Raw genomic sequence first — 210,650 nt, forward strand, 5'->3', positions numbered from 1 at the left:
ATCCTGCAAACCTTAGGGCGCATTCAGCAACCGCCAGCGGCGCCCCGCCCTCGTTGTGCCGGTATATAGACCCCACCCAACAAAACTGTCAACACGCCTTTTTCAATTTCTCCAAACTTTTTCCAACCACCAACCAACGCTGTGGATAAGCGCAATTTCATGCCTGCCGACAACGCATTCTTAACCAAACATCCGGCCGCCTCAGCGCATCGAACCAAAGCCCGTCAGGAACGAGGTGAGATTGTCGGAAAGCGCATCGCATAGGTAGCCGCCCTCCTGAACGATGACGGAAGGCCGGCGCAAGGCCGCAATGCGTTCGGCAATTCGTGCGAATCCCGCGGTGGATACCGAAAGCCCACCGAAGGGATCGCCCTCGAAGGCATCAAGGCCAAGCGCGACGACAAGCGCCTGCGGTGCAAAGGCCTCGATGCGACGGCATGCGGAGTCGAGAGCTTCCAGAAATATATCGTCGCCGGATTTGCGTGCGAGCGGCAGGTTGTAATTATAGCCGATCCCTGCCCCCTCGCCGCGCTCGTCCGCATAGCCCCAGAAGAATGGATAGAAGCGCACCGGATCGGCATGGATCGACACGGTCAGGATGTCGGCTCGGCCATAGAAAATCCCTTGCGTTCCGTTGCCGTGGTGCAGATCCACGTCAAGAATAGCCACGCGATCAGCATGCTTGCGCAGCGCTTGCGCGGCGACGGCGGAATTGTTGATGAAGCAGAACCCGCCGGCAACGTCGGCGAAGGCGTGATGACCGGGCGGCCGGCAGAGGGCATAGGCGGCTGGTTCACCCGACATGACCGTTGCGGCTGCCTCGACCGCGCTCCAGGCGCTCCAGCAGGCACTCTCGAAGGTCTCCGCGGAAATCGGGCAGGACGTATCGGCCATGTGGTAGCCGGCCTGGCCAACCGCCGAGGCTGGATAGCTGCCGGAGCGATTGATCGGGTGAATATTCGGAATGACTTCGTGCGAGCCGCCCGGGATCAACTGCCAGCGCCGATGGATGTTTTGCAGGAACTCGAGATATTCCGGCGAATGCACCGCTGCGATCGGGGCGAGGCCATGATCGGACGGGTGATGAATGCTGCAACCTGCGGCCCGCGCGCCGGCAAGCAGGCGATCGATACGTTCGGGTTTTTCCGGATTGGGCTGCGGTGCGCCGCTCGAAAGGAAGCCCTTCGGGTCGTGACGCCGCTGCTCTTCCGCATAGAACGTTTTCATCGCCCCTCCTCGTCGATCTCATGTTCCGCCAATGCGACAAAGGCGTCGCCATAAATGGCGTGGATATGTTCTGCTTGCGACCACTCTATGCCAAGGCGGCCATAGAAATTCTGGGCGCCGAGATTGGCCGTATCCACGGAAAGCCGCAAGTAAGCGGCACCGTTTTCGCGGGCGCGGGCGGCAGCCGCCTTGAGCAGGCGCTCCCCGACCCTGCTGCCGCGAAAGGCAGGCTCGACGTAAATGTCCTGGACAAAGATGCCGGGCCGGCCGCGCCAGGTTGAGAAACTTCGAAAGTACAGGCACATGCCGGCAAAGGCGCCGCCAATCTCGGCGATGAGCGTTTCGAAGGCAGGCTTGTCACCGAAACCGTAGCGCGCGAGATCCTCCGGCGAACTCGTCACCCGCGCTTCAGACCCCATGCCCCGTGCCATCGCAACAATCGCATGATGCAAGAGCTGCACGTCGCTCGCCTCGGCGAGGCGAATGGAAACGGGAGCCATCAGAAGGCCACCCTGTCGCCGCCCTTCAAGGCGAGCATGCTGCGCGCCTCGGCTGGCGTTGCCACATCGAGCGACAGGGCATCGAGAACTGTCCTGATGCGCCGCACCTGATCCGCATTGGACCGAGCAAGTTCGCCGCGCCCGAGCATGAGGCTGTCCTCGAGGCCTACCCGCACATTACCACCCATCGCCGCGGCCATCGAAATCATCGGCATCTGGTGTCTACCCGCTGCCAGCACCGAGAAATCGTAGCTGTCGCCGAAGAGCTTGTCGGCAATACGCTTCATATGAGTAAGATTTTCAGGATCAGCCCCGATGCCGCCAAGAACCCCGAACACGAACTGGATGAAGAGCGGTCCCGCGACAAGCCCGCGATCACGGAAATGGGCAAGTGTATAGAGATGGCCGACATCGTAGCATTCGAACTCGAAGCGCGTGCCACAGCCCTCGCCGAGCCGCTTCAAAATATCCTCCATGTCGGCGAACGTGTTCTTGAAGATGGTGCTGCGCGTCGCTTCGAGGAGTTGCGGCTCCCATTCGTGCTGCCACGCTGTGTAGCGGTCAAGGGCAGGAAAAAGCCCGAAATTCATCGAGCCCATATTGAGCGAACACATCTCCGGTTCGGCCCGAAGCGCCGCAGCGAGGCGGTCGTCGAGCGTCATCACCGAGCTGCCGCCGGTCGAGATATTGATGACCGCATCGCAGGCCTGCTTGATACGCGGCAGGAATTGCATGAACACGGCCGAATCGGCTGAGGGGCGGCCGTTTTGCGGATCGCGCGCATGCAGATGCAGGATCGAAGCGCCCGCCTCCGCCGCATCGATGGCCTGCGTAGCGATCTCGTCCGGCGTGACGGGAAGATACGGGCTCATTGTCGGCGTATGAACCGAACCGGTGACCGCGCATGTGATGATGACTTTTTTCCTCGCCATATCGCCCTCAACCGTTGACGGGAAGATCGAGTTCGCTTGCGAGCTGGCGCAGCGTATCGTCGAGCATATTTGCGATTTCCGCGATCTCTTCGCGGGTAATGATCATCGGCGGACATACCAGGAAATGATCGCCCTCGACTCCGCCGCGCGTACGCCGCGAATATATGATGAGGCCCTTGTCATATGCGATATCGACTACGCGCTGGAAGGCGTTCTTCTCCTTCGGCAATGGCCGCATCGTCGATTTGTCGGAGACGAATTCCGCAGCAAGAAGCAAGCCCTTGCCGCGCACATCGCCGATGAACGGATAGCGGGCGGCCAGCGCAACGAGCTCAGCCTTGAGAAATTCGCCCATGGCGGCGGCATTGCCGACGAGATCATGCCGCTCGATCTCGTCAAGAACCGCGCCTCCGGCAGCGCAGGCCAGCGGATTTCCGGCATAGGTATAGCCATGCTGGAAGCCGCCATTGTCAAGCACCGGCTGGACCATGCGAGAGGGTGCGACCATGGCGCCGAGCGGGCTATATCCAGAGCCGAAACCCTTCGACAGGGCGATGAGGTCCGGCCGGCAATTCCAGTGGTCGCCGCCAAGGAACTTGCCGGTGCGGCCGACGCCGCTCATGACTTCGTCATGGATCAAAAGCACGCCGTAGCGGTCGCAAATCTCGCGAATCCGGCGGTAATAGCTGTCGGGCGCAACGAGCGCGCCGGTTGATGCGCCGCCGATCGGCTCCATGATGAACGCAAGGACTTCCTCCGGCCCTTCTGCGAGGATCGCTTCTTCGAGCTTGTCGGCGTAGCGCAGGCCGCGTTCCTCCATCGAGAAATTATCGCGGTCGAGATAGGCGGTGGGCGCCGGAATGCTGGGCATTTCCTTCATCATCGACCGGAATGGATCGGTGAGCGCCGCATAGCCGGTAACCGCAAGCGCACCGAGCGTGCCGCCGTGATATGAGGGGAAGCGCGATATGACCTTCCAGCGCCGGCTTTGGCCGATCGCCAGCGCGTACTGCCGGGCGAACTTCAGGCAGGATTCGACTGCCTCCGAACCACCCGAGACGAAGAAAACCTTGTCCATGCCAGCCGGCATATAGGTCGAGATACGGCGCGCGAGATCTTCGGCGGGCTCGTTCTCGAAATGCAGCCGATACGCGAACGTGACCTTGTCGAGCTGCTTCTTCATCGTCTCGATGACATGGCGATTGCCGTGGCCGATATTCACCACCATGGCGCCGCTCGAACCGTCGATATAGCGGTTGCCCGCCTGATCCCACAGGTAAATACCCTCGGCCCGGTCGACGAGCGGACGCCGCAGGCGGCTTTGGTAGAAGAGGTGCGAGGCGGCGCGCGGTGCAAGCGTGATCTTCGGCATGGGTTGGCTGGACATCGTTATTCCGTTGTTATCGTTGAAGGTAGCGGTCGAGGACGTTGGCAGTGACACGTTCGACCATTGGATCGCGGCGCAAGAGCCCTGAAACCCACTCGCAGGTTCCGGCGTGGAAGACCTCGCCCTTGCCGCGTGGAAAGTTTACGATCATGCCAGCGCCGCGCTTGTAGCGCTCTACGGCAGCGTCGCCATGATTGCCGGCAAGGACATTGGCAACGAAGAGCGCATCCTCGTCGCCGAGGAACTGGGTGTCCGCAGGGATATCTGCGCTTTCCTCCTTGAGCGAGGAGAGACCAAGGCCAAGAATCTTCAACCCTTCCGGCGGGTTGCCTTCGCCGGTCGGCTCCGGCAGCCCGCGACGGATCACGTAGTCGAGGCCATCAACCTCGTAGCCGAAAATGTGACTATCTGCACCGAGGACGTCGCCATAATAGATGCCCGTCCCCGCGAAAGCCCAATGCTCCGGCCGGTAGATCGGAAAGCCGCGCGCGCCCCGCGGTGCGCAGCCGCCCCAGCCGGCATAAAGTCCATACGTGGCATTGAGGCCGAAGGTCTCGGCGCCCGGGCGGCCGATTTCCTTCGCCTCCCATGAATTGGTGACGCGGCGAATATCGCCCGCGTGATAGAAGGGGTCTTCGGCGCGGGCGCGATATTTATAGCAGACCTGACGCTTGCCGGCGTTCTCGAGGCGGGTCTGCCACATGAAGTTACCGGCAAAGCGGGCGACACGGCCGCCGCGATCGACATAGTCGTCAACCGCATCGCGCATCTCCCAGGTCCAGTACTCGTCATGGCCGACGAAGACGACACAGTCATAGAAACCGATCAGATCGGGGGAAAAATGCAGTTCGTGCTGGGTGACAAGATCGATGCCATAGCCTGCACTCTCCGCCCAGCGAAAAAAGTGGCTGTCATAGCTGGCCCACCCCGCCGAGGCATATTTCTTGGAATAGCCGTTGGCATAGGCCCACTCCATGTGCGGATAGCGGGGCACCGTCGCAGGCGGAAGCGTGATTTCGAGCGGCACCCGCGGGGCTGTCGCGGGCAGGCGCACGAAGCCTCGCCCAAACGGTCTTTCCATGCTCACGATCGGCGCAAACTGATTACGTTCCGGGCCGGTTATGCCCTGATAGTGGTTGGAGCCTCCCCAGCTGTTATAGGCGGCCCATGTTCCACTGGCCGCGACCTGGAGAATGCGGCCGGCCTTTCGCCCTGGCGCCGGCTGCACGATAAACAGATGGTCGCAGGCGATGGGCGCGCCCTTGCGGCCCTCCGCGGTCAATCGCACCCGGTAGGCACCGGACGGCCACTCCGTTCCTATATTGAAATCGAATGCCGCCTCCCAGCCGCACCCTTCGACCGAGCATTGATCCGGCGTTTCCTGCCAATAAGCACTGATATTCTCGGCTTCGAAGACAACCTCGACCGAAGCACCATCGCGGAAGATTTCTATAGCGAAGGTCGGCGCCGTCGAACTGACGAAAAGCGTCACCCGTGCGCCCGGCTCATAGGACCATGCGTCGGTGTAGCACCAGATTTCGCCGCGATCGCCATCCATGCCCGGATATTCGTAATAATGGCCGAGCACGGCTTCACGCCGTTCGGATTCGGTCAGTCCAAAGTCGGGAAAATCAGATCTTACGTGCACGATGGCCACCTCCCTGGCCAGGATCGTTCACATTCATGCATCCCCCGTGACGAATAGTCAAAATGCGGCGGGGCAATGCCGGAGCTATCAACGACCGGCCGCACCCTTGCACGCCCGGTCGACTCTTGTTTTCAGAAAAGCGACTATGCCTTGTTCTTGTTGTAAACGTCGAAGACCACGGCTGCGAGGAGAACCAGTCCCTTGATCACCTGCTGCCAATCGATATTGACGCCCATGATCGACATGCCGTTGTTCATGACGCCCATGATGAAGGCGCCGATCACCGCCCCCATGACCTGGCCAACACCACCCATCGCCGAAGCGCCGCCGATAAACACGGCCGCGATAACGTCGAGTTCGAAGCCGAGGCCGGCCTTCGGCGTTGCGGTGTTCAACCGCGCCGCAAAAATCAGTCCGGCGAGAGCCGCAAGCACACCCATGTTGACGAAGGTGAAGAACGTTAGCCGCTCGGTCTTGATCCCGGAAAGCTTCGCCGCCTTTTCGTTGCCGCCCATGGCATAGATACGCCGCCCGATGGTCGTGCGCTTGGTCACGAACACGAAGAGCGCGATCAAAAGCGACATGACGATGAGGACGTTGGGAAGCCCCTTATAGGACGAGAGCAGATAGGTCAGATAAAGGATGATACCGGCAATGATCAGGTTTTTGGCGACGAAGAGCGCAAAGGGCTCACCCTGATAGCCATGCTTCTCGCGCTTGGCGCGTCCGCGAATGCTGAAATAGATCATGAGCGCCACGAGGACGATGCCGATGAGCATCGAGGTTATGTTGAAGGTCGTTCCGCCAAAAACATCGGGAATGAAACCCGAGCTTAAAAGCTGGAATTGCTGCGGGAATGGTCCCACCGACTGGCCGCCGAGCAGCCAGAGTGCAAGGCCCTTGAAGACTAGCATGCCGGCGAGCGTCACGATGAATGACGGGATCTTGTGATAGGCGACCCAATAGCCCTGCGCCGCGCCGATGGCGCCGCCCATGATCAGGCAAAGGATGGTCGCGGGAATGTAGTGGATGTGCCACTGCACCATCATCACGGCGGCAAGCCCGCCGACAAATCCCGAGACCGAGCCGACCGAAAGGTCGATGTGCCCTGCCACAATGACGAGCAGCATGCCCAGTGCCATGATGATGATATAGCTGTTCTGCAGCACCAGATTCGTCAGGTTGACCGGGCGGAAAAGCGTTCCGTTCGTGGTGAACTGGAAGAAGATCATGATGAGGATCAGGGCGAGCACCAGACCGTATTCGCGGAAATTGCCTTTCACGGCCGATCCGTCGGTCTTGAAATCCTTCTTTCCCTGCGTTGCTGCTGTTTCGATAGTCATGATGCTTTCCCTTCAGCACGGATAATGGCGCGCATGATCTTTTCCTGGCTGGCTTCGCTGGCCGGCATTTCGCCGACGAGCCTGCCCTGGTTCATCACATAGATCCGGTCGCAGACGCCAAGCAGCTCCGGCATTTCCGACGAGATCATCAGGACGCTTTTGCCTTCGCTTACCAATTGGTTGATGATTGAATATATCTCATATTTTGCGCCGACATCGATACCGCGCGTCGGCTCGTCCAGGATCAAAAGTTCGGGATTGGCGAAGAGCCATTTCGACAGAACCACCTTCTGCTGATTGCCGCCGGAAAGGTTGCCCGTCTTCTGATAAATGCTCGACGAGCGGATATTCGTTTTGCGGCGATATTCATTCGCCACTTTCAGTTCGGCCATGTCGTCGATGACACCATTCTTCGATACGCCGTCGAGATGGGCGATCGTCGTGTTGTGCTTGATATGGTCGATCAGGTTGAGCCCGTAGGTCTTGCGATCTTCCGTGACATAGGCAATGCCGTTGTCGACCGCCTTGCCGATCGTCGAGACATCGACCTTCTTGCCCTTGATGAAAACCTCGCCGCTGATCTTCTGGCCGTAGGCCTTGCCGAAGACGCTCATGGCGAACTCCGTGCGCCCTGCGCCCATCAACCCGGCAATGCCGACGACCTCGCCTTTACGCACATTGAGATTGATGCCGTTGACGACGGTTCGGTCGCCATGGATGTGGTGGTGAACGACCCAGTCCTTCACCTCGAACACCACCTCGCCGATGTTGGGGTCCCGCGTCGGAAAGCGATCCGCCAATTGGCGCCCGACCATCAGGGTTACGATGCGGTCCTCGGAAATGTCCTTCTTGTCGAGCGTCTCGATCGTCGCGCCGTCGCGCAGGACGGTGATGCGATCGGCAACCTTACCGACTTCATTGAGTTTGTGCGAAATCAGGATCGAGGAGATGCCGTGCGCCTTGAATTCCAATAGGAGGGAAAGCAGCGCGTCGCTGTCCTTTTCGTTGAGGCTCGCTGTCGGCTCATCAAGAATGAGCAGCTCGACCTCCTTGGAAAGCGCCTTGGCGATTTCGACAAGCTGCTGCTTGCCGACGCCGAGATTGGTGATCAGCGTCAGCGGATCTTCCTTGAGCCCGACCTTAGCAAGGAGTTCGCGGGTACGCGATTCTGCGACATGCCAGTCGATGATGCCGAATTTTGCAGGTTCGTTACCGAGGAAAATGTTCTCCGCAATCGACAGCAAGGGAACCAGAGCCAGTTCCTGGTGGATGATGATGATGCCCTTGCGCTCGCTGTCGGCGATATCGCGAAAGTGCTGTTCTTCACCCTTGTAGTGGATTTCGCCCTCGTAGCTACCATGCGGATAGACGCCGCTCAGCACTTTCATCAGGGTCGATTTGCCGGCCCCGTTCTCGCCGACGAGCGCGTGAATCTCACCCTTGCGCACATTGAGATTGACATTGTTGAGCGCTTTCACACCAGGAAACGTCTTGGTGATGTTGCGCATTTCGAGGATAGTATCCATCAAGGTCCTCATCGATGCCCTTGCGACTGCTGGTCCGGCATCGCTCCCTTTGCATTTTTATTGGGCTTTGCGGTGCATTACCACCGGATTCCGCCAAAGCCACTTGTCAAGAAAACAAACCCCGCGCGGTAAGGCGCAGGGTTCGCTTCAGTTCGGTTGATTACTTCACCTGGTCTTCCTTGTAGTAGCCGGATCCAACGAGAATCTCCTTCCAGTTGGACTTGTCGACTTCGACTGGCTTCAGCAGGTAGGCCGGAACGACCTTGACGCCGTTGTTGTACGTCTTGGTGTCGTTGATTTCCGGCTGGTCGCCCTTCAGAACGGCGTCAATCAGGTTGGACGTTACCTTGGCAAGGTCACGCGTGTCCTTGAAGATCGTCGAATACTGCTCGCCGGCAATGATCGACTTGACCGACGGTACTTCCGCATCCTGACCGGAAACGAACGGGAATGGCTGATCCTTGGTGCCGTAGCCGACGCCGCGCAGCGACGAGAGAATACCAATCGACAGACCGTCATAGGGCGACAGAACGGCATTGACCTTCTTGTCGGTGTAGTAGGCCGAGAGGAGGTTGTCCATGCGTGCCTGGGCGACGGCGCCGTCCCAACGAAGCGTACCGACCTTGTCCATGCCCATCTGGCCAGATTGTACGACGAGCTTGCCGCTGTCGATCAGCGGCTGCAGGACGGACATTGCGCCATTGTAGAAGAAGAAGGCGTTGTTATCGTCAGGCGAACCGCCAAAGAGTTCGATGTTGAACGGGCCGGCTGCGTCCGGCAGTCCAAGTGCCTTCACCAGTGACGAGGCCTGGAGCACGCCAACCTGGAAGTTGTCGAACGTGGTATAGTAGTCGACATTCGGGCTGTCACGGATCAATCGGTCGTAGGCGATGACCTTGATGCCGGCATCATGTGCCTGCTGAAGGACATTCGATAGGGTCGTACCGTCGATCGCTGCGATGACCAGAACCTTGACACCCTTGGTGACCATGTTCTCGATCTGGGCGAGCTGGTTTGGAATATCGTCTTCCGCATACTGCAGATCGGTATTGTAGCCGCGCTCTTTCAGCGTCTTGACCATGTTGTCGCCATCGGCGATCCAGCGGGCCGAGGATTTCGTTGGCATCGCAATGCCGACAGTGCCCTTGTCCTCAGCAAAGCTTTGCGCGCCTAACACGCTCAATGCGAGCAGGCTTGCAGCAAATAGTTTCAGGATTTTCACGTCTGTTCCTCCCAGTTTTCCATCAAATTCGATGCGGCAATCCGAGCCTCAGCCGTTGGATTTTGTGCACCGAACCAGTTCCTCCCAGAGCGGGGTCGCACAACACTTATCGCAAAAGTATTACTTTTGAAATAGGCCTTTACGTGTGTCGAAAAAATGTCGCGACCCCCTGGCGACGCTCGGCGCATTAGCCGGCCAAGCCGTTTACATCAATATAATACTATTATATTATTTTTGGAAGAAGGTTCGGCCGCTTATGTGTGGGACCTATAATTCATATACCCAAATATGCGGGAGGAAAGCCTTGAATCTGGTTCAATTGATCAATGCCAATGGAAAGCGGCAGGTTGCCGCACGTGTTGGCGATGAGTTCCGGCACGTAAAGCGCACAAAGTCTGTGCTCGAACTCGCTCATGCTGCCATCGAGGCCAAGACCAATATCGCAGAAATTGTCGAAAGCCGCGGCCTGGGCAAGAAGGTAGACGTCGAAGCGGCCTATCGGGAGGACCGCCTCCTTGCCCCGATCGATACCCATGATTCGGCGCATATCCACCTCACAGGTACCGGCCTTACGCATCTTGGTTCCGCGGCGACCCGCGACGCAATGCACCGCAAAATCGGCGACGCCAAGGAAGAGACGCTGACCGATTCGATGAAGATGTTCCGCATGGGTCTCGACAACGGCAAGCCCAAGAAGGGCCAGACCGGCGTGCAGCCGGAATGGTTCTACAAGGGCAACGGATCGATGCTGACGGCACCGGGCGAGCCACTCCTGTCGCCCGCCTTCGCTGACGATGCGGGCGAGGAACCGGAGATTGCTGGTATCTACGTCATCGGCCCCGACGGTTCGCCGTTTCGCATTGGATTTGCTCTCGCGAACGAATTCTCCGATCACGTCATGGAGCGCGTCAACTACCTTTATCTGGCTCATTCCAAACTTCGGCCCTGTTCTGTCGGTCCAGAGCTGATCGTGGGCGACCTGCCTGCTGATATCCGCGGAACGTCGCGCATACTGCGCAAGAACAGGACCGTCTGGGAGAAGCCGTTCCTGTCGGGCGAGGACAACATGTCCCACACGATCGACAATCTCGAACACCATCATTTCAAATACAGTGTATTCCGCCAGCCCGGCGACGTTCATGTGCATATGTTCGGGACGGCCACGCTCTCTTTTGCCGATGGTGTGAAGGCAGAAAATGGCGACATCTTCGAAATCGAAGCGCCGGCGTTCGGTTTGCCGCTTCGCAACCCGCTCAAAATCGAAAAGCCGTCCAAGGTGAAAGTCAAAGCTCTCTAGACTCTGGGCAATATGCGGATCGCCGACTCTACCCGGCGGTCCCCTGCCCTGCGGCGACGACGCGCTCGGCGCCTTCGCGTATCACCACACGCATAGCCTCTTTCGCCGCCTCCGCATCGCCGGCCTTGATGGCGTCGGCGATTGCCGCGTGCCTTGCGACGGAACGCACGTGACTTTCGGAGTTCGGGATCGGCGAACTGATGGTAAATGTAGTAACAAGCGCGACTTCAATCAGCGCACTGATGGATCGCATGAAGGGGTTTCCCGAGGCCTCGGCAATGGCGATGTGAAACTGCAGATCGCTGTAGACGAAATCGGCCGCGGATTCGCTCGCGCTGCCCATCCTGCCAACCCAGTGGTAGAGCGTTTCAAGCTGATCCTCGGTGCGGCGCAAGGCAGCAAGGCCCGCCGCTTCCGGCTCCAGAGCCAGCCGCATCTCGACGATGCTCGAAAGGAAATGGGCGCTTGCCCCTGCCTCGAAATGCCAGACGAGGATGTCGGGATCGAACAGGTTCCAGTGCGAACGCTCGCGCACCCGCGTGCCGATCTTGGCTTTCGGCTGAATGAGGCCCTTGGCAGCAAGCGTTTTCAGCGCCTCACGAAGAACAGTACGCGAGACACCGAACCGATCCAGGAGTTCGGCATCGCCGGGCAGAATCGTGTTTTCCGGGTAAGCGCCGCTGATGATCTTCAGGCCGAGATCACGCATGACGTGGCCATGATGGGTACGTGATTGGCCCGCCGTGCGGAAGTCATAGTTGAGGAGATCGTTGTCTGCCAACTTTTTGCCTGCTATGTGCTTCGTGGGCAAAATCAGCCAACATTTGCCGCTGCTTAGCGCGTAAGCGGCAATGCCTCCCAGCTGTCCTCCCAACCTCTTGCCTCTATTTATAATATAATAATATCAATAACAATCTACAAAGCTTTATGCACACCCGAATCAGTCATTTTGATCGGTCGTTCGACGTCCCTATTATCGCAAACCGTGGGACTTGCACGTCGCCACTTGCATTATTTGATCGCTTTTCAGAACACTTGCGCATGGATGCGCGGCACGGTTGATGCCGCGCACTTGGCCGCGGCTGGAAGCTGTGTTCTTATAAATCGAAGGAGACAGCAGACATGACGACACGCGGCTTTACGGGCCGGGGGCAATCCCCTGAAATCAAGGATCGCGTCCCGCCGGGGCAATCGCTGACAGAAGATTTTCCGGTTCTTTCTGCCGGTCCAACGCCGCGGGTTCGCACAGAAGATTGGAAGTTCACCCTCAAAGTTGGACCGAAGCCGGTCATCTCCTGGAACTGGGACGAGTTCAACGCGCTGCCGCAAACGAAGCTTACCCGCGACATTCATTGCGTGACCGCCTGGTCGAAGCTCGATACCCATTGGCAAGGCGTGCTCATCGACGATATCCTTGCCGAAGCCAATCTCGAACCGCCCACCGACTTTCTTCTCGCGCATGGCTACGACGGCTATACGACGAACGTGCCGGTCAAGGATCTTACCGGTGGCAGGGCGATGATCGCAACGTCCTACGACGGCAAGCCGCTGACCGCTGATCATGGCGGACCAGCGCGGCTGCTCGTGCCGCACCTTTATTTCTGGAAGTCGGCAAAATGGATCAACGGCCTGCAGTTTACGGCGCGCGACGAACCTGGCTTCTGGGAATTGCGCGGCTATCACATCTATGGTGATCCGTGGCGCGAACAGCGTTACACCGGCGATTAGGGCCTGAACCGTGCAGGACCAATCGGCGAACGCGCGGGTTGAATGGCAAACGGCGACCATAACCGGGGTCGTGCGCCAGACAGCCCGCGTCAGCAGCTTTTTCTTCGCTCCGTCCGTACCCTTTGTCTACACGGCCGGCCAACACGTCGATGTCCGGCTGAGCGCGCCGGACGGCTATCAAACGCAGCGAAGCTATTCCATCGCCTCTACTCCCGATAGCGGCGCAACGATCGAGCTTGCCATCGAGCGGCTCGATGACGGCGAGGTATCGACCTTTTTTCATGACGTGGCGCAGATCGGCGACGAGATCGAATTGCGCGGGCCGATCGGCGGACACTTCATCTGGACCGTCACTGATGGCGGGCCGGTATTGCTGGTCGGCGGCGGCTCCGGCGTCGTGCCCCTCGTCTCCATGCTGCGCCATCGAAAGGCGCGGACTTCGACTATCCCGGCGCTTCTTCTCTATTCGGCGCGAAGCTGGGATGAACTGATTTTCCGTGATGAACTGCTTGCCCTTGCCGAGTCAGAAAACAATTTCGACTTGGCGCTTGCCCTGACGCGCGAGCCGGTGGCGCGCGCAAACCACTATACCCGTCGCATCGATGCATCCATCGTCACGGAAACCTTGGCCCGCCTTCCGGCTTCGCCCAAGCAAACGTTTGTCTGCGGCTCCAATGCATTCGTCACCACCGCTGCCGACGCACTGGTCGCGGCCGGTACACCCGCCGGCTCCATCCGTGTGGAGCGGTACGGCGTTTAGCGAAACAACGTGCATTCAAGGAAGCAGGGTGACGTTCCCTTTAGAGCCGTATCCCTCCTCGCCGTAAACCAACGCTGGCAACCCGACACCCCCAAGTTGCTGCCACAAATCTTCAACCCAATCCATGCAGGTATCCACTATGGCATCGTTGATAGAGAATGACGGTTCGCCTGGGTCGCATGTCAAAACGTCCGGTTGCACACGACCATCTAGATACCGAACCTCGAACAGCGAACGGTGTGCCTCAATGGCTTTATTGAGGACGTAAAGATCCGGGCCATCCAAATGAACCATAACCCCAAAGAAGCCGTCCTCGTCTTGCCCGGGATGAATTCCGATCTCAAGCCGGCCTACTTTGGCCGGGATCGACCGCTTGATTTCCTCCAGCTTTGCCAAGGCCAACGCCGTGTGCGCCTGCAAAACGTTCTGAAGCGCCGCTTTGTAATGGGCTTCGGTGGTCAGTTTGCTTAATCTCATGATCACCTTCAATTGGGACAGCGAGAACAGGCTTGGGGCGTTATTCCGCTTTCAACCGGGACGACCCTGATGGGCAATGGGCCTGCCGATGCGCATTCCGTTGCTCGCGTCAAAGAGATGGGCATGTGCAGGGTCAATCGAGACCGTAAGCACATCTCCGGGCCGGATCGAGAGTCGTTCGCGGAAGAGGCAGTTGATCTCCTGATCGCCTATGCTGCCCACCACCATGATTTCCGATCCGGTCGGTTCCACGACGTCCACCTTTACTGCGACGCCCTCGGATGCGACCTTTATGTGCTCCGGGCGAATGCCGTAGATGGCCTCATCGGAAGACGCTCTCTCCGTGCCCTTCGGCAGCGGTAGTCGCACACCATCACTCGTTACGAAAGCGTCGCCTTCGACCTTGCCCCTGATAAAGTTCATGGCCGGGGAACCAATAAAGCCGGCAACAAAAAGGTTCGCCGGATAGTCGTAAAGGTCGAGCGGCGTGCCGATCTGTTCGACCAACCCGTCCTTCATGACCACGATCTTGTCGGCCATGGTCATGGCTTCGATCTGGTCGTGCGTCACATAGACAATGGTCGTGCCGAGGCGCTGGTGCAGGCTCTTTATCTCGCTGCGCATCTGTACACGAAGCTTGGCATCGAGATTCGAAAGCGGTTCGTCGAATAGAAAAACTTGCGGATCACGCACGATGGCCCGGCCCATGGCCACACGCTGGCGCTGGCCACCCGAAAGCTGACGCGGAAACCGGTCAAGCAGCTTCTCGAGCCCGAGAATTTCAGCGGCGCGGCCGACGCGGCTCGCCTTTTCCTGCTTCGGCGCATTCTTGAGCATGAGCGCAAAGCCCATATTATCGGCGACCGTCATGTGCGGATAGAGCGCGTAGTTCTGGAATACCATGGCAATGTCGCGTTCCTTCGCAGGCAGGTCGTTGACCACGCGATCGCCGATGGCGATTTCGCCGCCGGTGATCTCCTCCAGGCCGGCAATCATGCGCAGAAGCGTCGACTTCCCGCAGCCGGACGGCCCGACGAGAATGACAAATTCACCGTCATCGATATCGACGGAAACGCCGTGCATGACATTAACATTACCGTACGTCTTGGTGACGTCTTTGATGGAGACCGAGGCCATGCGACCCTCCTTGGATAATCAGCCGCCCTTGACCGCGCCGGCGGTAAGCCCGGCGATGATCTGGCGTTGCGCAAAAACGGTGAGCAGCAGAACCGGCAAGGTCACGATAAAGGCGGCGGCCGCAAGCGGTCCCCAACTTACCTGCTCAAATGAAAGCATATTGTAGACAGCGACGGGCAAAGTCCGCGTCTCGCGGCTGGCAAGCACAATGCCGAAGACGAAGTTGTTCCAGGAGAAGATAACCGCGAGGATGAGCGACACGACGATGCCGGGCTTGGCAATCGGCAGGGCCACCATGCGAAATACCTGCCAGGACGTCGCGCCGTCGATCATTGCCGCCTCTTCGAGCTCCATCGGCGTCGTCTCGAAATAGCCGATCATGATCCAGATCACGATCGGAACCGTCACCACGAGATGAATGATGATCTGCGGCCACAGCGTTCCGAGCAGCCCGAGGGTTTGGAACAGGAGAAACAGTGGAATGAGATAGGAAAGTCCCGGCGTCATGCGCGCGATCATGACGACGATGGCTGCCTTGTTTGCCCGCAGTCGGGCGATGCCATAGCCGGCCGGCACCCCGACAAGCAGCGCAAGCAACGTCGCCGTACCTGTCACCAGCAGACTGTTCCAGAAATAGTGCAGGAAATCATTTGTCGCAAAGATCTCTGTGTAATTTGACCAGGCAAAATTCTCCGGAATGAAGATCGGAGGATAGGCGCCGTTGTCGATTTCATATTTCAGCGAAAGCGACAGCATCCACAGAAAGAAGAAGATCGCGGGCGAAACGATGACGAACACGACAAGGGCGGTTCCGAGGGACTTCAGCAGGCGGCGGCGGGCCATCAACGGTCTCCTCAGCTATTCCACTTTGTCCGCTGGCGCAGATAAAGTAGAGCCAGCGACATTGTGATGATGACGATGAAAAACACGACGGCGAGCGCCGAACCGTAGCCAATGTCGTAATAGGCAAAGGCCACATTGTAGAGATAGATATTGATAGTTTCCGATGCGGTTCCGGGGCCGCCCTGCGTCATGGCAAAGATGATGTCGAAGCTTTTGAGCGCATCGATCGAGCGGATAATCACGGCCACCATCATGAACGGGAGGATCATCGGCAGCGTGATATAGCGAAACTTCTGCCAGCCATTGGCGCCGTCGATTTCAGCGCTCTCGAAGGGGTCGCGCGGCATGGCTGCGAGACCGCCGAGAACGATGAGCATGACGAGCGGCGTCCACTGCCAGGTTTCGACAAGAACCAGCGACGGTATCACCGTGTTCTGGTTGAAGATCCATTCCTGCGGTCCGATGCCGACGAGCGACAGAAGATAATTGAGGACGCCGAGCTGCGGGTGGAACATCATGGTCCACACCAGCGCGATTGCAACGGGCGTTGCCATCATCGGCATGACGAAGATACCGCGCAATAGGCCGCGCATCGGCAGTTTGCTGTCAAAGACCAGGGCGGCAATCGTGCCAAGAACCAGAGGGGCCACAACCGACAAGACGGTGTAGACCACCGTGTGAACCATGGACTCCCAGAAGCGCTGGTCACCGGCGATGCGGGCGAAGTTGGCGAAGCCAACAAAGCGCTGGTCACCGCCGAGATGCCACTCATTGGCGCTCATCCAAAGGGTGAACACCCAGGGGAAAATGATGACCGCCCCGACAATGACCAATGCCGGCACGACAAAGGGCCAATAGCTCGGCTTGAGCCGGCTCTTGCCTTTCTTCGCTTTGGCATCTTGCGCAAGACGGGTCATTGTCGGTGCAGCTGTTGTCATGACGACTTCGCCTAGCTTTCGCTGCGCGCGAGGACGGGACGGAACTCCTCCGTGGCGCGCTTCAATTCAGTTGCGGGATCGGCGCCGCCGAGCAGATTGGTCAGTCCGACACCCATCACATCGCGGAATTCGGTGACGGGGATGATGACGGGCAGACAGAGCTTGCTGACCTTGGCCGATTCCGAAAGCGCCGTGACCCAATCCTGCGGCATGGTTACGTTCTTGCGCACTTCTGGGTCGTTGAGGATGGAGTTGCGGAATGGGACGCCGGAACCCGTCTGCAGCAAGCGTGCACCCATCTCCTTCGAGATTGCCCATTGGCAATAGAGGTAGGCGGCTTCCTTGTTTGACGAGCCTTCCGTCACGCCAATGCCGTCGCCGAATGTCGGCGCAGCCTGGGCATTCGGTCCCTTGGGCATGACGCCGTAGCCGACCTTGCCGACGACGCGCGATTTCTGCGGGTTTTCGAGCGGCGGTGCAAAACCGATACCATCGAGCCACATGGCGACCTTGCCCTGGAGGAAGCTTGACTGGCACTCCGCCCAGTTGAAACCGGTGACGCCGGGGGGTGCCGATTTGGTCATCAGCCGCTGGTACAAGGCGGCCGCTTCGATCGCTTCGGGCGTATCGGTCTGCAGGGTTCCGTTTTCCACGGTGCTCTTGCCATAGCCGAGCATCAGGCTCGCCCAGACGGGGGTGTTGGCGTTCTTCATGCCGCGCGCGACGAAACCATAGGTTCCGCTTGCCGCATCGGTGAGCTTTTCGGCCGCTGCAACGAGTTCGTCAAACGTCTTCGGATACTCGACGCCCTTCGCTGCAAAGAGGTCCTTGTTCCAATAGAGAATCCAGTAATCGACGGAAAAGGGGAGCCCGCCGAAACGGCCATTTTGATCCTTTGCGAAGGCGAGGCCAGCTTCGGCGAAATCGCTCTCGGTAAGGCTCGGTTCGGTAAGGCTTGGATCCTTGAGAAACGGAGTAAGGTCAGCCAGCCATCCACCCTTTTCAAACTGGCGCTTCTGCACGTGATAGCTGATGTGGATGACGTCGAAGCTCGGCTTGCCGGAGGTGAGCTCAATCACCGCCTTCTGGCGCTGCTGCTGTTCCGGCGTCTGTTCGGAATTGACCTTGATGCCGGTCAATTCCTCGAATTCCTTCTGGTATTTCTGCAGGATATCGCCGCGCGGGCTCTTGATCAGGTTCACCTCGAGTGTCGTGCCGGCGAATTTCTTCCAGTCGACATTGGCGAATGCGGGCTTCAGGCCGGTCATGCTTGCAGCGCCGAGCGCTGCCGAACCTGCCAGGAACTGCCGGCGTGTCGGGTTCAGGAATTTCATGCTCATTGTCTCCTCCTCGTGTCGTTTTTCGACGGGGCAACTCCCATTGCCGGTGTCGGGCTTTCAAACCTTCAATGCAAGATTCCTCGCATTGTTGATGTGCACGGCTATCGCTTCCATTGCTGTCGGCGGATCGCGGCTCTCGATCGCAGTCAGCACCGCGAGATGTTCGCGCATGACCGGAATGACCCGGCCGGTGATGCGGAACCGCTCCTGGTTGATGAGCCGCATCTTGATCGCATTGATCCGATAGGCCCGCGAAATGATCCCGTTATCGAGTGAATCGATTATCGTTTCATGCAGGTCCCAGTCTATGGCCTGAGCGCGCAGTTCAAGTTCCGGGGTTTCCCTGTTCTGCAGGGCCTCTTCAAGCGTATCCTCATGCTCCTTGCGCAGCTTCGCCAGAAGTTCCTCGGACGCGGAAACGCAAAAGACGGCAATCGCCTCCTTCTCCATGAACAGGCGAAATTGAAAAGCCTCCCGGATCAGGTTGATATCGATATGCGCGATCTGTATGCCGCGCTGCGGTATGGTCCGGACGAGACCTTCGGCCTCAAGCCGCGGCACCAGTTCCCGAATCGCGCCGAGCGGCATGCCCGTCATCGCCACGAGTTGGCGTTGTGAGACGAACTGCCCTGGACTGATATCGCGGGCAAGGAGATGCTCCGTGAAACTTGCATAGGCTTTTTCTCGCAGTCTCACCGGTTCGTTGCCATCATCCATGCGCGATCTCCGTCCCCCGAGCCCTCAGTTACTCCTTATTACGCAGCGGCAGCAATAAACAAGCGGTCGAAAATGCCGGTGACCCGCTTGGCGTCCGTATCCGAAAGGCCCTGCAGTGGCGCTCGCGTCCGGCGCCAAGCATCGTCCTGATTATGATGCGCCAGAATGGCCTTCACCGCAGGCACGACCGGAAACTTCAAAATCTCTTCGACAGCTTCGATAACAGCCGGATCGTCGCGGCCCTCTTCGATGAGCGGCAGCAGCCGGTCAGGATAGAGATTGGCCATGCCTGAAATCGACCCTTGCGCGCCGAGCCGAACCGCTGCGGCCAGGGTGCGTTCGTCACCGATCAGGATGGCGAGATCCTTGTGCTTGGCAAGAAGTGCCTGGGTATAGGTCCAGTTGCCCGAGGAATCCTTGACACCGGCGATCGCACCGGGAAACGCTTCGCGCAAACGGGAGACCAACGCGACCGAAATTTCGACAGCGGTGACCGACGGGATATTGTAGATGATAATCCCGCGTAGGCCCGCACCTATTTCCTTGAACACGGCCGAGAACCAGTCGAAGAGCCCATCGTCACTGACGTTCTTGAAGTAGGACGGCGGAGCGAGCAATACACCGCGGCACCCGGCATCAAGAGCAAGCCGAGACTGCGCAGCAGCATCGACATACGAATTGGCCATCACGCCGACAATGATCTGCGACGGCTCCAGCCCACCTTCGATAAATGCACGAATGACATTACCGCGCTCATCATAACCGATCGAGGAGCCCTCTCCCGTCGTGCCGAAGAGGGTAACACTGCGGCAGCCACGGCCGAGACAATCCTGCGCATGCGCGAGTGCCTTCGGCACGTCGATTCGCATGTCGGCGTCAAAAGGCATGGTCAATGCTGCGGAAAGTCCAAATCGTTCAGCCCGAGACACCTGCTTCTCCCAATCTCATTGCTCACTAGAGACATACTAACATGTTAGTTGAAAGTCAACGTGTCTGTCCTGACTTTTTAGTCAGCGAAATTGGCGGCTGATTAGGATAGAGCTTAATCGATTGGACAGATTCGTCCCGCGCCGGCCCCCAATGTGCCCGTCTAGGTCAGGAAGGCGTCGAGTTCGGCTTTCGTCGGCGCGCCGATTCTGCCGCCGAAGCGGGAACACTTGATTGCAGCCGCGGCGCTGGCAAAGCGCATGATCTGATAGATTGGATAGTTGCGCGACAGTGCCCAGGCAAAGGTGCCGTGGAACACGTCGCCCGCAGCGAGCGTATCGACGACATCCACCTCGAAGGCGGGCATATGGCGCACCTCCCCTTCAAGTTCATCGTACCAGAACGAGCCTTTGTCACCCGCAGTCACCGACACAAATGCGCCATCGCGGCCATAAAGGGCGGCAAGCGCAACGGTCGCCTTTTCGGGATCGGTTTCGCCCGTCACTCGTTCGGCGGCGGGCTCGGAAGCCACGATATGCGAGGCGAGCGGCAGCAGCATTTCCAGCGTTTCGAGTGACGCGGTGTCGGCGTCGAGAATACCATGGACCTCAGCCTCGCGTGCGGCCTTCAGGACCTTTGCCGCCGCAAGCGGCCAGCGAACATCCGTCATCACAACGTCGAAGGTGCCTTCGATAACCGGCGGGATTTCACTCGGGGCGGAGAGCAATCCTGCATCGTAATAGGGAACGATCACCCGTTCGCCCGCCGCGTCGACGAATATCGAAGAGAACGCCGAACGGGCATCGGCAACGCTGCGCACGTGCGAGCAATCGACGCCCTCGGCGGTGAGTTCGGCGACGGCGCGCCGCCCGATCTCGTCATCGCCCGTCGAGGCGAACAACGAGACGCTGCCGCCTAGCCGCGCGATGCTGGCCGCTGCACTCGATGCCATGCCGGCAGCAATTTCGACCGCCTCCAGGGGAATATACTTTCCGGGCCCGGGCGGCAGCCGGTCCAACCGGAAGATCGTGTCCATGGTGAGCGCGCCCACACAGAGAATTTTCGGAGTGGCTTCATTGGCCATGGAATGGAACCTTACAGATGAAGTTTGGCAGCGATGTTGCGCCGGGAGACGCCCGCGGGCAGGCATCAGTTAGCGTTTCTAAGGTGTGCTTGGCAACAGGGTCGCTCGCGATCTACAACCCTTGGAGGTGATTGACTTTTCGCGTCGAAACCGGAGACACTTGGTCCCACCTTCACGGGGGAATCGCAACAATGAAAGAGGCCGCCTTGAAACCGGTCGTCTACGCGCTTTTCGACAAGCGAACCAGTTCAGTCCAGTATGTGGTCAGCGATCCGTCGACGAAGCATTGCGCCATCATCGACCCGGTGCTGGATTTCGACGAAAAATCGGGTTCAACCGCATCGTTCAATGCCGATCAACTCCTGGAATATATCGACCGGAACAGCCTGAAGGTCGATTGGATCCTCGACACCCATCCCCATGCCGATCATTTTTCCGCCGCTCAATATCTCCGATCGAAAACCGGCGCGCCAACGGCAATCGGCGACCACGTCGTCGAGGTCCAGGAGCTATGGAAGAAGCTTTACAACTGGCCGGACTTTCGCGCCGACGGCTCGCAATGGGACAAGCTGTTTGCGGCGGGCGAAGGCTTCAACATCGGTGCCCTGAACGGACGCGTTATGTTCTCGCCGGGTCACACGCTGGCCTCGATCACCTATGTCATCGGCGATGCAGCCTTTATCCACGACACAATGTTCATGCCGGACAGCGGCACCGCCCGCACGGATTTTCCAGGCGGCAGCGCCGAACAATTGTGGCAATCGATCCAGGCGATTCTCGCATTGCCGGATGAGACGCGTATTTTCGTTGGCCACGACTATCAACCAGGGGGACGCGAACCGCTTTGGGAAAGTACGGTCGCCGCACAGAAGGCGAGCAATACGCATATAGCCAAATGCCGAGACGCCGCTGATTTCGTCGCGATGCGCACGGCGCGGGACAAGACCTTACCTATGCCGCGACTGATCCTTGCGGCGCTGCAGGTCAACATCAATGGCGGCCGACTGCCGGCGCCGGAATCGAACGGAAAGCGTTATCTGAAGATACCGCTAGACGCCTTCGACGGCGCAAAGTGGGATTAGCGAAAAGGCCCGCTACCGCAAAGATAGCGAGCCTCCCTCCTCCCCAAGATCCAGGTCTCAGGCGACCTCGTGATTCGCAATGCGCTCGAGCGCTCGAACGAGACCCGAATGGTCGAGGCCGCTGTCGCCATTGGCCGCGCAACTGTTGAAGAGTTCCTGCGTCGAGGCCGTGTTGGGCAGGGAAACGCCCAGGGTTTTCGCGCTCTGCAGAGCGAGATTGAGGTCCTTCTGATGCAGCGAGATACGGAAACCCGGATCGAAGGTGCGCTTGATCATGCGATCGCCATGCACTTCGAGGATACGCGACGAGGCAAAACCGCCCATCAGCGCCTCGCGCACCCGGGCCGGGTCTGCCCCCGCCTTGGAGGCAAGGACCAGCGCTTCCGAAACCGCCTCGATGGTCAGGGCAACGATGATCTGGTTGGCAACCTTGGTCACCTGCCCATCGCCGCAATCCCCGACCAGCGTAATGTTCTTGCCCATCAGCTCGAAGAGCGGCAGCGCGCGGTCGAAAGCTTCCTGCGAGCCGCCGGCCATGATGCTGAGCGTTGCACCCTTGGCGCCGACCTCGCCGCCCGACACCGGGGCATCGATGTATTCGCTGCCCGTCTCGCGCACCTTTTTGGCAAACTCCTTGGTTTCGATCGGCGAGATCGAACTCATGTCGATGACGAGCTTGCCCGGCTTCAACCCGAGGACGACGCCGTTCTCACCAAAAAGAACGTCCTTCACTTCCGGCGTGTCCGGGAGCATCAGGATGATAATGTCGGTTTTTTTGGCAAGCGCCTTGGGGCTCTCGACGATCTTGAGACCATTGTCGATGAGTTCCTGCTTCGGGGCGATGAAGAATTTCGACGTGTAGAGCACATGCCCCGCGTCCTGCAGGTGGCGCGCCATCGGCGTGCCCATGATACCCAATCCAATGAAACCTATGTCAGCCATTTACTCAGCTCCTCATCCTGATGATATCCGCCTGCTTGTAGGCAGCTGATGTTTCGTTCAGCCAGCCAAGCCCGCGTTGCGTTTCCGTTTTTGGTTTGTATTCGCAGCCGATCCAGCCGTCGTAGCCGGCTGCATCGAGCGCCTTGAAGACGAAGGGATAATTGATCTCTCCGGTGCCCGGCTCGTGACGACCGGGATTGTCGGCCAGCTGAACGTGGGCGATCAGTTGCTTGTAGCGCTCATACGTTGCGACGAGTTCGCCGCGCGTCCGCTGCTGGTGATAGAGGTCATACTGGATAAAAAGGTTGTCGCTTCCGACTTCTTCGATGATTGCGGCCGCCTGTTCGACCGTATTGAGGTAGAACCCCGGAATGTCGTAGGTGTTGATCGGTTCGATCAGCAGTCGAATATCGTATTTCGCGAGTTCCTGAGCGGCCAGGCGAAGATTGTGCACGAAAGTGGTGCGCAGCGCATCTTCGGAAAGGCCATTAGGAGCGATGCCGGCAAGGCAGTTGATGTGCTTGCAGCCTAGCGCCGTCGCATAGTCGATTGCCGTCGCAACGCCCCTCCGGAACTCGTCGATGCGGTCCGGGAGAACGCCAATGCCGCGCTCCCCGGCCGCCCAGTTGCCGGCCGGAAGATTATGCAGAACCTGGACAAGATTGTTGTCGGCGAGGACCTGTTTCAGCTCCTCGACATTATAGTCGTAGGGAAAGAGGTATTCGACGGCTTCAAAGCCGGCTTCGCTTGCAAGCGCGAAACGCTCGAGAAACGGCACTTCGTTGAAAAGCATCGTCAGATTGGCGGCAAATCTAGGCATTCATGCCTCCTGAAGAAATGAAATTGCAGGTTCAGTCGAGATAGGCGGCAACCGCAGTCGGCACGTCCTCATTGCGTTCGGCAAGGTCTTCGAACTCGACGACAGCGTTGATATCGGGACCCATTGCGACATTGGTCACGCGTTCGAGGATGAACTCGATCACCACAGGAACCCGGTGCTCGTCCATCAGCGCCTGCGCCTCCTGGAAAGCCTCGGCGAACTGATTGGGGCTGCGGACCCGGATCGCCTTGCAGCCGAGACCTTCGGCGACCGCGACATGATCGACGCCGTAACCCTTCTCGGCATCGCCTGACGCATTGATATTGTCGAAGGCGAGGCTCACTTCGAAATCCATGTCGAAGCCGCGCTGCGCCTGACGGATCAGGCCGAGATAGGAATTGTTCACGACGACGTGCAGGTATGGCAGCTTGTGCTGTGCGCCGACTGCGAGCTCTTCGATCATGAACTGAAAATCGTAATCGCCGGAGAGCGCAACGATCGGACGATCTGGATCGGCCGCACGCACGCCGAGTGCTGCCGGAAGGGTCCAGCCGAGCGGGCCCGCCTGGCCGCAATTGATCCAATTGCGCGGCTTGTAGACGTGCAGGAACTGGGCGCCGGCGATCTGGCTGAGACCGATGGTCGTCACGTAGCAGGTCTCGCGGCCGAACACCTTGTTCATTTCCTCGTAGACACGCTGCGGCTTCAGCGGCGTCTGGTCGAAATGGGTCTTGCGCAGCATGGTACGCTTGCGGCCGCGGCATTCCTCTGCCCAGGCCGACCAATCACGCAACTTTCCAGCCGCTTTCCATTCAGTCGCAACGTCGAGAAACAGCTTCAGCGCCTTGCCTGCATCGGAAACGATACCGAAATCCGGCGAGAAAACGCGACCGATCTGGGTCGGCTCGATATCGACATGGACGAACTTGCGTCCCTCCGTATAGGTCGAGACGTTGCCGGTATGCCGGTTCGCCCAGCGATTGCCGATGCCGAGCACGAAGTCGGAGGCGAGCATGGTCGCATTGCCGTAACGATGCGAGGTCTGCAGGCCGCACATGCCGGCCATCAGTGGATGATCGTCCGGGATCGTGCCCCAGCCCATCAGCGTCGGGATGACCGGAACACCAGCAATCTCGGCGAACTCCACCAGAAGGTCGGAAGCGTCGGCGTTGATAATCCCTCCGCCGGCAACGATCAGCGGCCGATCGGCCTGGTTGAGCATCGTCAATGCCTTTTCGACCTGCGCCCGCGTTGCTGCCGGCTTATAGGCTTCGAGCGGTTCGTAGGTGTCGGGATCGAACTCGATCTCCGCCAGCTGCACGTCGATCGGCAGATCGATCAGCACCGGACCTGGACGACCCGATCGCATGATATGGAAGGCCTTCTGGAAAACGTAAGGAACGAGGCCTGGCTCCATGACCGTCACCGCCCACTTCGTGACAGGCTTGGCGATCGAGGCAATATCGACGGCCTGGAAGTCCTCTTTGTCGAGGCGGGCCCGCGGCGCCTGCCCGGTAATGCACAGGATCGGGATCGAATCGGCCGAAGCGGAATAGAGGCCGGTGATCATGTCGGTTCCGGCTGGACCTGACGTGCCGATGCACACACCGATATTGCCATGTTCCGCTCGGGTGTATCCCTCGGCCATGTGCGACGCGCCTTCGACGTGGCGCGCAAGGATGTGGCGGACAGTGCCCTGCGCCTTCAGCGCGGAATAGAACGGATTGATTGCAGCTCCCGGTACGCCAAAGGCGCAATCGATCCCCTCCTTTTCCAGAATACGGACTGCTGCATCGACGGCACGCATTTTTGTCATTGTCATTCCTCCAAATTCAATGAGAGCATAATCCATATCTGACACTTCACAACCAAAATATGGAAATCACTTCCATCATATGGAAATAAAGATTTTCAATAAAACTGGTAAAATAGGCTGCGCGCAGCTATGGCACATGAGGGCACACGAAACGGGACACGCAGCGATCATGGCTTTGCAGGGCACGTCATTGAAGGGGAAACGGGGACGCAAGGCGAATGAGAACGCGGCGCCGTCTTCCGTTCAGGTCTTGGATCGAAGCTTGCACTTACTCAAGCTCATCGCGGATGCGGACGGGTCGACCCTGATGGATCTCGCGGACCATACCGGCATGGCGCCATCGACTGTCCACCGGCTGCTGACCTCGCTGGCCAATCACGGCATGCTCACCCATGATCTGGAATCAGGTGACTGGACGATTGGCGTTGGCGCCTTCGAGATCGGCAACGCTTTTCTGCGTTATCGCAAGCTGGGTTCAATCAGCCGCCCCTTTCTCAAGCGGCTGATGGACGAATGCGGCGAAACAGCCAATGTCGGCATCGAGGATGAAGGTGACGTCGTCTTCATTTCGCAGATCGAAAGCCATGCGCCGATGCGGGCTTTCTTCCGTCCCGGACGGCGCGGGCCAATTCATGCGTCGGGAATAGGCAAGGCAATTCTTTCGACCTGGTCAGATACCGATATTGCCCAGGCGCTCACAGGCAAGGCGCTCGCGCACTTCACAGCACATACGCTCGATACGCTGCCGGCACTCTTGAAAGATATCCAGCACATCCGTACGCGCGGCTGGTCGATCGACGACGAGGAACACACGCTCGGGATGCGCTGCATCGCTGCGCCACTTTTCAATGAACATGGCGAAGCCATTGCCGGGATTTCGGTATCGGGTCCCGCCGTCCGCCTGCCCAAGGAGAAGCTCAACCTGCTCGGGCCCGTCATACGCCGTACAGCGGATGAATTGACAAAGGCGATGGGCGGACGCCGACCGGACGAACTATAGGGCCCGTCCGCACCTGCCTACGCGGTCTGCAGCTCCGGCAAGGCCCGAGCCTTAGCCTGCGGCGTGGCCGTGTCGATCCTGCTCTTCATCGGCTTGCCAGCGACATAGACTTCGGCGACCGAGCGGTCATCGCCCATCGTCTGCAAAATGAAGAGCTCTTCGGCAAGCGTCGTTGCCGTGCGCATGCGCAGTTCCATCGCAGGCTTCGCCTTGCTGTCAAGAACGACGATATCGGCATCGCCTCCGGTCCGGAGGGATCCGATGCGGTCTTCGAGACCGAGCGCGCGGGCATTGCCGAGCGTCATCATGTAGTAGGACGCGAATGGCGACAGACGCTGGCCCTGCACGTGCAGCACCTTGTATGCCTCGCTCATCGTCTCCAGCATCGAGAAGCTTGTACCGCCGCCGACATCGGTCGCGACAGAAATGCGTGCGCCGAGCGAGCGGAAGCGGTCTCGGTCAAAGAGGCCGCTGCCGAGGAACAGATTTGAGGTAGGACAAAAAACGGCGACCGACTTCGTTTCGGCGAGCACGGAAATTTCGCGATCCGACAGGAAGATGCAATGGCCGAGAAGCATTTTTTCGCCGAGAAGGCCGTATCCGGCGTAAATATCGGTGTAGTTCTTGGCCGACGGATAGAGCGAGGTCGCCAACGCGATCTCGTCGCGGTTTTCCGAAAGGTGCGTCTGCACATAGCATTCGGGATGTTCGCGCACCAGGGCCTGGCTCATTTCCATCTGCCAGGGCGTCGACGTAATGGCAAAGCGCGGGCTGATGGCATAATGCGCGCGGCCGCGTCCATGCCATTTGGCGATCAACGCCTTGGTATCGTCATAGCCCGACTGCGGCGTGTCGCGGAGCGCGTCGGGCGCATTGCGATCCATCATCACCTTGCCGCCGATCATCAGCATGCCACGCTGTTCGGCTGCCGTAAAATAGGCATCGACGCTTTCGCGGTGCACCGAGCAATAGGCCACAGCCGAGGTCGTGCCGTTGCGCAGCAATTCGTCCATGAACCGTCCCGCGATGAAATCCGCGTGGGCGGTCGACGAGAATTTCTGTTCCTCGACAAAAATATAGGTGTTGAGCCATTCGAGCAGCTGCGCGCCGTACGAGGCAATCGCCTGCGTCTGCGGAAAGTGCAGATGGGTATCGATGAAGCCCGGCATGATAAGATTGGGGCGGTGATCGACGATCTTGGCATCGGCAGCAACCGGGGCGATGGCGGCATATTCGCCGACATCGACGATCTTGCCGTCCTCGACCAGGACCGCGCCATCTTCGAAATAATTATAGGCCGACTGATCGTCGATGCTGGTGGGCTCCTCGACGAATGTCAGCACACGACCGCGCAAAATGAGCTTGTTCACTGAACGGTTCCTCCCTTGACGGCACTCTCATACCAGGAGACGAGGAGCTTGCGTTCCTCGTCGGTAATACCGCTGACATTGGCGGGCGGCATGGCATGCGAGCGGCCGGCTTGCAGATAAATCTCCCGGGCATGGGCGGCGATCTGCCCGTCCGATTCAAGCACCACGCCCTTGGGCGCTGTTATGATGCCCTCCCAGCCGGGTTCCTTTGCGTGGCACATCGCGCAGCGGCCAAGCACCGTGTCACGAACCTTTGGAAAGGCTTCGGCACTGACGAATGGCTGCTGCACGGCGGAGAGCTTTTCTTCCGCGCTCTCGCCCGACAGAACCTTGGGTACGGTGGAGAGCCACATGATGATGATGAAGAGAATTGCCGTTGCCAGCCACGTCCAGGTCGGCTCGCCCTTGCGGGCATGGCGTGTGTTGAACCAATGGCGGATGGTGACGCCCATCAGGAAGACCAGCGAGGCGATGATCCAATTGTATTTCGTGCCGAATGCCAGCGGATAGTGGTTCGACAGCATCAGGAACAGCACCGGCAACGTCAGGTAGTTGTTGTGGGTGGAACGCTGCTTGGCCTGTTTGCCCAGCGCCGGATCCGGAGTCTTGCCGGCGATCAGGTCCGCAACGACCTTCTTCTGGTTGGGAATGATGATCATGAAGACGTTGGCCGACATGATCGTCGCCGTGAAGGCGCCGAGATGCAGGAAGGCCGCGCGTCCTGTGAAGAGGTGCGTATAGCCCCAGGCCATGAAGACGAGAACGAAATAGAGCAGAACCATCAGCCGCGTGTCGTTGCGGCCGAGCGGCGACTTGCAGATGGTGTCATAAACGACCCAGCCGCCGAAAATCGAGGCGAGCGAAATCGCAATAGCGACCGGACGCGATACGTCAAGGACGTGCGGGTCGATCAGATAGAGGTCGGCTCCGGCATAATAAACGATGCAAAGCATCGCGAAGCCCGACAGCCAGGTTGCATAGGATTCCCATTTGAACCAGGTCACATGCTCGGGCATTTGAGCCGGCGCAACCAGATATTTCTGGATATGGTAGAAGCCGCCGCCGTGCACCTGCCACTCTTCGCCATAGGCCCCGGCCGGAAGCCCGGGACGCTGACGCAGGCCAAGATCGAGCGCGACGAAATAGAAAGACGAGCCGATCCACGCGATACCGGTGATGACATGCAACCAGCGGAAGGCGAAATTCAACCATTCCCAGGCGACGGCGTATTCGTACATGTGGCTCTCCCTTTTAGTCGGAAGAGTATGTGCCAAAGCCTATGCCAAGAGGAAACCGGCTAATGCACCCATCTCTTTCAAAAAAAACTTTAAAATGCTAGATCAATGGGCAGTGTAGGGGTTGTGCGAAACAATGTCGTACCTTGATAACCTTCGTGTTTTCGTTCGTGTCGTCGAACTCGGAAACCTGTCTGCCGCCGGACGCGATCAGCGCGCCTCTCCGGCCGTTGCGAGCAATCGCATCAAGGAGCTGGAGCGGCATCTTGGCGTGCGCCTCTTCAATCGTACCACGCGCAAGCTGACACCCACCGAACACGGCCGAGTATTCTACGACGGCGCCGTCAAGATCATCGAGGCGATCAACGAGGCGGAAGCGGCCATCGCCGATCTTGCCAAGAAACCGAAAGGCGCGATCCGAATTACCGCCCCGCTCGGCATAGGCAGGCGGCTCATCGCGTCAGGCATTCCCGAATTCCATGACAAGTACCCCGACATTGAAGTGCGCCTGCGTCTTTCCGACCACAACATCGACATCATGAGCGAGGGCGTCGACGTTGCTTTCAAGCTGGGTATCCTTGAGGATTCCAACCTGCGCATGCGCGGCATCATGAATTGCGAGCGGGTAATCTGCGCCTCGCCGGAATATCTTGCCAGGCGCGGAATCCCGACGACCCCGGATGATCTTATTGCCGACCATCACGACTGCCTGCTTCTGCGCTATCCGGGGTCCAAGGAGTACTATTGGACGCTGCAGACGCCCGAAGGCTTGCGCAAGCTCGAGGTCAGCGGACCTTATGATTCAGACGATGGCGATGTTCTGACACGCTGGGCGCTCGACGGGCGCGGGATCATCAACAAGCCGCTTTTCGAAGTGAAAAGCCATCTCAACGACGGCGAACTGGTACCCATCCTCGAAGACACGCCGCCGGCGAGCATCCAGCTTGCTGCGATCTATCCGCACAAACGCTTCCAGGATCCGAAGGTTCGCCTGATGATCGATTTCATGACCGAGCGCTGCCAGCGTCTCGTTACGGAAATGCTGAAATAAGCCTCGACCGGTCAGGCCGGGACGCGCAATTTGCTTGCGACGCTGGCGTTCCGTTGCCGGTAGTTAAGCGCTGCCGTCATGACTTCCGCCGCCGCGAGCGCAGCAATGACCGGCGGCCGCTTGTCCTTGACGGCTGTACCGCCGACAGGGCAAACCAGCCTCTCGAAGACCTCTGGGCGGCCGACTTCCCGCGTCAGCCAGTTGCGGAATGTCGCACGCTTCGTTTTCGATCCGATCATGCCGACATAGGACGCGTCGCTTCTGGCGAGCGCTTCGGCAGCGATGAGGAAGTCGAGCGCATGATCATGGGTCAGGATGACAAAGGCGCTGCCCTCCGGCGCGTCGCGCACGAGCGCTTCAGGCATGGCGGTCAGACAGGTCTCGACACCCGGAACCTCTGAGGCAGACAATTCTTCCTCGCGCGTGTCGACCAGAATGACCCGGAGCGGCACCAGCGAAAGCGCCATGGCCAGTGCATCACCGACATGGCCCGCGCCAAACACGTAAACATGCGGGCGCTGGGCGATCTCGCGGTCCACCTTTTCAACAAGCGCGGCGGCGGCATCGCGGTCGACAGGCTTGAAGTCCAGGGCAACGCGACCGCCGCAACATTGGCCGATTTCGGGACCGAGCGGCACGGTCAGCGCCTCGATCTCGCTCCCGCGCTTCAAAGCACGGCGGGCATGATCGATGGCTATGTATTCCAGCTGGCCGCCGCCGATCGTGCCGAAAATGCAATCCGGCGCCACCAGCATCCAGGCGCCGGCGTCCCGCGGCGTCGAACCATCGGCCGCCTTTACCTCAACGAGGACGACACGTTTGCGCCGGTTGAGGAAATCCCTGATATCGTCGCGATTGCTTGGCATGGAAAATCACCTCCCAGCTTCCCGCAACCGCTCGACAGCCATCAACACGCGTTCCGGCGTTGCCGGCGCGTCGAGACGCGGCGACAGGCGATAGTCCGCAACGCTCGCCACCGCCATCGACAGCGCTTCCAGCACCGAGATCGCCAGCATGAATGGCGGCTCGCCCACTGCCTTCGAACGGCGGATCGTCTCTTCGCGGTTTACGGACCAGCTGGCGAGGTTGACATTGAATTGGCGTGGTCGATCGGAGGCCAGCGGGATCTTGTAGGTCGATGGCGCGTGGGTGCGCAGCCGTCCCTTGGCATCCCACCAGAGTTCCTCGGTGGTCAGCCAGCCCATGCCCTGCACGAAGGCGCCTTCCACCTGGCCAAGATCGAGCGCCGGATTAAGCGAGCGCCCGACGTCGTGGAGGACATCGGTCCGGTCGACCTGATATTCCCCGGTCAAGGTATCGATACTGACTTCCGATACCGATGCTCCGTAAGCGAAATAGTAGAATGGGCGGCCGCGACCTTCGGACCGGTTCCAATGTATCTTCGGCGTCTTGTAGAATCCGGCGGCGGAAAGTTGCACGCGCGCGCCATAGGCAGCCTTGATGAACTCGTTGAAGGGAACGAGTTTGTCGCCGGCCCGCACCGTGTTCGGCTCGAAGAAAACCTCTTCCTTCGCAACGCCAAATTTCTCGACAGCGAAGTCGACAAGGCGCGCCTTGATCTGCTGGGCCGCATTTGCGGCAGCCATGCCGTTGAGATCAGAGCCCGACGAGGCCGCTGTTGCAGAGGTGTTCGGCACTTTCGCTGTCGTCGTCGCAGTCACCTTGATGCGGTCGAGATCGACCTGGAACTCGTCCGCCACCACCTGCGCAACCTTGGTATAGAGCCCCTGCCCCATTTCCGTGCCGCCATGGTTGAGATGGATTGAGCCATCGGCATAGACGTGAACGAGCGCGCCTGCCTGATTATACTCGGTCTTGGTGAACGAAATGCCGAATTTCACCGGCGTCAGCGCGATGCCCTTGCGAATGATGCGGCTCTCGCGGTTGAAATTAAGGATGGCCGCGCGCCGTGCAGCGTAATCGGACGATGCCTCGAGTTCCGCCACGATCTGCGGGATGATGTTATCCTCTACCGTCTGGTGGTAAGGCGTAACGTTCCTGCCTTCGCCGCCATAGAAATTGGCTTTGCGGATGTCGAGCGGATCCTTGCCGAGCGCATAGGCGATCTCCTCGATCATGCGCTCGCCGCCGACCATGCCCTGGGGACCGCCGAAGCCGCGAAACGCGGTGTTGGAGACTGTGTTGGTCTTCAACGGGCGCGAGCGAAGCCGGACATGCGGATAGAAATAGCAATTGTCGGCATGAAAGAGCGCGCGGTCCGTAACAGGTCCAGACAGATCAGCGGAGAAACCGCAGCGGGCCGAATAGGTCGCGTCTACGGCCTCGATCCGGCCTTCATCGTCAAACCCGATTTCGTAGGCGACGTGGAAGTCGTGGCGCTTGCCGGTCGCAACCATGTCGTCATCGCGGTCAGGGCGTATCTTGACGGCGCGGTTGTATTTCTTGGCAGCAATCGCTGCGGCGGCAGCAAAAAGATTGGCCTGCGTTTCCTTGCCGCCGAAACCGCCGCCCATGCGCCGCACATTGACCGTGACGGCATTCGACGGGACGCCGAGAACGTGAGCGACCATGTGCTGGGTCTCGCTCGGGTGCTGGGTCGAGGAATAGACGATAACCTCGTCGTCCTCGCCGGGAATGGCGAAGGATATATGACCTTCGAGATAGAAATGATCCTGTCCCCCGATGCGCATCTCGCCCACGAGGCGATTCCTTGCCTGGGACATGGCCGCGACAATGTCGCCGCGTTCGAGTTTCAGCGGATCGATAACAAGGGGATAGTTGGCCCTCTCCGCCTCGAGAACATCCGTAACGTGGTCCAGATCGCGATATTCTATCTTCGCCTTTGTGGCGGCCTGGCGCGCCATCTGCCGGGTTTCGGCGATGACGGCGAAAATCGGTTGACCATGGAACTCGACCTTGCCAACCGCAAAAACCGGATCGTCGTGCTTGCCGGCAGGGCTCACATCGTTGTGCCCGGGAATGTCGTCCGCGGTAAGCACGCCGACTACACCTTCGCAGGCAGCGACCGCATCGAGATCGATCGAGACAATCTCGGCATGTGCCCGCTGCGACAAGCCAAGATAGGCGTGGAGCGTGCCAGCCGGTTCGGGCATGTCGTCGATATATTCGGCGGTACCCGCGACATGTTTGTGACCGGACTCATGCGGCAGTTTCTCGTGGACGCCACCACGGATGCTTGTGATCGGTTGTATCGAATTCATCGCATCCTCCTCAACCAGCCACGGCGTAGCGGTTCAACCGCACGCGCTTCTCACCAGCGGATTCAAGATAGAAGCGCCGCAAGAGGTTTTTCGCGGTCAGCATCCGGTAATCGGCGGAAGCGCGCCAATCCGTCAGCGGCGTGAAATCCTGCGGGAATTGCTGGATCGCAGCCTCAATCGATGCCTCGTCCCATATCGCACCCACCAGAGCCTGCTCGACTGCAGCGGCACGCTTCGGCGTACCGGCCATGCCGCCGAAGGCGATCACTGCACTCTCGACGCGTCCCTGCTGGTCGAGCCGGACCCGGAAAGCGCCGCATACGGACGAGATGTCCTCGTCAAGCCGCTTCGATATCTTATAGACGGCAAAGAAATCATCGGACGCGAGGCGTGGAATGCGAATGGCTTCGACGAACTCGCCAGGGGTACGATCCTGTTTGCCGTACTCGATGAAGTATTTCTCTATTGGAACCGAACGCCTGACATTGCCCTTGCGCAGTTCGACGACAGCGCCAAGACCGATAAGTGCGGGCGGCGTATCGCCGATGGGCGAACCATTGGCGACGTTGCCGCCCACCGTCCCCATATTGCGGACCTGCTCGCCGCCGATCCTGTTCCACAACTCCTTCAGCTGCGGGAAATGGCGGGTGATGGCTGGATAGGCCTCGGTATAGGTGACGCCCGCGCCGAGGACGAGATGGTTCGGCTCCTCTGTGATCTGGCGCAAATCGTCGACCCGCGACAGGAATACGACCGGACCGATATCGCGCATGAACTTGGTCACCCAAAGGCCGACATCAGTCGAACCTGCAACGATCGTTGCACCAGGATGGGCTTCGAGCACGTCAGCGAGATCGTCGACATTTGCCGGGACAATGAGCCGTTGCTTGCCTTCGCCGATGGCAACGCGCTTGTTGTCCTTGAGGGCGAGCAATTGCTCCGTAATGCGCGCTCGTTCGGTGACGAGTGGATCCTTGCTGGCATCGCCCGCCGCTGAAATGCTCTCGGCGGCGCGAATGATCGCGGCATAGCCGGTGCAGCGGCAAAGATTGCCCTGCAGAGCTTTTTCGATGGCCTCGACGCCGGGATGCGGATCTTCCATCCAGAGGCCGTAAAGCGACATGACGAAACCGGGCGTGCAGAACCCGCACTGCGATGCATGCGTGTCGACCATGGCGCGCTGGACGGGATGGAGGCTGCCATCCTTTGCCGCGAGCGCCTCGACCGTCACCACATGGCAGCCATCGAGCGAACCAACGAAACGGATACAGGCATTGACCGACTCATATTTGAGCCTGCCTTCGAGCAGCCGGCCTACGAGCACCGTGCAAGCGCCGCAATCGCCTTCCGCGCAACCTTCCTTGGTGCCACGCAGCTTCCGGCCGAGGCGAAGGAAATCGAGCAGGGTTTCGGTAGCGGCGATATTGCTGAGTTCGACGAGGGTGCTGTTGAGAACAAAGCGGACGCAATTGCGGATCTTGCTAGCCATGACGCGTCAGCTCCCGCGATAGGTCGAATAGGCAAAAGGCGCCACAAGCAGCGGCACATGATAGTGGGCCTTTTCGTCGTCTATGCCGAAGCGGATCGGCACGACGTCGAGAAACGGCGTCGCTTCTCTGCCGCCGAAATAGGCGCCGACATGAAAACGAAGCTCGTACGCCCCTGAACGCATGCTCCCACCCGAAAGCAATGGACTGTCGCAGCGGCCATCATCGTTGGTAAGGGTGCTGTGCAAAGGCTGCAGCGCATCGCCTTCGATGCGATAGAGATCGACCTTGAGTCCAGCGGCTGGTTTGCCGCTCGCCGTGTCGAGCACGTGGGTCGTCAAGCGCCCGGTCGCATCGTTGTGAGAATGCATCGTTCCTCCTCCCGTGGAGAACTTCTTAAAATATCCAACACTCAGTTTGTCGTTTGGCGTGCTCGCGGGGTAGCCGGAGCTTGGTAAAGGGACTTTCAAATTTTTCAGGGGGAATGCTTCGCCGGTAATTTGAGTAATCAGAAAACGGAGTGAAGGACTGAGGAGGAGAATTCTGTGAGATATCCCCGCGACATGCATGGTTATGGCGGTAAAGCGCCGCGCGCGAATTGGCCTGGCGATGCGCGCATCGCCGTTCAGTTCGTTGTCAATTACGAGGAAGGCGGCGAGAACTGTGTCCTGCATGGCGATGCCGCGTCCGAGGCCTTCCTGTCGGAGATTGTGGGCGCGCAGCCCTGGCAGGGCCAGCGCCACTGGAACATGGAGTCCATCTACGAATATGGCGCACGCGCCGGTTTCTGGCGCTTGCACGAGCTGTTGACCTCGAAAAATGTACCCGTCACCGTCTATGGCGTCGCCACGGCATTGCAGCGCTCACCGGCGCAGGTTGCGGCGATGCTCGATGCGGATTGGGAAATCGCCTCGCACGGGCTGAAATGGATCGACTACAGGGATTTCACGCCGGAGGCTGAGCGCGAGCACCTGCTCGAGGCGATCCGCATCCATACTGCCGCAACCGGCGAGCGGCCGAAGGGCTGGTACACCGGCCGGACGTCAGTCAACACCGTCGATCTTGTCACCGACGAAGGCGGTTTCGACTATGTTTCGGATTCCTATGCCGATGACCTGCCTTACTGGTACGAGCACAACGGCAAGTCGCAGCTGGTAGTCCCATATACGCTCGACGCCAACGACATGCGCTTCGCGACCCCACAAGGGTTCAACTCTGGCGATCAGTTCTTCGCCTATCTGAAGGACAGTTTTGATACGCTCTATGCAGAAGGCGCAGCCGGCTCGCCCAAGATGATGAGCATCGGTCTGCATTGCCGGCTCATCGGCCGTCCTGGCCGCAGCGCCGCGCTCGCACGTTTCATCGACTACGTCCAGTCCCATGAAAAAGTGTGGCTCGCCCGCCGCGTCGACATCGCGCAACATTGGGCCGCCACCCACCCCTATAAGCCCCACGCCGCGCGCCCATCCGCACTTGAGGAAACGACCTTCGTCGACCGCTTCGGCGGCGTATTCGAACATTCGCCGTGGATTGCCCGCCGGGCTTTTGCCGGGGAGCTTTCGCCCGCCCATGACACGGCATCAGGGCTGCATGCGGCACTCCGCACAGTGTTTCGCATGGGCACGCAAGAGGAAAGGCTCGCTGTCCTCAATGCCCACCCCGATCTTGCCGGCAAACTGGCACAGGCAAAGCGCCTGACCGAAAGTTCAACGCAGGAGCAGGCTTCGGCAGGGCTCGACGCCCTGACCGACGAGGAACGCGCCGAATTCACGAAATTGAACACCGACTACGTCACCAGGTTCGGCTTTCCCTTCATCATCGCTGTGCGGGGACTGAACAAGCAAGCGATCCTCGAAGCGTTCCAAGCCCGCATTGCCAATGATCGCGAGACCGAGTTCAACACAGCCTGCCGCCAGGTCGAAAAGATTGCCCTGCTGCGGTTGCGCGACATGTTGCCGGACTGAGGGCGGGCCGATATGCGTGAAATACTGATCCAGAAATTGACGCGGGAAGCCTTTGCACCTTTCGGGGACGTCATCGAGAGGGAAGGGGCCCACAGCTTTCCCATCAATCACGGCATGTGCACCCGCTACCATGACCTTGCCAAGGTTGAGACCACGGGTGACAACGCCCGCACGCTCATCAGCCTCCTGCGCGGCAAGCCTTACGAACTGCCGCTGGAGCTTGGCATGGTTGAACGCCACCCGTTCGGGAGCCAGGCTTTCGTGCCGCTCTCGGCCAACCCGTTCCTCGTGGTTGCTGCGCATGACGGGCGTGGCGGACCCAGCGATCCTGTCGCCTTCATCACTTCTCCGGGCCAGGGCGTGAACATTCACCGCAACGTCTGGCACGGCATCCTCACACCCCTTGGCGGTGAAAGCGACTTCGTCGTGATCGACCGGGGCGGCGACGGAATCAACCTCGAAGAACACTTCTACGCGGAGCTGTTCGTGGTCCGCTGATCTAGAGAGCATGCCCTGCTTTCAAACAAAAAGGCCGCCCGAACTCATACGGGCGGCCTTCTATTGTTATCGGATGGGTCAGTTGAGCGGGATCGAATTGCCACCCTTGCTCGCCTGGTACTGCGCGGACAGATCATCATACTTTCGCGCAATCGAAGCGGCCCGTTCCTGCAACCTCGTCCGATCCGGTTCCGGTTGCTGCGCAATCAGCTTGTGGATCGAATAACTCTTCCAGAAGGCGTTCTCGGCGTTATAGCCGCCGGGCTCCAGCGTGAAGACCTCTTTCAGGATCTTCAGGTCATGCGGAATGGCGAAAGCATCGCGGGAATCCTCATGGCTGAAGAAATAGTAGAAATTGTCGAAGCCAGCCCAGGTGATCGCCGAAAGGCACATCGAACATGGCTCATGCGTCGACAGGAAAATGAGATCGCGGGAATCCGGGCGCTTGTCGCCATCGACCTCGTAGAACCGCTTCAGCGTGTGGACTTCGCCGTGCCAGAGCGGATTTTCCGTCTCGTTGTTGGTTTCGGCCAAAACGACCGACAGGTCCGATTTGCGCAGGAGCGCCGCGCCGAAAATCTTGTTTCCGGCCGCAACGCCCTTCTCCGTCATCGGAATGATTTTTTGATCCATTGCATCGAGCAATGCGTCGAGCACCTTTGTGGTTGAAGTTTCTGATGGCATTTTTGGTCTTTCTTTTCGGGTTGAAACGACCTGGTCCGGGCCCCTGAATTGCGCCCGGAAAAGGTTGCACTGTTAGACCGGGAACAGGGCGAACCGCACGACAAAGAGGATAGCTACGAGCCATGTCGCGGGATGGATCGAGCTTACGCGTCCGGTCAGCGTCTTCAGCACGACATAGCTGATGAAGCCGAAGGCGAGACCGTTGGCGATCGAGTAGGTGAACGGGATCATCAACGCGGTCAGGGCAGCCGGCGTCGATTCAGTCACGTCGCGCCATTCGATGTCAACGAGCTCATGCATCATGAGGCCGGCGACATAGAGCAGCGCAGGCGCCGTTGCATACCCCGGCACGGATGCAGCGAGCGGCGCAATGAACAGGGCAGCAAGGAACAAAACGGCGATCGTCAGTGCCGTAAGGCCTGTACGTCCGCCCGCTTGAACACCGGACGCGCTCTCGACATAGGCCGTGGTGCTGCTGGTACCAAGAAGCGAACCGGCAACGATCGCGGTGCTGTCGGCAAAGAGAGCGCGGCCAAGATTGTTCGGTTTGCCTTCTTCGATGAGGCCGGCGCGTTTGCTGACGCCGATAAGTGTACCGGTTGCGTCGAAGACTTCGACCAGAACGAAGACGAGGATGACCTGCAGGAAACCCGTATGCAGTGCACCGAGAACATCAAGCTGCAGGAATGTCGGCGCAAGGCTCGGCGGAGCCGAGAAGACGCCCTTGAATTCGCTGACGCCGAGCAGTACCGAGAGGACGGTCACGGCGAGAATGCCGATGAGGATCGATCCACGTACCTTCATGGCGTCAAGCGCGGCAATGATGAAGAAGCCGAGAATTGCAAGCAACGTGCCCGTTGCGCCGAGATGACCCAGCCCAACGAATGTTGCCGGATTGGCAACGACGATGCCGGAGGTCTTAAGGGCAATAAAGGCAAGGAACAGACCGATGCCGGCGGCGATGGCGCTGCGCAGCGATTTGGGAATGCCGGCGACGAGCCAGCTGCGCACCCCGGTTACCGTCAGTAGCAGGAAGATACAGCCGGAGATGAATACGGCGCCGAGCGCCTGCTGCCAAGTGAAGCCCATGGCCCCGACCACCGTAAAGGCGAAGAAGGCATTGAGACCCATGCCCGGCGCCATGCCGATCGGCCAGTTAGCGACCAGGGCCATGACGGCAGAGCCCAAGGCGGCCGCGATACAGGTCGCTACGAATATGGCGTTGCGGTCCATGCCAGTCGAGGACAGGATCTCTGGATTGACGAAGATGATGTACGACATCGTCAGGAATGTCGTGATACCGGCCAGCACTTCCGTGCGCACGGACGTGTTGTGGCCTTTGAGCTTGAAAAGCCTGTCGAGCATTGTTCCTCCCCTTGGCAAAACGCCGAGTCTCCGGCTGCCGCCCGGTGCGTTTATGCACCAGAAAGCATGGCATCCGTTCTGATTTTCAATAGTTCTCCACTTGAAAAAATGATTGTCGTGCACTCCTCTGCACGCGCATCATTCTCCCGGTGTCGCCACCGCAAAGCCGATTGTGCGTTTTTCGCACAATGGATGCTAGGTGCCCATTCCGCATTCATTTGCGAAACACCTTCAATAAATTCTTGATTTCGAAAGCCAAAGAAAATGCCGTCAGCCCTGGAGATTTGAAGCTCGTTCAGCGCGTTGCCACGATGAACAGGCGCGGGAAAGGCAATAAGACCGTGCCATCGCGCATCAGGGGATAATGTGAGGCGATGCGCTCCCTGTACTTCTCAAGAAAACGCAAACGCTCGTCTTCGTCAAGCGCTGCAAGATAAGGACGCAGGCCCGAACCCTTGAACCATTCGATAATCCCATCAAGACCTTGCAAGGGATGATGGTAGGTCGTGCGCCAGACATCGACGCGTTGCGCCAATGGCCGCAACAACTGGTAGTAGAATGAGGCGTCGCCAACCTTGGTGCGCGAAAGATCGGCCTGCGCCATCTTCTTGGCCCAGGCGCCCTCTCTCGCCACCTCGCGCATCGCCACGTGAGTGGGTTGCTCGAGGTTGTCGGGCATCTGCAAGGCGACCGAGCCCCCCTCATTGAGGAAGCCGAGCAGCCGCGGAAAGAGCTGGTCGTGATCTGGCAGCCATTGCATGACGGCATTGCCATAGAGCAGGTCCACCTTCTCCTGCGGTTGCCAGGCGTCGATATCGGCCACGGCGAATGACAGGTCCGGAAGGCGACGTTTTGCCTGATCGATCATTTCCGCAGACGCGTCGATGCCGGCAATGACAGCACCCGGATATCGCTTGACGAGGAGCTCGGTTGAATTGCCCGGACCGCAGCCAAGATCCACTGCCCGCTTTACGTTCTGATCGGGAATAGCGTTCAGCAGGTCATTGGCCGGGCGCGTGCGCTCGTCTTCGAATTTCAGATACTGGTCTGGCGACCATACAGCCTTTGCCACTTTTGGCGCCTCCGTTTCAAAGATTCGACTGCAGGATATCCGAAGGGTCCCGGGATTACAGCCATTATCGATCACAGGCCGGAACCGGCTGGACAAGCTCCGCAAAACAGGATCTCATTGCAAACAGAAGTTGTAGAAACCGGGATGGAAGCGGCGATGACGCATAAACGGATTCTGTCGATTATTTTCATTTGCTTCGGCGTTCTCGCCGGGCCCGCTTATGCTACTGCCTATACCGCCTATACAACGGGCAACGTGAACATTCGAACGGGTCCGGGCACCGGCTACGCAAAAGTCGCGACTCTCGCGCCAGGGTTGCGGGTCGATGTTCTCGCTTGCGAAGGCAGCTGGTGCCGCGTCGGCTATCAGGGGCTGCGCGGCTGGCTGTCGGCCAACTACGTCGATCGCGCCGTTTCGACGCGTCCGCCGGCGGTCGTCATTCAGCCGACGATCGTCGTCAGGCCGCCGTACCGGCCTCCATATTATCGCCCGCCCGCATACCGTCCGCCGCCACCCTATTATCGGCCTCGGCCGAACTGCCGTATCGCGCCGGGCTACCCCTGTCCGTAATGCAAGCGACCGGCTGATCGCACGGGCGGCCCATCAGGGTTTATTCGGCTGAAATCGCATAAAAATTCTCGACCCGCTGTCGGGATTGGCGTTACCTGTTCGTCATCACTCAGAGAGGAACGAACGCGAATGCTCTACGCCATTTTTTGCTACAATCCCGAGGATGTCGTCGGCGCCTGGACGAAGGAAGAGGACGACGCCGTCATGGAGCGGCTTGGCAAAGTCCAGGACAAGCTCAGGGAGCAGGGACGGCTCGGGCCCGTCGCGCGTCTCTTACCGACGACTGCGGCAACGACGCTGCGCAAGGGCCGTGACGAGCCGATTATCATTGATGGCCCATTTGCCGAGACCAAGGAGCAATTGCTCGGTTTCTACATCATTGAGTGCGCATCGCTCGAAGAGGCCATCGACACGGCAAAGGATCTTGCCGTTGCCAATCCGGGCACGGGTTCCTACGAAATACGCCCTGTCTCCATCTTCCGGCCTGGAGTCGATCTGACATGAGCGAAGCATGCTGGATCGACGCAGCATTGACGGCCGCACGCCCCCAGGCGGTGGGTGCGCTGCTGCGTTATTTCCGCAATCTCGATATCGCCGAAGAAGCCTTTCAGGAGGCATGCCTGCGTGCCTTGAAAAACTGGCAGACGAACGGGCCGCCTCGCGATCCCACAGCCTGGCTGATCTTCGTTGGGCGTAATAGCGCCATTGATGGCGTCAGGCGTCAGGCGAAGCAACAGCCGCTGCCGCCCGAGGAATTGCTGTCAGACCTTGGCGACCGCGAGACCGCGATTGCCGAGAAGATCGACAATTCCGACTACCGCGACGATATATTGCGACTTCTTTTCATCTGCTGCCATCCCGATCTTCCGGCAACCCAGCAGATCCCGCTTGCCCTGCGCATTGTTTCCGGGCTGTCCGTCCGGCAAATTGCGCGCGCATTTCTGGTTAGCGAGAGCGCCATGGAACAGCGCATCACCCGGGCGAAATCTCGTATCGGCAGCGGCGATGTTCCGTTCGAAACGCCAGGGCCCGTCGAGCGTTCCGAACGGCTCGCGGTCGTTGCCGCGATGGTCTACCTTATCTTCAACGAAGGCTATTCGGCTGGCGGCCATGAGCAGCAGGCGCGTTTCCCGCTCTGCGATGAGGCCATAAGGCTGGCGCGGCTGCTACTTCGCCTCTTCCCGGCCGAACCTGAAATCATGGGGCTCACCGCCCTCCTCCTTCTGCAAAGTGCGCGTAGTGCCGCCCGCTTCGACGCCGACGGCGCGGTCATCCTTCTCGAAGATCAGGACAGGAGCCTGTGGAACAGCAAGATGATCGCCGAGGGCCTCGCATTGATTGACAAGGCGATGCGCCATCGCCGCCCCGGTCCCTATCAGATCCAAGCGGCCATTGCCGCGCTGCATGCGAGGGCCGCGCGGGCCGAGGACACTGACTGGACGGAAATTGATCTCCTTTACGCCGCGCTCGAACGGCTGACCCCTTCGCCAGTTGTTACTCTCAACCGGGCCGTTGCTGTCGCGAAGGTAAAGGGTCCGGAAGCCGCCCTTGCCTTGATAGAGCCGCTGGAGGAAAGACTTTCAGGCTACTTCCACTTCTTCGGCGTCAAGGGCGGCCTGTTGATGAAGGTCGGACGTACCAAGGAAGCACGCGAAGCTTTCAATCATGCAATATCGCTGGCGAATACGGCGGCCGAAGCGGCCCATATCAGGATGCATCTCGACAGGCTCGCCGAAGGCTAGACAATCTGTTTCAGTTGCTGTCGGTTTGGCGGCTTTTCGTTCGTCCTTGAGATGAGGTTCATCAATCAAGGAGAAGTCCCATGGACGAGAGACATGCAGTCGAGGCGACCATCAAGGCCTGGTCCAGCGCCATAACCGCCAAGGATGCCGCAAACGTCGTTTCGAACCTGACCGACGACGTCGTACAATTCACCCTCGCACCGCCGCTCCAGCACAAAGGCAAGGACGCGGAAGATCTTGCAGGCTGGTTCGCCACCTGGGAAGGACCGATTGGCGGCGAAGCGCGCGATACGCGCATCGAAGTCGGCGGCGACGTAGCCTTCGCAACGAGCCTCGTGCGCATGACCGGCACGAAGACTGACGGCCAGAATGTCGATCTCTGGTTCCGCCAGACCCTTGGCCTCGTCAAGCAGGAGGGTACCTGGCGGATAACCCATATCCACAGCTCAGTACCGTTCTACATGGACGGCAGCATGAAGGGCGCTTTCGACCTTAAGCCGTAAATGCCATCAAGCCATGTCTATCGGGGTCTTATGCGCCTCGATATCATGCGGGACGATGGTTTGGCGCTCGACCATGCGATGCACGCGCGGATTGTCTTCGCCGCGATGAAGCTTACGAATACGATCCCAGATCTCGGCATCGGCGTGCGTCCGGCGCTGGTTATGGCGGACATATTCGACCCAGGTTGGGGTGTGGTAGCTCTCGGTCCACACTTCTGGATTTTCGAGATCGCGCATCAGCGCCCAATGGCCCGCGCCATCGCGAATGCGCACGCGCCGCCGCTCGGCCATGACGCTGAGAAACTCCGGAACGTCTTCCTCGGCAATGATGTAGTCGATCATGATGACGATAGGGCCGCTCCGTGGTTTCAGATCGAGCGCCAGCAGCGGCTCGCTGAAGCGGTTGAGCGGATCGAGATTGAGCGTCTTGAATTCCGGCAAGGCATAGCGGAGGCCGATAGCGGCGCCCGCAAGCATGATGACGCTCGATGCGAGCAGCGCCTTGTCGGCCCCATATTCACCGGCCATAACACCCCAGAGCCAGCTGCCGGCAGCGATTCCGCCGAAGGTGGTGGTCTGGTAAAGCGACAGGGCGCGTCCTACCACCCAGCGCGGCGTCGAAAGCTGGACGGTGACATTGAACAATGAGAGCGCGAGTACCCAGCAGGCGCCCGCAGCAAGAAGGGCTGCATTGGTCGGCCAGGCGCTCGGGCTTACGGCTGCAATGGCTGAACTCACGGCAAATCCGGCGAAAGCGATGCGGACGATTGCTTCGCTCGACAGGAATTCGCGCAGCCGCGCGCTGAGGAGCGCCCCGCCGATGGCGCCGATCCCGAACGATCCCAACATGACGCCATAAACGAGCGGACCGCCGCCCACCAGATCACGCGCGACCAGCGGCAGCAGCGCCAGCACGGCGCTCGCCGAAAAACCGAAGATGAAGCCACGGAAGATTACCTTGCCGATATTCGGCGACATGGCAACGTAGCGCAGGCCGGCAGAAATCGCCCGCCCCATCGTCTCGCGCGGCAAGGTATTGGGCGGGTATTTCGGCTGCCAGCGCATCAAGGCGAATATGATCGGAAAGTAGCTGACCGCGTTGACGGCAAAGGCCGCCGCCGCGCCCGCTGCGGCGACGATAACGCCGCCGACCGCCGGGCCGACGCTGCGCGTAATGTTGAAACCCATGCTGTTGAGCGCGACGGCGCCCGGAAGATCGTCGCGGGGCACCATATCGCCGACGGAAGCCTGCCACGACGGATTGTTGAGCGCGGTTCCGCAACCGAGCAGGAAAGTAAATGCGAGGAGGAGCCAGGGCGTGATCAGTCCGAGATAGGCGAAGACAGTCAGGAGCACGGAAATGACGACCATGAAGGTCTGCGCCACGATCATGACAGCACGGCGATTGAAATTATCCGCGAGCGCACCGGAAATGAGCGAAAACAGCATGATCGGCAGGGCGGTCGATGCCTGCACGAGTGCGACCATATCGACCGAACTCGAGATCGTGGTCATCATCCATGCGGCGCCGACCGCCTGAATGAGTGATCCGAAGTTCGAGGAGAGATTGGCGATCCAGATCGTGCGGAACGTTTCGTGTCTGAACGGCGCGAGTGGCGATATTCGGTCTGGCACCTCGAATGCTTCCTATTTGCGGTGATGGCTCGTAGTGCCCTTATAGGCGAGCCTGCCGCGAATTCCAGTTCTCGTGAACGACCGGTCCGTTCAACTTACGTTTTCGGTCTTAAGGAAGTGTGGGTGAGGCTCGCCCTTCCTCTCCCTTGTCGAGGGGACGGCGCCCAATAAAAAAGGGACGCCGCATCATTGCGAACGTCCCTTGAATTCGATTGAGCACTGCACTCATCATCTACGGTGCAATTGCTGCTTTGCGCGCCCCTTGTTCAATTGGTTTCCCCATGGCGAGCCTCGTCCCCGTCGGATCGGTACCACCTGGCCACCCGGCTCTCCGCCAGGTCCCCACTGGTTTGGCGCAGTACCTGATCCAACAGGCTCACCATGAGGAAAGTCGTCAATGCGAAGAAAATGCCGAGGCTAAACATCACGCCACCTCATCATACATCGCGTTGATCTTGTAGATTGCTTCCGAACGGTTCGTGACGCGCAGCTTCTTGAGAATATTGCGGACATGAACTTTGACGGTGTTCGGTGCAAGGTTCAGCGTATACGCAATTGACTTGTTCGCCTTACCGAGCCGCAGCACCTGAATGACGTCCTCCTCGCGCGGTGTAAACATCGCCCCCCGCTTGGATTGGTAGCGCCTCGTCCCCAGGATGCGCTGGATATCAGTCAGATTTTCGGCCGCAACAAACACACCCCCGGCCAACGCCATCGAAATTGCTTCCATGCAGACCGATATGCCGGCATTGCCTGGAAGATAGCCCCGTGCCCCATGCTCGAGAACGGTCAGTATTTGCTGGAAGCCGCAAATATCGGCCTGGACGATGACCGGTGCGTTCGGGAATCTCAGCACCAGTTCCTCGATTTCGAGCACAATCGAGTTGTCCATAAATCTTGAATCGTCGACACACACGAGAATGGCTGAAAACTCCGAGGCATCGAAGTCTTCGATATCATTCACCGAGCCGAAATTGACGATATGCAGGCCGAGCCCATTCGCAAGGAGACCCCAGGAGAGGTGCTCGCGAGAGAGCACGCGCCCGTCGATGATGGCAAGCGACTTTTGCGGCCGTGGATTTTCCGAAGCGATATGCAGCGTGGCACGACGGGCAGCTGTACGTCGGTCGGCAATTGGCCTGCCATCCGGTATTCGCTCATACGTGATTCCTGACATGATACTCACCCCTAAAACTTACTCACTGATTTTCCATCAGTTGTTTGTAACTCTAAGTTGTACGACATGATTTACTGCGATGGCCGGTAGACCTCTTGAGCACTTTTCAGCCGGCCACGGCTTACTCCACTTTGGTGTCCGTTCCTTCACTTGCCTGAATATTTCAGGGAGCGAATTGTCTAACGGAAGCTCATAGTTGTCGATTTTCCGGCAAAGCGCTTCACCCTGCGGGGTGAAACAAAAAAAACTGCAAATTTTTTGTTTGAAAGGAAGTTTAAAGGCCTTCCAGGCCTGCAACCATCCGGATCAATTCGACCTGGTTGGCGGCATTGGTCTTTGCATATAAGCTCTTGATCTGCGATCTGATCGTCTCTCGGGAGAGCCCCGCCTCGGCGGCGATTTCATCGGCCGTGCGGCCGCCGATCAAGCCGTTCAAGGCCCTGACTTCGGCACCGGTAAGCGCATACATTTCGCGGAACTCCGCAAGGTCGAATACGCGCGGCGTCGTTCGTTGCGGCTCGAGAATCACGACGACAGTCGGCCCCTCGAAGAAGAACGAGAACCTGTCCTTCTGGACATGGATCAACGTCACCTTGACGTCATCGACCTGAAAACTCGCATATTTCGGCTCATGCGACGTGCGGTCGAGCATCTTCTGCAACATGGCTTCAGCGTCGTGGGAAGCGATGTGCAGTTTCCCCAGCGCGGAGGTGCGCACACAATTTCCCTGCTCCATTATCTTCTGCGCGGTCTCCGAGGCGGACTTTATCCGGGAGCTGTCGCCGACAATAATCAGCCCGACATCGATGGCGTCGAAGGCAAGACCCCGAGCCTCCTTGCTGAACCGGTTGAATGAACGGTTCTGATAATATTTGAAGACCCTGTTGAGATGCGGCGCCAGTCGGGTCAGCAGCTCGGCTGCGTCGGCAGTGCGCTCAGTTTCTCGCTCGCTGGTTAGGATGCTTAAGAGAAAAGACCGCCCCTCGGTGCGAACGATCGTTACACCTACTGCAGATTCGGCGCCAGCCGGCACAAGAAAGTCGCTATAGAACTCGGTCTTCACCAGCCGGTCATAGGGCAGCATCTGTTCCGCCGTTACACCGATACCGATCTTGCGGTTCGCGGCCCTCGGCATCCACGGATTGATACGGCAGAAATAAGTGTCGTACTGGTTGACCTGCTTGGAGGTCATCCCGGAGGTCAATGACAAGGCGCCAGTTGCCTTGTACTGATCGTGATAAAAGAGGGTTGATTTGCCGTCCGGAAGGGTCGCCGCAAGCCGATCGAGAAAATGCTGCCAGCTGGTTTCACCCAGGAGGGAAGCATATACGAGGTCAATGAACTCGTCGTCGATAAGCTTCAAATCGTGCTTCATCCCACTTTGCCGCTGAACTGTCTTATCTTGCGCGAGTATAGCGCTGCGAGAGAATTTTTCCACAGCAACCCTAGATAATCGGAGCAATGGCTCCGATGCGCCAACTTGCTCCAAGACCGCGGGAACTCCGTACGGACAAAGCCGATTAGCTAAATATATAGCCCCAACTGATTACCGATTAGCCCATTATTTGGTTCGACTGTCAGTATATTTTCTCATAACATTGATAGATCAAACGCACTACGATGTATTATTTGAGACAAACGAGCGTACATCCCATATTCAACCTGTAGCTGTAAATATTCCACAGATTATTTCACAGCGCAAGGCGGTCCCGTCCCGCCAACGACTTCTAGCAGCATCGCAAGGTAATCTTCATTCATCTCGCGGAGAGCGATTCGGCCGCCTGTGCTTTGCTGCGACTGCCATTCGAGGGGGAACCAACATGGCATTTACGGATAATTGCGACATCTTCGCCTCGTTTCATGAAGATGCGTTCAATGCAGTGATAGGACACGTGCGCCGGCAGCGGCCGTCATTGTTCAATTATGCTTCGCTTGGCGTCATCGCCAATCCTGGGCTGCTGTGCCGGCAAATCGATGCGCACCCTGTCGTTGCCCAACGCAACAATCCGCTGATGACGCGCATCGACCCGCTACAGATACCGGGCACCAACTTCGCCATGGAACTCGCCGTTCAGGTCACCGAGGCCAAGATCGACTTTCACCCAGGCAAAGGGATTGCCTTACCCCCGGAACTCGGAAAGCTCGCGCCGCAACGCTTCGCAATGGCGCTCGGGGTATGCCTTGGTCTTGGCTGCCCGCGTGATTTCCCCGTCGACAGGCTTATTGATCCTCCCAGGGACAAACCCGACCGTGACGACAAGGACCGGGATCCGGTACCGCCGCGACCGCTGCCTGTGCGCAGCCTGATGTGCTTCTGTCTTGAAGTCTTCGCCGTGGGCGGAGTGCGGATCCGCTTCTACAACGGCAAGCCCTACCTGGAGCCGTTTCTCGACCGGATCGAGATTGTCGATATACGCCCCGACGAACTCGAGGCGATACTGGAATGCTATTTGGAGATGATGCTGAAGCTCGGCCTCATTCCAAAACTTCGCATCCTGCTTGAACGGGCGCCGCTGGAAATCATCAAGAACGTCGTGAGCGTCGTCGTCAAGCCAACGCCGATCTCGGCGGCGGTTCCGAACAATCCGGCAATCGAGGACGACCAGCTGAAGGCATTCATCAACCTGGAGGTGATCTGAAATGGCCAACCTCACCATTGCCGCTTCCGAAGCGAGTTTCGTTCGCCTCTTCAATGCCATCCGCGACAACTTCACCTTCGCGGACGCTGACAGCGCCGACTTTGGACCTTTCACAGCAAGTTACGACGTCGCCTTCCACCTTGAGAACGGCAATGTCGATCTTCGCGGCGACAATACGGTCAAGATCGACGAACTCGACATCAAATGGGACAAGCTCGACCTGTCGCTCGGCATCGATATACCGAGCATCTGCATTGGCGGCTGGTGCATCATCCCGACGCCATTCGGCTGTGCCCTTCGCCTGCCGAAAATCTGCATCTTCGACGACGATCCCGATATCGCGATCACGCTGCCGCTCGGCGGGCTCGTTTCGGAAGTGTCGCTGACCGGGCGCCTTGTCATGCGCCATTTTGACAACCCGGCGCGTCCACCCGGGATGAATGCCTGGGATGCCCAGGACGCTGTGCCTTCCCTGGCGAGCGAATGGCGCCTGTTCTTCGATGATCCGATTGTCGATATCGACCCGATCGATGTCGGCGATACCGTTGGCGACTTGCTGGAGGCAGCGGTCAACGCAGCGGTCGACAACCTTCTCTTTTTCCTTCCCGGCTGGGCGAGGGATATCGTGAAGGGGATACTCGGGCCGGTCATCGATCTCATTCGGGCGATCCTCGACATTCCTGACGATATTCAGGAATGGATCTCGGACCTTCTGAATGTCAGCTTTGGCCTGCTCGACATCATCGCCCAGTTCATCATCGATTATTTCGGCGACAAGACTCCGCTGACGGCGATCGAAGATCCCTACCCGTTGCTGCCGGGAACCACCAACCCGAACAATTTCGGTCCTTCCATGCTCATACCCGTCAAGATCCCGATCCGGAAACTCAACGTCTTCAACAACGATGTCGAGATGATTCTGGAAGCAGATATAGGATGAAACGATGTTAGCGAACCTCAACCGGCAATTGTTCGAGGCCACCGTTTTTGACAGCGGGGCGCTTGGGCTCACCACCAGCATTGTCCATCAGTTTACGGTCGCCGGGGTCTACTCGGCAACCGTGCGCAAAGACGGAAAGCACATGGGAAATGTCAGTTTCGAGGTTCGCGACGATGCGACCTCGATGCAACTCGACATTGATCTCGCCAAGACCCAGCAAGGCTCGAAAGATGGCTGTTGCTGCGGCACGGAAGCCGGCCAGCCTGTGTCGTCAAAGGGCTATGTCGTCTTTCACACGACTGCCGGTACGGGATGGTCGGTCCATGTTGGCGAAGGCAAGCAGGCGAGCTTTGACAGCACACGCCTGACGAAAGGCGACATTTTTGCCCTGACGCTGCTCGAGCCAACCAGGTACGGCATCGAGAACAAACTCGGCAGTGCCAAGGGTTCCGTCACGGTGGAGTTCACCAAGGGAGATGCGAAGCGCTTGAGCGATCTTAAGCCTATCATGGTGACGGCCGGAAAAAAGTTTGACCCCGAGAACTTCAAGCTGATCGCCACGCAGGGGCTCGTATTCCGCATCGAAACCGACGCCCGCATCGTCATCAGCCGCAAGGAACCGCGTAAGGCTGAACCTGACAAGGGGCACATCCGCTTTCAACGGCCGCGTATCGTCGAAACCCGGCCGGCGCGGAAGGCTTCATAGTATCGTCCGGAGGCTAACGCGCGCTGCGATAGAGGATCTCGCCCTTTCCCGACACGGAATTGTCGCCCGCATATTTCCCCGGCCTGTTGCCAAGCAGGGGGCGGTCGAGGATGCCTTCCGCGATGAGGTAGCGGTCGAAAAGGCCGGAAAAAGCGATATCCGACCGCCCGCAAGGGACGAAGGTCGGCGACAGTGCCTCGGGGTGGCGGTCGAAGAGCAACGAGCCGCGCTTCATAAGGTAGCCCGGCATCGCCCCGACCTTGCCCGTAACCACGATGGTCCCTGCGATCATGCGATAGCCCGGATGATTGCCGCAGCCCTTGCCGATTGCGACCGTGCCACGACGCAAACGGTCGCCGGCGTAATTGCCGGCCCTGCCCCGAACAATGAGGACACCGCCTTCCATGCCTGCAAGCTCGCCGGCAAGCGGTGCGGCAACGTGATTGCCTGCGTTGCCCGTAAGTTCGATACGTCCGCCAGCCATGCCAGATCCCAGATGATCGGCAGCGTTCCCTTCGATCAGCAGCGATCCCCCGGACATCTTGCGGCCCGCCTGGCTCCCGACATTTCCAACAACGCGCAGACTGCCAGCACCCATACCGGCCCCGACACGGTCGTACCGGGCGCTTCCGCCCTCGACGATGAGGTTTTCAGCGTCTTTTCCGGCCAATTTGAAAAGGTCGCCGACAACGGCTGGTTTGCGGCTTGTACCGACGCGCAACCTTTCAATCTGTGCGAGCGAGAGCCCTGATATGCCTGTCGGCGTAAGGACGGAGAGATCGAGGCGCTCCTCGGGCTCGAAGAGCAGGGTGAAGGTCATGGCTTTCATGGCAACAAGTCCTTCAGATGATAGTGAAACTTGCCAAGCTTGCCGCCATAATTGCCAGCGCTGATCCGCAGCGCACCGCGCTTCGGGCCAAGATCGATCGCCGCCTTCAGTCCGGCGCGCATCGCCGCGGCAACCGCATCGCTGGTTTCGCCGTCAATGACGATCTCCAAGACCGCGTTAATGTCCGCCGTGAGTGAGGAATTCACCACGCCACGCAGTGTCGGCGCAAAAGCATCGTTGGTCGAAGCCATCATGCCCTTGTATTTCCCGCCGACCTTCGAGCCGGACCGAACGATACCACCTGGGAACGGCATAATTGCACCCGGCACTTTTTCGATGGCGGCGACCGCTCGCTCGGCGGCGTGCAGCGCCTTGGCATTATCCGCCGCAAGGAAAAGCAGGTTACCGCCGCCAACTGCATTCTTGGTAAGACCCGTCGTCGCTTCGCAAAGAAATTCGCCATCCATGACCGGCACGCGCCAGTAATGGCGGTCGCCGAACTTCTTCGAGATTTGCCAGCCGTCGCCGAAATAGCGCAGCGAATTGCCAAGGTCGAGCCGCGCTGATCCGTCGAGCGCGGCGAAACACGCGCTTCCCGGCGAGGTCAGCACGCATTGGCCTAATCGGGTCTTGAGCTGTTTCTGCAGATCGTCAGTGCTCATGGCGAAGATCATGACGCGGCAGCCCGGCCGGCCATCCGGTGTTTGGGTCTCCGGCACGTCCATATCGATGGCGGCCTCACATCCGCAGCCGATCACGGACGTCGCAAAGCCGGTCATGGTGATCGCTGCCTGACGAGCCCACTTCAGTGTCGGCGCCGTAATGAGGATTGCGGTGGCCCGCATGCCGAAGGCCTCGGCAAATGTATCGTCGATAACGACCCCATTGCGGCTCAGCTCTTGCATGAGATCTCCGCAAACGGCTCTTCGCGGGCAATCGCGGTATCAGCAAATGTAAACCACTCCAGGGACAGGCCGTAGCGCTCGTCGTGATAGTCCCGCATGCGTTTGACCATGGCCTTGTCCGCCGGCGGATTGAGCCGCAACGCCTTGCCCCAACGGTATTTCGTCACCTTGCCGTTCTTGACGACCAACTCGCCGTTCTTGAAGACGAGCGCGGCTTCGCGGAACATCTTCGCGATGTCCTTGCCGCGCCTGTAAACGGCAATATCGGCGATCGCACCCGCCGCGAGATGGCCCCTATCCTTGAGGCCGAGGACCTTTGCCGGCGCGGCCCGCGTCATGATGGCGATCTCCTCGAATGTGTATTCGCGCCGAACCGAAGCCAGCGTCGTCAGCTCCAATGCCCCGGCATTGAGCTCGGTCGCCTTGGCGTCTCGCGCCTCGGCACTCATCAGCAGTTCAAACAATTCCGGATAGGCGGTAAAGGGCGCACCGTTGGGATGATCGGTCGTAAAGAACACGCGCCATGGATCGGTAATGAGGAGAAAGAGCTCGAGCCCTACCGCCCACTGCAGCGAGCCATAGTAGTCGTGCTTGTAGCGATAGGGGACAATGCCGCCACCGCTATTGCCGTCACCGTCGATAATGACCGATTTCTTCGGATTAGCGTTACCGAGCGCCGAGAACTGGCGCATGATGTCGGACGAAATCGTCACCGTCTGGCCGAACATCACCTGGCCGATATCGATCGTCACGTCGGGATTGCCGTTGACAAGTTCCGCAAGCCGCGCGGCCTCGGACGAGAACTTGCGCTTGCCTTCGGTCCCGTAACCGTAAAACTGCAGGTGCGCCAGATGCAGGGGCGTGCCTTCCGTTGCAGCAATCGTCGCCGCGGCCGTGTCGGCGCTCCCGGCTATGCCGAGATTGTTGCAATGGACATGCAAGGGATGCGGAATGCCGAGCCGCGTGACCGATGCCTGCAGCGCCTTGACGATGCCGCGCGAGGTCAAACCATATTCCGGCACGATGTCGTCGAACGAAAACGATCGCACATTGTCCTTGAACGCAGCGGCCGCGCCGGCATTGATTACCTTGACGCCCAGCGCACGGGAAGAAGCGACGATCCAGGCAACATAATCGTCGAGCATGGCCGTCGATTTTTCATCGCGCAGCAGCGAAAGGGTAAAGTCGTCATTACCGAGAATGGCGAGCGTCGCCTTGTCGATGATGGGTATGTCGGCAAGCTCAAGATGCGTGTGAAGGGCGGTGCTCGAGGCCATGGCCGGCTCCACGACCGTGGTAAAGCCCATCTGCGCGTAGAGGCAACCGGTCTGATAGGTCGACCAGCCCGCATTGGAAAGCGGGGTGTGTGCCGGGCGTGGTTGATGCGCCGCGTGTTGCTCGGGCAGCAGCAGCCGGGCGGTATTCACATTGCCGCCGCCGATATGCGAGTGAATATCGATTGCGCCCGCCATGACGATGCAACCGGATACATCGTGCGTTTCGTCTGCTGCGCCGCCCTCGGGAGCTTCGACGATAACACCGTCCCTGATCCACAGGTCACGGCGGCCACTTGTACCATTGACCGGATCGATCACGTCTCCCCCCGCGAGACGGATCAGCATGGCAGACCCTTTCGCCCGGGAAGAACAAGCGCAAGCTGCTGCAGCACGCTTGCTATGCTCGGCAATTCGGACGGTGCCGAAGCTGTCAGCGAATGGAACGTGCCGATCCTGCTGGAGAAGGCGACCCCATCATGATCAACGCCCGCCCTGCCGACCGATATCGTCACGGCAGCCCCTTCCGTCCGCTTTTCCGTCCGGCCCAAAGAGACCAGCCCGATCCTGCCTTTCGGCGGCATTGTTCCCCGTGAGGACACCCAGACGTGAAGGTCCGCTTCCTTGTCGCGAACCATACGCTGGGTGTCCCATCGCACGGGGTCATAGCTTGGGAGGCTATTGGAAAATCCTGTACGGGGTGGAAAACCGGTCATCCACAGTGATGTGAGCGCGGTACCCCAGGCATCATCGTCCATGGGGAGAAACAGACTGCTGGCGCGACCTTGCTTGTTGAGGTCGGCCACCAGCCCCTGGAGCATGGCAAGGTCCGGCGAATTCATGGTGCCGGAAAAGATGAAGACCGGAAACCGGCTCTTGCCGAGCGCGCTCTTCAGACGATCCACGTTTGCCAGCGAACCAGTCTGATTTCGCCCCAGCAAATCCGCGCGCAGGGCAGCGAGCACGCCCGCAAGCCCGAGGCCCTCCCCGCCGATCGCAACGGATCTGAGCTTGCGATGGAGGCGACCCGCGTCCGAGGTGGGCTCCGATGCGCCCTCGACATGAAACCAGACCCGCTTGTTGCGATCGCCGAGATCAGGATTGGATCCTGCCAGATGGAGCAAGAGTTCATGATGGGCAACGGGAATGTCACCGACGAGAACGATGAGGCTGGAACGGCGCCGCGTCTCACCCGGCGTCGTGATCATGGCGCCTTGATCGGCGAACAGCGCCACTTCCCTTGCCAGCGTGTCGCCATGGATATGATCGAAGGCGCCGCCTACCCTTTCCGCGAGTGCAATCGCACTGCGCGTACCATGCACATCCGCATCTATGGTGAATACTGGACAGCGGCTTGATACCAGAAGCTTTGAAACATTCTGTATCGCATCCATCAAGGATACCGGCTGGCTGCCAATCCATGCAACCGACATATTCCGCATCTTTCTGGTGCCAAGATTAACTTAGCTACTTCTTTTTCGATTGTGAACCCTGACGCCAGGCAAAAAATCACGCGGTCAATCGTCGTATTTTACATAGGCAAAGCGCTGGTCTGTTTGCGGCGTTCCTTCCAGCGATCCCGTCTCCTTGCCGGGTTGCCACTGGACCACACTTTCGATCTTCTTGGCGAGTTCGAAGTCCTTGTCGGTAATGCCTTTGGCCGCGTGATTCTGGAGCAGGACCTCGACCCAGGCATAGGACGCCTTAAGATCCGGATGATGCCATGCGGCCTCCGCGAGATGCCCGATCGTGTTGATGACCATCAATGTCGACTTCCAGCTATGCGTCTTGTATTTGCGGCGAATCCAACCGTTCTCGTAGCGCCAATATGGCAGTTCATTCTTGAGCTTTGCGACGATTTCGCTTTCGGAATAGACGCGTTCCTTGATCTTCGGTTCATCGGTCATTGGCATTCCTCCCTATTTCGTCACGCATCGCGCTTGCGCCGAGTTCGAAAGACGATATCATAGCGGTGGGCCCGATTTTTGAGATTATGTAAAGAATAAGCAAATGTCGGATTCCGTCACTATCAAAGTCCCGGCCCGCCTGCATCTTGGCTTTCTCGACATTCCCCGCTCGCCGGACGATCGCTTCGGCAGCATTGGCCTGCCCGTCGAAGACATTGCGACGACATTGACGATTGCACGTAGCGCCGAGACGCATGTGGCCGGTGACGAACAGGCGCGTATCACCCAGCACCTCGAAACGCTCTGCACACATCTCGGCATCAAGGCGCACCACAGGATCAGCATCCAACATGCGATTCCGCCCCATATCGGTCTTGGCTCCGGTACACAGATTGCCCTCGCCGTTTCAGCCGCATTGCGCACTCTCCACGGACTGCCGCTTGAGCCTGCCCACGACGCCGTGCTCTTGAAGCGCGGATCGCGCTCGGGCATCGGGATTGCGGCGTTCGAGGAAGGCGGCGTCATCATCGACGCGGGGAAAGGCGATACCAACCGGGCACCGACGGTGGTCGCCCGTTTCGCATTTCCCGACGCCTGGCGCATCATTCTCGTCTTCGACAATGCTGCCCATGGCATCCACGGCGAGGCCGAGATCGCTGCTTTCCGCGCGCTTCCTCTGTTTCCTGTCGCGACATCCGCTTCGATCGCACGCACCGTACTCCTCGGGATCATGCCGTCACTGGTCGAGCGCGACCTTGCTGCCTTCGCGCGCGGGATTGCGTCCATCCAGACTGAAATCGGCAGCTATTTCGCGCCGGCCCAAGGGGGCGTTTTCACGAGTCGGAAGGTGGAGGCGACATTGCACCGGCTCGCCGACGCGGGCGCCCTTGGCATCGGGCAAAGTTCCTGGGGTCCGACCGGATTTGCCTTCGCACAGACGCAAGCCGAGGCGGAACGTATCGTCAGCGTCATTGGCGGCCGCGCTCCCGGCACGACGATCCAGATCGTTGCGGGCCGGAACGCGGGCGCGGAGATCACGCACAGCGCCCTCAATCTCGCCAGAGCTTGAAATCATGGGCGCCACAGCCAGAAAGGAGCGGGCACAATGAGCCGCAAGACGATCCTTCACATGTTGACGCCACTCCGGCACATGAGCCCGTTCGATGTGAACATGGCGCTCGATGCCGGTTTCGATGCGGCAATTCCCTATACGGAAGTCGGCCTCGCCGATATCGGCAACCTTGTCCAGGACGCGATTTTTTCCCGCCCGCCAGATGCCGGCGTCGCAACCGGCATCTTCATCGCCGGCAAGGATGCGCCGCTCGCGCTTGACATGCTGGGTGCAGCAAAAAAAGCCATGGTTCCGCCGTTCGAGGTCTCGGTTTTTGCCGATCCGGCAGGATCGTTCACCACTGCCGCTGCCATGGTCGCCAAGGTGGAAAAGGCCCTTATCAAACACCATGATCGCGGCCTTGCCGGAACGGCTGTTGCCGTGTTTGGCGCAACCGGGGTCGTCGGCTATTGCACGGCGGTCATCGCTGCCAGCGAAGGCGCCAACGTTACCATCGTTGGCCATGACGGCATTGATCGCGTGACAGATATCGCAGCTTCGATCAAGGAACGTTTCGGCGTCGTGGTCGAGCCTGCTGACGGCTCGACCGATGCGTACAAAACCGCCATCGTGCGCGCAACAGAAGCGGTGCTCGCCGCCGCCAAGGCCGGCGTGCAGGTCCTGTCAAAGGCGCAGCTCGGATCTGCAGGCGGGCTGCTTGTCGCCGCCGACGTCAACGCGGTACCTCCGGCCGGCATTGAAGGGCTCAAGGTCAATGCCAATGGCGAACCGCTCGATGCGACACAGGCTGTCGGCATTGGTCCACTCTCCATCGGCAACGTCAAATACAAGACGCAGGCTGGTTTGTTCGAACAGATGATCAAGGCCAAGAAGCCGGTCGTCTATGATTTCCGGGACGCTTTCACACTTGCTCGCGAACTTGCCAAATAATGCCGCGATCCTGATCGCCGCGATTTCCGGGCGCTCGCTGGCGGCCGCCGCCCGGCGCGCCGGTCTGCGGCCACTGGTTGCCGATCTTTTCAACGATGCCGATACGCTCAGGCTTGCTGAACGAGCCGTCAAGCTTCACGGTAGCATTGAGGCCGGGATCGATCCGCACGCAATCGTCGAGACCCTTGCCGGACTTGCCGGTGAAGCTCAGCCAGTCGCGCTGGTGTACGGATCGGGGTTCGAGCGCCGACCCGAAATGCTGGAAGCAATCGCCAAGAGGTTTTCGCTTGGCGGCAATGCGGCCGACACCGTCCGGCTGGTGAAAGAACCCGCCAGCCTCGCAAGCCTCTGCCATGAGTTCTCCATCCCACATCCGGAGATCCGCTTCGACAATCCCTTGGAAGCAACGGGCTGGCTGACAAAACTAGGCGGGGGAGCAGGCGGCTCACACGTCAAGCGTTTGAATGGGCATAGTGCCATCCAGCCCCCCCTATCGGTGACGGAGGGGAGCAGTTTCGAACACGATGGCCCGCAAATGGGACACTATTTCCAGCGCTTCGTCGAAGGCAAGAACCTTTCAGCGCTGTTCCTTGCAGATGCAACGACGGCTCATATTGTCGGCTTCAGTCGGCAGTGGCCATCGCCGCATCCCGGTGCGCCGTTCCGCTATGGCGGCGCGGTGCGGCTGCGCCGCTACGACCGTGGCAGGGCTTCACAAATTGAAACCTGGCTCTCGGCCATGACGCAGCGCGCCGGTCTTGTCGGCTTGTGCAGCGCCGATTTCATCGAGGCCGAAAACGGTCTCAGTCTTATCGAAATCAATCCCCGCCCGGGGGCAACGCTCGATATTTTCGATAGCGACGCAACGCCGCTGCTGCGTGAACATTTGCGTGCAGTAGCGGGCGCTTCCATTACGGTTCCTGCCTATCGCGGTTCGGCCGCATCGGCCATCGCTTACACTAATAGGCCAATCAGGGCCTTTCCGCCGGTCGACTGGCCGGCGATGACAGCCGATCACCAGACATCCGGAACTGCACTCGGTGCGGGGGATCCGGTCTGCACCGTGTTTGCCTCGGCGTCTTCGGCAGCAGCAGCCGAGCGCGCAGTAAGGCACCGCGTCAGGACGTTGGCGATCAATTGGGAGGAGGATTTCGCATGAGGGACGGTCATGCCTATCTGAACAGGAATGCGCAGCGCCTTGCTGACGCGATGATCGAGGACGCCGATCGGCTCGGGATCAGCCATGGTCGCGGCAGCCTCGGCGAACACTTGATCGACGCCGGGGCCAAGGCTCGCGGGGGAATAGAAGCCGGCCTGCGCATTGTCGAAATCTGCATGGGCGGACTTGCCACCGTCTCGGCCAGCCTCGATCGCAGTTTTGGTAAATGGCCATACACAGTGGACGTGCGTTCGTCGCAGCCGGTCCTTGCCTGCCTTGCCAGTCAGTACGCCGGTTGGAATCTCTCGCACGAAAAATACTTCGCCATGGGGTCCGGACCGGTGCGGGCCCTCGCTCGAGTGGAGCCGTTGTTCAAGGATATCCCCTATCGCGAGCCCGAGGCGCAGTCTTCCGTGGTGATGCTTGAAACAGCGACGCCACCCCCGGCGGAAATCGTCGAAAAAGTAGCGAAGGCGACGAAGCTCGATCCATCGCAATTGACCTTCATCTATGCGCCGACGCAGAGCCTCACCGGTTCGATGCAGATCGTAGGACGGGTCCTCGAAGTTGCCCTCCACAAGGCACACGATCTCAACTTTCCGCTCGATGCCATTGTCGACGGCGCGGGACGCGCTCCAATACCTGCCCCGCATCCGGACTTCCTGAAAGCCATGGGCCGGACCAACGACGCCATTATCTATGGCGGCATCGTCCAGCTTTATGTGCGTGGCAGTTCGCAAGCGGCCCGCGACCTTGCCGAACAGCTGCCGAGCCACCGCTCACGCGACCATGGACGGCCGTTCGCCGACATATTCAAGGCATTCAAAGGCGACTTCTACGCAATCGATCCGCATCTCTTCAGCCCTGCCGAGGTGATTGTAACCGCAATCGAAACCGGCGATACGTTTCGCAGCGGCAGCCGCGATGATGAAATGCTCGAGCAATCCCTGGGGTGAGACGACCGTAAATGCCAGAAACGATACTGATCCTATCCGACCGGGCCGATCGGCAGGTCAGACAATTACAGGCTTCGCTTGAGCGTCTCGGTTTCAATATCCTCACCTTGCACCTTGCCGATATCGCTTTCGATACCCGTTTCTCCTCGGGACTTGCGATCCCGGGATTGAACGGCGCTGTGCCAGCGGGTGTCATCGTGCGTTCGATATCATCAGGATCGTTCGAGGCGATTACCCGAAGGCTTGGCATCCTGCACGCCTTCGCGCATATGGGCGTTCCGGTGTGGAACTCGGCCAAGGCTATCGAGCGCTGCGTCGACAAATCGACGACCACCTTTCTGTTGGCGCATGCCGGTCTGCCGACGCCGCAGACCTTTGCCGTCGAGAACCTCGCCAACGCGCGCGACGTTGCCGAGCGCGAGCTTGGGCACGGCCCCCTGGTGCTGAAGCCGCTATTTGGATCGCAAGGCAAGGGCCTACGCCTGATCAGGAGCGTCGATGACCTCCCCCAGCCCGAGGAAGTCGACGACATCTATTACCTGCAGCGTTACGTTGCGCATTCGGGACCGCCCTTCTGCGACTACCGGGTTTTTACGTGCGCGGGTGAGGTGCTGGGCATGATGGCGCGCCGCGCCGACGGCTGGATCACCAACATGGCCAAGGGCGCCAAGGCCGAACCCGTTATCGGTACCGTGCGTCCGCTCCTCGAAAGCCTGGCACTCGCCGCGTCTGCAGCCATCGGCACGGACTTTGCCGGCATCGATATCGTGCCCGCCGCCGATGGCCGCCTTCTCGTCCTTGAGGTCAACAGCATGCCGGCCTGGACCGGCTTGCAATCGGTCGTGCCGGTGCGCATTGCCGATCGTATCGCCAGTGCCCTCGCCGCCCGCATCGCTCCTGCACTCGATGAAAGGCCTGCTGCGTGAAACCGACACGGGAGCAGATAAGGCGTGCCTATATCGATGCCTGTTATCACGAGATCGACGCGCTCAAACCGGGAAACGTGCATCGATTTGCTGACGGCCACAAGATGAGCGCCGCACAGTTCTTTGACAGTGCCCAGGCTTCGGCTACCCCGATTGCGGACCCTGAACTTGCCATTGGCGCTCGCATCCTCGCGGCGATCAGGGCGACGCGGCAGAAGGTCGAAACCAACACCAATCTCGGCATCGTTCTCCTTTGTGCGCCGCTGGCACAGGCTGCGGAGCGCGGCGGTGCCGACCTGCGCGCGAACCTTGATGCCGTGCTTGCGCTGCTCGACGTCGAGGACGCGCGCAATGCGTTCGCTGCGATCGTCCTTGCGCAACCCGGCGGGCTCGGCTCCGCCACCAGGCATGACGTGGCAGAAGAACCCGCAGTCACGCTGCTCGAAGCGATGCGCGAAGCCGCCGACCGTGACATGATTGGCCGCCAATATGCCACCGGCTTTGCTGATATCTTCAGCGGCGGATTCGCCGCGCACGCTGCCGCTGTCCAAGCGGGCGAGGAGCAGATGTGGCCCGTCGTTTTCGTCTATCTCCATTACCTGTCGGCCTTTGCCGACAGCCACATCGCTCGCAAGTTCGGCGCGGCGCGCGCTGAAGCAACACGCAAGAAGGCGGCGCATATACTGGAGCGTGTCCATGCGCTTAAGGACGGCACTGAACGGGAAAAGCTGCTCCTCGCCTTCGATGCCGAGCTCAAGCATGATGGCATCAACCCGGGCACGTCCGCCGACCTCACCGTTGCAACCCTTTTTGCGCTACAACTCAACTTGGTCTTGCATATTCCCTAGGTAAATGATTGAATTTCGTTAGTGGATTTCATCCGCTGCTATCTGGCCAACCGACCCCCAACTCAAGGGTGCTGCGAACAAGGATAGCTGTCCATCGAGCGTCGTGTCTCGAGGTGCGGCATCTTTGGACGAACCATTTGGGACCGCTATAGGGAGGAAATAGGCTGTGGCGAAAATCAATAAAGTTATGGTTGGCGAGTCGCTTGTTGGCGACGGAAATGAAGTTGCGCATATCGATCTTCTGATCGGGCCGCGTGGCAGCGCCGTTGAGACGGCATTCTGCAATGCGTTGACGAACAACAAGGATGGGTTCACCTCCCTGCTTGCCGTCATTGCTCCGAACCTCGCATGCAAACCCAATACGATCCTGTTCAACAAGGTAACCATCAAGGGCGCCAAGCAGGCCGTCCAGATGTTCGGACCGGCACAGCATGCAGTTGCCAAGGCGGTTCAAGATAGTGTTGCCGACGGAACGATTCCTGCTGACGAAGCCGACGATATCTTCATCTGCGTTGGCGTTTTCATCCATTGGGAAGCAGAGAGCGACGCGAAGATCCAGGACTACAACTATCGCGCCACGAAGGAAGCAATCCAACGCGCAGTAACGGGCAAGCCGACGGCCGCGGAAGCAACCGCCCAGCGCGATTCCGTGAAGCACCCCTTCAGCGCATAGACAAGAGACAACCCCGCACAGAGCTCGCCCTCTGTTGAACCGGATGGCCTGCTGCGCCGGTTGGCAAAACTCTTGGGATTCTAGGTTTCGAGGAAGGGGACACCCTCTTCCTCGAAGGCTCTGCCCTTTTCACACCTTGTGCATGAAAGATGCGATCGCCTCTGAGGCGAGAGCACCATTGTGGAGCGCCGTGGCTACAAGTGCGCCGTCGATGCCCATCGCGGCGAGCTGGTGAAGGTCGTCGGTATCGCGGATGCCGCCGGCGGCGATCACCGATCGATTGCCGGCACGCCGCTTTATGTCAGCTAGCCAACTGAAGTCCGGACCGACGTTCGCGCCAATACTGCCAAGGGTCATCACGATGATATGCGACGGCCAGGTTTGGGGATCCGCGAGGATCGCTTCCGGACCGAGAAATACCTTGCCGCGAAAATCAAGGGACAGAACAATGCCAGGCGTCTTGAGAAGGGCCGAATCGCGCTGGGACTCGGAACCAATGACGGGAACAATTCCCTTGAACGACAGTGCTTGTTCAACCTCTTCGCGTGCCGAGAATCCGGCATCAAGCCAGATGGCCGAGGGTGCGAGGGCGTCCTGCAGTTTCGAAACCAGGTGAAGTGGCGGATGGCGACCTTCGATTGCATCAAGATCGGCGACGTAGACAAGCGGAAACGGATAGAGCGAGGCGAGGCCCCGGGCGACATCGCCTATCTCGGCCGTCGGGCTCAGCGGGGTCTCGATCGGCCGATAATTGGCACGATCGCCAAGATGCGCCCGCACCACGCGGCCGTCTTTTATGTCGATTACCGGAATGATATGCACAGGGTCGAATCCACGTGATGAGAGTGCCATGAAACCGCGATTTGCCAACGAAAGAAAGCCCCTCGTAACCGGTTGGGATCTTGGCGGCGCGCATCTGAAACAGGCGAAATGCCTGGGCGGTGAGATCGTCTCCGCACAAATCCTAAAGACCCCACTATGGCTCGGCATCGACCAATTGCGCGCAGCGCTGCGTGAAATGGGGCCTTTGCGCGAAGCGGGCAACGTCAATGTCTTCACCATGACGGGCGAACTTTCCGACACCTTTGCGTCGCGCGACGCAGGGATCGCCGGCCTGCTCGATCTTATTGAGACCGAATTCGGTAGCGATGACACGCTGATCTATGCGGGACGGGCGGGATTTTGCGATGTCACGACGGCGCGCGGGCTTGGAAGCGACATTGCGTCTGCAAATTGGCACGCGACGGCAAGTTTAAGCGCCAAGCTCCTGGACAGCGGGCTTTTCGTCGATATGGGTTCGACCACCACCGACATCCTTGCCTTCAAGACCGGCGAGATCGCGATCGACGGCTATACCGATGCTGAGCGGCTTTTGACGGGAGAACTGGTCTACACGGGATTTGCCCGTTCGGCGCTTATCGGCATCGCGGCGCTGGTACCGGTGCAAGGCCGCATGACACCCCTGATGAACGAATACTTCGCCAACACCGCCGATCTCGGCCGCATTCTCGGCACGCTGGATGAAGCCGACGACAAATATCCATCGGCCGATCGCCAGGCAAAGTCTGTCGCCGGCTCTATCGCGCGTCTCGCACGCATGGTCGGGCGCGACAGTGCCGATCTGGAATACGACGAGTGGGTGGATATCGCGCAGTGGTTCAGCGAGCGTCAACTGCGCATGATCCATGACGGCGCCTTCCGCGTTGCGCGGCGCATAGGGTCGAATTATGCGGCACCTATCGTCGGTGCGGGCATTGGCCGGCCGCAGATCAAGCGTCTTGCAGCGCGACTTGAACGCCCCTTTCTCGATTTCGGATCGCTTATCCCGGCAACCGATGCTGCGCGCGATGATGCGAGCAAGGCGGCGCCGGCTGCTGCGGTCGCACTTTTGGGCTCAATGCATCTTAAAGGAACTGAACGCCCCAATCAGCCGTGATGATGCTCATGATGGATGGCATCCTTGCCTTTCGCATCGCGGGCATCGTGATGGTCTTTCACTCTTTGCATTAGCCATGACCAGGCCTGCTGCTCGTCGGGGCCGGCCGTTTTCTCCATGGCTATCGATAGATATTTTATCTCGGCCTCGATCTTGTCCGCTGGCAGCATGTGCAATCGGCTGACGAGAATCGCGAGTTCGAGGATGGCTGCCTTAGCGCGGTTGAGCCCGGTAAACGGAGCGTGCGTCTCTTCCGACACGATCTCGCAAAGATGCTGGGGGCGAAGGCCGTCATCATTGACCGAAACAACCTTAAGAACCGAGTGGCTGAGCGCCGATTGGAGGCGGGGAACTTTCCAACCCTTGACGGCGACAGTGGGCCAGTCCTTGCGCCCGGTCAGGCATCCGGCAAAAACCAGCATATCGTCCGTGTAGTTGGCGATCGCATAGGGCACTGCAACGAGGTTTTCCAGCGTCTTCGACGGTCGGAACGGCGCAATGATCCATTTGTCGTCCTGCTGGATAATGCCGAGCGGAGCGATATGCACCGCGCCTTGATTGTCCACAGTCGTTACGATCGTTTCCCTGATGTAGGTCATGGCGCCACATCCTTTTTTGTCCGCAACGTATGTCCGGCCTCGGCCAGCCTCGTGCGGTCCTCTTGTTTCTCAGGCGCAGCAGCGCCCCAGGCGAGCGGCTCGTCCTGCGCATAACGCTTGCCGAGCTTCCAGGCGATTTCCGCTTTTGTCAGCTCCGCACCGAGATAGAAGGCGTGAGCGCCATCAGCCTCAACGCCGAGGTCAGGGAAAAGTTCGAATACGTCCTGTGCCGTCCGGTGGCCCTTGCCGTTGAAAATATGGACGCCGTCAGGCGCGGTCATGATGCGGAAATTCGCATCGCGAACGCCAGCGGCAAGCGTATCGATATCCTGAATACTGTGCGGATAGGGTTTGCGATCATGCACCTGCAACAATCCGGCATCGTAACCACGCGGCAAGGCGTGATCCTCCTTTGCAGCGAACAGGATGCGGCGGGCGCGGTCATGCTCCTCAACGGTGCGCAGCGTGTGCGGACTGACGTTGACGACGAGCACATTCTGGATCGAGAGCTCGGAACAAAGTCCGGCAAGGACCGCCGTAACCCCTGAAGAGTCGGCGTCGGTGAGTTCGGTGAGATTGCCTGTGCCCATCATCATGGGAATGTCCGGCCAGCGTTTCCGCGCTTCGATGAAACGGCCAATCGAGGCCGCAAAGCCGAAATGAATGGGATCGAGAACCGGATCGGCTATGAAGGAGACACCGGCCGTCTGCGCCGCTGAAATCGCACGGCCGAGTGAATCGAGATCGCCGGCAGAAGCGGGAATGAGGACGGGCGTCGCGCGATATTTTTCGGCAAGCCAAATGGTATCTTCGGTCAGGCTGAGCAAATAGTCGGCGCCAGCCGCGGCCCCCTCCTCCAACTCCTTGATATTGGCGGAATCAACGCTGACCTTGAGCCCCATTGCCTTAAGGCTGCGAACGGCCTCGGCAAGATGCGGAAACGGCGTTTCCGGCAGGCAACCAAGATCGATTACATCGGCGCCAGCGGCGCTGAGCGTCATTGAACGCCGAACCAGCGCCTCAATGCCCAACGCCGATGCGTCGACAATTTCGGCAAAAATTCTCATGTCATGACGCGAAAGGTCGACCGGCTTACCGGCCCTCCCAAGGAAGGCGGGAAGGTCGGCAACCTCATCCGGACCGCGCACGAAAGCCACACCGAACCGGTCGCTAAGCCGCGCAAGATCACCGCGGTAGCGCCCGGGCAGGATCACGCGGTCTGCAGTCAACGGCGGCTTCAAACGGCGCGAAATAATCTCCTCGGTCATCAAGGCCGCGACCTTCACGCCGATATCGACGATCTCATAGGAGAAAGTCGTTTCCCCGAGGTCCGCGAGAACCCGCTCCAGCCGCGACCGCGCCAGGTGCCCGGTCAGGAACAGCAGGCGCTCAGCCATCGCTGGCGATCTCATTTTGCCGCTGCGCGATGAGCCCCTGCAGTTCGGAAAGTGATTCCACAACTTTGGTGCGGGGATAGGCCTTCAGGCGCTCGGTGTTTTCGAGGTCGATGGGCCGGGGATAGACCTTGACCATGCCGCCCGGCGCCATGGTTTCAAGTTCCGGAGCGGTGTCGCAGGCGAAGACAATCGACGGCACGCGGCACTTGCCGGCCTGGGCGTAAACATTGGTGGGCAAGGAGTCCGATATGCCAGCCACACATTTCGCCACCGTATTCGAGGTAGCCGGTGCAATCACAGCCGTATGATAAACGCCGTGGTAGAACCCTCCGATCGGGATGGAACTGGCCGTCTTGTCGTGGAGAACGCGCATCGTATCGGGGAAATCGAGCTTCAGGCCATACATGCGCAGGACCTCATTCGCCGCTTTGGATACGAATATATCGCAGTGCTCAAGCGTACGGATCAACTCGAAGCTTTCGATGAAGAAATGGCCCGAGCCGGTAAGGGCCCAAGCCCAGCGCGGCGTATGAAGTTGTGTCATTGAGCACCCATGTCTTCAGCAATACTCCAACGCATGATCGGGTGTCCGGGGATCGTTGCCAAGGGTAATTTCAATGCGGCGAGCGTCTGCGGACCGGCAATATGAAGATCAATGTCGGAGGCAAGCATCTTGTCCAGCATCGGATCGACAATAGCGGCGTGAGCAAGCGCAGAAAGCGATGCACAATGCAGGTATTCGTCCGTTTGTTTGATGAGAAGCAGCGCTTTGGCACCGAGTTTTTCTGCGAGCCAAGCACTCAGCGAATCGGAAGTCACATTCCAAGAGCGCTGGATATGGGCTGCGTCGATCGTCATGGTCGAAGGCAGCCAGACAGGAAAATGTCCCGCCGCGAGCACGTAATCTATCTCGCCGACAGTTCGGGCAAGGCGAAGCCTGTCATGGCGCTCGGCAAGCATCACGCCGAACTGATCCATGGCGAGGATCGCCATGGCGTGAGCAGCGTCATCCGAAATACCGAACCGCTTTTGCGCAAGCCGCACCTGGTCCGCAAAGGGTCCACCCCCGGGGACGATCACCAGCGGAAAGGTGGAAGTCGCGAGAGCGTCGATCCAGTGCTGCATTTCCGCCTTTCCCGCCGTGCTCCCCCCGAGCTTCACGACAAGCGGTTTCATGAGGAGGCGCCGCCCTTCCTGCCTCCATGCACATGCACCTGCTCGGCCTTGCCCTGTCTCGACTTGGCCGAATTTCGCATGTCGTTCTTGCGCTCGATCTCGACGCCGACACCGCCTGGCCCGAGTTCCAGTTTCTCCGCCCGGACGACAACACGGGTCACGCGTGGATTCTCCAGAACCAGCGCCGCCACCTGTTCGGCCAATGTCTCGGCGAGCTCGACATGGCCCTGCGCCACGATCGCCCGGATGCCGTCCATTATGAGGTCGTAGGAAACGACATGGCGCATGTCCTCGGGATTGCGCGTCACGCGGAGCACATCCGCAGTAACATCGAAGCGGACCTTCTGGCTCTTGCCGTGTTCGAAACTGTAGGCGCCGATCTGCACGGGAACGACGAAATCCCTGACGAAGATCTTGTCGGTTCCGAGGCCGGCTTCTGCGGGATCGGGAAAATAGGCGCGGGCGGCGAGCAGCTTGTAGTCGACACCCGGAGGCGCCCGCAGCCCCTCCGTTTCCGGAATAAGGCCACGTATCTTCGCTGTCGCCTGCGCGTCAACAGGCGAATTACGGCTGAGCCCGGCGCACAGCGCCCCGCGAAATCCGAGAAAATCCGGCTTGAAGGCAAGGAGCCGTGGAACGTCCGGCGCCTCGAGCGATCCCGCTACGCCGCACATCAGTTCGTGCGAATGGCACTCCTTGATGAAATGGCCGATCTGGTCCGGAGTCATGTGGTCGAGCAGGCGCCCCGAAGCCTTTTCCGCGGTATCGATCATAACGCCATGAAACCCCGCCGCGGCCAGCTTCTCGACGAGGTTTTCATCATATTCCGCGACATGATCCGCAAAGAGAACGGCAATCAATTTTCCGTGCGTTGCAAGCGGCTTCAGCACCTCGATGCAAGCATCGAGTTGCGCGTTCGGGAAGAACCCAACCTTGAGATAATCGATCCCGGTCGCCGCAATTTCCTCGACCTTGCTGCGGATCGTGTCCGGATGCATCGGCAGATCGCCGCAGGCAGCGCTGAGCGGTCGGCGTCCGGCAATATAATCCTTTACTTCCAATAGCTTGGATAGTTCCACCGCGCCCAGGGCACCGTTTGCCGGATCCTTCAGATCGATGATATCGGCGCCGTTCAGAAAGACGATTTCCGCTTCCTGGCGATCCCTTACGCTGGCCAGCATCTGCGTCATTGGCGCGCTCCCGACAGAATGAACATCACATCAACCAACGCGCGAGAAAAGCTGACACGGTGGGTTGAGATTTCGGCGGGCTTGTTTAAAAACACTCTGGGCACCTCTGTTCTTAAGCGACCGCCATGACGCGAATGGCGGCAAAACGGAATGGTATGATCATGAAGAGTACGGTGCCAAACACTCTCGTGTTTTTATTCGGCTTTTTTTTGCTCTTCGTCAACGTCCCTTCCCTAAACGCACAAGCTACACAACCCGACAAATCTGCAAAACCTGCGGTTGATGTACGCATCGGTTATCTGCGCGCCTACGAGCCGCAACTTGCGCTCTCCGTACTCGATATTCCGCCGCGCGACGAGGGCGTGGCCGGCGCAAACGTTGCCATTAACGACAACAATACGACCGGCAAGTTTCTCGGCCAATCCTTTATTCTCGATGTAACGGAAGCCAAGCCGCAGGCCGACATTGTGCCCGTTTTCAAGGAAATGCTGGCGCGGGGCGATCGTTTTATCCTCGCCGACATTTCAGCCAAGCAACTGCTTTCGATCGCCGATCTTGCCAAGGAAAATGGCGCGATCCTCTTCAATGTCGGGGCCACCGACGATTCTCTGCGGGAAGAGGAATGCCGTTCGAATGTCTTCCATACGGCGCCCACCCGCTCGATGCTGGCTGACGGCCTCGCGCAATATCTTGTCTGGAAACAATGGCGCAAATGGGTGCTCCTTTATGGCTCCCACGACGGCGACAAGCTTTACGCCGATGCGATGAGGCGCGCCGCCACGCGTTTCGGCGCGACCATCGTCGAAGAGCGGCTTTACGAGGACAAGGGCACCGCACGCCGCACTGACACAGGCGTCATCCAGGTACAAAAGCAGATGCCGGTTTTCACCCAGAACCTGCCCGAGCATGACGTCGTCATCGTTGCCGATGAAAGCGAGGTCTTCGGCAGCTATGTGCCCTATCGGACCTGGACGCCGCGTCCGGTTGCAGGCACGGCGGGGCTTGTGGCTTCGAGCTGGCATCCCGCCAGCGAACAATGGGGCGGATCGCAAATCCAGAACCGTTTCGCCAAGACGACGGGTCGCCGGATGCTATCAAAGGACATGCAGGCATGGACTGCGGTCCGCATTGTCGGCGAGGCGGTCACACGCACGAAAGGCAATGATCCGAAGCAGGTCGAGGACTACATCAAGTCAGACGGTTTCTCGATTGCCGCGTTCAAGGGCCAGAAACTGACCTTCCGCAATTGGAACTGGCAGTTGCGGCAACCTGTTCTGATCGGGGATGGACACGGGGTGGTGTCGACTTCGCCGCAGGAGGGCTTCCTGCATCAATTCTCCGAGCTGGATACGCTCGGCGTCGACAGGCCGGAGACCAAGTGTAAACTGAACTAGAAAATACTGGGAGGACTGAATGCGACGGACCTTACGCCTGCTCGCCGCGACCGCGGCGGTGCCATTCCTTGCGGGCCCAAGCCTTGCGAATATGGTCTACGTGTCGAACGAGAAAGACAACACGGTCACCGTCGTCGATTCGAAATCAATGGAAGTCGTCAAGACGCTCGAAGTCGGACAGAGGCCGCGCGGAATTACCATCTCGCAGGACGGTAAATTCGTCTACGTCTGCGCCAGCGACGACGATACGGTGGAGATCATCGATACCGCCTCCGGCGAGATCGTAGGATCGCTTCCCTCTGGCCCTGATCCCGAACTTTTCGTGCTCTCGCCTGACGGCAAGAAGCTGTACATTGCCAATGAAGACGACAATCTCGTCACCGTTATCGATATCGAGAGCAAGAATGTCATCGCCGAGATACCGGTCGGGGTTGAGCCGGAAGGCATGGGTGTCAGCCCTGACGGCAAGACCATCGTCAACACGTCGGAAACGACCAACATGGCGCATTTCATCAATACCGACACTCACGAAATCACCGATAATGTCCTTGTCGACTCCCGCCCGCGCTTTGCCCAGTTCAAACCTGACGGCTCCGAGGTTTGGGTGTCAGCCGAAGTCGGCGGCACCGTGTCGGTTATCGACAACGCCAAGCGCGAAGTGACCCACAAGATCACGTTCGAGATCCAGGGGCTGCGGTCGGAACAGATCCAGCCCGTCGGCATTCGCATCACCGCCGACGGCAAGAAAGCCTATGTCGCTCTCGGACCGGCCAACCGCGTCGCGGTCGTCAATGCCGAGACCTACGAGGTGGAGAAATACATCCTCGTTGGGCAACGCGTATGGCAGCTCGCCTTCACACCGGATGGCAAGAACATCATCAGCACCAACGGGCTTTCGAATGACATCACCTTCATCGATACGGCCACGGACGAGCCGATAAAGTCCGTTACCGTCGGGCAACTGCCCTGGGGTGTCGTGGTGGCGCCGAACTGACCAATGAATGACGCATATCATGGGAGGAAAAGTATGAGAAATTTCAAGACGGTCGCCCTCGCGACATTCCTGAGCATTGTGGCCGCCCAAACGGCATTTGCACAGGCCGATGATGACGACGACGATCAGGCGGCACCGAAGCCGAAGGCCGAAGCACAAACCAAGGCACCGGCGGTCACGCGTGCGAGCAAGAACCTCCCGGAACTCATTCTTGGCTCCAAGACCGACGACTTCGCCGTAAACCAGAAGGATTTCGAGCTTGTCGCCGGACAAGGCTACCGCTGGAAGATCACCTCGGCCGCCGGTTTCGAATACAAGTTCTTTACCGACCTTTTCCGCAACGTCTGGATGAACCAGATCGTCATCAACGAGCTCGAGGTGCACATGAACGGGGCGCCCGCCTGGCTCGAATTCGATTCACCCGGCACGATCAATGTTCAATTCACCGCGGTTCGCCCGGGCGAATACACATGGTCGGTTCCCGACCTTGCCGACAAGGGAATGAAGGGTAAGATTACCGTCAAATAAGTGATACCGCATACGGTACCAGGGTGGAGCTCAATGGGTACAAATGCCGGACTTAGAAGTATCGAAGGCAGGACTTTGCCGGAAGCAGACGTTCCCGCATTGCAATTGACTTCGGTGAGTTACGCCTATGGCAAGCGGCAAGCGCTGGATGACATATCATTCTCGATTGCGCCCGGACGTTTTGCCGTTCTTTTGGGTTTGAATGGAGCGGGCAAGACGACGCTGTTCTCATTGATCAGCCACCTCTTTGCCACGCGGCACGGGAATATCCATGTCTTCGGTCACGATATAAACCGCAAGTCCGGCGACGCGCTTCGGCGCCTGGGAATTGTTTTCCAGGCGCGAACGCTCGATCTCGACCTCTCCGTACACCAGAACCTCGCCTACCACGCCTCGCTCCACGGCATTGGCTCGCGGCAGGCAAACCAGCGCATCAATGAGCTCTTGATGTCGATAGACATGAGCGACCGCCTGCACGAGAAGGCGCGCAGCCTTTCCGGCGGGCAGATTCGCCGCATCGAAATCATACGCGCGCTTTTGCACCAACCGTCGCTGCTGCTGCTCGACGAAGCGACGGTCGGGCTCGACATCAAGTCGCGCGCAACGATCCTTTCCGATATCCGCAAGCTCGTCCAGAACGAGGGCATCAGCGTGCTTTGGGCGACCCATCTCATCGACGAGGTCAGCCATGCCGACCAAGTGATCGTGCTCGATCGGGGCAAGCTCGTCGCCAATGGCCCCGTGCACGACGTCATCAAACGCGCGGGCGCCGAGACGATCAACGAAGCATTTTCGCGGCTTACGGGCATCGTGGCGTTAACCCCAGGGCAGAAACCATGACGGACATTGCCGGAAACGTACCACTTCCCCGGTCCTCGGCGCGCAAACGCTTCGGCCTGATGCAATATCTTGTCTGCCTCAAGGGCATTCTTATCCGTGAGGGCCTCCGCTATCTCAACCAGCGCGAGCGGTTCATTTCCTCGCTGGTTAGGCCCCTGCTTTGGCTCTTCATCTTCGCGGCTGGCTTTCGCCAGGTCCTCGGTGTCTCGATCATCCCGCCCTATCAGACCTATGTGCTCTATGAGGTCTATATCACCCCCGGCCTGTGCGGCATGATCCTTTTGTTCAGTGGCATGCAATCATCCTTGTCCATGGTCTATGACCGCGAGATGGGAAACATGCGCACGCTCCTCGTCAGCCCGTTTCCGCGCTGGTTCCTGCTGGTAGCGAAGCTCCTGGCCGGTGTCGCCGTTTCGATCACCCAGGTCTATGCCTTCCTGTTCATTGCATGGTTCTGGGGTGTCAAAGCGCCGCCCATTGGCTATCTCCTGACCCTCCCCGCCCTCTTCCTTGCCGGCATGATGCTCGGCGCGCTTGGCATGCTGCTCTCTTCGGTGGTGAAGCAGCTCGAAAACTTCGCCGGGATCATGAACTTCGTGATCTTCCCGATGTATTTCGCCTCGTCGGCGCTCTATCCGCTGTGGCGCGTGCAGGAGGCAAGCCCGCTGCTTTACAAAATCTGCCAGCTCAATCCGTTTACCTATGCCGTGGAATTGATCCGGTTTGCCTTCTATGGTCAGGTCGAATGGACTTCGCTTGCCGTCGTATGCGGCTTTACGCTTGCCTTCATGACCGGCGCCATCATTGCCTACGACCCTTCGAGGGGTCTCACCATTCGCAAGCAGGAGGGAGGAAATACGTGAGACAAGCGCGCGCTATTGCCCTGATTTCGGCAACGCTTCTTCCCTTTTTTGCTACGCTTCCCGCTTATGCGGCGGCGAGCAACGATCCGGACTGGCCCTGCATCCAGCGCAAAGTGCCGGAAATTTCGGTCGGGCAGGTCTGGAACGGACCGCAAATTCCCGAAACAGCCAGCGACTGGGGCAACGATCCCAAGATCGATGATCTGGTCAGCGAGATTGCTGCCCGCCGCAACCCGCTCGACGCCGCACAGAAACAGATAACGGAATTTGCCGCCGGACTTCCCAAAGACCAGGCTAACGACAAGCTCTTTCAGGTTTTTCAGGGGGTCTTCGACACGCTCAGCCGCGAGCGCCAACAGGTGATGACCGGTATTTCACGCTACGCCATGCGCCAGCGCGACATGGCGGAGGACCTGCGTAAGGAAGCCGCCCTTGTCGATGCCATGCGCGCCAAGCCCGATGCGGATCCGGAAGAATTGGACCGGCAGGACGAGCGTCTGAAATGGGAAACGCGCATCTTCGACGAGCGCGTGCAATCCCTGACCTATGTCTGTGAGGTTCCGACGATCATCGAGCAGCGCCTCTACGGTTTGGCGAAGACGATCAGCCAGTCGCTGGTCAAGCCGTAGGCTCCGTGACCCGCCCGATCCGCCGATAGGTGAATGTTTCGGCGCCATTCGCCGAAGTGCTGGCTCCGGCCGCTTCGTTGATGAGCGCGCCCATGCGCGCGTGCAGCGGGGATTTGATGCAGGCTGGATCGGTGGCGGCGGCATCGCCGGCGATCGCCAGCGCCTGGCAGCGGCAGCCGCCCCAATCAATCTCGCGCCGCTCGCAGCTCCGGCACGGCTCCTGCATCCAATCGGTACCACGGAAAGCATTGAAAGCGGAGGATTCATGCCAGATGCGGCTCAGAGTCCAATCGCCGAAGCGTTCGAAATTCAGGGTTTTGATGGTAGCGGCGGCGTGGCAGGGAAGCACAGTGCCGTCAGGCGCCACCATGAAGGCGTCGCGGGCCCATCCGCCCATGCAGGGCTTTGGATAGATGGCAAAATAGTCGGGTGTGACAAAATCGATGGTCATGATGCCCCGCAACCGCTCCTGCGCTGCCTCGACCACTTCGACCTGGCGTTCGACGGCTTCCCGCTCCGGCATCAGCGCATTGCGGTTGAGCAAGGCCCAGCCCGCATATTGCACATTGGCGATTTCGAGCCGCTCGGCACCGAGTGAGAGTGCGAGATCGATGAAGTCGGGCACCTCTTCCATATTGTGCCGATGGATCGGCGCATTGATGGTCAGCGGCAGGCCGGCGGCGCGAATGCGTCGCGCCGTCTCCAGTTTCTTTTCGTGAGCGCCGCGCGCATTGCCGATCTTTTCCGTCGTCGCTGCGAACGCTCCCTGGAAACTCAGCTGGACATGATCAAGTCCCGCTTCAGCAAAGGACTCGATGCGGCCCTCAGCAATGCCGACACCCGCTGTGATAAGGTTCGTATAGACGCCGCGCCGCGCAAGGCACGCGATGAGGTCAACGAGGTCAGCGCGCAAGGTCGGCTCGCCGCCCGAAAGATGCACCTGCAGCACACCGAGATCGGCCGCCTGTTCAAAGAGCGAGACCCAGCCCTGCGTGTCCATCTCGCGATTGGCCTTGAGCAATTCAACGGGGTTGGAACAATAGGCGCATTGCAGCGGGCAGCGATGCGTCAATTCCGCCAGCATGCCGATCGGGGGTAAGACAGGTTCCGTCATAACGTCACCAGAAATTTGTCGGACCATTCTTGCAGAAAGCCGGTCACATCCGGCGCAATTTCCGCTTCGTCCGCTCCATATTGGTCGCCGAGCGAGGCAATCATTTCAGCCACGGTCTGCCGCCCATCGCATAGACGCAAGATATCAAGACTGACCTCATTGGGCCAGAACACGCGCTCTGGCGACAGGAGGGCCCATGCTTCACGCACTCTATCATATTGCAGACGGACATGCCGCTTCAGGATCGGTTTCGATTGCATCGACACGAGCGAACGGGCACGGGCGGTTTCGATCATGTTCTCTCCGGATCGAATGCTCCTGGCGGAACGTGGCCCGCTTCGCCATAGGCATGCGCCAGCGCATCGAGCATCGCCCAAAGGACGTCGCACTTGAATACCAGCGCATCGATAATCGCCTGCTGCTTCTCGGCCGTGTCTGCATGTTTCATGACATAGGCAAGGGCAAAGTCGGAATCGCGCGATGCCTGGGTCGGACGTTTGTCGAAATAGGCCAGAATCTCCGGCGTAACATAATCGTATTTCGCCAGCATCGCGGGAACGCGCTCGCCGATTATGACCGGCGAGAAGAGTTCGGTTAGCGACGATGCCACCGCCTCGAGCAGCGTGCGGTTGGTGCAGAACGAGAGATAGGCGCCGACTGCAAAGCGCGTTGCAGGCAGCGCCAGCTTCTCGCTTTTGACGGCGTCAGCATCGAGGCCTAGCCCCGTTGCGAGTTTCAGCCACCGGGCAATTCCGCCGTTCCAGCCATCACTTCCGTCATGGTCTTCGATGCGCTTGCGCCACTCGGCGCGGAATTCCGGGTCCTCGGCGCGTGCGATGATCATGGCATCCTTGCGCGGAATCACCGACTGATAACAGTAGCGATTGAGCGCCCAGGCCTGCATCTGCGCCTTGGTCAGCGCTCCGCTGGTCATCTGGTGATGGTAGGGATGGCGATTGTGATAGCGGACCGCCCCCACTTCGCGCAGAACGTTCTCAAGTTCCGCCGGCGAAAGGCCGCTTCCCGCCGCATTGCTGAAATCGCTCAAAGCCTTACCTCCATGCCGTCATGGGCGACTTCCCATCCCGCCTCCCCGACCGCGGCGCGCTCCGCCGATGCTTCATCCAGGATCGGGTTGGTATTGTTGATGTGGACATAGATCCGCCGCTTGACCCCGAGATTGCTCAGTGCATCGATCGAACCGGAGGGCCCTGAAATGTGCACATGGCCCATCCGCGCGCCGGTCTTGGAGCCGACGCCTGCAGTGATCATCTCGTCATCAGTGAAAAGCGTTCCGTCAAAGAGCAGGCAATCGGCATTCGACAGGCGGCGCTTCAGATTGGCGTCCACGGCTGCACAGCCCGGAACGTAAAATGCTGCATGTGGCGTCTGCGACGACGAGATACGAAGGCCGATCGTGTCGCCCGTCTCGGTGCCGAAACCCTGCGCGGCCAAACTTGGATCTTCGAGAAATAGCGCCACTTTGCCTGGAACGGCAAATGCCTCGACAAGGAGACCGGTGGGCTTGCCGCTGGCGTCAGCGATTTTCGTAGGCTCATCGAGCAGAAGTTCGCGCCGCTTGACGATCGCTGGATCGAGCACGTTGAAAATGGAATTGCTTGCGAGAACTTCCAGGATTCGCTGGGAGGCGTAGATCGCAAATGGCTCGCGTTCGCGCAGGCTGAGAAGCCCGGTAATATGGTCGACGTCGGCGTTGGTCAGAACGACCGCGCGGATTGGTGTAGACCGCAACGGGCCTGCAGAAGCAGGCTGGAGCTCGGGTGTCGCGGCAATCTGCTCACGGATATCCGGAGACGCATTAAATACCACCCAATCCGTGCCGTTTGCACTCGCAATGAGGCTGGACTGGGTTCGGGGGCGAAGATTGATGTCGCCGCTCCGTGCACCTCGGCTCAATCGATAGTTGCAATTCCATTGCGGAAATCCGCCACCTGCCGCTGAACCAATTATCTTCAAACGCATTGCAGGCACGCATCCTCACAGCCGAACAGCAAGGCATCGCACGTGCTTTCAGCTTACGATTGAACCAGAAGGCCGCCCCACGCTCGATATGTGCGTGGGGCGAGAGGTATGTGGCTTATTTCTTGGCCTTCAGTTCCGCTGGCAGGTAACGCGAAAGTTCCATGCCGGCAGCAACTTGGCACATGACTGGCTTTGTCCAGGTTTTCTTCATGCTTTCCTCCTTCTCAAATCAAAGATCATTTCCGATCTTTCTCCAGCATCATACGCCACAATGGCGCAGGATTGAAATCAGTAGGGTTCATTTCTTTGTGTGGCCTGCTTGGCAGCGGTCCAGCCGTCGGTGCCGAGGGGAAACCAGATCACCGAAGTGTATCCCCATTCAACCGCCCTTTTGGCTGCATTCCACGACATCCAGCAGTTCTCCATACAATAGAAAATCACCTTCTTGTTGACGTCATCACCTAGTCGAGATTTGAGCCCTTTGCGAAAATAGGCCTCAGTCTCCTTGTTGATGACCCCGTATCCGATATTTGGAAGCCAGATGCTTCCTGGAATGTCCTCTCGAATCTTTTCCTTCCAGATCGTGCCAGCCGGCAATTCTGCTGGCTTCGGATCATGGGGAAGAACATCGACGAACACAGCGTCCTTGCTCTTCCATAGTTCGACCGCCTCGTCGGTCGTGATCACCTTTGCGCCCTTCAGCGTCGTCGGCGTCGGCGCCCTGTAGGCTTCAGTCCTGTAACCGTCGGGCTCGGGAACCGTTCCTGCGGCAAGTGCAACGCCTGTCCCTGCCACTATCAGAACGGCTGCCGCCACAAGCCGGTTCCACTGCAATTTCAAGCGTCCTCCGTCATCCTATTGCGTCACCGGCTTATTGTTCTCATCGATCAACGGAACCTGATAGTCGAGCAGGATTTTGTTGATCTCCGCCTGGTTTTCTCTGATCACCTTGTTCAGCGTCCGTTTCCACTCCTGGTCGGACGGGCGCACGCCCATGGTGATGCGGAACGCCATGTGCCCCGACTTCTCATTGAGGAGTGGCACGAAGGCGAGATCGGGATCGATCTGCTTGGCATAGTAGCCGGCCATTGGCCCCCACAGAATGGCGACATCGATGACACCGCTCTTGAGTTCCTTGATCATAACTTCGGCCATGGACGGAGCGAGGCGCGTATCGACCATCAGCGGATACGGATGGACGTTGCGCATATAGCCTGCCTTGGCGAGATTTACTGATGGCGGCGTACCGGCAACCACTCCGATCTTCTTGTTGGCAAGCTTCGGATCCTCGATGCTGTCCACGCCATCAAGCCCGGCGCCCTTCTTATAGACCAGAACGTAGGTCGATCGATAATAGGCGTTGGTGTTCTGGACGAGTTCATCGCCCTGGGCGTAACCCATGATGATATCGCAGCGGTGCGCCCGCAACGTATTGCGAACGAAACCTGTTGCCATCGGATACCAGGTGTAGGCGACCGACTTGCGGCCGGTCTTTGCCGCAACGAGCTCCGCGAGCTTGTTCTCAAAACCTTTGCCGCTCTCGTCGGAAAACGGCATGTCGGAGGGATCGGCGCAAACCCGCAAAACGTCTGGATCGACAAGTTCACCGGCCGCACCGAGCCCCGCCCCCTGCGCCAAGGCCGTAGAGGGCGATGCCAGGAATGCCGCCAATGATAATGCGGCAATCCATTGCGGAAGAGAGCGGAGGCGCAGATTCATATCAACCACCCATGCAGGATGTTTCCTGCTCCTTGGCCGCATCGGGTTTGTTTTCGTGCTTCGCCGGGCGACCGCGCGGCAAGTCGCCGACAGCGCGCGCACGCAGATAGACATAAAGATCGTCCATGTAGCAGTAGACGTTCTTGTTATCGCCAAAGGCCGGCATGACCTTCTCATTGCCACCACTGAGATTTTTGCGCCCGCCGGCAACGATCGCCATGAAATCTGCGTAGTTGATGGACTTCAGCGAAGTTGCGAGGGCCGGGGCAAAGGAGGAACCAGCCCCATCTGCGCCATGGCAGACGTGGCATTCGGAGTTGAACCGGCGGTAGCCGCTATAGGTGTACCAGTCGACTGTGCCATCTTCCTGTATCTTGTATGTGGGATTTCCCTCTTTGTCGGCATATTTGCCGTTGGCGTCGGATGCGACTGCAGCGGTCGCTGCGTCGTCGGCGTAAGTGCTGCCCTGGCTCGCCAGAAGGGCGAGACCGGCAGCGACGGCAAGCAATGTCTTTCGAATGGGCATCCGGAGTCCTCTTTCCAATCCGCGGTCAGCATCTCACGATACAGGCCCACGGTTGTTATTGATCAATGTTTCGGCATTTGAGACACGAAGGGCCCGGCCTGGAAGGACCGGGCCCTATTGTTCAGAGCCTGCCTGCGCACGCTCGCAATGTGTCCGACATCGTTCCTGTCATTCAGGAACGGTGAATACGGTCAGCTGACCACCCAACGTGGTGTAGTCGGCCAAACCGGCGTAACCGCCGACGGCGCCGAGACCTGCAGTTCCGACTGACTTGGTTTCGTCGCCCTGGGCCCTGCCCTGATCGACTGCGCCATGCCATGCAGCTGCATTCTTGGCTTCGAGCAGACCGGCTGCGAGACCGATGCCTGCCCAGCCACCAACACCGGACAGAACGGCAACATATTGTTTGCCCTTATGTTCGTAGGTGGTGACATTGCCGATGATCCCGGAAGGTGTCTTGAACTTGTAGAGTTCCTTACCGTTCTTATCGACCGCCTTCAGGTAGCCTTCGAGTGTGCCGTAGAAGACGACGTCGCCATCCGTGGCAAGGGCGCCTGACCAAACCGAGAACTGCTCGGGAATGGACCAGACGATTTCACCCTTGGCAGCATCCCAGGCAATGAAATTGCCCATGCCGCCGTGGCTGTTGGGAGCCGGATACATGGAAACCGTGGCGCCCACATAAGGCTGACCAGCGGTGTAGCTGACCTTGTAGGGCTCATAGTCCATGCAGACATGGTTCGTCGGAACGTAGAAGAGCTTGGTCTTCGGCGAATAGGCCGCAGGCTGCTGATCTTTGGTACCGAGAGCGGCCGGGCAGATACCGGTCGTATTCGTATCCTCACCCTGAGCCTGGGTCGAATACTTGTCTACGACCTTTGGACGGCCATAGGTCTTGCTGCTCTTGTCCATGTCGACTTCAGTCGCCCAGTTGACAGCCGGATCATATTTCTTTGCGACCAGAAGCTCACCGGTTGCACGATCCATCGTATAGGCGAAGCCGTTGCGATCGAAATGCACGAGCACATCGCGATCCTTGCCGTCGATCTTTATGCCATCGGCCAAGATCATTTCATTGACGCCGTCATAGTCCCACTCATCGTGTGGGGTCATCTGATAGAGCCATTTTGCCATGCCGGTGTCGGCATCGCGGGCCATGATGGTCATGGACCATTTGTTGTCGCCCGGGCGCTGGTTAGGATTCCAGGTCGAGGGGTTGCCCGTGCCGTAATAGATCAGGTTCAGCTTCGGATCGTATGAGTACCAGCCCCATGTCGTCCCGCCGCCGATCTTCCATTGATCGCCTTCCCAGGTATTCGTTCCAGAATCAGGTCCGACTGGCTTGCCGAGCGCGGTCGTCTTTTGCGGATCGATCAAGGTCTCCTTGTCGGATCCCATAGAATAGGCCCGCCAGGCCTGCTTGCCGTCCTTGATATTATAGGCTGTCAGATGACCGCGGACGCCGAATTCACCGCCGGACACACCGACGAGAACCTTGTCCTTGATGACAACCGGCGCAGATGTGCCGGATTCACCCTTGCTGCCGTCAGCTGCTTCACCATTCTTGACGGACCAGGCAACGGCGCCGGTCTTGGCGTCGAGAGCAACAAGGGTCGTGTCAGCCTGGTAGAGGAAAATCTTGCCGTCGCCATAGGCAACGCCGCGATTGACCGTATCGCAGCACATGATCGGAATGACGTTCGGATCCTGCCTTGGCTCGTACCGCCACAGGATTCTGCCGTCATTGTTGAGATCGAGCGCATAGACCGTGTTCGGGTAAGGAGCATGGACATACATGACATCGCCGACTACGAGCGGACCGCCTTCATGGCCGCGCAGTACACCGGTCGAGAACGTCCAGGCGACTTGGAGGTTCTTGACGTTGTCCTTGGTGATCTTCTTCAGTTTCGAGTATCGAGTGTTGGCGTAATCGCCCGTCTGCATAGCCCAGTTCTTGGCATCCGAAGACAGGGTCTGAAGATCATCATTGGCAAATGCTCCTCCCACCAACGAGAGCGTCATGGCTGTGGTAGCGAGTGCAATGCCAATGAAGTGTTTGTGTACACGCATTCTGAGTCCTCCCTAAGTTCACTTTAATGAACCATCGGACGGCGCCATCTCAAACGACGACTCCGCTCCATCAGCTCACGCAAATGGGAAGTATTTCCGGCAGCGTGTCACGACCTAAGCCAGGCGAGCAGAGGGCACCGTTACTGCCCACCCCGCTTGGCCTACGAAGACTGTCACCACTCCCTTGACGGTAACGTCCTTGAAGCCGGAAACAAACCGACGATAGGAGAAACAAATGCATTAAGCAAGCAGGATTATCAATTTATATTTGCTGCATTGCAATATACTTCTATTGCACTGCAGTAACCCGCCTATTTTATTCATATATTCTGCTTTTTACGGCTGTCACACAATTTGATACTTAAAACCGGCATAAATGTTTGCAGATCGTTGTTATCTTTTGCTATCTACTTGGAAAATGTATATTTCAACGCCACGAAAGCGAGAAATGCCATGGCCGCGTTCAGAGTTGCCAAATTCGCCCTGTTAGCAGTTGCAATATCTGGCTTCACTTTGCCGGCAAATGCTGCGTCAGACTACCCCACGGCGACGGTCGCAGAATACGTGTACGCCTGCATGAAATCCAATGGCGAAAACCGGGATATGCTGCAGCGCTGCTCGTGTTCCATTGACGTTATTGCCTCCGTCGTGACCTATCCTCACTACGAGGCAGCTGAGACCTTCAAGCAGATGGGACTGGTTCCTGGCGAGAACGGCGCACTGTTCCGTGAGAGTGCGCCGGCCAAGGCTGCAAACGCAGAGTTGAAGCGGGCGCAGGCAGAGGCTGACGTGCGCTGCTTCTGATCCTCAAAGGGTAGATGACTGGATCGGCCACTCGTTCTGGAACTTCTTGCCCTTCGTATCCGCGGCATCGACCTTGATGTCTTCGTCCGGCTTTGCGTTGAAGTCGAAGCGGAAGTTCGGATCCTCCGAGATCGATATGCCGCCTACCATGGACATGATCAAGCGATCGCCCTGAGTGATCGTCAACCCGTCGATGAAATGCGGCGGAATGTAATAGCGCGTGACCTGATCCATCTGCAGCCCGGAATTGTTAGGATGCCGGATCATCAACTGCATCTCCGTGGCGCGCGTCATCGGCTCGGTGCCCGCAGCCGTCGACGGAAAAACCTTGAGCTTCATCTGGCCAAGCGAAGCCAGGGCTTCGTCCTGGTTCTTCATTGCCGGAGCCGAACAGCCGCCCGAAGCCTTTACGAAGGTCTCGGTCATGTGAAGCTTGCCGTCCTCGGTCTCAGCAATCGCCCGGATATAAGAGTAGGCGTTGACGCGCAAACGTGTGGCGAGATGGGTGACGCCGGCATCCTTGCCGAACTGAAAGACCGCGGCGACGGGCGATGGGTTCTCATCGACGATAAGGGTAACGGCCTTCAGCCTGCCTGACGCGGGGTCGGTCTTGAACCGCAGATCGACCGGAACGATCGCCGCATCTTCCGCGCGTTTCGGTGCCTCGATACTGATGATGCCATCGGCTGGCTCGATCGGCTTCGCGCCGAACACGTCACCCTTGAGGCTGTTCCAGGTCGTCGGTTCCGGCCCGGAAGCGCTTTGCGCCATGGCGTTCGGCGCCAAGCCACCAAGAAATGCCAACGACAACACGATCGCAAAACGGCTGCGCCGATCTGTGAAATCAAAAGTCATGCTTTGCCTCCACCAAGTTTTGGCGGTGCCCGGCCAGCCACCATTATACCACCACGCCGAACTGTCTGGCAAACAACACCATCATTCCCATTCGAGTTCGGCGAAGGCTGCCGTCGCATTGCGTTCATTGTAGTCGTCAAAGAGATGCCAATTATCTCTTTCGCTTCTGGCCGCGGTCGTGACGGCCTTGGCCATTGGCACCCCATCGGCAATTGCCTTGCGGATGTCCGCGGCAAGCACGTCGAAATAGCGACGCTCGGCGTCGAGCGCCTGCGGCCAGTTCGCCGGCACGTCGCCGTGGCCCGGGACTGCACGTTGGGCCTCGATGGATGCCAAGGCGCCGAGTTGGGCCATCCAGCCGCGCAAGGATCCATCCATCGTCGGCAGATGCCCGAGAAAGCAAAGGTCGCCGGTAAAGAACGTTGCGGTTTGCTGATCGAAAACCGTCAGGTCGTTGTCCGTATGGGCAGGCTTCCACGCTTTAAGCGTCAGTCTGCGCCCGCCAAGATCGATCTCAACGACGTCGGTGACAAGTTGTGTCGGCGGCATGATCCTGACGTCTGCCATCAGCGCAGTGCCCATGGCATCGCGATAGCTCTGCAAATAGAATTCGCCGCGGGCGGCAAGGGCTCGCGGCAGATTGTGGTGCCCGACAATTGTCGCGCCGGTCTCGGCAAAAGCGACATTGCCGAAGATGTGATCCGGATGCATGTGGGTATTGATCAGGTAGCGGATCGGCTTGTCAGTCACGGCGCGGATCGCAGCGACGAGTTCCCTTCCCTCGGCCGTGCTTCCTCCGCTATCGATGACCGCGACACTCTCATTGCCAACGATGAAGCCAAGATTGCAGATCTTCCCCTCGTTGGCGGCTAGCATGAGGGCCGGAACACCCCTGAAAGCGAAAACGCCGGGGGCAATCTCGCTGACCGTCAGTGATGACTGCGCCCTTGCGAAGCCGGAATGCATCATACCGCGACAGGCGAAGAGCATCCCTGTCTTGATGATGCTTCGCCGGGTTGGCGCTGGAATCATGGTTCAGTCCTTATGCCGGCGAATTTCTCCCGGAATGATCGCAGCAGATCGGCATTTATCTGTTCGTTGCGATAATTGCGCGGCAGCCGGATGTCGAACGTGCCAAGGACGTGGGTCGGTCTGTCGGAGAGGACGACAATGCGGTCGGAAAGCATGATCGCCTCCTGCAGGTTGTGCGTGACCATCAGGGCCGTCGTCGGGCGGTCCGACCAAACGCCAAGCAGGAGGTGCCGCAATTGCTGGGCAGTCGAGGCATCGAGGGAAACAAACGGTTCATCGAGGAGGAGAATATCGGGCTCGATAGCCAATGCCCGGGCGATTGCTGCGCGGCGTGCAAGGCCGAGCGAAAGTTCTGAAGGGTAGAACCCCCGCATCTTGGCGAGGCCAAGACTTGCGAAAAGCTGGTCCAGGCTGGTGTCGCGGAGGTGCGTCGGGAGGGCAAGCCGAACGTTCTGCTCCACGGTCCGCCAGGGCAAAAGAAGTGGTTCCTGAAATACGGCACCCATGCGCGCCTCCACCTTTCCAGGCAGCTGGACGGAGCCGCGAAACTCCCGGTCAAGCCCAAGCAGGATGCGCAGCATCGTCGTCTTGCCGCATCCGGAGGGTCCCAGCACGCAGGCAAATTCATTCTCCCCCACCTCGAAATTGAGGTCGCGCAACACCTCGATCGTGCCGCCATCCGAGGTGCGGAACGATTTCTCTTCGATGTTGACCTTAAGCCGCGCGGCGGCGCCAGCGAGTTGATGAGCGTTCAAGGGGTTGTACCAGGAGGAGTTCGATGAAAAGCATGACCGCGACGAAGGCAAGCGCATAGGCCAGGATCGCCGCGACGTCGAAAAGTTGGAAGAAGAGGTTGATCTCGAAACCGACACCGTTCGACCGGCCGAGCAGTTCGACGACGAGTACGATCTTCCAGATCAGGGCAATACCCGAACGCGACGCAGCGGCGATGTAGGGCTGCAATTGCGGCAGGAGAATATGGCGAAGCCGATCGAGGGGTCCAAATCGATAGACGGCTGCCATCTCGGCATAGCGCGGATCAAGCGCGCGCGTGCCTTCGCGCATGGTGACGATAACGTTCGGGATCTTGTTGACGGCCACGGCACCGATCGCCGCCACCTCGTTGAGGCCGAACCAGATATAGGCGAGGACGATGACGACGAGCGCCGGAATGTTGAGAAACAGGATGAGCCACGGGTTGAAGAATTGGTCGGCGCGCCGGAAACTGCCGAGGAAAACACCGATGACCGAGCCTATGACCATGGCGAGGACGAACGATGCCGCGACGCGCCAAAGCGTCATGCCAAGATGGTAAGGCAAATCACCGCTCGCCGTTTCGCGCAGGAAAGTCTGAAAGACCGGCACCGGACCCGGTAGGGAGCGGCTTGGCCATGTAACGGCAGCGAAATGCCAGGCGGCCAAAAGGACGGCAAAAGACATTGCGATCATGATCGGCGAGGTCAGTTTGCTGCGATCTGCCGGTGCCCTTCCCCGTTGCATGCGGTCGGATTCAGCGCTTGCCAGCCCCATTCATTCGTCTCCCCAGAACGTGCCTGCCGCCAGCGTTTTGGCCGGGCCTACCAGCCTCGGCCCACCGAGTTCGGCAAGCACAGAATAGAGCTTCGTGGCATCCGCCTGCTGTTCCTCGATCGTATCGTCGGGGATTCCCTCCCGGTAGCGATCACGCAAAACGTCCAGTTCCCGGCCTTCGGCCCTCACGACGGGGGCGAGGCGCCGCCAATCCTCGTCCGAGGTTGCCAGCAATGCCTTGGCGTCGCGGCTGGCCGCAATGAAGCCGGCAACGGCCTGCGGATGCGCTTTCGCCCATTTTTCATGAAAGATGTAACCGATGGCCGAAGTGGTGCCGGACGCGCCAAGCGCTTTCGCGGCATCATTCGCACTCAGCAGGCGGCGGAAACCGTTTGCCTCGAGCCGCGCGCAGAAATTCCAGAAGTTCAGGACCGCATCGAGCTCACCCTGCATCGCCTTTTCGGCCAGCAAGGGCGGCGCGCCGTAGATAATCTCGTTCTCAGCAGCAAGGTCGAACGCGTACTGCTGTTTCGCCAGACCCTGGATCAGCAACCAGCTCTTGTCCAGGGGACCACCGGCCACCCCGAGCTTCTTGCCCTTGAGGTCTCCAAGGCTTTTAATGGGCGATTGTGCTGGCACCATGATGGCGCCCACCGAACTTGAGTAAGGGACGAATGTCAGGTCCTCGCCGGACGATCGCTGGCGCGATACCCATAACCAATCGCTGACGATGATATCCACGTCGCCGGCCATCATCGCAACGTTGGTGGCATCCTCGCCAGCAAAGAACCGGATATCGAGATCGATACCGTGCTTCTCATCGAATTTATGAAACTTGATCGTATCAAGTTCCCAATTCACCGTGCCAAACTTGAGAACCCCGATCCGTACCGTTTCGGCAGCCAAGGCGCGGGTGATGCCCACTTCGTAAACCAGAAGCAGAATTGCCAGACTGAAAAATGCCCGTACGCATACGCGAATCACGACGCTCTCCTCACAGCGAGCGTTCATCTGTCGGATAATCACACTTCCAGCGGACTACCTTCTGCTTGGGATGGAGCTCCGACCATTTCGCGATCTCGGCAGGGGCGAGAAACATGCAGTTCAGCTGGCCACCACGGTCTTCGAAATGCAGCCGCTCCTCCCGACAACTCGAGGGATTCGACGCAAGGCATATTGTCAGGACGAGATCGATCACATTCATTGTCGGCACCTCCCGCCTTCTGCCGAGGTCTTCCTACGCTCAGCCGCACGTCCGGCGCGAGAAAGACTCAGTCACGCTGATCGGATTTCTCAAGGTGCCCGAATGAGAAATATTGCAACAGGTTACGGTTCCCGTATGCGAACGTCAATCACGGCGAGCATGGAAAAATCGGCCCGCAATTTCTCGGTGTAAGCGATTGACTTCTCAGGAACGGCGGGTAACTCTGGAAGAGTTCTAAATGGTGGACGCCAATGCATGGAAATTGGTGCCAGTCTTCGTCCAGGGCACCCTTGGCGAAAATGAGGAAATGCCATGCGATACAAGAATGCCCTACTTATCGGTCTATCAATTGTTTCGTTGTCAGCTGTTGGAGCGCGGGCCCAGGAGGGTGATGCCACGGCAGGTGCAACGGTCTTCAAGAAATGCGCGGTATGTCATGTCGCCGATAGCGACAAGAACAAGGTCGGGCCCTCATTGTTCGGCCTGTTCGGCAGGACTGCCGGAACACATCCTGGCTTCAGTTATTCGACTGCCATGGTCGAGGCTGGCAAGGGTGGTCTCGTCTGGGACCCGGCAAGCCTGAAAGACTACCTGCATGATCCGAAAGCCAAGGTCAAAGGCACCAAGATGGCCTTTGCCGGTTTGAAGGATGATACGGATATCGCCAATCTGGAAGCCTACCTGAAGCAGTATTCGAAATAAGCGCAATGCCGCCGCTGAACGCGGCGGCGTTCCCCCGCATTCATGCCGGTTCGCGCCATTTGATCGAGCAACCGATCGAAGCGACCTGTTCGCGCGGGCCCTGGCCTGAATTTGCGACCTGTTTCATGGCCTCGAAAAGATCGCGGCGAAGATCGGTATCGCCTTCCTCCTTGCGCGATGCATCAAGGCGGCCGCGATACTGTAATTCCCCGGCAGAATTAAACCCAAAAAAGTCGGGCGTACAGACCGCTCCATAGGCGCGTGCCACGGTTTGATCGGCGTCATGAAGATAGTGGAATGGAAAGTCATGCTCGCGGGCGAAGCGTTGCATGTTTTCGAAAGAGTCGGCCGGATAGGCCGCCGCATCGTTGGCATTGACCGCGACGAAACCAATGCCGAAATCCTTGAGATCCCGGGCATCGCGCACGATGCGTTTGATCACCGCTTTGACGTAAGGACAATGGTTGCAAATGAAAGCCACCACCAGTCCCCTTCGACCGGCCTGCGCCAGGATCGAATGTGTCTCTCCATCGATACCGGTGAGCCGGGAGTCGAAAGCCTTCCAGCCGAAATCGCATACGGGTGGGATCGCCGCCATTGTCCTCGCCTCCGTTCAAGCCGCTCGCGCGTGCATTGCCGCGTCGGCAGCATGACGGATTGCTGCGATATTGTCAGCATAGGCGAGCTTGCCATTTCCCTTGAATATCGCAGAACCCGCTACAAGCACATCGGCGCCCGCTGCCGCTACGAGTGGCGCGGTCTGCGGTGTGACACCGCCATCGATTTCGATATGGATCGGACGCCTGCCGATCATGGACTTGACCCTGCGTACCTTGTCGATAACCGAAGGAATGAAAGCCTGTCCGCCAAAACCCGGATTGACGGTCATCAGCAGGACGAGGTCGAGGCGGTCGAGGACATATTCTATGACGTTCTCGGGGGTCGAGGGGTTCAATGAGACACCGGCCTTCTTGCCAAGGTTGCGTATCGCCTGCAGCGAGCGATCAAGATGTGGTCCGGCTTCCGCATGAACCGTGATAATGTCGCAGCCGGCTTCGGCGAATGCGGCAAGATAGGCATCGGCCGGAGCAATCATCAGATGACAATCGAAGATGGCTTTCGTCCGGTTGCGGATCGATTTGATGATCTGCGGACCAAAGGTGATATTGGGGACGAAATGTCCGTCCATGACATCGAGGTGCACCCAGTCCGCGCCAGCCGCGATGACATCCTCTACCTCTTCACCGAGCCTGGCGAAATCCGCCGAGAGCACGGACGGGGCGATGATGGTCTTCTGGCCTATCATGATCATTCCTCCTGCCTGGACATTGCGAAGACGCGGCTGACCCTGATGTCGGGCGCAGTGATCGTTGAAAGCGCACGCGAATCGATCGGACCATCCGAACTTTCAAAGAGCCGGTTGGCCTGTCGCAGGCGCGCCCGGTCGAGTGCGTTGCGGATGGAACGGGCATTGGCGAAATGTGGCTGCTGCCGGCGTAACGTGATGTAATCTGCCATGATGGCGCGGGCTTCATCGTCGAAATGGTAGTTCTGCTTCGACAGCATCGTTTCAGCAATACTCAGCAATTCGTCATCGCCGTAGTCAGGAAAATCGACGTGGTGGGCGATACGCGAGCGGAAGCCCGGATTGCTTTCAAAAAACTTGTCCATGCGGTCCGCATAACCGGCGAGGATTACCACGAGATCGTCGCGCTGGTTTTCCATGACCTGAAGCAGGATCTCGATGGCCTCCTGGCCATAGTCGCGCTGGTTTTCCTGCCGGTGAAGATAGTAAGCCTCGTCGATGAAGAGCACTCCGCCCATCGCCTTCTTGAGGATTTCCTTCGTCTTCGGCGCGGTATGACCGATATACTGCCCGACAAGATCATCACGCGTCACCGAAACAAGGTGTCCCTTGCGGATATAGCCGAGGCGATGCAGGAGATCTGCCATGCGCAGCGCGACCGTGGTCTTGCCGGTACCGGGGTTACCGCTGAAGCTCATGTGCAGAGTCGGCGTCTCATGCGCCAATCCCATACGCCGGCGGGCGCGCTCGACCAGGAGCAGCGCTGCCGTTTCCTTGATGCGCTGTTTTACCGGCTTCAATCCGATCAACTCGCGGTCAAGCTCATCGAGCACGTCCTTAACGCCGGATTCGACATATTCGGCGCGCAGATCGACGGCGGCAGGTGCCGCCGCGATTCTGTCCTCGGCCGGAAGTTCCTGGACGGCCGTATCAGCCATAACGCTGCCCCGCTGGTTTGTCGGCTGCATAGGCGCGCGTCGTATAGCGCACGACACGCCCTCCCGCTTCCTGCCGGGCCAGATGGAAACCGGGCTCTTCCGCCGGCCGGTTGACCAGGAACGAAAGCTTCACCGACTCCCAGCCATGGCTGTTATCAAAGGCGACGAAGCGGATATAGCGGTCGCCATATACCTTGCGACATTCCCTTAGCTCCATCATCAGCGCCGCCGCATCGGGATTGTCGAACATCGGGTGGGCCCACATGTCCCAATAGGTGTTGCGCGGATGCGGATCGTCGGTGAATTCCAGGCTCACTGCCCAGCCATTGTCGATGCAGTACTGCGCCTGTTTTGCGATCTGTTCGTCGGTCAAATCCGGCAGGAACGAGAAGGCTCCCTGTGTGACACGCATATTGTCCTCCTATTCTGCTGCGGTTGCTGTCGGAACGAAATCCGGCGAGTCAGTCGATGTGTAGTTGAAAGTGACGTCCTTCCAGATGTCCAACGCCTGCTGGAGCGGCTGGCAGGTGCGCGCGGCCATGCGGAGGATCTCGGGACCCTCGTTGACGATGTCGCGGCCTTCGTTGCGGGCAAGGATCATGCACTCCAGCGCTACGCGGTTGGCGGTCGCGCCGGCGGCGATTCCGAGCGGATGGCCGATCGTGCCGCCACCGAACTGGAGGACGACATCTTCGCCGAGAAGATCGAGCAGCTGGTGCATCTGTCCGGCATGGATGCCGCCGGACGCAACCGGCATCATCTTGTTCAGCGATGCCCAATGCTGATTGAAGAATACGCCGTTCTCAAGCCGCATCGGGTTGAAGTCCTCGCGGCAGATATCGTAATAGCCGCGGGTCGTCGCCGGATCGCCCTCGAGCTTGCCGACCACCGTTCCAGCATGGATATGGTCGACACCCGCCAGCCGCATCCACTTCGCAATGACGCGGAACGAGACGCCGTGCGACTTCTGCCGGGTATAGGTCGAATGGCCGGCACGATGCAGATGCAGGATCATGTCGTTGCGGCGGGCCCATTTCGACATCGACTGAATGGCGGTGTAGCCGATCACGAGGTCGATCATCACGATGTTGGAGCCGAGTTCCTTGGCAAACTCGGCGCGCTCATACATGTCCTCCATGGTGGCGGCCGTCACGTTGAGGTAGGTACCCTTGATTTCGCCGGTTGCTGCTTGCGCCTTGTTGACGGCCTCCATGCAGTAGAGGAAGCGTTCGCGCCAGTGCATGAAGGGCTGCGAATTGATGTTCTCGTCATCCTTGGTGAAGTCCAGCCCACCCTTCAGTGCTTCGTAGACGACGCGGCCGTAGTTGCGACCCGAAAGGCCAAGCTTCGGCTTTACCGTCGCTCCGAGCAGAGGGCGGCCAAACTTGTCGAGGCGTTCGCGTTCGACAACGATGCCCGTTGCCGGACCCTGGAAAGTCTTCACATAGGCGACGGGCAGGCGCATATCCTCAAGACGCAGCGCCTTCAGCGGCTTGAAGCCGAATACATTGCCGATGATAGATGCCGTCAGGTTGGCGATCGAACCCGGTTCGAAGAGATCGAGGTCATAGGCGATATAAGCAAAATACTGGCCTTCCCCGTTTGGAACGGGATCGACGCGGTAAGCCTTCGCCCGATACTTTTCCGTCGCTGTCAGCCGATCGGTCCAGACCACCGTCCAGGTAGCGGTCGAGGATTCGCCGGCAACCGCCGCCGCGGCTTCGATGGGATCGACCCCGTCCTGGGGCGTGATGCGGAACATGGCGATAATGTCCGTATCCTTGGGCTCGTAGTCCGGCTCCCAGTAGCCCATCTTCTTGTATTCCATCACGCCGGATCTGTAGCGCTCCTTTCCCGTAACCGTCTCTGACTTGTTCAGCATTTGTAGGGTCCTTTCCGTTGATTGGGTCCTGTCAGGCAGCCTTGGCTGCAGCGAGCTGCGGGTCGAGTTTGCCCGCGGCGTAGCGTTTGGCCATGTCGTCGAGGCCGATGACCTTGATTTTCGATGCCTGGCCCGCGGTTCCGAAACGTTCGAACCGATCGCGGCAGAGATCGCGCATTGCATCCATGGCCGGTTTCAGGAATTTTCGCGGATCGAATTCAGCGGGGTGCTCGACAGCGATGCGGCGGAATTGGCCACTCATCGCCATGCGGCAGTCCGTGTCAATATTCACTTTGCGAACGCCGTGACGAATGCCACGCTCGATCTCTTCGACCGGTACGCCATAGGTTTGCGGCATCTCTCCGCCGAACCGGTTTATTACGTCCTGCAGCATTTGAGGAACGGAGGACGAGCCGTGCATGACGAGGTGGGTATTGGGCAGCTTGCGATGGATTTCCTCGATCACACCCATCGCGAGGATATCGCCATCCGGCGCGCGGGTGAACTTGTAGGCGCCGTGCGACGTGCCGCAGGCAATCGCGAGTGCATCCACATTGGTGCGCAAGACGAAATCGACCGCCTGATCCGGATCGGTCAGCAGTTGCTCATGGCTGAGTACACCGCTCGCGCCGTGTCCATCCTCGGCCTCCGCCTCGCCGCTCTCCAGCGATCCAAGCACGCCGAGTTCGCCTTCAACCGAGACCCCGACCCAATGTGCAATCGTCGTCACGCGGCGGGTGATCTCGACATTGTAGGCATAGGAGGCAGGCGTTGCAGCATCGGCTTCGAGCGATCCATCCATCATGACCGAGGTGAAGCCATGCCGGATCGCCGTCAGGCAGGTGGCTTCGTCATTGCCGTGGTCCTGGTGCATGCAGACGGGAATGGAAGGATAGATATCGACCAGCGCATCGATCATGCGCGCCAGCATCAGATCTTTCGCGTAGGAGCGGGCTCCCCGCGAGGCCTGCAAGATGACGGGAGCGTCGCAGGCCGCGGCGGCTTCCATGACGGCAAGCCCCTGTTCCATATTGTTGATGTTGAAGGCGGGAACGCCGTAGCCATACTCGGCCGCATGATCGAGCAATTGCCGCAGGGTAATTCGAGCCATGATCGCTATTCCTTGTTAACGAGTTTGCGCGCGGTCGCGACGATGTTTTCCGGCGTGATGCCAAAATGACGGTAAAGATCGGAGGCGGGCGCACTCGCGCCGAAGCCCTGCATGCCGATGAAGGCCCCTTTCTCGCCGATCCAGCGATCCCACCCGAGCCGGGCCGCCGCCTCGATTCCAACGCGCGGCGCAGCAGCGAGAACCGACCGGCGATAGGCGGGCGTCTGGGCTTCGAACAGCTCCCAGGACGGCATCGAAACCACCGCTGCCGCGATCTTGTGCTGCCCGCGCAGGATATCGGCGGCCGTGCAGGCGATCTCGACTTCCGAGCCTGTTGCAAGAAGGGTGACCGCGCGGGGCTCAGCGGGCTCGCGAAGGACGTAGGCGCCGCGCGCCGAACGATTTTCCTCGACATGCCCCTGGCGCAGCATGGGCAGGTTCTGCCGCGACAAAACGATGATGCTCGGCCGGTCCGTATAGCGCAGGGCAAGTTCCCAGCATTCCGCCGTCTCGATGATGTCGGCAGGGCGGAACACGTTAATGCCGGGCGTTGCGCGCAACATCGCAAGATGTTCGATCGGTTGGTGGGTCGGGCCATCCTCGCCAAGGCCGATCGAGTCATGCGTCATGACGTAGATGACCTGCTGACCCATCAGCGCCGACAGCCGAATGGCGCCGCGCGCATAGTCGGCAAAGGCCAGGAACGTGCCGCCATAAGGAACGAAACCGCCATGCAGCGCGATGCCGTTCATCGCGGCGGCCATCGCATGTTCGCGAATGCCGTAGTGAATGTAGCGGCCGGTAAAATCGTCAGGCGTAATGTCGCGAAGCCCTGGGGTAATTGTCAGGTTCGAATGGGTAAGGTCGGCTGACCCTCCAATCGTGATTTGCGTTGCACCATTGATGACGCCGAGCACCATCTCCGAGGCCTTGCGCGTTGCAACCTTGGTTGCTTTTTCCACGTGCTCCCGGCGAAACGCATTCAGCGCGTCAAACAGCTCCGCAGGAAGCTGCTTCTGAACCTCCTGCTTGAACGCTTCCGTCTGGAGCGACGCGGAAAGCCGCACGCACCACTCACGGCGTTCGTCTGCACCACGGCGGGCGACGTTGCGCCATGTCTCGACGATTGCTTCCGGAACGTCGAAGGGTTGGTGCGGCCAGCCGATGGCGAGCCGGGTGGCTGCGATCTCGGCCTCACCAAGTGGTGCGCCATGGGTCTTCTCGGTTCCCTGCAGCTTTGGTGCACCCTTGCCGATAATCGTCCGGCATGAGATCAGCGACGGCCGGTTGGATGAACGCGCCCGCGCAATGGCGGCGGCAATCGCCTCGAAATCATGCCCATCGATCTCTTCAACCTCGAAGCCGGCCGCCTCGAACCGCGCAAGTTGATCCATCGACGTCGAGAGCGATGTCGGGCCATCGATCGAGATGGAGTTATTGTCCCACAGAACCACAAGACGCGACAATTTCAGGTGTCCGGCAAGATCGATCGCCTCATGGCTGATCCCTTCCTGAAGGCAGCCGTCGCCGGCGATCACATAGGTGAAGTGATCGACAATTTCCTCGCCATAGCGCTCGCGCAGAAGCCGCTCGGCCATGGCCATGCCGACCGCCGTTGCAAGCCCCTGCCCGAGCGGTCCCGTGGTCGTCTCGATACCCTGGGCATGGCCGTACTCGGGATGGCCGGCGGTCTTGGCGCCGAGCTGGCGGAACCGCTGCAGTTCCTCGATCGGCATATCGGGATAGCCGATCAGATAGTGCAGAGCGTATTGCAGCATTGAGCCGTGACCGGCCGACAAGACGAAGCGGTCGCGATCCGGCCACTGTGGATGCAGGGGATCAAGCTTGATGAAGCGGTTGAACAGAACCGTCGCAACGTCGGCCATCCCCATCGGCATGCCCGGATGGCCGGAATTGGCCTTCTGCACGCTGTCCATCGCGAGCGCACGGATCGCATTGGCCATGTCGCTTTCGCTGACAATCTCGGCGGTTGGGGTCTCTTGAAGGAAAGCTTGGGTGTTCATCGTCTTCTCCTCACGAGGCTCGGTTCTTGCGTTCCATCAGCTGCATGATCAGCGGGGTCAAAATCAGCTGCATTGCGAGATCCAGCTTGTTTCCGGGAACGACGATGGAATTCGCCCGGGACATGAAGGAATCGTGGATCATCGACAGCAGGTAGGGGAAATCGATGCCGCGCGGCTTGGCGAAGCGAATGACGAGCATCGATTCGTCGGGAGTCGGTATCCAGCGCGCGATAAACGGGTTGGACGTATCGACGATCGGAACACGCTGGAAATTGATGTCCGTAAGTGTGAACTGGGGTGTGATATAGCGGACATAGTCCGGCATGCGGCGCAGGATCACATCCATAACCGCCTCGGTCGAATAGCCGCGCGTTGCCCGGTCGCGGTGGATCTTCTGGATCCATTCGAGATTGATGACCGGGACGACGCCGATCTTCAGGTCGGCATGGCGGGCAAGGTCGACCTCGTCCGTCACGGCGCAACCATGCAGTCCCTCATAAAAGAGCAGGTCGCTCGGCGGAAAGTTGCGCCATGGCGTGAAGGTTCCGGCCGGCGCTTCATGCACCTTCGCTTCATCCTCATCGTGAATATAGCTACGCGTCTGGCCCGTGCCGCGCCGGCCATATTCCCCGAAAACTTCCTCGAGCTTGTGGAGTTCATTTGCATCGGCATGAAAGTGCGTGAAGTTGGGATTGCCCCTTTGTTCTTCCTCCGCGACCTTTTCCTTCATGGCGTTACGGTCATACTTATGGAAGGCATCGCCCTCGATGAACGCCGCTTCGATCTCCTCGCGCCGGAAAATCAGTTCGAAAATGCGCTTGACCGAGGTGGTCCCGGCGCCTGAAGATCCCGTGATGGAGATGATGGGATGCTTTGCTGACATGGTCGTCTCCCATCAGGCCCTGAACAGGCCACGGTTGCTGAAGAGCGGTGCTCGCTCGCCGATGCTGCTTGGCTGCGTGTGATACCGGCTGATCCGCGCGACTTCCCGGGACGAGCCGAATATCAGCGGAACCCGCTGGTGCATGCCTCGCGGCGTCAGCCCGAGAATGCGGTTTTGCGTGTCGGTTGCGGCGCCGCCGGCTTGCTCGATCAGAAAAGCTACCGGATTTGCTTCGTAGACGAGCCTGATCCGTCCCTCGCCATAGCTCTTGCGCCGGTCGCCGGGGTAGAGAAAAACGCCGCCGCGCACGAGGATGCGATAGGCCTCGGCAACAAGCGAGGCGACCCAGCGCATGTTGAAGTCGCGTCCCCGGGGACCTTCATTGCCCTTGAGGCAGTCGTCTACATAGAGACGTACCGCCTCGTCCCAATGGCGGTAGTTGGCCGTGTTGACCGCAAACTCGTGCGCACGGTCGGCAATGACGATGCTCTCATAGGCCTGGACAAAGGTGCCGAGCCTCGAGGAAAACACGAAGATGTGGGTGCCGCTGCCAAGGGTCAGAACCAGGGCGAGCTGCGGTCCATAGATAAAAAAGCCGGCAGCGAGCTGAGCCTCCCCTTTTTGCAAAAAGGAAGCATCAGGCTCGCTGTCCGGTTCACCAGCCACCGGGAGGATGGAGAAGATCGTCCCTATCGAGACATTGGTGTCGATGTTCGAGGACCCGTCGAGCGGGTCGATGGCCAGCGCCAGTGGAGCTGAAGGGTTGAGAATGGCTGGATGCTCAAGTTCCTCCGAACCGTAGACCGCCACCGGCGCCTGCCGCATCGCTTCGATGAACATGTCATCGGCAAGGATATCGAGTTCCTTTTGTGTGTCGCCACCTGTATTCCTGTTGCCCTGGTTGCTCGCGAAGGCCTTTCCCAGAGCACCCTGATTGATGGTGTTGCGCACCTTGACGGCGGTGAGAGAAAGGTGGCGAACGACGGCGGAAACCGCGATGCGGATCTCGTCGCCCTTTTCGCAATAGGACCCAAGAAAGGCGTCTAGTGTCGCCGTGGTCATCGTATTCCTCCCGTGCCTGACGTCTCTCCCGTGTCAAGCTTCGGGTTCATGGAAACAGCTTCATATCCGTAAGTAAAATTTAATATATTTACCGGATCACTAAATTATTTTAACTTCGTTGGATGCGAAATCTTACCCTCAAGCAATTGCGTGCAATCCAGGCCATCATGAAGCACGGAACCATCGCTGCTGCGGCAAACGCGCTTCGTCTGACCCCGCCTGCGGTCACAATACAGTTGAAGCTCGTCGAGGAGGAGGCGAAGGTGTCGCTGTTTGACCGGACCAATGAAGGGCTTCGCCCTACTGCCGCTGGCCTCGCATTTCTGGATGCCGCCCAGATGATCGAAGAGAGGCTGCGTGTCCTTGATGACGAGATTGACGCAATCAAGGGCGTGCGGGTCGGCAGCCTCAATCTCGGCGTCGTATCAACCGCGAAATACTTTGCGCCGCGGCTGATGGCGACCTTCAGGAACGAACATCCGGATATTGCCATCAAGCTTCTTATCGGCAACCGGGCCGAGACCATTGCCAGTCTCAAGAGCCATGAGGTCGACATCGCCCTGATGGGCCGGCCACCAAAGGATATCCCGCTCCGCTCGGCCGTATTCGGCGATCACCCCCTTGTCGTCATCGCCGCTCCAGACCATCCCTTGGCCAAACGCCGTGACATAACCAAGGAACGCATAGCCCAGGAACACTTCCTCGTACGCGAGCCCGGATCAGGGACACGCATCTCTCTCGAGATCTTTCTGAGCGAGTTGCCCGGGAGGCTCGATGATCTTGGAACCGAAATGTCGTCGAACGAAACGATCAAGCAGGCGGTGATGGCCGGGCTCGGCGTGGCATTCATTTCTGCTCACACGATCGCCCTCGAACTCGAAGTCGGCAAACTGGTCATGCTCGACGTGGTCGGGATGCCCATCCGCCGGCAATGGTTCTCCGTGGTGCGCACCGACCGCACCCTGTCGCCGGCCATGAAGGCGTTCCAGGATTTTCTCAACCGCAAGGGCGCGCAGTGCCTGCCTTTCTTCGACAAGCTTTATCCGGATATGGGCAGCATCCACAGATAGCGCAAACGACCGGAAAATGCTTCGCCCGATGGTTGACTCATTCCTTGCGAGCAATAGGTTGCAGTCTGATTGTCGTAGGGGTCATTCGTGAATTCACCGTTTTATCGCGCTCTGCTCTTTGCAATCTTGCTCGGACCCGCGCCGGCAATGGCCGCCGACAAAACGATCTACCTGACATTCGACGACGGCCCGCTCAACGGAACGTCGAATATCCTTAATGTCCTGGACGCCGAGCAAGTGCCGGCAGCGTTGTTCATGGTCGGTTTGCATGCCGAGGCGAGCAAGGAACGGCAGGCGCTCGTGGCAAAAGCGAAGTCGCTGCCCTTCGTGACGATCGGCAATCACAGTTACAGCCATGCCTATAACCATTACAAATATTTCTATGCTTCGGTCGAAGGGCTCCTTGCCGACCTTGCGAGGGCGAACAAGGTTCTCGGATTGAAGGGTCCACCGATTTATGCACGCCTGCCCGGACGGAACGTCTTCCGCCTGCCCGACATGTCATCCGACGACATGGCGATCGGCAAACCGGAGGATCACCGCGAGGAGCCCGGCTTCGAATTCGTGGCTGCCTCCGGCTACTATCTTTACGGCTGGGATCACGAATGGGTACACGACGACAGCGGCAAGCCGGTGCAGAGTGTCGATCACCTCGTCAGCGAGATCGAGCATCTTTTTGCCTACGGTAAGCTGGCAAGACCGAACAAGCTGATCCTGCTCATGCATGACGAAATGTTTCAGGACAGCTTCAACGGAACAGCCAACCTGCAATCGCTCATCGCGTCGCTCAAGAAACGCAGCTACAAGTTTGGACTGATTTCTGCTTTTGACGACTAGTTCAAATGATGAACTTGCAACCCTGGTATATCTGGTTCACGCAAGAGTTGCAAAATGGCGACTATAGCCAGTGGATTGGCTATATTCACGGAGGGGCGTGGTACCATCGTCCAGGACGATCGTAGTCGCCGGTACAAGCAAGGAGATTTCCATGGGACTGATGACCCGTTATTTCCGCGGTGCGGCGCTGTCGCTGTTCGCCATCTTGTTTTCGGCGAGCATGGCATCGGCGCAGGTCGGCAAGTCAGGCTGCTCGCTGCAGCAGGTCGGTGGCACATCTCGCCAAATGCTCAAGTGCACGGGTGGCTTGACGATCATTGCTGAAAAGGGTGCCCGCTACTCGCTTGTCGACCGCAACCGGGACAACCGTGTGGACGGCGTCCGGCTGCAAAGCAAGGCGCTGCTCCTGGACTTCGCCCCGGGTTCCGGCACCGGGTTTCAGGTGACAACCCCACAGGCGATCGCTGCGGTGCGCGGCACGAAGTGGGCGGTAGATGTCGGCGCTGGCAAGACTTCGGTCTTCGTCGAGCGTGGGCAAGTCGGCGTGCAGCGACCCTCCGCAAATGCCGGGGTCGTTCTCGGGCCCGGCGAAGGTGTCGATGTCGATCAAGGCACGAGCCCCCTCACCGTGAAACGCTGGCCGCGTCCCCGCGTAGCGGCATTGATGGCACGCTTCGGCCAATAATTTCATGAGCGGAAGAGCGCTCCAGACGCTGATCGCCCTCGTTGTCGCAGGAATTTGGGGCGCAGGGCTTGGCCTTGCGCATCTACGCGGCGACATGTGGTTCATCGATCGGGTCGAAGCGACAATGACCGACCTGCGGACAGTCATCCGTGGCCAGAAGCCAGCACCTGACGTCGTCACCATCGTCGCCATAGACGACGAGGCTGTCAGCCAAACTGGCAGTTATCCCCTGGCGCGAGCAAAGCTTGCCGAGTTGATCGACGCAATTGCCGCCTTGAAGCCCAAGGTCATCGGCGTGGATACGTTGCTGATCGATCCGGGGCCGGCCGAGGGCGACCAACGGCTGGTTCAGTCTCTGGCCAAAGCACCGGTCGTGCTTGCGGCGGCGGCCGTTTTTCCGCAGGGTCAGCAACGAACCCAGAATGACGCCGCCGACCCGCTATCGGGCGTACCCGACGCTGAGCGCTTCCTGTTGCCCTTACCTGCCTTTGGCGATGTGGCTGCGACCGGCGTCGTTAACGTGTCGACCGATCGAAACGGAACGCCACGGCTCGTTCCGATGCTGTTCAAGAGTGGCGGCGACATCGAGGCATCCTTTCCGCTTCGGGTGGTTTCAATTGCAAAGGGTGTCGAACCTGCCGTGGAACCCGGCAGATTGCTGCTCGGCGACGAAATTATCCGAACCGATATCGGCCAGGGCCTGCCGCTGAGCTTCTATGGCACGCGCGGGTCGATCAGCACCATCAGCGCCGCGGACGTGCTTGCTGGTAAACTACCACGCGAAAGCATCGAGAACCGGATTGTCGTCATCGGAACCACCGTTACCGGCGGCGGCGACGTTTTTCCGACTCCTTTCGATCCGGTATTGCCGGGAGTGGAGGTTGTTTCGACAGCGATAACCCACTTGATGAGCGGTGGCGCCCTCATCCGCGATCACACCGTCAGGCTGGTCGATGCGGGATTCGCTGCCGCCCTTCCCGTCATCCTGGTCAGCCTTCTCGCCTGGCGGCGCAATGCCATTGGCCTTATCGCAGCGCTATGCGTGGTTCTTGCCTGGTTCGCACTCAACCTCGCCGCCTTCTTCAACGGTGTCTGGCTGAGCGCCGCGGTTCCCCTAGTTGCGGCCATACCCCCGGCACTCGCCTTCGGCGCAACGCAGTTGTGGATCGGAAGGCGACGGGCGCAACATTTTGCTGAACAGAGCAAGCTTCTGCAGCAAGTGCAGGCGCCGGGACTCGGCAATTGGCTGGCACGCAATCCCGATTTCCTGGCAGCGCCAGTGCGCCAGGATGCCGCCGTTGTGTTTGTCGATCTTTCAGGATTCACCGGTCTTAGCGAAACCTTGGGCCCCAACGCGACGCGCGAACTCCTCAACGGATTCTACCAGCTGGTGGATGAAGAAGTCGCCGCCAGCAGCGGGTCGATCACGAGCTTCATGGGCGATGGCGCCATGATCCTTTTCGGATTGCCCGCGTCGCGTCCTGATGACGCGCTCAATGCCGCCCATTGCTGCGTTGGCCTTTGTGACCGGACGCGCGCGTGGCTGGATGCGCTGCCTGAGGCCGTCAGTTCCCGTATCGGCTTCAAGGTCGGCGCCCATTTCGGCACGATCGTGGCTTCGCGGCTGGGGAGCGGCACGCGGCAGCAGATCACCGCGACGGGCGACACGGTGAACGTCGCGAGCCGGTTGATGGAAGTGGCCGCAAGCAACGGGGCGGAACTGGCGTTGAGCGAAGAAATTTTGCGCGCCGCCGGGGAGAATGCCGATCCATTCAAGTCGGGCGTCCTTCGCGGTCCGCTCGAGACCCAGATACGCGGGCGCGCAGGGTCAATAGCCATATGGCTATGGCGAGGCAAGGCTTCCGACAGCGCGCGCGGGCAAATTGAAATGTCGAAGTAAAGATCAGTTCGACGCTCGTAATAGCGCGCAACGGCGTTTCGTCGCTGCGGATGAGGCCTGTCTTGGCATCGAGGCAAATGGTACGGCAACTAAGCAGCTGCGGCCGTTGTGATATTTTAGCCAACTCACTGCGCGGGCAGACTCCAAACGGGATTCTGTCATTGCCTGTTAACGGCGGATACCACCTGCCGCATGGGCAATAAGTATTCGTTCAGTAAATCTTCCGGACATAAAGTTGTGCACTGCACAAAACCTTTCGCGGTCACGGAAAATACAACCTAGGGTGTAAATTTGCTGTCATTGCCTGTTTTTCTTCTTTGTGCAATGCTACCTTTGGGCGCCTACAGATTGCATGTTCATGTCCACAGCCGATGTCGGCAGGGAGGTGGCAAGAAATGGCTGTCGTACTCATTCTCGTTCTAGTAGCGGTTGCGTCAGTTCTGTTTCATCTGTTGAGTCCCTGGTGGTGGACGCCTATTGCCTCCAACTGGCACTACATCGACAATACAATCATCGTCACATTCTGGATCACCGGCGTTGTCTTCGTCGCAGTTGTCCTTTTCGTTGCCTACTGCGTCTTTCGTTTCCGCCACAGGCCGGGATTGAAAGCGCACTACGAACCTGAAAGCCGTAAGCTCGAATTCTGGCTCGCGACGGTAACCGCCATCGGCGTTGCGGCAATGCTTACGCCTGGTCTCTTCGTATGGCATCAGTTCGTGACCGTCCCGAGCGACGCCACCGAAGTCGAGGTCGTCGGGCAGCAATGGCTATGGAGTTTCCGACTGCCGGGCGCCGACGGAAAACTCGGCACGTCGGAGACGCGCGATGTGACCAGCGACAATCCGCTGGGGATCAACAAGAACGACCCGGCCGGGCTCGACGACATTATCATTTCGGGCGGCGAGCTGCATCTGCCGATGGATAAGCCGGTAAAGATGGTGTTGCGCTCCATTGATGTCCTGCATGATTTCTACGTGCCGGAGTTCCGGGCCAAGATGGACATGGTGCCGGGCATGGTCACCTATTTCTGGTTCACCCCGACCCGCACCGGAACATTCGAAGTGCTGTGCGCCGAACTTTGCGGCGTCGGCCATCCGCAGATGCGCGGCACCGTCATCGTCGACAATGACGAGGATTACAAGACGTGGCTTGGGCAGCAGCAGACCTTTACGCAGTTGATGGCATCGGGAGAGACCAAGACCGTGAACTGAGCATACGCTTTTCGGGAGACGAAGCGATGAGCATTGAGGGAGGCAATTGATGGTCAATATTCCATCCAGCATGGACGACCCCATCCCGCCGGCGGAAGTCGAAGATGTGGAGCTCTATCATTCGCACAGTTGGTGGACGACCTACGTCTTCAGCCAGGATGCCAAGGTTATCGCCATTCAATATTCGATGACGGCCATGGCGATCGGCCTCGTTGCGCTCGTGCTTTCATGGCTCATGCGCCTGCAACTCGGCTTTCCGGGCGTTTTCACCTTCATCGATGCCGAGCGCTATTACCAGTTCATCACCATGCACGGCATGATCATGGTCATCTACCTGCTGACCGCCCTCTTTCTCGGCGGGTTCGGTAACTATCTCATACCGCTTATGGTCGGCGCTCGCGACATGGTGTTTCCCTACGCCAACATGCTGAGCTACTGGCTCTATCTGCTCGCCGTCTTGATACTTGTTGCCAGCTTCTTTGCGCCCGGCGGACCGACAGGCGCCGGCTGGACGCTCTATCCGCCGCAGGCTGTTCTTTCAGGCACCCCCGGCGGCGCCGATTGGGGCATCGTCCTGATGCTTCTGTCGCTCATCTTCTTCATCATCGGCTTTACGATGGGCGGGCTTAACTATGTGGTCACAGTGCTCCAGGGGCGCACCCGCGGTATGACGCTGATGCGCCTGCCGCTGACGATCTGGGGCATTTTTACCGCGACCGTCATGGCCCTCCTCGCTTTTCCTGCCCTTTTCGTTGCCTCCGTCATGATGCTGTTCGACCGCCTGCTGGGAACGAGCTTCTTCATGCCGGCGATCGTCGAAATGGGGGAGCAGTTGCAGCACGCCGGCGGAACCCCGATCCTCTTCCAGCACCTGTTCTGGTTCTTCGGGCATCCCGAAGTCTATATCGTTGCCTTGCCGGCATTCGGCATCGTCTCAGATCTCATCAGCACCCACGCGCGCAAGAATATCTTCGGATATCGCATGATGGTCTGGGCCATCGTCATCATCGGCGCGCTCAGTTTCGTCGTCTGGGCGCACCACATGTATGTCAGCGGCATGAACCCCAACTTTGGCTTCTTCTTTGCGACGACGACGCTGATAATCGCCGTGCCCACTGCGCTCAAAGTCTACAATTGGGTACTGACTCTCTGGCGCGGCGACATCCATCTGACGCTGCCGATGCTGTTTGCCCTCGCCTTCATCGTCACCTTCCTCAATGGCGGACTAACCGGCCTCTTCCTCGGAAATGTCGTCGTCGATGTTCCGCTATCCGATACATTGTTCGTGGTCGCTCACTTTCACATGGTGATGGGCGTCGCGCCGATCCTCGTTGTTTTTGGTGCGATCTATCATTGGTATCCGAAGATTACCGGGCGGATGATGGACGAGACTCTCGGGCGTATCCATTTCTGGGTGACATTCCTCGGTGCCTATCTGATCTTCTTCCCGATGCACTATCTCGGTCTGCTCGGCATGCCTCGCCGCTACTACGAAATGGGTGAAACCGCCTTTGTTCCGCCGTCCGCACATTCGCTGAACGAGTTCATTACCATCGTGGCGCTCATCGTCGGCGCCGGCCAGATGGTGTTCCTGTTCAACCTCTTCTGGAGCGTCCGGCACGGCAAGGACGCCGGCGGCAATCCGTGGCGGGCAACCACACTCGAATGGCAGACGCCGACGACACCTCCACCGCACGGCAATTTCGGCAAGGACCTGCCGATCGTCTATCGCTGGGCCTATGACTACAGCGTGCCGGGTGCGGCGGAAGATTTCATTCCGCAGAACCAGCCCAACGACGACCGGATATCGAGGGAACCGTCTTGAGCGCGATCCTCGTCTTCCTCGCGGCGCTTGCCGTCATCATCACCTGGTGGATGGCGCAACAGCGGCTCATGTCAAAACCCTGGCTTGAGGTCGGGCATGCCGGCGATATGCCCCAACGTGAAGGATCTTCCATTCCTACGGCAAAGATCGGGCTTGGCGTCTTCCTCGCGGTCGTCGGCGCTTTGTTCACGCTGCTGATCAGCGCCTATTTCATGCGCATGGGCCTCAATGACTGGTGGGCCGTGCCGATCCCGGGCTTGTTGTGGTTCAATACTGCCCTGCTCGTTGCAAGCAGCCTCGCTTTGCAGTGGACCAAGGCAAAGGCGCAGCGGGATAATCTCGAAGCCGTGAAGGCCGGACTTGGCCTCAGCTTCGTAACCTCGGTCGGCTTTCTCGTCGGTCAGATCCTGGCCTGGCGTCAACTGACAGCGGCAGGGTATCTCGTCGCCGACAACCCGGCGAACAGCTTCTTCTACCTGATCACCGGCATGCACGGCTTGCACATTCTCGGCGGCCTCGTCGCACTTGGGCGCACATCCTTCAAGGCTCTCAAGGGCGCGCCAGCCAAGGCCATACGGCTAAGCGTCGATCTGTGCGCCATGTACTGGCATTTCATGCTGCTCGTATGGCTGATCCTTTTTGCCCTGCTTGCAGGCTGGGCGAACGATTTCGTCGAAATCTGCCGGCAATTGCTGACTTAGAGGTGTGACGATGCACGAAACCACAAAGACCAAGCCTGGCATTGCCCTTCCTCCACTCGCTCCCGGAATGCAGGGCTTTGCCTCCGACTGGGCCTCCGACCAAAGGGCATTCAAGAATGTCTCCTGGGGCAAGGCGATGATGTGGATCTTCCTGTTGAGCGATACATTCGTTTTCGGATGTTTCCTCCTTGCCTATATGACAGCGCGCATGTCGACCACCGTGCCCTGGCCGAACCCCAGCGAGGTCTTCGCGCTCAATATTGGGGGGCAGGATATTCCGCTGATCCTCATCGCGATCATGACCTTCGTATTGATCAGCAGCAGCGGCACCATGGCCATGGCGGTGATGTACGGCTACCGGCGAGACCGCCGCAAGACCGCCGCGCTCATGCTCCTTACCGCGCTCTTCGGCGCGACCTTCGTCGGCATGCAGGCCTTTGAATGGACCAAACTGATCCATGAGGGCGTCCGACCCTGGGAGAACCCCTTTGGCGCGGCCCAGTTCGGATCGAGTTTCTTCATGATCACCGGTTTCCACGGCACGCACGTGACGATCGGCGTCATCTTCCTCATCATCATCGCCCGCAAGGTCTGGCGCGGGGACTTCGATCAGGAAAAGCGCGGCTTCTTTACGAGCCGCAAGGGACGCTATGAGATTGTCGAGATAACGGGCCTCTATTGGCACTTCGTCGATCTCGTCTGGGTCTTCATTTTTGCTTTCTTCTATCTGTGGTGAGGTGGGTCACATGGCACAGACTGCAGCACATGCCGAATATCAGGAACATCCGATCAAGCTATATCTGCTTGTCTGGGGACTGCTCTTCGTCCTTAGCGTCTGTTCCTATCTCGTCGATTATTTCGGCCTGCACGGATATTTGCGGTGGGGCCTGATCCTCATCTTCATGGTGCTGAAGGCCGGGCTTATCGTTGCTGTCTTCATGCATATGGCCTGGGAGAGACTGGCGCTCATCTACGCCATCATCGTGCCACCCGTCCTGGTCCTGGTCTTCGTCGCGATGATGGTCTCGGAGTCCCACTATACACTGCTGACACGGGTCAACTTCTTCGGCGCCGGCCCGTGATCTAGTCTCTCGCGCTTCGCTCAACTGGAAACGGCGCCATCTGGCGCCGTTTCCATTGTGCCTAAATGAATTGATCGTCGTTACGCTGCTGTCGGCGCAGGCACGACAATCTTCTTGTAGAGATGCCAGGTCGCGTGGCCGAGCACGGGGATGAACACGGCCAAGCCGACGAACAAAGTCAGGAAGCCTACGAGAAGGAGCGCTGCAACGATCAAGCCCCAGAGCGCGATCGGTACGGGATTGGCAAGCGTTGCCTTCACGGAGGTGACGACCGCCGCAAAGGCGCCGACGTCGCGGTCGAGGAGCAACGGAAAAGCGATCACTGTGGTGCACAGAACGACGACGGCGAAAATGAAGCCGATAGCGTTGCCGAGCAGGATCATCCTAAGGCCCTCCGGGGTCTCGAACACCTGGCTCATGAATGTGCCGATCGATGCGGGGACCTGATCGCCGAAGAGGTTCGTATAAAGCGTCTGGGCCACCAGTATCCAGGCGACGAACAGAACGAGAAGCATGACGCCGACCGCGATGATGGATGGGATTGCCGGCGAGTGGCGTACCTCGAAGGCATGGCTCCAGGACGTGTCGAGATTGAGTTCCCTGCGCCTGCTGATCTCGTAAAGGCCAAGCGCCGCAAACGGCCCGACCAGTGCAAAGCCGGACATCAGCGGGAAGAGCAGCGGCAGCATGTTGGCTCCGGATGTCCAGCGTATCAGGACCAGACCGGCTATCGGATATATCAGGCAGAGAAAGACATAGTGCGAGGGCTTGTCCCAGAAATCATCGAGCCCCTCGCGCAGCGCGGCAAAAACATCGGCCACACCAATTCGACGAACCTCTGGATAGACGTTCGTTTCATTCGCACCAGCTATCACGTGAAATTGTGCCATGAACAATTCTCCCAATCTCGTTCGAGCGGGAAAGGTACCGGGGGCACCGTGCAAAGGCGGGGCCAAGGGACCTAAACCTGCACAAGCAAAACATAACCTGATCGGCATGCATTTGCCAGATCTATCGGCAACCGCTGGTAGAAAGCCCGTCCTATGGCCAATCCCGATGGTGATTATGGTGTGCTTCGGTCAGGCCGTTCTGGAAGAACCGTTCATAGTAGTCGATATCGACGTGATGCACCTGCAGCCAGACGCCGGGAACATGGATCGCATCGCAATGGGCCGGGAACCGGCCGTGGGTATCATAGATATAGGTGCAGATATCCTTGACGCACTCAATCACATCCGAACTGTAGACAGCAGCTTCGGAAAGGTACCGATTGCCGTAGTCGCCTTTGTAAATCTGCGCGAAAAGGGCCTTGTCTGTGTAGAAACCACCCTTCTCGCCAAATTTTTCGCGTACGACCTCCTGAACGGCGCTCGCCATGGAGTCGTAGTAGGGCGGTGACATGCCCTTGATCAGATGCTCGCCCTTGTGGCGCAGGCCGATCGGATTGCTCCTGAGGTTGGAGTAGCGCGGCAGCGGCACATGCCAGCGCAGAAGATCCATGATGCGCCACTTCGGCGTCTCCACATCGAGTCCGAGCATGGGCCCGTAGTCCTTGGTGAACTTCGGGTCTCCCACCAAGACGGGCGGACTGATCGAGGCGTGTATCCAGGCGCCGAGCCCCATCGCATCGGCGACGAGAAAGAGATTCTGCAACAGAAGGTCGGCTTCGATCTGCGTGCGCAGCGAACCAATGGCGCCGAGCGGCACCTTCAGGTCCTTGTTGAGAAAGCCCTTCTCGACCCATTTCTTCACGCCCGCCGACCTATAGAAGTTGCGGTCGTCGACAATAGCCGGGCGCGCTCCATCAGGCTGCGTCAGGATGTACATCATCCCGTTGATATATTGCCGTGACAGGTCGACCACCGGGAGCAGCACCGTCGTTCCTGGAAGGTTCGAAAGGAAGCGGTTGGAATCGAGATAGGCCGGGAAATCCCTCTTGCCGTTCGGCACATCAAGGCGGTGATCGAGTATTTTGACTTTAGCCTGATTGGCGCGCTCCAACAGAAGCTCGGTGCTGAACGCCTTGTTGCCATCTGCCGGCGGGGGCAGCTTGCGCAGGAAATAGGTTCCGGAATCGTTGATGAGAAAGAAGTGCGTTCCTTGCGCGTTGTCCGGGCTTCCCGCCGTTCGTCCCGCCATGTTGAGATTGGGCTTGGCCATGATCGGCTTGCGCGTTGCAGGATCCTCGAAGGGCCGGTCCGGCATGGTTAGGCCGGTACAGCCGGTCATGGCGATGAGGACGGCTTCCTCGAGTTCGGAGAGCGGCTCGCGCGGCTTGTCCGACTCGTAGCTCATCGTACCCGCCAGCACCGTACTTCCCTGGCTGACCCGATGCGTACGCCGGCGCCAGATCGTCTCTAAAAGCGGCCGCTTCAGGAGGGCATCGAGCCCCCGGTGTCCGGTGGATGCGGGAGCATTGGTGGGGAGCGGCTCGGTCACGGCGTCGCTCCCGTCATCGACGGCATTGTGCTATTCGGCAGGATCGGGCGCCAGGGCGCAAAGGCGCTGCCGGTGCGCGGCAGCACCGAGGCAAGTTCTGGACAGTGCCGCAGGATGACGCTGGTCATGTTGTTGTTGGCGATCCAGTCGATGCCGAATGACGAATAGACCTCCGGCCTGAAATCGACGGTCAGGAAGCGGTCGCTCTGCAGCCGGCGTGATGCCATGAGTATGAAGATACGAAACGCCGTATCGCTGAAACCGAAGCCGGTGGGCGCGGGTTCGGCAAAGAGACCGACGACCGTATCGACGCGGTCGATACTTCCATAGAACTTTTTCAGGAGCTCGATGTCGGCGGGATTCGTCGTCAACTCTTCGAAGCTTCTCAATCGCGGCCGATGCAGGCCGGCACGGAAATCATTGTATCGCGGCACCCCTCGCCGTCTTGTGCGCACGAGGTCGACCACCGAAAGGTCGATGATCTCGTTGTCGCGTTCGAGCGCCAGAAGCGAGCGGGGATAATTGTGCAGCGTTATCGCACCAGGATGCGCGATGCCGAACGAATAAAGCGTGTTGCGCAGGCCGAACGCCCGCATCGCATCGTCGGCCGCCGCTGCCTGGATGTCGAGGAACCCCTTATCCGCGATCTTGCTGCCATTGGCGTGGTTGTAGAAGCAGTAATCGTCAGGCAGGAGCGGGTGCAGCCGGTAAACGGTGACAAAGTCCTCCGTCAGGCAGTAGGGCGCGCCATGATGATCCGGCAGGGTCTTCGGAATGCCGGTCAGCGCGTGCGCGTCGAGCAGCCATATGCCGAGCTTGGTCAGCCAGTCATTGGCTGGCGGACCGTTCCAATTGCTGGATAGGCCGACGTCTATGGCTTTCGTTGCGAGGATCGCCGGCGTCCATTCAACGGTGTGGATCTTGGCAATCAGGGCCGAGACGATCAGGCGGGCCGTATGATAGACGCGCTCGTCATCCCAATTGCGGTACCGCGAGCGAAGCTCGTCGCAGAGGAGATTGTGTTCGCGCGCAAACAGCGTGTGCAGGGCGCTGAGACCGAGCCACCAGCTTTCGTTGAAGCCGGTAACCTCCATGCCGCGCATGTCGACCGGCAGATGCCCGTCCACCAATCGCAGCTTCGGGCCTTCGCGCAACAGATTGGCGGACTTGCTGTCCGGGCCATAGACCTCCGAACCGTCCCACCACTGAGAGGCAGCATTGCCGAAATAGATGGGTGGCTGACCGTCGACCGGATCGCGCCCGGCCACGTTGCTGGCGATGCGCATGACGTCTTCGCGCGGCCCACCGACGCTGCTTTGCCAGGTCATCCCCTTCGGCAATGGCACGATGACATCGTCCTTGCCGAGTGGGTTGCGCGCATGGTTGACCCAGTCGTGCACCTGGAACTGGATCCATGCGGCAGCCAGAATGTTCAGCGAGCGCGCGGGAATGAACGTGTCGCGGTGCAGTAGTTCACGAGCCACCTCGACCGGATTGGGATTGTCGAACTGATCCGGCTCAAAGACCGGCTTGAGATTGCGACCGAAGGCCGAGCCGATCGATCCCATTTTGGGCTGGGAAAGATCATTGAACGTTCCATCGTAAGTCCGCGCCTGACGAACTGCCTCGTCGACGCTGGACGGCGGGACCGGACGGGCTGTCGGCGGTGCTTCATAGACTTCCGTGTCGATCAGGTTCTTCTCGCGCAGCACATAGCGGAACGCGTCAAGGTTGAGCAGGCTCAGGCGCAGCGATAATTTATGCCACTCGATGTAGCGATTGATGACGAGAAAGCCCTGTCGTGCAATCGCACCGAGCACGCGGTTGCGGAGCGGCGTTTCCGTTCGCCAGCGATAGACATGCCGATGCGCCGAGCTTGCATCGTAGACCGATTTGCGGGCACGGTTGAGATTGCCCAAGGGCCGAAATTCATCGGTCGTGTTCCAGGGATTGAACGAAAGCTCGTCGATGACCCTCGCATTGGTGAACGCCTCGGCGATGCCCGAATTGGGCTTCGAAATCGTGAGGTCGGCCACCTTGATCGGGCGCGATACCGATTCCAGCCATTCGACCGCCGTATCCTCAATCGGCGTGGACGCCACGTCGACGTAGGGTTGGAGGCAGAGTTCGAATCGGACGTCGTCACGATTGAGACGGCGCGCGAACTCGTTTGAAAGGTAGCCGGGATCCTTGTCGGAAGGTTCGGGTGCGGCGGGCGCGTCGGCAGCGGGGCGCAGGATGAAGCGCACGGCAAGCGTGTCACCCCAACGGATGGCACCGCGGCTCCAAAAGGACTCAAGCGCGACGCTCGAGACCTTGCGTTTGCGTGCGGTCGTGACATTGCGGAGCATGCGGATGACCTCGGACGGCCCGAATTTCACCACGAGTTGCACAAGGCCGGCGAGTTTACTGAAAATGCCGCCGGACGTTGCTTTGGCGAACGCCACAAACTGCTCGGCATTACGCGCATGCGAAACAGGAAAATTGGTGGCAAGCAGGTCGTGAAATTCGTCGTCCGACACCTTCACCCGCAAGGCAACGCCACGCATGTCGGGCTTGTAATCAGGCTGGCCATAGCCGTTGGCGTTCGAAAAGCGGACGATCGTCGTGTATGACGCGCCGGGCTGGGCAAATCCCGCGCGAAATTCCTCGGGAAGGTCGTCAACGAACGTCAGTTTCGCGTCAATGGCGGAAAAGACGGCCTTGCTGTGAAACGCACGCTGGATTGCCGGCGCACTGCCATGCTTCTTTGCCTTGACCTGAACATCCATCATGTCCTGGGCCAGACGCTCGAACGTCAGCCGCTCGGCTTCCGCACTACCTTGATATTCCTCACGCCACGTCGACATTTTTGTTCCCCTACGCAGGCTACATCAGAAAATATGGGACTTTTTCGCGCCTTCAGTGCGCACGAACCCTCTCTCCCAGGCGCTCGACCAATCCGGCGAGCGTTCCCTCGGGCGATGAGCTGTATTTCGGCAGTTCCATCCGCGAGATGTGGGCGTCGATGAGCACCGGCTTGTTGAGGGCAAGCGCCTTGTCCAAGGCCGATTCAAACGCGCCGACCGTTTCGACCCGGAAGCCTTGCGCACCACACGCGTTGGCATAGGCGACGTAGTCCGGATTCTCGAATTCGACGAGACCGGATTCGCCATAGGTCGATAGCTGGTAAATCTTGATCAGTTTGAACTGGTTGTCATTGAAGATGATCCAGATCACTGGAAGGTTATACTGGACCGCCGTCAGCAATTCGAAGCCGGAAAGCAGGTAGCAGCCGTCGCCGCAGCCGACGATGACGGTGCGGTCGGGATGAGCACATTTGACGCCGAGCGCGCCATTGACGCTGCCCGCCATGGGACCGAAGCCGCCTGGTTTGCGAAACCGCTGGTGCGACTTGAGTTCGAGATAATATCCGAGCCAGGTGAGATGCGCGCCCGCATCTGCAAGCACGATGGCATCGTCAGGCAGGCGGCGTGAGAGGGCCTGGGCGAGCTGGCCCGGATGAATCTTGCCCACCAGATCGTGAATCTTGTCAGATCGATAGTCGTAGCGGGGGAAGGTTCGTTTCGGCAGCGGCTCTAGCTCGGCCGACATGCGGTCGTAAAGCGCCGTTATTGCAAGCTTTGCATCGCCGATAATCGCCGCATCCGCCTTGTAGACCTTGTCCACTTCGCCGCCGTCAATATTCAGGTGAATGAGTTTCTTGCCGTTGAGAAGGTCCTTGCGGAAATTGAAGGTCGCATGCTGGGCAAAGGAGTTGCCGATCGCGAGAATGATCTGCGCCTGCTTGAATGCTTCCCGCGCCGCTTTGTGACCGCTGTCGCAGAAAACGCCGATCGCCAAAGGGTGGCTCTCGTCGATAATCCCTTTCCCGTCGAGCGTCGTCACGAAAGGGATCTGGTAGCGTTCGAGCAGCCGAAGCAGCGCCTCGCCCGCGTCGCTCAAAATTGCGCCGAAACCGATGAGCGCGAGTACTTTCTCGCCTTTTGCCAAAGCGGCGAGCAGAATTTCCGCGACGGCCTCGACCCTTGTCGTCTCGGGCACAACCGGCTTGATTTGCAAATCGACGTCGCGATAATTGTCAACGGAAACGCCCTTATGGGTCAGATTTTCCGGCACGTGGATGTGGACGGGTCCTGGACGACCATCAAAGGCCACGTTGACAGCCTCCTCCAGCACGTCGCAAGCCTTGGCCGCATCCTCGAGGAGAAACGACTTCTTGGTGGTTGCCACAAACATCGCATGGGAGTCGGGTGTCCGGCTGACACCGGACGTCTCGTTCAAAGCGCCCTTGCCTTTCCATTCCAGCGACGAATACCCCGAAATCGCAAGGATCGGATAGGAATCCGACATGGCGACGGCGAGCCCTGAAAAGAGATTGAAGGCTCCGGGGCCCGCCGTAGCAAAACAGACGCCAAGGCGGCGCGAATACATGGCGTAGCCGCATGCCGCGAAGGCTGCGGCCTGTTCGTGACGCGTGATCACCGGCCGGATCGTCTTGGAATGTTTGAGCGCGAGCATCAGCTGAGCAGCGTTCTCGCCGGCGCCGCCAAACGCAGCACCGACGCCAACGCTCTCCAGGCCCTTCACCAACGCCTCGTAGATCCTCATTGCGAGCGCTCTCCGGCTGCGCAGGACTTCCTCCTGCACAACAAATACTCACCAGCGAGGCAAGCGCCCCGACCAAGAGTGATGACTTTACATTACAGATCGTATTTTCGGCAGAACTTGTCTTACACGACTGTCAATAAATGCTGTCTTTTATCGAGCGGAAACCCTTTACGGATCATAGCATTCTTTGAATGACTTGCAATCTCTTCGGATGAACTTAAGCGTTTCTCACCCATAGGGATTAGCCCAATTTTTGGAGGCCGCACAACTTCGTTGACGCGCTATCCCTCGCCCTCGCGATTTCGCTGTTCGGCAATGTGCCCAAGGATCGCAGTTCGCATATCGTAGGGAATGTTGAGCAATTGGAGGGCGGATGAAACCTCCGCTTCCCATTCGGCCGAAGGCGATCGTGGCTTGGCAAAATCGTCGGCGCCGGCAAACAATCCTCGCGTGGCGTGGAAGCCGAGCGACCGATAAGCTTCAAATTGCTCCTCGCTGAAAAATTGATCGACCGTCGTTTCGTGTGGAAAGGCCGGGTTATGCCGCTTGTAGTCGAGGACATAATCGTTCTCGTCACCGCTCAGCGAGGCCTTGATATAGATAAGGATGCCCTGGCCGTCATCGTAGCGTATCTGACCGATCACAGCGTGTGGCCCAAGCTTGCCGGGAAGACCGTTCGGGCCATAGAGCGCACTCGCCGTGACGCCGGTTGCGCTGGACTGCAGTGCCTGCCACGGCAGTTCGATGCGGATGCCGAGGTCGATGCGCGCCATGACCTCGAGGTTGACCAGGGCGGAGAACGTCATGTTGGGGTCCGCTTCAGCATCAACCGCAACAATGACTTTGCAGCGCCGGCGCAGCAGTTCATAGATGCCGAGATTCTCGATGTGCCCGCCATCGGTCAGATAGACGTTGAGGCGCTTCTCGTTGAGCTTTCCGAGGGTCTCCATGGCAAAGAACCAAGTGCCGATTTTAGCTTTCCAGCGATTGCGCCACGAATGAAAGTCATCGAGCCGCGCTGGATTTGCCAGCCAATATCCAAGGCGGATATTGAGGAGCGACAGGCTGAACGTCAGGACTTTGATGGTATTTCGGCCCATATTCGCCGAGGCGGCGGCACCCGAAACTGCCATGGCCGTCGCCAGACTGAAATCCGGCACGATGGTTTCCATCCGCGTCGTCGGGACGTATCCCGTCCACCAGCTGCCCACATGCAACGGACTGAAGATGAAGGTGTCGCCGTTGCGCCCGCGCTTGTTGAGGTCTTCGGAGGCTTCGAGATTGATCGCTGTATTTGTCAAAAGGTATGGCGCATAGGCGGCCGACGGCAGCCAACTTCCCGTCGCTTCCGCGCGCGGTTTCAACGATGAGAACTTCCAGGTATCCACATCGCTTGGCGCATTGTGGGTGCCCATCTGCGCCCGCTCGAACAGGAAAGCGCGGCTCAGGCGGTCACGGTAGAGCTTGTGCAGGGAGTTTGCGTTGGGCCCGATGAAGAGGGTGACCACGACAATAGCCAGCGCGACCACGAGATAGATTGCCAGCGAGCTAAAATCGCACAGAGTGAGCCATCGCATCCAGTCGGCCGTGCCGGCGGCGCAGCGATTGCCGGAATAGTTCTGGATCGCCCAGTAACTCAAGCCGATATAAACCAGCCAAAGCAAAAGCGGGACGATAATTGCCGCCACATAGAGGGCAATGCGGCTTGCATATTTTTTGAGAGTGGCAGTCCACGTCGCCTCCCCTATTGACGCCTTCGCCACATTGGCGAGCTTCTGGGATGCGGCAATGAGCACCGTGGCGACGGATGTCAGCAACGCAAACAGCCGTGAAAGCCAGGCCATATCCATATTCGCAGGACCACCAGCGCGCGACATAATTGCCGCAAGGATATAGGGTTGGGCCTGGAACACGGCCGCGACCAGAACGAGAACAACGAGCAAGCCGATGCCCTGCCCGAGGATCTCCCTCGATCGGAGGGTGCCTGGCCTGAAGGAAATGTAGATGGCGCTTGCCACCATGAAGACCGCCGTGAGACCGGCCAGTATCAGCGTCAATGTGAAAGACTTGTAGAGGTCGGGTCGCGGATAAATCGCAACGGTCAGGGCCGCAAGGAGCAGTAGCACCGGCAGAACGATGACGGCATTGACGAGTATCCCGCGCAAAATCAGCGCGAAGCTGACGAGGTAATCGATGCCGCCATTGGCGGTGAGAAAGTTCGAATAGTCGCGCAGATGCTGCGTCTCGGGCGCTTCCTGTTCATCAAGGCGGCTGTCGAAGGGGAACGTTGCATTTTCCTGCATCAAACCGGCAACAAGCGACGTGCCGATGTAACCGCCGCCGGATACAGCAGAAACGTAATCGATGGCATCGATCACCCGCGGCTCATTGTGCTTCGACAGGGAGTCGAGACCCTGGAGCACTCCAAGCGAAAAGGACGCTGAACGTATGCCGCCGCCGGAAAGCGCAAGGCCGACAAGATTGCTTCCGGGAACGGTCCGGGTTGTCTCTCGCCCGGGAACCTCGCTCTCGGCGAGAGCGGCATCGGTGCGCGGGGTCAGGAAATGCGGATTTTCCGCGAATGGCACTTCGACATCGGGAAGAAACAGGTCGGTACTGCCCCGGCGGGTAAGCGATCTTGCGCGTGCGACCGCTCCATCCTGGATGGTGCGTCGGCGGTAATTCACAACATCGAGTTCGTTCCGGAAAATATCAAAGAACGAAAACACCAATTCACGCCTCCGACTTCATTCAAGATGTCAGATCATCATGTGCAGGCAGATATCGAAGTTCCCGGATGCCATCCTAAAGCGTTTCCCATGTAAATAGAAGCGGTTCTGTTCAGCCCCGGCCATCTACGCCGAAACTTGGGGCCTCATGGCAAAAAACTCTTAACCTTTGCGCCGTATAGGACAGGCATGCGGCGAACCATCCTTTTTCCATCGGCGGCAATTGGCTTGTTGCTCATCTTTGCCGGTTGCGCGACCGCGCCGAGCCGCATCAACGATGTCTGCTCCGTCTTCGACCAGAAGGACGGCTGGTTTGACAACTGGTACGATGCGGCCAAGAAGACAGAGCGGGAATATGGTGTGCCGGTTCCGATCCTGATGGCGACGATCCGCAAGGAATCCGGATATAACGCCTATTCGCGCCCACCCCGCACCAAGCTGCTGGGTTTCATTCCCTGGAAACGGCCGTCGAGCGCCTATGGCTATTCCCAGGCCCTCGATGGCACGTGGGCACGGTACAAGAACGAGACCGGCAAGTTCATGGCCGACAGGAATAATTTTGCCGATGCCGTGAATTTCGTCGGCTGGTACCATAGTCAAAGCCACGAGAAGAACGGCATCGAGCTCAACGATGCCTATCACCTCTATCTCGCCTACTATTTCGGCCACAACGCCTTTGCCCGGGGCGACTGGAAGACCAATGCAAACATGCAAAAGGTCGCGCGCAGCACGGCGGAGATGGCCTATAGTTATGGCGCGCAGATGCAGGCCTGCGGCCAGCAATAGAAACCCTAAAGGCGCTCGATCGCCGCCTCCTTCCTGGATTTTGGCGGCGAGCAGCGGATCTTTACATATTCGTTCGGGGACCGCCCGACGATGGCAGTTCTTGCGATGAAGGCCTGGCCCTGCAATCCACACATCATGGGATTGTTTGCCTGCGGGCCGATGATCACATCGAGAGCCGTGTTGGTCTGGCACTCGGCTGGCGAAAGACTGGTCGCGCAGATCAGGATTACGATTTGGAGCATGTTGTCACCCTCAGCAACGATTTGCTCCTCCCAGTACAGTCACGATAGCCCAATTTTGCTGCATTGCAATAAGGGTTTTTGTGCATCGCACATAGACTAAAGGATGTATGGTGGCATTAACTGTATTTTCCTGCTTTCCATGCTAGCTTCCCGCCATGACCGATGTACGCAACATGCGCCTCCATACAAGGCCCAATCAGTCTGCCGACAGCGCCGAGGCAAATCGCTGGAGCTTCGCCCTGGAATCGGCGGGTCTGGGCGTATGGGATTCCAATCTTGTCACCGGCCAGTGCTACTATTCCTCCACCTGGAAAAGGATGCTCGGCTACCGGGAGGACGAACTTGGTGACAGCGGCGATCTTTGGCTGACGCTTATTCATCCGGACGACAAGCAGCGCGCCATCGAGAGTGGACAGCGGCATATTGCCGGCGAAATTCCGCAGATCGAAACGGAGTTCCGGCTGCGCCACAAGGACGGCCATTGGGTCTGGGTGCTCGATCGCGGCCGCGTGGTTGAGTGGGATGCGGACGGAAAGCCTACCCGCATGATAGGCGTTCAGACGGATATTACCGACCAGAAGAATGCCGAACATCAGCTGGCGCTGCTGAACCAGCGCGTCGAACTGGCGCTGGACGCGGGCCAGATTGGCCTGTGGCATTTCAACATCGAGACCGAAACAGTACTTTGGGACCGGCGGATGCGCGAAATATTCGGCATCGGGTCGGGCACCGACGAGGTCCCCCGCGCCACCTGGCACCGTCTCCTGCATCCGGAAGACGCGGCGATAGCGGAACAGGCGGTCGAGGCGACCTTCAAGACCGGCATTCCCATGAAGACGAGCTATCGCATCGTCAAGCCCGACGGCGAGGTGCGCCACGTATATGCTCTTGCCCGCCTCGTTAAGCGCGAGGGCATGCCGGAGATGCTGATGGGCAGCATCTGGGATATTACCGAGCAGGTGCACAGCGCCGAGGCACTGGCGCGCGAGAAGGACCTTTATCGCGTCACGCTGCAATCGATCGGTGACGCAGTGCTGACAACGAATGTCGACGATATCATCACCTTTGCCAACCCTGCCGCTGAACGGCTGTTGCTGCGATCTGCGAGCGAACTGATCGGCGCCCCGGTGAGCGGCGCCCTTCACCTCGTTGACGAAGTTAGCGACCATGTTTTGACGTCGTCGACGATGCGAGCGATGGAGAACAGATCGACGGTCGATCGCGTCGAAAACGCGGTCGTCGTCCGAAGCGATGGCGAACGCCGCTCGATACGTGACCTTGCGTCACCGATTTTCAATACAGCCGGCGCGGTCACTGGCTCGGTGCTCGTCGTTCAGGACGTGACCAACGCGCGCAATTTGCAACGTGAACTCTCGCACGCGGCGACCCACGATACCTTGACCGGGCTTCTCAATCGGCGTGCATTCGAAGTGGCCACCGCCTCGATACTTGCCAGCCCCGACCGGCGACACGCGCTGCTCTACATCGACCTCGACCGTTTCAAGATGGTGAACGACACGCTCGGCCACGCGGCCGGCGATGCGCTGCTGAAGCTTGCAACTGCGAGCATGAACAGCGTTCTCCCGCATGACGCCGTCATCGGCCGTCTGGGCGGTGATGAGTTCGCCGCGGTCCTGCCCTCGGCCAACCCCGAGGACACAAAGGCAATAGCCGAGCGCCTGATCGAAGAGATCCGCAAGGTGCGCCTCGAATGGGACGGGAAACTGCAGGAGATCGGCGCAAGTGTCGGTATCGCATTTCTCGACGACCCCAACCTCACTCTTAACGAGGCAGTCGCGCGGGCGGACGCTGCCTGCTACGCCGCCAAGGCGGAAGGGCGCAACCGCACAGCGATCTACGATGAAAACACTGGCGCGGCGAAGGAGAACCTTGCAAGCGTCCAGGCTGCATCGGGCATTCTCGAGGCGTTGGCGGAAGGACGGCTGGAAATCTACGGCCAGGAGATCAGGGAGATTTCCGATACGACCGAAAATACGGTCTACATCGAAATCCTGTCGCGCATGCGCGCTCCGGACGGCACGCTGATCGCTCCGGCGGAATTCATCCCGGCGGCGGAGCGCTTCGGCCTGATGGGTATCGTTGACCGCTGGATCATTGAACACACGCTGGAGCTATATGGCGAGCGGCTTATGGCGACCGACAAGGTTGCGATCGCACTCAACCTTTCAGCCAACACGATCAGCGATCCGACTTTGTGGTCGTTCATCAAGACGACCACGGAACGTACAAACGTCTCCCCCTCGCGCCTGATCTTCGAGATCACGGAAACGACGGCCGTCAACAATTACGAGGCGGCCGAAAATTTCGTCAAGGAAGCCCGGGCTGCTGGCTGCCGCATCAGTCTCGACGATTTTGGCGCGGGCCTCAGTTCCTTCGGCTACCTGCACCACTTCGATGTCGACAGCATCAAGATCGATGGTGCCTTCATCGAAAAGCTCTCAAACAGCCGGCTCAATCAAGCGGTCGTCCGGTCGATCGGCAGCGTTGCGCGCGAACTCGGCGTCGATGTGGTTGCCGAGCATATCGAAGACACCGGCGCTGTCGGCATCTTGCGCTCGCTCGGCATCGGCTTTGGACAGGGCTTCCTGTTCCACCGCCCGCAACCACTCGGAAACTTGCTGCAGGATCTCGACGTCCGTGAAGCAAACTCGTAGCTATCGCTTCGATTGGGAGGGGAACTGATTGATGATCTCTCCAACAATGTCGTCGGTCGTTGCGAACTGATCCGTATCGAGCACCCTGCAGCCATGCTCCCTGACAAGTTCGGTGGTCTTCTGGTCGAAGAGGATGGTTCGCTCCAGAAAACTTGCAATCATCGCGCGGCTTCGTTCGTCGGCATTCTGGTAACCGCTGCTTTCATGGATGCGCGACCTCAACGTTTCCGCGCTAGCCGTCAGCCAGACCGCGCCGATTTCCTTCAGGCGATGACCCGCTGTAATAAACGGCCAGAGAGCGGAGCCTTCGAGCACAGTTCTCTGGTCATTGGCGCCCTTTAGTATCGACCAGATGAATTCCGCAACGAGCGGCGACATGCGCCTGTGATGAAGGATCACAGACTCCAGTAATTCGTCGGCTTGCAAATTGAGGTAGTGTTCCGAAACGTGGTTCGGGACCTTTTCCTTTCGCTTGGGCCATGGCCTGCCTGGATGTTTGGCGAGGCTGTCGGTTGAAACGCAGCGCCAGCCAAGCTTGCCCGCAAGCACATCCCCAATGGTTGATTTGCCCACATTGGATGATCCGCCCAATAGAATGACCTTGAGCTTGGCGTCTATGCGTTTGGTCAATGAGTTTCCCCTACCCCACAAAAGCTTCGAACAGTGTTTGTCGCAGTACAGTTTTTATCAATTAAAACAGCTCTAATATAAGGGTGCCCAATAACACAATTCAACTTTAGAGTGAAAAATTCAACCCGTAGGTGCACCGTTACACCTTGATAGATTCCTTGATCCTCACCATGCCGATCAATTCATTTACCGTAGCGATCACAAAGCGCAAGGCAACCATGACTGTAGCCGTCTTCATATAGAAAGTCTTAATCGCTATAACGCAACTGTTGCATGTGCCGCACTCGCAGTTTCAAATTGAGCTCAACATGTCAAATACGCCTGCGCGCAGTGTATCCAGCGCGAAGACACGCCAACTTGCCGATCTGGTAGCCGAAATGATCGCGTCCCTTGGTCGGCGCGATGATGCCGAAACCGCGTCGCGCATAAAGGCAGAGCTTGATGCCATGGAGTCGCGCATCCGCCAGCAGGCAGCCGCGCTCGCTCACAGCCAAAGAATATTCGATCAATCGGCGGCGGCAGCCCGGATCGGCATCTGGGAGTGCAGCCTTCCCGATGAAACGCTGCGTTGGACCGACGTCGTCTACGATATCTTCGATCTGCCACGGGGCTCGCCGCTCGATCGAAACGAGATCATGTCCTACTATTCTGCAGAATCCGCGCGCGAACTCATTCGGCGCCGCAGCCGCGCCGTCGAAGAGCATAGCGGATTCACCATGGAAGCCGAAATCGTCACGGCAAAAGGCAATCGCCGCTGGATGCGCATTACCGCTACCGTGGAATGCTCCGACAATGAGCCCGTGCGCATCTTTGGCATGAAGCAGGACATCACCGAGCAAAAGCTGCTCCTCGATCAGACCCGCTATCTCGCCGAATACGATCCGATGACCGGCCTTGCCAACCGGACCCAATTCCAGGCGAAACTTGCGCAGATGTGCAAGCAACAGGGCGAGATGACCGATGCGGGTGCGTTGCTCCTGATCGATCTCGACGGTTTCAAGAAAGTCAATGACACGCTCGGGCACGCAGTCGGTGATGATTGTCTGAAGGAAGTGGCACATCGCCTGGCACATGCTTGCCGCGCCGCCGAGATCGTCGCACGTATCGGCGGCGACGAGTTCGCCGTTCTCACAAAGCCATCGCAAGGCAGGGATGCGCCCGAGGACCTTGCCCACGCTATCGTCGAAGCGCTGAGCCAGCCGATCGAGCACGATGGCAGGACGCTGCGACTGGGTGCCTCGGTCGGCATCGCCGTCGTCGATGCTGGCTTGCCATCGGACGTGTTCAAGCGGGCAGATATCGCGCTCTACGCAGCAAAGGCTGCTGGCCGCAACCGCTTCCAACGGTTCGAACCGCCGAACGATCTCAGCGCGTGATCGGCAATCATTGCAGTCGAAGGCATGCTGTTCCCGTGAAGCGCACGGGTGTACTCGGCCAGCCACGGGACCGGCATCGAATACCAACGAAGCCGCTGAGCGTCGCCTCCATAGTTGAACGCTCGGCGGGACAAGAGCGCGCCCATCCCATTGGGTTGAAGCGATTGCATAGAGCCAAAGAAACGGGCAGCATGCCATTTCCTGGCGGTGCAAGGGGCGACAGCGCAATTGCCGTCGATGCCTTGCCAGGGAGGGCTGGCAAATGCGGTCATGACACGCGCACAGCAATTGGGGGTAATTATCGGCCTTGCCTTCGTGGCGGTGCTCACTATCCTCCGGGCCGGTGATCCACCCATCCTGAAGTTTGCCCGCGACGTCACCTTCGATGAATATCAACGCATCCTGCCGCGCGCCTTCGAACCCATGCCGGTGAAGGTGATCGATATCGATGAGGCATCACTGCTAGAATACGGACAATGGCCCTGGCCGCGCGACCGGATCGCTGCCCTTGTCGACAAACTGAACGATCTTGGCGCCTCGACCATCGCCTTCGATATTCTTTTTGCCGAGCCGGATCGCCTGTCTCCGAGCAACGTGGTTCGCGACGTCAAGGGTATCGATCCCGCGCTCCTTGAAAAGTTTCCCGACAATGATGCGATTTTTGCTAACGCCCTTCTGGGAAAGCCCGTCGTGTTGGGCTTTGGACTGTCGAACGAAGGAAACTACCGCCCGCCCGTAAAGGCGGGATTTGCCTTTACGGGCGAAAGTCCATTCGGCGCCCCGCCGCGTATTAAATCGGCGACGCCGCTGCGACCGCAACTTGAGGCAAACGCCGCCGGCCTTGGCCATATCAGCCTCAATCCCGGCAGTTCGACGTCGGTTGTGCGGACGGTTCCGCTGTTTCTGAGCGACGGCGAGCAGCTTTACCCCAACCTTGCTATCGAGGCGCTTCGCGTCGCACAGGGCGCTTCGACCTATGTTCTCGCCGATGCGCCCGATGTCCCCGACACGATAACACAGGTGAAGATCGGCGAGTTTGCAGTACCCGTCACCGCCGCCGGTGAATTGTGGCTCTATGTTACCCCAGACCGAGCCGAACGTTATATCTCGGCTCGGCGCGTACTTGGCGCGGAAGGCAACTCGCCCGAACTCGCATCCGCCATCGAAGGCAGTATCGTCTTCGTTGGAACATCAGCGGCGGGGTTGCAGGATATTCGCGCCACTGCGCTCGGACAAAATGTTCCGGGCGTTTCGCTACATGCGCAGACGGTCGAACAGATTCTATCCGGCAAATTCCTGTCACGGCCGGACTGGGCCAACGGCCTCGAGATCCTTGCCGTCGCCGTCGGCGGTACCTTCCTTGTCCTTGTCACAACCTTCATCAGTCCCGCCTTCGCACTCGCCTGCGGCTTGCTGATCACTGCGCTCGGCCTCGCCGCATCGTGGCTCGCCTTCTACTATGCTGGACTGCTGTTTGACCCTCTCGCCCCGATCGTCGGCTGGTCGGTCACGCATTTTGGGGCGACGGCATTCCGCTTTCTGGTGACTGATCGAGAACGTCGGGAGGTTCGCAAGGCCTTCGGTCACTATCTTTCGCCCTCACTGCTTTATCGCATCGAGCACACGCGCAATGCCTTGCAGCTTGGCGGGGATGATCGCGAACTCACCGTGATGTTCGTCGATGTGCGGAATTTCACTGAAATCAGCGAGCGGCTCGAACCGACCGCTCTCGTCGGCTTCCTGAATACGCTTCTCGATGCCTTGAGCCAGCATGTCATTGCCAATGAGGGAACGCTCGACAAGTTCATCGGCGACTCGATCATGGCGTTCTGGAATGCACCGGTCGATGTCGCCGACCATGGCCGCAAGGCAGTGCGGGCGGCGCTTGGCATGCGCGAGACACTCGTTAAGCTCAACGCCCGCGACGCGTTTGGATTCGGCGAGGGACAACCCGTAGGCATCGGCATCGGCATTCACACCGGCATCGCCTGCGTCGGCAATATGGGGGCCGAGGCACGCTTCAATTATTCGGCGGTCGGCGACGCCGTCAATGTCGCGGCACGTATCGAATCGTCCTGCAAGGATGTGGGCTTCGATATTCTCGTGTCCAACAACACCGCGCGTCTCCTGCCAGACTACGCATTGCTGGAGGTCGGCGACCTTGCGCTAAAGGGCAAGAGCACGCGTACGAAACTCTTTGCCGTGGTCGGTAATGAGCAAATCTCGACGTCGGCGAAATTCGCCGAATTGCAGACCATTCACCGCCAACTTATCGCGGCAATGCGCGCGCAGTCGACAACCAGCCGCAGAATGGTCAATGCTGCCAAGTCGAAAGCCGCGGATTTGGGCGTTGGGCTGCCGGAATTTTACGGCCGCATAACACGCAGATCCCAACATTATCTCGATGAGCCGAGGCGCAAAGGCAACGGCCATTCAAGATAGCCGGTGCCGGCGAGAACAGTTCGACTAACGTTGGTGTCGACCGCCACCATCCCAGCCGCCACGGCCCCTGCGATCGCCGTCATGATGATCGTCGTCGCGATCATGGTCATGGCGATCATGTTTGCCGTGATGATGCCCCTTGTCGGGCTTGTCGGGCTTGTCGGGCTTATCGGGTTCGTCCGGCTTATCCGGCACGGTTGGCGTATCAGGCGGTTCCGCCTGCGGGGTCGGAGCAGCCGGTGGGCTCGGCGGTGCCGGCGGATCCGGGTCGTTCTGTGCCACCGGCGTGGGCGCCGGTGGAGCGGGAGCCGCTGGCGTCGGTCGCTCGGGCCTGTTTCTTTCGGGTGCGGTCTGGGCAGGATCCGACACAGCCTTGGAAAGCCCGCAACCAGTTACAAACCGTCCGAAGCCGGTCGAAAGTTGCTGATTGCCGGACAGGAACGGCAGGGCGCGGTTATTGCCCAGCGTCTTGAAGATGCTCTGGTTGACGCGGCCGGGGTTCGTCATACGGCCATTGGGTTTCGCGACAACGCAGTCGCAGCGCTTCGTCAGTTGCCGGCAGCCACCCGGGCCGCAAAATCCGACTGCGCCGCTAAGCAGCACGACGGCAGTAGTGCCATCGCGATCGATATAGAAGTCGAACGCCGTGCCGCGGACGCCAATCGTGCCGGCGGGCGTGAGTATCTCATAAGCGGACGATTTCGAGCTGCCGCTGATCCAGCGGAAAGTCCCTTTCGCGGCCTTGATCGAGAGCCTCTTGACCGTGTCGGAATCATCGAAGACAAATTTGTCGAGGGTAACGGACGAACCCCACCCCACCGCAAGCTTGGTGCCGTCCTTGAACACGAACTGGCCGAGGCCGTCCGGGGACGTGCTGATCTTCTCGTTGCGATGTACGGGATCGGTAACGGCCAACGTCCCGCCCGCGCCGGTTACTTCGGTCTTGATCCGGACCGCTTCGCCAATTGCTTCAGCAGCAACAAGAGGCCTCGGGCTAAACAGCGAGAGGCTCAACGCCACGATCGCGGCACCACGCATCCACGTCATGGCACCCCCTTCACCAAAGGCGGAAGGTTACCATGTCACCCCGTCAAGAGTCGTGTCATCCCTTTGGGCTAAGTCAGATGTTTGGGCGATCGCGCCTTTCGTCCACTATTAGGCTTCGGCGATCGGGGCCTTGGCTGGCTGCTTGCGCGCTGAGCGCCACTCCTCGAAACGCTGCATAATGACGAAGAATGATGGCACGAACAGCACTGCTAGGCAGGTCGAAGCGATCATACCGCTGAACACGGTGATGCCGATCGATTTGCGCGCACTGGCGCCGGCACCCGTCGCCACGACGAGCGGCGCCACGCCGAGAATAAAGGCAAACGATGTCATGAGGATAGGCCGGAAGCGGGACCTCGCCGCTTCGATTGCGGATTCTGTAATCGACTTCCCTGAGGCCCGCAATTCCCGCGCCATTTCGACAATCAGGATGGCATTTTTAGCGGAAAGCGCGATGAGCAGGATCAAGCCGATTTGGACATAGAGATTGATGGGCGTGTTCGCGCCAAGCAGTACTCCAACCGGTCCGACCAGCGACATCGGGGCCGCGAGGAGGACAGAAACCGGCGCGATCCAGCTCTCATATTGGCCGGCCAGAACGAGATACACCAAAAGGAGGGCAAGCGCGAAGACCAGATACATCTGGTTGCCGACAATCTTTTCCTGGAATGAGAGTGCGGTCCAATCGAAACCGAAGCCCGGCGGCATGGTCTTCTCGGCAATCTGTTCCATAAGGTTCATTGCCTGTCCCGAGGAAAAATTGGCTTCGGGAACGCCCGTGATCGAGGCGGACGGATAAAGGTTATAGAGGCTGATCAGCGAAGGACCGACGCTTGGCGTAATGGTCAGGACAGTGCCGAGCGGGATCATGTCCCCATTCTTGTTGCGCACGGTGAGATTGTTGATGTCGTCGGGCGCCAGGCGGAACTGCGCATCACCCTGGACATAGATCTGGAAGACACGGCCGAATTTGTTGAACTGGTCGACATAGCTGGAGCCGAGATAGCTCGCGAGCGTATCGAACACCTGATCGGCGGTGAGGAGCAGCGTCTCCACCTTCTCGCGATTGATCTGGACATCGTATTGCGGCACGGTCGCCCGGAACGGCGCGCTTGCACGCTGGATGCCGGATTGCGCTTCCGCAGCAGCGACCATGGTATTCGTCACGCTCTGCAATTTAGCGAGATCGAAGCTCCCGTCACGGACTTCGACCTGCATCGTAAAGCCGCCCGCATTGCCGATGCCCTGGATCGGCGGCGGCGGCAGGACGATGATGCGGGCCTCGGAATTCGCGGCGAGGCTTGCATTCAGCTTTTGGTAGAGCGATCCAAGGTCTTCACCCTTCCCGCGCTGGCTCCAATCATTGAGCATGATGTAGGCAAGGCCGGCATTGGCGAGGGTGGAACTATTGTCGAGGGCTGACATGCCGGCAATGGTGATGACCTGCTTCACCCCTGGCGTTTCCTTGGCGACCTTCCCGACATCCTCCAGGACCTTTTGCGTCCGCCCCAGCGCCGCGCCATCAGGAAGCTGGACCGCTGCCAGCAGATAGCCCTGGTCCTCGATGGGCAGGAAGCTCGTCGAGGCGCGCGTCAGGCCGTAACCCGCCGCGCCGATGATCGCCAAGGCGATGATTGCCATGAGCCCGGCGCGGCTGACCATTGATCCGATCAGCCGGATATAGGCGTTTTCGACGCGCTGGTAGACGGCGTTGAAGCCGCGATAGAACACATTGCGCTTTTCCATTGGTACGGTCGGCCGCAGCCACAGGGCGCATTGGGTCGGCTTGAGGGTTACGGCATTGATCGCGCTGATCAACGCCGTCGCCGCGATAACCAGCGCGAACTGCGAGAAGATCTGTCCGGTGATGCCGGGCAGGAACGAAGCGGGCAGGAACACCGCCATCAGCACGAGGGTAATGCCGACGATCGGTCCGAACAGCAGGTCCATAGCACTGATCGCCGCATCGTGCCCGGACATGCCCTGCTCGATATTGTGGGCAGCGCCTTCGACAACCACGATGGCGTCATCGACCACAATCCCGATGGCAAGCACGATCGCGAACAGTGTCGACAGGTTGACGGAAAATCCCATGGCCGCCATCGCCGCGAAGGCGCCGATGATCGTGACCGGAACGGTCGTTGCCGGCACGAGCATGGCGCGCCAATCCTGCAGAAAGACGAGAATGACGATCAGCACCAGCAGCGCCGCCTCAAACAGCGTCTTGTAGACCTCGTTGATCGCCTGGCTGACGAATGTGGTGGTATCAAACGGTATCGAATAGGTGACGCCTTGCGGGAATTCGGCGGCGAGCGCCTTCATGCGATCGCTGACAAGCTTGGCGACATTCAGCGCGTTGGCGCCGGGTGACAGAAAGATTGCGAGGCCCGCGGCCTGCTTGCCGTCGAGCTTGAAGTACTGACCATAGGTCTGCGCACCGAGTTCGACGCGGCCGATATCGCGAACGCGGGTGAAGTCCCCATTGGTGCCGGTCTTGACGATGACGGCGCCGAACTGCTCGGGATCGCTGAGGCGGCTTTCAACATTGATCGTATATTGAAACGACTGGTCCGCCGGCACCGGCGGGATGCCGACCTGCCCTGCGGTCACCTGCGTGCTTTGCTGTTGCAGCGCCTGGATGACATCCTGGGCGGTCAGGCTGCGTGCCCGCATCTTGTTGGCGTCGAGCCAGATCCGCATCGAGTACTGGCCCGCACCGAAGACGCTGACATTGCCGACGCCGGGGACACGCGCGAGCTCGTCCTTCAGACGGATCGTGGCATAGTTGCTGAGATAGAGACTGTCGAAGCGATCGTCAGGCGACGTCAGGGTTACAATTTCAAGGATCGACGTCGATTTCTTCTGGACGTTTACACCCTGTACCTGCACCGACTGCGGCAGAGCGGCAAGCGCCGCCGAAACCCGGTTCTGCACAAGAACCTGCGCCGCATCGAGATCGGTGCCGATCGCAAAGGTGACCGTCAGCGTATAGCTGCCATCGGACGCGGAATAGGACTGCATGTAGAGCATGCCCTCGACGCCGTTGACCTGCTGTTCGATGGGCAGCGCCACCGTGTCGATCAGCGTACGGGCGCTCGCGCCGGGATAGCGGGTCGTCACTTGCACAGTTGGCGGCACGACGTTGGGATATTGCGCAATCGGCAGCCGGTAGAGCGACACGAACCCGATGACCACCATGAGAATGGCGATGACATTGGCAAGGACCGGGCGCTCGATGAAAAATTTGGAGATCATTGCGTCACGCCGTCAGCAGCAGTGGCGGTGAGTACAGTCATATGCGGTTCGATCTTCTGGCCGGGAATGGCCGTCAACAGGCCGGAGACAACGACGCGGTCATCGGCGGTGACGCCGGAACTGACGACACGCAACTCGCCGACAAGCTGGCCGAGCTGAACCGTGCGTTGTTCTACGATATCATCCTTGCCCGCAATGAGCACATAGCGCCCGCTTTGATCACTGCCGACGGCGCGGTCGGGCACGAGCAGCCTGTCCGGCTCCTCGAAAAGCGGCACGCGCACGCGCACGAAATAGCCTGGCAGCAATTGCCGATTTTCATTGTCAAACACACCGCGGACGGCAAGCTGGCCGGTATTCGCCGTTATTATCGGAGCGGCGTAGTCGAGGGCTCCGACGTGAGGGTAGCCTTTCTCGGTTTGCAGGCCGATCTCGACCGGTATCTTCTTCAGATCCTGCGTCGTCACTCCGCGCTTCTGCATTGTCGCGCGAACACGCAAGACCTCCTTTTCGCTGACGTTGAAGTCGACATAAATCGGGTTGAATTGCACGATGCTGGCGAGGGTCGATACATTATTGGGGCCAACAAGTTCGCCCACCGAAACGAGCCGCGCGGTGACGACACCATCGAAGGGCGCCTTGACCTGCGTATAGCTCAGATTGAGTTCGGCCTGCTGAATGCTGGCTGTCGCCTGCTGCTGGGCAGCAATATTGGCGTCACGGGCGGCTTCGGCTTTTTCGAGATCCTGCTGCGTGGCGAAGGTCTTGGCGACGAGGGCCTTTTGGCGCTCAAATTCTGCTTGCGATTGCTTCAGCGCCGCGTCGGCGGATGCCTTGGCAGCGTTCGCTTGATCGAGCGCCAGCTGGTAAGGCTCCGGTTCGATGACAAAAAGCACCGTCCCGGCCTTCACCGCATCGCCATCCCGGTAGTTGATCGATTGGATGAACCCCTGAACGCGGGCGACCAGAGCCGTCGAATTGATGGAGGCCGTGGTGCCGGTCGTTTCAAGATAGGGCGTCACATTTTGCTTGACCGGTAGGGCCACATCAACTTTTGGCGGCGGCGGCGGCTCGTAGGTGTTCTGTTCGCTGCAGGCGGCGAGTGCGAAAGCGCCGGTAAGCAAAGCAGCGGAGAGGACCATTCTCTTGCGGGGAATAGCTCTCAAAATGGCCGCAAATATTGAGTTTGGGTCTCCGCCCAGCTGTCTTTGCGGGCGATATGCATTGTCTTCGCGCCTGCCGGCACGCAACCCCAATAGACCTGCCATCAAACTCCCCGATTGACGTTGGTTGCAGGGAAATCCAGTCGGATGCTACGTTATTCCGCAATCGGAGGATAGATCTTCAGCGGCATATTTTGGGAGGTTGTCATGCGGTTGTTCTTTGGTTTACTTGCGATCGGCATTGGACTTTCCGGCGGCATGGCAGCGGCACAGACAGCTGCCGAGCGGGAAGCATGCATGCCGGACTATCAGAAATACTGTACCGGCGTAGCGCCCGGTGGCGGGCGCATTTTCGAGTGCCTGGCAAAGCAGTTGGACCAACTCTCGCCGGCCTGCAAGAAGGTTGTCGAGGCGCACGCCCCCAAATAAGCAATGATAAAGCGAGACCATCCTTATGCAGGGGTTTTCATAGTTTCCTGCTGGCGGTGCCACTTGGACTGCAAAAGGAACCAGAAGTCCGGCATGATGCCGAAGGAGCGTTCGATCCGAAGGGCGATGTCGTAGGTTATGGGATGCCGTCCCGCGATGATGGCATCGAGCGTGGTTGCGGGCAGGTCCGCTCGGTCGGCAAAGTCTTCCACGGACAGGCCGCGGGATTGGATGCACTCAAGGAGATGCTGGCCCGGGTGAATTGCCCAATGCGGCGTCCATCGATTTGCTGATGTGTTCATCTTGCTTGCCGATCTGTCTCGCATCGCTTGTGCCTCGAATCATAGTTGCGCCGCATGTCAGGCGAGTGAAAAAATCGTGGCGCGAAAGGGGCAGTTCGACTTCGCCGATCAATAACGCGTGACCCTACTTTGCCGGCCCCATACCAAAGATATTGGAGCCGGTGATTGTTCAGCGCCAATGGGCCGTGCTAGATTTCGCTCCAATCCAACGCCTGGCCACGCAGCGCCTGTAAGCAATCGCGTTGGTTTCAACCGTCATCGGACTGGGAGAACTACAATGGGCCTACGTATCAATGATACCGCACCGGATTTTACCGCTGACACGACGCAGGGCGAGATCCATTTTCATGACTGGATCAAGGACAGCTATGCCGTGCTGTTCAGCCATCCGAAAAATTTTACGCCGGTCTGCACCACCGAACTCGGTTACATGGCTGGCCTTGCTCCCGAATTTGCCAAGCGCAACGCCAAGATCATCGGCATTTCCGTCGATCCTGTCGAAAGCCACGCCAAGTGGAAGGCTGACATCAAGTCGGCGACGGGCCACGAGGTCGACTACCCGTTGATCGGCGATAAGGAGCTCAAGGTCGCGAAGCTCTACGACATGTTGCCGGCTGAAGCAGGCGATACATCCGAAGGCCGCACACCCGCAGACAATGCAACCGTGCGCTCGGTATTCGTGATCGGACCGGACAAGAAGATCAAACTCACGATTACCTATCCGATGACGACCGGCCGGAACTTCGACGAGATCCTGCGCGCGATCGACAGTATCCAGCTGACAGCCAAGCACAAGGTGGCGACGCCGGCGCAGTGGCAACAGGGAGAAGACGTGATCATCACGGCCGCCGTTTCGGACGAAGAGGCGAAGGAGCGCTTCGGTGAGTTCGAACGGGTTCTGCCCTACCTGCGCAAGACAAAGCAGCCGCAGGCTTAAAACCCTTCTGGGCAAAGAGCTCATCGCCGCCAGTGCCTTCGCGCCGGCGGCGATTGCTTGTTAGGCTGTCTCCGGTGGAATGACGCCCTTGGTGAGCATAAAGCACCCGTAGAACCGGGTCTCTCCAGTGGTAATCACGCAATAGGCCTTCTTTGCTTCCTCGTAGAACGCAAAGCGCTCGATGCCGTACATGGGCGAGGCCTTGCCTTCGGCCGCATCGACCTCAGCTTGCACTTCACGCTGTACCGGCGGCACTTCGCCCGGCGCGCCCATGACTTCCATGCGACCGACCGACGGCTGAATCGGCGTATCCAGCGGCATCACCGACAAAATCGCCTTTATCGCGCGAGCAGCGGAAACATTGTCGATCCGCAGGAGCTTGCCCAACGTCGTTTGCCGAGCGATGGCGTCGGAGGGAAAGTTTGTATCTGAAATCACCAGCGTGTCGGCGTGACCCATGGACCGCAACGCGTGGAGAACGTCCGCATTGAGCGCCGGGTCGATATTCTTGAGCATGAAATTCCTCCAGAGTTGCAGGGCCTTGATCTCTGACTATTCCTATTCGCCGTAAGGAATCCAGATATTCTTTACATCGACGGCGCGGCGCAGGAAAAGCGTGCCTTCGGCGGCGGCGCGGTCGTTCCAATCGGTGGCCTTGCCGTAATCGACGAAGGTCCGCTTAAGGTTGCCGACGGACAGTTTCTCGACAGTGGCGGATAGTTCATCGCTGCCAAACGCCCAAACAGCATCGACATCGTTGTGAGCTGCAAGGGTCTTGGCGAGTTCGATTGCCGATCCGGTCACTATGTTGATGACGCCCGCTGGCACATCCGACGTCTCGAGGATCGAGTAGAAATCAGTCGCGGCGAGCGGGTAGGCTTCACTCGGCACCGCAACCACGCGGTTGCCCATGGCGACAAGCGGCGCAACAAGGCTGACAAAACCGAGTAGCGGAGCTTCGGGCGGGCATACGGCACCAGCGACGCCCAACGGTTCCGGCATTGCCAAGGCCACACCCCGCAGGGGCGGAGCATGCACCGCGCCCTCGAACTTGTCCGCCCAGGCGCCATAGGTAAAGAGCCGTGCGATAGAGGCGTCCACCTCCGCCCTCGCCGCCGCTGCGGAAGACCCGGTCATGGCGGCAATCCGCGCGGCAAATTCGTCGGCACGTCCGGAAAGGTTTTCGGCGATGTAATAGAGGATCTGAGCGCGATTGTGCGTCGTCGCGCTCGACCAGGCGGAGGCCGCCTGCGCGGCAACAACGGCGTTGCGGATATCCTTGCGGTTGCCGTCGCCGACCTCTCCAATCACCTTGCCCTTAGGGGAGATCACGGCGCGCGAATAATTGCCGTCCGGCCGCGCCTGCTTGCCGCCGATGAAGAGCTTGGTCGTCCGGTCAATCGCCGGCGCGGAAAAATCCCCGACTACCGGCTTGAGCTCGGGCAGATTCGGTAGAACGCGCGCCTTGCGGCCGATCCACGCTTTGGGCTTTAAATATTCGTAGCAGCCTTCGCGCCCGCCCTCACGTCCAAAGCCGGATTCGCGCTTGCCGCCAAAGCCGACCGCGGCATCAAACAGGTTTGTCGCGTTGACCCAGACGACGCCGGCCGCAAGCTTGGCCGCGACGTTAAGCGCGAGGCCGATCGTCTCGCTCCACACGCTGGCGGAAAGACCATAGCGCGAATGATTGGCAAGTTGGACCGCTTCCTCGGGCGTGCGAAACGTCATGGACACGGCAACCGGCCCAAAAATCTCTTCCGTCGCGACGATCGAGGTGGGTTGCACGCCGCTCAGAAGCGTCGGCGGGTAGAAACTTCCGCCCTTTGGCATTTCGATCTGCGCCTGGTGCAGTTCTGCGCCTTCGGCAAGGCCCTTCTTTACCAGCGCCTCGATGCGGCTGAGTTGCACGGGCGCAACGATGGCGCCCATGTCGATCGACTTGTCGAGCGGGAGGCCGACCCGCAACGTCTGCATGCGGCGCTTCAGTCGATCATGGAAAAGCCTGGCGATGCCTTCCTGGACGAGGAGCCTCGATCCGGCGCAGCATACCTGACCCTGGTTGAACCAGATCGCATCGACGACACCTTCGACCGCGCCATCGATGTCGGCATCATCGAAGACGATGAAGGGTGACTTGCCGCCAAGTTCGAGGGTAAGCGATTTGCCGCTGCCCGCAGTGCGCTCGCGGATGACGCGGCCGACTTCCGTCGACCCTGTAAAGGCAATCTTGTCGATGTCGCCATGATCTACGATCAGCGCGCCGGTTTCACCCTCGCCGGTGACAATATTGAGAACGCCCGCTGGAAGGCCGGCCGCCGCTGCCAGTTCCGCGAAAAGCAAGGCGGTCAGCGAGGTAAATTCGGCAGGCTTAAGAACAACCGTGTTGCCGAGCGCCAGGGCGGGGGCAATCTTCCATGCGAGCATGAGAAAGGGAAAGTTCCAGGGAATGATCTGGCCGACGACGCCTACCGGAACGTGATCCGCAAATTCAGTGTCCTGGATCTGCGCCCATCCCGCATGATGATAAAAGTGGCGAGCGGCGAGCGGCACATCGATATCGCGCGTCTCGCGGATCGGCTTGCCGTTGTCTATGGCTTCGACCACTGCGATCAGGCGGGCGTGCCGCTGGATCGTCCTGGCAAGCGCATAGAGGTGGCGAGCACGAAGGTGACCGGGAAGCCTTGCCCAGGAAACTTGCGCCTTGCGGGCTGCGCTGACCGCCTTGTCGACATCCGCCTTGTCACCAACGGCGAGTTTGGCAAGGGTTTTTCCGGTGGCGGGCTCGAACGTATCAAACGTCTTCCCCGACGTAGAGGGCACGAAGGCGCCGTTGATGAAGTGGCCAAAACTCGACTTGTGGCGAGCCAGCCAATCGCGGGCTTCGGTATCGGCTTCGGGCGCGGGGCCGTAGGACATTTCGTCAAAATAGGTCGCGACAGTCATGGCATTATCCGATCGGATGTCTGTTGAGCGCGGAATAGGCGCCCGTAACGTAATGTTCCAATTGCCGCTCGATGTCGGCAAGAAGGCTTGATGCGCCGATGCGGAAGAGATCGGGCTCGAGCCACTCCCGGCCGAGTTCTTCCTTCATGAGGAACTGATAATTCAGCACGTCCTTTGCCGCAGAAATGCCGCCAGCCGGCTTGTAGCCTATCTTGAACCCCGTGCGCTCCTCATAGGCGCGGATCATGCGCAGCATCACCAGCGTAACAGCCAGCGTTGCGTTGACGCCTTCCTTGCCGGTCGATGTCTTGATGAAATCTGCACCGGCCATCATGCAGACGAGCGAGGCACGCGCCACATTGCGCAAGGTCTTGAGGTCCCCGGTGGCGAGGATCGCCTTTACGTGCGCATCGCCGCAGGCCCTGCGATAGTCCCGCATCTCCGCATAGAGTGCTGTCCAGTTGCCGGTGAGCACATGTTCGCGGGTGATGACGATATCGATCTCTTTTGCGCCGTCGGCAACCGACGCCTCGATCTCCTTCACCTTGAGATGGTGCGGACTGAGCCCAGCCGGAAAACCGGTCGAGACAGCCGCGACGGGAATGCCGGAATCCCCGAGGGCTTCCACCGCCGTCCCTACGAAGCGATGGTAGACACAGATGGCTCCGGTGGTGATCGACCGGCTGCCCATGCCCAAAGCGTCTAGAATATCCTGCCGTACCGGGTGCATCGCCTTGGCGCACATCCGTTTGACCCGTTCGGCCGTGTCGTCGCCGTTGAGCGTCGTCAGGTCGATACAGGTGACCGCCTTCAATAGCCATGCTGCCTGGGCGTCCTTCTTGACCGTACGCCTGCCGGGAAGGCTTGCGACACGGCGCTCGACAGCGGAAAGGTTGACCCGCGCGTCAAGCACCCAGGAAAGGTCGAGTTCCATGCCGGGATTGCGCGGCCAGCCATTCGTCCTGGCGTGGTCCACCAGCCTCGTTGGCAGGGAACCGGCTGCCACAACCCCGCTATCGCCTGATGCAGTGATAATCCGGGCTTTTTCCACGAGAAAACTTCCTCCAGCGAATGCGAGTCTAGCATAAGCGCTTCGCGCCGACAGACCAGAACATTCGCACCGGCCTTCGCCATCATTGTTAGAATAATATCAGTTTTTGTTATTTTTCCATCAAAATGGTCATGACGTCAAGGGGCTTTGGCCACATCGATCTCGCCTTCCTCGGTGATGATCGCCTGAAAGGCCGCCACCGGCGCAAACAGAACGGGCTTGACCTTGCCCATTTTGCTGCTGTCGGCGACAAGCAGGCTCATTTCAGCAAACTCGATCGCTTTTTGCTTGACCGGTGCTTCATGAAAGTGCGCGCAAGACGCGCCCCGGCTCATATCCAGTCCGGCAGCCGAAATGAACGCAGTATTGATGCCAAGCTTGGAGAGGGTTTCAAGGCCGGAATCGCCGGAAAACGACGCGGACGAAGCGTAATAAAGTCCGCCCAGCATCACCAGGCTGATATTCGGGCGCCGCGTCAGCCGCTCGGCGACGTTAAGCGCATAACAGATGGCGGTGATCCGGTAGTCGGCGGGAACATGGTCGATGAGGCTGAGCAGCGTCGTGCCGCAATCGATAAAGATCGTATCGTCGGGGCGAATATATCTGGCGGCATGAGCGCAGGCCTTCACCTTGGCGGCGGCATGGGTGTCCACCGCCTGCGACAAATCGTAAGGACTGTCGTTCCAGAAATCGCCAGCCGGAACGATATGGCCGCCAAGGTAGCCGAACTGGTCGGGATTTTCAGCAACGTCGCGGCGGACGGTCATTTCCGAAACGTTGAGCAGCAGGGCTGCATCCTTGAGACGCAGTACCCGCCGCGCCCTGAGCGCTCCCGAAAGATCTGCTATTCGCCGTGCCTTGCGGCTTACCATTGCGTTTCGTCCCCTCAACCCTTGTGACAACTGTTAAAAACATAACAGATCGCGTTCAAGGAGCAATGAACCGCAACGAAGCCGCATAACTATGTTGCTCGTGCAGAAAAGCGAAGGAGTTCTGCCGCCGTCATAATCGCTGGCTTATGGTACCACCGGCACAGCTTGACCGCCGTTGCTCCACTTTTCTGACATATTGACGCAGATTGTTTGTCGTTACCTATACAATTTGCCAGAGAGACTACTTACATCTTTGGTGAAGGACAGACGACGAAAGGTGATCCTCACCTCATTGCAGACACAACTATGTGCCTAAATTGCATCTACACAAGATAACAACAATTAGTGTCTTGCACAGTGGAGCGACTCACCTGACAGTGTAACGATACGGCATGCAATCCTCTGAGCGGAGGGGCGGCCCCTTCAGCTCAAGTTCCTTCGAACTTGCATGCGGCTGGAGGTTGGAAATGACAACGCAGGCATCTGACGTATTCAGTCTCTTCTCAGAGATCTACAGCAGCGAAAAGCAGGAAGAGATGAGCCTGCAAGAGTATCTGCTGGCCTGCCGCAACGATCCCAAAATGTTTGCCACCGCTTCCGAACGCATGGTCGATGCCATCGGCGAACCGACCCTGGTCGATACCAGTACCGACGAACGCCTCGGCCGCATCTATCTCAATCGCACCATCAAGATCTATCCGGCCTTTGCCGATTTCTACGGCATGGAAGACACGATCGAACGCATTGTCGGCTATTTCCGCTACGCCGCGCAAGGTCTGGAAGAACGTAAGCAGATACTTTATCTGCTCGGGCCTGTTGGAGGAGGTAAGTCTTCACTTGCCGAACGACTGAAGCAATTGATGGAGCGCCGCCCCATCTACACCCTCAAGGCCGGCAACCAGATAAGCCCCATCTTCGAATCGCCGCTCGGCCTGTTCCAGCCTGATCGCATGGCTGGCCTCCTCGAAGACAAATACGGCATTGCCCGCAGACGCCTCAACGGGCTGATCTCCCCCTGGGCGGCGAAACGGCTCGACGAATTTGCCGGTGACATCTCCAAGTTCAGTGTCGTCAAGCTTGCTCCGTCGCGGCTGCGCCAGATCGGCATCGCCAAGACCGAACCTGGCGACGAGAACAACCAGGACGTTTCATCGCTCGTCGGCAAGGTCGATATCCGCCAGCTCGAGAATTTCAGCCAGGCCGACCCCGACGCTTACTCCTACAGCGGCGGCCTTAACCGGACCACGCAGGGAATGCTTGAATTCGTCGAAATGTTCAAGGCGCCGATCAAGGTCCTGCACCCGCTGCTGACCGCGACACAGGAAGGCAACTACAACGGCACCGAGAATTTCGGCGCCTTCCCGTTCCAGGGGATCATTCTTGCCCACTCGAACGAATCCGAATGGCTCCAGTTCAAGAACAACAAGAACAACGAGGCCTTCCTCGACCGCATGTCTGTCGTGAAGGTGCCCTATTGCGTGCGGGTGACGGAAGAAAAGCAGATCTACGAAAAGCTGCTGCGTGAGAGCGAACTCGTCAACAATCCCTGCGCACCGGAAGTGCTGGAAATTCTCAGCCGCTTTACGGTTTCAACCCGGCTTGCGGAGCACGAAAATTCGCCGCTCTATACGAAGATGCGCGTCTATGACGGCGAGAACCTGCGTGAATCCGATCCTAAGGCGAAATCGGTGCAAGAGTACCGTGACGCCGCAGGCGTCGATGAAGGCATGAACGGCATCAGCACGCGCTTTGCCTTCAAGGTTCTCTCGGAAACTTTCAACTACGACACCAAGCAGGTTGCGGCTGACCCTGTCCACTTGATGTATGTGCTCGAACAGTCGGTCAAGCGCGAGCAGTTCCCGCAGGAGATCGAATCCAGCTACCTCGATTTCATCAAATCCGAACTCGCATCCCGTTATGCGGAGTTCATCGGCCACGAGATACAGAAGGCCTATCTCGAATCCTATAGCGAATACGGCCAGAACCTCTTCGACCGTTATATCGCCTACGCCGATGCATGGATCGAGGACCAGGACTACAAGGATCCCGATACCGGCCAGATTCTCAATCGAGGCATTCTCGACGGTGAGTTGTCGCAAATCGAAAAGCCGGCCGGCATTGCCAATCCCAAGGACTTCCGCAACGAGGTCGTGAAGTTCACCCTGCGTGCCAAGGCCAAAAATAATGGCCGCAACCCGTCTTGGACGAGCTACGAAAAGTTGCGCGAAGTCATCGAGAAGCGCATGTTTGGCCAGGTCGAGGATCTGCTGCCGGTCATCAGCTTCGGTTCGAAGAAGGATGGCGCCACCGAGAAGCAGCATACGGAGTTCGTCCAGCGCATGGTCGAGCGGGGTTATACGGAACGGCAGGTTCGTCGACTGGTGGATTGGTACATGCGCGTGAACAAGGCGGGGTGATCGCCGAAGAAAGGTGCTTGCATGCCGAGCTTCATCGATCGCCGCCTTAATCCCAAGGACAAGAGCCTGAGCAATCGCCAACGCTTTCTGCGCCGCGCGCGCGGAGAGCTGAAGCGCGTCGTCCATGAAAAGATAAAGTCGGGCAAGATCGTCGATGTGGATGCGGGCCACAGCGTTCCCTTTCCACTGGACGGCACCAGCGAGCCCAGCTTTCAGGCGGATCGAAGCAGCGGCAGGCGCGAACACGTACTGCCCGGCAACAAGGAATTTACCGCCGGTGACCGCCTCGCCAAACCCGGTCAGGGCGGCGGCACGGGTGCAGGCAAGGGTGCTGCATCCGAAGGCGACATGGAGGATGATTTCCAGTTCGTGCTGTCGCGCGAGGAGGTCCTCGATCTTTTCTTCGAAGACCTCGAACTTCCGGACATGATCAAGTCCAGTCTCAAGGAGGCCGTTACCTTTCGCTCGCGCCGTGCTGGTTTTACCATTGCCGGCGCCCCGACCAACATCAATGTCGGGCGAACCATGCGGAACAGTTTTGGCCGCCGCATCGCACTGCAGCGTCCCAAGCTTGCCCAGGTCGAAGCAATCGCCAGGGAAATCGAGGAACTCGAAGCAAAGCACCCGAAGCCCGGCAGCGCTTCCTTCGAGCGCCTTGCGAAAATGCGCAGCGAACTGGAACGTCTCGAGCGCCGGCGCAAAGTGGTTGGTTATATCGACCCTGTCGATATTCGTTTCAATCGCTTCGAGCCGCAGCCCTTGCCGAATGCAAGCGCCGTGATGTTCTGCCTCATGGATGTTTCAGGTTCCATGGGCGAGCGCGAGAAGGATCTTGCGAAGCGCTTCTTCGTACTTCTCCACCTGTTTTTGAAACGGCGTTACGAGCGCATCGACATCGTTTTCATCCGCCACACCCATCAGGCGCACGAAGTCGATGAAGAGACGTTCTTTCGCAGCACCCAAAGCGGCGGCACGGTCGTATCGACCGCGCTGGAGGAAATGCAGCGCATTATCCTTGAGCGCTATCCGAGCCAGGATTGGAACATATATGCCGCCCAGGCTTCGGACGGCGACAACCTCGCGGGCGATTCCGAACATTGCGTCAATCTGTTGAACAAAGAGATCATGAAGCTTTGCCAGTATTATGCCTATGTCGAGATTCTGGACGAACGCGAGAGCGCCATATTCCGCTCGACCGACAATGGTACCTCGCTGTGGCGTTCCTATCGACAGGTCGGGGAAAATTGGAGAAACTTCCAGATGACGCGAATAGCCAAGCCAGGCGACATCTACCCGGTGTTCCGCCAGCTCTTCGCCAAGCAACCATCTTCCGCCAAGAACGGCTGAGCGGGGTCATAGATGAGTAAGAGTGCGGGCGCTTCCGACCTTCTGTTCACCGGGTCCGACTGGACCTTCGATACTTTGTCCCGAACGTATGACGCGATCAAGGAGGTCGCCCTCGATGATCTCGGGCTCGACTGCTATCCCAATCAGCTCGAAATCATTTCCTCCGAACAGATGCTGGATGCCTATTCGTCCAACGGCATGCCGCTTATCTACCAGCATTGGTCTTTCGGCAAGCATTTCGTCTACGAGGAATACCTCTACCGCAAGGGCCGGCGCGGCCTCGCCTATGAGATCGTCATCAATTCCAATCCATGCATCGCCTATCTGATGGAAGAAAACACGATGGCCCTGCAGGCGTTGGTCATCGCCCATGCCTCCTTCGGCCACAACCATTTCTTCAAGAACAACTACCTCTTCCGGCAGTGGACCGACGCCAGCGCAATTCTTGACTATATGGAATTCGCCAAGGGCTATGTGTCTCGGTGCGAGGAACGATATGGTTTTGCGGCCGTCGAATCCATTCTCGACGCAGCGCATACCCTGATGGATCAGGCGGTTTTCCGTTACCGCCGCCCGCCCCGCATTTCCTCGGCCAAGGAACAGGCGCGCGTTCGCGAGCGCTTGGAATATGAGGAAAAGATTTTCAGCGATCTTTGGCGAACCTTGCCCCAGCCACGGCAAAGCGAGGACACGACCGAGGCCGAAATGGAGGCGCAGGAGCGCAAGAAAGCCCTCAACCTGCCGGAAGAGAACCTTCTCTATTTTCTCGAGAAGAACAGCCTGATCCTCGAACCATGGGAGCGCGAGATCCTGCGCATCGTCCGTGTCGTCGCCCAGTATTTCTATCCGCAGCGGCAGACCAAAGTGATGAATGAGGGCTGCGCAACGTTTGTCCACTACACGATCATGAACATGCTGTTCGACCGGGGAAAGATAAGCGAAGGCCACCTTCTGGAGATGCTTCATAGCCATTCCAATGTGGTGTTCCAGCCAGGGTTTGACGATCCGCGTTTTTCGGGACTCAACCCTTATGCGATCGGTTTCGCCATGATGCAGGATATCGAGCGCATCTGTACCAAACCGACGGCCGAGGACCGCGACTGGTTCCCCGAGTTTGCCGGCAATGGCGACTGGCGCGGCACCTTGCTCGATGCTTGGGCCAATCACCGGGATGAATCATTCCTGCTGCAATATTTGAGCCCTGCGCTCATCCGCAAGATGCGGCTTTTCGCTCTCGATGATGAATCGAAGGAAAAGCACTACCAGGTCGCGTCTATCCATAACGAACGGGGCTATGAAAAAATTCGCAGCTCCCTCGCCCGCAGCTATGACATCGGCATGAACCAGCCCAACATCCAGGTCGTCGATGTCGATCTGCTCGGTAATCGCCACCTGCGGCTGCAGCATACGGCTCGCGACGGCATTGTGCTCAGCGAAAGCACCCGGGATGCGACCTTGCGCCATGTCCGTCGCCTGTGGGGCTATGACGTCAGTCTGGTCGGCGTCGATGCCGAATTCGGCAACGTTCTCTACGAAACATCGACGGACAAGTTTTCCGGATAGCGATTCAGGTCGAGAGGCGGTGCTCGCGGCGGTCACTCTCGGTGACGTTTGCAAGGTCAATCGCCATTTGCAGCCTGGCCGCGTGGCGAAAAGACGGCTCGAGGGTCAGGCCGATGGCCACGGCCTCGACGAAGCGCTGATAGTTCGTCTGAACCGGATCGACATTGATCTCCCTCCACGTTGCGGTCTCAATATCGGCGTCAAGGCAAACAAGAAGCCTGGAACCGTCATGGCGATGAAGCACTTCGAGCGATCCCTTGTCGCCATAAACGCGCAGCCGCAGTTCATTCACATGACCTGTCGCCCAGCGGCTGGAATGCACCACGCCGAGGGCGCCGTTCTTGAAGCTCACGCTCATGGTGAAGCTGTCATTGGCATCGAGTTCATATTCGCCGATACGATTGCCCTCGGCTTTGTCGAATGCTTTTAGCCGGCAAAACACTTCGTCAATTTCGGTGTCCGTTGCATAAACAACGAAATCAAGGATGTGGACGCCGACGTCCCCCAGGGTGCCGTTGGAGCCATGGTTCTTGGAGAGGCGCCATAGCCACTGGCTTTCCGTGCGCCAGTCGCCCCATTGCTTCGAGACCAGCCAGCTTTGCAGATATGACGCCTCGACATGCTTGACCGTGCCGATCCGGCCACTCGTGACGAGTTTGCGCGCCGCCTGCAACTGGGCCACGTTGCGATAGGTCAGGTTGACCATGCCGACGAGATTGGCGGATTCGGCCTTCTCTGCCATCTCCATCGCATCCACGGAATTCGTGGCCAGCGGCTTTTCGCAGAAGACGTGCTTGCCGGCGGCGAGGCATTGCAGGGTCGTCGAATAATGCGCGCTGTCGGGCGTAACATTTGCAACGGCATCGAAGTTTCCCCAGGCAAGTGCGTCTGCCAGCGAGGTGAACGCCTTTTCGATACCGTATTTCGCGCGAAACGCCTCGGCGCGAGCGGGATCGACATCCACGGCGCCTGCAAGCGTCACCGTCCCGATCTCGGCGAAACTGCGCGCATGTGCATTAGCCATCTGGCCGGTACCCAAGATCAAAAGACGCATCGACCCACCTGCTCCTGATGCCAATCAGCGATATCAGCGAAAGCCTTCCTGGCCTTCGGCGTGAACGCTGCCGCCCCGCGCCTCGATCGGCTCGAGCGCCTTCTCGACCGGCACATTCGGCGCGGTTGTTATAGTGGGATACCGCTCAGGATTATAGGCCCAGTTCACGGCGTTACGCAGAACGAGACCAACCGTCTCGTGGTGATAGGTCGGATAAGTCTCATGACCCGGCCGGAAATAGAACACATTGCCCGCGCCCCTGCGATAGGTCAGACCCGAACGAAAGACCTCGCCGCCCTGGAACCACGATACGAACACCGTCTCGAGCGGTTCGGGCACGGAAAACGGTTCGCCATACATTTCCTCGTTCTCGATCTCGAAATAGGCAGGAAGCCCCCGCGCAATGGGATGACCCGGATTGACAACCCAGAGCCGCTCACGCTCGCCGGCCTCGCGCCAATTGAGGGCACAAGGCGAACCCATCAGGCGCTTGAAAATTTTCGAGAAATGGCCGGAGTGGAGAACGATCAGCCCCATGCCCTCCCATACGCGTTTTGCCACCCGTTCAACGATCTCATCGCCGACATCGCCATGGGCTTGGTGCCCCCACCAAACCAGCACGTCGGTTTCACCGAGCGCCCATTCGGTCAGACCATGCTCAGGCTCTTGCAAGGTCGTTGTCTTGACGGAAATCTCTTCGTCCGCGGCAAGAAGTTTTGCTATCTGTGTGTGCATGCCTTCGGGGTAAATCCCGGCAACGGTCTTATTCGTCTGTTCATGAACGTTTTCGCCCCAGACGAGTGTTCGGATAGCCATGTCTCTATTCCTGTTTCTCGGATACGATCGGGAGGGTACGCGCCCAGTATGACGCTCAGAAGGCGATGCCTTCAACCAGACCAATGATCAACGCATTGGTCTGGTTCCATATTCTTGAGAAACAGGATGCATGAAACCCCCTCCAATGAACGAAGGGGATTTCCGTTTTTAGCGGATCGGCGGGGCGTACATCAGGCCGCCGGCGTTCCACAGGGCGTTGATGCCGCGATCAATCTTGAGCGGGCTGCCCTTGCCGAGACTGCGCTCGAACATCTCGCCGTAATTACCGGTCGCAGCGACGATGTTATAAACCCACTTCTGGTCGAGACCCATGGATTCCCCGGTATTGCCTTCCGCACCAAGGAAGCGGCGCACTTCGGGATTGTCGGATTCCAACTGCGCCGCGATGTTATCCTTGGTGACGCCGAGTTCCTCCGCGTTGATCAGGGCAAACAAGGTCCACCGGACTATGCCGAACCAACGGTCGTCGCCCTGGCGGACGGCCGGTCCCAACGGCTCCTTGGAGATGATCTCCGGCAATACCAGCGATGAATCCGGATCGGTCAGGACAAGACGCTGCGCATAGAGCGCGGAGGCGTCTGTCGTATAGACGTCGCAGCGATCCGTATTGAATGCAGCAATCGTCTGATCGGCTTTTTCGAACGAGATGATGTCGTACTTGATGTTGTTCGCCTTGAAGAAATCTGCGGCGTTCATTTCGGTGGTTGTGCCGGTTTCGGTGCATAGCGTCGCGCCGGAGAGTTCCTTTGCGCTCTTTACGCCGACGGACTTCTTCACCATGAAGCCTTGGCCGTCATAATAGATCGTCCCGACGAAGCGCATGCCCATGCCGGTATCGCGCGACTGCGTCCACGTTGTCTGGCGCGACAGGAGATCGACTTCACCTGACTGAAGAGCCGCAAATCGCGCCTTCGTCGAAAGCGGAACATAGGTCACCTTGGTAGGATCGCCGAGGACGGCTGCCGCCACGGCCTTGCAGAAATCAACGTCGAAGCCCGTCCAGACGCCTTTGTCGTCGGCGTTGGAAAAGCCGAGCACGCCTTCGCTCACGCCGCAATTGAGCTTGCCACGCTCCTTGATCGTTGCGAGCGTATCTGCCGACGCTGGCGATGCCGCGAACGCTGCCGATGCCAGCAGCAGTGCAATAACGGATGTCAGTTTCATTGTGTTCTCCCTCGTTTTGGCAGGCAAAGCCTGTCCGTGCCGCCGGACACATGTCCGAAGACCCAATGGTTTCGATGTTAGAGATTTTACCGGCGTCGCCTGCTGGAGACTGTGCCGGGCCTTGCGCCTTTTATGCCTCGGCCATGACCGCTGCGAAGGTCTCCTCCATGACCTCGATCAGCAGATCCGCATTGGCGCGGCTGAAAATCATCGGGGGACGCAGTTTCAGCACGTTGTCGTGCGGTCCCTCGGTTCCCATCAACACGCCCCGCTCCCTTGCCCCGTTATTGATCGTGCGGGCAATCTCCGTGGCCGGTTGCTTGGTCTTGCGATTGGTAACAAGTTCGATGCCGAGGAACAGACCCTGGCCGCGAACGTCGCCGATCACTTCATAACGCGCCTGCATCGCCCTGAAACGCTCGAGCAGATAGTTGCCGATCGAGAGCGCGTTGCCGCGCAGATCGTCACGCTCGATCACGTCGAGCACGGCAAGCCCGACCGCGCAGGAAACGGGATTACCACCGAACGTATTGAAATATTCCATCCCGTTATTGAACGAGGCAGCCACCTCGCGGGTCGTCACCACGGCTGCCATCGGATGGCCGTTTCCGATCGGCTTGCCCATGGTGACGATGTCGGGCACGACGCCTTGCGTCTCGAAGGCCCACCAATGGCTCCCAACGCGCCCGAACCCGACCTGCACCTCATCCGCCGCGCAAATTCCGCCGGCGGCGCGCACCATGGCATAGACTTCCTTAAGGTAGCCTTCGGGCAGGAAGACCTGTCCCGCCACGCTCGGGATGGACTCGGCAAGGAAGACGCCCGGTCCCTTCCCGGCCTTGCGCATCGACGCGATCTGCTCGGCAACACTTTCGGCATACCGCTGCGCGATCTTATCCGCCGGCCAATCGGCTGGCGCGCGGTAGGTGTCAGGTATAGTCGCTTCATAGACGTGCGACTTCTGTCCCTTGCCGCCTTTTCGCTTATATTTGTAGGGGCTGAGATCGATAAGCTCCTGGGTCGTGCCGTGGTACGCCCAATCGAGCACGATCGCCTCCTCGCGGCCCGTATGGGCGCGCATCATCCGCAACATCAGGCTGTTCGCCTCGCTGCCGCTGCAGGCAAAGGTTGCAACGCACAAGTCACTGGGAAGGGTCGCTGTCAGTCGCTCGGCGTAATCGACGATGTTGTCGTGGAGATAGCGCGTGTTCGTATTCAGAATTCCGGCCTGTGTGCGCAATGCCTCCACGACATCGGGATGGGCATGGCCGAGATGGCAGACATTGTTGAAGCAGTCGAGATACGCCCTGCCGCGATCATCGATCAGCCAGGCGCCCTCCCCGCGGACAAATTTGATCGGCTCGGCATAGGAAATGGAAAGGTTGGGCAGAAGGATGGACTTGCGCTCGGCAACGATCTCGCTCCGGCTCCGCCCTGACTGCTCGAACGTCTCCGGCGGCAATCCCGCAAAGGCTGCGGCATTGGGGAAAAGCTCGGCCCAGACCGGGAGAAATGCCGGCTCGCCCACACCCAGTATCTCCATCGCCGCCAACTGCGTGTCGACCGACAGCTGGAGATGCAGGTGGGGCACCCAACCGCCATTTTCCGAAGGACCACCCATCTCCCCGATCAGGTCGCCGGCGGCGAGTTTTTCACCAGGGCGCAAACGACCGACTGCCTCATGCGCGAGGTGCCCCCAGAGCGTCGCGAATGGCGGACAGCCTTCCGGCCGGTGTTCTAGCTTAACCAGACAGCCATAACCGAGGGGGTCTTCTTCGATCATCACTTCGCTGACGATGGCGTCGATCGGGGTAAAGAGCTTCGTCCCGGCAGGCATGAAGAGATCGAGCCCGAGGTGCCGGGTGCGCCGTGTTCCTGCAATGAAGCGCGACTCGAACATCGTGCCGGTATAGACCGAGCGCTCCTCCCCCCAGGGACCGATGCCGAGCACAATCTTCTGGTCACCAGCATAGGCATCCCACCACTCGGTCGCCTTCTCGGGCTCCTTTCCAGCCGAAAGCATGGTCATCGGGTTTTGTGGATCGCCATATGGCACGATGCCCTTGGCGAGCCGCGCCGGATGCGTTGCAAGAATCGGCTGGAAGGACTTGTTGTTTTCCTCTATCCAACGGGCGATTGCTTTTGCGCCGGGGAATGCGTCGTAGCCGCAGGCCTGTCGCAGGATCGCGGTGGCAAGACCCGGGTTCATCCGGTCGAGCCGCCGCAGCAAGTTCCAGGCAGGTGCCTCGCTCACTTGCAGATACGGATTTTCGGCAGTCTTGTCGCTGCGCTGTGCCGACATGGTTACGCTGATGACGAGCCGCATTACAATCAGGTCGAAGAGCAGGTCGACTTCCTCCTCCAGAAGCGGGTACTGCGCGTTGAAACCTGCAACAATCAACCCGGCAGCTCCGATCGGGTCCTCGACTTCAAGAATGGAGTAGGCGCAGGCAACGGCGACCTCCGCAATCAGCACGCTGTGCAGTGCATCACCGAAATCGATGAGGCCGGCGATGCGAGTGGGGTCGGAGGCGTCGACCAGCACATTCCAGTCATTGGCATCATTGTGAATGACGGCAGCGCGCAAGGCAGGCAGGCGCGGGGCGACATCACGCTCGAAGCGATCGAGCCAGCGTTCCAGCAAGGCGCGATCGCCTGCGTCGTTGACATATTGCACTCGCTGCCGCGACAACCCCGCCGCCCGAATATCCCAATCGAAAGTTCGCAGCGCGCCGGTGTGGATGAAGCCCTGCATTGCCCGGTCCAACTCGCCGAGAACTTTGCCGAGATTGCCAAGCGTTGCGGGCGTTCGCTCCATTGTCGCGAGTGGTTCGCCGATCTGCCAGGACACCATGCGAACGGCGTGATGCTCGCCGCTCGGCCCTTCGACGCTTGCGAGCGCAAGGCCGGTCAAGGTGCGGCGCAGCCGGGGCATGGCAAGTTCGCAGGCGTGCTTCTCAAGGTGCTCAAGCAATGCCGTTTGAAAATCGCTCTGGTCACGCGGCTCGCTGGCGTTGACGATTTTCAGGATGAAGGAATGACCCTCGTTCGCATCGATCCTGAAATTCTGGTCCCGCTCGCTGGCAAGCGGGCTGATCCGGCCTTCGATACCGAAGTGCTCACGAGCGATTGTGAGAGCTTCCGCGTCCGAGAACGACGGTGCCGGATGAGACAGATCAATCATGCGCAGGCTCCATTTTCTTCAAGCTTGGCATGGGCCAAAAAATGGGGCATCCGTTAATCCGCCGGTTTGATCGTCGTTTTGACGGCCCTGACCGGCATTTGGTCGGCGAGGATGAAAGTGCAATGAAAGAGCTTGATGACAAGGACCGCGCGATCCTCAGCATTCTTTCGCGCGATGCCAAAATTCCCATCAAGACTCTCGCCGGCGAGATCGGTCTTTCGCGCAGCGCGACGAGCGAAAGGATACTCTTTCTCGAAAAGTCAGGTGTCATTCGCGGCTATCGCGCCGATATCGGCCAGCTGAACGAAGGGCTGATTTGCGCCTTTCTACTCATCAGCCTGGTTCGCACGCCCTCGCTCGGCGTCCTCGACCGCCTTGCCGCCTATCCCGAAGTTCGGCGTGTCTCGTCAGTCAGCGGCCAACTTGACCTGATCGTCGAAATCGAAGTGCCATCGATCAATCACCTCAACACAATTCGCGACAGGGTCGCGACGATGGATCAGGTCGACGATGTAACGACGTCGATCATCCTGCGGCGCGACATCGACCGAGGCGACGCCAGCCTAACACTTTAGCTGTTGCCGACTTGACGGCGGACTGCCGCGACCTATGCTGCTATGGATCGGCGGATCGCCAGCACTCTGGGAGGAGAGCATGGGAAGACTGCATGAGGGCTTGCACGCGGAACACATCCAAACGGCGCTTGCCGGCGATGCTGCGGCGCAGTCAGCACTTGTCGCATCGTGGGGACGGTCCATGCGCCTCTATGGGCTCAACCCGGAGGAACATACGCCACCGAACGTTTTGACCGACCGCGAACTATCGGAAGCGCGTGAGCGGCTCGGTTCGTTGATCGACACGGCGTCCGGAACCCTCGACCGGCTCTATACTGCCGTCGGCGGTGCCGGTTGTTGCGTTCTCCTCGCCGACAAGGAGGGCGTGCCTGTCGATCGTCGTGGCTATGCTGGTGACGATACGACGTTCTACAAGATCGGCCTTTGGACGGGAGCCGTGTGGAGCGAAGAAAGCGAAGGCACGAACGGGATTGGAACCGCCATCGCCGAGCAACGATCGATGACCATCCACCGCGACCAGCATTTTCGCAGCCGCAACACCGCCCTTTCCTGCACTGTCGCGCCCATCTTCGACCATCGCGGTCGCTTGATGGCCGTGATCGATGTCTCGTCGGCGCGGTCCGATCTCACGGAAGACTTTGTCAAGCTTATTGCCATGGCGGTCGTCGATGCGGCGCGCCGGGTCGAGGCCGAGAATTTCCGTCTTGCTTTTCCCAAGGCGCGCATCGTCATGGCCGGCGACAATATTGCCGGCGATCGCGTCGTCAATGCGCTGATTGCCGTCGACCAGGACGATCTCGTCATCGGCGCGTCACGGTCCGCACGCCACGTCTTCGGCTTAACCGATGAAAGCCTCAGCGGTCCGCTGCCGGCCGCCAATCTCCTTGGCCAGGAGATCGATCCCGAACGCGGTTTCGCCTCGGCCGAGCGCAGCGTCATCCGCCGCGCCCTAAGCAATGCAGGGGGTAATGTTTCCCTTGCGGCCGGAATGCTTGGGATGAGCCGCGCCACGCTGCATCGGAAGCTTAAGCGCCTCGGACTCAATTAGCGCGGGCAATTGTCTCAGATCTGCGACACTCGCGCTGTCATGTTGCTGGCACCCGGCTGACAGGCCGGGCTTTCTCGCTGATGCTCCAACCCTGCCGCACGAGGCGGTATTTAACGCGCGAGTTCGTCAAAACCGGCTCGCGTCAGGGAGGAAATCACATGAACAAGGTAGAGTTCAACCGCACAGTCAAACCCAAATTCAAGTCGCGATACGGCAACTTCATCGGCGGTAAATTCGTCGAGCCGAGGTCCGGCAAATATTTCGAAAACACCTCGCCGGTGAACGGCCAGGTAATTTGCGAAATCGCCCGCTCCGATGCCAGCGATGTCGAAGCAGCACTCGATGCAGCGCATGCCGCCAAGGAGGCCTGGGGTCGTACCAGCGCGGCCGAGCGCAGCGTCATCCTCAACAAGATCGCCCAGGTGATGGAAGACAACCTCGACATCCTGGCCGAAGCCGAAACCTGGGACAACGGCAAGCCCATTCGCGAAACGACCGCGGCCGACCTGCCACTGGCGATCGACCATCTGCGCTATTTCGCCGGCGCCATCCGCGCCCAGGAGGGTGGCATTTCCGAGATCGACCACGACACGGTCGCCTATCATTTCCACGAACCCCTTGGCGTCGTTGGCCAGATCATTCCGTGGAACTTCCCGCTTCTCATGGCGATCTGGAAGCTTGCTCCCGCGCTCGCTGCCGGCAATTGCGTCGTGCTGAAGCCTGCCGAACAGACACCCGCATCGATCCTCGTTTTCGCTGAGCTGGTTGGCGACCTTCTGCCGCCAGGCGTTCTCAATATCGTCAACGGCTTCGGCCTTGAGGCCGGCAAGCCCCTCGCCTCCAGCCCGCGCATCGCCAAGATCGCATTTACCGGCGAGACGACGACTGGCCGCCTCATCATGCAATATGCCAGCCAGAACCTCATTCCCGTCACACTCGAACTCGGCGGCAAATCACCCAACATCTTCTTCAAGGATGTCACGGCCGAGGATGACGATTTCTTCGACAAGGCGATCGAAGGTTTCGTCATGTTCGCGCTCAATCAGGGCGAGGTTTGCACATGCCCGAGCCGCGCCCTCGTTCATGAAGCAATCTATGACAAGTTCATGGAGCGTGCGTTGAAGCGCGTTGAGGCTATCGTCCAGGGCGACCCGCTCGATCCAGCGACCATGATCGGCGCGCAGGCCTCCAGCGAACAACTCGAGAAGATCCTCTCGTACATGGACATCGGCAGGCAGGAAGGCGCCGAGGTCCTAATCGGTGGCGGCCGCAACGAACTTCCAGGCGATCTTGCGGGCGGCTACTATGTCAAGCCGACGGTGTTCAAGGGTCACAACCGCATGCGCATCTTCCAGGAAGAGATCTTCGGTCCAGTGGTATCCGTGACCACCTTCAAGGATAATGACGAGGCCTTGTCGATTGCCAACGACACGCTCTACGGCCTCGGCGCTGGGATCTGGAGCCGCGACGCCAATACCTGCTATCGCTTTGGCCGCGCCATCCAGGCCGGACGCGTGTGGACCAATTGTTACCACGCCTATCCGGCGCATGCCGCGTTCGGCGGGTACAAGCAGTCCGGCATCGGCCGGGAAAATCATCTGAAGATGCTTGACCACTACCAGCAGACGAAGAACATGCTTGTGAGCTATAGTCCAAAGAAACTCGGCTTCTTCTGACCGGTTGGATCATTGATGGCGCTGGAAGGCCGGCGCCATCAATTTCACTTGGAGGCTCCCATGGAAGAAAAAGTCACCGCCACCCCTGCTGCGCTCGAATTGATTTCGACCCTGCAATCAGAATACGGGCCGATCCTCTTTCACCAGTCCGGCGGCTGCTGCGACGGTTCTTCGCCCATGTGCTATGCGCAAGGCGATTTCATTATCGGTGACCAGGACGTCAAGCTTGGCGAGATCGGCGGCGCGCCGGTCTATATCAGCGCCTCCCAGTACGATGTCTGGAAACACACCGACCTGATCATCGATGTCGTTCCAGGACGGGGTGGCATGTTCTCGCTCGACAATGGGCGTGAAGTGCGGTTCCTCACGCGGTCCACGATCTGTGCCGTTGGCGGCAACGAGTGACCGCAGCTTTCTGCCCCCGGGGGTCAAACGCAGCCCGCTCGTTAATCCTCTGTTTAGGTTAATGTTTTTGCCGAAGCGGAAGGCAACACGACGTTCACTTCCGCTCCATTGGCACCTCCATATGTTCCTTCGCCAGCGGTGGCTGTCATAAATCCGGCCTTCGTCATGTGTTCACCAGTTGAACGTGGCTGCCATTGGCCCGCAGCTGAGCAAGGAGCATCGGCCAGACCGAAAACTCCTCGCGTGCCGCCTTGTCCGTCAGGGAACGCAGATAACCGCCGGCCGAATTGATATGGTCTGCCCTTTCGAGGATGCATGCTACGACAATCGCCGCATTTTCCTGGCCCAGTATATCGCAGGCTTCCTCATAGGCCGAAGGACTCACCCCAAGCATCGAGCGCACGACCACGGCCGCGGCCATCAGGTCCTGCCAGCTTGAAATACCGTCGCGCCCATAGGCGGCAATGCTCGGGCATGCCTGGCGAACCAATGCAAGCGGGATAGGCCTGTCGGTCTGTGCAGTTTCCGGCGTCTGCGCGCTTCTGGCCATCTTGTCTGATGCCGACTGCTTTGTCTCTGTCATGCTTCCCGTTTGATCCACGACTTTTGCCCCCTGGTTTTTTCTAAAGCCGGGTTCAAGATCAGAAGTGGATTGGGTGTTTGAATTTTGTTTGTGGCGCTCAGTATGAGACTCTTTGGCGCTCATATTCTCAGAATTTAACTGTTTCTCCAGGGTATTAGACACTTCCATGTGGATGCATTCCAGACCATCCACAGCGGGTTCCAGATCGTGGATGGTCGCTTGACGCGGAATCCCGTCAATGACACTGCGAAACCGCCTGTACTGCACGCTCCAGTCGAGATCGGGCGAAGTCTCGAAGCCGAGTTCAATGAGTTTGACGATATCGCGCCGGAGCAGCGTTACGCGCTCCTTCATCAGTTTCAGCTGAAGCCGTTCGCTTCTCACCTGTTCGGCCATTCCTGCGAGTTCCTCGGCCCGCGCCACCAAGGGAGCCAGCGAGAAGCCGAATGCTTCACCACCCTCCCCTCCCCGCGCCTTGCGTGCGAAGCGTTTGCCGTTGGGGCTGTCCTTGCGGAAAATGAGCCCCGCTTCGATCAGGGCAGCGAGGTGGCGACGCAATGTGGCGGGAGCCATTCCGTGCGCCCGCAACGACAGCTGCGCGTTCGACGGGAAGACAACAAGCCCGTTTGCTTCGCTGAGCTCCGCCTGCGGATAGAACGTCAGCAGAGCGTTCAATACCACCAGAGCGCGGTCCGAAATTCCCACCAGCGCCCTCGCCTCGCACAGGCTCCTGAACAGCTTCCATTTGTCGATCGACGTTGCCGGAGCTATCTCTTGGGCCTGGCGTTGGGTTGCCAGCATGCCAAGCGATAGCGACCGCCGCCCAAAGGGCGTCGTGAATGCATTCCCCGTCTGCATTGCCTCTTACCTTTCTAAAGGCAAAAGAAATCCGCTCGCCAGAACGACGTCAAAATATCTTGACACTGATTCGGGGAAATGCGATTCTCGATCCTGCTAGAGATATGAGAGAAGCCTTCCGAGACAGCGATGTTGAGGTGGGCTTTTTTCTTTTGCGGGTTAATCTCCTGATTTTTTGACCGTTTCCGATTGTTGGAAGTCGCGATAAAGCTCCTCCAGCCTGTCGGTAATATAGGATCCGAAGCGCGAAGCGTTTTTGGCTTTGAGCGCCAGGGTAAACGCCTTGCCATTGTCGGTGATATCGACGCGGAGCGACTTGTCCGTGGGCGCCCAAGCCTTCTGGCGCGAAGCAGCGGCCTTCGCGGGACGCTTGTTCGCCTTGCTCAACAAATCGAAGAGTTGCGCAAAGCGCGCGTCGCCGGTCTCGGCTTCAAGTTCACCCGACGCGACGAGTGCCATCGCCTTCACCGCATTGTCTGGCACTTCCAAAAGCTTCGAAAGCTGCCACCACCGATCCCGTCCCGTCGCCTTCGCGGCACCGATTGCGAGAATGATATCTTCCGGGATGTGGGCGCCGACAGACTGCATCTTCGAGAACGTCGTCGCATCGATCGCCAATGCGGACTTTATGATGGACTGATCGTAGCCGAGATCGCCCAGCCGCTTTGCAAACAGTGCGCGCTCAATGAAGGAGAGGTTCGAACGGGCCGCATTCTCCTGGCCCTGTGCGATCACATGGTCCTGGTCCTCGAGCGCCTTCACGACGGCGCGGACTTGCCGGCCGAGATGCTTGGCCACCTTGACGCGGCGGTGGCCGAAGACAACCTGGTAGCGTCCGGCCGCCGCTGGGTGCGGCCGCACAAGAATGGGGGAGTCCTGCCCCCTCTCCCGCACCGCGGTCAGCAGCTCCTGAAACGCCTCGTCGTCCTCGTCGATACGGTCGGCAACAAACGATCCATCGACGAGATCGGGATCAAGTTCGACGACGCTTCCCTTGGCGAGTTCCTCGAAGGAGCTTTTGATCGAGCGCGACGCACCACTCACCACATAATTCAGGGCATTGTTGCGCTCGGTCTTGACCGGCGCCGGGTTCATGACACTGCTGAAAATGTCCTTACGGGCCATCTATCTGCTCCCGCTAAGCTGTAAGCAATTGATCCTGCGTTTCAATTTCGCGTTTTTTACTGCAGTAAAGCCCTCACGCATGGTCAGCGTCCCCACGCCCGGTGAATGAGCGTTGCGATCTCGGCGTTGACCGCGTCCAGCGATTCGATGGCGCGTTCATAGGTTGATCGCGTGAAGCTGTTCTTCTCAACCTCATAGAGGGTCTGCTTTGTCAGCCCGGCATCGGAGATTGCCGTGGATTTCAACATCGGATTGGAAAGGATCTCCTCGGCCAGCATCGATTGCATGAAGCCGACCATCTGGGCCTGCGGAATGTCCGTCGGCTCGTAGCGCGTGATCAGGTAGCGGAACCAGTCGAGTTGGACCTTCGCCCCAGCCTGCTTGACTGTCTTCAGGATCCCGCCGAGCATCAACAGGAACTGCGACATCGACATGAGGTCGAGCATCTGCGGATGAACGGTAATAAGAACGGACGTCGCCGCCGACATGGCTGTCAGCGTCAGATAGCCAAGCTGCGGCGGGCAATCAACAACGACAACGTCGTAGCGGCTATCCACTTCTTCGAGGGCCTTGCCGATCCGAGTGAAGAACTGACGACCTTCAAGCGAGGAGCGATCCTGCATAGCCAGCGGGGTATCGTATTCATATTCCTGCAGTTCGAGATTTGCCGGGATGATGTCGAGCCCGGGAAAGTTGGTCGGCAGTATGACCTCGGAGATCGGCTTGCGCTCATCGTCGTAACGAATGGATTCGTAGAGCGACAAATTGCGATCGAGTTCGGGTTGAAAGCCATGCAGAGCCGACAATGAGGCTTGCGGATCAAGATCGATCGCAAGAACGCGGTGTCCGGTCAGGGCGAGGTATTGGGCAAGATGCGCAGCGGTCGTCGTCTTGCCGGATCCGCCCTTGAAATTGACAACGGCTAGAACTTGCAGCTTGTCGCCCGGTTTGCGGTGCGGCACGTATTTCTTCACTTCGGTGCGGCCGTTGCGATCGAGATAGTGCCGCAATTCCATCATCTGCTCGGCCGTATAGGAACGGCGACCGGACGCTGCCTGTGCGGGTACGGGGCCCTTGCCTTCGAGGTGCAGGCGCTTCAGATTGTTCTGGGTGACGCCGAGATAATGGGCGACCTCGGCCATCGAAAAGGAGCGCAATGTCTTCTTCGCATTCGGAGGAAACTTTTCCATCCGAAGTTGGTCCAGCCGGCGGGAGATCTCCGCCCCTTGATCGAGGATCTTGTCGTCGAACTCGAACTTGGGCAGAGGCATTGCGATATTCATTTGAATCGAAACCTCTAATAGCGCTTTTTCAAAGCAAACGCTTTACGAAGCGCCATTAAGCTCCGATTCGTCTGATCCGGCAAGAATTTTTGGGTTAACAAAAGGTTAACAGGATTTCGCCTGTGGAAGAGCCGGCGAATCCGGGAAGGCGTCAGCCGCTCTAAACGACATTGCCATCACATGGACACCGGCTCTAGGTGATTGATTCAACGCAAGAAATCAATCCAATTTACCGCAGTAAACTTACGTGTGGAACAAAGCTATGATCATTTGCGCTGATCGGAGCCGTCCTTGCGTGTCCCATCGTCCTCTACGAGTTCGTACCACATCGCATTAAGGACGGCGAAGGCCGCGGCGAATGGCAATCCGAGAAGCCAGGAGAAATACCACATGATTCGATCCTTTCGATCAGTAGGCGTGGCCGCTTTTGTCATCGACTGAATTGGCATCTACCTTGCCCCAGAGCACGTGGTAGACCCAACTTGTGTAGGCGACGATCAGCGGGATGAAGATGGCGGTCACGACCAGCATGATGAACAGCGTGAGATGGCTCGAAGATGCATCCCAAACCGTCAGGCTCGACCGTGGGTCCAGCGAGGAGGGAAGGATGAACGGGAACATCGACACGCCGACGCTGCCGATCATTCCGAAGATCGACAGAGCGCTCACGAGAAGCGTCGCTATTTCCGCCCTTGCGCGAAAGCCGTAAAATGCCAGGGCAGCGCCGGCAAGCCCCAGTATCGGGGCAATGAGCAGCACGGGATAGGCGCCATAGTTGGCAAACCAGCCAGCCTGAGCTTCCGCCACCGTTTTTATAAGTGGGTTTGACGGGCCGTGAGGATCGATCGCGCTCGTGATGATGTAGCCATCGACGCCCAGCCAAAGAATGATACCGGAAAGAGCGTAAAGGACGAGCGTCGCGAGTGCCGCGAGCGCGCCATAGCTGCGGGCGCGTTCGGCAATCGGGCCGTCGGTCTTCAGCATCAGATAGGCGCTCCCATGCATGATGAGCATCACGACCGAAAGCACGCCGCACAGCAAGGCGAACGGATTGAGCAGGCCGAAGAACGTACCCTCGTAAAAGACGCGAAGGTCGTTGTTGAAGCGGAACGGAACGCCCTGGAGGACATTGCCCACCGCAACGCCGAAGATAAGCGACGGCACAAACCCGCCGATGAAAAGAGCAATATCCCAGCCGCTGCGCCAGCGGTCGCTATCGCGCTTCGAACGGTATTTGAAGGCGACCGGCCGCAAGATCAATGCCGCGAGGATTGCGAACATCGCGAGATAGAAGCCCGAGAAGGAAACCGCGTAAAGCGGCGGCCATGCGGCGAAGATAGCGCCGCCGCCAAGAATGAGCCAGACCTGGTTGCCTTCCCAGGTGGGGCCGATGACATTTATCGCAATGCGCCGCTCTGTCTCGGTCTTGGTGACGAAGGGCAGGAGCGTGCCAATCCCGAGGTCGAAGCCGTCGGTAATGGCAAAGCCGATGAGAAGAACGCCCAGCAGGACCCACCAGATAAGGCGCAGGAGCTCATAGTCGATGAATTGGTGCAGTATCATGGTTACTTACTCCGCTGGCACAATGTGCGGGGAAATGAGTTCGGCTTCCGGCTCGGTGTCAGGGTCGGGGCCCTTTTGGATAGCGCGCAGCATCAGGCCCATCTCGATGAAGATGAGAACCGTATAGATCAGCACGAAGCCGCAAATGGTAAGGAGCACCGTCGATGCACCGAGGCTGGAGACCGCCGCAGCTGTCGGAAGAACGCCTTCGATGATCCAGGGTTGACGACCGGATTCGGCGACCACCCAGCCGAGTTCGGCGGCGATCCAGGGTAGGGGGATCGCAAACACGGCGACCCGCAACAGCCAGGGATAGGCGTCGATCTTGCGGCGAACGGACAGAATAAAGAAGGTCGTCGTCAGGATAATGAAGAAGATGCCGAGCCCGACCATGATGCGGAACGACCAGAACAGTCTCGGGACGTTGGGAACCGTATCCCAGGCCGCCTTGTCGATTTGTTCAGGCGTGGCAAGGCGCGGATCATCGACATAGCGCTTCAACAGCAGGGCGTAGCCGAGATCGGCGCCATTCGCCTCGAAAGCTTCGCGCACCTCGGCGGAAACGGCCGTGGTACTGCCGACCTCTCTTATTTTCTGCAAGGCGTCATAGGCGATAATGCCTTCCTTGATACGCAAACGGGCGTGTTCGACAAGTTCCTCGATGCCGGGGATTGGCGTCGTCAGCGACCTCGTACCGATCAACCCCATGACCCACGGCACGCGCACGGCAAAATGCGTTTCCCGCGATTCCTGATCGGGGAAGCCGAAAACGGTGAAAGCGGCGGGCGCAGGTTCCGTCTCCCACATCGCTTCGATCGAGGCGAGCTTCATCTTCTGATGCTCAGTCGACAGATAACCGCTCTCGTCACCGAGAACGACGACCGATAAGGCGGAGGCGAGGCCGAACGAGGCGGCGACGGTCATCGAACGCTTGGCGAGCGCAATGTGACGCCCCTTCAACGCATACCACGCCGACACGCCGAGAACGAAAAGCGATGCTGTGACATAGCCCGCCGAAACGGTGTGAACAAACTTCGCCTGCGCGACAGGATTGAACAAAACTGCATAGAAATCAGATACTTCCATGCGCATTGTCTGCGGATTGAAGGTCGCGCCTACGGGATTCTGCATCCATCCATTGGCGATGAGAATCCAGAGCGCCGAAAAGTTGGAACCTGCGGCAACACACCAGGTCGCGACGAGGTGGCCGACCTTCGACAGCTTGTCCCATCCGAAGAAGAACAGGCCGACGAATGTCGCTTCGAGGAAGAATGCCATCAGCCCCTCGATCGCGAGCGGCGCGCCGAAAATATCGCCGACATAGTGGCTGTAATAACTCCAGTTCATACCGAACTGGAATTCCATCACGATGCCGGTCGCGACGCCGATGGCGAAATTGATACCGAATAGGGTACCCCAGAATTTGGTCATCTGGCGCCATATGACGCGGCCGGTCATGACGTAGACCGTTTCCATGATCGCAAGGAGTATTGAAAGTCCAAGCGTCAGCGGGACGAAGAGAAAGTGATATAACGCCGTTATCGCAAACTGCAGGCGCGAAAGCGCCACGATATCGAGTTCCATTGCATCTAGTCGGGCCTACCCCGACCCCCCTGTTGACCGGCAGCACATTTGCGCGCAGCCGAATGAAGTTGCTGGCCCTCAGTCCGGCCGGAGCGCGGCGAGGGCGGTATTGAAATCTTTCTCCCCACGGTGCAGCGCAGCGACAATCAGCCCGTGTTCGAGAATGATGATCCTGTCGGCGAGTTCTGCCTCGCGGCGAATATGTGTCGCGATCACGAGTGCGTGGCCCGGCATGGCACTGCGGAGCCGTTGCAGCACGTCGCGGGCGGTGGCGCCGTCGAGGCCTTCAGTCGGCTCGTCGAGCAGCCAGAGCGGCGCATCGCGCAAAAGCAGTCGCGCAAGAGCAAGGCGCCGCGATTGTCCGCCGGAGAGGCCGAGCCCGCCTTCGCCAAGACTGGTGCCGAGGCCCGCCGGAAGCGATGCGATAAGCTCGTTGAGGCCCGCCTGATCAAGCGCGCGATGAAGCTGCGCATCATCCGCTTCCGGAGCTGCCAGCCGCAAATTGTCACGCAGCGTGTCCTGGAAGAGTTCGGTCCTCTGCGTCAGCAGAGCAGATTTTGCGGTCGCGACTCCGCCGCGATCGGCGCCAAGTTCACCGGCAATGAGCGCCAGCAGGGTCGACTTGCCCGCACCGCTCGGTCCGATCAGTGCAACACGCTCGCCGTCCGCAACTGTGAAGTTTAATGCGTGGAGGGCGGGTAGGGGGGCGCCGTCATGGGTGACCCTGGCATTCGCAATACCAACCGCTTCTCCGTTACGCGCCGCTGTTCGTGGTAGGGGAGGGGAGGGGGGTGCTAGGCTTGGTCCAATTCGCCGTGCGGCGAGTAAGGTGCGGCCAAGCTCCACGGCGCCTCGGCGCAATGCTGCAAACGGTTCGAGCGCTGCGAGGGCCACCAGAACGCCAAGTGCCGCAACGGGACCATTGATCGTGCCCACGCTGGCAAGAGCCGCCATGGCGATGAGCGTCCCGCCGAGCAGGATCGACGAGGCGACCCCAAGCCCTGCGCCGGCGAAAACCTCGATCCAGTTCAGACGGCGATCGGCGGCAGCAGCCCGGCGATCGGCGGCCGCCACCGCTTGCACCTGGGCCGCAAGCGGCCCCGTCATCAAAAGATCCGTCTGTCCGGCAACGAGATCGATGCTGCGGGAGCGGAGCGCCTCAAGCGCGTGAGCGCGGCGTATCGACGAGGCACCGGCGAACCTTGCGGCGATGACCGGCACGCCAAGCCCTGTCAGAAGCAGGAATGCGCCTGCAGCAAGACCGACAAGCGGATGCATCATCCCAAATGTCAAGGCGACGGCGAGCGCTGTCACGATCGCAACGGCTGCCGGTACGAGCACACGCAGATATAGCGAATCGAGCGCGTCGATATCGGCGGTAAGACGGAACAGCAGGCGCGACGGCCGCTGAACGAGCAACCGTGCGGATTGCGGGCGTGACCAACTGCGAAACAATTGTTCGCGCAAACCAGCGAGCACGCCGAGCGTTGCGTCATGGGTTGTCAGGCGCTCGCCATAACGTGCTGCCGTTCGCGCGAGAGCCAGAAATCGGATGGCGGCTGCCGGCGCGAATACATCGAATGCAAACGCAGTTGCAGACGAGAGTCCGGCAATGGCTGTCGCAGTGATGAACCAGCCTGAGAGGCCAAGAAGCATGATGCCGGTAAGAACCGTGACCGCTGCGAGCAATGCACCAGCAAGGAGCATGCTGCGGCGTTCCCTATAGAACAGTGCAATGATCGGCCGGAAAGTGTGGAGGATGCCCATCACGCAGCCTCCTGCGCGATCTGAGGCGATAGCCTGACGATGCGATCCATGCGGGCGGCGAGTATCGGATCGTGTGTTGCAACGATCAGTGTCTTGCCCCTGGCGATTTCGAGGAGGCCTTCGGTGATTTCGCGAGCGGTGATCGTGTCCAGATGTGCCGTCGGCTCATCGGCGAGGATAAGGCTCTTTCCTGAGCCGGCAGCAGCACGCGCGAGCGCCAACCTCAATATCTCGCCGCCCGAAAGGCCGGAACCGCCCTCGCCCAATTGAAGATTGCCGTGGGCCTCGGCGACATGTTCGAGGGCGGCAAGAGCCAGTGCACCGTTCGTCCGCGCCTCGTCGACATCGGGACGCCCAAGCGCGATATTCTCATATAGTGAGCCGGCAAATATATGCGGCCTTTGGCCGATCCAAATCATTCGATTGCGCAACTGATCTGCAGTCGCGCTCGTAAGATGTGTGCCGCCGATGACGATCCTGCCATTTTCAAGGCGAGCCAGTCCTGCGATCAGCGCAAGCAGGGTAGACTTGCCCGACCCACTCGGGCCCAGTATCGCGACACGCTCGCCGGGCTTTACCTCAAGGTCGAAGTCTTCCAGTACATCGCGATCACGCGCCGCGTGAGAATAGCCAAGCGCTTCGATCGAGACAGACGCGGCCTTATCATCGTCGTCCTGATCATTGCCGCCAGACCCGCCCACAATGGCGATGCCCTGATCGCTGAGTTCGGCAAGTGCGGCCAGGGCCGCTTCACCGGCAGCACGGTCGTGCCACACGGCTGAAAGTTCCCGCAGCGGTTCGAAGAAGGCCGGCGCTAGCAGGAGGACGAACAAGCCCTCGCTTAGATCGAGTCGCCCGCCCCAGGCACCGAACGGCAACTGTCCAAGATAGTGGAAACCGATATAGACGGCGACCATGGCGACGCCGAGGGCGGCAAAGAGTTCGAGAACGGCCGAAGAGAGAAAGGCAACCCGCAGTACGGCCATCGTACGCGAGCGCAGGGATTCGGCGTTGGCGCGCAACCGGTCGGCCGTCAGGTCAACTGCATCGAAAACGCGTATGGTCGTCATTCCACGCAGGCGATCAAGAAGAAAGCCATTCATGCTACCCATCTCGACCAGTTGCTTCTCACTGGCAGCCTTGGCGCGCCAGCCAATCAGCGCCATGAATAGCGGTATCAGCGGCGCCGCCATCAGCAGCACCAGAGCCGGCACCCAGGAGAACGGGACGATCGAGGCAAGGATGGCAAGGGGAACGTATGTCGCCTTGAGCCGCGCCGGCTGGAAGCGGGCCAAATAGGGCAGGATAGCCTCGGCCTGTTCGGTTATCGCGCTGGCTGCAAGCCCGGAGGCGGGACGCGTAGTGTCGAGGGGCGAGCGTCGCGCCAGGGAGGCGATGGCGGTTTGGCGCAGTTCGGAAAGAGTCTTGCGGGCGGAAAGGAACGCGACCCGCGTACCGGCCGCGTCAAGAGCAGACCGCAGGACGCCGAGGGCGACAACCCCAACGGCGAGCCAGACAATATTGCGCCAATCGGTGCCCGCGATAATGTGGCCAACCGCCATTGCCAGCAACCATGCCTGCGGAAGCCAGAGGAGGGCCGCCGCTAGTTGCAACGACGCAGCCGCCTTGACGCGAGCGGGCGGCTTTTGCTTGTCAATCGGCAGACTGGAAGACGGCTTACGAGTCGATTCCCCCACAGTGCATGCATCTGCCGGGCTCACCTCTGAGCGGAGCGCCAATGATGCATCTGCTGCGGGTCCCATGCCATCAACCCTTTTCAGTAGTGCGCTTCGATCTGCCGAGCGAGACGATCTTATCCTTCGCCTCCAGCAGTTTCGTGACTTTGGCGCCCAGCGTCAACAGGGTTGCCAGCCGGTCGGTCTCAAGTTGCTTGACATCCTCATACCAGGTCGTCAGCCGCTCGATGAGCCCGTGCATTTCACTCATCCGCTCCTGCGCATGCCGTTCCGCCTCGCTCGCAGGCTGCTGCATCAGAATCTCTCGCAGGACCGACAGTGTCGGATCGACTTCGCGCTTTTTGCGCTCTTCCGCGAGCGTACGCAGGATCTGCCAGACGTCGTCGGGCGTCGTAAAGAAATCGCGGCGATCGTCGGGCAGGTGTTTCAAGAGGACCAGATTCCAGGCCTGCAATTCGCGTAAGCTCATGGAAACGTTCGAACGCGAGATGCCGAGAGCATCAACGATCTGATCCGCGTTAAGCGGATCCGGCGAGACATAGAGCAGCGCATAGATCTGGCCAACCGTCCGGTTGATACCCCAGCGGCTTCCCATTTCACCAAAATGCAAAACGAAGGACTGTACGAGCGGCGGGAGATTCATGGTGCTCTTTCACTTTATCTGTTATTTCAGAAATTACTGAAATGACAGTAGCAAAGAAAGCGAGCGGGTCAAGAATAGGTACGGGGCGGGGCGAAAATGCCGCACGCCGAGCGGGCAAACAAAAAGGCCCGGTCGCGATGACCGGGCCTCTTGCACTCTCGATTTTCAGGCTTATCAGTTCAGGCCGAGCTTTCCGCGCAAGGTCGAAAGGTCTTCGGCGAGCGTGTTGACGGCAGCGGCAAGGACCTTGCGGTCGTCTTCGCTGAGCTTGTCGTATAGCTCGTAGCCATCGGCGGTCTTGTACTTCGCCAAGGTCGTATCGACCGCGTCGAAATTGGCCGAAACCTTGGTCACGAAGGCAGCCTCATCCTTTTCGATCAGGGGACGAACAAGATCGAAGATCTTGCGCGAACCATCGAAGTTGGCCTTGAAGTCCCAAAGGTCGGTGTGGCTGTAGCGATCTTCCTCTCCGGAAATCTTAGTGGCAGCTACTTCTTCCATCAGAACGGCAGCGCCGCCGACGACCTTCTCCGGCGGCAGGGTGAGGTCGGTAATGCGCTTGTTGAGCTCGGTTACGTCAGCCATGAGCTGGTCGGCAACCGGTCCAAGACCTTCGGTGCTGTTCTGAGCGAAAAGGCCATACTCAATCCGATGGAAGCCGGTGAACCCCGGATCCTTTTCAGCAAGCTCATGATCATCGGCACGCGAGTCGATCGAGCCATCAAGGTCGCTGAAAAGCTCTGCGATCGGTTCGATCGCCTCATAGCTCATGCGGGTCGCGCCAAAGAGTGACTTCGCCTTTTCGACATCACCGGCCTTGACTGCGTCAGTGAATGCCTTGGTATCAGCGACAAGCTTCTCGGAGTTTTCCGACACATAAATCTTGTAGTCGGCGATGGGCTGCACGAGATCGAGCGGCGATACCTCGGCCACCGCGACACCAGGGAGGATGGCCGCGGAAAGGGCGAACAGGCTGGCAGATAGTGTAAGTTTAAGCTTCATCGATTATCCCCTTAAGATCTGACGCGGGTCACGGCGTGACCCGCTGCTTCGAGTAGTGTCCGGCCCAGGAAGTCGGTTTCATCAAGTGGGCCGGGTAGTGTGAAGAAGAAGCCGCCGCCGATCGGCTTGATGTATTCTTCCAGCGGTTCACCATCCAGCTGGCGCTGCACAGTGATGAACCCCTTTTCAAGATCGGCCTGGTAACAGATAAACAGCAGTCCCTGTTCAAGCTGACCGGACTTGCTGACACCATTCGAATAATTGAAGGGACGGCGCAGGATGAGATTGGCTCCGGATTCCGGCGTGCGCAGATTGGCAAGCCTGATATGGGCATCGAGCGGCGTCACCTTGCCCTCTGGATCCTTCGCATAGTCCGGTACGTCATGTTCGGTTTCACCCGAAAACGGAGCGCCGGTTGCTTTCTTGCGCCCGATGATGCGCTCCTGTTCGCCAAGCGGCGTCCGGTCCCAGCGTTCGACGAAGTTACGGATGATGCGCACCACCTGGTAGGAGCCCCGCCGCGCCCATTCGGGCTCATCGCTGTTCTCCGTCACCCAGACGATGCGGTCCATCAGTTCGGTATTATTGGCGTCCGGATTGGCCGATCCATCGCGGAAGCCGAGGAAGTTGCGCGCGCTTTCATGACTACCGTCGGGCTTTGGCGGCAACACAGGGACAGAGCCCTCCTGCTTCCAGCGCAAAACCAGAAGGTCCGGCATGGTCTTGATGATATCGCGCAGCGCGTGAATGTTGGTATCGGGCGTATTGGACGATATCTGCAACGTCAGATCGCCGTGGCAAAGGTCGCCATCAAGCGCGTCATTGCGAAACGCCTTCATTCGCGATAACCGCTTCGGCTTGTGTGCCCCGAGCCAATCGCGCTTGGCAAAGAACGACGAGCCGAGCGAGACCGTCATGGTCAAATTATCTGGCGGGACGACGGGCCCGAGAATGCCCGAATCCGACGGCGGCAATCTGTCGTCGAAAACAGGGGGCTTGCCGCCCTGCATCAGAAAAGCGATCCGTTCCGACAAGGTGCGGAACAGCCGCTCGACATCTTCAGGGGTCGAGGCGAGAACGTCAAAGGCTGCTATCATGCCGGCAGCCGGGCGGGGCGTAATGATACCGGCCTGATGTGCTCCGTAGAAGGGCTGACGCTCCTGCGTCTTATCACTGACCGGCGCGTCGGTGACCTGTTCCTCCTGCTTCGCGGCCGCGCTTGCACTGCCAAGCCCGGTGGCGAGGACACCGCCAGCCGCACCGACGCCAAACAGGACATTTCGGCGCGTGGTGACGAGGCCCTTGTCGTTCGCCGTCATCGTCGTTACTCCAATCCCACAGCGGCGTTGAGCTTGCCGATCGCATCCGCCAGCGCCTGCATCTTCTGCGAAAGGACCTTCCGGGTATCGGCATTGACGCCGTCATAGGAAGGATAGCCATCCGGCCCGCGAAGGGCTTTCAGCTCGGTGCTCACATCAGTCAAACGCAACTCAATATCCCCGACAACCTGCGGGGCTGCGGTCACCGCGACGGGCTTCAGCAGCGCCATCATCCGCGATACGCCCGCGACGTTTGCCTCGAAGTCGGAAAGATCGGTCTGCGCGTAGTGGTCGACACCCGCAGCCACCTTCGTCTCTGCCGTGGACGCCATGAGGCGCTGCGCACCCTCGGCGATCTGCTCTGGGGAAATTCGCAAACCGCGAATGCGGTCTTTCAGTGCCGTCACGTCGGCCAGCAGTTTGGTCGAATAGTTTTCGAGACCCGCCGTGCTTTTCTGTGTGTAGAGGCCGTATTCGATGCGATGGAAGCCGGTGAACGCCGGATCCTGCTCACGCTTCTCGAGATAATCGGCGACAGGATCGATGGCATTGTGAAGGTCCGCGAATTGATCTGCCATCGGCTCGATCTGCTTGTAGGGAACGCGCGCGCTTTGGTAGGCTGCCTTGGCCTTCTCGAGATCGCCCCCCTTGATGGCGGCATCGAGGGCCTGGCTCGCCTTGATGAGGCTGTTTGCCTGGGTGACGAGAAACACCTGGAATTCGGCGAGCGGCCCCAGATAGGCGCGTAGTGCCGGCCGCGCCGCCTCGGCGTCGGATACGGCGGACGGTGTCACATGCAAAGTTCCGCGCGGATTGTTGAGGAGCCCACAGGTGATCTCATAATCGCCGGGCTTCAATTTCGCCTGCAGTGTCTGGCTGATTCCCGGCGCGATATTCTCCCGCTCCTCGATCACCATGACGCCGTCGAGAATTTCCCACTCGAGCGCGCGATCCGATTGGTTGACGATCGTGAACGTAGAGGGACCGGCGGCCACGGTAATCGCATTGGGATCGCAGGCGCCGTTCTTGATTGTAACCGTGATGGCATCGCCCGCTACCGCTGGCTTTACATTCTTCGATGCATAATAGAATGCGGCGCCGCCGGCGACGACGAGGGCCGCCGCCCCGACGACGGCCAATTGCATCAATTTCTGTGATGCCGGGCGAGGGGAGGCGGAGCCGGTGGATTGCGACATGAAGAATCGTCCGATCAGTTCGAGGGCTTGGTCGCTGGCGCGTTTGCGGCAGCCGAAACGTAAGGTCGCAAGAAAAAGTAGAGGCTGATCGCAAGGAACGAGAAGTAGACGATCACTTCGCCCAGCGTCGGCATATCCTGATAGCCGAACATGCCCGACAGGATGGTCCCGAGCGGGCTGCTTACAGGCAGGATTCCGCTCAAATCGATGACCACGGTCTGCAGGCTGTTCCAGACACCTGCCTCGTGGAAATGGCGTAGCGTGCCCGCCAGAATGCCGGCGGCAACAACGAGAATGAACAGGCCCGTCCAAAAGAAGAACCGGCGGAGATTCATCCTCACGCCACCGAAATAGATGCCGTAACCGAGCGCAATCGATACCAGAATGCCAAGGACAGCCCCAAGTGGTGCTTCGCTCGATGGGCTCTGCTGGAAGATAGCGAGCAGAAAGAACACCGATTCAAGTCCCTCGCGCGCCACTGCGAAGAACACCATGGCGATCAGCGCCGTTGCTTGCCCGGACGTATGGGCGAGGGCCTCGTCGATATGCGTATGCAGCTCGGATTTGATCGAGCGCGCGGCCTTGCGCATCCAGAAAACCATGGACGAAAGCACGACGACCGCTATCAGGCCGACGATCGCCTCGAAGAACTCCTGCGCCTTCTGCGGAAACTGGGCGCTGACCAGTTGCAGTGCAGCGCCGACAAAGAGCGACAAGGCGACTGCAAGGAGAACGCCTACCCATACGGCAGGCATCCATTCACCGCGTCCGGTCTGCTTGAGATAGCTCGCGACGATACCCACGATAAGTGCTGCCTCGATACCCTCGCGCAGCATTATCAGAAACGGAACAAGCATGAATTCGAACCCCAGCGCAGGCTTTGCCGTGCGAATGACACGGCTTATACGCGGGCCGAGTCATAAACTTTCGCTAAAAACGAAGCAATAACAATATATTAGAAGTGTTCTAATCTATATCTGGACTGAATTCCTCAATTATTTCCGTATCTTGAGTGCGTTTATCCACTATAGCGGTTATTGGCTTCAAGCGCCGAGGTGGAGAGCTGCCGCATTATTGCCATAATTCTGAACGGCGCTTGATAGAACCTTGTCGATCTGACTTGACACTCTGTCTGCGTTCGGCAAATGTGAAACCGGTTTCACTCGCTTTGGATTAGCCGTTTGAAATTTGACCTGATGATACTGGCGCCGCACGTGCCATTCTTGCTGAAGGGCGCGCTTCTGACGGCCGAGGCCTGCGCACTGGCCTTGCTCGGCAGCCTTGTCATCGGACTTCTCGTTGCGGCCCTGCGCACGTCATCCTCGCCCCTCCTGTCGCGTGCCGCTTTCATATATGTGGATCTGTTCCGCAATATCCCGTTCATCGTCCAGCTGTTCTTCTTTTTCTACGGGCTTCCGGAAATCGGCATCTACATCGATGCCTTCACGACCGGAGTTCTCGCGCTTTCGATTGCGGGAGGTGCGTTCAGTTCCGACGTCCTTCGCTCGGGAATTCTCGCCATCGATACAGGCATCCTTGAGGCTGCCGAGGTAAGCGGGCTCTCCAAACCGACTATATTTCGCAAGATCGTTATGCCGATTGCCCTGCGCACATCGATAAGGCCGCTTGGTTCAGTCTTCATCAATCTGGTGCTGACCTCGTCGATTCTTTCGACCATCACTCTCAATGAATTGACCGGCTCGGCGAAAATTGTGGCCTCCGATACGTTTCGCCCGTTCGAGGTCTATGCTGTGCTCCTGATCGTCTATGCAAGCTTGACCTATCTTATCTCGCTCGCGATAGGGGCACTGCATCGGCGCCTCAATCGCGACCGCATGCCGGACGTCGCCTGATGCGGTATACGAGCTTCACCTCCTATGACCTGATATTGCTGGGGCAGGGGCTCGGCGTCTCGGTGGCGCTCTTTCTTGTAACGACGCTCATCGGATTCCTGATCGGCACGATATGGGCGGTCATACGCTTTTATCGCGTGCCTCTGCTTACGCCGCTTATTACATTTCTCGCGGAGCTCCTTAAAAACTCGCCGGTTCTGGTCCAGCTGTTTCTTGTATTTTTCGGCCTGCCGGCACTGTTGAAGATCAACGTTACGCCGGTCGAGGCCGCTGTCATTACGCTATCTGGCAACACGGCTGCCTTCATTTACGTGATAGCCGTTGCGGCGATCGAATCTATCGGCCGCGACCAGATCGAATCCGCGCGCGTTTTCGGCCTGTCGCGCTGGCAAATATTGCGCCACGTCGTTGCGCCGCAGGCGATGGCCTTTGCCATCGGGCCCCTGACGGGACTCCTCGTGAACCAGCTCCAGGTGACATCGTTGATCTCCGTCATCGGCGTCGTCGATCTCACCAAGATCGGCAACATTCTCAATCTGCGTACATTGAAGCCATTCATCGTCTGGACCGTTGTCGGCGGTCTCTACTACATCGCCGCCAAGCTCATCGCTCTTGGTGGCGCCCGGTTGGAGCGGCGCCTGCGCGCTCACACTGCATGGAAAGGTCTGTGAGATGATCCGCGCCCGCGGCGTACAAAAATCCTTCGGCCCCGCCGTGGTCCTCGACGGCATCGATCTTGACGTCAACGTTGGCGAGGTCGTCTCTATTCTCGGCTCCAGCGGATCGGGAAAGTCCACGCTGATCCGCTGCATGAACGGGCTCGAACGGCTCGACGCCGGGCTCATCACCATCGACGATTTCGATGTTTCGAACCCGAAAGACCTTGCCGAGGCGCGCAAGCGCTCGGCAACCGTGTTCCAGCTCTTCAACCTTTACCCACATATGACCGCAGTCGAGAACGTCACGCTTGCCCCGATCCACGTGCTCAGGATGCCTCGCGCGCAGGCCGAGTCCGAGGCCCGCGCCTTGCTTGATTCTGTTGGGCTCGGGGCGCGCGCCGACGCCTATCCGGCCCAGCTTTCAGGGGGGCAGCGTCAGCGTGTCGGAATCTGTCGCGCTCTCGCGATGAAGCCGCGCTACCTGCTGCTGGACGAAATCACCAGTGCGCTCGACCCCGAGATGACCGCCGAGGTGCTCAATATTCTCGCGCAGCTTGCGCGTACGGGCACGACAATGGTGTTCGTCACCCACGAGATCGAATTCGCGCGGACGATTTCCTCGCGCATCGTCTTTCTCGACAAGGGCCGCCTCGTGGTCGACCTGCCGACCGACCGTTTTTTTGCCGGCGATGGCGGGATGGCCAATTCTCGCATCGCCCAGTTCCTCTCCAAAATGCGCAAAGAATAGAACATGATCCTCATCGCAAATTCCGAGGCCTGGCCCGGTTTCGAAAAATCTGTCGAGCTCTTGCAGCAGAATGCCCACGGCATCGATGCAATGGTCGCCGGCATCACCGAGGTGGAGCGAGAGGTCAAGGTGCGCAGCGTTGGCTATGGCGGCTGGCCCAACATGCTCGGCAAGATGGAGCTTGACGCAGGCGTCATGGACGGAACGACGCGCGATGTCGGCGCGGTAGGTGCCGTGCCGGATACATTGGCCGTGGCTGCGCTCGCCCGCGAAGTCATGCGGCGGCTGCCGCATGTGATGCTGACCGGCGACGGCGCCCGACGCTTTGCAACCGAGATCGGATTTCCGCTCGACGACGTTCTTTTCGACGACAGCAAGCGTGTCTGGTGGCAAAGGCTCGAAAAGGAGCTCTCCTCAGAACAGTTGTCGGCGTTCCCCGACATAGCGCTCGCCCCCCTCAGCCGCGCCATCACCGACCCCGAACGGGTGCGCGACACCACTGTGTTCCTGTCGAAAGATATGGCGGGTGGCATCCATGCCGCCACCTCGACCTCGGGTTGGGCCTGGAAATATCCGGGCCGTCTCGGCGATTCGCCAATTGCCGGTGCAGGGTTCTATGCGGATAGCCGCTATGGCGCTGCCGCCTGCACCCACACCGGCGAAATGACGATACGCTGCGGCACGGCGCGCAGCATCGTCCTTGCCCTTCGCTTCGGCTACTCATTGCGAGAAGCGGTCGATATGGCGATCGACGATCTTGCCGAACTTGACACCGGTTTCCTGGCCGGGGTCGTCGTTCATGCAATCGATGCGGCGGGCAATCATGACGTCGCAAGTTTCCGCTGCCCGGGAGAGATCAAATATTGGTTCTGGGAGCCACAATTATCGAAACCTGAGCTGCGGATTGCGAGGCAATACGATCCACGGCCTACAACACAAAGGGGAAATGCATGAAAACCATGATTGCAAGGATTGCCGCCGTTGCTCTGACCGCGGCAGTGACATTTACCGGTGCCGCACAGGCCGGCAAGCTCGAAGAGATTCGCGACCGCGGCACAGTGCGCATCGGCGTTTCGCTCGGCGGCGAGCCGATCGGCTTCCGCGACGACAAGAACAATCCGGTCGGCTATGACGTCGATGTTGCGACGCAACTCGCGGCCAAGCTTGGCGTGCCGGTCGAATTCACCGACGTCTCCGGCGATGCACGCATTTCCATGCTGGTATCCGGTCAACTCGACATCGTTGTCGCCAATACGTCCGCGACGCTTGAGCGGGCAAAGACGGTCAACTTTTCCATTCCCTATAACCGCGCCGGCCTGCGCGTGATCGTCCAGAAGGATGCTGGCATTGCTTCGCTTAAGGACCTTGCCGGAAAGAAGGTTGTCGTCGGCCGCGGAACGACCGGCGAAAGCTTCCTGAAAAAAGCGGTTCCGGATGCTGAGCTGGTCTATACTGATAATTTCTCGCCGGATGGCGTCCTTCTGCTCCAGCAGAAGCGTGCCGATGCAGCGATCGAGGATTCTTCGCTCCTCGATTACCTCGCGACCAAAAACGACAACCTCGTTACCCTTCCGGGCCTCTTTTCCAACGACCCGATCGGCATTGCCGTCGCCAAGGGCGACCCGGAATTTGTACGCTGGCTCGACATGTTCGTTTCGGACTACATCCAGTCCGGCGCATATGAGGCCAACTACAAGAAATGGTGGGGCGAAAAGGCCAACCCGCCGACGCTGAATCCGCTCTGGTAAAGACAGGTATGGGCCGGCTTGCCGGCCCAATTCTTTTCGTTCAGGAACTGTCGCGCGCAACGAAATAGGTCGGAACCCGCACCAGAGTTCCGCCCGACCGAAACTCCTTCGGGTGCGTGAGGAACCGCAGAATCTCCTTGATATAGATCGACTTGTCATAGCCTATGGATGAAATCGGATAGGCCTCATACTCGGCCAAAGTCACGTCGTCGAAGCCGTAGAGCCGAAAGGCTTTGGGACGCGTCTGCAGGACCCAGTCTCTGTGAACATCGAGCACGCCCATGGCCATCGCGTCCGAAGTGCAGAATACGGCGTCCACCTCCTTCCAGTCCGGGGACGCCGCAAGGCGTCGCCCGCTCTGGTAGGAATAGTCGCCGCGCAACTCGCCGGCGAGCGCAATGTCGTTGCGTTGAAGTTCCGACCTGTAGTGTGCGACCCGTGCCTGCTCGACGGCCGATGCCGCACGCCCTGTCACAAGAAGAGCGGTGCGAACACCTTTGCCGGCAGCATCCGCAACTGCGGCCCTGATTCCGGTCAATTCGTCGGGAATAATGGCGGGAGCGGCGTCGTCACGCATGCCGTTCAGCATCAGCACGCTGTCATTACGAAACATCTTGCGCACCGTGGCGGCGTCGGCAAAGTCGGAGAAAACCAGCGCAGCATCGACGTGATAGGCAATGCCGTTGCGCAGGAACTCCTCGATCCCTTGCGAGGACCCGACCCGAACGAAAATCACCTGCTTGCCGATGGACTGGATCTCGCTGATCAGGAGATCGAACAGGTCGAGATCCGAAAGGTCGTGGATATGATTGACCACCACGGCAACGAGATTGACCGTCTTCGTCGTTAGGCTTCGTGCGAGGAGGTTTGGCTTGTAGCCGAGCGTCTGCGCCGCCTTCAGCACACGTTCGCGCTTGTCGGCCGAGACCGGCCTCGGCTCGCTCGAAAGCGCGCGCGATGCGATTGCACGCGAAACGCCTGCGAGTTCGGCGACGTCGGCAATCGTCGGCTGTCCAGTCCCCTTGCGCGGCTCAATCATGCAACACAGCCCCCCTTTACGGTCCGGCTGCTCCCCATGGCGATCGGTGCGGGGTGGCGTCCGACCACCCTCCTGCTTAACCGGTTCGCCGCATGGGGTTCAATGATAAAAGCGTGATCGTCAGCCGCCCAGGCCTCGATGGACACTCGTCTAGACGTTGGCGAGGGTCTTTTCACGCTGTTTGGCTTCCCGCGCCTGCAGTTGCCGTTCCCATGCAAGCGCGTCGCCGACGATCAAATCGAGATCGTCGCGTTTTGGGGCGAAGCCGAGCAGGCTGCGCATCCGCTCGTTGCCCGCCACCAGGATTGCCGGATCGCCCGCTCGGCGCGCCGCGAGTTTGACCGCAAAATCCACGCCGGAAACGCGCTTCACCGCATCGATGATCTCGAGCACCGAGTAGCCATATCCGTAACCGCAATTGGCGGCCGTGCTGCGCCCGCCATCCTCGAGATAGTTGAGGGCGCATAGGTGAGCCTGCGCGAGATCGCTGACATGGATATAGTCGCGCACACAAGTCCCATCCGGTGTCGGATAATCCGTTCCATAGACTTCCATATGCGAGCGTTCGCCCGTTGCGGCCTGGCTCGCGATCTTGATGAGGTGCGTGGCCCGCGGAAACGATTGACCGGACCGCAATTGCGGATCAGCCCCGGCAACGTTGAAATAGCGCAAGGCAACATAGTTGAAATCGGGATAAGCGGCGGCTGCATCGCGCAACATCCATTCGGTCATCAGCTTGGACGTGCCATAGGGCGAGATCGGCTGGTGCGGCATGTCTTCTGTAATCGGCGTCGTCTCGGGTTCGCCATATACCGCAGCTGTGGAAGAGAAGATGAAGTTCTTGATCCCTTCACCTATGGCGGTCTCGATCAGGTTTCGGGACTGGACCGTGTTGTTGCGATAGTAGAAGAGCGGATCACGCACCGAATCGGGCACGACGATCGACCCGGCAAAATGCAGGATCGCTGTGATTCCATAGCTGCGAATGACATCGCGGACCAGTGCCTGATCGCCGATATCGCCGCGCACCAGCGGCACGTCGCTTGGCACCAACCATGGAAAACCGCAGCTGAGATCGTCGAGAACCACAACGGAACGGCCGGCATCCTTGAGCGCCAGCGTCATGTGGCTGCCGATGTAGCCTGCGCCACCGGTAACAAGAACAGTCATGGGAAGTACTCCTGAAGGATTGAGAAGGTTAGGGGATAGACAGGTCTGCCAATCGATTACTGCGCCGTTCCTCCTCCCTGTCCCTTCGCTGTTCCTCCCATTGAAATCGTGACCGGCACGCGCACGAGGTCCCTGTCCCAGGTGACTTTGCATCCGGTCAACCGATAGCGTGTGAAATAGATGAAGGCATTGTCCCCGGTATCCTGGAAAGACGGTGCCTTGGCGTTGGGGTCGAGCAAGGCAGGGTAGAACACCCTGCCATCGGCCCCGCAACTCTTCTCCCACAGCAGCGGCGCTTCAAAAATGAGCCTTGGCTCCGACCAGTTCACCAGATCCCTTGAGGTCGATGCATAGATTCCGGAGGCGGTCTTGCCGTCCTCGGTGCGCCGGTCGCCGAAGACGGCAATGACTTCACCGCTGCCGCGATGTTCGGATATCGAGCCGATCATGCGGCCGATTTTATTTGTAGATACGGGCGCACAGACATGATCCTTCGCGTTTGCCGTCTGCTGGCGGAACGGATCGATGAATTGAACCGAGAATTCCTTGCCGTCCCAGGCGCGCCAAGAAGACGGATCGCCAAGGTCGCGCGTGCGCAACACGCAGTTGCCGCGCTTCTGGTCGCGATAGCCATCCGCGAAGACCATGGCGTAATACCAGCCGTCGCGCTGGATTATATTTGTCGGATTGGCATAGCCGACGCGTGCCTTGCGATCGTTCGGGAAAGGGTAGGGGAGGTTCGCAACCATCGGGCCGGCACCTGAGCCAGTTTCCGGTGCAAAGTTCTTGCCGCCATCGCGCGACACCAGGGCGGTGACCGTATTCAACAGGCAGGAACTATAGGATTTGTTGCTGCAAAGACCAGGGGCGCGATTGCCGCGCAGTTCCATATGGGCCAGCGCATAGACGGTCTTGCCATCGCCGGTCCACACACCGCTGATCCAGCCCATATCGTCATACTGGCCGAGAACATTGGATTTCTTCGCCTGGTAGATGACCGCACATTCGGGCTGCAGGTGACTGAGATCGCGGCCGCTGAAGCGGCGATTGTCATTGTGGCTGGCGATCAGGTGGACCTTGCCCTCAGAGTCGCGAAAGGCACGTGCCGGCGCATCGGGCACGTGCGACTTGACGCAGGCCTGCTTTGCCCAATCGAATACCATTTCCTCCGGGCCGGAAACGGCGAGCGTGGCGCTCGGCGTCTCCTGGCCAAGAGCAGGCCCAGCCACCGCCAGCACGAGTGCGGCGGCGGCTATGGCGAAGCAATTGCCCATCAGGCAACCTTGCGGACAGGTTCTTTAATGCGCTTGCTCGTGTCGGTCATCTTGTGGTCGACACCGTTTTCGGTGAGGAAGCGATGCATTTCACCATAGGTCTGGTACCAGGCGCGATTGTACTTGTCGAAGAGCGACTGATCCCAATAGTCCTCGAGCTTGAATTCCTTGTTGCTGAAGACGTCGAAGCTTGGAATCTGGTACGTCTCGGCGAACTCAACCGTACGGCTGTCATAGGTGAAGTAGATCGACGGGGTGCCGTTCGACAAGGCCATCAGGTTGCCGTGCAGGCGGTAGCCGAGCACGAGATCCTTCGACTGAACGAGATCCTCGTAGTCAGCAACCACGTCCGAATAGAACATGCGCTCGCGATAGAGCTTCTCGACAGTCTCGTCGAGGAACCAGTCAGAGACCCACTTGTTGGCCTTCAACGCTGCGATGGCTTCCTCTTTCTGCTCTTCCGTGCCGAAGACGAGCTTCTTTTCCTCGACTTCGCCCTGCGACATCAGCACGGCGTCAAAGCGTCCGGCAAGTTCCTTGACGAGATCACGATGGAACGTCAGGTAGCGCTTGATATCCTGCGCATAGGTCGGCGAGACTTCGCGGCGCATGGTGATGCCGATGTTCTGGACATCATCGAGCGCCGGCAACTTGATGCGCATTTCGGGGTCGTTACGGCGGAACGCCGTCGGGCAGCCGACGATGCGCACATTGCGGATACCGATATCCCACAGCACCTGCGCCGAATAGGCGCCGCGCACGCCGATAGACGCGGTGGAATCGGCCATCATGTGGAGGACGGTCTTGGTTTCCTCGGAAAGCTCGAGCTTGCCCTTGACCGGAGCCTGCGCGCCGATGCCGAAGGCGATGACCGGCAGGCCGAGACGCTTCAGAACCGGGATGGTCTGGCTCCAGCCCATCGACTGATGAACGTAGTTGGAGCCGCGCAGGAAGACGTAGTCATACTCCTCCCGAAGGCGGTCGATGTCTTCCATCTTCGGTTCAGCAATCGGCAGTACGCCGAGCTTGTCGTAATTCATCAGCTTAAGCGACGAGTCGAATACGAAAGCATCGCCAATATTGTGATAGTGGTTGATGCTGCGCTGAACATCCTTGTAGTTGTACCAGCGAACACTGTCGTGATCGTACACTTCGCCTGAGGGGATCATTACGAGTACGCGTGCCATAGAAATTACCTCCGTTTGGCTTTCGGACTTAACGGTGTTTCAGCGTCAACTCGCTTGCGAGAGAACGATGTCCGCATTTGTCGTGACATTTATCGGTTGGTTGCGTGTCGATTTCAGTAGTCGTTCATAGAGTTCCAGGTGCGCCTCGGCACACTCGATGTGGTTGGTCGGTTGGCGGATAGTTTGGTGCAGGCGCTCCCAGATCGTCTGGTCGCTGAGAACCTCGGTGAAGCGGTCGGCAAGGTCTTCGGCGCTGCGGACGCGGAAGTGCAGACCATCCTCGCCGTCGCGGACTTTTTCGGCCATGCCGCCGATATTGGAGCAGATGATCGGCCGGCGATGGTGCAGCGCCTCCTGAATGACGATGGGGGAATTTTCCCACCACACGGAAGGCATGACCACCCAGTCGACCGACTGCATCAGGCGCGGCATTTCTGAATTCTGGTAAGCACCGTAGAAACGCACGCGCGATCCTGCGTCCTCGATGAGCTTTTCCATGCGATCCTGGAAGTCGCGCGGCTGCTTTTCGAGATTGCCGCCGAAGATCATCAGGCGCGAATCCTCGCCCCAGACATCTTCGGGAACACGCGAGACCGCGTCGATCAGCACATCGACGCCCTTGAACGGCGTCATCTGGCCGAAATAGGCGAAGCGGCCGCGCCGGGGCTTTGGTCCGGTCAGTTCGCGTGGCGGCGTAACACCATCAATGAAGATGCCGTTTTCGATCACGCTGAGTTTTTCGGGATCAAGGCCCCATTCGGCATATTTGCGCGCAAGGAACATGCTTGGGGAAACGAACCCGTCGGCGAGTTCGAGCATGCCGCGGACGAAGCGCTCGCGCTTGAGGAAGCGCGCCGGCGGAATGTCGGGAAAACAGCCGTGGCAATCAATGGGCGAGGCCTCGTTGCAGAGCTTGGCCGATCCTGCCTTCACCATCTGCCCGTGATTGTGGCAGATCGACAGGAACTCATGGAACGTGACGAGGATCGCAGTATCGGGCAGCGCCTCGCGAATTGCGTAAAGCGCCTCAAGTCCAAGACCGAGGACGTGGTGGAAGTGCACCACATGGGGATTGAGGTCACCAACGAAGCGCAAGAGATCGCGGCGGATCTCGTCTGTATTGTTGTTGGAGAGATAGAAGTGATCGTATTCATCGGCGTGAAACAGGATCTCGTCGCTGCTGCGTCTAAGGCTCATCAAGGCCGTCGTTCCATGGCGCGGGATCGGATGGCCGGCGCGCGCGAGATAGACGGACTGGACGCCCGAAAGCGTATTCAGACCCTTGTGAAGATTATAGGAGGCGATTTCTGCGCCGCCCAGGGAAATGCTCGGGTGGGCGTGCGAGACCACGAGTACCCGAAGTTGTTCAGTCATCTATTTGACCTCCGATGGCATGCCATCTTTCGTTAAAATCTTAGCCCAGCGGGAATCGAATACCTGGCGGTCGATGCGCTCGATCAAGGCAATCGTCGAAGCCTTGTCGGAGACGGATATGTCGTCCGTTCCGAGCATCTGCGCCGAAGGCAGCCAATAGGACTTGAGGCCGGACTGCTTGAGTTTGAGGCCGAGATCGAGGCCCTTCTCATGCGTGCCGAGATAGCCGCGGGTGAATCCACCCACGGAAAAGAGAGCGTCCCTCGGCAGAACGCAGCATTCGAAGGTGGCCGTGGCGACCTCCGTCGTACCCATGCCGGTGACGGCATCGATCGGGTAGCCGGCATAGCGGCTGATGAGCGCCCGGTCGGACTGTGAGCCGGCAACCCATGTGCCTGCCCAGCGGATGGAATCATCCTCATAGGCAAGGGTCGGTGACAGCACGCAGGCCTCGCGGTCATGATAGGCCGCAAGCAGCTTGTGGAACCAGCCATTGTTGCGCGGCAACAGCGACGCGGCGAGGAACACCACGGTCTCGGTGGAAACGGCGCGTGCGCCGACTTCGAGCGCATCGTAAAGGTCTTCCGAACCGCTCGCCGATACGAGCCGCAGGCGCAAGCCGTAGAAATTGGCCAGCCGGCGCACATGGACGCCGATACGGTCGATCAGTTCCGCTGCAGCGGCAATAACGATGGGCGCGCGGCGCGTTTCAGGGTCGAGCGCAAGAAGCGTCAGGAGCGGTGCGATTTCCTCAACGCGTTCGTCGACGCCGATGACAATGGCCGGTCCTTCGGCTTCCTCGAAGGCGCCGACATCGACGACACCGAAGATCTCGGGCGCCGGGCGGCTGACGACGCGCAGCAAAGGCACGAGTTGCTGGTCGACGATATGGCGCAGCGCCCAGGCATTCGGATCGATAGCGCGGATCTGCCGGACAACCGCATCGCGCGAGGTGATGCGGGTCGGCGTCAGCGGCATGAAGGCACGGCGCGTATCGCTCAAGGTAAGTTCGAGATAGAACGGCGCCGTACTGTCGCCCTCGAGCTCCGGTGCAAATGCAACAAAGCCGTGAGCATGCCGGTTCGGGTTGAGGCCAGCATTGAACGGCGGCTGGTTGTCGAAGCCGCGGGTAACGTCAGGTCGGTCGATGCGCGTCCAGTTGCCGTCGAGCTGCGCTTCGCCGCGATGCCGCCGCAACTTGACGGCTTCGACGTGACTGTCGGGATCAAGCAGCCAGCCCGCGATCAAAAGGCCGCTGCCCTCGACGCGGTAGGCGTTGTCGATGCCCATGCGCACGGGAAATGGCAGGCTCGAAACCGTCTCGGCGCCGTCAAAGCGGTTGGCGGCGGAGCGCATACGCAGGAGGATTTCCGTCGAACTGCGAACACGCGGCAGGATCGCTCGGACGTGGCCGGGCGTCTCGCGGTTGCCGGCGATGACACGGCGGTCATAAACTTCGGTGAAGCGCCATCCGCGACGTCCGCGGAACAGCAACCGCTCGATATCATTCGGCTCGACCGCTTCGCTGGCAAGGAGCAGACCCGCAAATCCCGATGCCTGGTCCTGAAGATCCGGGCGGGCGAAAACACTGATCGAGCATTCGGCGATCGAAGGGGTTTTGCCGCTGATCAGGAGACGGGTCACCGAAGGTGTCAGGTCCTGCGCCCATCCCTGGACGAAGATTTCGCCTTCATCGCTGCCGCCGATAAGTTCGACACAGCCATCCGAGCGCGCGCCTGCCTGCAGCAGCGCGGTGATCGCCGAAAGTTTCTTGCGGCCAATCGGGCCGGATATGAGGCCTTCCACAAGGCCGTCGATAACGACGGGCAGATCAGCGCCCGCAAGGTCGGTCACCATGGCGACGAGGTCGCCGATGGCGGCGGCGCGCCCTGCAAAGGCATAGCGTGTCGCCTGCGCCTTGTGCTGGAAGAGCACGGTCTTCAGTGATCGGCGGCGTAGAATATTCGTCGGCACGATGGCGACGAAGCCATGGGTACCGGCAGGCGAGGGCTCCTTCAGGTGCCAGCTGACAAGCGGCACTTTCAGGCTCATCGCCGGATCACCGTTCAGGAATACCGTGACCTGTTCGGAGGTCAGACCACCAATGCCGAGAACGAGAATGAGCGTGTCATCAATAGGGCATCCGACCACCATCTCGCCTTCCATCACCATCGGGTGACGTTCGGGCGCTTTGCCGGATCGGGACGCCGGCGTATGTTCTTTTTCGTCGGGAAGCACTTGCTACTCCATGATCTCAAGAAAAGGCAAACATCGCGACGGCGGCGCCGGCCGCGATGCCAACCAGAGTGAACAGCAGCAGAAGCAACGGTTTGGCCTCGCCGCCCGAACGCTTCTGCAGCGATTCGATGCGAGTCTCGAGACCAGCAACCACACCGTCCATACGCATGAGGTGAACATCGAGTTCGGTCAGGCGCTGGTTGATGTCGCCGCGCAGCGTCTCAATTGAACCGCTGATATCAACGAGATCGACCGTCGGGCTGTTGCCGGCACCGTCGATAACCGTCGTCGCGTGGCGCTGGATCGAGCGCTGATTGACTTGAAGCTGGCGCTGTGACGCCATCAGGACGTCGAGCTTGTCGAGGATCCGCGTCATCGGCGCCGCAATCAACGCCTCAGCAGCCTGTTCATCGGGGCGCGGCACGCGCAGCGGATGCTGCTTGCCGGCAGTCGTAAGGGCGACAACGCTAAGTTCGCCGGCGCGCCGTACCGCAAATTCCGGCAACATCACGTCGAAGGCGTGAAGGCCATCGCCGATGCCGTTGCGTTTCAAGTCCGGCCGGTCGCGGTCGGCGACGGCCTCGGCGATCGGTTTGCCGTCCAAAAGCACGCGGATGGTCAGGCGATTGGCGGGCGTTGCCGGATCGAAGGCCCAGCCAAAGAGCCTGCTGTTGTCGATCGCGTCGACACGGCCCTTGATGCCCTGCTGGCTATTATCCTGTTCAGGCGTGGCGCTTGGAGCGGCTTGAGCTTGCGCTGGAGCCTGCGGCGCCACTTTTGTCACGATGGACATGGTGTACTCCTTTAGGCTGCGACACGCACAGGACGCAGGCTCTCGATTAGTGCGAGATAGCGCAGTGCCGTCGTGTCGATGGTTTCGGGGTGACGCGCCCCATGGCTCAGGATCTCGCGCAGATCCGGGTCCTCCACGATACGCCGCATGGCTGCGGCCAGCGCCGTCGGGTCATTCGGCGGAACAGTCAGGCCGTTGACGCCGTCCTCGATCATCTCGGCCATGCCGCCAATATTGCTGGTGATGACAGGACAGTTCTGGCCTTGGGCTTCCTGGATGACCAGGGGCGCATTTTCCCACCAGATCGACGGCATGACCATGCAATCCACGGAACGGATCAGGCCAGCAATGTCGTCGCGGCGGTAGGCTCCCCGCCGTTGCACCACCGGCGCGGTTTCGGCGAACAGCTTGTCGATCGACTCGACGAAATGTTCGCTCTGGAAGGGAGCGGCGCCGTGAACCCGCACCTCGAAATCGAGACCTTCGGCAATGAGCTGCTTGGCCGCTTCGAGCAGGACCGTGCCGCCCTTCCATGGGTTGAGATTGCCGAAATATCCAAATACCGGCTTGCGACGTGCGGGCGCGTCAGTCTGCGCCGGAGCCGGGCGTTCGGGCTGGCCGTTCGGAATAAGGCTGATCCTCTCTTCCGGCAGGCCCCACTCGACATAGCGCTGCCTGAGGAAGGCGCTCGGAGCGACGTAGCCATCGACAACGCTCAGGAGCGATTTCAGATGGCGCTCGCGTAGGACGAACTTATCAAGCGGAATATCCTTGAAACAGGCATGGCAACGGTCGGGGCTTGCGCCGTAGCAGAGTTCCTTTTCCTTCGTTCGGACCATCAGACCGTCGTGGTGGCAGATCGGATAGTAGTCATGCAGGGTCATGACGATCCGGCAGTCCGGCAGCGTACGGCGGACGATGTGCGGAAATTCTGCGCCGAGCAGCAACAGGTGATGCAGGTGCACGATATCGGGGCGGAAATCCTGCAAGAGTTCAACAATATCCGGAACGACGCCGTAAAGGTCGATCTGGCTCATGAAGAACCGGTCGAAATGGCCGGACCACAACAGGACCTCGTCGCCACTCGAGCCGATGCTCTGGAAACTCGTGCCCGGGCGCTCCTGACGATGGATCTGGTTGGTGGCGCCGAGAAACAGGGCCTCGCAGCCCGCCCTCTGGTAGGCACGAAAAAGATCGTGCGCAAAGATTTCCGTCCCGCCCGGATGAAGGGCGGGATGGTTATGGGCAGCAACGAGAACGCGCGTCATCGGCCGTCCTCCCTGTATTCTGCGATGAAGACGTCCTGGTAGTGGTCGGCGGGCGCGCCGCGCCAATGACCAAGCGATTTCGTAACGATCGAAAGCCCAGCGCGGGTCAATGCGCGATCAAGGAAACCATCATCGAAGCCAACCGCCGCAAGCGGCGGCATTTCCGGCACGAACCAGCACGGACCTTCGTCATAGCGCTGGAACCCGAGACGCGCGTCACGCTTCTTCAATCTATTTTCTTGTGCGGACTGATCGACGACGAATGCAGTCATGAACACGCGCCCGCCAGGAGCAAGCACGCGTTCGACTTCGCGAAGATAGGCGGTGACTTCTTCGTCGGGCAGGTGGGTAACGACCGAAGTCATGATGATGAAATCAAACTGGCGACTATCGTAAGGCAGCTTCAGTTCGAGACCGTTGATCTCGCCCTTCGGATTATAGAGCGAGTGGGCGATATCCACCTGACGGAACTCGAAGTTCGGGTAGGCGGGGCTAACCATGCGCTGGCACCAGTTGATGCCCCCGGCAACGGGATCCATGCCACAATAGCTTCCATTGTCGCTGTCAAGATATTGCGTGAGCGGCACCGCCATGCGGCCGATGCCGCAGCCGATGTCGAGAACGCGGCTTTGCGGCTGCAGGCCGCCCATACGAATGAAGTGGCCAAGAAACTCGGCGCCCACAGCCTGGAAATCGCCATCGCCGACAAAGATGCTGTCAGGGTCAGGGCGCGGCAGGAAGCGGTTGCGCAACACGGCATCCGTCAACCAGCGGACATGATCTTCGTTGAAGGGGAGGTGACGCTCGGCCCGAGCCTGCTTCAGTGCGATTACCTCGTTCAAGCTGCACTCCTTTTCGACTTCTCGGCGACGAAGTCGGTCACGGTTTCGTCCGCAGCCTCGTCCACGTAAGTCGTCATCAATTCGGTGATATCTTTGTTCCAGCGCTTGGTGTGCAGCCAGGAATTGTACTGGCTGGCCAGCCCGCGCATGTAGTCCGGGCTGCGGCGTATCGAGCGCCGCTCGAAATGGAAAAGCGAAACCGCCGGCTGATAGGCAATCTGGAAGCCGATCTGGCGGATCTTCATGCACAGATCGCTGTCTTCGTAGTCACCGATGATATAGTCCTCGGTAAATCCGCCGACGAGATCGTAAATATCCTTGCGGGTGACGAGACAGGCGCCCGTCACCGCCGGGACAGTGCGCGCAATCTGTGCCGGCGCATAATGGCCGGGCATGCCCTTGTGGAAATGGTGGTTGAGCCAAACGTTGCGCCGGTCGGGGGCGAAATAAAGCCCGGCGTGCTGCAGCGAACCATCCTCGAAGAGCAGCTTCGGACCGATGGCGCCGAGCTTCTTTTCTTCCAGCAAGGGCTCGACCAGCGGCCCGAGCCAGCCTGCTTCGGTTGGCACGACGTCGGAATTCAGCATGACGAGCACGGTGCCGCTTGCAAGGCTAGCGCCGGCATTGCAGGCGCGGGCATATCCGCCATTCCGGTTCATGATCGCGAGCTTCATCGGCAGGCCGTGGAGCAGATGCAGGCCGCCGACAAGGTGCTCCGTATCCTCGTGGATTTCGGGCGAATCGAGAACGTAGATGAGTTCCGCATTGGCAACGAGCCACGGATCGGTCGCCATCGCGGAAAGCTGGAAACGCAGGAAGTCGAGGTTACGGTAGAGCGGTACAACGATCGAAACGAGGGGGGCAGCCGGCATCACGCCGAACTCTTTCGTATCGGCGATGCGAACCGTCTTGCCGAGCTTGCGCTCGACCTCGGTGAGGGCAGGCGCCAGGATATTCTCGAAGACTTCACTGCGCGCATGCTGCGGCGGAACGGCACGCAGGATCCGGTTGCGCTGCGCTGCGGGCTCGAATGGCTGCAGCGGCGGAATAAGCGGTGCAGTCGCCCCGGAAGTCAGCCGCATCTGGAATCGCGGCTGCAGCACCGGACCCGCAGAGGAGGTTTGCGGCACCCAGGCGACAAACCCGGTGACATCCGCGCCCAACCCGTCTTCGCGCGCCTCGGTCTTGCCTGCGAACTTGTAGAAATTAGGCTTGAGCGGAAGGATGCGGCCTTCTTCGGTCAGATATTCGATACCTGCAAGCATGGAGGAAGGATCATGCGTCCAGCCGCCAACGAGCAAGCCGCCATTGAGCGCAAGGGCAAGGTCGATCTCAGCGGCGGGATGAGTCTGCGACTTGGCGATCTGCTTGGCTGTCAGCGGCATGCGCATCTGCATGTCGATCGCCGTTGCAATGCCTGCAGCGGGAATTTGGGCAAGCTGGCGCACGAGGAACTCGCGGAGCTCGGGATGTGCCTGGTTCTTGCTCCACCACTTCTGGAAATCGCCGGGGGCAGCCTCCCGATCCGTCAACTCGCGTATGGCGACGCCATTCTTGCCGGTGAGAATGATATGGAAGGATTGCGGAAGTGTCTTCGCCGACTCGACGAGCAAGTGGCATGGTTGCCAGCCCTTGCGGACGCGGTTGCCGATGACGAACTTCGAAGGCAAAGCTGAAACAGAATTGGATCCAATCGCATAGATCGAGGTAACGTCGCCAAGTTCGGGATCGATTGCCGTCTCAAGCAGATGCTGGCCCTCGAGCGGTTGCGCACAAACCCGAATCTTGCGCGGCTCGGGGGCGAGCGCTAGCGCGACTTCACGCACCACGCTGGCAAAGACCTGATTCTGCGAGAGCCGGAACATGCTGCGCCAGGTGCTCAGGAGATTTGTGAGCAGCTTGATATGGCCCGCTGCCGAAAGGTTGTTTACCGCCCGATCGACGTCGAGATGCGGCAACTCGGCCGCCGGATAAAGCAAAGTCTGCTCTGTCGGCCCAAGAGAACCCGCGGAAAGCGTCAGGCCAATCGGTTCGTCTTTGGTGCGCATGGCCCAAAGGACGCGGTGCCCGCCGGTTTCAAGAGGAATATTGAGGCTGACCAGAGGAACAGGCTGTTCCTTCGATTCAAGCACGCATTTGGTTGACGCCCGCATTGCGCCGGGCAGATCCCAGATCAGGACAGCAATGTCCGCGCAGAGCCGGGAGACATAAATACTCTCAGTATCGCCTTCAATGTCCGTCGAATGGTCGAGGTTCAATACACGGCCCTTTCATTCATAGCGGAAGGAACGCGCCCCGCATGGAGCGGAGCGCGCAATTCGATTTCACGATCAATGAACGGTGAAATAGTTGTCCGGATGAGCCTGCACGTCTTCCGAGCTGGTGTTGACCAGCGTGACGGAATCGCCATGACCGAGGTCCACGACAACATTGTTGCCGACCTGGGTAACGCGCGACGCGAGGTCGTCTGCGGAATGGATGTCCTGGCCGTTGATACCGCTGGAGATCTGGAGGATGTCTTCCCCAGGGGTAAAATCGAGCACGACATCGTTGCCGCCACCACCGGTGAACTGGAACACGTCGTTACCGGCACCACCGATAAGGACGTCATCGCCAGCGCCACCTGCAATGAAGTCATTTCCGGCGCCGCCGAGAAGAACGTCGCTCCCCGCACCACCAAACAGCGTGTCGTTGCCTGCTCCACCCTGGAGGACATCGTCGCCCTTGTCGCCGAAGAGAACGTCATCACCGTTGCCGCCGCTCAGAACGTCATCACCATTTCCACCGAACAGAACGTCCGTTCCCTCGCCGCCGAACAGAGCGTCATCGCCCTTGTCGCCGAACAGGAGATCGTCCCCCTCATCACCAAAAATCGTGTCATGACCATTTCCGCCAAAGACAACATCATCACCGCCATGGGCGCGGATGAAGTCGTCGAAACGCGAGCCAAACAAAACGTCGTCGTAGGCGCCGCCTTCTAAAGTGGCCATCTGCTTCTCCTTCTGTCCTGCTTTGAGTTTACAAAATGCCGGAGCTGTTCCGACGTTTATGCTTTAACGATTGTGCACTGCACCAAATCGAAATGCAACCTAGTCATGGAATATAAATGTGGCAACACATAGTAACAATTTATTACACGAATGTATTATGACATGTAATAATTCGTGAAAGTAATTTATATTTTACGAGATACTACTTTGGATATGGATATTAATTGGAACTACTTTATTTCTAAATTTGAAGTAATCTAGAAACATAGGGAAATAAGGGGCAAATCGCCCCTCAATCCTCGCGGAACGCCCTATTAAAGCTGTCGGCAATCGGAGAGGTTATGTACTCGATGGCCTTACGCGACTTGTGCACGATGACGACCTCGGCCGGCATGCCGGGATAGAGCTTCACCTGCGGATTGGCCGCAAGCGATTGCGGCGTGATTTCGGCGCGCGCGACAAAGTAGGCAGCGTCCGTCTTTTCGTCGACGAGCTGGTCGGCGGCAAGATAGGTGATCTTGCCGTCCAGTGGAGCCTGGGCACGCTGATTATAGGCCGTGAGCCGAACCTGGGCAGGAGAGCCGACCGTCACGCTATCGATGTCGCGCGGGCCGATCTTCATCTCGACGACAAGCGGCTCGTTTTCCGGCACGATATCAAGGAGCGGCTCTCCGGCAGCGACGACGCCGCCAGGCGTGCGCAATCGGATATTGGCAACGATACCTGCCTGAGGCGACTTGATCTCTACGCGGCGCATTACATCCTTCGCCGCAACGATGCGTTCTTCGACATCAGCGAGTTCGACCTGGCTCGTGGTTATTTCGCCGGCGATCTCCGCCTGCATGTCGCTTTCTATGCCGGTGAGCGCAAATTCTGCGCCGGCCTTGGCCTGTTCCGCCTTGGCCTTGTCACCCGCATACTCGCCGCGATCCCCCGCAAGCTCGCTGAGACGCGTGTCGATCTCGATGAGTTTCGAGCGCTGGGCAAATCCCTTGGCGACCAGACTTGCAATGGCCTTGCGCTGTTCGTCGATCAGTTCGATCTGCCGATCGGTCGCCCTGGTCTGGACGTCGAGCGCCTTTGCCTGTTCCGTATATTGCTCGATCGTCTTCTTCTGAATATCGATCTTGCTCTCTTTTTGCGTCTGGCGCTTGGTAAAGAAGACCTGCTCGGCCTTCTTGGCGCTGTCGGCGGAAATATCGCCCACCTCGCCGAAATTGGCGGGGAACGTTATTTCGGTGTTGCCGGCTTGTTCGGCGCGCAGGCGTGCAAGCTTGGCGATAAGACCGACGCGGCGGCTCTGCAACGACTGCAGATCCGAGCGTGCACGCGTATCATCGAGCCTGATCAGTGGCTGGCCGACTTTTACCTCATCGCCTTCCTGGACAAGAACGCGGTCCAGTATGCCACCCTCTAGGTGGCTCACCGTCTTGCGTTTCGAATCGACGATGACGCTGCCGATGGCCACCGCGGCACTGCCGAGTTCGGCCGAATAGGCCCAGCCGAAGAAGCCGCCGAAGGCTATGGTAATGGTCAGGACCCCGGCGATAATCAGCCGTCGCAGCGGCGGGTGGTCGGAATCATGTTCAAGTTCCGTATACCAGACAGGTCTGGCGATTGGCCGGTGCGCCGCAAGTTGACTGCCGACGGTTTTCATTGGAAGCGAAGCGTCGGCGCGAACCGGCAAATTCTTCTTGATCTTGTCAATCATGCTCCGGCAGCCCCCATCTTCGAATTGACCGGCGTAATCGATGCGACCACATCCGTACGCGGCCCGAACTGGGTGATCCGGCCGTTTTCAAGAACCAGAAGTTTGTCGGCCACCTGCATGATTGTCGGTCGATGCGCGATCATGATGACGATGGCGCCATCGTCACGCGCTTGTTCGATCGCCCGCATCAGCGCTCGCTCGCCGACCGAATCGAGATTGGCGTTTGGTTCATCGAGAACGATCAGCCGCGGATTGTTATAAAGGCAACGGGCAAGGCCGATGCGCTGCCGCTGTCCGCCCGAAAGCGTCAGGCGGCCATCGCCGACCGGCGTGTCATAGCCGAGCGGCAGACGCCCGATCATCTCATGCACGTCAGCAAGGCGGGCCGCCTCAAGCACGCGCTGCGGCTCGCTGTCGGTCATGCGGGCGATGTTGTCGCGAATCGTTCCTTCAAGGAGCGCGACCGATTGCGGCAGATAGCCGGCGATCTCGCCGAAGGAGCCGCGCTCCCAGAGATAAACATTGTTGCCGTCGAGGAAGACGCCGCCGGCAGTCGGCCGCACGATACCGATGAGCAAGCGCGCCAGAGTGGACTTGCCGGCCGCCGAAGGTCCGACAATGCCGAGCACTTCGCCCGGGGAAAGCGAGAAGGAAATGCCCTTGATGATCGGCACGTCGACACCCGGCGCGGCATAGACGAGCTTGTCGATGACAAGATCACCGTGGGGGCGCGGGGTGGGCATCGTCTGTCGCACCGCAAGATTCTGCGATAGCAGCGACTGAATGCGTTGCCAGTTGCCGACGGCCTGCACCCAAAGGCGCCAGTTATCGACGACATGGTCGAAGGGGAGCAGCAACCTTCCGACGAGGATACTGGCGGCGATCATCGCACCCGGCGTAATCTGGCGATCCATTGCGAGGAGTGTACCTGCGGCGAGCACGGCGATCTGAACCATGAAGCGCATGGTGCGCGCGATTGTCGCCATGGCACGGCTGCGACTGCCGCCGAGATCGAGCAGGCCGATCGCATTCATCTGCAGCGAACGCCAGCGGCGGGCTAGGGCGGGCAACATGCCCATGGCCTCAATCACCTCGGCATGGCGGAGCGTGGAGCCGATCTTCGAAATGGCTTCGATATTGGCCTGGTTTGCATCCTTGACAAGGCTGCGCGTCATGAGATCGGTGATGACGCCGCAGCAGACGAGGACAATCACAGCGATGACGCCGATGATGCCGTAGACCGGGTGCATAAGGAAAAGCGCAGCGAGGAAAATTGGCGACCAGGCCGCATCAAGCGGTGCACTGACCGCCGAAGACGTCAAAAAGCTGCGCAATTCGGTCAGATCACGGAGTGACTGCGTCGCCTTCGGCAGGCCCTGGTCAATCGAAGCCTCGACCGCAGCCGATAGAACCGGAAGGTTCAGTCGGCGCACAAGCGCGCTGCCCATCGCCTGGAAGGACATGGCGCGAATGAACTCGAGAACACCGAAAACGATAAGAGCGCTCACCGCCAGGATGGTGAGCATGACGAGCGTGTCCTTGCTCTGGCTGTTCAGGACCCTGTCATGCACCTGTAGCATGTACAAGGGTACTGTAAGTTGCAAAAGGCTGATGCAGGCACTGAGCAGAGCGGCATAAAGCAGGCCCGCCATGAATATCCTACGGGCCCGTAAAACCAGCGCTTTTGGCTCGGCGTTCGCCGCCGAAAGCGCTTTTTTACCAGCATGGCTCTTGCCATTTGGATTGATTTGACGAGTATCTGTCATATGTGATCTGCCTTGGAAATGACACAGCCTTTGGTTAGCCCTGGGGCGTCAGTCTAATGCAATAGACTTATAGAGTATTACTGCAGAGAATGTGACAGAAAAAAGTTCTTTTGGTGGGGAAATCAACGAGGGAGAACCGAAAACATACTTGTAACTTACTTCAAAATTTGAAGTAAAATTGACTAGGAGAGAAGGATGATACAAAAACTTCTACACGAAGGAGTGGAAGTCGAAACATCTATCGACGGCTTCGCCGCCGCCGATTTCCCTGAAATATCAGCCGACAACAAGAAGGCGAAGCCCGCAAACCATGCGGTTGTCGTCACACATTTCGAACTGGCGCGCATGATAGAACGCGTCAATCGTCGCTTCGCTGGCGTGCTGCGCAATGAGATGACGAAACTCGGAATCGAAGACGTGGGGCCGGCTCAGGCGATGGTTCTTTTGGCGATAGGGGATGTCGAACTTTCGGTTGGAGAACTCCTGGATCGCGGCCACTATGTCGGTTCCAATATCTCCTACTATCTGAAGCAACTGGCTGACGGGGGCTATATCGACAGGGTTGCTTCGCAGCGGGACAAGCGCTCGGCGCGTATCAGACTGACCCAAAAGGGTGAGCAATTATGTGCCGATCTGCGCAACGCAGGCGGCACCTACAACCGATTGCTCGCACGGGACGCAGAAGACCTCCGCAACCTGGAAATCGCCTTCCAAACCTTGCATCGACTCGAACTGGTTTGGGGCAATGCCACGCGTTACGGACTATGATTTGCCCTTGAGCGATCCCAACCAAACGTCAGGCAACCATCGCTGTTCCTGTTCGGGCCGATTCTGACGTCATGCATGTGGCATTCGTTCATCGACGTGGATTCGGGCAGTTTGCGGCATTGGCCTCCCACCTTGCCGAAACTGGGCACGATGTCAGCCTGATCAGTGAATCTGTCGACCGGCGTATTCCATCGGTCCGCGTCATTCGGCATCGTGTCGAGCCCGGTCCCCGGGCCGACAGCCAGATGGCGCGGCACCTCGGCATCCCGGATCACCATGTCCGCATCGGCCATCGCGTCGCGGAAACCCTCGACGCGATGGTTCGCCACGGCGAACGGCCGGATATCGTCATCGGTCACATCGGCTGGGGTAGCATGATGTTCGTCAAGGATGTTCTGCCGCAGGTTCCAGCCATCGGCTATTGCGAATTCTTCTATCGCTCTGAAGGCGCTGACGTCGGGTTTGCGCCTGACGACGTTCCCGATCTCGATACACGAAAGCGCTTGCGGCTGCGCAATGTGGCGCAGCTTCTCACGCTTGAGGCGATCGATGGCGGGGTGAGTCCGACCCGCTGGCAAAAGAGCCTTTATCCGGCGCCGGCCCAACGGCGGATAGCCGTGTGCCATGAAGGCGTCGACACGCAGCGATTTCGTCCCGACCGCAATGCGACGCTGAAGTTTCCGGATGGGCGCGTGCTAAAACCCGGCGATCCGCCCATCGTCACATTCGTTTCGCGTGATCTCGAGCCCTACAGGGGATTTCCTCAGGCGCTCGCCGCGGCGGCAAAAGTCATCCGCAGCAATCCTGATGCCATTTTCGTCTTTGTCGGTGGTGATGGCGTCAGCTATGGCGCCCCTCCGCCGGGAGGCGGTTCGTGGAAAGAAAAGCTCATGGCCGAGCAAGATATCCCGGCGGACCGCATCGTCTTTACCGGCGCCATCTCGCACGATCTTTTGCGCAAGCTCTACCAGGTCTCGGCGGCGCATATCTATCTCACCTACCCCTTCGTCCTTTCCTGGTCCGTTATAGAAGCCATGTCATGCGGCGCGTTGATCATCGGTTCCGACACAGCACCCGTCCAGGAGGTGATCCGCTCGGGACAGAACGGTCTGCTCGTTCCCTTTTACGACACCGACGCACTCGCCGGCACAATCCTCGAGGTTCTCAAGGCGCCGGAGAAATTCATGCCATTGCGGGTTGCAGCGCGGCGCACCATCGAGCGCAATTTTAGGCTGATCGACTGCATCGGGCGGCAAAAGGCCCTGATCAATACGGTCTTGCAGGGCAATTGAGGCTGCTATCTATTCCTGGTCTGCCGGTTGATTGCGGCATTGCGGTCCTGAACGTCACGCAGGCTTGTATCCGCCGAGCCACCGGCCATCTGGCCACCGCCCGAGCCATACGAGCCGCCGCCAGCCGGTCCGGCCATTCCACCGCCGCCGCGCCGGCCACCGCCCACCATATTGGTAACGATGCGAACGACGCGATCGCTACCGAAGGCATCGCTGATCCATTCCTGCGTGCTTGTCGCGATGCGCCCCGCGAAAGGCACGATCTGTGCCATGAGAAACATGCCGGCAATACAGATCAGCACGAAAGGCGCCACGTCCTTTATCATCAGCGGCGCATCGGGATTGCTCACGGCCTTGAACAGAACCATGATGTTGGCGCGGACGCCGAGTATATAGAAGCTCAGGAAGGTGCTGAGGAATATCGGGACCAGCATGGCCTGGAGCGTACCCGTCAGCCAGCCGGAGAAGAAGCGCGACGGTATCTTGAACATCAGCAGGATGATGAAGATCGGTGCCAGCGCCAGCATGACCCATAGCGCCATTTTGGCGAACAGCATCAGGAACATCGCATAGCCGACGAAGAGAGCTGCGGAAATCCAGACAATTGCCGACTGCAATGAGGTCGTCAGCACTGTCTCGAGCGGGTTCGTCGGCGGCTTGCGCGCCGGCGTGGCAGGTTGGGCTCCTGGGACGGGCTTGCCGTCTGGCCCTAAGACTTCCGGAGCGGCGGCTTGCGACGCCGTCGCTTCCCGTTCGATCTTCACCGACGCCCGGACAGCAATCGAATAGATCGTCGAAATATCGGTTGCGACTGTCCCGACTGTCATCGCCTTGCCAGTATCCGGATTGACGATGTTGTTGAGCATCACATTGTTGCTGACAAAAAGCGGCGCCATGGTCACAACCTGATAGACCGCAACCTGGAACGGCCCCCAGCTGGTGGCAAGAAAAAAGATCACCGCGAGCCGAAGCATGCGGAAGGCAGCCGTAACGACATTCGTGTCGCCGCGCCCCTGCCAGAACTGAAAGCCCCAGAACACGAGGTAGAGTACCATCAGCCCGCTGAGCACCGGCGTCATATAGGCGGCGAGAACGCCGTAGGTGGTTGCCGTGAAACTCTTGCCGAGCGCATCAATGTTGGATGACAGGGCAGCAATGAAATTTGGCTCCATGCGGCCCGTCCTATAGTGGCTGCTGGACGATGATTTTCGTCAGCGCTTCGTTGACCGGCAGCAGCGGCCCGCAGTCATCGACCGGTCCGAACGACAGCGCGGATGCGGGCAAATCACACGGAGTCTTCAATTTCTGCCGGCTCGCACAGCCTGAAGCAAGCAATGTGGCAAGCAGAATTACGCATACACAAGTTACTCTCACACCTTTACTCCTTGCCCGCAAAAGGCGGGCAACCATTGCTTGGGATCGTCGCCGAGCTTCTCCCTGAGGGCATTCAGTTCCAGTATCGTCTCCGCCCGTCCCGAAAGAACCTTGAGGAGGTCGTCCATTTCCGTCAGGCGCAGGCGGGCGATGACCGATTCCTGTCCGTGCTTGATCAGAAAGCAGCGGCTTGCCGGATCCGTCGACTTGATCCACTCCATTTCGCGCGCCGAGAGGCCGAGCCCGCCGGCATGACTTTCGAGGTCGGCGCGAGGATTGGGGAAGAAAATATGCGTCGCACTCTGCTCGATCAGCGTATGGGCGATGTTCGAATTGACGATATCCGACGTGCTTTGCGTGCCGAAGCCGATGATCCCGTTGAACTTTCGGATCGTCTTCATCTTGTCCCTGATGAAGGCCGAAAACACCGGGTCCTCCAAAAGCCGCCAGCCTTCATCGAGGAAGATCTGGATCGGCGTCCCGTCGAGGAGTTCGTCGAGCCGGTGGAAGATGTACATCAACGCCGCGCTGCGGGTTAGCGGATCGTCGAGGATCTTGGTCATGTCGAAGCCCGCGACGTCAGACCAGGTGAAGCGATCGACGGGATTGTTGAACAGCCAGCCGACCTGGTCCGGCCGCAGCCATTTTTCGAAGCGCGCCAGCAGATCGTTCTCACCGGCGCGAATACGTCCTCGCAGCAGCGTGGCAAAGGCCGGCAATGATCTTCCCTCAGGGGTCGTCGTAAGAATCTGGGCGATTGCCGAGCGGATGACGCTTTCTTCGCTCGCCGGCAAGGGCTGTCCGTCGGGCCGGCGCAGCATCAGCGAAAACAGTTGGAACAGGAATTCACGATTGGGACCGGTATCGCTGAGCTGCAGGGGATTGAACCCGGTCGGCTCGCCCGGCTGCAATATCTCGTAAGTGCCGCCAAGCGCGCGGATGAAGATCTCGCCGCCGCGATCCTTGTCGAAGAAGATGCAGCGCGGCGTCGGCTTGATGCGCTGCGACTGGGCCATCAGGAAAGAGAGGGCAACGGTCTTGCCCGATCCCGACGGACCGACCATGGTGAAATTGCCGAGGTCGCGCACGTGGAAATTGAAGAAATAGGCGCTCTGGCTGGTTGTCTCCAGAAGCGAGATAGCGCTGCCCCATTGGTTGCCGTCGCGCTTGCCGCCCGGGAAATTATGCAAGGAAAGGAACCCGGCAAAGTTTTTCGACGAGATCATTGCCGAACGCGCCTGATAGGAGAAGTTCCCCGGAAGCTGCGCCCAGAATGCCGCCTCGCAGTTCAGATCTTCCCGCAACCAGATGATGGACTGGTCCGTGAGCGTCGCGCCGACCGCGCGGATGCAACGGTCGAGTTCGGCCTTGTCGTTGCCGAGGCACATGATCGACAGATGGTGCTCGCCATAGATGGAACGCGAGCTCAAAAGTTCGTCTCGCGCGCCGACAAGCTGGTTGCCGATGATGGAGCCGGCTTCGTCAGCCATGGCGATCTGGCGTGAAACGCGCTCGATCTGGTTTTGTGCAACCGGCTTGTCGATAATGGAAAAACTTTGGCTGACGATGAATTCGTGCGGCACCTTCAACAGGCCATCAAGGAGGAGGGGGCCCGTATAGGAAGGATACTCGCGCACCGACAGCATGGCGCCGAGGCGGGAATCGGCAGGGGGCGTCGCGCCGACGAACTCGACGGCATTGCGGCCGAAATGCAGGCGCTTCATCGCCAGCGCGCCGTCGAGCGGCATGCGTGGCAGACGCATCTTGACCGGCTCGATCCCGTTCAAAATCTGGACGAGGAATTCGAGCGGCTCGGAATAGAAAACGCCAGGTTCCGTCTCGCGGATGCCGAGGAGCTTGACCTGATAATCTTGCAGGACCTCGCGCACACCGAGGACGGCATCGCGCAGTTCGCGCAATTCCTCGGCTTCGCCCTGACGCGCGCCCTTGGGTTGGCCCTTGCCGCCGCGCGCAAAAATGCCCTTGGCGATGGTTTCAATCATGCCGACCTGGCCGCGCAGCGGCCGCCGGACGATGGTGATGTACATCTCGTTGACGAACATGCGCCGCTGCTCGAGCTGCGCCATGTAGCGGCGGTTCAATTCGTCGGCGAAGGGGTTGGTGAACTCACCATCGAGCTTCGGTTCGAGCCGTCGGCGGATCATGTGGCCATAGACCGCATACCGGCTGTTGCCGAGCGTGCGCAGAATGGTGTTGCGCCCTTCGAGCTTGCCGTTGATCTGTGCCATATCGGCGGTTTCGAAGCAGAAGCCTTCGACCTTGAGCACGCTCAGGAGCAGGCCGTCCTTGGTGCGCAAGGTGGTATCGTCCACATGGCGCGTATAGGGCACGTGGGCGGCGACGGAGCGTTCGCGCGTCGCCTGGGCGCCGTAGCGCATTTCCTTGCGGACAGCGCGCGACATCATGTTGGATCTCCCGGCGCGTAGCTTTTGACACCCCAGAGGGTGGTGGACTGCGGCGGTGTCTTGGCGGCCTTGACCCGCAAAATGTTGAATATCTGTTCGTCGCGCAGTGTCAGGAAATAGCCGAAACTATGGATAGGGAGCACGAGGAAGAGCGTGAACAGGCTCTTCGTCGCCAGAAAGATGACCGCCGTCACCACCATATTGAACATGGCATACATATACGGCACGCCGAACAGGGTAGGTGCGCGCGTCAATGCCTTGACCAACGGGATCATGTCCGGCACCTCCTCAGTCATCTCATACCCTTTCCGGCGAAGCCGGCCGCAATCGCAAATGCAGATCTAGCACGCTGCCGCCTGTCCACATCGAAGATGCGGACCTGCACATCCAACCTTGCTCTCGTCACTTTAAGTCTCCGATCGGACGGGCCGATCCTGCCCCAGTCCTAGTGGCCCAATGCGCCCTGAAAGAACGATACGATCTGTGTCGATCCGAAAACCAGGACGATGCCCATGATGACGGAGCCGGCGATACCCCAGGTAAACCGGCCGGTCCAAGCAAGGAAACCGCAGCTTATGACGGCAAGAATGGCCAGCATCGACGCGATCGGCCCCGTCAGAATGTTGATCATGGTCTGCAGAACAGACGATACCGGCTGCAGGCTGGACTGTGCGAAGGCTTCGCCGGCAAAAAATGTAAGTGATAGAGCCAATGCAGCCCCGGAAATGCGCAATCTATTAAACATTCTGACTACTCCACATGTAATACAAATCCTTGAGTCCATTCCTCCGGCTTGGCAGGTTGGCCCTCGTTCTTCTTGCCCGCCGTCCGCTTTTCGCCGTCGGACGCTGGCACTCCAAGCGACTTCCACCCGTAGAGATCGGTAAGAATGGCCGAGACATAGCGAATGGTTTCGGGATAGAGCGGTATGCCGCGATTTTGGTCGACGGCGCCCTCACCAGCATTATAGGCGGCGAGCACGTATAGCGGATTCTGATAGCGCTTCTGCAGGAAGCGCAGGTACCGTACCGCGCCGCGGACATTGTCTTCCGGGTCGCAGATATCGACGCTGAAGCGCTTCGCCGTGGCTGGCATCAGCTGCATCAGCCCCACGGCGCCTGCGCTCGAAACGGCATTCATGCGAAAGCCGCTTTCCTGCCTTGCAATGGCGAGGAGGAAGTCGAGGTCGAACGCTTCTTCGTCCGCTATTTTGCGGATGATGATTTCACCCTGTTTTGCATCCGGCACCTTGCTGAAATCGCAGCCGGCAGGTTTCGCGGCAATCGTCGCACTGGGCGGATTGACCGGCGCCCCATCCTCGATGACCGTCACCTTGACCGGCGCATCTTCAGCAGGCGCCAGGCCCACCGACCCGGCGGCCATCACGGCGAAGGACGTCAGCAGGAGACAAATCCGGTTCATTGCTTGCGCCCCAGCGGAACGACACCGGGCTCCTGCATTTTCGAAAAGTCGTTATAGGCAGCTGGTCTTTGCCGTCCGGAGCGCACGAACGGGTCGTAAAAGATTTCGGTAACGACACCCGGCCGCCCATCGCGCCGGCCAAGCTGAACCACGAGCGGAACCGTCGCCCGCAACATCTCGACGATCTCGACCTTCGTAAGGCCAAGCCCGCCGCCGCTGCCCTGCATGACGAGCAATGCGAGACGCGTATAGGCTGCGCTCGGCGAATTCGCGTGCACGGTCGACAGCGAACCGGGGTGGCCGGTATTAATGGCCTGCAGGAAGTCGATCGCCTCGCCGCCGCGGATTTCGCCGAGCAGCAGCCGATCCGGCCGCATGCGCAGCGATGCTTCAACCAGATGGCGCGGATCGACGCGGGCGACGTTCTGGTTACCACGCGTCGCAATAAGGCTGACGTGGTTTTCCTGCGGCGGCGTCAGTTCCGGCGTGTCTTCAATCGTGATCAGGCGTTCGTAATCCGGAATCTCCTGCATAAGCGCGTTAAGAAAGGTAGTCTTGCCCGAACCGGTACCACCCGAAATTAGCATCGACACGCGCCGGCACACGGCTTCGCGCAAGAAAGACTCGATATTGCCGCGCGCGATGAGGTCGCAAAGCAGCGTTTCATCATCGGTCAATTGATAGGCACTGTCGGTGACAAGGGTCGAGCGAAGTGCCCCCGAGGCCGCATAATCGTCGAGGACGAGTTGGCGTGTAACCTGACGGCGAATGACGATAGCGCCGCCCTTTGGTGCAGCCGGCGGCAGCACCACCTGGACGCGCGCGCCATCGGGCAGGGACGCCGAAAGAATCGGCTCTTCCTCGTTGATGAACTGGTGGCTTGCAGCGGCAACCCGCTCGGCCATGAACCGCATCCGCTCCGCTGTCAGCTCGGGCATGACGTAGCGCATCATGCCCGGCTGGCCGACCCGTTCGACGAAGGCGATTCCCGGTTCATTGATGCAGATTTCGACGACATCGGGAGACTGCAGAAAGCCGCGCAGCGGTGCGAAGGCAAGATCGATGAGATCGGAGAGCGAGGCAGCGTAACTCATCGCAGACCCCCTCCGAGCCTGACTTGAATACGGTCAGTATTTGCCATCCCAGCCTCGCCCACGTTTGAGTTCCTTCAGCTTCTCCTGAACGGGATCGGGATAAAGTTCGGAAAAATCGAGATCGCGCCGCACGAAGATCGCAACCGGTGTGCCCTGGTTGATGCTGATCGTCGGCGGAATATTGATCTGGCTCTTAATGGCCTCCTGGGCCAGTTGAGTAAAATTCTGCACCGCGAGCGCCGCGCCCTGCATGGCCATGTCGTTGAGCGCGACCTTGTTGGTAGTGGGCGTTTGGATCGTAATACTTTTAGTCGGGTCGCTCGGATCCGGAATCGATTTGATAGTATATCCGACATCGTTAGTCGGCACACTGGTGGCCGCCATAATTTGGGAACCCGCGCTAATCAGACTCAGCACACCCGCCGCGCCGAAGCGTTTCAGATAATGGTTGTTAACGGCACCGGCCGCGCCCGAGACGCCGAGTTCGTCGGTCCCGATCGAGCCCAGATTGAGTGACACGCCATCTGCACGAAGCAACCGGTTCCATACGATGAAGGCACGGGTCTGGCCCTGTGCAACACCCGCATTATATTCGCCGATCATGCGCGAACCCGAGGGGATGAGCACGCGGCGTCCATCGAAGGACCACACATCCTCCGTCGTTACTGCGCGCACCATGCCGGGTAGGTCGGTCTGCACTGCCGTTTCAAGGACACCACGGATCATCGTGCCTTGCGGCACCAGCGCGTCGATGCGCTTGGTTTGCTCAGCCGTCGCGACTTCCACAGGCTTGGCGGCCAAGGCCGAGAGGAACTGGTTGTTCGGGTTGGCGTCCTGGAAGGTTGCGGCGCTCTTTTCCTTTTCCGCCTGTTCGGGAGTCTTGCCTGCCTGAGCCAGCGGGTCGACCTGGCCTCCGGTCTCGGTCACGACCATGGGCGAACGGTAGCGTTCCCATCTCTTCTGGTCGTTTTCGGAGTCGCGCGCCAGCCTTTCGGCCTCGAGGGCCTTGCGCTCTTCGGCGAGGCGCCGCGCCTCTTCCTCGGCGGCCTGTTTCGCCCGCTCGAGTTCGGCGTCCGTCGCCGAGCCCCCCGTCGGCTGTGTCGGCGCCGTCGCCGGTGCTTCCGGCTCCGGCGGCGGCACGTTCAACTGCACTTTTCCGGGAGGTGCGAGGAATTCCTCGTTCTCATTCGATTCCACATTGTCCGGCGCCTTCGGCTGCGCCAACCAGAAGGGCATCGCCAGAAGGGGAATCGAAACCATGCCAAAAAGGACGACGATGGCAGCCTTGCTCAAGCCGCGCTTCGGCTCCGACAGTTGCGACTGCGCGCTTTCCTCGAGTTCGACGTTTTGATGATAATTGGGATCAGGCATGGCTCTACCTCATCCGCTCATTGGAAGAGGTGGTCCTGGCCGCAACGGCGGAGCCGCCGATCTTCTGCATGTTGAACAGGCACAGCGCGAGATCGCCGCGCCGCAGTATCCACTGCCTGGCGATCTTGTCGACGACCAAATATTCGCCTTCGCGGCGGAAGTTGGCCAAAATTTCCCGTTTGCCGCCTTCGACAATGAAGATCGAGGGAATGTCGCCGTCAAACTTGAACCAGGTCTTCACCCCATCGTCGAAGGCGTAGGTCGGCTTCAACTCGCCGTCGCCGCGGAACTGGTAGTTCGTATTGGAATTTTCGAACTGGAAATTGGCGCGATTGGGTTCGGAGACGAGGCGTTGCGCTTCCGCCAGCAGTCGCGAATCCGCCTCCTCGTCCGGATAGCGGAACTTGACCAGATATGTCTGGTCGCCTTCAGATTCGGCATGGGCCCGCAGGATGAACGTGTAGACATGCTTGTCGCTGACGACGTTCATGTTCGTCGTCGTCTTGGCCTCGACCGGCTTCAGGAAGATGATGTTACCACGCTTGTTGGGCTCGATCTTCCAGGACAGGCTGTCACCCACCGCTACCGTTTCGATCTTCTCGGTATCGCCGAGGACGATCATCGTCGAGACGCCGTGGGTTGCGTCGACCGAGACAACATTGGCGGGATTGTAGTTGACGGTGCGTACACGCGCATCGGCCTGACCGCGCTTCGGCGCAATTTCGGCGAGAACCGGGCCTGCGGCGAGTATCCCGGCGCACACGAGCGGCGCAATGAATTGCAATCGGCGAACGGAGAACAGCGTCATCATCAATGCCCCTGTTCCGATGCCGGCACGCTTTCCTGATCGCGCCGGTAGTCCTGGATCTGAAAGCCGAGCGGATTGTCGAACCGCCACTCATTGGTCCTCGGTTCGCGCGAATAGCGGAAATGCATGAGCGCCACCCAATGCTCTTCGGGCCCGGTATCCTGACCTATGCGCTGGGTGGAAAAACGCACGATGGCGGTCTTGTTGTTGGGTATCTGGATCGACTTGATGGTCGGAAGCACACGGGTCTGGCGGCCAAACCGATTGACAGGGTTGGTCGGGCTGGAAGGGCCATAGAGGTTGAGAAGATCCCGCTGGGCATCCCCCGTCGAAAGGAGTTGCGCCAGATCGAAATTGTCCTGAACGGAAGCAGGATCATAGGTCTCGCGCGCCTTTACATAGCGAACCACGTTCATCCGGGTGATCGCTTCCGACTGCGTCAGGTCGCCCTCGGCGAGCGGCCGCTTGATCTCCATGAAGCCCGTCGTCTTGTCGACCTCAATAACATAAGGCTCGAAGCTTTTCAGCGGCAGGAGCAGGGCAAGGCAGGCCATGGCGAGGCCGGCGAGCAAGGCGCTGAACCCAGCGACGATCCAGGCAACACGCCTTGACCGCTTCACCGTACGAATAACGTCGTTTTCCCAGCGCACCGCTTCGCTGAAATAACGTGAATCGAGACCTTTGTCCGGCGTCAGGGTCGCCGTGTCGCCGCCACGCTCAACCATTGGAACACAGCAACGCGAAAGATTGAACGCAAAGAGAAAATGCCGAACTCAAAATCAACCCGCCTGAAATAAATTGCAATATATTGCCAACCGTAAATTCGGTTCGCTAAAAAGAAAAGCAAAAGTCGTCCATCGCCTTGCTTTTTTGATTCAAGCAAGATTTATCAACACTCGGATTCGTTGTATTCTCTAAATTATGCCACGTTATGCGTGTATTTAGTTGCGGGTCCCGTGTCAATGAGACTTTAGTACTATTCCATGTCCATGATATGCTGATAGAAATGATTTTTTCCATGTATTATGAATGACTTGGAGCATTTCGCAACAGTCAGTGGATTTCTCGATCCCAAGCGCGGACAGGCACTTGCCGCTGAGAATTCTTGGTCAAATGTGCAGGTCGTGCTACCTCTTTTATCAGTTGCAGCATGGGTGAAGAACCGTGACCGAAGCCGAAATCGTCGAAATCGAAACCTGGCTCAATGCCCAAGGCATCTGCGGTGCAACCGAAACCGATCTCATGAACGGATTCTGCGATCGATGCGTTGCAGCGGGCATCAAGCTCGAACGCGGCAATACATTCGTCGATACGCTTCATCCGATCTATGAGGGTAGAGTGTTTCTCTGGCGGCGCGAGGGCGAACTGGAGCGCACCATCATCGAGTATGGCTCGTCGCAAAGCGGCGAGAGCGCCGAGAATTGGCAGGCATCGACTTTCTATCATTTGCTGGAGATCGGCGAGGTCGAAATGCGGCACAGGCTGACAGCCGACGAAACACCATCGTTTCGCCAACTTGCCTCGATGCGAGACGAGGGCTGCACAGACTATTTTGCAATGATCGTGCCGTTTTCGAAGCAGGGCAGCATCGGCGAAATGGATGGATTCTATTCGTCCTGGGCCTCCGATCACGCCGAGGGTTTCAACGATGCGGACATCATCGCCCTGCGAAGGCTGGTAAGCAGTCTTGCACTCGCGATGAAATGCGCTTCGCTGACGCGAATCGTCAGGACGCTGGCAGAGGTTTACCTTGGCCACGACGCCGCCAAACGGGTGCTTGCCGGCCGCATCAATCGCGGCGCCGCCGATCGAATCGAGGCCGTGCTCTGGTATTCGGATCTTCGTGATTACACGCGCATTTCCGACGCTGCCGCGCCCGACGCCATCATTCCCATGCTCAACGATTATGCAGAGGCCGTAATATCGTCGATCCAGGAGATGGGCGGCGACGTGCTGAAACTGATCGGTGACGGTACGCTCGCGATCTTTACCGACGGCGATTCCGCCGACGCAGCCACAGCGGCCTTGAAGGCCCAGGCGCTCCTGCGCAAGAAACTAACCGTTCTCAACCGGCAACGGGTCGAAGCCGGACAACCCGCGACCAATGTCTACCTCGGCCTGCATATTGGCGAAGTGTTCTTCGGCAATATCGGCAGTGACACGCGACTTGACTTCACGGTGGTCGGGCCTGCTGTAAACGAGGTCAGCCGTATCGCTTCGATGTGCCGGTCCGTCGACCAGGAGATCCTGATTTCGGAGCGCTATGCTGCGACGCTGCCGGATGCATTCCGCTTGAAGCTGGTCTGCGTCGGCCGCTTCGCATTGCGCGGGGTAGGGCGCGCCCAGGAACTCTTCACGATCGACCCCGCGATCATCCAGAAGGCCATGGCGTCGGTGTAAGTTTTAAACATCATTTATTTAGGCAGTTGGAAAGTATTTTTGACATGAACGATTATCAACGTACCGCCCTTATTGATTGCACCGGAATTTACACGATTGAGGAATTCTTCCAACGTTACCTTGATTCGACAAACCCCAGATTCCCGGCAAATTTCGGACGCAACCTTGATGCCTTATGGGACGCGATCGAGGGCGGCGGCCCCGGCTGCCCGGTGGATTTTGATCATCTTCATTTCATCAATCTGCAGCAATTCGTTGATGAATTGGGTGGCCCTGATTCTCCCTGGTACCAAGCGCTTCGGAGGGTCGCCGGAGATGCCACGGAGGTTAAGCTGACCCTCAGTCTGGGCGGCACAAGCTGAGTCTGCGCCTCAGCGCCTCCATCTCCAAGGAACATAATGCCAAGAGCGATTTCATTATTCGAAAAGGGAGGAGAAGCCCTCATTAATCGCATGGAATTCATGCGAGATGACCTAGAGTTTTTCCGAATGATTTTTGATTATCCCGAAAATGATCCAATGTTGTACATGTTGTACAGGATAAATAGAGACCAAAATCAAAAAATTATGAAAGATTCGGCGTTAGTGTCGATATTGATAATTATGATTGTTCCGTTGAGTACTATGATTAAGCTCAGAGAATCGCTTCTAATGGGCGGATGCAGATGAATTGCACAGTTGGTGCAAAGTCGCACTTCAAACTTGAACCCACCCGACTACACAAGATTGCGGCGTAATCTATCTTATGGAACTCCGATTGTTCGCCAGATCGATACGTCAAAGTTTTGGAAACCGGAATATCTGTTGATGGCGAACTCTTCAATGTCGTGGCTGTGGGGCGGTCTCCGTTCACCGCCGCTGGGAGTTGTACTTTGCGCGCAGGAATGCCTGTTGGGGGCCTGCGAGTCAGTTTTCGTTGGATTATCCCTTTTCAACTGCATTTTATATGGCAAAGGGATAATCCTATCTAATATCGCTTTATAGCATCGCCAAATCGCGATATTATCCCCAATACGCCGCATTTCTCGTTCTCATGGGATAAGATGAATATTTTCAACGAATTATCGCCCGATCAGATTCGCCAGCTTGTGAATACCGAACAGGTTTATGAATCCTATAAGGCGAGTTCGAAGGAATACGAGCAGCGCTTTTCCGGTTCCATGTCGTGGAAGACGAGCACAAACGGCAAGGAATACCTCTACAAGAAATCCGGCCGTATCTGGAAATCACTTGGTCCGCGTTCCACGGAAACCGAAACAACATTCGGCCAGTTTCACGCCGGGCGCGAGAACTCGAAGGAGCGCGTCGGCAGCCTCGCGCAGCGTCTCGATGAACTTGCTCCGGTCAACCGCGCCATGTCGCTCGGACGCGTACCGCAATTGACGGCCCGCATCATCCGCGCACTGGACAAGCTCGGGCTGATCGGCACCGCCATTGACATCGTCGGAACAAACGCCCTTTTCGTCTACGAGCGCCTTGCGGGGGTACACATCACGAGCGGCCTTCTCTCGACGCAAGACGTTGATCTTCTCATGGACCTGAGATTCAGCCTGCGCTTGATCGGCAAGACCTTTTCGCAGAAAGGCCTGATCGGAATTCTGCAAAAAGTCGACCATTCCTTCGCACCACTGGCGAAGAACAGCTACAGGGCAGCGAACCGCGACGGCTTTCTTGTCGATCTGATCAAGCCGACGCCGAAGAACATCATGTCGGGGGATGGCAGGTCAGGATTCAGCGTCGACGACGAAGACCTGCGCGCCGTTGAAATCGAAGGGCTCGCCTGGCTCGTCAACAGTCCCAAGGTTTCGGCCGTCGTGATCGACCAACGCGGCTATCCGCTCACCTTTTCTTGTCCGGATCCGCGGGCCTTCGCACTGCATAAATTGTGGCTGTCGCGTCGTGCGGACCGAGATGCTGCCAAACGCTCGCGTGACGGCATGCAAGCCCGGGTTGTTGCCGGACTCATCCGCACGCGGTTGCCCCACCTTCATTTCGGTTCGGAGGACCTTCGGGCCTTGCCGGCGGCGCTCCGCCGGCTTGCCGAAGAATTCAACGTTTCGGATAGTGCCGACGAAGGCAGTCTCACACCCAATTGGTGAAGAGCAACGGCGCAACACGAAGCGCCCCCTTCCCAAGGAGAAGGAGGCGCTTGGCACTTAACTATAGGCCTGCATCGGCGGACATGAGCAGACGAGGTTGCGATCTCCGGCCACGTTATCGATGCGCGAGACCGGCGGCCAATATTTCGGGTTCTCCTCGCTCGGTCCGGCCGGCAGGCTGGCCTCGCTCCGGCTATAGGGATGCGACCATTCGTCGGCCAGAACATCGTCTGCCGGATGCGGCGCGTTGACCAGTGGATTGTCGTCCTTCGGCCAAGCGCCGCTCGCAACCTTTGCCGCTTCACCGGCGATCGCGATCATGGCATCGCAGAACCTGTCGATCTCGCGTTTCGATTCCGATTCCGTCGGCTCAACCATCAGTGTCCCCGGAATTGGCCAGGACATGGTCGGCGCATGGAAGCCGTAGTCGATGAGCCGTTTTGCGATGTCTTCGACGGTCACCCCGGCGCTCTCCTTCAGCACCCTTGTATCAAGGATGCATTCATGCGCGACGCGGCCATTGCGGCCCTTGAACAGCACCGGATAGTGGTTCTCGAGCCGGCCTGCAATATAGTTGGCATTTAGGATTGCCATTTCCGTCGCGCGCTTCAGGCCGTTTGCGCCCATCATCCGGATGTACATCCAGGTGATTGGCAAGATCGATGCGCTGCCGAAGGGCGCGGCTGAAACAGCGTGGCCCGTATCGAGCTGGACATGCCCCGGCAGGAAGGGAGCAAGGTGGCTCTTGACACCAATCGGGCCAACGCCCGGTCCGCCGCCGCCATGGGGAATGCAGAAGGTCTTGTGCAGGTTCATATGGCATACGTCCGCGCCGATATCACCGGGACGCGCCAGCCCGACGAGGGCATTGAGATTGGCGCCGTCGAAATAGACCTGCCCGCCATGTGCATGAATGATGGCGCAGATGTCCTTGACACCCTCCTCGAAGACGCCATGCGTCGAGGGATAGGTGATCATCAGTGCCGCCAGATTGGCACCATGCAGTTCCGCCTTGGCCTTCAGGTCGTCGAGGTCGATGTCGCCCGCTTCCTCGCAGGCGACGACAACAACGCGCATTCCCGCCATATGGGCGCTGGCGGGATTGGTGCCATGCGCCGATTCCGGAATGAGGCATATGTCGCGATGCGTATCGCCGCGATCGAGATGATAACGGCGAATGGCAAGGAGACCGGCATATTCGCCCTGACTGCCAGCATTCGGCTGCAGGGACACCGCATCGAAGCCCGTGATTTCCGCGAGCCATGTTTCGAGGTCATCCGTGAGCGCCTTATAGCCGAGCGCGTGATCGGCCGGGGCAAACGGGTGAACATTGGCGACGCTCTGCCAGCTCACCGGCAGCATCTCGGCCGCCGCATTGAGCTTCATCGTGCAGGAGCCGAGCGGGATCATGGCCCGGTCGAGCGCAAGATCCTTGTCGGCGAGGCGACGCAGGAACCGCATCATTTCCGTCTCGGAACGCTGCTGATGGAACACCTCCTGGGTCATGAACCCCTCTGCGCCGCGTTCGCTCGGCAGGCGTGTGTCCGTATCATCAGGCAAGATCGCGCCGAACAGGGCGGCGAGAGCCTGCAAATCCGCCTCGGTCGTGGTTTCGTCAAGCGTGAGGCCAAGCCGGTCCTGATCGATGATCCGAAGCAGGAGTCCTTCTTTTTCCGCAGTGGCAGCAATCTCCCCTGCCCTGCCCGGCACATCGACGGTAAGCGTGTCGAAGAAGCGCTTGCCGGCAAGCGCGATGCCTGCGGCCTCCATAGCAGCGGCAAGGCGGACCGCCTGGCTATGTACGCGCGAAGCAATCGCCTGCAGCCCCTGTGGTCCATGCCAGATGGCGAAGGAAACTGCCATGTTCGCCAGCAATGCCTGCGCCGTGCAGATGTTCGAAGTCGCCTTGTCGCGGCGGATGTGCTGTTCGCGGGTTTGCAGGGCAAGCCGGTAACCAGGGCGGCCCTTGCTGTCCACGGACTGGCCAACCAGCCTGCCCGGAATAAGACGCGTAAGTGCGTCCGCTACGGCGAGATAGGCGGCGTGCGGACCACCATAACCGACGGGCACGCCGAAGCGTTGCATCGATCCCGCGGCAATATCGGCGCCGAGCGATGCCGGAGGGGCGGTGATCGTCAATGCCAAAGGATCAGCGACCGCTATCACCAGAGCGCCGGATGCCTTTGCGTCCCGAATGGCGGTGGAATGATCCCTGTAGACGCCATATGTATCCGGCCATGGAACGATGATTGCTGCGACTTCAGCGTTGATCGCGCCGCCGTTGACGCTCATCCCGAGTGGCTCGGCGCGGGTGCGAACCACGTCGAGAATCTGGGGATGCACATCACCGGCCAGAACAACGCGGGTACGCTTCTCACGATGATGCCGGTAGGCGATGCCGACCGCCTCTGCCACGGCCGTCGCCTCGTCAAGCAAGGACGCCGACGCGACCGGTAAGCCGGTCAATTCGGTCACGAGGGTCTGGAAATGGAATAGAAGCTCCAGCCTGCCCTGACTTATTTCTGATTGGTACGGCGTATAGGCCGTGTACCAGGCAGGGTTTTCGAAAAGGTTGCGCTGGATAACCGCTGGCACATGCGTCCCGTGATAGCCTTGCCCGATGAAGCTCTTGTGGGTCTTGTTCTGCGCCATCTTAGCCGAAAGTTCAGCGAGCGCTTCAGCCTCGTTCACTGCTTCGGGAATGTCGAGGGGACGCTCGAGCCGGATGGATTTCGGTACCGCCTGGGAGATGAGCGTTTCGAGGGAGGGAATGCCAACTGCCGCAAGCATGGCACGCGAGCCCTGAAGGCTTGGCCCGATGTGGCGGTCGGTGAACGGAAAGATGCCCTTGTTCTGCATGATAATCAGCCGATAATTGCTTTGTAGCCGGCTTCGTCGAGAAGGCCGGTCAATTGGTTGGTATCCGCAAGCTTCATTTTCCACAGCCAGCCATCGCCGGCCGCCGAAGAATTGACCAGGGCTGGGTCGCTGGCTGCCGCCTCATTGACCTCTGTCACTTCGCCGTCGACCGGCGCGTAGACGTCCGAAGCGGCCTTGACCGACTCGACGACGACGGCAGCATCGCCCTTTGCAAGCGTTTGCCCGACTTCCGGCAATTGCACGAAAACGAGATCGCCCAACTGGTCCTGCGCATGGTCGGTAATGCCGACTGTCGCAATCCCGTCTTCAACGCGCAGCCATTCATGATCTTCAGTGAAATAAGTGACAGCCATTTCAATTATCCTTTGTGGTAACGATGGGTAACGAAGGGAAGCGGGTGGACATCCAGCGCGATGCGGCTGCCGCGTATCTCGGCAAATACCTGTGAGCCAGTCGTTGCGAGCGCCTTCTCGACATAGCCGATGGCAACCGGGTGGCCCGCCGACGGACCATATCCACCCGAGGTAACGATGCCGACAGGGTTGCCGCCGGCATCGACAAGCGTCGCGCCGGATCTGACAGGTTGGCGTCCGTCGGGTTTCAGGCCGACGCGCTTGCGCCCTGACCCGGCGGCGAGCTTGGCCTGTAGCGCTTCAGATCCGATAAAGCCGCCCTCACCCCGAACTTGCTTCGATATGGCCCAGGTAAGCCCCGCATCGACCGGATCGATCTCCGGCGTAATGTCCTGGCCATGCAGGCATAGGCCAGCCTCGAGCCGCAAACTGTCGCGCGCGGCGAGCCCAATCCATGTCACGCGGTCGTCTGCGAGAAGCTTGGCGACAAGTGCGCGGGCGTCCGCTTCCGGAAGGCCGATCTCAAAACCATCCTCGCCCGTATAGCCCGAGCGGCTCATGAACCAGCCAGGCTGAGGCTCGTACCCGTGCATGAACGCAAGATCGGTGCCAGCAATGCTTGCCTTCTGCAAAACATCTGCGGCCTGCGGGCCCTGAATTGCCAGAAACACGCGGTCAAGGGCATCGATGCTGGCTTTGAAATCCTTGGCGAGGTCGCGCAGATGCGCCTCATCCACGGCGGCATTGCCGGCATTGGCGACAACCATGAAGCGTTCGTCGCCGAGCCGCGTGACGATCAGGTCGTCGATAATCCCAGCCTGTTCATTGAGAAAGAAAGTATATTTTGACTGGCCCGTCGCGAGCGAGCCCGCGTCGAGCGGGCAGGCACGAGACAGGAGCGCCGCGGCGCCCTGCCCGGCGATCTCGAAAAGCTGCATATGCGAGATATCGAACAAGCCCGCCTTTTCGCGCGTATGCAGATGTTCCTTCATCACGCCGAGCGGATAGGTGATCGGCATCGACCAGCCGGCAAAGCCGCCGAAGCGCGCATTTGCCGCTTCGTGCAGGTCGCCAAGTGGCAGCGATTTCAGTTCGTCGGTTTCAGGATTGACTTCAGCGCCCATTTTCACTCCAGAGACATGCAAAGACCTCCGCCACAGCGACGGAATGATGCTTTACCCCTCTGTCGGAAGCCTGAGAGACTCGCTCGCGGCGCCTTGGCACCGGCTGAACTTACACCTTCGGCGCGGGGTCTCCCCCGACTTTCCAGAGTTGCCTTATCGGCTTGCGGTTCCTGGTACCTGAGAGATTTCGGGCGATTTCCCCTTCGGTGGACCGGCGCATTCGCACACTGGCCACTCTCCCGCAAGCTGACAGGGCCTTGCCTTCTTGCAAATCACAAGGCCCTCGACGTTCCGAACATATCGCACCGCACATGGCCTGTCATCGCCCTAAAAGCAGATTTGACGCTTTACGGACAGAATTTGTCTATATGAGAACATTCAGCTTGGCCACCGCTTGACCAAGCTGGCCTCCCCGACCCGCAGCAAGGACACAAAAATGACCATCAAGTCGGTGAAGCAAAAACGCATCTTTCCGAGCTTTTGGCCAAGGTCGAAGCCGGAGAAGATGTCGTGATATCGCGTGGCAACCATCCCGTCGCGCGTCTGACGCGCATCCCCGGCAAATCTGACGTCGCCGCTCTGATACAGGAGATTCTGGCTGCACAAAGGGGCCGTCAACCTACGACAGCTGAGGAAATCAAGGCCTGGTTCGAAGAAGGCCGCCGCTGAGAATGGCTTTGGTTATCGATGCGTCGTACCGGACCTGTTCTGGTACGAAATGCGAAATCTCTGCGTGCTCGCGGAAAAAAGAAACCGGATCGAAGCTGGCGAAGCGTTGATCGCCTTGATACGTCTCGGCAATTGCCTCTTGATGCCCATAGCGTCGTCAATGACCAGGCAATCGTTTCCTTAACTTTCAAACATGCTCTTCTGCATACGACGCAAGCTATCTCGCACTGGCGATCAATCAAAACATGCCCTTGCCACGCTCGACAGGCGCCTGCTGCGGCCCGTGCGGAGAATATCGGTTCTAGGCCCGCTGCGCCACGAGTTCTGACTGCTCACCGCGCGGCCGCACAAGGGCCATGACGCCGAGGCTCTGGCCCTTTCCCCGAACCGCATGAGTACCGAGATTGTTGCTGCGAATACCGTCGGGCAGCGTCAGCCGCGCGGCAAGATCGCTGGAGATCAGCACCGGCGCGTTCAAACTGCGGCAAAGCTGTTCGAGTCGCGCCGTCGTGTTTACCGTATCGCCAAAATAGGTGATCTTGTGGTGGTCCACGCCGATCTCTGCAGCAACGACCGACCCGCCATGCAAGGCGGCGCGCAGCCGCGGCACGCGGCCAAATTCACTCAGCCACTTTTCCGAGTTTGCCTCGATTACATCGATGATGTCGAAGATACATGCGACGCAATCGGCATTACGCAAGCCCCGCTGCATCGGCCAAGTAATGATCGCAGCATCGCCAACATAGTCGTCGATGGTCCCGTTGTGTCGCCGGACGGGTCCGGCAAACGCGGCAAAAAGCGCACCAAGGAACTGCTGCGCCCGCAGATCGCCGAATTCTTCGGCAAAGGTCGTGGAACCGACAAGATCGACAAAGAGAAAGATGCGCTCCTCCTCGATCGGTTTGCGATAGCGCCCGATCAGAAGGTTGGCAAAGATATCGCGCCCGAGAAGTTCGCGCACGCGCGAAACAAAGCTCAGGACCGCCAGAATGACAAGCGTGTAAATCCATATGTTTGTCGGCAGGATTGCCTCCTGCCACCAGGCACCGGGTATAAAGCCGAGGGCCCAGAGCAGGGTGCCGCAAACGAAGTAGCCCATACCGATGAGCAGGTAATTGGCAAGGAGCGAGCAAAAGATATAGCTCGGGGTCGGCAGCGCATTGATCCGATCGAAGAGTCGGGGGAACAGGTTTCCCCGTTCGAAGAGCAACGGCGGAATGCAAAGGAACAGGGCGAACACCGCGCCAATCGGCGATATTTTTCCGTTGTAGAAGTAGCCGTAAAACACGCCGCTGGCTGCTGCGGCCAGAAGACTGAAGAACCAAAAAACGATCGAATTTCTATTCATTGCTATTTCCATGGTCAAGATCATCATCGATAGGCCGTTGCCGTCGCTCGATCGATCTTGCTTTTGTGCCTAGCCGCGAAATATGGTGCGATCATGCCCATAGATATCACGCCTGAACGTATCACTGCTGTCGAAGAAATCATCCGGCCGCATATCCGGCACACGCCCGTGCTCCATGTGGATCTTGACGATTTCGGCATGGCCGGTCTCCCCGTAGCGCTCAAACTCGAATGTTTGCAGCACTCGGGATCATTCAAAGCCCGCGGGGCCTTTACCAATCTCTTGACAAGGCCGGTTCCCGCGGCCGGTGTCGTTGCCGCCTCGGGCGGCAATCATGGCGCGGCGGTCGCTTATGCTGCCATGCGGCTCGGCGTGCCTGCCACCATCTTCGTGCCAAGCGTCACTTCGCCGGCGAAGGCCGACAAGATTCGCAGCTATGGTGCAAGGCTCGTGATCGGCGGCGAGCGCTACGCCGATGCCCTCGAAGCAAGTGAACGATTCGTTGCCGAGACAGATGCGCTCGCCGTCCACGCCTATGATCAGGTCGAGACGCTACTCGGCCAGGCGACGCTCGGGCGTGAAATCGAAGCGGACCTTCCGGAAACAACCACGCTGCTGGTAGCAGTCGGAGGCGGTGGTCTCATTGGCGGTATCGCCTCATGGCTGCGTGGCCGCATCAAGATTGTCGCGGTCGAACCCGAAAGCGCTCCAACCCTCAATCATGCGCTCGCCGCCGATAAGCCCGTCGACGCGCCTGCCGGCGGGATCGCCGCCGATTCGCTGGCGCCGCGCCGCGTCGGCAATCTCATGTTTCCGATCGCGCAAGCCTTTGTCGGCACATCAGTGCTGGTAGCGGATGACGACATTCGTAAGGCGCAGCAGGCCCTGTGGGACACAGTCCGGATCGTTGCCGAACCTGGCGGAGCTGCGGCAATGGCCGCACTGCTTTCGGGCCGCTATCTCCCCGAAAAAGATGAGCGTGTCGTCGTCCTCGTTTGTGGCTCCAACACGGCAGCGGTTGGCTTCGAGTGACCGCCGCTTGAACGCAGGAAAGCCCGGGGATGCCGGGCTTTTGTGTGGGTTGTTTTGTTGTGATGTTGGTTGCGGGGACAGGATTTGAACCTGTGAC

General features: G+C 59.1%; 189 protein-coding genes, 2 pseudogenes and 1 riboswitch. Of the genes and pseudogenes, 65 read left to right on the top strand and 126 right to left on the bottom strand.

The window, feature by feature from the left end; translation table 11 throughout:
• Window positions 1–201: 201 nt before the first annotated feature.
• From BLR72_RS20860 to chvE, 8 genes are all read right to left on the bottom strand, one after another.
• Window positions 202–1,227 (bottom strand): histone deacetylase family protein, encoded by a 1,026-nt coding sequence (locus BLR72_RS20860; protein WP_091951697.1) that lies wholly within the window; start codon window positions 1,225–1,227, stop codon window positions 202–204.
• Window positions 1,224–1,727, bottom strand: coding sequence for a GNAT family N-acetyltransferase (locus BLR72_RS20865; RefSeq protein ID WP_091951699.1), 504 nt, complete (start codon window positions 1,725–1,727; stop codon window positions 1,224–1,226). The genes BLR72_RS20860 and BLR72_RS20865 overlap by 4 nt, the downstream gene beginning before the upstream one ends.
• Window positions 1,727–2,659, bottom strand: coding sequence for a 3,5-dioxohexanoate:acetyl-CoA acetone transferase (locus BLR72_RS20870; protein ID WP_091951701.1), 933 nt, complete (start codon window positions 2,657–2,659; stop codon window positions 1,727–1,729). The genes BLR72_RS20865 and BLR72_RS20870 overlap by 1 nt, the downstream gene beginning before the upstream one ends.
• Before the next feature lie 7 nt (window positions 2,660–2,666).
• Window positions 2,667–4,046, bottom strand: coding sequence for an aminotransferase family protein (locus BLR72_RS20875; RefSeq protein WP_244506786.1), 1,380 nt, complete (start codon window positions 4,044–4,046; stop codon window positions 2,667–2,669).
• A 13-nt stretch (window positions 4,047–4,059) separates the two neighbouring features.
• Window positions 4,060–5,703, bottom strand: coding sequence for a N,N-dimethylformamidase beta subunit family domain-containing protein (locus tag BLR72_RS20880; RefSeq protein WP_175492427.1), 1,644 nt, complete (start codon window positions 5,701–5,703; stop codon window positions 4,060–4,062).
• Between the two features lie 134 nt (window positions 5,704–5,837).
• Window positions 5,838–7,037 carry a multiple monosaccharide ABC transporter permease gene (gene mmsB, locus BLR72_RS20885; protein WP_027232827.1) on the bottom strand — a complete coding sequence of 400 codons (1,200 nt, stop codon included), beginning with the start codon at window positions 7,035–7,037 and terminating at the stop codon, window positions 5,838–5,840.
• Window positions 7,034–8,566 carry a multiple monosaccharide ABC transporter ATP-binding protein gene (gene mmsA, locus BLR72_RS20890; protein ID WP_027232828.1) on the bottom strand — a complete coding sequence of 511 codons (1,533 nt, stop codon included), beginning with the start codon at window positions 8,564–8,566 and terminating at the stop codon, window positions 7,034–7,036. Before mmsA ends, mmsB begins: the two co-directional genes overlap by 4 nt.
• 157 nt (window positions 8,567–8,723) lie before the next feature.
• Window positions 8,724–9,785: a multiple monosaccharide ABC transporter substrate-binding protein gene (gene chvE / locus BLR72_RS20895; RefSeq protein WP_027232829.1), complete on the bottom strand. Its 1,062-nt coding sequence runs from the start codon at window positions 9,783–9,785 to the stop codon at window positions 8,724–8,726.
• 304 nt (window positions 9,786–10,089) lie between these two features.
• On the opposite strand from chvE, the gene araD1 reads away from it, so the two are divergent.
• Complete coding sequence (gene araD1, locus BLR72_RS20900; RefSeq protein ID WP_091951703.1) at window positions 10,090–11,082, top strand: AraD1 family protein; 993 nt, start codon at window positions 10,090–10,092, stop codon at window positions 11,080–11,082.
• Between the two features lie 28 nt (window positions 11,083–11,110).
• Here araD1 and BLR72_RS20905 read toward each other — a convergent pair whose 3' ends face one another.
• Window positions 11,111–11,863 (bottom strand): FadR/GntR family transcriptional regulator, encoded by a 753-nt coding sequence (locus tag BLR72_RS20905; RefSeq protein ID WP_036815018.1) that lies wholly within the window; start codon window positions 11,861–11,863, stop codon window positions 11,111–11,113.
• Between the two features lie 341 nt (window positions 11,864–12,204).
• Here BLR72_RS20905 and BLR72_RS20910 point away from each other — a divergent pair, with 341 nt between their 5' ends.
• A complete protein-coding gene (locus BLR72_RS20910; RefSeq protein ID WP_091951705.1) occupies window positions 12,205–12,810 on the top strand; it encodes a sulfite oxidase-like oxidoreductase in 606 nt (201 codons plus the stop codon).
• Window positions 12,811–12,820: 10 nt separating this feature from the next.
• Window positions 12,821–13,570, top strand: a complete 750-nt coding sequence (locus tag BLR72_RS20915) for a ferredoxin reductase (RefSeq protein WP_091951707.1) — start codon at window positions 12,821–12,823, stop codon at window positions 13,568–13,570.
• A 15-nt stretch (window positions 13,571–13,585) separates the two neighbouring features.
• Here BLR72_RS20915 and BLR72_RS20920 read toward each other — a convergent pair whose 3' ends face one another.
• The 8 genes from BLR72_RS20920 to BLR72_RS20955 form a co-directional block, all read right to left on the bottom strand.
• The gene (locus BLR72_RS20920; RefSeq protein WP_091951709.1) at window positions 13,586–14,047 is read right to left on the bottom strand and encodes a DUF6389 family protein; all 462 of its coding nucleotides are present in this window, start codon (window positions 14,045–14,047) and stop codon (window positions 13,586–13,588) included.
• 51 nt (window positions 14,048–14,098) lie between these two features.
• Window positions 14,099–15,184 carry an ABC transporter ATP-binding protein gene (gene ugpC, locus BLR72_RS20925; protein ID WP_091951711.1) on the bottom strand — a complete coding sequence of 362 codons (1,086 nt, stop codon included), beginning with the start codon at window positions 15,182–15,184 and terminating at the stop codon, window positions 14,099–14,101.
• 18 nt (window positions 15,185–15,202) lie between these two features.
• A complete protein-coding gene (locus BLR72_RS20930) occupies window positions 15,203–16,027 on the bottom strand; it encodes a carbohydrate ABC transporter permease (protein ID WP_027232834.1) in 825 nt (274 codons plus the stop codon).
• Between the two features lie 11 nt (window positions 16,028–16,038).
• On the bottom strand, window positions 16,039–16,944 hold the full coding sequence (locus BLR72_RS20935) for a carbohydrate ABC transporter permease (RefSeq protein ID WP_244506793.1): 906 nt from the start codon (window positions 16,942–16,944) through the stop codon (window positions 16,039–16,041).
• Window positions 16,945–16,976: 32 nt separating this feature from the next.
• A complete protein-coding gene (locus BLR72_RS20940) occupies window positions 16,977–18,305 on the bottom strand; it encodes an ABC transporter substrate-binding protein (protein WP_175492428.1) in 1,329 nt (442 codons plus the stop codon).
• Between the two features lie 57 nt (window positions 18,306–18,362).
• Window positions 18,363–19,022 (bottom strand): GntR family transcriptional regulator, encoded by a 660-nt coding sequence (locus BLR72_RS20945; RefSeq protein ID WP_091951715.1) that lies wholly within the window; start codon window positions 19,020–19,022, stop codon window positions 18,363–18,365.
• Window positions 19,023–19,060: 38 nt separating this feature from the next.
• The gene (locus tag BLR72_RS20950) at window positions 19,061–19,951 is read right to left on the bottom strand and encodes a dihydrodipicolinate synthase family protein (RefSeq protein ID WP_091951717.1); all 891 of its coding nucleotides are present in this window, start codon (window positions 19,949–19,951) and stop codon (window positions 19,061–19,063) included.
• Between the two features lie 161 nt (window positions 19,952–20,112).
• Window positions 20,113–21,033, bottom strand: coding sequence for a PfkB family carbohydrate kinase (locus tag BLR72_RS20955; protein ID WP_091951719.1), 921 nt, complete (start codon window positions 21,031–21,033; stop codon window positions 20,113–20,115).
• Window positions 21,034–21,224: 191 nt separating this feature from the next.
• Between BLR72_RS20955 and BLR72_RS20960 the strand changes: the two genes are divergently transcribed.
• Window positions 21,225–22,115 (top strand): MBL fold metallo-hydrolase, encoded by an 891-nt coding sequence (locus BLR72_RS20960; protein ID WP_091951721.1) that lies wholly within the window; start codon window positions 21,225–21,227, stop codon window positions 22,113–22,115.
• A 57-nt stretch (window positions 22,116–22,172) separates the two neighbouring features.
• Here the strand turns inward: BLR72_RS20960 and BLR72_RS20965 are convergent, their stop codons facing one another.
• From BLR72_RS20965 to gcl, 3 genes are read right to left on the bottom strand one after another with little or no spacing between them, the layout of a single operon-like run.
• A complete protein-coding gene (locus BLR72_RS20965) occupies window positions 22,173–23,057 on the bottom strand; it encodes a 2-hydroxy-3-oxopropionate reductase (RefSeq protein ID WP_091951723.1) in 885 nt (294 codons plus the stop codon).
• Between the two features lie 4 nt (window positions 23,058–23,061).
• Window positions 23,062–23,877: a hydroxypyruvate isomerase gene (hyi, locus tag BLR72_RS20970; RefSeq protein ID WP_091951725.1), complete on the bottom strand. Its 816-nt coding sequence runs from the start codon at window positions 23,875–23,877 to the stop codon at window positions 23,062–23,064.
• A 31-nt stretch (window positions 23,878–23,908) separates the two neighbouring features.
• Complete coding sequence (gcl, locus tag BLR72_RS20975; protein ID WP_091951965.1) at window positions 23,909–25,693, bottom strand: glyoxylate carboligase; 1,785 nt, start codon at window positions 25,691–25,693, stop codon at window positions 23,909–23,911.
• A 169-nt stretch (window positions 25,694–25,862) separates the two neighbouring features.
• Between gcl and BLR72_RS20980 the strand changes: the two genes are divergently transcribed.
• Window positions 25,863–26,693: an IclR family transcriptional regulator gene (locus BLR72_RS20980; protein WP_091951968.1), complete on the top strand. Its 831-nt coding sequence runs from the start codon at window positions 25,863–25,865 to the stop codon at window positions 26,691–26,693.
• A gap of 17 nt (window positions 26,694–26,710) precedes the next feature.
• Here the strand turns inward: BLR72_RS20980 and guaD are convergent, their stop codons facing one another.
• Window positions 26,711–28,063, bottom strand: coding sequence for a guanine deaminase (gene guaD / locus BLR72_RS20985; protein ID WP_091951727.1), 1,353 nt, complete (start codon window positions 28,061–28,063; stop codon window positions 26,711–26,713).
• On the bottom strand, window positions 28,060–29,301 hold the full coding sequence (locus tag BLR72_RS20990; RefSeq protein WP_091951729.1) for a urate hydroxylase PuuD: 1,242 nt from the start codon (window positions 29,299–29,301) through the stop codon (window positions 28,060–28,062). The genes guaD and BLR72_RS20990 overlap by 4 nt, the downstream gene beginning before the upstream one ends.
• A 133-nt stretch (window positions 29,302–29,434) precedes the next feature.
• Between BLR72_RS20990 and BLR72_RS20995 the strand changes: the two genes are divergently transcribed.
• Window positions 29,435–30,349 (top strand): LysR family transcriptional regulator, encoded by a 915-nt coding sequence (locus BLR72_RS20995; RefSeq protein WP_027232847.1) that lies wholly within the window; start codon window positions 29,435–29,437, stop codon window positions 30,347–30,349.
• Window positions 30,350–30,360: 11 nt separating this feature from the next.
• Here BLR72_RS20995 and xdhC read toward each other — a convergent pair whose 3' ends face one another.
• From xdhC to uraH, 4 genes are read right to left on the bottom strand one after another with little or no spacing between them, the layout of a single operon-like run.
• Window positions 30,361–31,215: a xanthine dehydrogenase accessory protein XdhC gene (xdhC, locus tag BLR72_RS21000; protein WP_091951731.1), complete on the bottom strand. Its 855-nt coding sequence runs from the start codon at window positions 31,213–31,215 to the stop codon at window positions 30,361–30,363.
• Between the two features lie 6 nt (window positions 31,216–31,221).
• On the bottom strand, window positions 31,222–33,552 hold the full coding sequence (gene xdhB / locus BLR72_RS21005; protein WP_091951733.1) for a xanthine dehydrogenase molybdopterin binding subunit: 2,331 nt from the start codon (window positions 33,550–33,552) through the stop codon (window positions 31,222–31,224).
• 10 nt (window positions 33,553–33,562) lie between these two features.
• Window positions 33,563–35,041 (bottom strand): xanthine dehydrogenase small subunit, encoded by a 1,479-nt coding sequence (xdhA, locus tag BLR72_RS21010; RefSeq protein WP_091951735.1) that lies wholly within the window; start codon window positions 35,039–35,041, stop codon window positions 33,563–33,565.
• A 6-nt stretch (window positions 35,042–35,047) separates the two neighbouring features.
• The gene (gene uraH / locus BLR72_RS21015) at window positions 35,048–35,410 is read right to left on the bottom strand and encodes a hydroxyisourate hydrolase (protein WP_027232851.1); all 363 of its coding nucleotides are present in this window, start codon (window positions 35,408–35,410) and stop codon (window positions 35,048–35,050) included.
• Between the two features lie 174 nt (window positions 35,411–35,584).
• Between uraH and puuE the strand changes: the two genes are divergently transcribed.
• On the top strand, window positions 35,585–37,003 hold the full coding sequence (gene puuE / locus BLR72_RS21020) for an allantoinase PuuE (RefSeq protein WP_091951737.1): 1,419 nt from the start codon (window positions 35,585–35,587) through the stop codon (window positions 37,001–37,003).
• 12 nt (window positions 37,004–37,015) lie between these two features.
• Window positions 37,016–37,501, top strand: a complete 486-nt coding sequence (locus BLR72_RS21025) for an ureidoglycolate lyase (RefSeq protein WP_091951738.1) — start codon at window positions 37,016–37,018, stop codon at window positions 37,499–37,501.
• A gap of 78 nt (window positions 37,502–37,579) precedes the next feature.
• Here BLR72_RS21025 and BLR72_RS21030 read toward each other — a convergent pair whose 3' ends face one another.
• The 3 genes from BLR72_RS21030 to tam all read right to left on the bottom strand — a co-directional run bounded on the left by BLR72_RS21030 (window position 37,580) and on the right by tam (window position 40,622).
• Entirely contained in the window at window positions 37,580–38,185 is a 606-nt protein-coding gene (locus BLR72_RS21030; protein ID WP_091951740.1) for a deaminase, read from the bottom strand.
• A gap of 72 nt (window positions 38,186–38,257) precedes the next feature.
• Complete coding sequence (locus tag BLR72_RS21035) at window positions 38,258–39,550, bottom strand: NCS2 family permease (protein ID WP_091924801.1); 1,293 nt, start codon at window positions 39,548–39,550, stop codon at window positions 38,258–38,260.
• 295 nt (window positions 39,551–39,845) lie between these two features.
• Window positions 39,846–40,622, bottom strand: coding sequence for a trans-aconitate 2-methyltransferase (gene tam, locus BLR72_RS21040; RefSeq protein WP_091951742.1), 777 nt, complete (start codon window positions 40,620–40,622; stop codon window positions 39,846–39,848).
• Window positions 40,623–40,778: 156 nt separating this feature from the next.
• Between tam and BLR72_RS21045 the strand changes: the two genes are divergently transcribed.
• From BLR72_RS21045 to BLR72_RS21060, 4 genes are all read left to right on the top strand, one after another.
• On the top strand, window positions 40,779–41,192 hold the full coding sequence (locus BLR72_RS21045) for an SH3 domain-containing protein (protein WP_091951970.1): 414 nt from the start codon (window positions 40,779–40,781) through the stop codon (window positions 41,190–41,192).
• Window positions 41,193–41,321: 129 nt separating this feature from the next.
• Window positions 41,322–41,696, top strand: a complete 375-nt coding sequence (locus BLR72_RS21050; protein WP_091951744.1) for a YciI family protein — start codon at window positions 41,322–41,324, stop codon at window positions 41,694–41,696.
• Window positions 41,693–42,934, top strand: a complete 1,242-nt coding sequence (locus BLR72_RS21055; RefSeq protein WP_091951746.1) for an RNA polymerase sigma factor — start codon at window positions 41,693–41,695, stop codon at window positions 42,932–42,934. Before BLR72_RS21050 ends, BLR72_RS21055 begins: the two co-directional genes overlap by 4 nt.
• A gap of 80 nt (window positions 42,935–43,014) precedes the next feature.
• Complete coding sequence (locus tag BLR72_RS21060) at window positions 43,015–43,437, top strand: YybH family protein (protein WP_091951748.1); 423 nt, start codon at window positions 43,015–43,017, stop codon at window positions 43,435–43,437.
• A gap of 6 nt (window positions 43,438–43,443) precedes the next feature.
• Here the strand turns inward: BLR72_RS21060 and BLR72_RS21065 are convergent, their stop codons facing one another.
• The 3 genes from BLR72_RS21065 to BLR72_RS21075 form a co-directional block, all read right to left on the bottom strand.
• Window positions 43,444–45,072: an MFS transporter gene (locus BLR72_RS21065; RefSeq protein ID WP_027232861.1), complete on the bottom strand. Its 1,629-nt coding sequence runs from the start codon at window positions 45,070–45,072 to the stop codon at window positions 43,444–43,446.
• 424 nt (window positions 45,073–45,496) lie between these two features.
• Window positions 45,497–46,249 carry a helix-turn-helix transcriptional regulator gene (locus BLR72_RS21070; RefSeq protein WP_051615243.1) on the bottom strand — a complete coding sequence of 251 codons (753 nt, stop codon included), beginning with the start codon at window positions 46,247–46,249 and terminating at the stop codon, window positions 45,497–45,499.
• Between the two features lie 274 nt (window positions 46,250–46,523).
• Window positions 46,524–47,624: a helix-turn-helix transcriptional regulator gene (locus tag BLR72_RS21075; RefSeq protein WP_091951750.1), complete on the bottom strand. Its 1,101-nt coding sequence runs from the start codon at window positions 47,622–47,624 to the stop codon at window positions 46,524–46,526.
• Between the two features lie 445 nt (window positions 47,625–48,069).
• On the opposite strand from BLR72_RS21075, the gene BLR72_RS21080 reads away from it, so the two are divergent.
• Genes BLR72_RS21080 through BLR72_RS21090 form a run of 3 tightly spaced genes read left to right on the top strand, consistent with a single transcriptional unit; the run spans window position 48,070 to window position 50,534 of the window.
• Complete coding sequence (locus tag BLR72_RS21080; protein ID WP_091951752.1) at window positions 48,070–48,888, top strand: hypothetical protein; 819 nt, start codon at window positions 48,070–48,072, stop codon at window positions 48,886–48,888.
• 1 nt (window position 48,889) lies between these two features.
• Window positions 48,890–49,828 carry a hypothetical protein gene (locus tag BLR72_RS21085; protein WP_091951754.1) on the top strand — a complete coding sequence of 313 codons (939 nt, stop codon included), beginning with the start codon at window positions 48,890–48,892 and terminating at the stop codon, window positions 49,826–49,828.
• A 4-nt stretch (window positions 49,829–49,832) separates the two neighbouring features.
• Window positions 49,833–50,534: a hypothetical protein gene (locus tag BLR72_RS21090; RefSeq protein ID WP_091951756.1), complete on the top strand. Its 702-nt coding sequence runs from the start codon at window positions 49,833–49,835 to the stop codon at window positions 50,532–50,534.
• Between the two features lie 13 nt (window positions 50,535–50,547).
• On the opposite strand, the gene BLR72_RS21095 is transcribed toward BLR72_RS21090, so the two are convergent.
• The 5 genes from BLR72_RS21095 to BLR72_RS21115 form a co-directional block, all read right to left on the bottom strand.
• Window positions 50,548–51,363 carry a formylmethanofuran dehydrogenase subunit C gene (locus BLR72_RS21095; RefSeq protein WP_091951758.1) on the bottom strand — a complete coding sequence of 272 codons (816 nt, stop codon included), beginning with the start codon at window positions 51,361–51,363 and terminating at the stop codon, window positions 50,548–50,550.
• Complete coding sequence (gene fhcD / locus BLR72_RS21100; RefSeq protein ID WP_091951760.1) at window positions 51,360–52,268, bottom strand: formylmethanofuran--tetrahydromethanopterin N-formyltransferase; 909 nt, start codon at window positions 52,266–52,268, stop codon at window positions 51,360–51,362. Before fhcD ends, BLR72_RS21095 begins: the two co-directional genes overlap by 4 nt.
• Complete coding sequence (locus BLR72_RS21105; RefSeq protein WP_091951762.1) at window positions 52,256–53,890, bottom strand: formylmethanofuran dehydrogenase subunit A; 1,635 nt, start codon at window positions 53,888–53,890, stop codon at window positions 52,256–52,258. The genes fhcD and BLR72_RS21105 overlap by 13 nt, the downstream gene beginning before the upstream one ends.
• Window positions 53,884–54,975, bottom strand: coding sequence for a molybdopterin-binding domain-containing protein (locus tag BLR72_RS21110; protein ID WP_139202563.1), 1,092 nt, complete (start codon window positions 54,973–54,975; stop codon window positions 53,884–53,886). Before BLR72_RS21110 ends, BLR72_RS21105 begins: the two co-directional genes overlap by 7 nt.
• Before the next feature lie 84 nt (window positions 54,976–55,059).
• Window positions 55,060–55,449 (bottom strand): 4a-hydroxytetrahydrobiopterin dehydratase, encoded by a 390-nt coding sequence (locus tag BLR72_RS21115; RefSeq protein WP_091951766.1) that lies wholly within the window; start codon window positions 55,447–55,449, stop codon window positions 55,060–55,062.
• A 103-nt stretch (window positions 55,450–55,552) separates the two neighbouring features.
• Here BLR72_RS21115 and BLR72_RS21120 point away from each other — a divergent pair, with 103 nt between their 5' ends.
• Both BLR72_RS21120 and BLR72_RS21125 read left to right on the top strand, forming a co-directional pair.
• The gene (locus BLR72_RS21120) at window positions 55,553–56,518 is read left to right on the top strand and encodes a beta-ribofuranosylaminobenzene 5'-phosphate synthase family protein (RefSeq protein ID WP_091951767.1); all 966 of its coding nucleotides are present in this window, start codon (window positions 55,553–55,555) and stop codon (window positions 56,516–56,518) included.
• A gap of 36 nt (window positions 56,519–56,554) precedes the next feature.
• Entirely contained in the window at window positions 56,555–57,451 is an 897-nt protein-coding gene (locus tag BLR72_RS21125; protein ID WP_091951769.1) for an NAD(P)-dependent methylenetetrahydromethanopterin dehydrogenase, read from the top strand.
• On the opposite strand, the gene BLR72_RS22770 is transcribed toward BLR72_RS21125, so the two are convergent.
• Window positions 57,423–57,806 (bottom strand): hypothetical protein, encoded by a 384-nt coding sequence (locus tag BLR72_RS22770; protein WP_244506787.1) that lies wholly within the window; start codon window positions 57,804–57,806, stop codon window positions 57,423–57,425. The two genes, BLR72_RS21125 and BLR72_RS22770, sit on opposite strands and share 29 nt — an antisense overlap.
• A gap of 180 nt (window positions 57,807–57,986) precedes the next feature.
• On the opposite strand from BLR72_RS22770, the gene BLR72_RS22775 reads away from it, so the two are divergent.
• From BLR72_RS22775 to fae, 5 genes are all read left to right on the top strand, one after another.
• On the top strand, window positions 57,987–58,610 hold the full coding sequence (locus BLR72_RS22775) for an ATP-grasp domain-containing protein (protein WP_244506788.1): 624 nt from the start codon (window positions 57,987–57,989) through the stop codon (window positions 58,608–58,610).
• Complete coding sequence (gene mch / locus BLR72_RS21135; RefSeq protein WP_091951771.1) at window positions 58,607–59,566, top strand: methenyltetrahydromethanopterin cyclohydrolase; 960 nt, start codon at window positions 58,607–58,609, stop codon at window positions 59,564–59,566. The genes BLR72_RS22775 and mch overlap by 4 nt, the downstream gene beginning before the upstream one ends.
• Window positions 59,567–59,577: 11 nt before the next feature.
• Entirely contained in the window at window positions 59,578–60,492 is a 915-nt protein-coding gene (locus BLR72_RS21140; RefSeq protein WP_091951773.1) for an ATP-grasp domain-containing protein, read from the top strand.
• On the top strand, window positions 60,489–61,340 hold the full coding sequence (locus tag BLR72_RS21145) for a triphosphoribosyl-dephospho-CoA synthase (protein WP_091951775.1): 852 nt from the start codon (window positions 60,489–60,491) through the stop codon (window positions 61,338–61,340). The genes BLR72_RS21140 and BLR72_RS21145 overlap by 4 nt, the downstream gene beginning before the upstream one ends.
• A 166-nt stretch (window positions 61,341–61,506) precedes the next feature.
• Window positions 61,507–62,013: a formaldehyde-activating enzyme gene (fae, locus tag BLR72_RS21150; RefSeq protein WP_027232877.1), complete on the top strand. Its 507-nt coding sequence runs from the start codon at window positions 61,507–61,509 to the stop codon at window positions 62,011–62,013.
• A 129-nt stretch (window positions 62,014–62,142) separates the two neighbouring features.
• On the opposite strand, the gene BLR72_RS21155 is transcribed toward fae, so the two are convergent.
• On the bottom strand, window positions 62,143–62,865 hold the full coding sequence (locus tag BLR72_RS21155; RefSeq protein WP_244506789.1) for a HisA/HisF-related TIM barrel protein: 723 nt from the start codon (window positions 62,863–62,865) through the stop codon (window positions 62,143–62,145).
• On the opposite strand from BLR72_RS21155, the gene BLR72_RS21160 reads away from it, so the two are divergent.
• On the top strand, window positions 62,864–63,949 hold the full coding sequence (locus tag BLR72_RS21160) for a hydantoinase/oxoprolinase family protein (RefSeq protein WP_091951777.1): 1,086 nt from the start codon (window positions 62,864–62,866) through the stop codon (window positions 63,947–63,949). The genes BLR72_RS21155 and BLR72_RS21160 overlap by 2 nt on opposite strands.
• Here the strand turns inward: BLR72_RS21160 and BLR72_RS21165 are convergent.
• The 5 genes from BLR72_RS21165 to BLR72_RS21185 are packed head-to-tail and all read right to left on the bottom strand — an operon-like array spanning window position 63,940 to window position 68,311.
• On the bottom strand, window positions 63,940–64,548 hold the full coding sequence (locus BLR72_RS21165; protein WP_091951779.1) for a DUF447 domain-containing protein: 609 nt from the start codon (window positions 64,546–64,548) through the stop codon (window positions 63,940–63,942). The two genes, BLR72_RS21160 and BLR72_RS21165, sit on opposite strands and share 10 nt — an antisense overlap.
• Complete coding sequence (locus tag BLR72_RS21170) at window positions 64,545–65,945, bottom strand: DUF6513 domain-containing protein (protein WP_091951781.1); 1,401 nt, start codon at window positions 65,943–65,945, stop codon at window positions 64,545–64,547. The genes BLR72_RS21165 and BLR72_RS21170 overlap by 4 nt, the downstream gene beginning before the upstream one ends.
• The gene (locus BLR72_RS21175; protein WP_027232881.1) at window positions 65,938–66,489 is read right to left on the bottom strand and encodes a flavoprotein; all 552 of its coding nucleotides are present in this window, start codon (window positions 66,487–66,489) and stop codon (window positions 65,938–65,940) included. Before BLR72_RS21175 ends, BLR72_RS21170 begins: the two co-directional genes overlap by 8 nt.
• The gene (locus BLR72_RS21180) at window positions 66,486–67,121 is read right to left on the bottom strand and encodes an amino acid kinase family protein (RefSeq protein WP_091951782.1); all 636 of its coding nucleotides are present in this window, start codon (window positions 67,119–67,121) and stop codon (window positions 66,486–66,488) included. Before BLR72_RS21180 ends, BLR72_RS21175 begins: the two co-directional genes overlap by 4 nt.
• Entirely contained in the window at window positions 67,118–68,311 is a 1,194-nt protein-coding gene (locus BLR72_RS21185; protein ID WP_091951784.1) for a (5-formylfuran-3-yl)methyl phosphate synthase, read from the bottom strand. Before BLR72_RS21185 ends, BLR72_RS21180 begins: the two co-directional genes overlap by 4 nt.
• A gap of 161 nt (window positions 68,312–68,472) precedes the next feature.
• On the opposite strand from BLR72_RS21185, the gene BLR72_RS21190 reads away from it, so the two are divergent.
• From BLR72_RS21190 to BLR72_RS21215, 6 genes are read left to right on the top strand one after another with little or no spacing between them, the layout of a single operon-like run.
• The gene (locus BLR72_RS21190) at window positions 68,473–69,705 is read left to right on the top strand and encodes an ABC transporter substrate-binding protein (RefSeq protein WP_091951976.1); all 1,233 of its coding nucleotides are present in this window, start codon (window positions 68,473–68,475) and stop codon (window positions 69,703–69,705) included.
• Window positions 69,706–69,724: 19 nt separating this feature from the next.
• A complete protein-coding gene (locus tag BLR72_RS21195) occupies window positions 69,725–70,699 on the top strand; it encodes a YVTN family beta-propeller repeat protein (protein WP_027232885.1) in 975 nt (324 codons plus the stop codon).
• Window positions 70,700–70,732: 33 nt separating this feature from the next.
• On the top strand, window positions 70,733–71,227 hold the full coding sequence (locus BLR72_RS21200; RefSeq protein WP_027232886.1) for a cupredoxin domain-containing protein: 495 nt from the start codon (window positions 70,733–70,735) through the stop codon (window positions 71,225–71,227).
• A gap of 33 nt (window positions 71,228–71,260) precedes the next feature.
• Window positions 71,261–72,067 carry an ATP-binding cassette domain-containing protein gene (locus BLR72_RS21205; RefSeq protein ID WP_091951786.1) on the top strand — a complete coding sequence of 269 codons (807 nt, stop codon included), beginning with the start codon at window positions 71,261–71,263 and terminating at the stop codon, window positions 72,065–72,067.
• Between the two features lie 59 nt (window positions 72,068–72,126).
• Entirely contained in the window at window positions 72,127–72,930 is an 804-nt protein-coding gene (locus BLR72_RS21210) for an ABC transporter permease (protein WP_051615293.1), read from the top strand.
• Window positions 72,927–73,559 (top strand): hypothetical protein, encoded by a 633-nt coding sequence (locus tag BLR72_RS21215; protein ID WP_091951788.1) that lies wholly within the window; start codon window positions 72,927–72,929, stop codon window positions 73,557–73,559. The genes BLR72_RS21210 and BLR72_RS21215 overlap by 4 nt, the downstream gene beginning before the upstream one ends.
• Here BLR72_RS21215 and pqqE read toward each other — a convergent pair.
• The 9 genes from pqqE to BLR72_RS21255 form a co-directional block, all read right to left on the bottom strand.
• Window positions 73,549–74,673 (bottom strand): pyrroloquinoline quinone biosynthesis protein PqqE, encoded by a 1,125-nt coding sequence (gene pqqE, locus BLR72_RS21220; protein WP_091951789.1) that lies wholly within the window; start codon window positions 74,671–74,673, stop codon window positions 73,549–73,551. The genes BLR72_RS21215 and pqqE overlap by 11 nt on opposite strands.
• Window positions 74,670–74,969, bottom strand: a complete 300-nt coding sequence (gene pqqD / locus BLR72_RS21225; RefSeq protein WP_027232890.1) for a pyrroloquinoline quinone biosynthesis peptide chaperone PqqD — start codon at window positions 74,967–74,969, stop codon at window positions 74,670–74,672. Before pqqD ends, pqqE begins: the two co-directional genes overlap by 4 nt.
• A complete protein-coding gene (gene pqqC, locus BLR72_RS21230) occupies window positions 74,966–75,721 on the bottom strand; it encodes a pyrroloquinoline-quinone synthase PqqC (RefSeq protein WP_091951791.1) in 756 nt (251 codons plus the stop codon). Before pqqC ends, pqqD begins: the two co-directional genes overlap by 4 nt.
• The gene (pqqB, locus tag BLR72_RS21235; protein ID WP_091951793.1) at window positions 75,718–76,656 is read right to left on the bottom strand and encodes a pyrroloquinoline quinone biosynthesis protein PqqB; all 939 of its coding nucleotides are present in this window, start codon (window positions 76,654–76,656) and stop codon (window positions 75,718–75,720) included. Before pqqB ends, pqqC begins: the two co-directional genes overlap by 4 nt.
• A gap of 115 nt (window positions 76,657–76,771) precedes the next feature.
• Window positions 76,772–76,867: a pyrroloquinoline quinone precursor peptide PqqA gene (locus tag BLR72_RS22335; protein WP_113280421.1), complete on the bottom strand. Its 96-nt coding sequence runs from the start codon at window positions 76,865–76,867 to the stop codon at window positions 76,772–76,774.
• Window positions 76,868–76,944: 77 nt separating this feature from the next.
• Window positions 76,945–77,496: a PQQ-dependent catabolism-associated CXXCW motif protein gene (locus BLR72_RS21240; protein WP_244506790.1), complete on the bottom strand. Its 552-nt coding sequence runs from the start codon at window positions 77,494–77,496 to the stop codon at window positions 76,945–76,947.
• 15 nt (window positions 77,497–77,511) lie between these two features.
• Window positions 77,512–78,375: a substrate-binding domain-containing protein gene (locus tag BLR72_RS21245; protein WP_091951794.1), complete on the bottom strand. Its 864-nt coding sequence runs from the start codon at window positions 78,373–78,375 to the stop codon at window positions 77,512–77,514.
• Window position 78,376: 1 nt separating this feature from the next.
• Window positions 78,377–78,901: a c-type cytochrome, methanol metabolism-related gene (locus BLR72_RS21250; protein ID WP_051615263.1), complete on the bottom strand. Its 525-nt coding sequence runs from the start codon at window positions 78,899–78,901 to the stop codon at window positions 78,377–78,379.
• A 168-nt stretch (window positions 78,902–79,069) separates the two neighbouring features.
• Entirely contained in the window at window positions 79,070–80,923 is a 1,854-nt protein-coding gene (locus BLR72_RS21255; RefSeq protein ID WP_162737164.1) for a methanol/ethanol family PQQ-dependent dehydrogenase, read from the bottom strand.
• Window positions 80,924–81,424: 501 nt separating this feature from the next.
• On the opposite strand from BLR72_RS21255, the gene BLR72_RS22585 reads away from it, so the two are divergent.
• Window positions 81,425–81,775, top strand: a complete 351-nt coding sequence (locus tag BLR72_RS22585) for a hypothetical protein (protein WP_174208438.1) — start codon at window positions 81,425–81,427, stop codon at window positions 81,773–81,775.
• Between the two features lie 3 nt (window positions 81,776–81,778).
• Here the strand turns inward: BLR72_RS22585 and BLR72_RS21265 are convergent, their stop codons facing one another.
• The 6 genes from BLR72_RS21265 to BLR72_RS21290 form a co-directional block, all read right to left on the bottom strand.
• Window positions 81,779–82,630, bottom strand: coding sequence for a quinoprotein dehydrogenase-associated SoxYZ-like carrier (locus BLR72_RS21265; protein WP_091951796.1), 852 nt, complete (start codon window positions 82,628–82,630; stop codon window positions 81,779–81,781).
• A gap of 81 nt (window positions 82,631–82,711) precedes the next feature.
• The gene (locus tag BLR72_RS21270) at window positions 82,712–83,620 is read right to left on the bottom strand and encodes a quinoprotein relay system zinc metallohydrolase 2 (RefSeq protein ID WP_175492431.1); all 909 of its coding nucleotides are present in this window, start codon (window positions 83,618–83,620) and stop codon (window positions 82,712–82,714) included.
• 38 nt (window positions 83,621–83,658) lie between these two features.
• Window positions 83,659–84,417 carry an ABC transporter ATP-binding protein gene (locus BLR72_RS21275; RefSeq protein WP_027232900.1) on the bottom strand — a complete coding sequence of 253 codons (759 nt, stop codon included), beginning with the start codon at window positions 84,415–84,417 and terminating at the stop codon, window positions 83,659–83,661.
• Window positions 84,377–85,111: an ABC transporter permease gene (locus BLR72_RS21280; RefSeq protein ID WP_175492432.1), complete on the bottom strand. Its 735-nt coding sequence runs from the start codon at window positions 85,109–85,111 to the stop codon at window positions 84,377–84,379. The genes BLR72_RS21275 and BLR72_RS21280 overlap by 41 nt, the downstream gene beginning before the upstream one ends.
• A gap of 81 nt (window positions 85,112–85,192) precedes the next feature.
• Window positions 85,193–86,137: an ABC transporter substrate-binding protein gene (locus BLR72_RS21285; protein WP_244506795.1), complete on the bottom strand. Its 945-nt coding sequence runs from the start codon at window positions 86,135–86,137 to the stop codon at window positions 85,193–85,195.
• A 49-nt stretch (window positions 86,138–86,186) separates the two neighbouring features.
• Complete coding sequence (locus BLR72_RS21290) at window positions 86,187–86,396, bottom strand: hypothetical protein (RefSeq protein ID WP_027232902.1); 210 nt, start codon at window positions 86,394–86,396, stop codon at window positions 86,187–86,189.
• A 312-nt stretch (window positions 86,397–86,708) separates the two neighbouring features.
• Between BLR72_RS21290 and BLR72_RS21295 the strand changes: the two genes are divergently transcribed.
• Complete coding sequence (locus BLR72_RS21295; protein WP_091924707.1) at window positions 86,709–87,098, top strand: c-type cytochrome; 390 nt, start codon at window positions 86,709–86,711, stop codon at window positions 87,096–87,098.
• 40 nt (window positions 87,099–87,138) lie between these two features.
• On the opposite strand, the gene BLR72_RS21300 is transcribed toward BLR72_RS21295, so the two are convergent.
• Genes BLR72_RS21300 through BLR72_RS21340 form a run of 9 tightly spaced genes read right to left on the bottom strand, consistent with a single transcriptional unit; the run spans window position 87,139 to window position 96,304 of the window.
• Window positions 87,139–87,696: a thioredoxin family protein gene (locus tag BLR72_RS21300; protein ID WP_091951804.1), complete on the bottom strand. Its 558-nt coding sequence runs from the start codon at window positions 87,694–87,696 to the stop codon at window positions 87,139–87,141.
• A gap of 15 nt (window positions 87,697–87,711) precedes the next feature.
• Window positions 87,712–88,401 carry a ribulose-phosphate 3-epimerase gene (gene rpe, locus BLR72_RS21305; protein ID WP_091951980.1) on the bottom strand — a complete coding sequence of 230 codons (690 nt, stop codon included), beginning with the start codon at window positions 88,399–88,401 and terminating at the stop codon, window positions 87,712–87,714.
• 5 nt (window positions 88,402–88,406) lie between these two features.
• A complete protein-coding gene (gene cbbX / locus BLR72_RS21310) occupies window positions 88,407–89,342 on the bottom strand; it encodes a CbbX protein (protein ID WP_091951806.1) in 936 nt (311 codons plus the stop codon).
• Window positions 89,335–89,754: a ribulose bisphosphate carboxylase small subunit gene (locus BLR72_RS21315; protein ID WP_091924701.1), complete on the bottom strand. Its 420-nt coding sequence runs from the start codon at window positions 89,752–89,754 to the stop codon at window positions 89,335–89,337. Before BLR72_RS21315 ends, cbbX begins: the two co-directional genes overlap by 8 nt.
• A gap of 9 nt (window positions 89,755–89,763) precedes the next feature.
• Window positions 89,764–91,224, bottom strand: a complete 1,461-nt coding sequence (locus BLR72_RS21320; protein WP_091951808.1) for a form I ribulose bisphosphate carboxylase large subunit — start codon at window positions 91,222–91,224, stop codon at window positions 89,764–89,766.
• A 31-nt stretch (window positions 91,225–91,255) separates the two neighbouring features.
• Window positions 91,256–92,335, bottom strand: a complete 1,080-nt coding sequence (fba, locus tag BLR72_RS21325) for a class II fructose-bisphosphate aldolase (RefSeq protein WP_091951811.1) — start codon at window positions 92,333–92,335, stop codon at window positions 91,256–91,258.
• 5 nt (window positions 92,336–92,340) lie between these two features.
• On the bottom strand, window positions 92,341–94,359 hold the full coding sequence (tkt, locus tag BLR72_RS21330) for a transketolase (protein WP_091951813.1): 2,019 nt from the start codon (window positions 94,357–94,359) through the stop codon (window positions 92,341–92,343).
• 10 nt (window positions 94,360–94,369) lie between these two features.
• On the bottom strand, window positions 94,370–95,242 hold the full coding sequence (locus BLR72_RS21335; RefSeq protein ID WP_027232911.1) for a phosphoribulokinase: 873 nt from the start codon (window positions 95,240–95,242) through the stop codon (window positions 94,370–94,372).
• Window positions 95,243–95,254: 12 nt separating this feature from the next.
• The gene (locus tag BLR72_RS21340; RefSeq protein WP_091951815.1) at window positions 95,255–96,304 is read right to left on the bottom strand and encodes a class 1 fructose-bisphosphatase; all 1,050 of its coding nucleotides are present in this window, start codon (window positions 96,302–96,304) and stop codon (window positions 95,255–95,257) included.
• A 122-nt stretch (window positions 96,305–96,426) separates the two neighbouring features.
• Between BLR72_RS21340 and BLR72_RS21345 the strand changes: the two genes are divergently transcribed.
• The 9 genes from BLR72_RS21345 to BLR72_RS21385 all read left to right on the top strand — a co-directional run bounded on the left by BLR72_RS21345 (window position 96,427) and on the right by BLR72_RS21385 (window position 105,615).
• On the top strand, window positions 96,427–97,374 hold the full coding sequence (locus tag BLR72_RS21345; RefSeq protein ID WP_027232913.1) for a LysR family transcriptional regulator: 948 nt from the start codon (window positions 96,427–96,429) through the stop codon (window positions 97,372–97,374).
• 87 nt (window positions 97,375–97,461) lie between these two features.
• Window positions 97,462–98,211, top strand: a complete 750-nt coding sequence (locus tag BLR72_RS21350) for a polysaccharide deacetylase family protein (RefSeq protein WP_244506791.1) — start codon at window positions 97,462–97,464, stop codon at window positions 98,209–98,211.
• A 220-nt stretch (window positions 98,212–98,431) separates the two neighbouring features.
• Window positions 98,432–98,896 (top strand): FecR domain-containing protein, encoded by a 465-nt coding sequence (locus BLR72_RS21355; RefSeq protein ID WP_228017046.1) that lies wholly within the window; start codon window positions 98,432–98,434, stop codon window positions 98,894–98,896.
• A gap of 4 nt (window positions 98,897–98,900) precedes the next feature.
• On the top strand, window positions 98,901–100,796 hold the full coding sequence (locus BLR72_RS21360; protein ID WP_091951817.1) for a CHASE2 domain-containing protein: 1,896 nt from the start codon (window positions 98,901–98,903) through the stop codon (window positions 100,794–100,796).
• Between the two features lie 395 nt (window positions 100,797–101,191).
• Window positions 101,192–102,007, top strand: a complete 816-nt coding sequence (locus tag BLR72_RS21365) for a cytochrome c oxidase subunit II (protein WP_091951819.1) — start codon at window positions 101,192–101,194, stop codon at window positions 102,005–102,007.
• A 49-nt stretch (window positions 102,008–102,056) separates the two neighbouring features.
• Window positions 102,057–103,832 carry a cytochrome c oxidase subunit I gene (ctaD, locus tag BLR72_RS21370; RefSeq protein WP_162737158.1) on the top strand — a complete coding sequence of 592 codons (1,776 nt, stop codon included), beginning with the start codon at window positions 102,057–102,059 and terminating at the stop codon, window positions 103,830–103,832.
• Entirely contained in the window at window positions 103,829–104,533 is a 705-nt protein-coding gene (locus tag BLR72_RS21375; protein ID WP_091951821.1) for a cytochrome c oxidase subunit 3, read from the top strand. Before ctaD ends, BLR72_RS21375 begins: the two co-directional genes overlap by 4 nt.
• Before the next feature lie 67 nt (window positions 104,534–104,600).
• Entirely contained in the window at window positions 104,601–105,269 is a 669-nt protein-coding gene (locus BLR72_RS21380) for a heme-copper oxidase subunit III family protein (RefSeq protein WP_228017047.1), read from the top strand.
• Window positions 105,270–105,279: 10 nt separating this feature from the next.
• Window positions 105,280–105,615, top strand: coding sequence for a cytochrome C oxidase subunit IV family protein (locus BLR72_RS21385; protein WP_091951822.1), 336 nt, complete (start codon window positions 105,280–105,282; stop codon window positions 105,613–105,615).
• 80 nt (window positions 105,616–105,695) lie between these two features.
• Here BLR72_RS21385 and BLR72_RS21390 read toward each other — a convergent pair whose 3' ends face one another.
• The 5 genes from BLR72_RS21390 to BLR72_RS21410 form a co-directional block, all read right to left on the bottom strand.
• Window positions 105,696–106,505, bottom strand: a complete 810-nt coding sequence (locus BLR72_RS21390) for a DUF2189 domain-containing protein (protein ID WP_091951824.1) — start codon at window positions 106,503–106,505, stop codon at window positions 105,696–105,698.
• Window positions 106,506–106,656: 151 nt separating this feature from the next.
• The gene (locus tag BLR72_RS21395; protein WP_091951826.1) at window positions 106,657–108,054 is read right to left on the bottom strand and encodes a hypothetical protein; all 1,398 of its coding nucleotides are present in this window, start codon (window positions 108,052–108,054) and stop codon (window positions 106,657–106,659) included.
• Window positions 108,051–110,903, bottom strand: coding sequence for a peroxidase family protein (locus tag BLR72_RS21400; protein WP_091951828.1), 2,853 nt, complete (start codon window positions 110,901–110,903; stop codon window positions 108,051–108,053). The genes BLR72_RS21395 and BLR72_RS21400 overlap by 4 nt, the downstream gene beginning before the upstream one ends.
• A 52-nt stretch (window positions 110,904–110,955) precedes the next feature.
• Window positions 110,956–112,665, bottom strand: coding sequence for a thiamine pyrophosphate-binding protein (locus tag BLR72_RS21405; protein WP_091951830.1), 1,710 nt, complete (start codon window positions 112,663–112,665; stop codon window positions 110,956–110,958).
• 281 nt (window positions 112,666–112,946) lie between these two features.
• Entirely contained in the window at window positions 112,947–115,394 is a 2,448-nt protein-coding gene (locus BLR72_RS21410) for a patatin-like phospholipase family protein (protein WP_175492430.1), read from the bottom strand.
• 189 nt (window positions 115,395–115,583) lie between these two features.
• Between BLR72_RS21410 and BLR72_RS21415 the strand changes: the two genes are divergently transcribed.
• Window positions 115,584–116,180: a transglycosylase SLT domain-containing protein gene (locus tag BLR72_RS21415; protein WP_091951834.1), complete on the top strand. Its 597-nt coding sequence runs from the start codon at window positions 115,584–115,586 to the stop codon at window positions 116,178–116,180.
• Between the two features lie 5 nt (window positions 116,181–116,185).
• On the opposite strand, the gene BLR72_RS21420 is transcribed toward BLR72_RS21415, so the two are convergent.
• Entirely contained in the window at window positions 116,186–116,422 is a 237-nt protein-coding gene (locus tag BLR72_RS21420; RefSeq protein ID WP_091951836.1) for a hypothetical protein, read from the bottom strand.
• 155 nt (window positions 116,423–116,577) lie between these two features.
• Between BLR72_RS21420 and BLR72_RS21425 the strand changes: the two genes are divergently transcribed.
• Complete coding sequence (locus BLR72_RS21425) at window positions 116,578–119,097, top strand: EAL domain-containing protein (RefSeq protein ID WP_091951838.1); 2,520 nt, start codon at window positions 116,578–116,580, stop codon at window positions 119,095–119,097.
• On the opposite strand, the gene BLR72_RS21430 is transcribed toward BLR72_RS21425, so the two are convergent.
• On the bottom strand, window positions 119,098–119,727 hold the full coding sequence (locus BLR72_RS21430) for a P-loop NTPase family protein (RefSeq protein WP_091951839.1): 630 nt from the start codon (window positions 119,725–119,727) through the stop codon (window positions 119,098–119,100). It abuts the gene before it with no gap.
• Between the two features lie 308 nt (window positions 119,728–120,035).
• Between BLR72_RS21430 and BLR72_RS21435 the strand changes: the two genes are divergently transcribed.
• Both BLR72_RS21435 and BLR72_RS21440 read left to right on the top strand, forming a co-directional pair.
• Window positions 120,036–121,103, top strand: a complete 1,068-nt coding sequence (locus tag BLR72_RS21435) for a diguanylate cyclase domain-containing protein (RefSeq protein ID WP_091951841.1) — start codon at window positions 120,036–120,038, stop codon at window positions 121,101–121,103.
• A 270-nt stretch (window positions 121,104–121,373) separates the two neighbouring features.
• Window positions 121,374–123,545, top strand: a complete 2,172-nt coding sequence (locus BLR72_RS21440; protein ID WP_091951843.1) for a CHASE2 domain-containing protein — start codon at window positions 121,374–121,376, stop codon at window positions 123,543–123,545.
• A gap of 24 nt (window positions 123,546–123,569) precedes the next feature.
• Here BLR72_RS21440 and BLR72_RS21445 read toward each other — a convergent pair whose 3' ends face one another.
• From BLR72_RS21445 to BLR72_RS21455, 3 genes are all read right to left on the bottom strand, one after another.
• Window positions 123,570–124,592 (bottom strand): FecR family protein, encoded by a 1,023-nt coding sequence (locus BLR72_RS21445; RefSeq protein WP_091951845.1) that lies wholly within the window; start codon window positions 124,590–124,592, stop codon window positions 123,570–123,572.
• A 108-nt stretch (window positions 124,593–124,700) separates the two neighbouring features.
• Window positions 124,701–127,847 (bottom strand): efflux RND transporter permease subunit, encoded by a 3,147-nt coding sequence (locus tag BLR72_RS21450; protein WP_091951847.1) that lies wholly within the window; start codon window positions 127,845–127,847, stop codon window positions 124,701–124,703.
• Entirely contained in the window at window positions 127,844–128,989 is a 1,146-nt protein-coding gene (locus BLR72_RS21455; RefSeq protein WP_036815042.1) for an efflux RND transporter periplasmic adaptor subunit, read from the bottom strand. Before BLR72_RS21455 ends, BLR72_RS21450 begins: the two co-directional genes overlap by 4 nt.
• Before the next feature lie 228 nt (window positions 128,990–129,217).
• Between BLR72_RS21455 and BLR72_RS21460 the strand changes: the two genes are divergently transcribed.
• Entirely contained in the window at window positions 129,218–129,439 is a 222-nt protein-coding gene (locus tag BLR72_RS21460) for a cysteine rich repeat-containing protein (RefSeq protein ID WP_091951849.1), read from the top strand.
• Between the two features lie 23 nt (window positions 129,440–129,462).
• Here BLR72_RS21460 and BLR72_RS21465 read toward each other — a convergent pair whose 3' ends face one another.
• Window positions 129,463–129,741 carry a HigA family addiction module antitoxin gene (locus tag BLR72_RS21465; RefSeq protein ID WP_051615273.1) on the bottom strand — a complete coding sequence of 93 codons (279 nt, stop codon included), beginning with the start codon at window positions 129,739–129,741 and terminating at the stop codon, window positions 129,463–129,465.
• Window positions 129,742–130,018: 277 nt separating this feature from the next.
• On the opposite strand from BLR72_RS21465, the gene BLR72_RS21470 reads away from it, so the two are divergent.
• Window positions 130,019–130,678 (top strand): peroxiredoxin, encoded by a 660-nt coding sequence (locus BLR72_RS21470; RefSeq protein WP_027232933.1) that lies wholly within the window; start codon window positions 130,019–130,021, stop codon window positions 130,676–130,678.
• Window positions 130,679–130,738: 60 nt separating this feature from the next.
• On the opposite strand, the gene BLR72_RS21475 is transcribed toward BLR72_RS21470, so the two are convergent.
• From BLR72_RS21475 to BLR72_RS21490, 4 genes are all read right to left on the bottom strand, one after another.
• Window positions 130,739–131,194 (bottom strand): RbsD/FucU family protein, encoded by a 456-nt coding sequence (locus BLR72_RS21475; protein WP_027232934.1) that lies wholly within the window; start codon window positions 131,192–131,194, stop codon window positions 130,739–130,741.
• A 42-nt stretch (window positions 131,195–131,236) separates the two neighbouring features.
• A complete protein-coding gene (locus tag BLR72_RS21480; RefSeq protein WP_091951851.1) occupies window positions 131,237–133,621 on the bottom strand; it encodes an aldehyde dehydrogenase family protein in 2,385 nt (794 codons plus the stop codon).
• Between the two features lie 4 nt (window positions 133,622–133,625).
• A complete protein-coding gene (gene deoC / locus BLR72_RS21485) occupies window positions 133,626–134,555 on the bottom strand; it encodes a deoxyribose-phosphate aldolase (RefSeq protein WP_244506796.1) in 930 nt (309 codons plus the stop codon).
• A 254-nt stretch (window positions 134,556–134,809) separates the two neighbouring features.
• A complete protein-coding gene (locus BLR72_RS21490) occupies window positions 134,810–135,544 on the bottom strand; it encodes a DeoR/GlpR family DNA-binding transcription regulator (protein ID WP_091951853.1) in 735 nt (244 codons plus the stop codon).
• Between the two features lie 467 nt (window positions 135,545–136,011).
• On the opposite strand from BLR72_RS21490, the gene BLR72_RS21495 reads away from it, so the two are divergent.
• The 3 genes from BLR72_RS21495 to BLR72_RS21505 are packed head-to-tail and all read left to right on the top strand — an operon-like array spanning window position 136,012 to window position 140,871.
• On the top strand, window positions 136,012–137,961 hold the full coding sequence (locus BLR72_RS21495; RefSeq protein WP_027232938.1) for a PrkA family serine protein kinase: 1,950 nt from the start codon (window positions 136,012–136,014) through the stop codon (window positions 137,959–137,961).
• Window positions 137,962–137,982: 21 nt separating this feature from the next.
• Window positions 137,983–139,308 (top strand): YeaH/YhbH family protein, encoded by a 1,326-nt coding sequence (locus tag BLR72_RS21500; RefSeq protein WP_091951855.1) that lies wholly within the window; start codon window positions 137,983–137,985, stop codon window positions 139,306–139,308.
• A 12-nt stretch (window positions 139,309–139,320) separates the two neighbouring features.
• The gene (locus BLR72_RS21505) at window positions 139,321–140,871 is read left to right on the top strand and encodes a SpoVR family protein (protein WP_091951857.1); all 1,551 of its coding nucleotides are present in this window, start codon (window positions 139,321–139,323) and stop codon (window positions 140,869–140,871) included.
• Between the two features lie 4 nt (window positions 140,872–140,875).
• On the opposite strand, the gene BLR72_RS21510 is transcribed toward BLR72_RS21505, so the two are convergent.
• The 4 genes from BLR72_RS21510 to BLR72_RS21525 all read right to left on the bottom strand — a co-directional run bounded on the left by BLR72_RS21510 (window position 140,876) and on the right by BLR72_RS21525 (window position 147,110).
• Window positions 140,876–141,925 (bottom strand): Gfo/Idh/MocA family protein, encoded by a 1,050-nt coding sequence (locus BLR72_RS21510; RefSeq protein ID WP_091951859.1) that lies wholly within the window; start codon window positions 141,923–141,925, stop codon window positions 140,876–140,878.
• A 33-nt stretch (window positions 141,926–141,958) separates the two neighbouring features.
• Complete coding sequence (locus BLR72_RS21515) at window positions 141,959–142,741, bottom strand: ThuA domain-containing protein (protein ID WP_091951861.1); 783 nt, start codon at window positions 142,739–142,741, stop codon at window positions 141,959–141,961.
• Between the two features lie 168 nt (window positions 142,742–142,909).
• Complete coding sequence (locus tag BLR72_RS21520; RefSeq protein WP_091951863.1) at window positions 142,910–143,926, bottom strand: amino acid ABC transporter substrate-binding protein; 1,017 nt, start codon at window positions 143,924–143,926, stop codon at window positions 142,910–142,912.
• 130 nt (window positions 143,927–144,056) lie between these two features.
• Window positions 144,057–147,110: an aminotransferase class III-fold pyridoxal phosphate-dependent enzyme gene (locus BLR72_RS21525; RefSeq protein ID WP_091951865.1), complete on the bottom strand. Its 3,054-nt coding sequence runs from the start codon at window positions 147,108–147,110 to the stop codon at window positions 144,057–144,059.
• A 122-nt stretch (window positions 147,111–147,232) separates the two neighbouring features.
• On the opposite strand from BLR72_RS21525, the gene BLR72_RS21530 reads away from it, so the two are divergent.
• From BLR72_RS21530 to BLR72_RS21545, 4 genes are all read left to right on the top strand, one after another.
• Window positions 147,233–147,685: an Lrp/AsnC family transcriptional regulator gene (locus BLR72_RS21530; protein ID WP_091951867.1), complete on the top strand. Its 453-nt coding sequence runs from the start codon at window positions 147,233–147,235 to the stop codon at window positions 147,683–147,685.
• 79 nt (window positions 147,686–147,764) lie between these two features.
• Window positions 147,765–148,733, top strand: a complete 969-nt coding sequence (locus BLR72_RS21535) for a GAF domain-containing protein (protein WP_091951869.1) — start codon at window positions 147,765–147,767, stop codon at window positions 148,731–148,733.
• Between the two features lie 158 nt (window positions 148,734–148,891).
• Window positions 148,892–150,409 carry an aldehyde dehydrogenase gene (gene adh / locus BLR72_RS21540; protein ID WP_091951871.1) on the top strand — a complete coding sequence of 506 codons (1,518 nt, stop codon included), beginning with the start codon at window positions 148,892–148,894 and terminating at the stop codon, window positions 150,407–150,409.
• 60 nt (window positions 150,410–150,469) lie between these two features.
• Window positions 150,470–150,814, top strand: a complete 345-nt coding sequence (locus BLR72_RS21545) for a DUF779 domain-containing protein (RefSeq protein WP_091951873.1) — start codon at window positions 150,470–150,472, stop codon at window positions 150,812–150,814.
• Window positions 150,815–150,977: 163 nt separating this feature from the next.
• Here BLR72_RS21545 and repC read toward each other — a convergent pair whose 3' ends face one another.
• The 13 genes and pseudogenes from repC to efeU all read right to left on the bottom strand — a co-directional run bounded on the left by repC (window position 150,978) and on the right by efeU (window position 166,291).
• Window positions 150,978–152,255: a plasmid replication protein RepC gene (gene repC / locus BLR72_RS21550; RefSeq protein WP_091951874.1), complete on the bottom strand. Its 1,278-nt coding sequence runs from the start codon at window positions 152,253–152,255 to the stop codon at window positions 150,978–150,980.
• Between the two features lie 159 nt (window positions 152,256–152,414).
• Window positions 152,415–153,380, bottom strand: coding sequence for a plasmid partitioning protein RepB (gene repB, locus BLR72_RS21555; protein WP_091951876.1), 966 nt, complete (start codon window positions 153,378–153,380; stop codon window positions 152,415–152,417).
• Between the two features lie 83 nt (window positions 153,381–153,463).
• Complete coding sequence (gene repA / locus BLR72_RS21560; protein WP_091951878.1) at window positions 153,464–154,663, bottom strand: plasmid partitioning protein RepA; 1,200 nt, start codon at window positions 154,661–154,663, stop codon at window positions 153,464–153,466.
• A gap of 266 nt (window positions 154,664–154,929) precedes the next feature.
• Window positions 154,930–155,055: a cytochrome bd-I oxidase subunit CydX gene (gene cydX, locus BLR72_RS21565; RefSeq protein WP_091951880.1), complete on the bottom strand. Its 126-nt coding sequence runs from the start codon at window positions 155,053–155,055 to the stop codon at window positions 154,930–154,932.
• Window positions 155,056–155,071: 16 nt separating this feature from the next.
• On the bottom strand, window positions 155,072–156,226 hold the full coding sequence (cydB, locus tag BLR72_RS21570) for a cytochrome d ubiquinol oxidase subunit II (RefSeq protein ID WP_091951882.1): 1,155 nt from the start codon (window positions 156,224–156,226) through the stop codon (window positions 155,072–155,074).
• A 6-nt stretch (window positions 156,227–156,232) separates the two neighbouring features.
• Window positions 156,233–157,810: a cytochrome ubiquinol oxidase subunit I gene (locus BLR72_RS21575; protein ID WP_091951884.1), complete on the bottom strand. Its 1,578-nt coding sequence runs from the start codon at window positions 157,808–157,810 to the stop codon at window positions 156,233–156,235.
• Window positions 157,811–157,888: 78 nt separating this feature from the next.
• Window positions 157,889–159,577 carry a thiol reductant ABC exporter subunit CydC gene (gene cydC, locus BLR72_RS21580; RefSeq protein ID WP_091951886.1) on the bottom strand — a complete coding sequence of 563 codons (1,689 nt, stop codon included), beginning with the start codon at window positions 159,575–159,577 and terminating at the stop codon, window positions 157,889–157,891.
• Window positions 159,577–161,229: pseudogene (gene cydD / locus BLR72_RS21585) on the bottom strand (thiol reductant ABC exporter subunit CydD); the annotation flags it as partial. The pseudogene cydD and the gene cydC, both read right to left, overlap by 1 nt.
• Window positions 161,230–161,344: 115 nt before the next feature.
• Window positions 161,345–161,917, bottom strand: coding sequence for a GbsR/MarR family transcriptional regulator (locus BLR72_RS21590; protein WP_027232955.1), 573 nt, complete (start codon window positions 161,915–161,917; stop codon window positions 161,345–161,347).
• Window positions 161,918–162,091: 174 nt separating this feature from the next.
• Window positions 162,092–162,919, bottom strand: coding sequence for an iron uptake system protein EfeO (gene efeO, locus BLR72_RS21595; protein WP_091951890.1), 828 nt, complete (start codon window positions 162,917–162,919; stop codon window positions 162,092–162,094).
• Window positions 162,920–162,930: 11 nt separating this feature from the next.
• The gene (gene efeB / locus BLR72_RS21600) at window positions 162,931–164,238 is read right to left on the bottom strand and encodes an iron uptake transporter deferrochelatase/peroxidase subunit (RefSeq protein ID WP_091951892.1); all 1,308 of its coding nucleotides are present in this window, start codon (window positions 164,236–164,238) and stop codon (window positions 162,931–162,933) included.
• Window positions 164,239–164,243: 5 nt separating this feature from the next.
• Window positions 164,244–165,434 carry an iron uptake system protein EfeO gene (efeO, locus tag BLR72_RS21605; RefSeq protein WP_091951894.1) on the bottom strand — a complete coding sequence of 397 codons (1,191 nt, stop codon included), beginning with the start codon at window positions 165,432–165,434 and terminating at the stop codon, window positions 164,244–164,246.
• A 14-nt stretch (window positions 165,435–165,448) separates the two neighbouring features.
• On the bottom strand, window positions 165,449–166,291 hold the full coding sequence (gene efeU / locus BLR72_RS21610) for an iron uptake transporter permease EfeU (RefSeq protein ID WP_091951895.1): 843 nt from the start codon (window positions 166,289–166,291) through the stop codon (window positions 165,449–165,451).
• Window positions 166,292–166,615: 324 nt separating this feature from the next.
• Between efeU and BLR72_RS21615 the strand changes: the two genes are divergently transcribed.
• The 5 genes from BLR72_RS21615 to BLR72_RS21635 are packed head-to-tail and all read left to right on the top strand — an operon-like array spanning window position 166,616 to window position 170,442.
• A complete protein-coding gene (locus tag BLR72_RS21615) occupies window positions 166,616–167,287 on the top strand; it encodes an amino acid ABC transporter permease (protein WP_091951897.1) in 672 nt (223 codons plus the stop codon).
• Entirely contained in the window at window positions 167,287–167,958 is a 672-nt protein-coding gene (locus BLR72_RS21620) for an amino acid ABC transporter permease (protein ID WP_091951898.1), read from the top strand. Before BLR72_RS21615 ends, BLR72_RS21620 begins: the two co-directional genes overlap by 1 nt.
• A 1-nt stretch (window position 167,959) precedes the next feature.
• Complete coding sequence (locus tag BLR72_RS21625) at window positions 167,960–168,694, top strand: amino acid ABC transporter ATP-binding protein (protein WP_091951900.1); 735 nt, start codon at window positions 167,960–167,962, stop codon at window positions 168,692–168,694.
• A gap of 3 nt (window positions 168,695–168,697) precedes the next feature.
• Window positions 168,698–169,648 carry an isoaspartyl peptidase/L-asparaginase gene (locus tag BLR72_RS21630; RefSeq protein WP_091951902.1) on the top strand — a complete coding sequence of 317 codons (951 nt, stop codon included), beginning with the start codon at window positions 168,698–168,700 and terminating at the stop codon, window positions 169,646–169,648.
• The gene (locus tag BLR72_RS21635; RefSeq protein WP_091951904.1) at window positions 169,645–170,442 is read left to right on the top strand and encodes a transporter substrate-binding domain-containing protein; all 798 of its coding nucleotides are present in this window, start codon (window positions 169,645–169,647) and stop codon (window positions 170,440–170,442) included. The genes BLR72_RS21630 and BLR72_RS21635 overlap by 4 nt, the downstream gene beginning before the upstream one ends.
• Window positions 170,443–170,482: 40 nt before the next feature.
• Here the strand turns inward: BLR72_RS21635 and BLR72_RS21640 are convergent, their stop codons facing one another.
• The 13 genes from BLR72_RS21640 to BLR72_RS21700 form a co-directional block, all read right to left on the bottom strand.
• Window positions 170,483–171,481 (bottom strand): LacI family DNA-binding transcriptional regulator, encoded by a 999-nt coding sequence (locus tag BLR72_RS21640; protein WP_091951906.1) that lies wholly within the window; start codon window positions 171,479–171,481, stop codon window positions 170,483–170,485.
• Window positions 171,482–171,631: 150 nt separating this feature from the next.
• The gene (galE, locus tag BLR72_RS21645; protein ID WP_091924556.1) at window positions 171,632–172,651 is read right to left on the bottom strand and encodes a UDP-glucose 4-epimerase GalE; all 1,020 of its coding nucleotides are present in this window, start codon (window positions 172,649–172,651) and stop codon (window positions 171,632–171,634) included.
• A gap of 56 nt (window positions 172,652–172,707) precedes the next feature.
• Window positions 172,708–173,925 carry a hypothetical protein gene (locus BLR72_RS21650; protein ID WP_091951907.1) on the bottom strand — a complete coding sequence of 406 codons (1,218 nt, stop codon included), beginning with the start codon at window positions 173,923–173,925 and terminating at the stop codon, window positions 172,708–172,710.
• On the bottom strand, window positions 173,925–175,112 hold the full coding sequence (locus tag BLR72_RS21655) for a polysaccharide pyruvyl transferase family protein (RefSeq protein WP_091924550.1): 1,188 nt from the start codon (window positions 175,110–175,112) through the stop codon (window positions 173,925–173,927). The genes BLR72_RS21650 and BLR72_RS21655 overlap by 1 nt, the downstream gene beginning before the upstream one ends.
• 45 nt (window positions 175,113–175,157) lie before the next feature.
• Window positions 175,158–176,486: a glycosyltransferase family 4 protein gene (locus BLR72_RS21660; RefSeq protein ID WP_091951909.1), complete on the bottom strand. Its 1,329-nt coding sequence runs from the start codon at window positions 176,484–176,486 to the stop codon at window positions 175,158–175,160.
• The gene (locus BLR72_RS21665; RefSeq protein WP_027232968.1) at window positions 176,487–178,724 is read right to left on the bottom strand and encodes a glycosyltransferase family 2 protein; all 2,238 of its coding nucleotides are present in this window, start codon (window positions 178,722–178,724) and stop codon (window positions 176,487–176,489) included.
• Between the two features lie 16 nt (window positions 178,725–178,740).
• The gene (locus BLR72_RS21670) at window positions 178,741–179,517 is read right to left on the bottom strand and encodes a hypothetical protein (protein ID WP_027232969.1); all 777 of its coding nucleotides are present in this window, start codon (window positions 179,515–179,517) and stop codon (window positions 178,741–178,743) included.
• 11 nt (window positions 179,518–179,528) lie between these two features.
• Window positions 179,529–180,785, bottom strand: coding sequence for a glycosyltransferase family 4 protein (locus BLR72_RS21675; RefSeq protein ID WP_091951911.1), 1,257 nt, complete (start codon window positions 180,783–180,785; stop codon window positions 179,529–179,531).
• On the bottom strand, window positions 180,782–181,552 hold the full coding sequence (locus tag BLR72_RS21680; RefSeq protein WP_244506797.1) for a class I SAM-dependent methyltransferase: 771 nt from the start codon (window positions 181,550–181,552) through the stop codon (window positions 180,782–180,784). The genes BLR72_RS21675 and BLR72_RS21680 overlap by 4 nt, the downstream gene beginning before the upstream one ends.
• 71 nt (window positions 181,553–181,623) lie before the next feature.
• Window positions 181,624–183,885: a glycosyltransferase family 2 protein gene (locus BLR72_RS21685; RefSeq protein WP_091951915.1), complete on the bottom strand. Its 2,262-nt coding sequence runs from the start codon at window positions 183,883–183,885 to the stop codon at window positions 181,624–181,626.
• Window positions 183,886–183,957: 72 nt separating this feature from the next.
• Window positions 183,958–184,617 carry a calcium-binding protein gene (locus tag BLR72_RS21690; RefSeq protein WP_027232973.1) on the bottom strand — a complete coding sequence of 220 codons (660 nt, stop codon included), beginning with the start codon at window positions 184,615–184,617 and terminating at the stop codon, window positions 183,958–183,960.
• 292 nt (window positions 184,618–184,909) lie between these two features.
• A complete protein-coding gene (locus BLR72_RS21695; protein ID WP_228017051.1) occupies window positions 184,910–186,325 on the bottom strand; it encodes an HlyD family type I secretion periplasmic adaptor subunit in 1,416 nt (471 codons plus the stop codon).
• The gene (locus tag BLR72_RS21700) at window positions 186,325–188,094 is read right to left on the bottom strand and encodes a type I secretion system permease/ATPase (protein ID WP_091951919.1); all 1,770 of its coding nucleotides are present in this window, start codon (window positions 188,092–188,094) and stop codon (window positions 186,325–186,327) included. The genes BLR72_RS21695 and BLR72_RS21700 overlap by 1 nt, the downstream gene beginning before the upstream one ends.
• 198 nt (window positions 188,095–188,292) lie before the next feature.
• Here BLR72_RS21700 and BLR72_RS21705 point away from each other — a divergent pair, with 198 nt between their 5' ends.
• Together BLR72_RS21705 and BLR72_RS21710 are read left to right on the top strand one after the other, a co-directional pair.
• Entirely contained in the window at window positions 188,293–188,862 is a 570-nt protein-coding gene (locus BLR72_RS21705) for a MarR family transcriptional regulator (RefSeq protein WP_244506798.1), read from the top strand.
• A 71-nt stretch (window positions 188,863–188,933) separates the two neighbouring features.
• Entirely contained in the window at window positions 188,934–190,154 is a 1,221-nt protein-coding gene (locus BLR72_RS21710; protein WP_091951923.1) for a glycosyltransferase family 4 protein, read from the top strand.
• A 5-nt stretch (window positions 190,155–190,159) separates the two neighbouring features.
• On the opposite strand, the gene BLR72_RS21715 is transcribed toward BLR72_RS21710, so the two are convergent.
• From BLR72_RS21715 to BLR72_RS21755, 9 genes are all read right to left on the bottom strand, one after another.
• Window positions 190,160–191,326, bottom strand: coding sequence for a TrbL/VirB6 family protein (locus BLR72_RS21715; RefSeq protein WP_091951925.1), 1,167 nt, complete (start codon window positions 191,324–191,326; stop codon window positions 190,160–190,162).
• A gap of 198 nt (window positions 191,327–191,524) precedes the next feature.
• Window positions 191,525–193,954 carry a VirB4 family type IV secretion/conjugal transfer ATPase gene (locus BLR72_RS21720; protein WP_091951928.1) on the bottom strand — a complete coding sequence of 810 codons (2,430 nt, stop codon included), beginning with the start codon at window positions 193,952–193,954 and terminating at the stop codon, window positions 191,525–191,527.
• Window positions 193,951–194,229: a VirB3 family type IV secretion system protein gene (locus tag BLR72_RS21725; RefSeq protein WP_244506792.1), complete on the bottom strand. Its 279-nt coding sequence runs from the start codon at window positions 194,227–194,229 to the stop codon at window positions 193,951–193,953. The genes BLR72_RS21720 and BLR72_RS21725 overlap by 4 nt, the downstream gene beginning before the upstream one ends.
• Window positions 194,230–194,399: 170 nt before the next feature.
• The gene (locus BLR72_RS21730) at window positions 194,400–194,699 is read right to left on the bottom strand and encodes a TrbC/VirB2 family type IV secretion system protein (RefSeq protein WP_027232981.1); all 300 of its coding nucleotides are present in this window, start codon (window positions 194,697–194,699) and stop codon (window positions 194,400–194,402) included.
• A gap of 5 nt (window positions 194,700–194,704) precedes the next feature.
• Entirely contained in the window at window positions 194,705–195,376 is a 672-nt protein-coding gene (locus BLR72_RS21735; protein ID WP_091951932.1) for a lytic transglycosylase domain-containing protein, read from the bottom strand.
• Window positions 195,373–196,470, bottom strand: coding sequence for a P-type DNA transfer ATPase VirB11 (gene virB11, locus BLR72_RS21740; protein ID WP_091951933.1), 1,098 nt, complete (start codon window positions 196,468–196,470; stop codon window positions 195,373–195,375). Before virB11 ends, BLR72_RS21735 begins: the two co-directional genes overlap by 4 nt.
• A gap of 33 nt (window positions 196,471–196,503) precedes the next feature.
• Window positions 196,504–197,841, bottom strand: a complete 1,338-nt coding sequence (gene virB10, locus BLR72_RS21745) for a type IV secretion system protein VirB10 (protein WP_091951935.1) — start codon at window positions 197,839–197,841, stop codon at window positions 196,504–196,506.
• A gap of 4 nt (window positions 197,842–197,845) precedes the next feature.
• Window positions 197,846–198,652: a P-type conjugative transfer protein VirB9 gene (virB9, locus tag BLR72_RS21750; protein ID WP_091951937.1), complete on the bottom strand. Its 807-nt coding sequence runs from the start codon at window positions 198,650–198,652 to the stop codon at window positions 197,846–197,848.
• Complete coding sequence (locus tag BLR72_RS21755; RefSeq protein ID WP_091951939.1) at window positions 198,652–199,374, bottom strand: VirB8 family type IV secretion system protein; 723 nt, start codon at window positions 199,372–199,374, stop codon at window positions 198,652–198,654. Before BLR72_RS21755 ends, virB9 begins: the two co-directional genes overlap by 1 nt.
• 439 nt (window positions 199,375–199,813) lie before the next feature.
• Between BLR72_RS21755 and BLR72_RS21760 the strand changes: the two genes are divergently transcribed.
• The 3 genes from BLR72_RS21760 to BLR72_RS21775 all read left to right on the top strand — a co-directional run bounded on the left by BLR72_RS21760 (window position 199,814) and on the right by BLR72_RS21775 (window position 203,147).
• Window positions 199,814–201,049 (top strand): adenylate/guanylate cyclase domain-containing protein, encoded by a 1,236-nt coding sequence (locus BLR72_RS21760; protein ID WP_091951941.1) that lies wholly within the window; start codon window positions 199,814–199,816, stop codon window positions 201,047–201,049.
• A 44-nt stretch (window positions 201,050–201,093) separates the two neighbouring features.
• Complete coding sequence (locus BLR72_RS21765; protein ID WP_091951943.1) at window positions 201,094–201,411, top strand: barstar family protein; 318 nt, start codon at window positions 201,094–201,096, stop codon at window positions 201,409–201,411.
• Between the two features lie 680 nt (window positions 201,412–202,091).
• Entirely contained in the window at window positions 202,092–203,147 is a 1,056-nt protein-coding gene (locus tag BLR72_RS21775) for a GSU2403 family nucleotidyltransferase fold protein (RefSeq protein WP_091951947.1), read from the top strand.
• Between the two features lie 57 nt (window positions 203,148–203,204).
• Here BLR72_RS21775 and gcvP read toward each other — a convergent pair whose 3' ends face one another.
• From gcvP to gcvT, 3 genes are read right to left on the bottom strand one after another with little or no spacing between them, the layout of a single operon-like run.
• Window positions 203,205–206,006 (bottom strand): aminomethyl-transferring glycine dehydrogenase, encoded by a 2,802-nt coding sequence (gene gcvP, locus BLR72_RS21780; RefSeq protein ID WP_091951949.1) that lies wholly within the window; start codon window positions 206,004–206,006, stop codon window positions 203,205–203,207.
• Window positions 206,007–206,011: 5 nt separating this feature from the next.
• Window positions 206,012–206,380: a glycine cleavage system protein GcvH gene (gcvH, locus tag BLR72_RS21785; protein ID WP_027232989.1), complete on the bottom strand. Its 369-nt coding sequence runs from the start codon at window positions 206,378–206,380 to the stop codon at window positions 206,012–206,014.
• 5 nt (window positions 206,381–206,385) lie between these two features.
• A complete protein-coding gene (gcvT, locus tag BLR72_RS21790; protein ID WP_091951951.1) occupies window positions 206,386–207,504 on the bottom strand; it encodes a glycine cleavage system aminomethyltransferase GcvT in 1,119 nt (372 codons plus the stop codon).
• Window positions 207,505–207,658: 154 nt separating this feature from the next.
• A riboswitch (glycine riboswitch) is annotated at window positions 207,659–207,756 on the bottom strand.
• Between the two features lie 207 nt (window positions 207,757–207,963).
• On the opposite strand from gcvT, the pseudogene BLR72_RS21795 reads away from it, so the two are divergent.
• Window positions 207,964–208,173 (top strand): annotated as a pseudogene (locus tag BLR72_RS21795) (type II toxin-antitoxin system prevent-host-death family antitoxin); the annotation flags it as partial.
• A gap of 301 nt (window positions 208,174–208,474) precedes the next feature.
• Here the strand turns inward: BLR72_RS21795 and BLR72_RS21800 are convergent.
• On the bottom strand, window positions 208,475–209,521 hold the full coding sequence (locus tag BLR72_RS21800; protein ID WP_091951955.1) for an adenylate/guanylate cyclase domain-containing protein: 1,047 nt from the start codon (window positions 209,519–209,521) through the stop codon (window positions 208,475–208,477).
• A 93-nt stretch (window positions 209,522–209,614) separates the two neighbouring features.
• Between BLR72_RS21800 and BLR72_RS21805 the strand changes: the two genes are divergently transcribed.
• Complete coding sequence (locus BLR72_RS21805) at window positions 209,615–210,553, top strand: threonine/serine dehydratase (protein WP_091951957.1); 939 nt, start codon at window positions 209,615–209,617, stop codon at window positions 210,551–210,553.
• Window positions 210,554–210,650: the final 97 nt, after the last annotated feature.

The organism is Phyllobacterium sp. YR620, assembly GCF_900104165.1.
Taxonomy (GTDB): domain Bacteria; phylum Pseudomonadota; class Alphaproteobacteria; order Rhizobiales; family Rhizobiaceae; genus Phyllobacterium; species Phyllobacterium pellucidum.

Coding starts and splice junctions, on each gene's coding strand:
- BLR72_RS20860 (WP_091951697.1), bottom strand. CDS start 1,227: ATGAAAACGTTCTATGCGGAAGAGCAGCGGCGTCACGACCCGAAGGGC.
- BLR72_RS20865 (WP_091951699.1), bottom strand. CDS start 1,727: ATGGCTCCCGTTTCCATTCGCCTCGCCGAGGCGAGCGACGTGCAGCTC.
- BLR72_RS20870 (WP_091951701.1), bottom strand. CDS start 2,659: ATGGCGAGGAAAAAAGTCATCATCACATGCGCGGTCACCGGTTCGGTT.
- BLR72_RS20875 (WP_244506786.1), bottom strand. CDS start 4,046: ATGTCCAGCCAACCCATGCCGAAGATCACGCTTGCACCGCGCGCCGCC.
- mmsB (WP_027232827.1), bottom strand. CDS start 7,037: ATGACTATCGAAACAGCAGCAACGCAGGGAAAGAAGGATTTCAAGACC.
- BLR72_RS20910 (WP_091951705.1), top strand. CDS start 12,205: ATGACGACACGCGGCTTTACGGGCCGGGGGCAATCCCCTGAAATCAAG.
- BLR72_RS20920 (WP_091951709.1), bottom strand. CDS start 14,047: ATGAGATTAAGCAAACTGACCACCGAAGCCCATTACAAAGCGGCGCTT.
- ugpC (WP_091951711.1), bottom strand. CDS start 15,184: ATGGCCTCGGTCTCCATCAAAGACGTCACCAAGACGTACGGTAATGTT.
- BLR72_RS20930 (WP_027232834.1), bottom strand. CDS start 16,027: ATGGCCCGCCGCCGCCTGCTGAAGTCCCTCGGAACCGCCCTTGTCGTG.
- BLR72_RS20935 (WP_244506793.1), bottom strand. CDS start 16,944: ATGACCCGTCTTGCGCAAGATGCCAAAGCGAAGAAAGGCAAGAGCCGG.
- BLR72_RS20940 (WP_175492428.1), bottom strand. CDS start 18,305: ATGAGCATGAAATTCCTGAACCCGACACGCCGGCAGTTCCTGGCAGGT.
- BLR72_RS20945 (WP_091951715.1), bottom strand. CDS start 19,022: ATGGATGATGGCAACGAACCGGTGAGACTGCGAGAAAAAGCCTATGCA.
- BLR72_RS20955 (WP_091951719.1), bottom strand. CDS start 21,033: ATGGCCAATGAAGCCACTCCGAAAATTCTCTGTGTGGGCGCGCTCACC.
- BLR72_RS20960 (WP_091951721.1), top strand. CDS start 21,225: ATGAAAGAGGCCGCCTTGAAACCGGTCGTCTACGCGCTTTTCGACAAG.
- BLR72_RS20965 (WP_091951723.1), bottom strand. CDS start 23,057: ATGGCTGACATAGGTTTCATTGGATTGGGTATCATGGGCACGCCGATG.
- hyi (WP_091951725.1), bottom strand. CDS start 23,877: ATGCCTAGATTTGCCGCCAATCTGACGATGCTTTTCAACGAAGTGCCG.
- gcl (WP_091951965.1), bottom strand. CDS start 25,693: ATGACAAAAATGCGTGCCGTCGATGCAGCAGTCCGTATTCTGGAAAAG.
- BLR72_RS20980 (WP_091951968.1), top strand. CDS start 25,863: ATGGCTTTGCAGGGCACGTCATTGAAGGGGAAACGGGGACGCAAGGCG.
- BLR72_RS20990 (WP_091951729.1), bottom strand. CDS start 29,301: ATGTACGAATACGCCGTCGCCTGGGAATGGTTGAATTTCGCCTTCCGC.
- BLR72_RS20995 (WP_027232847.1), top strand. CDS start 29,435: ATGTCGTACCTTGATAACCTTCGTGTTTTCGTTCGTGTCGTCGAACTC.
- xdhC (WP_091951731.1), bottom strand. CDS start 31,215: ATGCCAAGCAATCGCGACGATATCAGGGATTTCCTCAACCGGCGCAAA.
- xdhB (WP_091951733.1), bottom strand. CDS start 33,552: ATGAATTCGATACAACCGATCACAAGCATCCGTGGTGGCGTCCACGAG.
- xdhA (WP_091951735.1), bottom strand. CDS start 35,041: ATGGCTAGCAAGATCCGCAATTGCGTCCGCTTTGTTCTCAACAGCACC.
- uraH (WP_027232851.1), bottom strand. CDS start 35,410: ATGCATTCTCACAACGATGCGACCGGGCGCTTGACGACCCACGTGCTC.
- BLR72_RS21025 (WP_091951738.1), top strand. CDS start 37,016: ATGCGTGAAATACTGATCCAGAAATTGACGCGGGAAGCCTTTGCACCT.
- BLR72_RS21030 (WP_091951740.1), bottom strand. CDS start 38,185: ATGCCATCAGAAACTTCAACCACAAAGGTGCTCGACGCATTGCTCGAT.
- BLR72_RS21035 (WP_091924801.1), bottom strand. CDS start 39,550: ATGCTCGACAGGCTTTTCAAGCTCAAAGGCCACAACACGTCCGTGCGC.
- BLR72_RS21045 (WP_091951970.1), top strand. CDS start 40,779: ATGACGCATAAACGGATTCTGTCGATTATTTTCATTTGCTTCGGCGTT.
- BLR72_RS21050 (WP_091951744.1), top strand. CDS start 41,322: ATGCTCTACGCCATTTTTTGCTACAATCCCGAGGATGTCGTCGGCGCC.
- BLR72_RS21055 (WP_091951746.1), top strand. CDS start 41,693: ATGAGCGAAGCATGCTGGATCGACGCAGCATTGACGGCCGCACGCCCC.
- BLR72_RS21060 (WP_091951748.1), top strand. CDS start 43,015: ATGGACGAGAGACATGCAGTCGAGGCGACCATCAAGGCCTGGTCCAGC.
- BLR72_RS21070 (WP_051615243.1), bottom strand. CDS start 46,249: ATGTCAGGAATCACGTATGAGCGAATACCGGATGGCAGGCCAATTGCC.
- BLR72_RS21075 (WP_091951750.1), bottom strand. CDS start 47,624: ATGAAGCACGATTTGAAGCTTATCGACGACGAGTTCATTGACCTCGTA.
- BLR72_RS21080 (WP_091951752.1), top strand. CDS start 48,070: ATGGCATTTACGGATAATTGCGACATCTTCGCCTCGTTTCATGAAGAT.
- BLR72_RS21085 (WP_091951754.1), top strand. CDS start 48,890: ATGGCCAACCTCACCATTGCCGCTTCCGAAGCGAGTTTCGTTCGCCTC.
- BLR72_RS21090 (WP_091951756.1), top strand. CDS start 49,833: ATGTTAGCGAACCTCAACCGGCAATTGTTCGAGGCCACCGTTTTTGAC.
- BLR72_RS21095 (WP_091951758.1), bottom strand. CDS start 51,363: ATGAAAGCCATGACCTTCACCCTGCTCTTCGAGCCCGAGGAGCGCCTC.
- fhcD (WP_091951760.1), bottom strand. CDS start 52,268: ATGCAAGAGCTGAGCCGCAATGGGGTCGTTATCGACGATACATTTGCC.
- BLR72_RS21105 (WP_091951762.1), bottom strand. CDS start 53,890: ATGCTGATCCGTCTCGCGGGGGGAGACGTGATCGATCCGGTCAATGGT.
- BLR72_RS21110 (WP_139202563.1), bottom strand. CDS start 54,975: ATGTCGGTTGCATGGATTGGCAGCCAGCCGGTATCCTTGATGGATGCG.
- BLR72_RS21115 (WP_091951766.1), bottom strand. CDS start 55,449: ATGACCGATGAACCGAAGATCAAGGAACGCGTCTATTCCGAAAGCGAA.
- BLR72_RS21120 (WP_091951767.1), top strand. CDS start 55,553: ATGTCGGATTCCGTCACTATCAAAGTCCCGGCCCGCCTGCATCTTGGC.
- BLR72_RS21125 (WP_091951769.1), top strand. CDS start 56,555: ATGAGCCGCAAGACGATCCTTCACATGTTGACGCCACTCCGGCACATG.
- BLR72_RS22770 (WP_244506787.1), bottom strand. CDS start 57,806: ATGGCAGAGGCTTGCGAGGCTGGCGGGTTCTTTCACCAGCCGGACGGT.
- BLR72_RS22775 (WP_244506788.1), top strand. CDS start 57,987: ATGGGACACTATTTCCAGCGCTTCGTCGAAGGCAAGAACCTTTCAGCG.
- mch (WP_091951771.1), top strand. CDS start 58,607: ATGAGGGACGGTCATGCCTATCTGAACAGGAATGCGCAGCGCCTTGCT.
- BLR72_RS21140 (WP_091951773.1), top strand. CDS start 59,578: ATGCCAGAAACGATACTGATCCTATCCGACCGGGCCGATCGGCAGGTC.
- BLR72_RS21160 (WP_091951777.1), top strand. CDS start 62,864: ATGAAACCGCGATTTGCCAACGAAAGAAAGCCCCTCGTAACCGGTTGG.
- BLR72_RS21155 (WP_244506789.1), bottom strand. CDS start 62,865: ATGGCACTCTCATCACGTGGATTCGACCCTGTGCATATCATTCCGGTA.
- BLR72_RS21165 (WP_091951779.1), bottom strand. CDS start 64,548: ATGACCTACATCAGGGAAACGATCGTAACGACTGTGGACAATCAAGGC.
- BLR72_RS21170 (WP_091951781.1), bottom strand. CDS start 65,945: ATGGCTGAGCGCCTGCTGTTCCTGACCGGGCACCTGGCGCGGTCGCGG.
- BLR72_RS21175 (WP_027232881.1), bottom strand. CDS start 66,489: ATGACACAACTTCATACGCCGCGCTGGGCTTGGGCCCTTACCGGCTCG.
- BLR72_RS21180 (WP_091951782.1), bottom strand. CDS start 67,121: ATGAAACCGCTTGTCGTGAAGCTCGGGGGGAGCACGGCGGGAAAGGCG.
- BLR72_RS21185 (WP_091951784.1), bottom strand. CDS start 68,311: ATGACGCAGATGCTGGCCAGCGTAAGGGATCGCCAGGAAGCGGAAATC.
- BLR72_RS21190 (WP_091951976.1), top strand. CDS start 68,473: ATGAAGAGTACGGTGCCAAACACTCTCGTGTTTTTATTCGGCTTTTTT.
- BLR72_RS21195 (WP_027232885.1), top strand. CDS start 69,725: ATGCGACGGACCTTACGCCTGCTCGCCGCGACCGCGGCGGTGCCATTC.
- BLR72_RS21200 (WP_027232886.1), top strand. CDS start 70,733: ATGAGAAATTTCAAGACGGTCGCCCTCGCGACATTCCTGAGCATTGTG.
- BLR72_RS21205 (WP_091951786.1), top strand. CDS start 71,261: ATGGGTACAAATGCCGGACTTAGAAGTATCGAAGGCAGGACTTTGCCG.
- BLR72_RS21210 (WP_051615293.1), top strand. CDS start 72,127: ATGCAATATCTTGTCTGCCTCAAGGGCATTCTTATCCGTGAGGGCCTC.
- pqqE (WP_091951789.1), bottom strand. CDS start 74,673: ATGACGGAACCTGTCTTACCCCCGATCGGCATGCTGGCGGAATTGACG.
- pqqD (WP_027232890.1), bottom strand. CDS start 74,969: ATGATCGAAACCGCCCGTGCCCGTTCGCTCGTGTCGATGCAATCGAAA.
- pqqB (WP_091951793.1), bottom strand. CDS start 76,656: ATGCGTTTGAAGATAATTGGTTCAGCGGCAGGTGGCGGATTTCCGCAA.
- BLR72_RS22335 (WP_113280421.1), bottom strand. CDS start 76,867: ATGAAGAAAACCTGGACAAAGCCAGTCATGTGCCAAGTTGCTGCCGGC.
- BLR72_RS21245 (WP_091951794.1), bottom strand. CDS start 78,375: ATGAATCTGCGCCTCCGCTCTCTTCCGCAATGGATTGCCGCATTATCA.
- BLR72_RS21250 (WP_051615263.1), bottom strand. CDS start 78,901: ATGCCCATTCGAAAGACATTGCTTGCCGTCGCTGCCGGTCTCGCCCTT.
- BLR72_RS21255 (WP_162737164.1), bottom strand. CDS start 80,923: ATGACGCTCTCGTTGGTGGGAGGAGCATTTGCCAATGATGATCTTCAG.
- BLR72_RS22585 (WP_174208438.1), top strand. CDS start 81,425: ATGGCCGCGTTCAGAGTTGCCAAATTCGCCCTGTTAGCAGTTGCAATA.
- BLR72_RS21265 (WP_091951796.1), bottom strand. CDS start 82,630: ATGACTTTTGATTTCACAGATCGGCGCAGCCGTTTTGCGATCGTGTTG.
- BLR72_RS21270 (WP_175492431.1), bottom strand. CDS start 83,620: ATGCTCTTCGCCTGTCGCGGTATGATGCATTCCGGCTTCGCAAGGGCG.
- BLR72_RS21280 (WP_175492432.1), bottom strand. CDS start 85,111: ATGATCGCAATGTCTTTTGCCGTCCTTTTGGCCGCCTGGCATTTCGCT.
- BLR72_RS21290 (WP_027232902.1), bottom strand. CDS start 86,396: ATGAATGTGATCGATCTCGTCCTGACAATATGCCTTGCGTCGAATCCC.
- BLR72_RS21295 (WP_091924707.1), top strand. CDS start 86,709: ATGCGATACAAGAATGCCCTACTTATCGGTCTATCAATTGTTTCGTTG.
- BLR72_RS21300 (WP_091951804.1), bottom strand. CDS start 87,696: ATGGCGGCGATCCCACCCGTATGCGATTTCGGCTGGAAGGCTTTCGAC.
- cbbX (WP_091951806.1), bottom strand. CDS start 89,342: ATGGCTGATACGGCCGTCCAGGAACTTCCGGCCGAGGACAGAATCGCG.
- BLR72_RS21315 (WP_091924701.1), bottom strand. CDS start 89,754: ATGCGTGTCACACAGGGAGCCTTCTCGTTCCTGCCGGATTTGACCGAC.
- BLR72_RS21320 (WP_091951808.1), bottom strand. CDS start 91,224: ATGCTGAACAAGTCAGAGACGGTTACGGGAAAGGAGCGCTACAGATCC.
- fba (WP_091951811.1), bottom strand. CDS start 92,335: ATGGCTCGAATTACCCTGCGGCAATTGCTCGATCATGCGGCCGAGTAT.
- tkt (WP_091951813.1), bottom strand. CDS start 94,359: ATGAACACCCAAGCTTTCCTTCAAGAGACCCCAACCGCCGAGATTGTC.
- BLR72_RS21335 (WP_027232911.1), bottom strand. CDS start 95,242: ATGTCAGCAAAGCATCCCATCATCTCCATCACGGGATCTTCAGGCGCC.
- BLR72_RS21340 (WP_091951815.1), bottom strand. CDS start 96,304: ATGACCACGGCGACACTAGACGCCTTTCTTGGGTCCTATTGCGAAAAG.
- BLR72_RS21345 (WP_027232913.1), top strand. CDS start 96,427: ATGCGAAATCTTACCCTCAAGCAATTGCGTGCAATCCAGGCCATCATG.
- BLR72_RS21355 (WP_228017046.1), top strand. CDS start 98,432: ATGGCATCGGCGCAGGTCGGCAAGTCAGGCTGCTCGCTGCAGCAGGTC.
- BLR72_RS21360 (WP_091951817.1), top strand. CDS start 98,901: ATGAGCGGAAGAGCGCTCCAGACGCTGATCGCCCTCGTTGTCGCAGGA.
- BLR72_RS21365 (WP_091951819.1), top strand. CDS start 101,192: ATGGCTGTCGTACTCATTCTCGTTCTAGTAGCGGTTGCGTCAGTTCTG.
- ctaD (WP_162737158.1), top strand. CDS start 102,057: ATGGTCAATATTCCATCCAGCATGGACGACCCCATCCCGCCGGCGGAA.
- BLR72_RS21380 (WP_228017047.1), top strand. CDS start 104,601: ATGCAGGGCTTTGCCTCCGACTGGGCCTCCGACCAAAGGGCATTCAAG.
- BLR72_RS21385 (WP_091951822.1), top strand. CDS start 105,280: ATGGCACAGACTGCAGCACATGCCGAATATCAGGAACATCCGATCAAG.
- BLR72_RS21390 (WP_091951824.1), bottom strand. CDS start 106,505: ATGGCACAATTTCACGTGATAGCTGGTGCGAATGAAACGAACGTCTAT.
- BLR72_RS21400 (WP_091951828.1), bottom strand. CDS start 110,903: ATGTCGACGTGGCGTGAGGAATATCAAGGTAGTGCGGAAGCCGAGCGG.
- BLR72_RS21405 (WP_091951830.1), bottom strand. CDS start 112,665: ATGAGGATCTACGAGGCGTTGGTGAAGGGCCTGGAGAGCGTTGGCGTC.
- BLR72_RS21415 (WP_091951834.1), top strand. CDS start 115,584: ATGCGGCGAACCATCCTTTTTCCATCGGCGGCAATTGGCTTGTTGCTC.
- BLR72_RS21420 (WP_091951836.1), bottom strand. CDS start 116,422: ATGCTCCAAATCGTAATCCTGATCTGCGCGACCAGTCTTTCGCCAGCC.
- BLR72_RS21425 (WP_091951838.1), top strand. CDS start 116,578: ATGACCGATGTACGCAACATGCGCCTCCATACAAGGCCCAATCAGTCT.
- BLR72_RS21435 (WP_091951841.1), top strand. CDS start 120,036: ATGTCAAATACGCCTGCGCGCAGTGTATCCAGCGCGAAGACACGCCAA.
- BLR72_RS21440 (WP_091951843.1), top strand. CDS start 121,374: ATGACACGCGCACAGCAATTGGGGGTAATTATCGGCCTTGCCTTCGTG.
- BLR72_RS21445 (WP_091951845.1), bottom strand. CDS start 124,592: ATGACGTGGATGCGTGGTGCCGCGATCGTGGCGTTGAGCCTCTCGCTG.
- BLR72_RS21450 (WP_091951847.1), bottom strand. CDS start 127,847: ATGATCTCCAAATTTTTCATCGAGCGCCCGGTCCTTGCCAATGTCATC.
- BLR72_RS21455 (WP_036815042.1), bottom strand. CDS start 128,989: ATGGTCCTCTCCGCTGCTTTGCTTACCGGCGCTTTCGCACTCGCCGCC.
- BLR72_RS21460 (WP_091951849.1), top strand. CDS start 129,218: ATGCGGTTGTTCTTTGGTTTACTTGCGATCGGCATTGGACTTTCCGGC.
- BLR72_RS21465 (WP_051615273.1), bottom strand. CDS start 129,741: ATGAACACATCAGCAAATCGATGGACGCCGCATTGGGCAATTCACCCG.
- BLR72_RS21470 (WP_027232933.1), top strand. CDS start 130,019: ATGGGCCTACGTATCAATGATACCGCACCGGATTTTACCGCTGACACG.
- BLR72_RS21475 (WP_027232934.1), bottom strand. CDS start 131,194: ATGCTCAAGAATATCGACCCGGCGCTCAATGCGGACGTTCTCCACGCG.
- BLR72_RS21480 (WP_091951851.1), bottom strand. CDS start 133,621: ATGACTGTCGCGACCTATTTTGACGAAATGTCCTACGGCCCCGCGCCC.
- deoC (WP_244506796.1), bottom strand. CDS start 134,555: ATGGAACTCGACCTTTCCTGGGTGCTTGACGCGCGGGTCAACCTTTCC.
- BLR72_RS21490 (WP_091951853.1), bottom strand. CDS start 135,544: ATGGTAAGCCGCAAGGCACGGCGAATAGCAGATCTTTCGGGAGCGCTC.
- BLR72_RS21495 (WP_027232938.1), top strand. CDS start 136,012: ATGACAACGCAGGCATCTGACGTATTCAGTCTCTTCTCAGAGATCTAC.
- BLR72_RS21500 (WP_091951855.1), top strand. CDS start 137,983: ATGCCGAGCTTCATCGATCGCCGCCTTAATCCCAAGGACAAGAGCCTG.
- BLR72_RS21505 (WP_091951857.1), top strand. CDS start 139,321: ATGAGTAAGAGTGCGGGCGCTTCCGACCTTCTGTTCACCGGGTCCGAC.
- BLR72_RS21510 (WP_091951859.1), bottom strand. CDS start 141,925: ATGCGTCTTTTGATCTTGGGTACCGGCCAGATGGCTAATGCACATGCG.
- BLR72_RS21515 (WP_091951861.1), bottom strand. CDS start 142,741: ATGGCTATCCGAACACTCGTCTGGGGCGAAAACGTTCATGAACAGACG.
- BLR72_RS21520 (WP_091951863.1), bottom strand. CDS start 143,926: ATGAAACTGACATCCGTTATTGCACTGCTGCTGGCATCGGCAGCGTTC.
- BLR72_RS21525 (WP_091951865.1), bottom strand. CDS start 147,110: ATGATTGATCTGTCTCATCCGGCACCGTCGTTCTCGGACGCGGAAGCT.
- BLR72_RS21530 (WP_091951867.1), top strand. CDS start 147,233: ATGAAAGAGCTTGATGACAAGGACCGCGCGATCCTCAGCATTCTTTCG.
- BLR72_RS21535 (WP_091951869.1), top strand. CDS start 147,765: ATGGGAAGACTGCATGAGGGCTTGCACGCGGAACACATCCAAACGGCG.
- adh (WP_091951871.1), top strand. CDS start 148,892: ATGAACAAGGTAGAGTTCAACCGCACAGTCAAACCCAAATTCAAGTCG.
- BLR72_RS21545 (WP_091951873.1), top strand. CDS start 150,470: ATGGAAGAAAAAGTCACCGCCACCCCTGCTGCGCTCGAATTGATTTCG.
- repC (WP_091951874.1), bottom strand. CDS start 152,255: ATGCAGACGGGGAATGCATTCACGACGCCCTTTGGGCGGCGGTCGCTA.
- repB (WP_091951876.1), bottom strand. CDS start 153,380: ATGGCCCGTAAGGACATTTTCAGCAGTGTCATGAACCCGGCGCCGGTC.
- repA (WP_091951878.1), bottom strand. CDS start 154,663: ATGAATATCGCAATGCCTCTGCCCAAGTTCGAGTTCGACGACAAGATC.
- cydX (WP_091951880.1), bottom strand. CDS start 155,055: ATGTGGTATTTCTCCTGGCTTCTCGGATTGCCATTCGCCGCGGCCTTC.
- cydB (WP_091951882.1), bottom strand. CDS start 156,226: ATGATACTGCACCAATTCATCGACTATGAGCTCCTGCGCCTTATCTGG.
- BLR72_RS21575 (WP_091951884.1), bottom strand. CDS start 157,810: ATGGAACTCGATATCGTGGCGCTTTCGCGCCTGCAGTTTGCGATAACG.
- cydC (WP_091951886.1), bottom strand. CDS start 159,577: ATGGGCATCCTCCACACTTTCCGGCCGATCATTGCACTGTTCTATAGG.
- BLR72_RS21590 (WP_027232955.1), bottom strand. CDS start 161,917: ATGAATCTCCCGCCGCTCGTACAGTCCTTCGTTTTGCATTTTGGTGAA.
- efeO (WP_091951890.1), bottom strand. CDS start 162,919: ATGAAGCTTAAACTTACACTATCTGCCAGCCTGTTCGCCCTTTCCGCG.
- efeB (WP_091951892.1), bottom strand. CDS start 164,238: ATGACGGCGAACGACAAGGGCCTCGTCACCACGCGCCGAAATGTCCTG.
- efeO (WP_091951894.1), bottom strand. CDS start 165,434: ATGTCGCAATCCACCGGCTCCGCCTCCCCTCGCCCGGCATCACAGAAA.
- efeU (WP_091951895.1), bottom strand. CDS start 166,291: ATGCTTGTTCCGTTTCTGATAATGCTGCGCGAGGGTATCGAGGCAGCA.
- BLR72_RS21620 (WP_091951898.1), top strand. CDS start 167,287: ATGCGGTATACGAGCTTCACCTCCTATGACCTGATATTGCTGGGGCAG.
- BLR72_RS21625 (WP_091951900.1), top strand. CDS start 167,960: ATGATCCGCGCCCGCGGCGTACAAAAATCCTTCGGCCCCGCCGTGGTC.
- BLR72_RS21630 (WP_091951902.1), top strand. CDS start 168,698: ATGATCCTCATCGCAAATTCCGAGGCCTGGCCCGGTTTCGAAAAATCT.
- BLR72_RS21635 (WP_091951904.1), top strand. CDS start 169,645: ATGAAAACCATGATTGCAAGGATTGCCGCCGTTGCTCTGACCGCGGCA.
- BLR72_RS21640 (WP_091951906.1), bottom strand. CDS start 171,481: ATGATTGAGCCGCGCAAGGGGACTGGACAGCCGACGATTGCCGACGTC.
- galE (WP_091924556.1), bottom strand. CDS start 172,651: ATGACTGTTCTTGTTACCGGTGGCGCAGGCTACATCGGCAGCCACATG.
- BLR72_RS21650 (WP_091951907.1), bottom strand. CDS start 173,925: ATGGGCAATTGCTTCGCCATAGCCGCCGCCGCACTCGTGCTGGCGGTG.
- BLR72_RS21655 (WP_091924550.1), bottom strand. CDS start 175,112: ATGGCACGCGTACTCGTAATGATCCCCTCAGGCGAAGTGTACGATCAC.
- BLR72_RS21660 (WP_091951909.1), bottom strand. CDS start 176,486: ATGACTGAACAACTTCGGGTACTCGTGGTCTCGCACGCCCACCCGAGC.
- BLR72_RS21670 (WP_027232969.1), bottom strand. CDS start 179,517: ATGTCCATCGTGACAAAAGTGGCGCCGCAGGCTCCAGCGCAAGCTCAA.
- BLR72_RS21675 (WP_091951911.1), bottom strand. CDS start 180,785: ATGACGCGCGTTCTCGTTGCTGCCCATAACCATCCCGCCCTTCATCCG.
- BLR72_RS21690 (WP_027232973.1), bottom strand. CDS start 184,617: ATGGCCACTTTAGAAGGCGGCGCCTACGACGACGTTTTGTTTGGCTCG.
- BLR72_RS21700 (WP_091951919.1), bottom strand. CDS start 188,094: ATGACAGATACTCGTCAAATCAATCCAAATGGCAAGAGCCATGCTGGT.
- BLR72_RS21710 (WP_091951923.1), top strand. CDS start 188,934: ATGCATGTGGCATTCGTTCATCGACGTGGATTCGGGCAGTTTGCGGCA.
- BLR72_RS21715 (WP_091951925.1), bottom strand. CDS start 191,326: ATGGAGCCAAATTTCATTGCTGCCCTGTCATCCAACATTGATGCGCTC.
- BLR72_RS21720 (WP_091951928.1), bottom strand. CDS start 193,954: ATGATGTCGCGCGCTGTCCGCAAGGAAATGCGCTACGGCGCCCAGGCG.
- BLR72_RS21725 (WP_244506792.1), bottom strand. CDS start 194,229: ATGATCCCGTTGGTCAAGGCATTGACGCGCGCACCTACCCTGTTCGGC.
- BLR72_RS21730 (WP_027232981.1), bottom strand. CDS start 194,699: ATGTTTAATAGATTGCGCATTTCCGGGGCTGCATTGGCTCTATCACTT.
- BLR72_RS21735 (WP_091951932.1), bottom strand. CDS start 195,376: ATGAACCGGATTTGTCTCCTGCTGACGTCCTTCGCCGTGATGGCCGCC.
- virB11 (WP_091951933.1), bottom strand. CDS start 196,470: ATGAGTTACGCTGCCTCGCTCTCCGATCTCATCGATCTTGCCTTCGCA.
- virB10 (WP_091951935.1), bottom strand. CDS start 197,841: ATGCCTGATCCCAATTATCATCAAAACGTCGAACTCGAGGAAAGCGCG.
- virB9 (WP_091951937.1), bottom strand. CDS start 198,652: ATGATGACGCTGTTCTCCGTTCGCCGATTGCAATTCATTGCGCCGCTC.
- BLR72_RS21755 (WP_091951939.1), bottom strand. CDS start 199,374: ATGGTTGAGCGTGGCGGCGACACGGCGACCCTGACGCCGGACAAAGGT.
- BLR72_RS21765 (WP_091951943.1), top strand. CDS start 201,094: ATGAACGATTATCAACGTACCGCCCTTATTGATTGCACCGGAATTTAC.
- BLR72_RS21775 (WP_091951947.1), top strand. CDS start 202,092: ATGAATATTTTCAACGAATTATCGCCCGATCAGATTCGCCAGCTTGTG.
- gcvP (WP_091951949.1), bottom strand. CDS start 206,006: ATGCAGAACAAGGGCATCTTTCCGTTCACCGACCGCCACATCGGGCCA.
- gcvH (WP_027232989.1), bottom strand. CDS start 206,380: ATGGCTGTCACTTATTTCACTGAAGATCATGAATGGCTGCGCGTTGAA.
- gcvT (WP_091951951.1), bottom strand. CDS start 207,504: ATGGGCGCTGAAGTCAATCCTGAAACCGACGAACTGAAATCGCTGCCA.
- BLR72_RS21800 (WP_091951955.1), bottom strand. CDS start 209,521: ATGAATAGAAATTCGATCGTTTTTTGGTTCTTCAGTCTTCTGGCCGCA.
- BLR72_RS21805 (WP_091951957.1), top strand. CDS start 209,615: ATGCCCATAGATATCACGCCTGAACGTATCACTGCTGTCGAAGAAATC.